We start from the raw sequence: 226,382 nt of genomic DNA, 5'->3' as shown, positions 1-226,382 counted from the left end.
CGATCCCCGCGATCTTCCCCCACGGCGTTCCCAGCGGTGTTACCCGCGGTGTTCCCGCGGTCTTCCCCACGGCCTTCTTCGCGGCTTCCTCCGTGGGGGCCGGGGACGGTGGTGGGCCGGGTGGCGAGGGGCCTCCCCGCGGAACGCGGCTGCACGGCGAGTGCGGCGCGGAGTCCGCGGTTCGGCGGGTGGCGAGGGGGTTTCCGTGCGGCGCGAGGTCCCTGGTCAGCGGGTGCCGAGGGCCTTCAGCAGCGCGTCGACGAGGGTCCGGTCACGGGGCTCGGTGATCCGGCGGCGGGCGGCGTCCGGGGGCAGCCAGGCGATGCGGTCCACCTCGCGTCCGGGGGTGAACCGCCCCGGCGCCGGGGCCTCGGCGGCCCAGTAGCTGACCTGCTTGGGGCGGCCGTCCACGAGGTAGCGGACCGTCGGCAGGACCGGGCCCGGAACCCCCTGGTGGCCGGTCTCCTCGCGGACCTCGCGCAGCGCTCCCTCCAGTGCCTGCTCGCCCTGCTTGAGCTTGCCCTTCGGGTGTGACCAGTCGTCGTAGCGGGGGCGGTGGACCAGGCAGATCTCGATGGTCCCGGGCGTCCGCGGGGAGCGGCGCCACAGGACGCAGCCGGCCGCGAGGACGGTGCCGTGCGGGGCGGTGCTCACGGCGCGGCCAGCGCGTGCTCGTCACGTGGCCCGTCGGGCCCGTGGGCTACTTCCTGCCAGGCCCGCTGGAAGGCGAAGCGGGCGGCTTCGACCTCGTGGCGCTGGTCGGCGTGGAGCACGCCGAGGGCGTACGCGGTGGCCGGCGCGATACGGGGCGTGCGCGCCGCGGTGGCGGCCGCTGCCGCGGCCTCGGCGGCGTCGCGGTGCCGGTCCAGGGCGCGGCCCGCGGTGACCAGCCGCCGGCCGGGGCCGGTGCCGCCGCGGGCGTGCAGCACCTCCTGGGCGTACGCGTGCAGCCGCAGCAGATGCCGCACCTGGTGCCAGGGCGCGTCCTGGGCCTCGCCGGCGGAGGCGGTGGCGAGGCCGTGGACCAGGGCTTCGGCGTTGTACGGGTGGGCCGCACGGGCCAGCGGCAGCGCGGTGACCGCGTCCAGCAGCCTGCGCTCGGCGATCTCCGCGTGCGCCGCGAGGGCGGCGCCGGGCGCACCGGCGGTCGCGGCCAGCGGCACCTCGGAGGCGAGCAGCGCGACGGCGTCCGCGACCGCGTGGAACCGCGAGGAGCCCAGCGCCTGGAGTGCGGCGGAGTGGGCCCGGGTGCGGCCGAGGGTCAGCTGCCGTTCCAGCAGCGCCCCGGCGCGGGCGCCGCCGACGGTGAGGGCGCCGCGCCGCCCGGCGGCCGGGGCTGCCCCCGATGCAGGTGCAGGTGCGGGGTCGGCCCCCGATGCAGGTGCAGGTGCCGGGTCGGCCCCGGTGTCCTCCGGCGTCGGACGGCCCTCCGCCCGCCCGGGCGTTGCGGGGCCGCCGGCCGAGGTCCGGGCCGCCGGCACCGGCTGGGTGCCGGAGAGCCGGGCCAGGGCGTCGAGCAGCCGGGTCAGCCGGGCCGTGCAGGCGTGCTCCTCGGCGAGTACTCCGGAGAGCCAGGCGAGTTCGGTGCGCAGCTGGTCCGCCCAGGCCGGATCGAGCAGGGCCCGGAAGGTGTGGAGTGTGCCGCGGATGCGGTGCGCGGCCCCCCGCAGGGTCCGGGCGGCGTCCGCCGCACCGTGGGTGTCCGCGCCGCACTCGCCGTGCAGCCGCAGACCGCGGAGGAAGTCGCCGGCCTGCTTCTGCAGGTATCCGGCCAGGACCTGGTCGGCGCCGGCCGCTCGAGGCGCCGGGGGGAGGTCATGGTTGTGCACGCCGGCGCCTCCGGGCGTCTATGAGCATCTCCTGGACGTGCCGCAGCGGCTGCCCGTCCCCGTCGGTCGAGTGGCGGGTCCACTCGCCGTCCGGGCCGAGGTGCCAGGACGAGGTGGAGTCGGACATACCGGACTCCATGAGCCGGGTCAGGGCCGCGCGGTGGGCCGGGTCGGTGACCCGGACGAGTGCCTCGATGCGGCGGTCGAGGTTGCGGTGCATCATGTCCGCGCTGCCGATCCACACCTCGGGTTCGCCGCCGTTGCCGAAGGCGAAGATCCGCGAGTGCTCCAGGAAGCGCCCGAGGACGGAGCGGACCCGTATGTTCTCGGACAGGCCCGGTACGTCGGGCCGGATCGCGCAGATCCCGCGGACCCAGACGTCGACCGGCACACCGGCCTGCGACGCGCGGTAGAGGGCGTCGATGATCGTCTCGTCGACCATCGAGTTGACCTTGATGCGGACGTACGCGGGGCGCCCGGCCCGGTGGTGGACGATCTCCTTGTTGATCCGGGCGACGAGCCCGTCGCGCAGCGACTTCGGGGCGACGAGCAGCCGGCGGTAGGTCTCGCGGCGCGAGTAGCCGGAGAGCCGGTTGAACAGGTCGGAGAGGTCGGCGCCGACCTGCGGGTCCGCGGTCAGCAGGCCGAGGTCCTCGTACAGCCGGGCGGTCTTGGGGTGGTAGTTGCCGGTCCCGACGTGCGAGTAGCGGCGGAGGGTGTCCCCTTCCTGCCGCACCACGAGCGACAGCTTGCAGTGGGTCTTCAGGCCGACGAGCCCGTAGACCACGTGGCAGCCGGCCTCCTCCAGCTTGCGGGCCCACTTGATGTTGGCCTGCTCGTCGAAGCGGGCCTTGATCTCGACGAGGACCAGGACCTGCTTGCCGGACTCGGCGGCGTCGATCAGCGCGTCCACGATCGGCGACTTGCCGGAGGTCCGGTACAGCGTCTGCTTGATCGCCAGGACGTCGGGGTCGGCCGCCGCCTGCTCCAGGAAGGCCTGGACCGACGTGGAGAAGGAGTCGTACGGGTGGTGCAGCAGCACGTCCCGCTCGCGCAGCGCCGCGAAGATGTCGGGCGCCGACGCCGACTCGACCTCGGCGAGGTCGCGGTGGGTGCCGGCGATGAACTTCGGGTACTTCAGCTCGGGACGGTCCAGCGAGACGATCCCGAACAGGCCGGTCAGGTCCAGCGGTCCGGGCAGCGGGTAGACCTCGGACTCGGAGATCTTCAGCTCCCGGACCAGCAGGTCCAGCACGTACGGGTCGATGGACTCCTCGACCTCCAGCCGGACCGGCGGGCCGAAGCGGCGGCGCAGCAGTTCCTTCTCCAGGGCCTGGAGCAGGTTCTCGGCGTCGTCCTCCTCGACCTCCAGGTCCTCGTTCCTGGTCACCCGGAACATGTGGTGCGCGAGCACCTCCATGCCGGGGAAGAGCTCCTCCAGGTGCGCCGCGATGACGTCCTCGAGCGGCACGTACCGCTGCGGCGAGGCCTCGAGGAAGCGGGACAGCAGCGGCGGCACCTTCACCCGGGCGAAGTGGCGGTGGCCGCTGACCGGGTTGCGGACGACCACGGCGAGGTTCAGCGACAGGCCCGAGATGTACGGGAAGGGGTGGGCGGGGTCCACGGCCAGCGGGGTGAGGACGGGGAAGATCTGCTGGCGGAACAGGGTGAACAGGCGGGCCTGCTCCTTCTCCGTCAGCTCCGGCCACCGGATGAGGTGGATGCCCTCGTCGGCGAGGGCCGGGGCGACGTCCTGCTGGAAGCAGGCGGCGTGCCGGGCCATGAGCTCGCGGGAGCGGTTCCAGATCAGCTCCAGCACCTCGCGGGGCTGGAGTCCGGAGGCGGAACGGGTCGCGACGCCGGTGGCGATGCGGCGCTTCAGTCCGGCCACCCGGACCATGAAGAACTCGTCCAGGTTCGAGGCGAAGATCGCGAGGAAGTTCGCCCGCTCGAGGAGCGGTGTGGTGGGGTCCTCGGCGAGCTCCAGGACCCTCTCGTTGAACGCGAGCCAGCTGCGCTCGCGGTCCAGGAAGCGGCCCTGGGGCAGCTCGGCGCCCTCCGCCTCGCCTTCGTAGGCGTCGAGGTCGGCGTCGATGTCGGGCTCCAGGTCGGAGACCGCGGCGGACACCGCGTGGGGGCGGTGCGCGGCGATGGAGCCGACGGACGGCTGGGCGTTCTGGACCGGTACCTCGGCGGGCTGCTGGCTCATGGACCCATTGTTCCGCGCAAAGGGGTGACCGGGCGCGCCGGAGCGGGTCCCGGAGGGGTGGGAACGCCCGTTCCGCGGGGCGGGGGGCACAGCGGGCTGCATTCCGTGAGGGTCGCAAGGGTCGCTGAATGGCCGGTAACGAGAACATGACGTCCGGGGTACCCCCGCGCGCCTCATCTGTCATGCCCACCGCCCGAGCGGATGCGGCGGCCCCACCGTCCGCCACGGCCGTGCGTGCGGGTCGCGGTCGGCCGCGGCGGCTCGGACCCGTTCGCCGCCTGCCACGCCCGCCCGGACGCGGAGCCGTCGGGCGGGTGTGGCGGCGCGGCAACCGCGAGCCCCGGCCTACTCGCCGGCGTTCGTCGGGACGCCGGTGCGCCGCGCGGCCCGGCGACGGCGCAGGCGGTCGCCGATCTCACCCAGAATGATCACGAGCAGCGCGAAGGCCGCGCAGCCCGGGAGATCCGCGGGTTGACCGGTTACCAGGCCGAGCAGCCACAGCGCGGCGGTGAGGAACGCCCACCACGCCGCCCAGGCGCCGAGAAGAGGCCACCGGACTCTCGTCAGCGCCGCACGGGCGGCGTGCGCCGCCCGCCGCCGGCCGGAAGACGCATGCCGTCCCGGCCCGTTCCACAGGCCCAGCCGCTTCAGTCTGCGCTGCCGGCCCCTCTCGGCCATCGCGGTGAGGGAGAAGAGCAGGCCCCCGACCGCCCCGCCGAGCAGCGCGATGAGCGCGTCCGTGAGCCCCTCGCCCGGGGATACGCCCAGGAGGAAGAGGGCGAAGGCCGCGGACGCGTACAGACCCAGAGCGATCGGGTGACGTGCCGCCCACCTCTGCGGCCGGGTCGGAGCGCGCTGACCCCCGAGAGCACGGTCCACCGACCAGAAGACGTCCGCCGCCGACCGCCCCCACTTCGCCATGGGGAGGAGGGTACGGCAGGAGCCGTCCGCCGAGGCGCCCGCCGCCGAGTCTGCCGTACGGCCGGTTCGTCCCCGCGCTGCGTCCGGTTCGTCCGGTGCCGAACGTCTGTCAGGTTCGTCCCTGCGGTCCGGCCGGCTCGTCCGAGCCGGCCGTCTGGCAGGTTCGTCCGAGCCTGCGGTCCGTTCGGTTCGCCGCTGCGGTCCCTGCGGTCCCTGCGGTCCGTTCGGTGCCGGACGGTGCCGGCGGTTCGGTTCGCGCGGAGCGGCCCCGCGACCCCGCGGCCCCGCGGCCCATCCCGCTCGTGCGGGCGGCTCAGGTCTCCGTGCGGTACATCAGGTCCACCTCGTGCGTGGTGAACCCGAGCCGCTCGTACACCCGCAGGGCCGCCGGGTTGTCCGCGTCGACGTACAGCATGGCCGTCGGCACTCCCTGCGCCGCGAGATGGCGCAGTCCGATCGCGGTCAGGGCCTTGCCGAGGCCCGTGCCCTGGGCGTCGGGGCGGATGCCGAGCACGTACACCTCGCCGAGCTGGTCCTCGGCGTGCAGCTTCGTCCAGTGGAAGCCCACGATCTCGCCCCCGCGCTCGGCGAGGAAGAAGCCCTTGGGGTCGAACCAGGCCTCCTCCTTGCGGTCGTCGAGGTCGCGCTGGGTGATCGAGCCCTGCTCGGGGTGGTGGGCGAAGGCGGCCGCGTTGACCGCGAGCCAGGCGGCGTCGTCCCGGCCGGGGACGAAGGTGCGGACCGTCACACCATCCGGAAGGACCGGTTCCGGAATGTCGAGCGGGCTCAACGGGCGCCGCAGCTGCCGCAGTTCACGGAACAGGGTCAGGCCCAGCACCTGGGCGAGATGGCGGGCGGCGGACTTGCCGCCGTGCGCCCACATCCGCAGCCGCTTGCCGGACGCCCCGAGCAGCGCGTTGCCCAGGGCCCGGCCGTGGCCGCGGCCGCGGTGCGCGGGGTGGACGACCAGCTCGGCGGCGGGGGCCTCCACCGGGTCGGTTCCTTCCAGTTGGGCGTACCCGCGGAGGTCCCCGGCGACGGTGAGCACGAAGTGCCGTACGCCCTCGCGCCGGCCGTGGCGCAGATACAGCCGGCCCTGTTCCGATACGGCCTGTACCCCGTCGGCGCGGGCGGCGACGGACAGCATGCCGAGCACGTCGTCGGCCAGCTCGGGGGTGAGCTCGTCGAGCGTCTTGATCTGCCGGCCGGGCTCGATGGCGGCGGGAGCTGCGTCAGTCATACGACGAGGGTACGGCGCCCGGCCGAACCCGATCGGATACCAGCTCGTAACCCGCTACCCCCTGTCGCGCTACGCGCGTTGACTCTAGGCTGCCCGGCTGAGGACAGTCGTTTCACGCTGAACTGACAAGGGGACAGATGTCAGCGACATCGCACCAGAGGCGCCGCCGCGTACTCGCGGCCGCCGCCGGACTGACCACCGTCGGCGCACTGGTCGCCGCGATGCCCGCGGGGGCTCACGACCGCGGCCAGGGGCACGGCCACGACCACGGATACGGTTACGGCCGCACCGTCGACGTCCAGCTGCTGTCCTTCAACGACCTGCACGGCAACCTTCAGCCGCCCGCCGGCTCGGCGGGCCGGGTCACCCACACCAACGAGGACGGCACCACCCGCACCATCGACGCGGGCGGCGCCGAGTACCTCGCCACGCATCTGCGCGAGGCCCGCAAGGGCAACCGGTACTCGATCACCGCCGCCGCCGGCGACATGGTCGGTGCCTCGCCGATGCTCTCCGGCCTCTTCCACGACGAGCCGACCATCGAGGCGCTGAACAAGCTGAAGCTCGATGTGACCTCGGTCGGCAACCACGAGTTCGACGAGGGGGCCCGGGAGCTCGCCCGGCTGCAGAACGGCGGCTGCCACCCGGTCGACGGGTGCTACGAGAAGAAGGCCAACGGCAAGCCGAAGACCTTCCGCGGCGCGGACTTCCCGTACCTCGCGGCCAACGTCACCGACGAGAAGTCCGGCCGTCCGCTCCTGGACCCGTACTTCGTCTGGGAGAAGAACGGGGTGCGGATCGGCTTCATCGGCGTCACCCTGGAGGGCACCCCGAACATCGTCAGCGCCGAGGGCATCAAGGGCCTGAAGTTCGGCGACGAGATCGAGACGATCAACAAGTACGCCAAGGTGCTGGAGCGCAAGGGTGTGAAGTCGATCGTCGCGCTGCTGCACGAGGGCGGTGCGCCGGCCTCCGGCTCGTACAACTACGACTGCGACAGCCCCGGTCCGGGCGACGGCATCTCCGGCCCGATCGTCGACATCGCCAAGAACGTCAGCCCGCAGGTCGACGCGCTGGTCACCGGCCACACCCACCAGGCGTACGCGTGCACCATCCCGGACCCGTCCGGCAAGCCGCGCACGGTCACCTCGGCCGCGTCGTTCGGCAAGCTCTACACCGACACGACGCTCACCTACGACCGCCGCACCCGCGACATCGTGCGCACGTCCGTCGCGTCCGCCAACCACGTCGTCACCCGTGACGTGCCCAAGGCCGCGGACATGACGCAGCTGATCGACCGCTGGAACGCGCTGGCCGCGCCGATCGCCAACAGGCCCGTCGGCTACATCTCGGCGGACATCGAGAACCCCGCCGACCTGCCCGAGCGCCCGGCCGGCAACCTGATCGCGGACGCGCAGCTGGAGGGCATGGCCCCGGCCGACAAGGGCGGCGCGCAGCTCGCGCTGATGAACCCGGGCGGCATCCGTGCGGGTCTGGTCCACAAGGCGTCCGGCAGCGAGGGCGACGGCGTCGTGACCTACGGCGAGGCGTTCACCGTGCAGCCGTTCACCAACATGATGACGGCGGTCGACCTCACCGGCGCCCAGCTGATCACCGCGCTGCAGCAGCAGGTCAGCGGCTCCAACCAGGCCGCGCCGAAGATCCTCCAGGTCTCGGAGGGCTTCACCTACACCCTGGACATGACGAAGACCGGTGCCGACCGGATCGTGACGGACTCCGTGCGGCTGAACGGTGAGCCGATCGACCCGGCGAAGACCTACCGCGTCGCGATGAACGAGTTCCTCGCGGGCGGCGGCGACGGCTTCGCGGTGCTGAAGGAGCACAAGAACAAGCTGGTGGGCGCGTCCGACCTGGACCTGCTCACCGCCTACTTCGCCGCGCACTCCAGCCCGGGCGCCCCGCTGGCGCCGCCGGCCACGGGCCGGATCACGGTCGTCAGGTGACCGGCTGAGCCAGGCGCACGCCGGGCGGGCGCCGGGCGAGCGCCGAGCCGAGCGCCGAGCGAGCGCCGGTCGAGTACAGAGGGGCGGCGGACCGCGGGTCCGCCGCCCCTCCGCGCTTCCCCCGGTTTCGTCCGGCTCATTTCCTGTCATGGGCATGTCTGCAATCATCCCGGTGCCGACCGCGACCCCCCACATCGCGGAGGCCGACCAAGGAGACGGCGAGCATGTCCCTCAGCACACGGTCCTTGACCAGACGTGGTTTCCTCACGGGCGCGGCGGTGGCCTCCGCGTCCGTCCTCATCGGCGCACCGGCCCCGGCCGCGGCCGCGCCGCGGAGGGCGCTCGGCCCGCGGGACTGGATGGCCGGTCTCGACGACGCCAGGGCGCTGCGGACGCTCACCATCCCCGGCACCCACGACTCCGGCGCCCGCTTCGGCGGCCCCTGGTCGGAGTGCCAGAACACGACCATCGCGCAGCAACTGGACTCGGGGATCCGGTTCCTGGACGTACGCTGCCGGGCCATCGACGGCTCGTTCGCCATCCACCACGGGCCGTCCTACCAGCACATGATGTTCGGCGACGTCCTCATCGCCTGCCGCGACTTCCTGCGCGCCCACCCCTCGGAGACCGTCCTGATGCGGGTGAAGCAGGAGTACTCGGGAGAGAGCGACGCCGCGTTCCGCGCCGTCTTCGACGACTACCTCGACGCACGCGGCTGGCGCGCGCTGTTCCACATCGGCGACTCCCTCCCCGCCCTCGGCCGGGCGCGCGGAAAGGTCGTCCTGATCGCGGACAACGGCGGGCTGCCCGGCCTGAAGTGGTGGGACGGCGCGGTCTTCGACACCCAGGACGACTGGAACGCCCCGCCGTGGGACAAGTACCCCAAGGTCGTGGCGCATCTGCGCAAGGCGGCGGAGCAGCCGGGCAGGGTGTTCGTCAACTTCGTCAGCACCTCGGCCTATCTGCCGCCGCGGTGGAACTCCGACGACCTCAACCCCCGCGTCCACCGCTTCCTGGACGGTACGGCGAGCGGCTGGAAGGGCCTCGGAATCGTCGTGCTCGACTTCCCGAACACCCGGTCAGGGCTGGTCGACTCGCTCATCCGGCACAACTGACGGCACCTCCGGCGGAGGGTCCGGCGCCCCCGGCAGGCGGATCACCGCCACGGTGCCGCCGCCCTCCGCCGGACGCAGCTCCACCTCCCCGCCCGCCTGCCGCACGGTCCTGGCCACGATGGACAGCCCCAGGCCGGAGCCGGGCAGCGCACGGGCGGACGGGGAGCGCCAGAACCGCTCGAAGACATGGGGGAGTTCCTCCGGCGGCACCCCGGGGCCGTGGTCGCGCACCGTCAGCACCCCGCGGTCCAGCTCCACCTCGACCGCCCCGCGCGGCGGCGAGAACTTCACCGCGTTGTCCAGGACATTGACGACGGCCCGCTCCAGCGCCGCGGGCTCGGCCCGTACGTACCAGGGCCGCAGCTCGGCCTCGATCCTCAGCTCCGGGCCGCGCAGCCGGGCCCGCCGCAGCGCGGTCCGGGTGATCTCGTGCAGCGCGACGACCTGGACCGGGCCGGGCGCCGCGCTGTCCGGCCGGGACAGCTCCTGCAGATCGCCGATCAGCGCGGCCAGCTCGGACATCTGCGCCCTGACGGAGGCCAGCAGCGCCGCCCGGTCGCCCGGCGGCAGGGCCCGGCCCGTCTGCTCGCTGCGGACCAGCAGGTCGATGTTCGTCCGCAGCGAGGTCAGCGGGGTGCGCAGCTCGTGGCCGGCGTCCGCGATGAGCTGGGCCTGCCGGTCGCGGGAGGACGCCAGCGCGGCGGTCATCTGGTTGAAGGAGCGCGAGAGCCGGGCGATCTCGTCCTCGCCCTCCACCGGGATCCGCACGGTCAGGTCCTCGGTGCGGGCCACGTGCTCGACGGCGTCGGTGAGCCGGTCGACGGGCTTGAGACCGGTGCGGGCGACCCACAGGCCGGCGGCTCCGGCGGCGACGACCCCGGCGCCGGCGAGGAAGGTGAGCAGGAGGGCGAGCCGGTTCAGGGCGGTGTCGATCTCGTGGAGCGGCCGGGCGACCATGACGGCGGCCTGCTGGCCCCGCACCGGCCTGGACACGGTGTGGACCCGCACGTCGTCGCCGTCGTCCGTGGTGCCGCCGTGCAGTGCGTCCTTCCGCAGCCCCTGCGCCACGGCGAGGTCGGCGGACTTCACCTTCACCGGCTCCGTGTAGGGGGTGACGCACCGGGTGCCGTCGGGGAAGAGGACCTGGACGTACGCGAAGGCCCGCGCGTCGTCGGGCGCCCTGGCGGGTGTCCGGCACGCCGCCAGCGCGGTCGCGACCGAATCGGGAGGCGCGCTGGTGTTCCGCAGCGAGGTGTCGAGCTCGTCGCGCAGCTGTGCCCGGGCCAGCAGCCAGCAGGCGACGGCGACCGCGGCGACGGCGGCCGCCACGGCCGTCGCCGTCAGCAGCGCGAGCCGTGACCGCAGCGGCAGGGCGCGGAATCTGCGGATCACTCCGGGGACCCCTCCCGCAGGGCGTAGCCCACTCCCCGGACGGTGTGGACCAGCCGCGGCTCACCGGCGGCCTCGGTCTTGCGGCGCAGATACATCACGTAGACGTCCAGCGAGTTGGAGCTCGGCTCGAAGTCGAAGCCCCAGACGGTCTTCAGGATCTGCTCACGGGTCAGCACCTGCCTGGGGTGCGCCAGGAACAGCTCCAGCAGGGTGAACTCGGTACGGGTCAGTTCGACCCGGCGCGGTCCGCGGGTGACCTCGCGGGTGACCAGGTCCATCCGGAGGTCCGCGAACGACAGCACCTCGCCGGACTCCCCGCCGCCGGACCCGGAGGCGGCGTACGAGCTGCGCCGCAGCAGTGCCCTGATCCGCGCCAGCAGCTCGTCCAGCTCGAACGGCTTCACCAGGTAGTCGTCGGCCCCGGCGTCGAGGCCGGTGACGCGGTCGCCGACGGTGTCGCGTGCGGTCAGCATCAGGATCGGCAGGGTGGAGCCGGCGGAGCGCAGCCGGCGTGCCGCGGTCAGTCCGTCCATGCGCGGCATCTGGACGTCCAGGACGACCAGGTCCGGCCGGTAGGACTCCACCTTGCCGAGCGCGTCGGCGCCGTCGACGGCGACTTCGGTGGAGTACCCCTCGAAGGCGAGGCTGCGCTGGAGCGCCTCGCGCACGGCGGGCTCGTCGTCGACGACGAGGATGCGCCCGCCGTCGTCCGGTGTGGAGGTCATGGCCCCAGCCTCGCACGCGCTCAGGCGCCGCCGCCCGAGCGCAGGGTGTCCAGGTCGGCCTTGACGGTGTCGATGGGGATGGCGAACCCGAGGCCGACGCTGCCCGCGGTCGAGCCGCTCGCGGAAGTCGGCGAGTACATGGCGGAGTTGATGCCGATGATCTCCCCGTTCATGTTGATCAGCGCACCGCCGGAGTTGCCGGGGTTGAGGGAGGCGTCGGTCTGGATGGCCTGGTAGGTGGTCTTGGAGTCGCCGGTGTCGCCGTTGAACTCCCGGCCGCCGAACTCGAAGGGCCAGTTCCCCCGCGGGTCCTGCCACCCCTGGCCCTGTCCCTGCCCCTGCCCTTGTTCCTGCCCCTGGCCCTGCCCCTGTCCGCCGTCCTTGGCGACGGTCACGTCCCGGTCGAGGGCCGAGACGATGCCGCTGGTCACGGTGCCGGTGAGGCCCTCGGGGGAGCCGATCGCGACGACCTCGTCGCCGACCTTCACCTTGCTCGAGTCGCCGAGGGCGGCCGCCTTCAGGCCTTCGGCGCCCCGCAGCCCGATCAGCGCCAGGTCCTTGTCGGGGTCGGTGCCGACGACGTCCGCGGTGTACGTCCGGCCGTCGCTGAGCCGGACGTTGACGGTGTCCGCGCCGGCGATCACATGGTTGTTGGTCACGATCTCGCCGTCCGAGGTGATGATCACGCCAGAGCCGGTGGACTGGCCGGAGCCGGACGAGGCGTTGATCTCCACGATGCTGGGCGAGACGGCCTCCGCGACACCCGCGACGGTGCCCTTGCCGCTCTGGGACACCGTGGTTCCGTTGACGGCCACGGAGGCGCCGGGCGCGCTCCCGGCGGTGAACCGCTCCACCAGCGTCGCCGCCCCGCCGCCGACGGCCGCTGCGACGATCGCCACGGCCGCGATCAGCGCGACGGGCCGCCTCGCACGGGCCCGGTGGCCGGGCGCGGACGCCGCGGGGGCGTGCGGGGGCGGCGGCGGGTACGCCCCGTCGCCGGGGCCCGGGTACGGGGACGGGCCCGTCTCCGGGCCCGAGGACGGGTACGGGGGCGGGTACGAGTACGGGTGGGCGTGGTCGGGTTGGGTGCCGTCGTCTCCGCCGCTGCGGTGGTGGTGGTCCGTCATGGTGAAGACTGTCGGGCCCGTACATGAGAGGGCGCTGAGGACGCCCTGAGAAGCCCGGCAGAAGCCTGTATGCCCCATATAAAGGCAGTCTCCAGGGAGGGGTGGGGCGCGATGCGCCCCGTCCGGGCGGGGGACGGTCCTCGCCGTGAGCTCGGCCTTTGCCACCCCTCGGACGGGAGACGGTCCTCGCCCTGAGGTCGGCCTTCGCCGTGCCCGGACGGGAGAGGGCGCCTGCCGTGAGGTCAGCCTTCGCAGCCGCAGGAGCGGCGCACGATCAGCGCCGAGGGGAACAGCTTGACCCGCTCCCGCCGCGATCCGACCACCCGCAGACCGTCGTCCAGCACCAGGTCCACCGCCGCGCGTGCCATCGCCGGACGGTCGGAGGCGACGGTCGTCAGCGGCGGATCGGTCAGCGCGGCCTCCTTGACGTCGTCGAAGCCCGCCACCGCGAGCTCACCGGGGACGTCGATCCGCAGCTCACGGGCCGCCCGCAGGACGCCGATCGCCTGGTCGTCCGTCGCGCAGAAGATCGCCGGAGGCCGCTCGGGGCCGGACAGCAGCTCCAGGGCCAGGCGGTAGGCGTCGTAGCGGTTGTACGGCGCCGAGAACAGGCGGCCCTCCGTGGACCGCCCGGACTCCAGCATCGCCCGCCGCCAGCCCTCGACGTGGTCGGCCACCGGGTCGCCCACCGCCGGGGTCTCCTCGACCCCGCCGAGGCACGCCACATACGGGTGACCGTGCTCCAGCAGGTGCCGTGTCGCGAGCTGCGCACCGCCGATGTCGTCCGTGACGACGGCGACGTCGTCGATCGCCTCGGGGCGCTCGTGGAGCAGCACCACCCGGGCGTCCCAGGCCTCGATCTCCGCCGCGGCCCGCTCGCTCGGGCCCTGGCTGACCAGGATCAGACCGGCGACCCGCATGCCGAGGAAGGCCCGCAGGTAGTGGACCTCGCGCTCGTCGCGGTAGTCCGAGTTGCCGACCAGGACCATCTTTCCGCGGTCGGCCGCGGCCCGCTCCACCGCGTGCGCCATCTCCGCGAAGAACGGCTGCCGGGCGTCCGGCACGATCATGCCTATGAGATCGGTGCGCCGCGAGGCCATCGCCTGCGCGACCCGGTCGGGCCGGTAGCCCAGCTCCTTGATCGCGGCGAGTACGCGCTCGCGCGTGGCCGGTGCGACCGGCCGGGGTCCGTTGTTGATGACATAGCTGACGACCGCGGTCGAAGTACCCGCCAGTCGCGCCACGTCGTCCCGCGTCACCTTGGCCACGCGCGCAGTCTACGCGTGGTGACCTACCTCTGGGCAGGGCGTACGGCCGCCTCGACGGCCTCGACCTCCTCGATCATGCCCGCGGCCGGGGCGGTGGCTGCGGCGGCGGCTGCGGCGGACGCCTTCTTCGCCTTCGCTGCGGCGGTCTCCTCCGCCGAGCGCTCGGCCTTCTCCGGTGTGACGAAGCGGTAGCCCACGTTGCGCACGGTCCCGATGAGGGACTCGTGCTCGGGGCCGAGTTTGGCGCGCAGCCGCCGTACGTGGACGTCGACCGTGCGCGTGCCGCCGAAGTAGTCGTAGCCCCAGACCTCCTGGAGGAGCTGGGCCCGGGTGAAGACCCGGCCGGGGTGCTGGGCCAGGTACTTCAGCAGTTCGAACTCCTTGAAGGTCAGGTCCAGGACCCTGCCCTTCAGCTTCGCGCTGTAGGTCGCCTCGTCGACGGACAGGTCACCGTTGCGGATCTCCATGGGGGAGTCGTCGGAGGTGAGCTGCTGGCGGCCCATCGCCAGCCGGAGCCGGGCCTCCACCTCGGCGGGGCCGGCGGTGTCCAGCAGCACGTCGTCGATGCCCCAGTCGGCGGTGACGGCCGCGAGACCGCCCTCCGTGACGACGAGGACCAGCGGGCAGCCGGGCCCGGTGGAGCGGAGCAGCTGGCAGAGGCTGCGCACCTGGGGAAGGTCGCGCCGCCCGTCGACCAGGATCACGTCGGCTCCCGGGGTGTCGACGAGGGCCGGGCCCTCCGCCGGGGCGACGCGTACGTTGTGGAGCAGCAGGCCGAGGGCGGGGAGCACCTCCGTGGACGGCTGGAGGGCGTTGGTGAGGAGCAGCAGAGAGCTCATCGCGTCCCACCTGCCCCGGTCGTCGCCCCTGTCCGGGCCGTTGCCCCTGTCCGGGTGGTCGTTTCTCGGTCGTGCACGGTTCGCTCGCCCATTACGTCGGTTCCTCCTCGTCCCTGCGAGAGGGGGTACCTCCCACGCCCGAAGACCGCGGGGGAGTGTGCGGCAACTGCTTCCTGCCCGGCCGCGGTCCCCCGCGCCCCGGGGTTCCGCGATCGTCTCGTTCACCTGTCTGTAACAACGGCCTGCAAACACAAAAGGACCCGGGGGCTACGTCGCCCGGATCCTCTGCCAAGCAGAATAGCCCACATGACTTCCGAGCCGGAGGCCCGATTTCACAGTGTGGATGTTTCCTCGATCACCCCGGGACTCCTGCGCGCAACGCTGAGGACCTCCGACGGGGTGCTCGTCGAGGCCCTCCACGAGCCCCGCGCGGGCCGGTCCGAGGGGGATCCGGGACACCGCTCGACGGCCCGGCCCGGTGGTGACGGCGGGGCTGACAGGGCCGGCGGGGTCGCCGGGGCTGACAGGGCCGGCGGTGTCAGCGGCGGCGGTAACGGCGGTGTCGGCGGCGGTAACGGCGGCGTCGGCCGTGATGGCCGGGCAGGCGGTGCCGAGGGGGACGGCGGGGATCCGGTGCGTCGTCCCGCGGCCCCGGAGAGCGCAACGGTGATCGTCGTGGCGCACGGCTTCACCGGCTCGGTGGACCGCCCGGCGGTGCGCCGGGCGGCTCGTGTGCTCGCCCGCAGCGCGGCGGTCGTCACCTTCTCCTTCCGGGGGCACGGCCGTTCCGGCGGGCTCTCGACCGTCGGCGACCGCGAGGTGCTGGATCTCGCGGCCGCGGTCGCCTGGGCGCGGTCCCTTGGGTACCGGCGCGTGGTCACGGTCGGCTTCTCGATGGGCGGCTCGGTGGCGCTGCGGCACGCGGCGCTGTACGGGGCGGCGTACGCGGCGCCGTCCGGGGGAGCGGCGCGGGAGCGCGCCGCGGCGGCCACGGACGCGGACGCGCGGGAGCCCTTGCCCGAGGCGGGCGCCCGGCGGGCCGGCGGGGAGCGGCGGTGGCCGTACGGGGACGCGCCGGAACCGTGGCTCGCGGCGGACGCGCGGGAGTGCCGGACCGACGCCGTCGCGGCGGTGAGCGCGCCGGCCCGCTGGTACTACCGGGGCACGGCGCCGATGCGCCGGCTCCACTGGGTGGTCACCCGCCCGGCGGGACGGCTCGTCGGGCGCTACGGACTGCGCACCCGGATCCACCCCCGGGACTGGAACCCGGTGCCGCTCTCCCCGGTGGCGGCCGTGCCGCTGATCGCCCCGACCCCGCTGCTGATCGTGCACGGCGACCGCGACCCGTACTTCCCGCTGGACCACCCCCGGATGCTGGCCGCCGCCGGACCGTCCGAACTGTGGCTGGAACCGGGCATGGGACACGCGGAGAACGCGGCCGGCGACGCGCTCCTGGGGCGCCTCGGGGACTGGCTCGTCCGCGCATAGCCCATGATGGACAGTCGACGAGCGGGAGAGTCGGGAGAGAGGAGTGCCGCGATGGCAGCGGGGACCATCCGCTACTGGGCCGCGGCCAAGGCCGCAGCCGGTGTGGCCGAGGAGCCGTACGCCGCGGAGAACCTGGCCGAGGCACTGGACGCCGTCCGCGAGAGGCACCCGGGCGAGCTCGAGCGCGTACTCCGGCGGTGCTCCTTCCTCGTCGACGGTGCGCCCGTCGGGACCCGCCGGCATGAGACCGTACGGCTGGCCGAGGGCGGCACGGTCGAGGTGCTCCCGCCGTTCGCAGGAGGGTGAACCGCACAGCATGAGCAGCGATCAGCAGAATCCGTACGGCGCCCACGACCCCTACGGGCAGAACCCGCCGGACCCCCAGGTCACCCAGGCGTGGCAGAACCCGCCGGACCCGCAGGCCGCCCAGGCGTGGCAGAACCCGCCGGACCCCCAGGCCGCCCGGACGTGGCAGAACCCGCCGGACCCCCAGGCCGCCCAGGCGTGGCAGAACCCGCGGGACGCCCACGTCGCCCAGACGTGGGAGGGGCAGACCTGGGACACCCAGTACCAGCCGGTGGTCGGCGATGCGCCGCACCCCCCGTACCCGCAGGGCGGCCGGTACACCGGGGCCGCCGACACCGCGTACCTGCCGCCGGTGGGCGCCCCCCACGTGACGGCGCACCCGCTGCCACCGGAGGCTCCGGACACGTCCGCGGCGTACGGGCCGCAGGGCGCCTCGTACGTCCCGCCGGTGGTGGAGCCGGACCCGGTCGGCTCACCCGCCGGCGGCGAGCTCGCGTACGGAGCACCCACCACCGGCGGCGAGCCCGCGTACGGTGCTCCCACCACCAGGGGAAACTCCCGCGTCACCGATGCCCAGCGGGCCCGCGCCGAGGGCCGTTCGCCGATCATCCCGCCCGGTGTGCAGCCCGCAGGCCTCACGGCCCTCCTCGGCCTGCTGCTCGCGGCGACCGCCGGCGTCTCGCCCTATCTGCTGCTGGTCCCGCTGATCGCGCTGCAGGGCCTCACCGCTGCCGGCTGGTTCCGGCTGAACGGCATGTGGCCCGCTCGCCAGGGCATCGCACTCGCCTTCGCGGGCGGTCTCGTCGCCGACGCCGTGCTGCTGGGCGCGGGCCGGGAGCACGCTGCGGCCGCGCTCGTCGGGACGCTCGGCGTATGGGTGCTCCTCACGCTGGTGCTGCAGTTGCGCAGCCGCGCGTCCGCGGACGAGCGGATGCACGGTCTCATGGCGACGATCGCCTCGGCGGCGCTGACGATCGTCGCGGCCGGGTTCCTCGCCGCCGCCCCGGAGGCGGTCGCGGCGGGCGGCGCGGCGGTCGCCGCCGCGGCCCTGGCCCGGGCGCTGCCGCTGCCCGGAGCCGCTTCCGCGCTGGTGGCCCTGCTGACAGCCGTGGGCGCCGGGATCGCGGCGGGCGCGGTGACCGGGGTGGGCGTGGAGGCCGTGCTGCCGGCCCTGGGGGCCGGGGTGTGCGCGCTCGTCGGCCTGCGGGTGGCGAGCTACGACTACCCGTCCCGCTTCGTGCACATGACGGCCGGTGTCGCGCTCCCGCTGACCGCCGCGGCGCCGATCGTGTACCTGCTCGGCCGGGTGGTCGGCTGACCCTGGCCCGGGCCGGGCGGGAACCACTAGCGTTCCGGGGACGTCGATCATTGAGTCCGCTTCCGTCCGGGGGCGGTTGCGACAGGGGTGGGAGAACCAGGCGTGCGCGCACTGCGAATACTGCTGATCACCGCGGCGGTCCTCGGCGGCCTCTTCGTCGCCGCCGACCGGCTGCTGCTCGACTACGCCGAGCAGGAGGCCGCCGAGAAGGTCAAGGCGCGCCAGGGCTATTCGGGGACGACGGAGGTGTCGATCGCGGGCTTCCCGTTCCTGACCCAGGTCGCCGGGAAGGAGCTGGAGCGTGTCGACGTCACCGTCCGGGGCGTCGAGGCCAGCGCCGGCGGGCGCCGGGTCGTCATCACCGAGATGTCGGCCGCCCTGCACCAGGTGCGCCTCGGCAGCGGCTTCTCCAGCGCCACGGCGACGACCGCGAGCGGCACCGCCCGCATCTCGTACGCCGACCTCGCCAAGGCGGCCGACGAGGACGTCACGCTGGCGTACGGCGGGAACGGCAAGGTGAAGGTCACCGGCTCGGTCGACGTCGCCGGCCGGACGCTCACCCGCGGCGTGGTCTCCACGGTCAGCCTGGTCGACGGCGACACGATCCGGGTGCGGGCCGACGAGGTGCCCGGGGAGGGCATACCGGTGCTGGAGAACCTCATCCGGCGGAAGACCGACTTCGACCGGGAGATCAGTGGTCTGCCGCAGGGGATGACGCTGGAGAAGGTCCAGGCGGAGGAGGACGGCCTCGTCGTCACCGTCTCCGGCAGGAACGTTTTGCTGGCCGGCTGAGCCGCCCGCCCGCCGCCCCACCCTGTCTGACGCGTTCGCCCCGCCCGGCGGCCCTCGTCATGCGCTGCGTCCGTCGTCCTCGTCCGGCGGTACGCCGATCGCCGCGCCCGTCGCCCCGCCCGGCGGTACGTCCGTCGCCCCGCTGCCCGTGCGCCCGCGTCCCGGCCCCGCGGGCGGCGGCCGTCGGTACCGGTCTCCCGACCCGATTCCCTGGCGCCATTCCCCGGCTCCCTGGCGCCATTCCCCGGCCCGATTTCCTGGCCCGATTCCCCTGATGGCCGGATGGTGAGACGCTGATGTCCGCTCCTCAGATGGCGCGGTCGGGGCGTGCCGCGGGGTGGCGCCGGGGAAGTGGGGAAGCGGTCAACCATCCCGCCCTTCGGACGATCGTGTCTCAGAATGCGACACGGCGGTGACACGGCCGCCGACTCGTCCCTACGATCGGACCCATGAAGCGACAGGCGGATCTCACGAAGCGGCGGGCAGTCGACCTGTGCCGTGTCGCCGCCATGCTCTGTCGCGGCATCTGAGCGGAAGCGTCGACTTCCGTATTCCCCGGGCCTTCTGACCTGCCATGGATCAGGGCCAACCCGCGTGCCCGACGCCCTTGCGGCGTACCCGCACATCCCGCGCGACACCCCAGCGCACCACTCGCCGCACACTGCCCCGGAGGAGAGACAGCATGAGCCGCAGCGACGTCCTGGTAGACGCCGACTGGGTCGAGGCCCGCCTCGACGACCCGAAGGTCGTCGTCGTCGAGGTCGACGAGGACACCTCGGCCTACGACAAGAACCACATCAAGAACGCCGTCCGGATCGACTGGCAGAAGGACCTCCAGGACCCGGTCCGCCGTGACTTCGTGGACCAGGCCGGCTTCGAGAAGCTGCTGTCGGAGAAGGGGATCGCCAACGACGACACCGTCGTCCTCTACGGCGGCAACAACAACTGGTTCGCCTCGTACGCGTACTGGTACTTCAAGCTCTACGGCCACCAGGACGTGAAGCTCCTCGACGGCGGGCGCAAGAAGTGGGAGCTCGACTCCCGCGACCTGGTCGACGGCTCCGAGGTCCCGCAGCGCCCGGCCACCCAGTACAAGGCCAAGGCCCAGGACGTGTCCATCCGCGCGTTCCGCGACGACGTGGTGGCCGCCATCGGCAGCCAGAACCTGGTCGACGTCCGTTCGCCCGACGAGTTCAGCGGCAAGCTGCTTGCTCCGGCCCACCTGCCGCAGGAGCAGTCGCAGCGCCCCGGCCACGTGCCGACCGCCCGCAACATCCCGTGGTCGAAGAACGCCAACGACGACGGCACCTTCAAGTCGGACGACGAGCTCAAGGCCCTCTACGCCGAGGAGCAGGTCGACCTGGCGACGGACACCATCGCCTACTGCCGCATCGGCGAGCGCTCCGCCCTGACCTGGTTCGTGCTGCACGAGCTGCTCGGTGTGGAGAACGTCAAGAACTACGACGGTTCCTGGACCGAGTACGGCTCGCTCGTCGGCGTGCCGATCGAGCTCGGCGCGAACAAGTAAGCCCCGGATCTCCCGGTCCTCCCGGATCCTCCGGATCTCTTGGACCTCCGGACCCCTCGACCGTAAGGACGGAAAAGCATGTGTGGAGCGAAGGCCGGCGGCCCCGACGCCTCGACGATCAAGCCCGGTGAGACCACCATCCAGGGTCAGGTGACCCGCGACGGCGAGCCGGTCACCGGCTATGTGCGTCTGCTGGACTCGACCGGCGAGTTCACCGCCGAGGTCCCGACCTCGGCGACCGGACAGTTCCGCTTCTACGCGGCCGAGGGGACGTGGACCGTGCGGGCCCTCGTCCCGGGTGCCACGGCGGACCGTACGGTCGTCGCGCAGACGGGTGGCCTCTCCGAGGTGGCCATCGCCGTCTGACGGCAGCGAACCGGACCGGCCGAAGGGCCGCACCCCAGGGGGTTGGACGCTTTCCTGGACATGGGTGCGGTCCTTCGTGCCGTCCCGGGCGCCGCGACCTACGCTGGAAGCATGTACGCGCGGCGCCGTCACGCCTACTTCCTGCTGATGGGCGGATGCCTCGTCCTCTTCGTCTCCGCCTGGGCCTTCGTGCGTCTGTGGTCGATGCCGGTCGCCGTCGGCATGTGCTTCGTCGCCATGGTGATCCCGCCGCTCGCGGCGGTGGTGGCGAACCGGCGGGGCCCGGAGGACCGCTGGTGGGACGATCCGTCGGGTGACCCGCAGTCCGACGAGTGGTGGGACGAGCTGGACGGCAAGCGGAAACCGGGCCAGGGCCCGCGTCCGTGACGCCGGGGGCATGCGACAGCCGGGCCATGCGCCGGCCGAACCCATGCTGCCGGGTGTGGTGCCGGGCCAGTGGTGCCGGGCCCGCAGCCTCGCTCGTGCGGGGGTACCGACCCGGACCCCCGCACGGACCCGCACGGACCCGCACGGACCCGCTCGAACCCGCACGGACCCGCTCGAACCCGCGCGGACCTGCTAGTAGACGAGCGCCTGGGTGCCGTCGGCCATGGCCTCGCTCACGAAGACCTGCGCGCCCGCGATCCGTACGCCCTCGATCACGTCCTTCTCCGTGATCTCGCGCCGTGCCGCGCACTGCGTGCAGAGGGTGATCCGCCCCGCCGCCAGCACCGACTCGAAGAGATCCGGCAGCGGTGCCGCGTGCGGGAGCTCGAACTCCGCGGCCCGGCCCGGCAGGGCGAACCACGACGACTCGCCCGTCAGCCAGAGCGAGACCTCCACCCCGCTCGCCACGGCGACTGCGGCGACCGTGAAGGCCTGCGAGCAGCGTTCGGGGGCGTCGGCCCCGGCGGTCACCTTGATCACGAGCTTCTTCGCCATAGGCCGCACTGTAATCGGACGGGCCGCGAGCCGGGTGGGGGCAGGTCGGGTGGCGGGCCGCGCCGGAGCCGGTGGGGCCGCCCTCGCGGAGAGTGCCGCGCCCCCGCCCACTAAGCTGGGGTGCGGCCCGATCTGCCTTCGCGCTCACCCGAGGAGCACCCGTGATTGTTTTCTTCGAACTGCTGCTGGTCCTGGTGTGTGTGGGCGTCCTCGCCTTCACCGGCCTGGCCGTGAAGAAGCTGTACCAGGGCCAGCGCTAGTCCCTATCCCACTGACCGACAGAGCCAGCCATGATCGAGATTCCGTCAGACCTCAACCCCGACCTCGTGCCGCTCGCGTTTCTCCTCGGCACCTGGGAGGGCGCGGGTGTGTCCGACTTCCCCGGCTCGGAGAAGTGCAACTTCGGCCAGTCCGTGACCTTCAGCCACGACGGCCGGGACTTCATCGAGTACGTCTCGCACAGCTGGGTGCTGGACTCCGAGGGCAGGAAGGTCCGCCCCCTGGAGAGCGAGTCCGGCTACTGGAGGATCGACAAGGACCGGAAGGTCGAGGTCGTGATGGTCCGCGACCAGGGCGTCGTGGAGGTCTGGTACGGCGATCTCGCGGACAAGAAGCCGCAGATCGACCTGGCCACGGACGCGGTCGCGCGCACCGTCTCCTCCCCGCCGTACGCCGGCGGCAAGCGGCTCTACGGCTATGTCAAGGGCGACCTGATGTGGGTCGGCGAGAAGTCCACCCCCGAGGTGCCGCTGCGGCCCTACATGTCGGCGCACCTGAAGAAGACCGTCACCCCCGAGCAGGTCGAGGCATGGGCGAAGGATCTCGGTGATCTGCCGGACGACGGCATCGCCTTCTTCAAGTGACCCCTCCGGCTCCTCCGGCCCCCTCCGACCCCCTCCGCTCCTCCCGCGTGACCGCCCGGCGCGGGCAGTCCGCGGCAAACCGGGCCGTGTGACCCGGGGCCCCGCGCGGTCCTTCTCGTACCGCCCGCGGCTCCTGCGGCACCCGGGGGTGCTGACGGACCGCCGTCCCTCCGCACCCCGGCTCCGCGCTGCCTACACTGGACGCGTGGTGAGCACCGACTGGAAGAGCGATCTGCGGCAGCGCGGTTACCGTCTGACCCCGCAGCGCCAGCTCGTCCTCGAAGCCGTCGACACTCTGGAGCACGCGACGCCCGACGACATCCTCGTCGAGGTGCGCAAGACCGCGTCCGGGGTGAACATCTCGACGGTCTACCGGACCCTGGAGCTGCTGGAGGAGCTGGGCCTGGTCTCGCACGCCCATCTCGGGCACGGCGCCCCCACCTACCACCTGGCGGACCGGCACCACCACCTCCATCTGGTGTGCCGCGACTGCGGGGACGTGATCGAGGCGGACGTCGACGTGGCCGCCGGGTTCACCGCGGAACTCCGCGAGAAGTTCGGCTTCGTCACCGACATGAAGCACTTCGCGATCTTCGGCCGCTGCCGGACGTGCGAGGGAAGGGCCGCCGACGGCCGGTCGTAGGCTTGGGTTCATGAAGAGCCCTCTGCTGTCGCTGCCCGGCGCCGTCCCCGCCGAGGGGCGCGACGAAGGTGTCGCCGCCCACTACGGCGATCTGTTCCGCGAGCAGCGTGCCCTCGCCGACGGCACCGGTCTCGTCGACCTCTCGCACCGGGGCGTGATCACCGTCTCCGGGAAGGACCGGCTGGGCTGGCTCCATCTGCTGCTGACCCAGCACGTCAGCGAGCTGCCCCCCGGGGAGGCCACCGAAGCCCTGATCCTCTCCGCCCACGGCCACATCGAGCACGCGCTGTACCTCGTGGACGACGGCGAGACGGTGTGGGCGCACGTCGAACCGGGCACCCGGGAGGCGCTCCTCGCGTACCTGGAGTCGATGAAGTTCTTCTACCAGGTGGACATCGCGGACCGTACGGACGAGTTCGCCGTGGTGTTCCTGCCCGCCGGTTCGATCGCGGAGGTCCCCGAGGGCGTGGTCGTACGGGAGACCCCGCAGGGCCGCGACCTGTTCCTGCCGCGGGCCGCACTGGAGTCCTACGCCGCGGCCAACGGCCCGGCGATCGGCGTCCTGGCGTACGAGGCCCTGCGCGTGGAGGCGCACCGCCCGCGGCTGGGCTTCGAGACCGACCACCGCACCATCCCGCACGAGCTCGGCCTGATCGGCGCCGCGGTCCACCTGCAGAAGGGCTGCTACCGGGGGCAGGAGACCGTGGCACGCGTCCACAACCTGGGGAAGCCGCCGCGTCGGCTGGTGTTCCTGCACCTCGACGGCAGCGAGGTGCATCTGCCGGGACACGGCACTCCGGTACGGCTGGCCGCGGACGGCGCGGACGGGCGGCAGCTCGGCTTCGTCACGACATCGGCCCGCCACCACGAGCTGGGGCCGATCGCCCTCGCCCTGGTGAAGCGGAACGTGCCGGTGGACGCGGAACTGATGGCCGGGAGCACGGCGGCGGCCCAGGAGGTCGTGGTCGAGCCATAGGGCCCGACGGGCCGGCAGGCCCCCTCGGGGCCCTCGGAGACCCGTCGGGGCGGTAGAACCCCTCGGGGTCTGGCGCGGGGCGCCGCGGGCGGCACGGCGGCGCCGCCGCGGTCTCCCCGGACGCCGGGCCCGCGGTCGTCCCGGGCCCGCGGTCGTCCCGGGCCACTGTCGCCCCGGGCCACTGTCGCCCCGGGGCGCGGTCATCCCGGGCGCGGTTCGGACCGCCCGCCCCCGGAGCGGGGCCGCCCCGGACCGTGGCGTCGGCGCCTACACCTCCAGCAGCACCGTGAACGGGCCGTTGTTGGTGAGCGACACCCTCATCTGCGCCCCGAACCGGCCCGTCTCCACATGCGCCCCCAGCTCCCGCAGCCGCGCCACCACCTCGTCGACGAGCGGCTCGGCGATCTCGCCGGGCGCCGCGGCGTTCCAGGTGGGCCGGCGGCCCTTGCGGGCGTCCCCGTAGAGAGTGAACTGCGAGATCACCAGCAACGGAGCGTTCACGTCCGAGCAGGACTTCTCACCTTCGAGGATCCGCACCGACCACAGCTTGCGGGCCAGCTGTGCCGCCTGCTCGGTCGTGTCCCCGTGGGTCACCCCCACCAGGACGCACAGCCCCTCGCCGACGATCTCTCCCACGGTCTCACCGGCCACCACGACGCTCGCGCCGTCGACCCTCTGCACCACTGCACGCATACAGACCAACCTATCGGGGGCTGAACGGGTGCAGACCGCCTGCATGGGCACCGTTCGTAATGGCACGATGCACGGAGTCGGTGCATCCCCTCGGCCCTCCGGGCCCGGGGAGACCTCAGGCACCGGTCGAGGGGACTGATTCACGCATGAGCACACCTGGCACCGGGCAGTCGCCCGGTCCCGTACAGACGACCCGCGGTGCCTGCTCGGGGGCCGGCACCGTCCGCCCGCCCGCGCAGCGCACCGGCGAAGGCCGTCCCGACCCCGGTGCGCGCGATCTCGCCGCGCTGCGGCTGCCGGAGCTGCGGGCCCTGCGCAAGGAGTCCCAGCGGGACGAGGCCGACCTGAGCTATGTGCGGCGGCTGCTGCAGGGCCGAATCGACATCCTGCGCGCGGAGCTGACCCGGCGCTCGGCACCGCCGTCGCCGCTGCCGCCCGGTCCGGCGTCCGCGCCGGAGCGGCCGGGACCGGACGCCGCCGTGGTCGACCGGCTCTCGCGGATCCTCGCCGACCCGCCGTCCCGGCGCGGCAGTTCGGCCCGGCACGTCACGCTGTCCGAGCCGCGCGGCGAGGAGTACCGGCTGCTGGCCGCGGAGATGCTCTCCGAGGTCGAGCTGTCCGACCTGGACGCGCGCACGGACGACGAACTGCGCGCGGCCATGGGGCGGCTCGCGGGCTACGAACAGGAAGTCTCGGGGCAGCGGCAGCAGTTGCAGCGCACCGCGGACGACTGCAGCGCGGAGATCGCCCGCAGGTACCGCGAGGGCGAAGCGCAGGTGGACGACCTGCTCACCTGAGAGCGGTCTCCGCCACGCTGCGCCGCCTCGGCTCCACCCCCGCGGACCTGCTCGCCGCACGTGCGGTGGGCGCCGGCTTCCTCGGCTACGCCCCCGACACCGGCCGCGCCGAGCGACTCGGCGAGGCCGGTGGTGCGGTGGTCGTGGAATCGCTGGAGCCGGTGCTCGCGATCGTTCGGCGGGGGCGGTGAACTGCCGGCGGCCCGCGGCACGCCGCCGGTCGTGCCCCGCCGGCTGGTCCGCCGCAGGTTCCGGCACACGAGCTCCTGATCTCGTCCACCGGGAGCAACTCAGCGCGCGGCAACGTCAGCGAGGACCGCCTGCCTGGAGGTGCACCCGGCATTCGGCGGCGAAGGCGGTGAAGTTGCGCCAGTAGAAGGAGATCCCGCTGACGCCTACCGCGATGGCCCGACCGCGGGCACGGGTCCAGGTCACATCGTCGAGGCTCAAGGCGTCCCGGTACGCCTGTCGTGCTGTGACGGCAGGTCCCAGAGCGTGGAGTGCTCGGCGTCGGGAAAGCCGAGGAGGGTGGGGCGTCCGAATGAAGGTATGCAGTCCGCCCGGGGCGAAGCCGCGACCTCGTCTGTCGGCGTTCAGCGAACCACGACAGGAGGCCTGGCGGCGGAACGCGCCGGTGACAGACGTGGACCTCGCGGATATATACTTGATATTACCTTTGAATAAAGGAGTCCAGTATGAGCGTGACGACGATCGACCTTGATGATGATGCGTTGGAGAAGGCCATGCGTGTCGCCGGTGGTGGCACCAAGAAGGACGTGGTCAATGCCGCCCTTCGCGAGTACGCCGAACGCCATGAGCGGGCCGCGCTCGTAGCCAAGCACTTCCACGCCGCCCAGCAGTGGGACTACGAGGGCTGGCAGCAGCGACGCGTCGAGGACAAGCAGGGCGGCGTGTGATCCACTACCTGCTCGACTCCTCGGGTCTGTGGCGCCTTCTGCGCGAGGAGCAACTGAAGGACGCGTGGCTGGAGACCACCACCCTCCGGGCCATCGGGTCGTGCGCTCCCCAGCGGGCCGAGTTCCGGCGCTCAGCGCGCAATGCCGTGGAGTACGAGGCCATGGGGGACATGTTCATGGACCTGTACCCCGACGTACCTCTCCCGAAGAGGTTGTGGGACTGGGTCGAAACGGCCCAGTATGCGCTCGCGGAGAAGGGGGCGCTCAGCGCGGCCGGGCCGCTCGACCTGATGATCTGCGCGACCGCAGTGCATCATGGATTGGTTGTACTGCACGACGACGCTGATTTCGTCACTGTGGCCCGCTTCCTGCCCGACGTCAGCGAGCGGAATGTGCGCAACGTTCCAGGCCTGTAGCGCCCTCGGCCGTCGTGGATAGGCGAGTACACCGGAGCCCCGCCTTCATCACGCACCCGGCCGAGCCGGCAGCGGCGTACGTCGTGGAAGACCTGGGCGACGCTCCTGACAGGCCGGGCACGGAGCTCGTCTTCGTCGCGCGGCGCCGGTAGGACAACCCGCGAGAAACCTCGTTGCGCAGGTCGACCGGGACCCGATCACATCACCGAGCAGATCCCGTGGGAGTCCGCACAAACACTGGGAAGCGTCATCAGCCATGCTCGCTGTCCCGTCTCAGTTGAGGTGAACCATGACGAGGTGTTGACCGGCAGTGGTTCATCTTGAGTGAGACGCTGCTCGGTGCGGCGTCTCACTCAACCTGAGGTCTGTGAGTCCTGCGCTGCTTCGCGCTCGGCAGCGAACTCGTCGAGGAGCTCGAACAGGACCTTGATCGCCTGCTGTTCGTCCTCAGGTGGAAGATTCCACAAGTCGTCCCAGCCGTTCGGGAGGGCGATGTGGAGGATTTGGCCGGGCCAGGCGTGATTGCAGTCGCGTCCGCGACGGGCGACGAGCCAGTCGTGCCAGCCGGTGAGCCCGGGCCCACCGTGCCGGAGAGCATGCTGGTCATAACCGGTCAGGAACGCGGTCAGCATGTGGAAGGAGGTCTTGCCGACGAACATGCCGGGACGTTGGCCGACGCTGACGAAGTACTCGCGTTCAGTCACCTCCGAGAGGGGCTTCATGTGTCCGTACCCTCCTCGTCAATGGCACTGTCGTCCAGGTCTGGACGAAGCCTGCTGCGGGCCGCCTCCAGACGTTCGGCGTAGTCCGCCGCAAAGACCCCCGACAGTGACTTGTCGAGCGTTCCGGCCAGCCTATGAATGGGCGCCCAGACCGCCTCGTCGTCGACGAGACGGCTGAGGTCCGTCATCTGCACTCGCTCCAGCCAGTCCGACAGGACCAGCGCTTCATCAGAGGTGAGCTTGATGATGATCTCCGTATTCTCCACTGCTCGAACATAGTTCGCCGACCCTGCGGTGTCAGAGGTGCCTGGCACAGTGCCGCCGTGGACATCGACTCCTTCTGGAAGCTCATCGAAGAGTGCCGACGGCAGACGCGGGGCCGGGACGAACGGCTGACGTGGTTGTGTGACGAGTTGTCGCGGAGGCCGCTGACAGAGATCGTGCAGTTCCAGGTTCGCCTGGACGAAGTGACGCACGAAGCCTTCACCTGGGATCTCTGGGCTGCTGCGGAGCGGATCTTCGGCGGCTGGTGTTCGGACGACGGATTCTGCTACTTCGGCCTGTGGATGGTGGGGATCGGTCGGGAAGCCTTCGTGCGGGCAGTGATCGATCCCGACTCTCTGGCAGACACCCCAGAGGTTCAGTGCCTGGTGGGTCGCCCTCGGGAGCTCTGGAACGACGACTGGCCGGAGTGGGAGTCTCTCGACTATGTCGCCATGGAGGCGTATGGACTACTCACCCGCGCGGACGACGACTGCGGCGACGCATTCTATGAAGCCGTCGAAGCCGAGGAGGGCGCTGTAGGCGGCAATCGAGGGCCGCGCGGCGAGCAGTGGGACGTGCGATGCGAAGACGAGGCGATGCGCAAACTGCCGAGACTGAGCGCGATGTTTCCCCTCCGGCCACTGGTCCGGTAGGCACGAAAGCGCGAGGGATCAGGCCGAGGCTTCGGGGGTGTCGACAGACAGGCGATGCCACGCGTGGCCGCAACCGTCGGAGCAGAAGCGTTCTCGTCGGCGACGGCCAGCACCGCGATCAGTAGCCGGAATGACTTGAGGCGCTCGTCGTGCGGGGTGAGACTGGCGATCTTTCCGAGTTGCTGGTCGATCCGCCCTCGTGCGATCAGAACTGCCGGTGTGTGCGTGGCGCGAAGTCCGGCGCGTCGGATACTTCCGGGCCGTCCTCGGCGGTGGCGCGGGCCTGAATGCAGAATGTGACAGGAGGCGCAGGGTGTTGGACTGCTCCTCAGTCGAGAGGCCCTCGAACCACTCGATGCCCTGTGACATCGACCGAAGCTCTCGGGCGAGCTCGTTCAGAATGATGTACGGATCAGCCATTCGCACGCCCCCGTTGCGCTCAGATCGCCGTTGTCCATGGTGCTGCGATGTGGAAAGCCCCGCACCCGCCCTCACAGCTTCGGATCTGCACGTGGTGATGTGCTGTGCGATGTGCACCTTTACCTGTACGCCATGCTGAGTTGCACTGTTGATGGGGAGTCGAACCCCGCGTTGCTCTTCACGCGCCAGGAGTGGGCTGGAAAACCGCCAGCCCTCGGTGTGTGCACGCCTCCGAAGCTGCTACCTGCTCCACATCGTCCCCGCCTGCTGGACTACTCAGTCCAGCAGATCCACCTCCCAGTTCGTACGCTGGATCCGCACATCGACCTCGCGGATCTCCCGCGCGAGAACATCCGCCTGACCGCGCAGTTCCGCCACCGGAAGCGCGGAAAGCATCATCAGCTCGGACCGAAGCTGTCGGCCGAATCCCCGCTCGCCGCTACCCGCCGCCGCGTCCGCCGCCGCGGTGACCACGGAGTGACGCAACCGCAGGACATCCCGGCGTGCGAGGGCATCGGTGAGCGTGCCGTCCGAACCCATCTCCACGGTGGCATTGGTCCGGTTGATCCGCCGGATCAACGTCTCCAGAGCGCTCAGCACCTCACCGGCCTCAGCCAACAACCGGGCGGCATCCTCGGCGGGCGTCTCCCCCTCCTGGTACCGCGCACTGCTGACGACGCGCGCTCGCAACTGTTCTACACGGCGCGTCGCTTCCGCACGTTCTGCCAGTGCCTCAGCAAGCTTCACTGTCTCCACCTCCCCCTCCATGAGCTCGCACGAGTATACGAGTGCGAACCAGCTCATACGCACTTGGATTTTGATCCACAGGGGCTCTGACCAGCCACTGGAAGGAGAGCGGACAGCCGCTCAGAGCTACGCAAAGAGAACCCGACAGTGCGAACGAGAATGACTGGGAATCCGCCGGTTTCAGCGAGGCGGGACAACAGGCTGGCCAGCTTCGCAAGGACTTCGCCAAGTCGTTCGCCAGAAGCGCTGGGACTCGCCACATCTACTGAGAACGGACATCAGTCATGCGCCCCGCTCGGCCGCCCGGGTGACGAAGCGCACTTTTGCAAGCAGGTGCTTGCAATTGTTAGCGGCGATGGCGCACCATCGAGACCATGGCATCCCTCAACGTCGGCAGTCTCGGTGACTACCTCCGCGAGCAGCGGCGCAGCGCGCAGCTGTCGCTGCGGCAGCTCGCCGACGCCGCCGGGGTGTCCAATCCGTACCTGAGCCAGATCGAGCGCGGGCTGCGCAAGCCGAGTGCCGAGGTGCTGCAGCAGGTCGCCAAGGCACTGCGGATCTCCGCCGAGACGCTGTACGTGCGGGCCGGGATCCTCGACGAGCGCGAGCGGGACGAACTGGAGACGCGGGCCGTCATCCTGGCGGACCCCTCGATCAACGAGAAGCAGAAGCAGGTGCTGCTGCAGATCTACGAATCGTTCCGCAAGGAGAACGGCTTCGACGCCGATACGGATAGGGACACCGCTGAGGACGGCCCCCGCACGGCCGCAGGAAGTGGTGCCGACCAACCCTCATCACCCGAAGTCTGAACCGACGAATCTGCGATCCGGGAGGACCACAGTCATGGCCATCACCGATGACCTGCGCAAGACCCTCACCGACCCCACCCCCCTCTACTTCGCGGCCGGCACGGCCGACCTCGCAGTGCAGCAGGCGAAGAAGGTGCCCACGCTGATCGAGCAGCTGCGTACCGAGGCCCCCGCCCGCATCGAGGCCGTGCGCGAGACCGACCCGAAGGCCGTGCAGGCCAAGGTGGTGGCTCAGGCCCGGGAGGCCCAGGCCACCGTGCAGGCCAAGGTGACCGAGGTGCTCGGGAGCCTGGACACCGACCTGAAGAAGCTCGGCGAGAACGCGCAGGACCTGGCGCTGCGCAGCGTGGGCGTGGCCGCGGAGTACGCGGTCCGGGCCCGGGAGACCTACGAGAAGGTCGCCGAGCACGGTGAGCAGGCCGTGAAGGCGTGGCGTGGCGAGGCCGCGGAGGAGATCGCCGAGATCGCCGTGGCCGTCGAGCCCAAGGCGGAGCCGAAGTCCGAGCCGAAGTCCGAGGCCAGGGCGGAGGCGCCGAAGGCCGCGAACGGCACGGCGAAGACCCAGGCCGCCCCGAAGGCGGCGGCCAGGGTCGAGGACAAGAAGCCGACGCCGCCGGCCGCCCGTAAGCCCGCGCCCCGCAAGCCCGTGGCGAAGAAGTCCACCAGCCCACAGACCGGCAAGTAGCGGTACCGCCCGGTGAGCGGCCTCGCCGCCGCGGCCGGGGCACATCCCACGGGCCGGGCACCTTTCGGGTTCCCGGCCCGTTGTGCGGGTACGTTGGCCTTGTCCCGGGCGTACCGTGGCCGGGACGCGTTTCAACCCACTAGGCGGTGCACAGCATGTTGCTCGAGGGATTCGGCACGATTCTCTGGCTGCTCAACCTGGCCATGCTCGTTCTCGCGGTGGTCGCGCTGGGTTTCGCCGCCTTCGCCCGTGAGGACGCGTACCGTGCGGCCGGCAAGCAGTCGAAGATGTTCTGGCTGATCCTGCTCGGTGTCACGGTCGCCGTGAACCTGATCATTCCGATGCTGTTCCTGCAGATCGCCGGGCTGATCGCGACGATCGTCTTCCTGGTCGACGTCCGCCCGGCCCTTCAGCAGGTGTCCGGCGGCGGCCGGCGCGGCGGCTCGAGCAGCGACGGGCCGTACGGGCCCTACAACGGCGGACGGTAGGGCGGTCCCGGGGCGTCCGGGGAGGGCGCCGCCGGACGCCCACCACGGGACGCCCACTGCCGAACGCCCACCGCGGGACACCCGCCGCCTGCAGTCCCCGGTGCGGACCCTTCGCGGCTGAGGCCCGGCTCCGGCCGGGCCTCAGCCGTGTGCCCGGTGGCGGTCCAGCAGCAGCACCGCCACGTCGTCGGTCAGATCGCCGCCGTTCATCTCGCGCACCTCCGCCACCGCGGCCTCCAGCAGCGCCTCGCCGCTGAGCCCGGCCGCCAGCTGGCGGTTGACCATGTCGACCATGCCGTCCTGGCCCAGCCGGTCGCCGCCCGGCGTGATCCGGCCTTCGATCAGGCCGTCCGTGTACATCATCAGGCTCCACGCGGCCCCCAGATCCACCTGCCGGCGCGGCCAGCGGGCGCGCGGCAGCAGGCCCAGGGCCGGGCCGCCGCTCTCGTACGGGAGCAGCTGCGCGGGCCGCCCCTTGCGGACGACCAGCGGGGACGGGTGGCCGGCCAGGCACAGGCCCGCGCGCCGGCCGTCCGGGGCGATGTCGACCGTGCAGAGGGTCGCGAAGATCTCGTCACTCTCGCGTTCGTGCTCCAGCACCTGCTGGAGCGTGGAGAGCAGCTCGTCCCCGCACATCCCGGCGAACGTCAGCGCACGCCAGGCGATGCGAAGCTCCACGCCGAGGGCGGCCTCGTCGGGGCCGTGCCCGCAGACGTCGCCGATCATCGCGTGGACCGTGCCGTCCGGGGTGCGGACCGTGTCGTAGAAGTCGCCGCCGAGCAGGGCGCGCGAGCGTCCCGGGCGGTAGCGGGCCGCGAACCGCAGGTCACTGCCCTGCAGCAGGGGTGTGGGCAGGAGCCCCCGCTCGAGCCGGGCGTTCTCCTGCGCCCGCAGCCGCGACTCGGCCAGCTTCACCTGCGCGCTGTCGGCGCGCTTGCGCTCCACGGCGTAGCGGATGGCCCGGCTGAGGACCCTGCCGTCCAGCTCGTCGCGGTGCAGGAAGTCCTGTGCCCCGACCCGTACGGCCTCGGCGGCGCGCTCGGAGTCGGCGTCCGCCGCGAGTGCCAGCACGGCGTGCTTCGGGGCGATGCGCAGAACGTGCCGCAGCACGGCCAGGTCGTCGCCCTCCGCGCGGTCGCGGGCGGAGCCGGGCAGCGCGAGATCCACGAGGATGCAGTGGATGTCGTCGGTGAGGAGCCGCTCGGCCTCGGTGAGGTTGCGGGCCGTGCGGATACGGACCCGCGTGCCGGCGGCGCCGAGCAGTTCGGGGACGGTGAAGGTGCCCGTAGGGTCGTCCTCGATGACCAGGAGCGTGAGGTCGCCTCCGCCGGCGGACTCCGAGACGGGGTCGACGGCGGACGCCGGCACGGGGCCGAGGGCGGACTCCGGCACGGGGTCGACGGCGACGGGACCCGCGGGGGCCGGCGCTGCGGCGACGGGGCCTGCGGTGACTGGTGAGCCGGTCCGCTGGCGCGGAACGGGTACGGGCATCGGTGTGCTTCCTTCCCTCCCCCCGAGGGCACGGCGGGTCGACGAACGACGTCCCACCCGACGGGGACCATAGCGGTAGCGGGGGGTGCGGGGGAATGGCGTTCCGGGGAGAGCGAATGGCATATGCCGCGCATCAGGGCGTAGTTGCTCCCCGAGTGATGACGAACGTCACCCGGTGCAGGTGAGCCGGGTCACGCAACTCCCGCGTGACCCGGCTCACTCCGTGGCTTTTGTTGTGGTTTCGCTCACTTGTCCGGACGGACGACCCCGAGGATCGCCATCGAGCCCGCACCCGCCAGCGTCACGTTCCGCCCGGGCCGGGGCGCGTGGACGATGGCGCCGTCGCCCACGTACATCCCCACATGGCTGGCGTCCGCGTGGTAGATGATCAAGTCGCCCGGCCGCATGTCCTTGATGTCGACGCGCGGCAGCAGCCGCCACTGCTCCTGCGAGGTGCGCGGAATGCCGCGCCCGGCGGCCGCCCAGGCCTGGGAGGTCAGTCCGGAGCAGTCGTAGGAGCCGGGCCCTTCGGCGCCCCACACGTAGGGCTTGCCGATCTGCTCGGTCGCGAAGGCGACCGCGGCCTTGCCCTGCTCGCTCGCCCGGCCGTTGATCTCCTCGAGGATGCCGGAGCCCAGCCAGGCCGTCTGGGCCCGGTCGGCGGCTTCCTGCTCCAGCTTCCGCAGTCGCGCCAGCTCCTCCTTCTGGAGCTGTGCCTCTATCCTCCTGGCCGCGGCGATCCGCTCGTCGATCTCCTTCTTGTGCTTCTCCTTCTTGACCCGGTTCGCCTCCAGCAGCGCCCACTGGACGCTTGCCTCCTTGTTGTAGGTCCGCAAGTCGGCCTGGGTCCGGTTCAGTTCGCCGAGGAGGTCCTTCGTCGCCTTGCCGCCCGCCTTGATGCGTCCGGCGGCGTCGAGGAAGAGCTGCGGGTCGTCGGTGAGGACCAACTGCGCCTCGGGCGGCAGGCCGCCGCCCCGGTACTGGGCGCGGGCCGTGGCACCGGCCCGGTCCTTGAGGTCGTCGATCCTGGCCCGCCCCTCGGCGATCTCCTTGGCCAGCGCCACGAGCTGCGCCGACTGCCGTTCGGCCTGCTCCTCGGCCAGGTTGTAGGCGTCCGTGGCCGAAGCGGCCTTCCGGTAGAGCTCGTCGAGCTCCTCGCGCACCTCTTCGAGGCTCTTTCGGGGCGATTCGGGCGGCTGGGGTACGGCGAAGGCATGTCCCGGCGCGGACAGCAGCGTCACGGCGCCCACCACCGTGACGGTGGCGGCCCAACGGCGTCGGTTCACAAGTCCCCCTCCGGACAACGCCAGACGACTCTCGGCTCTCTAAATATGATTAACCGTCAGTAACTTACGGCTTTCGACGCGATGGTGCCATGACGCGAGCCAAAGTGACAGAGGAAGTCCGCCCCGGTTCCGTCTCTCACCCGTCCGCGCTCCGGTCCGTCACCCTTCACACCCATCCGTTCCTGCGGATGGACCAGCCGGGACACCAGCCGGATGTCAGCCGGGACACCAGCCGGGACACCAGCAGGGATGTCAGCCGTGGATCACTGACACTCCGACGAACGAGCGCCGGACCGCGTTCCCGGAACCGGCTCCCGATCCGGGCACGGCGTTCCGGGCGTCCGCTCCCGCTCCCGTTTCCGCGCGCGGGGCGGGCGCCTCGCGCCCCGCACCGTCGCGGCGGCAGCCGCATACGCCGTACCTCTCACCCCGCATGCCGTCCGGCGGCCCGCCAGTCGCGGCCCGTCAGCCGGGGTCGGTACGGGACGAACCGGGGGCCAGCGCCGCCCACTCGACGGTCACTTCGCCCTGCCGCCACCGCCGCCGCCCGTCCGTGCCGGCGTCCGTCAGCGGCCAGTCCGCGGCCAGCAGGCGCACCGCCCTGATCCAGCGCTGCCGTGCGCCGAGCGAGGCATAGGGCGCCGCGGCCGCCCACGCCCGGTCGAAGTCCCGCAGGAACGCGTGGACGGGCTCGCCCGGCACATTGCGGTGGATGAGTGCCTTGGGCAGACGTTCGGCGAGGTCGGAGGGGCGGTCCAGGGAGCCGAGGCGTGTGGCGAAGGTCACCGTCCTCGGGCCCTCCGGGCCGAGCGCCACCCATACGTGCCGGCGGCCGATCTCGTCGCAGGTCCCCTCGACCAGCAGACCGCCGGGCGCGAGACGGGCGCACAGCCGCCGCCACACCTCGGCGACCTGCTCCTCGTCGTACTGGCGGAGTACGTTGGCCGCCCTGATGACCAGCGGGCGGACGGGGCCGGGCAGCGGGACCTCGAAGCCGCCGTGGACGAAGCTCAGCCCGTCCCGGGCGTACGGACGGGCGGCCGCCACCCGGGCCGGCTCGATCTCGACACCCACGACCCTGGTGCGCGGTTCGGCCGCGCGCAGCCTCGCCAGCAGTTCCACGGCGGTCCAGGGAGCGGCCCCGTAGCCGAGGTCGACCGCTACGGGCGCGGCCGCCGACCGGCGCAGCGCCGGGCCGTGCACGGCGGCGATCCAGCGGTCCATGCGGCGCAGCCGGTTCGGATTGGTGGTGCCGCGCGTCACCGTGCCCACGGGGCGGGGCGAGGGCGTGACGGGGCGCGGGGGCATGGACACGAGGGTAAACCGGAGGAAATCGGCGCCGGTACCGGACCGCAGGGTCCCACCTCCGGCACCCGCCGCGTCCCGCCGGCGCGTACTTGGCAACGATTGGGCAAAGGGGAGGGGGAGCGGAAATGAAAGAGGCGGTTCCGCTGTTGAGCGGCTTCGGAGGGTCGTGGTCGCCCCCTGTTCGCCATACCCGCGCTGTTCGCCATGCCCGCGCCCCAGAGCCGAGAGGACCGTCCCCGTGAGCCAGTACGTGTCCCGGCTCGCCGGCACCCTGGCGGCGCCGCCCCGGCTGCGGCTGCCCGGCCACCATCGCAGACCGCGCCGGGTGGCCATGCTCAGCGTGCACACCTCACCCCTGCACCAGCCGGGCACCGGCGACGCGGGCGGGATGAACGTCTACATCGTGGAGCTGGCCAGGCGGCTCGCGGCCATCGGCGTGGAGGTCGAGATCTTCACCCGCGCCACGGCGGGCGGACTGCCGACGGCGGTCGAGCTCGCGCCGGGCGTGCTGGTGCGGCACGTGGACGCCGGTCCGTACGAGGGGCTGGCCAAGGAGGACCTGCCGGCTCAGCTGTGCGCCTTCACCCACGGCGTGATGCGGGCGTGGGCGGGGCACCGGCCGGGCCACTACGACCTCGTCCACTCCCACTACTGGCTGTCCGGCCACGTCGGCTGGCTGGCGGCCGAGCGCTGGGGCGTACCCCTGGTCCACGCCATGCACACCATGGCCAAGGTCAAGAACGCCGCGCTCGCCGACGGGGACACCCCCGAGCCCGCGGCCCGGGTGATCGGCGAGACCCAGATCGTCGAGGCGGCCGACCGGCTGATCGCCAACACCGCCGAGGAGGCCGGCGAGCTGGTCCGCCACTACGGCGCCCACCCCGCGAAGGTCGCCGTCGTCCACCCCGGTGTGAACCTCGACCGCTTCCGGGTCGCCGACGGCCGTTCGGCCGCGCGCGCCCGGCTGGGCCTTCCCAGGGACGCCGTGATCCCGCTGTTCGCCGGTCGCATCCAGCCGCTGAAGGCTCCCGATGTGCTGCTGAGGGCCGTCGCGCTGTTGCTGGAGCAGGATCCTTCGCTGCGGTCCCGGATGGTGGTGCCGATAGTGGGCGGCCCGAGCGGCAGCGGACTGTCCAAGCCGGAGGGCCTGCAGAAACTGGCGGCAGGTCTGGGCATCGCCGATGTCGTGCGGTTCCAGCCGCCGGTCGCGCAGGGCCGGCTCGCGGACTGGTTCCGTGCGGCGTCGGTGCTGGTCATGCCGTCGCACAGCGAGTCGTTCGGGCTGGTCGCCATAGAGGCGCAGGCGGCCGGCACGCCCGTCGTCGCGGCCTCGGTCGGCGGGCTGCCGGTGGCCGTGCGGGACGGCCGGACGGGCTTCCTGGTGTCCGGCCACGACCCCGCGGACTACGCCCGCGTACTGCGCCGCTTCGTCGACGACCCGCGCCTGACGGGCCGGATGGGCGCGGCGGCGGCCGAGCACGCCCGCGGCTTCGGCTGGGACACGGCGGCTTCGGCCACCGCCGAGGTCTACACGGCCGCCATGCACGAGCACCGCCGTCGCGTACGCTCCCACCATGGCTGACCCGCGGCAGATCATCGAGGCGTATCTCAAGGACGCGGAGCTGGAGTGGGAGTGCCCGGAACCGGGCGCCTACGTCGTCACCCTCCCCGGTACGCGCAAGCTCGCCACGACCTGCTCCCTGCGTGTCGGCCGGCACACGCTGTCCGTCAACGCCTTCGTCATCCGCCACCCCGACGAGAACGAGGCCCGTGTCCACCGCTGGCTGCTGGAGCGCAATCTCAAGCTGTACGGGGTGAGCTACGCGGTCGACCGGCTCGGCGACGTCTACCTCGTGGGCAGGCTCCCGCTGTCGGCGGTCGGCCCCGAGGAACTCGACCGGCTGCTCGGGACGGTGCTGGAGGCCGCGGACGGCGCGTTCAACTCCCTGCTGGAGCTCGGGTTCGCCGCCGCCATTCGCAAGGAGTACGCGTGGCGGGTCGCGCGCGGCGAATCCACCCGCAATCTGGAGGCGTTCACGCATCTGACCCGGCAGGCCACGGACTGACCGCGCAGGCCCCGGACTGACCCAGCGGACCGTGGACCGGCCGATGCGGTCGTCAGACGCGGGTCTTCCCGACGGCGGTCCCGGCCTCGGCCCCAGTCCCGGTCGCGGCCTCGACCCTGGCCTCGGCCTCGGACCCCGTCACCACGGCGGTGCAGCTCCCCGCTCCCGTCTCGGTACCGGCCCCGGCCCCGGCCATGGCCTCCGCCCCGATTCCCCCGGAGGGCTCCCCCGCCGGGAAGGCCGCCGGTACAGGATCGGCCGGTGCCGGTGCCGGTGCCGGTGCCGGTGCCGGTGCCGGTGCGCGCTCGGCCCGCTGAACCGGCACCGCCGTCGCTCCGTCCCTTCGGGACTCCGCGGGGCCGGCCGGCAGGCCCCGCATGAGCAGCCAGTACCCGAGCGCCGCCACGGTCCCGATGACCGCGCACGACGCCCACAGCCAGGCGGCGCCGAAGCGGTCGATGACGTAACCGGCCATCAGCGGGGCGATCAGCGCGGCCGCCGACCAGGAGAGGGTGTGGACACCCTGGTAGCGGCCGCGGCCGTGCACCGGCGAGAGCCGGACCACCAGGCCCATCTGGGTGGGGGAGTTGACGATCTCGGCCAGCGTCCAGACGACGACCGTCAGAGCGTAGACCCCGAGCGAACCGGCGAACGCGGTGAGACCGAAGCCGTATCCGGCGAGCAGGGCGGAGACGACTAGCAGGCGCTGCGGGTCGCGGTGCTCGATCAGGCGGGTGACCGGGATCTGGAGGGCGATGATGAGCACGCCGTTCAGGGCGATGACGAGGCCGTAGTCCGAGGGCGACCAGCCGTCCATGCCCATGGCGACCGGCAGGGCGACCGAACTCTGCATGAAGATCAGGGCGAGCAGGAAGGACAGCCCGACCACGCCCATGTACCGCCCGTCGCGCAGTACGGTGCCGAGGCCGATCTCCGGCTCGGCGCTGCCGGCCGAGGTGTCGCGCTCCGGCCGGGACTCCGGCAACTTGACGAAGACGACCACCGCGCAGACGAGGGTGAGCGCGGCCTCGCCGAGGAAGCCGGCGAGGTAGCTGTACTCGGCGATGAGACCGGCGCACGCGGAGGAGATCGCGAACCCGAGGTTGACGGCCCAGTAGTTGAGCGCGAAGGCGCGCACCCGGTCCTCGGGCCGGACGATGTCGGCCATCATCGCCTGTACGGCCGGGCGTGAGGCGTTGCTCGTCATGCCGACGAGACCGGCGACGGCGGCGATCGCCACCGGGTGCTCCATGAAGCCGAGCAGGGCCACGGAGGCGGCGGTCGAGGTCTGGGAGATCAGCAGCGTGGGCCGCCGTCCCAATCGGTCGGCCATGACCCCGGCACCCAGTGACGACACGACACCGCCGAGCCCGTGCAGGGCTGCGACGAGTCCGGCGTACGAGGCGGAGTAGCCGCGCTCCAGCGTGAGGTACAGGGCCGTGAAGGTGGCGACGAAGGCGCCGAGCCGGTTGACCAGCGTGCTGGTCCACAGCCACCAGAACGCCCTGGGCAGACCCGAAACGCTCTCCTTCGCGGCCCGTTTGAGCGCGGCTACGGTCATACGGGCATCCCCCGGGATTTTGTAAGTGGCGCAATGACGGTCGGCAACTTACCGGCGGGCCTCTGTGGAAGGCCAGCGAATTGTCGGCGGACGTCCGTCGTCGGCCGTGCCGGGCGTCGATTAGGCTCGGCCACATGGCCGACGCGACGTACAAGCTGATCCTCCTCCGCCACGGCGAGAGCGAGTGGAACGCGAAGAACCTGTTCACCGGCTGGGTGGACGTCAACCTCACCGAGAAGGGCGAGAAGGAGGCCGTCCGCGGCGGCGAGCTGCTCGAGGACGCCGGTCTGCTGCCCGACGTGGTGCACACCTCCCTCCAGAAGCGAGCCATCCGCACCGCCCAGCTCGCGCTGGAGGCCGCGGACCGCCACTGGATCCCGGTGCACCGCTCCTGGCGGCTGAACGAGCGCCACTACGGCGCCCTTCAGGGCAAGGACAAGGCCCAGACGCTGGCGGAGTTCGGCGAGGAGCAGTTCATGCTGTGGCGGCGCTCCTACGACGTGCCGCCGCCGCCGCTCGACGACGACAACGAGTTCTCCCAGGCGCACGACGCCCGCTACGCGGCGATCCCGCCGGAGCTGCGCCCGCGCACCGAGTGCCTCAAGGACGTCGTCGTCCGGATGCTGCCGTACTGGTACGACGCCATCGTCCCCGACCTGCTGGCCGGTCGCACGGTCCTCGTCGCCGCCCACGGCAACAGCCTGCGCGCCCTGGTCAAGCACCTGGACGGCGTCTCCGACGCCGACATCGCGGCCCTGAACATCCCGACGGGCATCCCGCTCGCCTACGACCTGGACGCCGACTTCAAGCCGGTCAACCCGGGTGGCACCTACCTCGACCCGGAGGCCGCGGCGGCGGCTATCGAGGCGGTCAAGACTCAGGGCAAGAAGAAGTAGTCTTCACTTCCCCGGCCCCCTACCTGCGACTCTCGCCGGTAGGGGGCCTGCTGCTGTGCCCGGGCCGTCCCTGGGCCGTCAGACTTGGGTGATGTGGCGCGTCAGTCGGACACGCACCCGGAAGGCGACCGGGAAGCCCACGGCCCAGGCGGCGGTCTGCGGGACGGGCGACCAGAGGGGCGGCGCGGCCACGGAGCCACCGAGCGACGGCAGCGACGCCGGGTTCGGGGCGATGGTGATGCCACGCGGCCCGGTGAACACGAGCCGTTTGGTCACGGGAGGACCGTCGGCGACCTTCCACGGCAAGGTGATCCCGACGGCGGGAACCGCTGCATGTGGGCCCGGAGCGCACCGGCGACAGGGCCGGGGCCGCGGGGCGGCGACGTCACGGGCCGTCAGCCGCCCGCTGCCGCGCAGGTTCGCCGGGGCGGCGGGCGCTGCGCCGGGTGCGGGCGGGACGTTCTCTTTGACAGGTCCCGGTAGCGGGCGCACCCTGGAAATGCCCTGAAAGTCTGATTAATTCTCTTTGGTCGGAGGTGCATGGGAATGCGCCGTAGGATCGTAGCCGCTTTGTCGGCAGGGGTCGCGGGGCTCGCACTCGGTGTGATGCCGGCGACCGGGGCGTACGCCGCGAACCAGGTCACGGCTGATCGTGGTTGTTCCGACTGGAGGGGCGGGGGCTGCGGTCACTACAACGACTACCGCGACTACCGGCACCACGATCGGTACTACGACCACTACTACTACGACCGGTACTACTACGACGACTTCAACAGGAACTTCAACGACGTCGTGGTGATCCTCGTCGCCGCGAGGTGAGCGCGGCAGGCGGCGTGAGCGGCACCCGAACCGCCCCTCTTGCCGGGGCGGTTCGCTGCTAGCGTGCGCGGATGACCGTGCGCCTGGAGAAGATCACACCGGACAACGTGAAGGCCGCGCTGCGGATCCGGGTGCGCCCGGAGCAGGAGAGGAACGTCGCGCCGGTCGCGGTCTCGCTTGCCGAGGCATATGCCTGGGGCGACACGGCATGGCCGCGGCTGATTCTCGACGGGGACCGGCCGGTGGGCTTCCTCATGGCGTTCGTCGCCATACCGTGGAACCCGGCCGAGACCCCGAGGACCTGCGCAGCGGTCTGTGGCGGCTGAACATCGCCGCGGACGAGCAGAGTCGCGGCTACGGGCGCTTCGCCGTGCGCGCGGTCGGCGACGAGATCAGGCGGCGCGGCGGTGATCGCCTCTTCACGACCTGGGAGCCCGGGGAGGCCGGGCCCGGGGCGTTCTACTCGAAGCTCGGCTTCCGGACCACCGGCGAGACCAGCGGAGGCCAGACCGTCGGCGTACTGGATCCGGCTGACGCCCCCTGAGGGCGCGTGCCGCTCCCGGGGGTCCACGGCCCCGGCTGGTCCCAGGGTCCCAGGCGCCGGCTGGCGGTGCGGCCCGGCCGTCGGCCCGGCGGCGCGGTCGGCGGCGGCGCGGCCATGCGGCCCGACGCCCCGGCCCCGCGGGCCCGGTTGTCCCCTGGCCTCCAGAGCCGCCAGCACGTCGGCGGTCACCTGGAGCGCCTTGTCGGCCGGCATCGCGCCGAACTGGCGTATGTCCTCCTGGAGAACGGAGCCGAGCGGCCTACCCTCCACGTACTCCATGACGATGTACGGCATCAGGGTGCCGTCCTCCGCGGAGCCGCCGAACGTCACGGCGTCCTCACCCGTGTCGAAGACGGACACGATGTTCAAGTGGGACAGCTTGGCGACGGCCTGGGCCTCGCGGCGGAAACGCTCGCGGAAGGACTGCTCCCCGCTCCCGCCCCCGTGGCCGAGCCCCCCGGGGCCCGGGGCCGAACCTCACCCCCGGGGCCCCGGCCGCTCGCCGCCCGGCGCCGGCTCAGTCGACCTCGGCGACCGCCTGCGCGAACTGCGCCGCGTACAGCCGCGCGTACGCACCCCCCGCCGGCAGCAGTTCCTCGTGCGTGCCCTGCTCGACGATCGAGCCGTTCTCCATCACCAGGATCACGTCCGCGTCCCTGACGGTGGAGAGCCGGTGCGCGATCACGAACGACGTGCGGCCCTGCGCGAGCCGGGCCATCGCCTTCTGGATCAGCACCTCGGTGCGGGTGTCGACCGAGCTGGTGGCCTCGTCCAGCACCAGGATCGCCGGGTCGGACAGGAACGCCCGGGCAATGGTGACCAGCTGCTTCTCACCGGCGCTGACACCGGACCCCTCGTCGTCGACGACCGTGTCGTAGCCGTCGGGAAGGGTCCGCACGAAGCGGTCGGCGTGGGCCGCCCGCGCCGCCTCCTCGATCTCCTCCCGGGTGACCTCGCGGGAGGCGCCGTAGGCGATGTTCTCCGCTATCGTGCCGCCGAACAGCCAGGTGTCCTGCAGCACCATCCCGATCCCGGCGCGCAGGTCGTCCCGGGACATCGCGGCCGCGTCGACCCCGTCCAGGGTGATCCGGCCGCCGGTCACCTCGTAGAAGCGCATCAGCAGATTGACCAGTGTCGTCTTGCCCGCCCCGGTCGGGCCGACGATCGCGACCTTCTGGCCCGGCTCGACCGTCAGCGACAGATCCTCGATCAGCGGCTTCAGCGGGTCGTACCGGAAGGACACCTTCTCCAGCGCGACCGCGCCCCGCGGTTCCCCGGGGCGGGCCCCGCGGACCGGGTCGGCGGCCTGCTCCTCGGCGTCCAGCAGGTCGAAGATCCGCTCGGCGGACGCCACCCCGGACTGCACCAGGTTCGCCATCGACGCCACCTGCGTCAGCGGCATCGAGAACTGCCGTGAGTACTGGATGAACGCCTGCACGTCGCCGATCGACAGCGTGCCGGACGCGACCCGCAGTCCGCCGACGACGGCCACCAGCACATAGTTGAGGTTGGACACGAAGTACATCAGCGGCTGCATGACGCCGCTGCCGAACTGCGCCCGGAATCCCGCCTCGTACAGCGCCTCGTTCTGCTCGGCGAACTCCTGCGCCGACTGCCCCTGCCGCCCGAAGACCTTCACCAGCGTGTGGCCGGTGTACATCTCCTCGACATGCGCGTTGAGCCGGCCCGTGGACTGCCACTGCCGGACGAACTGCGGCTGGGAACGCTTGCCGACCCTCGCGGCCACCGCCACCGAGAGCGGCACGGTCACCAGCGCGACCAGGGCCAGCAGCGGCGAGATCCAGAACATCATCGCCAGCACACCGACGATCGTCAGCAGGGAGTTGATGAGCTGGCCCATCGACTGCTGCATGGTCTGCGAGATGTTGTCGATGTCGTTCGTCGCCCGGCTCAGCACCTCACCGCGCCTGGCCTTGTCGAAGTACGACAGCGGCAGCCGCGCCAGCTTCGCCTGCACGTCCTCGCGCATCCGGTACACGGTCCGGTTGATGACCCGGGTCGACGCCCGCGTCGACACCAGCATCAGCAGGCCCGCGGCCGCGAACACCGCGAGCGCCACGAGCAGCACCCCGCCGACGGCCGTGAAGTCGATGCCCCGGCCGGGGGTGAAGTCCACCGCGGACAGCATGTCCGCCAGGCCTCCGTCACCGCGCTCACGCAGCGCCTCGACGGCCTGGTCCCGGGACAGCCCGGCCGGCATCTCCCGCCCCACGACGCCCGCGAACACCAGATCGGTGGCCTTGCCCAGGATCCACGGGCCGGCCACCGACAGCCCCACGCCCAGCACCCCCGCCGTGACCATCAGCCACAGGGCCCCCTTCTCCGGCAGCAGCTGCCGCAGCAGCCGCCGCCCCGAGCCCCTGAAGTCCATGCTCCGCTCGCCGGACTGGCCCATCATCATGCGTCCACCAGGACCGGCCATCAGGCAGCCTCCGCCTCTGTCAGCTGGGAGAGGACGATCTCCCGGTACGTCTCGCTGCCGTCCATCAGCTCGTGATGGCGGCCCGTGGCGACGACCCGCCCCTCGTCGAGGACCACGATCCGGTCGGCGTCGCGGATGGTCGCCACCCGCTGCGCGACGATCACGACCGTCGACTCGGCCGTCTCCAGCGCCAGAGCGCCGCGCAGCGCCGCGTCGGTCGCGTAGTCCAGCGCGGAGAAGGAGTCGTCGAACAGATAGATCTCCGGCCGCTGCACCAGCGTGCGCGCGATCGCGAGCCGCTGCCGCTGGCCGCCCGACACGTTCGTGCCGCCCTGGGCGACGGGCGCGTCGAGCCCGCCGTCCAGCTCCCGCACGAAGTCCGCGGCCTGCGCGACCTCCAGCGCCCGCCACAGCTCCTCGTCGGTCGCCTCCGGATTCCCGTAGCGCAGGTTCGTCGCGACCGTTCCCGAGAAGAGGTACGGCTTCTGCGGCACCAGCCCCACGATCCGTGCCATCAGCGCCGGATCCAGCTCCCGTACGTCGACACCGCCCACGAGGACCTCGCCGCCGGTGACGTCGAACAGCCGCGGAACCAGCCCCAGCAGGGTCGACTTGCCGCTGCCCGTCGAGCCGATGATCGCGGTCGTCTCCCCGGGCCGGGCCACCAGATCCACCCCGTGCAGCACGGGCTGCTCCGCGCCCGGGTAGCGGAAGTCGGCGCCGCGGACCTCCAGACGGCCGTGCCGCGCCGTCTCGCGGACGGGGGCGAGCGGCGGCACCACACTCGACTCGGTCGCCAGGACCTCCGCGATGCGCTCGGCGCAGACCTCGGCGCGCGGCACCATCATGAACATGAAGGTGGCCATCATCACGGCCATCACGATCTGCATCAGATAGGCGAGGAAGGCGGTGAGGGCGCCGATCTGCATTCCGCCGCTGTCGATGCGATGGGCGCCGAACCAGACGACGGCGACGCTCGACACGTTCACGACGGTCATCACGATGGGGAACATCAGCGCCATCAGCCGGCCCGTCGCCATCGACACCTCCGTCAGTTCGGCGTTCGACCGGCGGAACCGCCCCGCCTCGTAGGCGTCCTTCACGAAGGCCCTGATCACGCGGTTGCCGGTGATCTGCTCCCGCAGGACCCGGTTGACCGTGTCGAGCCGCTCCTGCACGGTCCGGAACAGCGGCCGCATCCTCCTGACGATCAGCGACACCGAGACGCCCAGGACCGGCACGACCGCGAGCAGCACCGCCGACAGCGGAACGTCCAGGGACAGGGCCAGCACGATGCCGCCGACGCACATGATCGGCGCGGAGACCATCAGCGTGAACGCCATCAGCACCAGCATCTGCACCTGCTGGACGTCGTTGGTCGTCCGGGTGATCAGGGACGCTGCGCCGAAGTGCCCCACCTCGCGCGCCGAGAACGACTGGACCCGGTCGAACACCGCGGCCCGCACGTCCCGTCCGAGCGCGGCGGCGGTCCGCGCGCCGTAGTACACGGCCCCGATGCTGCACACGACCTGCACGAGGCTGATGCCGGTCATCAGCAGGCCGAACGTCAGGATGTAGCCGGTGTCCCCCCGTACGACACCGTTGTCGATGATGTCCGCGTTCAGCGTGGGCAGGTAGAGGGTGGCACTGGTCTGCAGCAGCTGCAGCGTCACCAGCAGGGTGATCGCTTGCCGGTGGGGACGCAGGAACGTCCGGAGGAGTCGTATGAGCACGGCTGTCTCTCGGTTCGGGGGCCTTCGCGGATTCGCCCCCATACTCCGGTACCGGGCCGCCGGGCGCCCAAGGGTTTTGGCCAAGCCCCGGTCAAGAACGCCCGCGTGGACGGCGTCCGGGCACCCGGCGTCCGCACCCCGCGTCCGGGCACCCGGACCGGGCGGGAGCGCAGGTCGCGCACGCCCCGGTCGGGGCGGACGGGCCGCTGGGAGCGGGTGGCGGTACGCGGAGGGGACCGGATCCCCCGGCGCGGACGCGAGGACCGGCCGCGGTCGGGCCGTCAACCGGCCGCAGCGGCAGCACCGGTCAGGGGTTGAACGCCCCCGGGTGGATCTGCTCGCGCGTCGCCGCGTACTGCTGGCGCACGGCCTGGCCGACGGCGAGCTCCTCACCCGCCTCGAAGACCTGCGCCGCCGCGCCCCGCCAGGACGGCGGGGCGTGCGGGGCCAGCGTCCCCTGCGCCGCGCCGAGCGCCCACGCCGCCTGCCGGGCCGCGCCCAGCGCCGCGTAGTCGGCCGGCTGCGGCACCACGACCTGCGCGGCGAAGATCGCGGGGGCGCCCGCCTGGACCGCCGGCAGCTCCGCGGCCTGCCCCAGCAGGAACACCCGGCGCACCGCCACACCCCGGCCGCGGAGGACGTCCAGCGCGTCCGCGAGCGAGCACAGCATGCCCTCGAACGCGGCACGCGCCAGATGCTCGGGCTTCATCGACTCGCGCCGCAGCCCGGTCAGGGTGCCCGCGGTGTGCGGCAGATGCGGGGTGCGCTCGCCCTCCAGATAGGGGAGCAGGACCAGGCCGGAGGCTCCCGGGGTGGACTTCATGGCCAGCGCGGACAGCTCGGAGAGATCCTCCACGCCGAGCATCTCGGCGGTGCCGCGCAGCGCCCGTACCGCATTCAGCGTGTGTACGACCGGCAGATGCATCCCGGTGGCGTCGGCGAACGACGTGATCATTCCGGAGGGGTCCGCGAGCGCCTCGTGGTGGATCGCCATGACGGAACCGGTGGCTCCGAGGGACACCACCGCGTCGCCCGTGCCGAGGCCCAGCCCGAACGCGGCCGCCATGGTCTCGCCGGTGCCGGCCGAGATCAGCAGGCCTTCCGGCGTCGTCCCGGCGGCGTCGGCCGGCCCCAGCACCTCGGGCAGCGCCGCCTGGTGGCCGAGCGCGAGCTCGACGAGATCGGGGCGGTACGAGCCGGTGCCCGCGGACCAGTACCCGGTCGCGGACGCGGCACCCCGGTCGGTCGTCCGCCGCGCCGGCCGGCCCAGGAGCTGCCACACCAGCCAGTCGTGCGGCTGGAGCACCAGCGAGGTGCGCCGGGCCGCCTCCGGTTCGGTCCGCGCCAGCCAGCGCAGCTTCGACACGGGCAGCCCGGCCTGGGGCACGGAGCCGACGGCCTCGGCCCACGCCTGCCGCCCGCCGAACGCCTCGACCAGATCGGCGGCCGCGGCCTGCGCCCGCTTGTCGTTGCCGACCATCGCGGGCCGCACCGGCGCGCCGGACGAGTCCAGCGGAACCAGTCCGTGCTGCTGCGCGGACACTCCGATGGCCTGCACACCTTCGAGCAGCCCCCCGGCGGCGGCCTCGCCCAGCGACAGCAGCCACGCCTGCGGATCGACGTCCGTGGCCTTGGCCTCGACGGGATGCGGCGCGTACCCCTGGCGCAGTACGGCGCCCGTGTCCGCGTCGCAGACGACGATGCGAGTGAATGCGGACGAACTGTCCAGCCCGGCAACTATCCCCATGCCCTGAGATTCTGCCGCACGCACGGCACTCCCACCGCCGAGGGCCGTCGAACGGAGCGGGGGCCGGACGGGCCGCGCCCGCGGGCGCCGCGCGCGGCCGGGGACCGGGGAGCCGGCGCGTCGTGCCCGGCGCCGTCCGGCCCGCCGGCACCGGCGGCCGGGTCAGCCGCCGGATCGGGAGACGGCCCGCGCGCAGGACCGGGGGAGCCTGGTACCTCCCGGTACGCCCGCCTCACGAGGTGAGCCCCGCGCCGGTGGGCGCGGGGCTCGGGCCTGCACGGAACCGGAGCTCGGCGCGGACGACTAGGTATTGCTCGTGCCCCAGTCGTCCTCGCCGCCCTGACGCCGTTCCCGGAGCGACCGCACCCGCTCGGCCACCGCGTCGGGCATCCGGTCGCCGACCTTGTCACTCACCACGTGCAGCGCCTTGCCCGCCATCTCGCGGCCGGACAGCGCGGCGGACTCCGCCGCGTTCCGCACGGCGGGGTTCTGCGCGAACTCCCGTGCCGCCTTCTTCATCTGCTCGTAGCGCTCATGCCCGGCCCGGGCGCCGAGCACGTATCCCACACCGAGTCCGGCCATGAACGTGAGCCGGTAGCGCATGGCTGCCACCCTTCGCAGGCGCCGACACCGACGCCGATTCGATACGGACCGTGAGGCTGTGGTGCTCGCCTACCCGCACGGCCCCGAGATCACCCTGCGATCACCCCGGGCGCCGCCCGGAGCTCACCGCGTGGTCACCGGGGGGAACCGATTGGCGGAGCACCCCCCTGCTTGCGCTAATGTATGTGTCGCAGCGAGCGAGCGCCGCCCGGGAACGCCCGGGGTGGGTACGTTCGGTGCACACGCGGCAATCCCCTGTAGCTCAATTGGCAGAGCAGCCGGCTGTTAACCGGCAGGTTACTGGTTCGAGTCCAGTCGGGGGAGCGCGATCCCCTGTAGCTCAATTGGCAGAGCATTCGGCTGTTAACCGGAGGGTTGCTGGTTCGAGTCCAGCCGGGGGAGCGGAAGCGGAAGAGGGACCCCTCGGGGGTCCTTTTTCATGTCGCCGCCCGGGGAACCGCGCGGGCAGGCATCACCGTCTCCATGATCGTGGCGTTGCCGACCATCCGAAGCAGGAGATCGTATGAGCGGCTATGCTGCGGCAGACGGCGCGCACATGTGTGCGCGACGCGCCGTTGGGGGCGGTAGCTCAGCCGGTTAGAGCAGCGGACTCATAATCCGTCGGCCGTGGGTTCGAGTCCCACCCGCCCCACCACAACAGTGGTGTGCAGGATCGTTTCTACCTGCGAAAACGCGAGAACGGGGGGCACCACTCGTGGGTGGCGACCCCCGTTCACTCCCTCAGGCCAAGATCCAGGGTCCCGTTCAAGGGACCCGCGCCGCATCCGAAATGCCGGTTTGGCTGGCCAAACTCTCAGGGGTCGCTGCCGGGCCGGCGCCACCGTGATGCGATCGTCGGGCGTGCAGCCGGCGGAGTCGGCCGGGGAGCGGCTTGCCGCCGGAGCGGACAGCTTCTCGCTCTCGTGGGCACTCGCCCGGGGTCGACGCGCACTTCGCCATCCATCTGCGGCCGACGCTCGGCCGGCGATCATGTCGGGCCGCCGCGGCGTCGCGTGGCCGTCGCCGGCACCCCGCTTGCGGACTGCGTAGCGCTTAACAGTCGTGCGAATATGACGCTGCCGGTGTATGCCGCTGATGTAATCATGGCTGCTGTCACTTCCGGCGCACCCCGGCGGCGAGCTGGTCGCGCCAGCCCTCCAGGCGGTGGAGTGGGTGCTGACCGAGGTTCTCGTCGATGCCGTAGATGGTCGACCGTTCGGCGGCGATCTCCCTCTCCACGGGGGCCAGGGCGCCCGTGAGGTCGCCGTTGCGCTCCAACTCTCTGGCCAGGGAGGTCCGCACGATCAGCAGGTCGCTCTGCCGCGTCGGACCCAGGGCCTCCACGTCAGCGAACAGGGCGGTCAGCCGCCGGACCGCCTCGGCCGTCTCGCCGTTCGCGCTCAGGAAGCAGGTGAGAAACCGCCGCTGCTCGTGGGTGTCGCGATGGTCGGGTCCGAGCGCCCGGGTCATGTCCTCGACGAGGACTTGCGCGTCGGCGATCGCCCCGGGCAGGTCCCCGGCGGCCCGGCGATGCCGGACCACAGAACCGCGTGCGGACAGGGTGTCGGGGTGGTCCGGCCCGAACTCCGTCGTACGGTCGGCCACTCCCACCTCGGTGAGCCGCAGCGCCGCCGGCCGGGTCGCCTTCCCTGGACAGCCAGAACGCCGGCTGCTCCCGAGCCCGCAAGGTGTCCGGGTGCCGGCACCCAGCGTTCGGACCAGGAAGTCGAGGTACTGCTCCGCCTTCGGCCCCGCCAGCGCCTTCGGCCGCTGCCAGTGCCGGAACCGCCGCTTTGCTCGGTGTTCCAGTACAACTGGTACAGGCCCACCGGAGACCCCTTGCGGCGCAAGCTGGTCAGCAGGTTGGCCGGGACCGGATGCTCCGGTGCCCTGGCAGGATCGGCACCCTCGTCGGTGACCGACAGGTGTCCCTCCTCGTCCACCTGTATCAGGCCCGCCAGCAGCAGCTCGGCCGCTGCGGCCCGGTCGGTGCGGCTCGGGGACCAGGCCGTGGCGAGCGCGTGGTACGGGTCGATCTCCATCGCGTCCAGATGCGCGGCGGCGGCCCGGTCCGCACGGGCACGGACCCGCCACCGTACGGCCAGGACGACGTACACTCCCGCCGCGACCGCCAACGCCAAGTCGAACAGGGTACGTTGGCTCATGGGCGGCGTTCGTCTCCCCGGGCGGCCGTCAACAGGACGGCAGATTGGTGTACTTGTCGGGGTTCCCCGCTCTGTGGCGTATTTGTGTCCGCCTCCCGCTTGTTCCGGGAGGGTTCACGCGAGCGGGGGCCCGCCGAAGCCGGCCCAAGGGCCGAGGCGCTCACGTACCGGTCTCCTTGGCCACGTCCCACACCCGCGCCCCGTCGTCGTACCCCACGGTGACGAGCAGCGGCGGGCCCTCGGGTGGCCGGACCTGGCACACGGCGCGCACCCAGCCGTGGCCGCTGATCAGGCCGGCGAGGTCCATGCCCAGGTCGCCGACGCGCTCGCCCGTGAAGGGGTCCCAGACCGCGGTGCCCGGGCCGTCCCCGCCGGCGACGAGGACCGTGCGGTCCCCGGCGTCCGCCTGGCACAGGGCGTACACGGGCCCGGCGCCGGCCGTGAGCGCCCGTGCCTCCTGGGGCGCCTCCAGATCCCACAGCCGCACCACCCCGTCCCGGCCGGCGGTGGCGAGCAGTGTGTGGTCGCTGTCGGAGACCTCGCACAGGGTCCACACGACCCCCTTGTGCGCGGTCAACTCCAGGTCCGCCTGCGTGGACTCGGGGTTCCACACGAGCACCGTGCCGTTGCCGTGTCCGGCCGCGATGAGCGTCCGGCCGCCCGTCCGTACCTGGCACAGGGCGAAGATCCACCCCCTGCCGCGACCGGTGTCGATCGCGCGCACCAGCCGGCCGTCACTCGGGTCCCACAGGCGTACGGTGTGGTCACGGCCTGCCGAGGCCAGCAGTTCACGTCCGGAGACCCGCACGGTGCACAGCGCGAACACCCAGCCGCGGTGACCGGTGAAGGAGGCCACCAGCTCGCCGCGGTCCTCCAGGTTCCAGAGTCGCACGACCCCGTCCCGGCCACCGGACGCCAGCAGGGGCGTACCGTCCACGCGGACCTCGCACAGGGCACGGACCCAGGTGCGCGAGTTCACAAGGACGGCCACGTCCTCGCGGGCGGCCGGATCGCCGAGCCGGATCTCCTTGCGGTGCCCGGAGTACGCCACGAGTCTCCGGCCGCCGACCGTGACCTCGCAGGCCGCCTCGAACATCGGCCGGTACCGGAACCTGCCCCCCGTCCGTCGCCGGACCACCCACACGACGATCGGCAGGACGATCCCCGCCATCACACCGACGATCAGCATCTGCCCTCCAATTGGAGTGCCCGGCGCCTTCCGGGCACCGCAACGGCCGTATTCGCCTGGGACTTGATCCTCTCGGGCGCAACGGACCATGAGGACCGTGGTGTTACGTAGATCGGCTACGTAATCTCCGCACTCGTCACTCCCGCCGGACGAGCGTTGTCCTGCCCGCGGCAACCGGGGCCATCCCCGCGGGTACGGCGGCTCGTCAGCGGCGGGGCGTGAGATCGTGGACCCGAACTTCGCAGGTTGTCGGTGGCGTACTACAGGATGTGCGGGGGCACCACCTGTTGCGGGGGGCATGAGGGCATGAAGACGGAACAGATACCGCTGATCGGCAGAGAGGCGGAACTCGGGCGGCTCGACCGGCTGTTGGCGGACCTGGTGGGGGACACGGGCGGCCGCACGGCGGTGCTGGACGTCAGCGGCGAGGCGGGCATCGGCAAGAGCCGGCTGGTCCACGAGCTGTGCCTGCGTGCGGCGCGGAGCGGGGCGGCGGTGCTGCGCGGCCGGGCGACGGAGTACGAACGCCACATCCCGTTCCAGCCGTTCACCGACGCCTTCGCCGACCTCGACCCCGAGGTGGTGGAGTCCTTTCCGGCCGCCGCCGAGGTCGCACCGGTGATCAGCGGCACCCCGCGCCGCGCGGACCGCTTCGGCCTGCACCGGGCCACCGCCGCCCTGCTGACCCACGCCGCCGCGTCCCCGCTGGTCGTGGTGGTTGACGACATGCACTGGGCGGACGCCGCGTCCCTGGAACTCCTCGACCATCTCGTACGGCATCCGGTGCGCGCCCGCGTCCTGCTGGTCGTCGCTCGCCGCGACCGGCAGAGCCCCGCCCCGCTCGCCGCGACCCTCACCCGCGGCGCCGGCACCGGTGCGGTACGGCGGATGGTCCTCGGGCCGCTCGGCGAGCGGGAGTGCGTCGAGTTGGTCACCCCCGGCCTGGCCCGCGACGCGGTCGTACGGCTCTTCGCGGCCAGCCAGGGCAACCCGCTGTATCTCCTGGCCCTGCTCCAGGCGCACCGCGAGGGTGCGTCGGTCAGCCGGCTGTCCACGACCGGGCTCGGCGCGGTGCTGCTCGACGAGCTGACGCCGCTGACGCCCGCGCAGCGTCGGCTCGTCGACGTGGCGGCCGTGCTGGGCGACCACGCCACGCCCGCCCTGCTCGGTCCGGTGACCGGCCGCGAGCAGGCCGACCTGGCCGCCGACCTGGCGGAGCTGACCCGCCGCGACCTGCTGCGCACCGGCCAGCACGGGCGGATCGCGCTGCGGCACCCCGTGCTGCGCAGCCTCGTCCACGACGGCACCGACCCCTGGCTGCGCACGGAGACCCACCGGCTTGCCGCCGCCGAACTCGCCCGGGTCGGCGCCCCGCTGGCCGAGCGGGCGCACCACGCCGAGCGGTCGCTGTCCGGCTGGGACCCGCAGACGGCGGCCGTGCTGACCGAGGCGGCCGAGCAGGCCGCCCACACGGCGCCCGCGAGCTGCGCGCACTGGCTGGAGGTAGTGCTCCGGCGTCTTCCGCACACACCGGAACACGCCGCCCGGCGCCGCAAGTTGATGTTGCGGCTAGCCCGGGCGCTGGGCGCCTGCGGGAAGCTCGATCGAAGTCGCGACCTGTTGCACCAGGTGATCGCCATGCCCGACCCGGGCGACGGGACGGGGTCGCGGGCGTCCGCCGTCGTGCTGTGCGCGGTCATGGAGCGTCACCTGGGGCGCTATTCGGAGGCGGTGGCCCTGCTCCGCCGCGAACTGCACAGCGATCCGCCCCCCTCGCCGGCCGACCATGTCGCCCTGGGCATCGAACTGGGGTCCTCCGCCCCGCACGACACGTCGTACTCGACCGTGCGCTCCGAGGTTGCGCGCACCCTGGAGGTGGCCCGCTCCCTCGGGGACGAGACGGGCGTGGCGGGCGCGCTGGCCGTCGCCGCGCTGGGGGAGGCGTACGAGGGGGAGACGGCCGCGGCCGACAGCCTCGCCCGGCAGGCGGCGGCATTGGTGGACTCGCTGCCGGACGGCGACCTCAACAGCCTGTGCGAACCGCTGGCCCGGCTTGGCTGGGCCGAGGCGTTCCTGGACCGCTTCGCCGACGCCGAGCGGCACGCCGACCGCGGTCTGGCCATCGCACGCCGTACCGGCCAGCTCTATCTCCTGCCCCACTTGCTGCTGTGCAAGGCGCACGTACGGATCCAGACCTGCCGGCTCGCCTCCGCGGTGGAACTGGCGGACGAGGCCGAGGACGTCGCCCGGGGCATAGGCAGCGACGAACTGCTCGCCTTCGTCCTCGCCACCAAGGCCAATGCCCTCATAGACGCTTGCCCGCCCGGTGATCCGCTGCCCCTCGCCACGGCCGAGGAAGCGGTGGCCGCGGCGGGCGTGGGCGTCAACTGGTGGGCCTCCATAGCCTGGTGCATGCTCGGCCATGCGGCGCTCATCGCCGGCGACCCGGCCCGGGCACGGGACGCGGTCCTGCGGGCCGGCGGTCCCGGCCTGCGGAGGCTGCAGCCCTCCATGCGCCCGCTGTTCCTGGAGATCCTGGTGACCGCTGCCGTCGCCGACGGCGACACGGAGGCGGTCGGGGAGTGGGCCCGGCGGGCCCGGGACGAGGCCGAGCGGCTCGACCTGCCCGTGCAACGCGCCTCCGCCATGCGCAGTATGGCGCACGTGCACCTCAGCCTCGGTGACAGCCGAGCGGCGGCGGACCTGTTCGCCCAGGCGGCCGAGGAGAGCGCCCGCTGCGGGGCCGCGTTCTGGGAGGCGTACTCCCTGCTCCTCGGCGCCCCCCTGCCGGCGGCGGACCCGGACGGTCCGCGGCGCGGGCAGGACGCCTGGCGCCGGGCCCAGCGGATCGCCGCAGCCGGGGACTGCCGGATGCTGACCGGCCTGGCCGAGCTGGTCCGCCCCGCGGTGGCCGAAGCCACCGACGCCCCCGAGCGGCGGCTCGCCGAACTCACCGCCCGCGAACGGGAGATCGCCGACCTCGTCGCCGAGGGCCTCACCAGCCCGGCGATAGCCGACCGGCTCTGCCTGAGCCGCCGCACGGTCGAGACCCACATCTCCCGGATCTACCGCAAGACGGGGGTCTCGTCGCGGGCCGCGCTGGTCGGTCTGATGGCGGGACGGGCGCCCGGGCGCCCGTTCAGCGGGTGAGCCGACCTTCACGACCCCGGTGCCGACCACCACGGGCTTGCCGCCGTTGACGGCGACGCTGTCGACCGTGAGGTCACCGGCGGTGGCCGCGGCGTGGGCGGGCGGAGCCGCGAACGTGGCTGCGGTCAGGGCGCAGGAAACGGAGACGGCGACTGTACGCGTGCGCATGTGAACCCCCGGCGGTGTGCGGCGGACGGGGCACGGACGTATCCGTGTCAGGGCGGAGTTGCGAGACTGCCGGGCGGTCAGTCTTCGAGGGGCAGGCCCTCCATCAGGGCTCGCGCACGCGCTCCGTTGCCGTGCAGCACGGTGCCGTCGCAGGCGGGCAGGTCGGCCGAGACCTTGGCCAGATCCTTCTCGGCGATGTAGCCGATGGGCTTGTCACCCTTGTCGGTGAAGTCACCGGCGAGGCCGGTGCCATGGCTCGTTCCCTCGGCCACCACCCTCTTGCTGTCGAGTAGCACGCCGTACCAGCGGATCGGATTTCCCGCCCTGTCCTTGCCGGAGCACACCACGGACACCTTGTCGCCGCGCAGCGGGTGGCAGTTCGGCTTGAGTGGCGTGCCTCCGCAGGTGTCGTTCGCGCCGACCTTGATCTCCTTGCAACTGGCGTCGTCATCGCCGTCGCAGACGACCGGCATGATGTTCATGATCGGGGTGGCCTCGGTCGGTCCTTCGTGGACGGGTGTCCAGTCGGCCTCCACAGCCGTCTTGTGGATCTCGGGAAGCGCACAGAGTTCGATCTCCGCCGTACCGCCGAACTCGGTGTCCTCGACCGTTGCCGAGTGCTTGTCGGGACAGTTCTCTGAGTCCTGTGACGCGGAGTCGCCCGTGGCTCCCGCCGCGGCCGACGAGCCCTTGGCGCTGTCCTCCGTGTCCGCCCCCGAACCGCATGCGCCGAGGGCCAGCGCGAGGGCGGCTGCCCCGAAACCAGCAAGAAGGCGATCGCGCGTTGACATGAAGTGATCCTCTTTCCAGACCGGTGGCCACGTCTGATACGTCCGAGGCCGCTGACGCCAACGCTGTCAGGAACCGGCTCGTGGGACATCCGTAAGATCACGTACCTTCGATACGCAAGATCCGCAGAGGGGACCGTCCCGGCTCCGTCACCGAGCCGGTAGCGGCGCAGGACATCCTGGGCGGCCTGATGGGCCGACCCCTGTCGCACCGCGGCCACCCGCCGGCATCCGCCACAGGCCCCCTCCCGCACACCGCACCCGTGTCCAGGAAGTCGCCGGGAGCGGCCAGTTGGACCTTGATGCGCCGAGCGACGTCGGGGTGGCGTACTAGGAGATCGTCCAGAGCGTCAGCTCGGCGACGTAGTCGGGCCTGACCTCGTGGGGCACCACATCGGTGATCTTCAGCATGGCCAGCTTGCCGTCCGAGGTGACGGTGCACAGGACGGTGCCCTTGGTGAGCTCCGTCGTGAGCGCCTCGCCCTGGATCTCGGTCGCAAGGGCGTTGGTCTCGGTCGCGGACTTGCAGTCCTCCGGGGTGGCGCCGGTGCTCTTGCCCGTCGTGGTCACGAACTTCAGCTCGGAGACGCCGCTCCAGTGCGAGTACTTCAGCTCGCTTCCCGGTGCGATCTCGGAGGAACCCTGCCAGTCGGTCTTCGGGTCGGCCTTCGGGGCGTCCAGGTCGACGTGGGTGTAGGCGAAGTCTTGCGGTGCCCGGAGCGTGAACGGCTTCTTCTCGAAGACCGCCGTGTACGTGGCCTTGCCGCCCGTTTTTCCGCCGGCGGACTTCGACGTGCCCGGTGCCGGGCTGCTCGCCGTGGCTCCTCCCTTGGCCCCGTCGGTGCCCTTCCCGTCGGGGCGGGTGAGTGACCAGGTGACCCCCGCCGTCACGGCCACGGCCATGAGGACGGCGACAGCGGTCAGTCCGGTCCGCCGCCGCACCGGGGCGGGAGCCGGGGCCGGGGGAGGGGCGGTCGTGTGTCGCGGTGGCCGGGTCGGTGGTGCCGTCGGGGCTCCGAGCCCCGTGGCCGTAGACGCGTATGCGGGTGCCGGTGGGTGCTCGGCGGCCTGCTCACGGCGGGCGATCTCGGCCGCGATCGGCTCCGGCAGCCAGCCGGTGAAGTCCTGCGACCTCCGGCCCCCGACCCGCTCGCACATCTCGGTCAGCTCGCCCGGGGTGGGACGGGCGGCGGGGTCGGCGGAGAGGCACTGCTCCAGAATGCCCTGCAGCGGTTCCGGGTAGCCGGACAGGCTCGGCGGGCGAAGCTCGGTGTTGGCGATCTTCGTTGCCAGTGTGATGGCCCCTCCGTCGCCGTACGGGTGGCGGCCGGTCGCCGCGACCGCCGCGACCAAGCCCAGCGAGAAGATGTCGGTGGACGGGCCGAGGGGCTGCCCGTTGGCGTGCTCGGGCGACATGAACTGCGGGGTTCCGATCAGCCCGCCACTGCGGGTGAGCTGAGTGGCGTCCGCCGCCCGCGCGATCCCGAAGTCGATCACCGACGGCCCCTGCGGCCCGAGCAGGATGTTGCTCGGCTTCAGGTCGCGATGGATCACTCCGGCCGCGTGCACCGCGCGCAGCGCCTCCGCGGCGCACCCCATGAGCTGAAGGGCCGTCGGCAACGGCAGTGGCCCGTACGTCGCGAGCGCGACATCGAGCGGTACGGCCGGCATGAAGGTGGTGGCGAGCCACGGCTCGACACCGGTCGTGTCGTGGTCCACCACCGGCACCAGGTGGTACCCCTGCACCTGCCGTGCGGCCCGGGCCTCCTGGGCGAAGCGGCGGCGGAACTCGTCGTCCTGTGCGTACTCCCGGCGGATCACCTTCAGGGCGACGGGCTGATTGCCCCGCGTGCGCGAGAGGTAGACCGTCCCCATGCCGCCCTCGCCGATCCTGGCGAGCAACCGGTATCCGGCGACCTCGCGCGGATCGTCGGAGCGCATCGGCTGCAAGTAGGCCATGTCGTCGGTGGTGTTGATGAGATCACTCTCCCCCAGTCGCGCCATCGGGTGAATGTTAGTAGTGATCACGTGAAGGTCGGATGGATTCCCTGGGAAACCGCTACAGGCGTATTGTCACGCTGACTTGACGGCGACTCAGTCACATGGGCACCCTGACTACGGAGGGTTAGTGGAGCGCAATCTGGCGGCTTCGGCGGACCGGGCCGATTACCTCGTCGACCTCTCCAACATCGCGCGCCAGACATCGATCGGCGGCCCCGGTGACCGCTCGCTGCACCGTCTCCGCCTGGTGCTCCAGGGCCTGGTCCGCCTCACCGGAGACCCCAGCGTCTCCGTCTACCTGATCGCCGACAGCAGCCTGCTGGGCGGGCAGAAGCACTTCACCGACCCGGCAGAGGCCCGCCTGCTGCGCCGCTGGGTCACGGCCGGGCTGGTCGAGGAGGTCGCCGACGCCGACGACCGGGTGCTCGAGATCGCCGGCATGACCGGCATCCAGGTCATCACCGGCGACTACTACGTCGACCATCGCCCCGATCACCCCTGGATCCAGGGCAACACCTGGCAGTTCCTCAAGCCTGAGCCCGGCCGCAAGGGGTCGGTCCGGCTGGTTCCGCTCGACATGGGAGTCCGTACCCAGGCGGAGATCTCCCGCAAGATGGAGCTCTCGGCCCTCAAGAAGCAGGGCCTGTTGACCTCTGCCCGGAAGCCGCTGACCGACGTGGTCACCCGGGCCTGGCGTTGCCCGGAAGCCCGCTGCTCGCTCTACAGCGTCCGCAGTGGCGGGCGGGTCCTCCTGCCCCGGATGCGACGTGGCGTGCCCACCTGCGAGCTGCACGGCACGCCCCTGCTGGACGACGGCCCGAGGCCCGGCGCGGCACAGCTGAAGGCCGTCATCGACGGTACCTGCGCGGCCCGTTACACACTGGACGAGGGTTCACAGACCGGCATCGGGCGCAATCCCGGCGAGGGCGGCATCGCGCTGCACGGCCTGCTGACCGCGGAGACCGCGGCGCGGGTCAGCCGTCGGCATGTGGTGGTCCAGGTCAAGGGTGGATCGGTTGTGGTCCGGGACACCAGCACCTACGGCACGCGGATGCGCAGCGCGGGCAAGCGGGGTGAGCTGGGGGCGTGGGAGCAGCTGCCCCCGGAGACCAACCGGCCCTTCCGTCCGGGCGACGAGCTCGAACTCGCCTCGGGCGTCGTGCTCACCCGCAGCGGCCGGCGCTTCCCCGCCGAACTCGCGGACGCATGGCGCGCGGAGGCCGTCCGGACGCCACTCCCGACGGCTGCCGTGGCGGTGACCCGGCTCCACTGATCCGGACCGACCGACTGATCAACCAACCGGCCGAGCCGTCAGAACGTGAAGCCCGAGTTCCTGGCCATGCCGGCGCTCATCTCGCACGCGTTGCCGTGAGTGGCCGACCAGCTGACCGGCTTGCCATCCCACACGCCGTCGCCGGTGACCGTGACCGGGCAGGAGATGGTTGGCCCGGGTCTACGCGTGGCCGTCGCCAAGCTCCAGGACCGGCAGGAGCGCGGCTGCCGCGTCGCACGTCGCAGGAGGGCAGCTGGAAGGCGGTGAGCCAGTCGGCGTTCGCGGCGATGAACTCCTTCAGTGGGGCCGTCAGGTGGATGCGTACGTCGTACCAGACGAGCACGATCGGTACGCCGAGCTGCTACGGGCCCGGATGAGCAGGTCGCGAGGTGGGGCCACAGAGGCCGGATCGCGGTGGTGCGGGTGCGGGGCCGGGGATCCGCCCTTACCCGGTGGTGCGCGTTGAGGCCGGCAGCCTCACCAATGCCATGCACCTCCACCCCGTGAGACAGAGGCCGGACCAGCGCTTCCCGTTGCTACCCTGAAGGCGAGGTGTGCGGCTCGCCCCGGGCGAGAAGGGTAGCGCTGTGTCCCGACCGACCACCGGCAGTGATCAGGTCAAGCCGCGGGATCCGCCTGCCGCGATCGAGCAGGCGAGAGACGCGGTGGCCCGTCGTGCCTGGGCCGATGCGTACGCCACTCTGGACGGACTCGACCGTCACCGGCTGACGCCCGACGACCTGGCCGCGCTCGCCGATGCCTCCTGGTGGACCAGCCGGATCCCGGAGTCGATCAAGGCGCGGACCGCGGCGTACTCGGGCTATGCCGCTCGGGGAGACGAACGACGGGCCGGGTACTGCGCCTGGATGCTCTTCTACGAGCATCAGCTCGCGGGACACGTCGCGGCGGGAGCGGGCTGGCTGCGCCGGGCACGTCGGCATCTGAGCGATGGGCCCGAGTGTGTTGAGCAGTGCTATCTGGTCTGGGTCGAGGCGGAGGAGGCACAGCGGCGCGGTGCGTTCGACGAGGCCATGTGGCATGCGGTTCGGATGGGCGAGATCGCGGAGCGCTGCGGCAGCAGTGATCTGGTGGCCATGAGCATCCAGGTCAGGGCGGGCGTGCTGCTGGCTCAGGGGCGGGTCGCCGACGGGCTGACCCTGCTAGACGACGCGATGTGCTCCGCCGCCGCGGGTGAGCTCGGCCCGTTCTTCACCGGATGGATCTACTGCCTGGGCCTTCAGCAGTGCATGAGCTGTGCCGATCTGCGGCGGGCCGGCGAGTGGACGGATGCCGCGATGGCCTGGTGCGCGTCCATGCCGAACGAGAACAACTTTCGCGGCCTGTGCCGCGTCCACCGCGTGCAGGTGCTGGAACTGCGCGGTGAATGGCCGACGGCGGTCGGCGAGGCGGCCGTCGCCTGCGAGGAGCTGCTGCCATGGGAGACGCGGGTGGCCGGCGAGGTGGTCTGCCTGGTGGGCGACATCCAGCGGCGGAGCGGCGATCTGGCCGCGGCTGAGGCGTCGTACGAGCACGCCCACGAGCTGGGCCACGATCCACAGCCCGGACTGGCCCTGCTACGGCTCGCCCAGGGCAGGGCGGCCTCCGCGGCAGCGGCCCTGCGGCCCGCACTCGCCGTGGAGGACACCAGCGGTCCCGGCCACCTCGGCCGCACCCGGCTGCTCGCGGCCCAGGTGGAGATCTCGCTCGCGACGGGGCGGCAGGCCGAGGCGCGAACGGCGGCGAGGACGTTGGAGTCGGCCGCCCGTGAGTGGGAGCGCCGGTGCGGGTCCGGGACGACCGTGCTGCACGCGACCGCCGCCCAGGCCGGCGGCGCGGTGGCCCTGGCCGAGCAGGACGCTGGTCGTGCGCGGCACCTGCTGCGGCGGGCGCTGTCGCTGTGGCAGGGTCTCGCCGTGCCGTACGAGGCAGCGCAGGTCCGGATGATCCTGGCCGCCGCCGACCGTGCGGCAGGCGACAGCGAGGGCGCGCGACTGGAGCTGCGGGCCGCGCACGCGGCCTTCGAGCGCCTGGGCGCCGAGCCTGACGCACGGCGGGGGGAGGCCCTGCTCAGCGCCGCGCGCGGCCGGCTCCCGGGACGGCTGACCGCGCGTGAGGCCGAGGTGCTGCGTCTCGTCGCCGCCGGCCGGACCAACCGTGCCGTGGCCGCCGAGTTGGTGATCAGCGAACACACCGTCGCCCGGCACCTGAACAACATCTACGCCAAGCTCGACGTCTCCTCCCGGGCCGCTGCCACGGCGTACGCGTACACCCACGGGCTCGCGTAGCTCCTCCGGGGCCGGTCCGCATGGGCCGTTCTTGCCATACCCGCTGCCGCGGGATGGGCGGTTCGCGCGATGACCGGGGGATCGGCCCGGGCGTACAACGGTGATGTAGCCATCCCCGACCGCTCGAGAGCAGGTGGCAGCCATGACCACCGACAGCACCGTCCTCGACGACCGGCTCACGCGACGGCTGCGCGATGCCGTCCGAGGCGAGATCGTCCAACCCGGGGACCGGGGGTATGACGAGGCGCGCAGGGTCTACAACGCGGTGCACGAGAAGCGGCCCGCGATCATCGTCCGGGCGGCTGACGCGGGCGACATCAAGGCCACCCTGCACTTCGCCCGGGACCTGGGGCTGGCACTCGCGGTCCGCGGCGGCAGCCACAGCGTCCCCGGGTACGGTACCTGTGACGACGGCGTCGTCCTCGACCTCGGCGTCATGCGGGGCGTCCGGGTCGATCCCGAGCGGCGTACCGCCCGGGCCGAGGGCGGCTGCACCTGGGCCGACGTCAACCACGCCACGCACCCGTTCGGCCTGGCCACCACCGGCGGCATCGTCTCCAGCACGGGCATCGGCGGGCTGACCACCGGAGGCGGCATGGGCCATCTGGCCCGGCGGTGCGGCCTGGCCTGCGACAACCTGGTCTCGGCCGATCTAGTCACAGCCGACGGCTCCCTGGTGATGTGCGGCGAGGATCACCACGCCGACCTGCTGTGGGCGCTGCGCGGCGGGGGCGGCAACTTCGGCGTCGTCTCTTCCTTCGAGTACCGGCTGCACCCGGTGGCCCACATCCTCGGCGGACCGACGTTCTATCCGCTCGACGGAGACGTGCTGCGCGCCTACCGCCAGCTGATCGCCGACACCCCGGAGGAGTTCAACGCCGTCCTGGTCATCGGCCTCGGCCCGCCGCTCCCCTTCCTGCCGGAACGCTGGCACGGCCGACCGCTGTGCGGGGTGCTCACGTGCTTCAGCGGCCCCGAGGACGAGGACGACCGGGTCGTGGCCAGGCTCGGCCGGCTGGGCCCGATTCTCGGACAGCACGTCGCGCGCATGCCGTACCCGGTGATCAACACGCTGTTCGACGACCTGCTGCCCGCAGGACTGTTCCACTACTGGAAGGGCTGCTTCAGTACCGGGCTGCCTGATGGGGCCATCGACGCCTACGTCGAGTACGGCGCCGACACGCCCAGTATCGAGAGCGCGACGGTCGTGTTTCCCATCGACGGGGCCTGCCACCGGGTGGGCCCCGAGGAAACCGCGTTCGCCTACCGCGACGCCGACTTCTCCACCGCCCTGAGCCCCACGCTGCCGACGCGCGCGAGGCTCGAGGAGCGGATCGGCTGGGTGCGCGCCTTCGCCGCGGCGCTCGAGCCCTACTCGGCGGGCGGCGGGTACGTGAACTTCATGGACGCCGACGACCAGCACCGGGTGCGGGCCAACTACCGGCAGAACTACGACCGTCTGGTAGCCCTCAAGCGCCACTACGATCCCGGCAACCTGTTCCGGCTGAACCACAACATCGCGCCCTGAGGTGCCGATCGGAGAGGACGGCCTCCGAAGCGGTGCCGAACGGATCCGCAGGGGGTCGACTACGCCCGCCGCGTCGACGGGTCCACCGCGCGGACCGCCGACGCGACGCTCAAAGCCCGGATGGAGAAGGTCAAGAGCTAACCCACCGCCGTGTGGCTGGACCGGATCGCGGCCATCCACGGCGGCGACCGCGACGCCGGCTCCCGTGTCCGCGGGGGCCGGCGCCGCCGGGCGTCCGGGCGTCCGGGCGTCCGGGCGTACGAGCATGGCGAAGATGCCCGGCGGCGAGCAGGCCGGCGGGGCCTGTGCCGTCGCCCGAGGTCCGGCGCCTGGCGGGGCGTCTCCTTTGGTGCGGTGAAAGACCGATCGGGTGGGTTTGGGAGGCATTTTCCCCCCTTACGTGCCGGGCGCGCTTGGCTCTAGTCTCGACCACCTGCTTGCGAGTTACCTGCCGGTTAACAAGACATTGAGCGTGCCCCCGGGCCCGGAGGTCGATGTGAGTTCCGTCCATTCCCTTCTCGAAAGCCGCCCGGTCTCCGTGGCGCACCTGTTCCTCTCCAGAGTCGAGGCGACACCCGGCCAGGAGGCCTACCGCTATCCCGCCCCGATCGACGACCGCGCAGGCGGCGGCGATTCCGGCGCCGAGCAATGGCGCTCGCTGACCTGGGCGCAGACCGGAGAGCGCGTCAGGGCGATCGCGGCCGGCCTGATCGCCCTCGGGCTGCAGCCCGAGGAGCGGGTGGCGATCTCCTCCTCGACCCGGGTGGAGTGGATCCTGGCCGACCTGGGCGTCATGTGCGCGGGCGCGGCGGCCACCGCCGTCTACCCGAGCACCAACGCGGACGAGACGGTGTACATCCTCTCCGACTCCGGCAGCCGGGCCGTCTTCGTGGAGAACGCCGCCCAGTTGGCCAAGGTGGCCGGGCACCTCGATCGACTCCCCGGGCTGGGCCACGCCGTCCTCTTCGACGCGGAGGAGGCCGTCCCCCAACTGGAGAAGATGGAGGGGCTGGAAGGTCTGGAGGTGCTGTCCCTCGCCGAGTTGGAGAAGCGGGGCACGGCGTACCTGGAGGAGCACCCGGACGCTGTCGAGAAGACCGTCCGGGCGATCGAGCCGGAGCAACTCGCCACCCTGATCTACACCTCCGGCACGACCGGCCGGCCGAAGGGCGTGCGCCTGGTGCACGACTGCTGGTCGTACCAGGCCGTGGCACAGGAGGCCCGCGGGCTGCTGCGCTCCGACGACGTGCAGTACCTGTGGCTGCCGCTGTCGCACGTCTTCGGCAAGGCTCTGATCTCCGGTCAGATACAGACCGGCCATGTGCTGGCGGTGGACGGCCGGATCGACCGCATCGTCACCAACCTGCCCGCCGTGCGACCGACCCTGATGGCGTCCGCCCCGCGGATCTTCGAGAAGGTCTACAACGGCATCGCGGGGAGGGCGAGAGCCGAGGGCGGCGCCAAGTACCGGATCTTCCTGTGGGCCGCGAAGGTCGCCCGCGATTACGCCAGGGCGGGGCAGGAGAGCATGGCGGCGACCGGAAGGCGCCGGGTGCCCGCGTCGCTCGCCGTGCGGCACGCCATCGCCGACCGGCTGGTGTACGGCAAGATCCGCGCGGCCTTCGGAGGCAATCTGCGCGCCTGTGTTTCGGGAAGTGCCGCACTCGCCCCAGACATCGGCTACTTCTTCGCCGGAGCCGGCGTGCGGATCCTCGAGGGCTACGGTCTCACCGAGACCAGCGCGGGCTGCGTCGTCAACCCCGCCGACGACAACCGGATCGGCACGGTCGGCACACCGCTGCCCGGTACCGAGGTCCGCGTCGCCCAGGACGGCGAGATCCTGCTGCGGGGCCCCGGCATCATGCGCGGCTACCACAACCTCCCCGAGAAGACCGCGGAGGTGCTGGAGAGCGACGGCTGGCTGCACACCGGCGACATCGGCGAGGTGGACGAGGCCGGCTTCGTCCGCATCACCGACCGCAAGAAGGACGTGTTCAAGACCTCGGGCGGCAAGTACGTGGCACCCACCGAGATCGAGGGCCGCTTCAAGGCGATCTGCCCGTTCGTCGGCAACATCCTGGTCATCGGCGACGGCCGCAACTTCTGCTCCGCCCTGATCACCCTGGACGAGACCCAGATCATGCCCTGGGCGGCGTCGCACGGTCTCGGCGGACTCGGCTACGCCGAGGTCGTCTCCTCGCCGCAGGTCCACGAGCTGATCGACGGCTTCGTCCAGCGGGTCAACGGCGACCTGCAGCGGTGGCAGACGATCAAGAAGTTCTCGGTGCTGCCGCGCGACCTCGACGTCGAACACGGCGAACTCACCCCGAGCCTCAAGGTCAAGCGGCCGGTAGTGGAGCGCGAGTACGCCGAGGTCATCGAGGCGATGTACGAGGGGTCCCGAGAAGCCTGACCCCCGTCTCCGCGGCGCCCCGTCTCCGCGGCGCCCCGTCTCCGCGGCGCCGCCCGGCCGCCTGGCACCCGGCAGCCGGGGCGCCCGGCGGGGCGGCGGAGCGGGCCGTCCGGCCGGGGTGCCGCGTCCCGGGTGCCGGGGTGCCGTGCTTCGTGTCCCGGTGATCGGGTGCCGGGTGCCGGGTGCCGGGTGCGGCTGCGGACGCGGCCGGTGGGTGGCCGGTGGCTGGCCGGTGGCTGTGAGGCGGTTCCGCCCGCTGCCCCGGCCCCCGGACACCGAACACCTCCACGTCCGGCGCCCGGCAGCATTGGCCGGAAGACCAAAGCGCGCCCCGCCGTCTTGGCCGCAGCGCACACCCCTCCCCGCACCTCCGTTCCGCATCATCAAGGGCCGGAACGGGAGCTGTGAGAGGAGTGGACGCGATGGACGCTGTGCGGACGAGCCCGCCGAGACCCACGGGTGAGGTCGGGACCGCGAACAGGCTGACGCGGCGGCGGGACGTCGCCGATCTGGTCGCCGAGGCCCGCGGTGGTGAGCTGCGCCGGACGATGGGGCTCACCCAGCTCACGCTGCTGAGCGTGGGCGCCACCCTCGGCACCGGGATCTTCGTGGTCCTCGGCCAGGCGGTACCCGAAGCGGGTCCCGCCGTCGTGGTCTCCTTCGTACTCGCCGGGATCACCGCCCTGTTCTCCGCGTTGTCCTACGCCGAGCTCGCGGGGATGATCCCGGGCGCCGGGTCCTCGTACAGCTACACCTACGCCACGCTCGGCGAGTTGGTCGCCTGGGTCTGCGGCTGGTGTCTGGTGCTGGAGTACGGCGTCTCGGTCGCCGCCGTCGCGGTCGGCTGGGGCCAGTACGTGAACGAGCTGCTGGAGCTCACCGTCGGCTGGACGCTGCCCGAGTCGCTGTCCGGCCCGCCCGGCGCGGGCGGTGTGCTCAACGTTCCCGCCGCCGCGATCGTCGTCCTCGCCATGGTGGTGCTGCTGCGCGGGGCCCGCGAGAGCGCCGTGGTGAACACGGTCATGGTGGCGGTGAAGGTGGCCGCCCTGGTGATGTTCTGCGCCGTCGCCTTCACCGCGTTCCGCGCCGGGAACTTCCGGCCGCTGTTCCCGCTCGGCATGGCGGGAGTGAGCGCGGGCGCCGCGACGTTGTTCTTCTCGTACATCGGCTTCGACGCCGCGTCGACGGCAGGTGAGGAGGCGAAGAACCCGCAGCGCGACCTGCCGCGCGCCATCCTCCTCTCCCTCGGGCTGATCACCGCGCTGTACTGCGCGGTGGCGGTCGCGGCGGTCGGCGCGATGCCGTGGCGGGAGTTCGCGGGAACCGAGGCGACGCTCAGCGAGGTGCTGGTGGGCTCGGTCGGCGGCGGCACCCTGTGGCCGATCCTGCTGTCCGTCGGCGCGGTCGTCGCCACCACGAGCGTCGTCCTCGCCGTGCAGTACGGGCAGACCCGCATCCTGTTCTCGATGGCCCGCGACGGGCTGGTGCCGTCGCTGTTCGCCAGGGTCCACCCGAGGACCGGGGTGCCCCGCGCCAACACCGTGATCGTGTCCGCGTTCGTCATGGTGCTCGCCGCGCTGGTACCGCTCGGCGCGCTCGCCGACGCCACCAGCATCGGCACCCTGTTCGCGTTCGCGCTGGTCAACTGTGCCGTACTGATCCTGCGCCGGCGCAGCCCGGAGGCACCGCGCGGATTCCGGGTGCCGCTCGCGCCGGTGACCTGCGTGCTGGGTGTGCTGTGCTGCGGCTATGTGATGTGGGGGCTGGGCTCCGACACCTGGATCGCCTTCGGTCTGTGGATGGCGGCCGGGTTCGCGATCTACGCCCTCTACGGCATCCGGCACTCCCGGCTGAACCGGCCCGTCCCGCAGGAGGAGACCGCCGAATGATCCCGCTGAATTTGTCCGGCGACCTGGTGGAACTCACCCGGGCCCTGGTGGACGTCCCGTCCGAGAGCGGCGACGAGGCCGCCCTCGCCGACGCCGTGGAGTCCGCCCTGCGCGCCTGCGCGCATCTGACGGTGGAACGCATCGGCAACTCCGTCGTGGCCCGCGCCGACTCGGCCCGCGCCGACTCGGCCCGCACCGACCCGGGCCGTTTCGGCTCGGACCGTACCGTCTCCGGCCGTGTCGGCTCGGGCCGTACGGAGCGGGTCGTCGTCGCCGGCCACCTGGACACCGTCCCGGCCGCCGGGAACCTGCCCTCCCGGCTGGACGGAGACCTGCTTCACGGGCTCGGGGCGTGCGACATGAAGGGCGGCGTCGCCGTCGCCCTGCGCCTCGCGGCCACCCTCACCGCCCCCGTACGCGACGTCACGTACGTCTTCTACGAGTGCGAGGAGCTCTCCGGCGACCGCAACGGCCTGAGCCGGATCGCCGCCGAGCGCCCCGATCTGCTCGAGGCGGACCTCGCGATCCTGATGGAGCCGTCCGACGCGGGCGTCGAGGCGGGCTGCCAGGGCGTCCTGAACGCGGACATCACGGTACGCGGGGAGCGCGCGCACACCGCCCGCTCCTGGCGGGGCGTCAATGCCGCGCATCGGGCGGCGGCCATGCTCCGGCGCCTCGACGAACACACCGCCGAGCGCATCGTCATCGACGGCCTGGAGTACCGCGAGGGGCTGAACGCGGTGGCCGTCCGCGCGGGCGTCGCCGAGAACGTCGTCCCCGACACCTGTGTGATCACGGTCAATCTGCGCTTCGCGCCCAGCCGTTCGGCCGGGCAGGCCGAGGCGTATCTGCGCGGGCTGTTCCCCGAGTACGAGGTCGAGGTCACCGAGGTCGTGCCGGGAGCCCTGCCCGGACTGCGGCAGGGCCCGGTCGCCGCGCTCGTGGAGGTCCTGGGCGCGACCCCCCGCCCCAAGCTGGGCTGGACCGACGTCGCCCGTTTCGCCGCGCTCGGCACGCCCGCGCTCAACTACGGTCCGGGCGACCCGGCCCTGGCGCACACCGCCGGGGAGTACGTGCCCGTGGGGCAGTTGCGGGAGTGCGAGGCACGGCTCGCGGCCTGGCTGACGGGCCGTGCGGCTGAACCGCCGACCGGCCGTGCCGCTGAGCCGCTGGACCGCTGACCGGCTGTGATGCCGATGTGGCCGAGCAGCCGAGCAGCCGAGCTGTCGGCCCGTCGAGCTGCCGAGCCGGCGAGTCGGCGAGCGGTGCCGGCGGCTGAACGACGGCTGAACGACGGCGACGCGGTGTGGGCGCGGCCGGTGGCTCGCAGGTGCCCCGGCTGCCCCCGGACCGGGACCGGCGTACCGCACTGCCCGGTCGCTTACCCAGGCCGCCCCCGACCGGGACCGGCGTACCGCCCCGCCCGTCATGGTCCGGCGTATCGCACTGCCCCGCCGCCTGCCCCCGCCACCCTGGTCCGGCGTACCGCCCCGGACCGGCCCGCCCGCCGGTGAACCCCGTCCGCGGCCTGCCACCGGCGGGGTTCACCCGCGGCCGGTGCCCCGCAGGCCCCCGAGCGTGCGCAGCTGCAGCCACAGCACCAGCCGCTCGTCCGGGTCGGCCAGATCGAGGCCGACGTGCTGCTGTGCCTGTCTGAGGCGGTACCGGCAGGTGTTGGGGTGCACATCGAGCAGCTTCGCCGCCCGCGCCGTGTCGCATCCGGCGTCCAGCCAGCACACCAGGGTCCTGGCGTAGTCGGTGCCGTGCGCGGTGTCGTACGCCAGGACCTCGCGCCAGGAGCCCGCCGTCAACTGCCGCTGTCCGACCATGAGTTCCCGCAGCCGCAGCAGGGTGACACGCGCGCGCACCTCGGCCACCGCCGCGACGTCCTCGTTCGGACCGAGCACCCGCAGCACGAGGTCGGCGTCGTCGCGTGAGCCGCGTACCGCGGCCGGATCCGCGACCACGTCGCCCAGCCCCGCCCGCACCGGCACCCGCAGTGCCCGGCCCGCGCGCCGCACGATGTCCTCGGCGAGCCGCCGGTGCCGCTGCGCGCCGCTCCCTCCGGCTCTCGGCTCCGCTCGGGCCGCGGGTGCCCCCGCACCGGCCACCGGCAGCAGCGCGTACACCGTCCCGTCCACCAGCACGCACGCGTGCCACCCGTACCGCGCCTCGCACTGGAGCCGTACGCTGTCCAGCAGCCGCAGCGCGGTCTGCTCCCCGTCGGGCGCGGACACCGCGCCGTCGAGGGCGAAGGCCGCGACGCGGACCGCGGCGTCGGCGGCGAGGCCGAGGCGGTGAGCGGCGCCCGCGGGGTCGGCGGTGCCGTCCAGGAGCCGGCGCAGCAGGTCGCTCGTCAGATGCCGGGACAGCTCCGCACTCGCCCGCGCCCGCAGCAGGAGCAGGGCGGCCGTGGACGCTCCCCGGGTCAGTGCCTCCTCCGCGCCGGGGCCGAGCTGCCCGTCGTCGACGACCCACAACGACCCCAGCGTCTCGCCGCCCGCGCGGATCGCCACGGCGAGCCGCGGCAGCTCGCCGTCCTCGAGCGCGGCGAGGCGCAGGGGTCCGGGGGCGGCGAACAGGGCGCGGTACTGCCCGGTGTTCTCGGGGCTGCTCGGCACCTGGCGGCCCAGGATGCCCTGCCGCCGGGCCTCGTCGACGGCCTGCCCGGGGACCGTGGAGTAGGCCAGGATCCGCTGGTGGGCGTCCTCGACGACGGTGGCGCCGCCCACGGCCACGGCCACCGCGTTGGCGAGCGCGAACAGGTCCCCGAAGGCCGCCCCGCCGCCCGCGGGGCCGGGCCGGGAACCGACCGCGGACGCCAGCAGCAGATGGACGTGGTGCCAGGCGGCGTCGTCGTCGACGGCCAGCAGCGCGAGGCCGTGGGCCTCCGCCTCCGCCACCGTGTCGGGGCGGCCGTCCCCGGCGCGCACCACGAGTCCGGCCATCCCGGCCGCCGCGGCATCCCGTGCCAGCGTTCCGACGTCACCCGCCCGCGCCCCGACCGCCAGCAGCAGGGCGCCGGGCGCGCTGCGCGGAAACGGCCCCCCGGCGTCGTGCAGCAGGACCTCCGAGACGGGGGCGGTGAGGTCGGCCGGGGCGGCGAGCACGCGGAACACGGGTTCGCCGAGGGTGCCGAGCAGGTCCTCGAGGGTGCAGGCGTCCATGGGCGGGGTCGGCTCTCCGGTGGAAGACGGTCACATGGGGACGATCGGCTCTTTCGGCCGTTCTACCGGCCCACGGCCGCCGAGGGCCTTGGCTGATCGCAACAGGGATTCAGGATTCATTGTGCCTTGCGACAACGGCCGGCGGGATACGGCCTTGGAGACTCGGGGGCATGACATCTGTGACGAGCTCCGCCGCCGGGTCCGGCGCGGCGGACGGTACACCGGACGCGACCGCCGCCGGGGACGTGGCCCGCGGCGCAGCGGGCGCGTCCCGCGCTGGCGGCGAAGCGGCCCGCGGCACCGCGGGAGGAACCCCCATGGGCGAGGCCGCCCGCCGGACCGGGGGAGGAGCGTCGATCGCGGGCGCAGCCGCCTGCGGGCCCGGGGAAGCATCCCTGATTTCGGGCGCGGCGGCCCGTGTCGCCCGGGAGGCCGGCGCCGCGGCCCGTACCGCCGGCGTCACGGTCCGTAGCGTGCACGACGTGTCCGGTATCCGTGCCGTGGCCGACTTCCTCGCCGATGTGTGGCAGATGCCGCACGCCACCCCGCCCTATCCCCCGGAGGTGCTGCACAGCCTGGTGCACGCCGGTGGCGTGGTGCACGCGGCGTACTCCGAGAAGCCGTCGGGCGTACGGCCGGCCGGGGCGGCGGTGGCGGTGTTCGGGCCGCCCGGCGAGCGGGACGTGTACTCGTTCGTGGCCGCCGCGAGCGCGTCCGGCCGCGGTGTCGGCTTCGCGATCAAGCAGGCCCAGCGGCAGTGGGCGCTGGAGCACGGCGCCACCACCATGCGCTGGACCTTCGACCCGCTGGTCGGCCGCAATGCCCGCTTCAACCTGGTCAGACTGGGCGCCGTCGGGGGCGAGTACCTGGTCGACTTCTACGGGCCGATGAGCGACGGCGTGAACAACGGCGACGAGAGCGACCGGCTGACCGTCGAATGGGACCTGGTGGCCGGCAGCCCGCGGCAGGACGGCCCCGACGACGGGCGCGCCGACGCCGACACCGTGCGCAGGGCACCGGACGGAGGCCCGCTCGCCCTGCGCGGCGCGGACCGGATGTGGTGCCGCGTACCCGAGGACATCGTCGCGCTGCGCGCCGCCGACCCGGCCCTCGCGCTCCGGTGGCGGCACGCCGTGCGCGAGGTCTTCGCCGAGGCGTACGCCGAGGGCCTGCGCCCGACGTCCATGTCCCGCGACGGCTGGTACCTGCTGACCCGCCGCCCGACCGCCGGGCTCACGGCGGGGGAGACCGGCGCCGGGGTCGCCGCGGGGAGCCCGTACGGGGGGACCTCGCACGCGACCGCCCCCGAGACCACTTCCGCCCCCTCGGCATCCTTCACTCCCTCGGCATCCTCCACCCCCTCCGTATCCTCCTCGCCCTCGGCATCCTCCGCCCCCTGCACATCCCCTGCCCCCTTCGCACCCCTCTCCGCAGGCACCCCCGCATCCCCCTCCCAGGAGCAGGAATGAAGCTCGAACGCGTCGAACTGCTCCATGTCGCCATCCCGCTCGTCACCCCGTTCCGTACCTCCTTCGGGACGATGACCAGCAAGGACACCTTCCTGCTGCATGTGGTGACCGACGAGGCGGAAGGCTGGTCCGAGTTCGCCGCCGACCCCCAGCCGCTGTACTGCGCGGAGTTCGTCGCCGGAGCCGAAATCGTCATCCGGGACTTCCTGCTGCCCCGCGTCGCCGCCCTGCCCGCACCGACGACCGCGGCCGTCGCCCCGGCCCTGGCCTCCGTCAAGGGCCACGAACTCGCCAAGGCGGCCCTGGAAACCGCCCTGCTGGACGCCGAGTTGCGCACGTACGGGATGTCGCTCGCGACGTTTCTCGGCTCGGTCCGCGAACGGGTGCCCGCCGGGGTGTCCGTCGGCATCAAGGACTCCGTGCCCGAACTGATCGACGACGTCGAGCGGTACCTCGCCGAGGGCTACCTCCGTATCAAGCTGAAGATCGAACCGGGCTGGGACGTCGAGCCGGTGCGCGCCGTACGCGACCGCTTCGGCGACGAACTCCCGCTCCAGGTGGACGCCAACACCGCCTACACCCTCGCCGACGCCGAACACCTGCGACGGCTCGACGAGTTCGGGCTGCTGCTGATCGAAGAGCCGCTGGAGGAGAACAACCTGTACGCCCACGCCCGGCTCCAGCAGCGCCTGGCCACCCCGGTCTGCCTCGACGAGTCGATCCACTCCGCACGCGACGCGGCGTCCGCGCTCGCGATGGACGCCTGCCGGGTCGTCAACGTCAAGCCGGCCCGCGTCGGCGGCTACCCGGAGGCCCGTCGCATCCACGACGTGGCCGCCGCCCACGGCGTGCCGGTGTGGTGCGGCGGAATGCTGGAGACGGGCATCGGCCGCGCTCCCAACCTGGCGCTCGCCGCCCTCCCGGGCTTCACCCTGCCCGGCGACACCTCCGCCTCCGGCCGGTACTTCGCCGAGGACATCACCGAGCCGTTCGTCCTCCAGGACGGCCATCTGCCCGTACCGACCGCCCCGGGTATCGGCGTCGCCCCGCTGCCGGACGCCCTCGCCCGGTTCACGACGGGGACCCGGGAGCTGTACGCGGTACGCACGTGACCGCCCCGGCCGCGGTGACGACCGGGGCGCCGACCGCCCCGCGACCCGACCGCCGGTGCGCCGCCGTCGCCTCCCGTGACCGGCCGCCCCCAGCCCGTCAGGCCGCCGAGCCCGCCGCGGTCCGGGGCACCGGCCTGACGTGGGCGAAGGCGCTGCGGGCGTTCCACGTCGGGAAGGCTCGTACGAGCCAGGAGGGGCCGTGCAGCTGGATGCGGCGGTCACGGACGGCTTCGGCCCAGGTCTGCCGGCCCGCGTGCCACCGGATGAAAGCCTCGGCTTCCGCCGTGATGTAGAGGTCTTCGTCGAGACCCGGGTACGTCTTGCAGATCTCCGTGTCGCCGCGTTCGATCAGCAGCCAGTACCGTTCGCGGCGTTCGCGGCCGGTGAAGTCGAAGCGGATGACGACGCGTCGGTCCGGAAGCCGGTCCCGGCGGAGCATGTTGCACATCGACCACAGCGCCACGAAGGGATCGAGGTGCTCGGGCGCGATCTCGAGCCAGGCCGCACCCCACTCGCCGAGCGACACGCAGACCTTGAAGAGGTCGTGACCCGCGGGCGTGAGTGCGTAGTGTCGTCCGCGTCCGCCGGGCTTGGGCCCGGAGCTGACGACGCCGAGCCGCTCGAGTTGCCTGAGCCGCTGGGAGAGCAGGGTCCGGGAGAGCCCGGGGGCGCCTTCCAGGATCTCGCTGAAGCTGCCGCAGCCCAGATGCAGATTGCGGATGATCAGCGGCGTCCACCGTTCGGCGAAGATCTCGGCGCCGCGGGCTATGGGGCAGTACTGGCCGTAGCTCCGCACGACACCAGTGTCCCACCCGTTCCGGCCCTGAAGTCCAGATTCCTGACTTCACGACCGCGACGCCCCGGTGGTGCGATGGATACCGGGACACCAGAAGGTGGCGGTACGACCGCCGGGCAGGTGGGCCGTACCGCGTGAGGAGGCGACCGTCATGGAGATCGACGGGTTCCGGGGGCGACTGATCACCGCCGGTCACGCCGACTACGACGCCGCCCGATCCGTGTGGAACGGGTCCGTCGACCGGCGCCCCCGGCTGATCGCCCGGTGCGCCGGGACCGCCGACGTGGCCGCGGCCGTGCGCTTCGCCCGCGACCACGACCTGGAGATCGCGGTGCGGGGCGGGGGACACAACGTGGCCGGTACCGCGGTGTGCGACGAGGGGATCGTCATCGACCTCTCGGCGATGCGGTCGGTGCGGGTCGACCCGGCCGGCCGCACGGTCCGGGTGCAGGGTGGGGCGCTGTGGGGCGACGTCGACGAAGCGTCGCAGGCCCACGGTCTCGCCACCACCGGCGGGATCGTCAGCCATACGGGCGTGGCCGGGCTGACCCTCGGCGGCGGAATCGGCTTCCTCATGCGCCGGTACGGGCTCACGGTCGACAGCCTGCTGGCCGCCGAGGTGGTCACCGCCGACGGCGGCGTCGTGCGGGCGTCCGCCGACGACCACCCCGATCTGCTCTGGGCGTTGCGAGGCGGCGGCGGCAACTTCGGTGTCGTCACCTCGTTCCGGTTCGCGCTGCACCCCGTCGGCCCGACCGTGCTGGCCGGTCCGGTCCTCTGGGCGGCCGACGACACCGCCGACGTGCTGCGCTTCTACCGGGACTTCGCCGCCGAAGCACCCGATGAACTCGGCACCGTCGTCAGGCTCGGCACCGTCCCCCCGCTGCCGGCCGTGCCCGAGGAGCTGCACTGGCGGCCGGCCGTCGCCGTCGTCTGCTGCCACGCCGGCGCGGTCCGGGACGGCGAGCGGGCGGTGCGGGCTCTTCGCCGGTTCGGGAGGCCGCTCGCGGACCTGGTCGCACCGAAGCCGTACGTGGCCCACCAGCGCAGCACCGACGACACCGTCCCGCACGGCTGGCACTACTACTGGAAGGCCACGGACCTCGCCGGCCTCTCCGACCACGCCATCGCGGTCATCGCCGACCACGCCTACGAGGCCGGCTCGCCCCGGTCGTACGCGGTGATGTTCCACATGGGCGGCGCCGTGGCCCGGCTCGCGGGCGACACCACCGCCTACGCCGCCCGAGACGTGGCGCACAACATCAACATCGACGCCGTATGGCTGCCCGAAGAGTCCGGTGAGCGGGCCGCGGCCGAGACCGCGTGGGCGCGGCGGTTCCTGCACGCCCTCCAGCCGCATCGCGTCGGCAGCGTCTATGTCAACTTCCTCGACGCCGACGACGGCACCAGCCGGGTGCGGGAGGCGTACGGCGAGCGCGTCTACCGTCGACTGGCCGACGTCAAGGTCGCGTACGACCCAGGCAACGTCTTCCACCTCAACAAGAACATCCGACCCGGCGCGACCTCGCCGGCGGTCGTGGGACCCTCCGCCGGATCACCCGGCCGGCACAGAGCCTGAGCGCGCCCGCGCCCGCGCCCGTGGTCGTGGCCGTGCCGCGCCCGTGGTCGTGCCGTGACCGTGCCCGCGGCCCGGTACGTGGTGGCCGCACTAGCTCCTCAGGAGCCGGGAGGCCTGGGCCCACAGCCCGTCGAGGACGGAGGGGTCGTTCGCCAGCTTCGCGAACATGACCATGCCCTCCAGCTGGGCGAGCACCGCGCGGGCGGTCTCGCGATCCGCGGCGGGGGCGGGGACGGCGCCCTGCTCCGCCGCCTCCGTGAGCGTGGCGTGCACCAGGTCGATCTGCTCGTCGAAGACCTCCGCCAGCCGGCCCTGGACGACCGCGTCCTGGGTGCTCATCTCCAGGGCCAGATTGCCGAACAGGCACCCGTTGACCGCGCCGTTCTGCGTCCTCGCCGTGTGCTGGGCCGCCGCCTGGTCGAGGAAGAACCGCTCCAGCCGGTCCTCCGCCGGCCCGTCGCCGCGCAGGGTGGCCACCCAGCCGGCCCGCTGGGAAGCCCAGTGCGCGTTGATCGCCTCGATCGTCAGGGCCTGTTTCGACTCGAAGAAGTGGTAGAAGCTGCCCTTCCTGACATCCGCGCGGGCACAGATCTCGGCGACGCCGATCGTGCCGTAACCGCGGCTCAGCATCAGGCCGCAGGCCGCGTCCAGCAGTCGTTCCCGTGCCGTGCTCGTCCGTCCCATGACGATGAGTATACGGCCGGTCAACTATCAGCGGGGTGGCGTTTAGTTGACCGGTCGTCTAGTGTCGAACCAGGCGCTGAGAAGTCAGCCCACCTCCCACCTGACCTGCGAGGACTTCACCATGCCCGAGAGCATCACCGTCGCGGTGGCCTTCCACAGCGGCTACGGCCACACCGCCCGCCAGGCCCGTGCCGTCGCCGCCGGAGCGGCGTCGCTGCCCGCAGTGCGGGCCGAACTGTGCGACGTGGCCGTCGTGGACGGCCGGCTCTGGCGGACACTGGCCGCCGCCCATGCGATCGTCTTCGGCACACCGACCTACATGGGCGGCCAGTCCGCCGTCTTCCAGGCCTTCGCCGAGGCCAGCGCCCCGGTCTGGGCGGAGCAGGGCTGGGCCGGGAAGCTAGCCGCCGGTTTCACCAACTCCGCGGGTGTCAACGGCGACAAGCTGAACGTCCTGATCTCCCTTTCGGTCTTCGCCGCCCAGCACGGCATGAACTGGGTCTCGCTGGGCCTGCCGCCCGGCGGCGACTACTCCACGACCGGAACCCCGGAGGACCTCAACCGCCTCGGCGGCTTCCTCGGCGCGATGGCCCAGTCGCCGTCCGACCTGGGCCCGGACGCGGCCCCCTCGGGGGCGGATCTGAGGACCGCCGAGCACCTCGGACGCCGGGTCGCCGAAACCGCCCTGGAGCAGGTGGCGGGGCGCACGGCCCTCGCCCTCGGACGGTGAACGCCCCCAGCGCCGGGAGTGGCCCAGCTCCCTCGGCTTCCGAGGGTCCCTCGGTGCTCTCGGCTCCCCGGGCTCACTCGGCTCCCCGGCGCCCTCGCCTCACGATTTCCCCGACTCTCACGACTCCCACGACTCCCGCGACTCCCGCGACTCCCGCGACTCCCGCGACTCTCACGACTCCCGCGACTCCCGCGACTCCCCCGACTCCCCCGACTCCCGCGACTCCTCGACTTGAAGGAGGACTGTCATGACCGACGGAAAGCGCTCCTGGGCCGGCGGCCGGCTCACCGGACTGCTGGACCTGGAAGTCCCCATCGTGCAGGGCCCGTTCGGCGGCGGACTGTCGTCCGTGGCGCTGGCCTCCGCCGTCTCCGAGGGCGGCGGGCTCGGCTCGTACGGAGCCCACCTCCTCACCCCGGACGGGATCGGCGGGCTCGTGGGCGAGCTGCGGAAGGCCACCGCCCGCCCCTTCGCGGTCAATCTCTGGGTCCCGCACCCCGACGAGGCCGCGGTACCGCCCGACCGTGACCGGATGGCCCGGTACACCGCGCTGCTGCGCCCGTGGTTCGAGGAACTCGGGTTGCCCATGGACCAGTTGGAGGAACCGCCTCCCGCCCCGCACTTCGCGGAGCAGATCGACGCGCTGCTCGCGGCGGGGCCGCCGGTGATCAGCTTTGTGATGGGCGTGCCCGAGGCCCGGGTGCTGGACGAGGCCCGCCGCCGGGGCATCCGGACCGTCGGCACCGCGACCACCGTCGATGAGGCTCTGGCGATCGAGGCGGCGGGCATGGATGCCGTCGTCGCCTCGGGCAGTGATGCGGGCGGCCACCGCGGCTCGTTCCTGCGCCCCGTGAACGAGTCCCTCGTCGGGACGTTCTCCCTCGTCCCGCAGGTCGCGCGGGCCGTGTCGATCCCCGTCATCGCCGCCGGCGGCATAGCCGACGGCCGGGGGGTCGCCGCCGCGCTGACGCTCGGGGCGGACGGAGTGCAGATCGGCACCGGATTCCTGGCGACCGACGAGTCCGGCGCGAGCGCCCTCCACCGGGCCGCACTGCACGGCCCCGACGCGCGTACGACCGTACTGACCCGGGCCTTCTCGGGACGGCTCGCGCGGGCCATCCCCAACCGCTTCACCCGCGAGGCGCTGGCGTACGAGGACCGACTGGCGCCCTATCCGCTCCAGTACGCACTCACCCGCCCGCTCCGCACAGCGGCCGCGGCACGCGGACTGGCCGACTACGTCAACCTCTGGTCCGGCCAGGCGGCGGCACTCACCCGGCCGCTCAGCGCCCGCGCCTACCTCGGCGAACTCATCGCCGACACCGGGTCGGCGCTGCGCCGTCCGGCGCCCGGAGACGTCTGAAGCGCGGTGCGAAGGCCACGGCGGGCGCACATGCGTCGCCGGTTCGGGGTCCGCGGGGCGGGCCGGTGCGGTCACCGGTGTCGAGGGGGCGGGGGACCGGGTGGCCGCTCCCGGGGGGCCTGGGCGTCGCCGTCCGCGAGAGGGCCCCGGCCGCTGCCCGCCGTCGGCTGTGCGGCGGAGGGAGCGAGAGTTGGAAACGGGATCCATTTCCATATACTCTGCGCCAGAGTTCGCACCGTCGTCCGGAGAGGGCCCGATCCCATGGCCGTTCCCAAGCGGAAGATGTCCCGCAGCAACACCCGTCACCGCCGCGCCCAGTGGAAGGCCACCACATCGCAGCTCGTGCCGGTCACGGTGGACGGAGTGACCTATCTGGTGCCGCAGCGGCTGGTCAAGGCCTACGAGCGCGGTCTGCTGCGCCCCAAGGGCTGACGGCACGGCCGAACGGCCACCCGCACGCGTACGGACCCGGACACGCGCCGATCGCCTGCCACGCGGGTGCATGCTCCGGGTCGGGCGGTGGTCGCAGCCACGGCACCGCCCGACCCGGCCGAGGTCCCCTGCCGGTTCGCCCGGCCGGCCCACTCCGGGCGGCGCCGGCCGATCTCGGGGAGGGCGCGTCCACCGCTATGGTGATGCCGCTCCGGGACGGGCCGGAGCCGGCGTGAACGAACCAGGGGGATCGGTGCAGGACCAGCCGAACACGTCGACGCGGCCGGGAACGCAGCCGGGTAGACCACCGGGAACGCGGCCGGGTGCCGGCCCGGGAACGCCGCCGAAGTCGGGTCCCGGGACGGCCGCGGAATCCGGCCGTCCCGCCCCGGCGCCCGTCCTCGCCGCCGGCGCCGCATCGGTACTGGCGGTGGTCGGGCTCGCCTGGGCGGCGGGGGCGGCTCAGTGGCTGACCCACCCCGGCTTCCGGGCCTGGCAGACGATCTGCGTGGCCGTCACGGTGCAGGCCCTGCCGTTCCTGATCCTGGGCACACTGGTCTCCGGTGCGGTCAACGCCTTCGTACCGGCGCGCGTGTTCAGCAGGGCGCTGCCGCGCAGACCCGCCCTGGCGGTGCCGGTGGCGAGCGCGGCCGGGGTGGTGCTGCCGGGCTGTGAGTGCGCCTCGGTGCCCGTGGCGGGGAGCCTGATCCGGCGGGGCGTGACACCGGCAGCCGCCTTCGCGTTCCTGCTGTCCGCGCCCGCCGTCAACCCGATCGTGCTGGCCTCGACCGCCGTCGCCTTCCCCGGCCGCCCGGAGATGGTGGCCGCCCGGCTCGTCGCCTCACTGGCCGTCTCGGCGGCGATGGGCTGGCTGTGGCTGAGGTTCGGCCGCGCGGAGTGGCTGCGCATGCCGTCCCGGCACACCGGCCACCGCCACGGCCACAGCCGGTGGGAGGAGTTCCGGCTCGGCTTCCAGCACGACTTCCTGCACGCCGGCGGGTTCCTCGTGCTCGGTGCCATGGCCGCCGCGACGTTCAACGTCGCCGTGCCGAGGTCCGTGCTGGACACCTTCGCCGGATCCCCCTGGCTGTCGGTGCTGTTCCTCGCCGGACTCGCGATCGTCCTCGCCGTCTGCTCGGAGGCCGACGCCTTCGTCGCCGCCTCGCTCACCGGCTTCTCGCCCACGGCACGGCTGGCCTTCATGGTGGTCGGCCCCATGGTCGACGTGAAACTGATCGCCCTGCAGGCGGGGACGTTCGGCCGGGCGTTCGCCCTGCGCTTCTCCGCGGCCACGGCGGTCGTCGCCGTCGCGGCCAGCGCCATCACCGGGTGGTGGCTGCTGTGAGACGCCCGCTCCAGGCCGTGCTGCTCGTCCTCCTCGGAGCCGGGGTCCTCCGGGTGTCCCTCTTCAGCGACATCGGCCTGCGCTATGTGAAGCAAGGACTGCAGCCCTACCTCGTCGCCTCCGGGATCGCGCTGTGCGCCCTGGGGGCGATCGGCGCCCTGCGCGACGGGCTGCCCTTCCCCGCACGCCGTCCGGGGCGGGACGCCGGTCACGAGGACCCGGAGCCGGTCCACGGGCACGACCACACCCGCGGACCGCGGGTCGCCTGGCTGCTCCTGCCACCCGCCCTCGCCCTGCTGCTGTACGCCCCTCCTGCGCTGGGCTCCTACACCGCCGCGCGGGACAGCCCGCAGCTCGTCGCGGAGTACGAGAGCTTCGACACGCTCCCGGCCCGCGGGCCCGTCCCGCTCTCCCTCACCGAGTTCATCGCCAGGGTGCAGCAGGAGGAGCAGCAGAGTCTCCTGGGCCGCACCGTCGTCCTGCAGGGGTTCGTCACACCGGGCGAGGACGGCACCTGGGACCTGACCCGCCTCCTGATCGCCTGCTGTGCGGCCGACGCGCAGTCGCTGGCCGTCACCGTGCACGGCGTGACGGCACCGCCCGCCGACACCTGGGTGAGGGTGACCGGCACCTGGCACCCGGGCGGCGCCCTGGGCAGCACGTCGGCGGCCCTCGCGCTCGACGCCATCGCGGTCGACAGGATCCCGGAGCCGCCCCTCCCCTACGTCGACCGACCTCCCGCCGCCGGCTGAGCGCCACCGTCCGCCGGCGGATCTCCGCGAGGCGGACAGCCGGGCGGCGGATCTCCGCGTGAGGTGGAGGCCGAGGCACGGCGGTGCGATGATTCAAGTGATAACCGTTTCGGTTTCGCCTTCGGCTCGGAGGACGCAGATGGGCGTCTCCTCAGGCCGTTTCCCGGCCCTGCTGACCGTCGCCGCGCTGGTGCTCGCGCCCGGATGCGGCAGCTCCTCGGGTGCCGGCCCGGGCGAGGCCGCACCGCACGGGGACGCGAACCCCGCCATCCCGGTCGTCGCCTCGACCAACGTCTACGGGGACATCGTCCGGCAGATCGGCGGGGACAGGGTCACCGTCGTCTCGATCATCAGCGACCCCGCGCAGGATCCGCATTCGTACGAGGCGAGCACCCGGAACCAGCTGGAACTGTCCCGGGCGAAGGTCGTCGTCGAGAACGGCGGCGGCTACGACGACTTCGTCGGAAAGATGCTGCGCGGCGCGCGGAACTCCGACGCGGAGGTCGTCAACGCCGTCGACGTCTCGGGCAAGGCCCCGGCACGGGGCGGGGAGTTCAACGAGCATGTCTGGTACGACCTCCCCGCCATGGGGAAGCTGGCGGACCGGATCGCGGACGCCCTGGCCGCGGCCGACCCCGCGGACGCCGACGTCTTCCGGAAGAACGCCGTGACGTTCAAGGAGCGGCTGACACCGCTGCTGGACGCCGAACGGCGCATCAGCACGGACCACGGCGGCACGGCGGTGGCGGTCACCGAACCCGTACCGCTCTACCTGGTCGAAGCGAGCGGGTTGCGGAACCTGACGCCCGCCGACTTCAGCGAGGCGATCGAGGAAGGCGACGACGTCTCCCCGAGGACCCTGCGGCAGACGCTCGACCTGTTCACGGACAAGCGGGTGCGGGCGCTCGTGCACAACGAGCAGACCTCCGGCCCCCAGACGGAGAAGACCGAGCAGGCCGCCCGGGCCCACGGCATCCCCGTGGTTCCCGTCACCGAGACCCTTCCCCCGGGGGAGGACTACATCAGCTGGATGACCGCCAACATCGACGCTCTCAGGAAAGCGCTGGACACATAGCTCTGGAGGAGAGACCGCTGGACCCGCAGCCCTGAGGAGAGCTCCGGAAAGGTCGGCTCTCAGGAGAGCACCGGACACGCGGTTCTCAGGGGACCACGTGCACGCAGCTCTCAGGAGAGCACCGGACACACAGGCAGACGAGCAGCCGGACACGTCATGGACCGTACCGAGGCCATCGCACCGCTTTCCCGGCCGGGCAGTGCCGCCGGCGGGGACGCCGAGCCGGGCAGGCCGGTGATCCGCCTGCGGGACGCCGCACTGGCGTACGGCGACCGCGTGCTCTGGCGCGGCCTGGATCTCGACGTGCGGCCCGGGGAGTTCCTCGCGGTGCTGGGCCCGAACGGATCGGGAAAGACCAGCCTGCTGCGGGTGATCCTCGGCCGGCAGCAGCTCACCGCGGGCTCACTCACGGTCCTCGGCCGGGCCCCCCGGCGAGGCGGCAGGCACATCGGCTACGTCCCCCAGCAGAATTCCCTGCCCGCGCAGGCCACGCTGCGCGCACGCGACCTGGTGCGGCTCGGTATGGACGGGCACCGCTGGGGGGTGCCGGCCTCTCCCCGGTCGATCCGCCACCGCGTCGACGAGGTGCTGGACTCGGTCGGCGCGACGCCCTTCGCGGACGTTCCCGTCGGCAGGCTGTCCGGCGGTGAGCAGCAGCGCGTCCGTATCGCGCAGGCGCTCGCCGCCGATCCGCGGATCATGCTCTGCGACGAGCCCCTGCTCTCCCTCGATCCGCAGTACCAGCGCACGGTCACCGACCTGGTGGACCGGCGGCGCCGATCCGCCGGCACCGCCGTCGTCTTCGTGACCCACGAGATCAATCCCGTCCTGGGACTGGTCGACCGGGTCCTGTACCTGGCCCGGGGCGGTTTCCGGGTCGGGACGGCGGACGAGGTGATGACCTCGTCCACCCTCTCCCGGCTGTACGGGACACGGATCGACGTCGTCCGCGCCCGTGACCGCATCGTCGTCGTCGGGGCGCCCGACGGGCCCTCCGAGCACGGTCACGCCGACGGGCCGAACGGGGGAGGCCGTCCGTGACGGGCGGCATGCTGCCCGCCGACGGAAACGGCCCCGGTGTCCGGCAGCGGATCTTCGACTTCGAGGACTACGGCGAGCTGCTCGGCCTGGCCCACAACTCGCTGCTGGCCGGGGTGCTGCTCGGCCTGGTCGGCGGCCTGGCCGGGGTCTTCGTGATCAGGCGGGACCTGCCGTTCGCGGTGCACGGCATCAGCGAGCTGTCGTTCGCCGGCGGCGCGGCGGCGCTGCTGCTGGGCCTGAACGTCGTGGCCGGGTCCATCGTGGGGTCCCTGCTGGCGGCGGCGGTCATCGGCGTACTGGGGGTCCGGGCACGGGACCGCAACTCCGTCATCGGCGTGGTCATGCCGTTCGGCCTCGGCCTCGGGGTGCTCTTCCTCTCGCTCTACCAGGGGCGGGCGGCGAACAAGTTCGGCCTGCTGACCGGCCAGATCATCGCCGTCGACACCCCCCGGATGTCCTGGCTCCTCACCACCTCGCTGGTGGTGCTGGTCGCTCTCGCGGTCGTCTGGAGACCACTGACCTTCGCCAGCGTCGACCCGGAGGTCGCCGCGGCACGCGGGGTGCCCGTGCGCGCCCTGTCCCTGGTGTTCATGCTGGTGCTCGGCCTGGCCGTCGCCCTGTGCGTGCAGATCGTCGGGGCGCTGCTGGTGCTGTCGCTCCTCGTCACGCCCGCGGCTGCCGCCGCGCGGGTCACGGCCTCGACCACCCTGCTCCCCGTTCTCAGCGTCGTCTTCGCGCTCGTCTCGATGGAGGGCGGGATTCTGCTCGCCCTCGGCAGCACGGTCCCCATCAGCCCCTACGTCACCACCATCTCCTTCACGATCTACCTGGTCTGCAGGCTGGCGACGGCGAGGCGGGACGCCCGGAGTCCCCGGGATATGCGCCCCTCCGCACCGCGACGGGCCGCGACACCGGTCTGAACGGCTCCTCCCCGGCACCTCCGGCCCTCGGCTCGCCCGGTCCGGCCGGGCGGGCGCAGACTTGAGGAGAGGTGTCGTTCGGTAGTTCGACAGTTCGGCAGTGCGGTAGTTCGGCAGTCTCGAAGGGACGGAATCGACTGAGTGCACTGAGTGGACTGAAGAAACGGCAGGGACGGCAAGGACGGAAGGAGCACCTCATGCACCCCCTCGCTCTCGCCGGCGCCGCGGCCGGCCGTCTGGCCCATTACGCGATCTCCGGAGTGGTGGGCGGCCTGATCATCCGCGGGGCCACGAAGCGTCTCCCCGACGGCACTTCAGCGGCCCGCAAGGCGCTCGTCGGAGGCATCGCGAGCGGCATCGTCGCGGGCCGGTGGCTGGCGTCGGCGACCGAGGAAGCCCGGCTCAAGGCCGGCGACATGGTCGCGGAGGCCCGGACCACGCTCGGCGAGGAGGCCCCGCCGCCGTCCGCCGTCAAGGTCGAGGCGGACGCTCACGGACACGAGCACTGACCATGCCCGCCGTGGTCGTCCGCTCCGTCGCCGCGGGCCGCGCCCGGCTGACCGTGCCCTGGGTACGGGACCGCCCGGGCAGCGCCGGAACGGTCGACGAGCGCCTCACCGGCATCGACGGGTTCCGTGCGCTGCGGATCTTCCCCCGCACCGGGAGCGTCGTCATCTGGATGGCGCCGGACCTCCTGGACGTCGACCGTCTGGTTGCCGCGCTGGACGACGCCCCGCCCTCCTCCGCGCCCGCCAGGCCCACCCGCTCCACGCCCGACTCCTCCACCGGCGAGGTCGCCAGGCTCGTCGTCGGGGGCGCGGTCCTCGCGCTCGTGGCACTGCGCCGCCTGCTGGGCCGGCCCCGCTTCGCCTTCGGCTCCCCGGGACTCCTCGGCGCGGTCACGGTCTTCACCGGCCTGCCCTTCTTCCGGGGGGCCCTGCGCTCCCTGCGCGGCCGCACCCATCCGGGAACGGACTCCCTGGTCACGGCGGCGACGGTGATCTCGCTGGTGCTGCGGGAGAACGTGGTCGCCCTCACCGTGCTGTGGCTGCTGAACATCGGCGAGTTCCTCCAGACCCTGACGCTCCGCCGCACCCGGCGGGCGATCGAGGAACTGCTCACCATCGGCGAGGAGCGCGTCTGGCTCGTCCGGGAGGGCGTCGAGGTCGAGGTGGCGCTCGACGACGTCGAGCCGGACGACGTCGTGGCCGTGTACGAACACCACCGGATCCCGGTCGACGGGCACGTCGTCTCCGGCGACGCACTCGTCGACCAGGCCGCGATCACCGGTGAGGCACTGCCCGTCTACGCCCGGGAAGGCACCCACGTCTACGCCGGCACGATCGTCACCTCCGGCTCGCTCACCGTCCGGGCGAGCCTGGTCGGGCGGGACACCACGGTCGGCCGGATCATCAGCCGGGTCGAGGAGGCCCAGTCCGACCGGGCACCCATCCAGACCGTGGCCGCCCGCTTCACCCGCCGATTCGTCCCCGTCTCGTTCGCTCTCGCGGCGCTGACCTACGCCGTCACCCGCGACGCCCGCCGCGCGATGACCATGCTCCTGATCGCCTGCCCCTGCGCCGCCGGCCTCGCCACCCCGACCGCGATCAGCGCCGCCATCGGCAACGGGGCACGCCGCGGCACCCTCATCAAGGGCGGCACCCACCTGGAGGGCGTCGGCCGGGTCACGGCGGTCGTCTTCGACAAGACGGGCACGCTGACCTTCGGGCGCCCCCTGGTCACCAGCGTGGTGACGCTCAGCGACAGGTTCACCGCCGACGAGGTGATGAGCCTGGCCGCCTCCGGTGAGCTGCACGCCCGTCACCCGCTCGCCCAGGCCATCGTCGCCCGTACCGAGGAGCAGCACCTCCACATCCCCATCCACCAGGCCTGCGAGGTCGTCCTCGGCATGGGTATGCGAGCCGAACTGGACGGCACCAGGCTGCTGGTCGGCAGCCCGGCCCTGCTCCGCCGGCACGGGGTCCGGCTGACCGACGAGGCCCAGGGATGGACGGAGCAGCTCCGGCGCGGCGGGGAGACGGTCATCTGCATCGCCCACGACGAGGACCTGATCGGCATGCTCGGTGTCTCCGACGCCGTACGCTCCGGTGCCGAGACGGTCATCCGGCAGCTGAGGGACCTCGGTGTCTCCCGTGTGGTGCTCCTCACCGGCGACGCACCGGAGACCGCACAGGTCGTCGCCGACGCCCTCGGCATCACGGAGGTCCACGCCCACGCGCTCCCCGAGGGCAAACTCCAGCTGATCCGCGACCTGCAGAGCGAAGGGCACACCGTCGCCATGGTCGGGGACGGCACCAACGACGCCCCCGCGCTCGCCCTGGCCGACGTCGGCATCAGCATGGGCGAGCACTCCTCCCATGTGGCCCTCGAGACCGCCGACATCGCCCTGGCCGGAAACGACCTGCGCCAGGTGGCCGCCGTCGTCGAACTCAGCCGCCACACCCTGCGCGTCGTACGGCAGAACTACGGCCTCGCCATCGGCGTCAACCTCGCCGGACTGCTGGCGAGCGCGGGAGGCTCCGTCAACCCGGTCCTCGCCGCGCTGCTCCACAACACCAGCAGCATCGCGGTCGTCGGCAACTCCGCCCGGCTGGTCAACCACACCCCTCATCTGCCGCGTATGGCCGACGACGAACTGAGGGCGGCGCCTCTGGAGGACCGTCGTGTGAGGTGATGCCTCGGCACGGGAGTACGGGAGTACGGGAGTACGCGGGCGGGCACGGGGGCACGCGGGCGCGGGAGTACGGGGGCAGGCGACGGCCGCCGGCACGCCACCGGTCCACGGGACGGCGCGTCTGCCGGGCGGTCATCTCCCGGTGAGCGCGGCACCGCCGAGGGAGTCCGGGGGCGCCGGGAACGGCAGCCGCGCCCCCAGCGCCTTGGTCACCGGCGGCTCCGTGGCGCTGGGCGTGGGACTGCCCGTGGGTGACGGGCTCGTACTGCCGCCGGGGCTCGGCGAAGCGGGCGCCGTCGGTGAGGGCGACGGAACCGGGCGGCCGCCCGTGGAGGGGCGGGCGCTCGGCGCGGCGGTCCCCGGCGGCGATCCGGTGTCGGGGCCGGGCTCCGAGGTCCGGGCTGCCGGGGGAGACGCCGGGGTCGCGGGAGCCGGGGCAGCGGGGGGAGCGGGGGGACGGGGCGTGGCACGAGGGCCCGTGGGAAGAGCTCCGTCGCGTTCGCGGGCGGCACCCCGTGCCGGATGCGTGGTCGCACGCTCCGGTGAGGGGGAGGCCCCCGGCGGCGTGGCGCCCTGCTCCGGAGGCTCGTCGGAGGACGCCGGCTCCGGGTCCGGTGCGGCCTGCTGGAGGCCGGCGGAGCCGTCGGCCAGCAGGGAGGACGTGCCCAGGCCGCCGAGTACGGCGATGGCGGCCGTGGCGACGGCCCGGACGCCATAGGTCTTCCACCGCCACGACCGGGGGCGTTGGGCCGGGGCCGCCGGAGCGGGCGCGGAGGACGCGGGGGCCGGGGCCGGGTCGACCGGGGTGGGGGCCGGCGCCCTGTCCCCGGGGGTGTGGGCCTGAGCGGGGGCGTCGCTCGTCCCGGTCGTCCCGGTCGACTCGGTGGTTCCGGCGGTCATCGTGATCCCGCTGATCCCGCTGATCCCGCTGATCCCGGTCGTTCCGGTCGTTCCGGTCGGCCGCTCCGGGTACGGGGCCGCCGGAGCGAGGATCTGGGGCACATGAGCCGTGGCCGGCGCGGCGGCCGGGAGGGAGTCCGGGGACCCGCCGGGTGCCGCCTTCCCGTCCGGGCCGGTCCCCGGCATGGCCGGGAAGGCCACCGGAAGTCCGGCCGTGGCCGCCATCGCCGAGTCGTACGCTCCGCATTCGGGGCAGGTCACCGCGCCGTTGAGGGGGCGGTGACAGGGTGCGCAGTAGTCCATGGGCGCGACCGCTCAGTAGGGGAGCCGCGGGCGGGCGGCCGGTTCCGCCGAGCACGCCGAGCTCGCTGAACCCGCCGAGCACGTCGAACGCGCTGAACCCGCCGAGCTCGCTGAACGCGCTGAAGGCTCCGGATGTGCCGAGCGCGCTGGACGCGCCGGGCGGCGTACCCCGGGTGCGGGGCGGAGCCGGGTGCGGTGCGGAAGGGACCTGGGCATGTGCGGACCTCGCTCACTCACCGGTCTGGACGGGGCACCGGTTACCGGGGTCAACGACGGCCCCGGAGCGGTCGTTCAAAAGGCCGCGGAAACGTGGCACAGCTAACGTGCCGCCCGATGTGGGCCGTTGACGGTCCCGTCCCGGCCGGGTGGCCTGTGCCGGTGCGGGGCCCGGACCGCGCGGACCCGCGCCCGGCGGGGCCGCGGGTCGCCCGTACGGCCCCAACCGCCCCACGGGTGGTTCACCCACCGAGCGCCGTGGCGCCGTCCGGGCGAGGCTGCACCGTGGAGGTGCGTCATGGAGCAGACGACGGCGGACGTGTGCGTGGTCGGTGCCGGATTCGCGGGTCTTGCGGCCGCGCGCAACCTGGCGCAGGCGGGCCGGGAGGTGATCGTGCTCGAGGCCCGGGACCGCGTGGGCGGGCGGGTGTGGAACCGGGAGCTGCCCGACGGCACCGTCGTCTCCGCGGGCGGCACCTGGCTCGGGGACGGCCAGGCGAGGATGTTCCGGCTCGCCCGGGAGTACGGGCTCCGGGCGTATCCGCAGTACGACGACGGCGACCACGTGCTGCGCCTCGACGGTGCCGACCGCCGCTACCGGGGGACCGTGCCCAAGCTCAACCCGGCGGCGCTCGCCTCGCTGGGGCTGGCCTTCACACGGCTGAACGCGATGGCCCGGCGGCTGCCCGCGGATGCCCCCTGGCTGGCCCGGAACGCGCGGGCGCTCGACACCCGCACGCTCGGGCAGTGGCTCGCCGATCCGCTCAACGTTCCCTCCGGTACGGCGTACACCGTGCTGAAGGCGACGATGAGCCTGCTGTTCTGCACCGATCCCGCCGAGGTCTCGCTGCTGGGCGCGCTCGTCCTGGCCCGGGGCGGCGGCGGGTTCGACTACTACACCGACAGCGGCAGGACCGAGACGCACCTCCTCGACGGCGGGACCCCGGAGCTCGCCCGGCGCATGGCCGAGGAACTGGGCGACGCCGTACGCCTGGCCAGTCCGGTCCGGCGGATCGTCCAGAACGGCAACGACGCCGAGGTGCGCACGGACGCGCTGAGGGTACGGGCGCGCCGGGTGATCGTGGCAGTGCCGCCGGTCCTGGCCGGGCGCATCCAGTTCGAACCGGCGCCGCCGCCCGCCGTCGTCCACCTGCGGCAGCGGATGACGCCCGGGCAGATCATCCGCGTCCACACCTCCTACCCCGAGCCGTTCTGGCGCGGCCTGCGGCTTTCCGGGCAGTCGCTCGCCCCCTGCTCGGCAGTCCCGGTCACCATCGACCAGACACCGCCCGGGGGCCGCCCGGGCGTGCTGAGCAGCTACGCCTTCGGGCCCGTGGCCGTGCGGCTCGGCCGGCTGGAGCCCAAGGAGCGCCGGGACGTGTGGCTGCGTGCGCTCGCGGAGCGGTTCGGCCCGGAGGCGCTGCACCCCCTCGGCTACCTGGAGACCGACTGGTCCGCGGAGACCTGGTCGGCGGGCGGGATGATCGGGCACTTCCCGCCCGGGGCCCTGACGAGCTACGGCAGCGCCCTGCGCGAGCCGGTCGGCCGGATCCACTGGGCCGGTTCGGAGACCGCGACACAGATGCACGGGCTGATGGAGGGCGCGGTGCGCTCGGGCGAGCGTGCGGCCCGGGAGGTCCTGGCCCTGAACTGACGTCACCGGTCTCGCACCCGGGAACGGGTCTCCTAGGACCTCCGACCCGGGAACGGATCTCCGACCCGGGAACGGATCCCGTGCCCGGGGAACCGAGGTCGTGCACGCGAACCGGCATCGGCGCAACACGGGCTCCGGTGCGCGCACCGCGGTGCGGCGGGCCCGCGCCGGTGCACGGCCCGCCTCCGCACCGGCGGCCGGACGCGTCAGTGGTGCCTGGTGTGCTTGCGTACCTGGTCGGCCGCCTTCTCCGCCATCTCCTGCGCCTTGCCGCGCAGCATGTCGTTCCGGCCCGAGCGCCGCATGGACTTGTCGCCCATGGTCTTGCCCAGGGTCTCCTTCAGCTTGCCCTTGATCTGCCGCGCCTTGGCGTTGTGCTTGCTCATCAGGATCGGTGTCCTCTCGGGTCCGTGGTGCGTACACACACCGGTTAACCCCGCGCCTGTTCACCCTGCGCCTACCCGGGTTGCCCCGCAACCTGCACGCCCGCACACCCGCAGTCCCGCACGTCTGCACGTCTGCACCTCCGCACGTCGCCCCCCGCGCACCGGGCGCACCCGCACACCGTCCCCGGCGCACGGGCCACCGCCGCGTACCCGCGTACCCGCACACCCGCGCCCCTGACCGGTCCCGCCTGTGATGAAGTGGCTCCCGAACACCCCGCGGATCGCGCGCGGGCAGGAGCGAGTACGGGAGGCGCCATGGCACGTCCGGTCACCGTCGTCACGGGCGGCAGTCGGGGCATCGGCGCGGCGACCTGCGTCCGGCTGGCCGCCGACGGGCACGACCTGGCCCTGGGGTACGTCAGCAACGCCGCGGCCGCCGAGGAGGTCGCGCGGGCCGTGCGCGCCGCCGGAGGACGCTGTGTCGCGGTGCGGGTGGACACCGCCGACGAGGCCGCGGTGGAGCGGCTGTTCGACATCGCGGCGGCGGAACTGGGCACCGTGACCGGCCTGGTCAACAACGCCGGCGTCACCGGCCCGCTCGGGCGGCTCGCCGACGCCCGCACCGAGGACCTGCGCCGGGTCGTCGACGTCAACCTGCTGGGCTGTCTGCTGTGCTGCAGGCGAGCCGCCCGCGACATGGCCGCCGGCGGTTCCGGCGCCATCGTCAACATCTCCTCGGCGGCCGCCACGCTCGGCGCCCCCGGGGAGTACGTCCACTACGCGGCGGCGAAGGCGGCGATCGACGCCCTGACCGTGGGGCTGGCCAAGGAACTCGGACCGCAGGGCGTCCGTGTGAACGCCGTCGCCCCCGGCACCGTGAACACCGACATACACGCCGCCATGGGAGATCCCGACCGGCCGGCCAAGGTGGCCGCGGTGACCCCGCTCGGCCGGCCCGGGGAACCGGCCGAGATCGCCGGTGCCGTCTCCTGGCTGCTCTCGGACGACGCCTCCTTCACGACGGGCACGGTCCTCAGGGTCTCCGGGGGGCGCTGAGTTCTCCCCGGGCGGAGCCGAGGGCCTTCGCACCCGCCCCCGGCGATCTCGACGGGCCCCCGCACGCGGCCCCCCCCGGCGATCCCGACGGGTCTCCGCACTCGTCCCGCCCGGGGACGGTAAGGGGCTCGCCGGGATGCGTCCATATACTTCCGCCATGCCGCCGATAGCCGCCCTCCGTACGACGCACCTCGTATGACCGCCACCGGCACTCCCGCCCGCGGACCCCGCGTCCTCGCCGACCTCACACCGCTGCGCGTCTCCGCCGACTACCGGCGGCTCTGGTTCGGCAACACGGTCTCCTGGATCGGCCAGGGCATGACCACCCTGGCGATCTCGCTCCAGGTGTACGACATCACGCACTCGACCTTCTCCGTCGGTCTCGTCGGCCTCTTCTCGCTCGTCCCGCTGATCGTCTTCGGCCTGTACGGAGGCGCCGTCGCCGACACCGTGGACCGGCGCGCGCTCGGGCTCTGGAGCGCGGCCGGTTCGGCCGGTCTCTCGGCCGTGCTCGCCGCCGCCGCGTTCGCGGGCCTCCACCACGTCTGGTTCCTGTACGGCGTGGTCGCCCTCCAGGCGGTGTGCGCCGCGCTCAACTCGCCCGCCCGCAGCGCGATGATCCCCAGGCTGCTGCCGCCCGAGCAGCTGCCCGCCGCCAACGCCCTCTCCTCCATGACGATGACGTCCGGCATGCTGCTCGGCCCGATGCTGGGCGGCCTGATCGTCGGCCAAGGCGGCTATCAGGCCGCGTACGTCGTCGACTGCGTCGCGTTCGGGGCCGCGCTGTACGCGATGTGGCGGCTGCCCTCGATGCTGCCCGACCGCGACGGGGCGAAGGGCGGGCGGGCGTCCGTGCTCGACGGGCTGCGCTTCCTCGCCACCCGGCCCAACATCCGCATGACCTTCTTCTCCGACTTCTGCGCGATGATCCTCGCCCATCCGCGGGCGCTGTTCCCCGCGGTGGCCGGGCTCTGGTACGGCGGGGACGCGCGGACGACGGGTCTGCTCGTGGCGGCGCCGGCCGTCGGCGCGCTGCTGGGCGGGGTGTTCTCCGGATGGCAGGGGCGCATACGGCGGCACGGGGTGGCGATCCTGCTGGCCGTCGCCGCGTGGGGCACCGCGATAGCCGTGTTCGGCCTGACCAGGAACCTCTGGCTCGGGTTGCTCTTCCTCGCGCTCGCCGGATGTGCCGACACGGTGTCCATGGTCTTCCGCAACACCATGCTGCAGACGGCCGCGCCGGACGAGATGCGCGGTCGCCTGCAGGGGGTGTTCATCGTCGTGGTGGCGGGAGGCCCCCGCCTCGGCGACTTCCTCGCCGGCTCGGTCGCGGATCTCACCTCGCCCACGGTCGCGGTCACCGGCGGCGGGATCGCCTGCGTCCTGGCGATCGGTCTGCTCGCCCTGGGCGGCCGCGGCTTCGTACGGTACGACGCCCGGCGGCCGGCGCCGTGAGTCCGCGTCAGTCCGGTGACCGTGACCGTGCCCGTGCCCGTGCCCGTGCCCTCGCGCCCCACCCCGCCCCGCCCCGCCGAGTCCGCCTCACCGCACGGCGATGACCCCGCACCGACGCACCGCGATGACCCCGCACCGCGATGACCCCGCACCGCGATGACGCCGCGGCGCCCGGGGGCCGTGCCGAGGCGGGCAACCTCGGCACGGCCCCCGGGCGCCGTACGACCTGTCCGCCAGGGCCTCCGGTCCGGGTACCGCCGGAGGCCGTACGCACCCCGCCCGGCGGGGTCAGAAGGAATCGAGCCGCAGCAACGGTTCCTTGATGCCGTCACCGTCCTCCGACGGCCACGTCCAGTCCATGCCGCCGGCCGCCACCAGCGCCTCCTTGACCTCGGCGGGGGAGGCGTCGGGGTGGGTGGCCCGGTACAGGGCCGCCCCGCCCGCCACGTGCGGCGCGGCCATGGAGGTGCCGGACAGGGTGGAGTAGCCGCCGTTCGCTGAGGTGGATCTGATGCACACGCCGGGGGCGATCAGGTCCACATCACGGCCGTAGTTGGAGAAGTCGGCGAAGGTGTCGTCCCGGTCCGCGCGGCACGTGGAGCCGCCGAGGCCGCCCGGTACGCCGTCGAAGTCGGCCAGTGCGCTGACCGTGATCACTTCGTCGTAGGCGGCCGGGACGAAACCGGCGGCGTCCGCGTGGTCGTTGCCCGCCGCGACCGCGTAGGTGACCCCCTTCGCCACCGAGTTGCAGATCGCCCGGTGCATGGCGTCGCTGCCGGTCCTGCCGCAGTCGCCGTCGTCCTTGCCCGCGCCGCCCAGGCTCATGTTGACGACGTCGATCTCGTCGGCGTGCTCGGTGACGTGGTCGATGCCGCAGATGACGTTCGAGGTGCTGCCGGAGCCGAACGGGCTGAGCACCTGTACCGGCCAGAGCCGTACTCCCGGGGCCACGCCGACCACTCCGGTGCCGTTGTCGAGGGCGCCGATCGTGCCGGCCACGTGCGTGCCGTGACCGTGCCGGTCCACGGGCGGCAGGATCGGGAGCCAGCAGTTCTTGCCCCCGGCCTCGTACACGTTCAGATCGGGGTGGCCCGCGTCGATACCGGTGTCGATCACCGCCACGTCGGCGTCCACCCGGGTGTCGTTCCCGTCGATCGCTGCGGTCGGGCTCAGGTCGGCCTCCGCCCGGTCCACCCCGGTCGGCACCGACTGGGCGGCGATCGCCACCGGACGGTCCGGCTCCACGGACCGGACTCCGGGCTCGTCCGCGAGGGTGGCCGCCGTGGACGCGGTCATCGAGGCCGCGTAGCCGTGCAGGGCGTGCCGGTAGACGTGCAGCACCGTGGCGCCCATGGACGCCGCCCGCACGACGGCCGAGTCCACGGCCGCCTCGGCGCTGCCGGCGGCGGGGGCGTCCTGGAGCGTCACGATGTACCGGCCGGTGGTCTCACCGGAGGCCTGGTCGAGGGTCTGGCCGGGAGTCTGACCGGGGGTCTGGCCGGGTCGGGCGGACGGGCCGGTGGCCGCGGCAGCCGCCGGAGCGGCCGCGAGTGCGAGGACGAGTAGCGCAGCGCCGAAGATCTTGGGCATCCCAGACCCTTCTTGAGGAACCGACGGAGGCCGACCGGACCTCGCCGGTCTTCTTCCGCAACGTCGATGTGTTCGGCGCCTACAGCTAGCAGTTCCGGGATGGCCGGGCGGTCCGACATCCGGGCGGTCACCGGATTGCTGACGATCCGTCATCCATATAGCTGCGTCATATGCCTGGGACGTTCGCGGACGAGGTCCGGGACGGCTGCGCTTTCAGCAGGACGGCGGGTCGCCCGCCGGGCGCGTCGCGCGGCGGCGGGTGTCGACCGACCACATATGGGTGCAGCCGGGGCACTGCAGATGGACCACCGCGCCCTGGTTGGAGATCAGATAGCGCCAGTGCTGCACGCAGTTGCGCCGGTCCGCGCAGGCGGCGCAGTCGCGCGCGTCGTCGCAGGCGGGGCAGGGCAGCCAGGCGCGGCGGGCGATGTCGGCCTGCGGGTCAATGGGAAGGCGCACGGCCCGGACCTCCCTCCGGAAGGACACCGGCGGCGACGAGCATGTCGTAGGTCCGCCGCTGCCCGGCGTCGAGGCCGGAGTAGAGGAGCGCGTACGCGGCCTGCTCGCCCTCCAGCGCGGCCACCGGGTCCCAGTCCGGTCCCAGGGCGGCCACCACCTCGGCCCGGCGCCGGGCCTCCTCGAAGGTCAGGTCGATCTCGAACGGCGTGAGGTCGGGCGAACGGTCCTGGTCCATGAGTGACACTTCCGGTGGTGCTGCGGTGCGGTTCCCGTACGGGCCGACTGCCACGTCTACCAGAGGGCCGCGCCGCGAGGGAAGGCTTGCCTAAGTTGCTGTGACGCACCTCATGGGCCCGGCCGGCCCCGCCCGCCCCACCTGCCAGGCGGACCACCCCACCTGCCGGGTGGACCACCCCACGTGCCGCGCGGACCATCCCATGTGCCGCGCGGACCGCCCCACCTGCCGGGCGGACCGTCCCGGCGTACGGAGCGCCGGGGCGGTACCCGCCGCGAGGATCACTCGGCCCGCGCCACGATCCCCCGTACCACCCCGAGCTCCACCAGGTCCCGCGGCCGCAGCCGGAGCTGGTCCGCCGTGGCCGGTGTCTCGGAGGGGTCGCGCTTGAGGATCGCCGCGGCGAGCTCGGGCGCGATGACCGAGAAGTAGCTGTCGGGGGTGACCCAGGTGTTGCCCGGGGCGGCCAGCGCCAGCGCCCCGCCGGAACCGCCCTCGCCGATCACCAGGGTCGTCACCGGGACGCGCACCGACGCCACCGCCGCGAAGACGTCGGCGATGGCCGCGCCAGCCCCGGCCCGTTCGGCCTCGGCGTCGTTCGCGGCACCGGGCGTGTCCACGAGGGTGAGCACCGGGATCCCCAGCCGGTCGGCGAGCCGGATGAGCCGGGCCGCTGTACGGTAGCCGGCGGGCCGGGTCGCGGTCCCGGCCTGCGCCGCGTACGCCACCACCCGCCCCTTCCGCAGCCCGAAACCGCAGATCATCCCCGGGTCCGAACCACCGCACCGGTCGCCGTGGAGATCCGCCCGCTCGTCGAACCAGGCGTCGAGATACGCACCCGCGCGGGGCCGGTGCGGCGCCCGCGCCCGGCGCACCGCCTCCCAGCCGGTGGCCGCCGTACCGTAGGCGCCGTCGAGAGCCGCCGGCGGCGGGACGGGCGCGCCGCCCGGCACCGGCTGCACGGTGCCGCCCGTCAGCAGCCGCAGCCACAGCGACAGCGCCGGGCGCAGCCGGTCCCGGGGAACGATCGCGTCGACGTGCCCCGCGGCCAGCTGGCCCTCGGCCGTGTACGCCGACGGGTCGGCGTCCGGCGGCCTGACCCGCGAACCGGCGAAGCCGACCTGCGCTCCCGGCAGCGCGAGCACCACGTCCGCGCCTGCCCCGAGGGTGGCCCAGCCGCCGCCGGTGGTGGGGTCGCGCAGCACCGCGAGCTGCGGCAGACCGGCCGCGCGGATCAGCGCCGAGGCCCGCGCCACCCGCTGGAGCTGGCCGAGGGCGACCATGCCCTCCTGCATCCGGCTGCCGCCCGTGGCGACCAGCGACACCAGGGGCAGCCGGGCGGCGCGGGCATGGGCGTACGCCTCCTCCAGCAGGTCCCCGGCCCGTTGCCCCAGCGATCCGCCGAGGAACCGGAACTCGAACGACACCAGCACCGCGCGCAGTCCGCCGATGTCCGCCGTCCCCCACACGACGGACTCCCTCTCGCCGGTCCGCGCCGCGGCCCGGGCCCGTGCCCGCGCGTACCCGGCCCACCGGAGCGGCCCGTCGCCGGAGGTGTCCTCGGCCGTCGCCGGCGGGCGCTCCTCGAAGACGTCCGCGACCAGGGCCACCGCCTCGCGTGCCGTCAGGGCGTCAGCCATGGGGGAGCGACCGCTTCATGATCTTGCCCATGTCGTTGCGGGGCAGCGCGTCCAGGAACCGGACCGTCCGCGGGCGCTTGTGCGGGGCGAGCTGGGACGCGACATGGCCGGCCAGTTCGTCCCCGGACGGCGGGCGGGCCGGGTCGGCGGGCACCACCCACGCCACCACCCGCTCGCCCAGGTCGTCGTCCGGTTCGCCGGTCACCGCGGCCTCCCGCACCTGCGGGTGCTCCAGCAGGGCGTTCTCGATCTCGCCCGCACCGATCTTGTAGCCGCCGCTCTTGATCAGGTCCGTGGCCTTGCGGCCCACGATCCGCACCTGCCCGTCCGGGGCCCGCACCGCCATGTCGCCGGTGCGGAACCAGTCGCCGTCGAACGCCGCCGCGGTCGCGTCCGGCCGGTTCAGATAGCCGGTGAACAGGTTCGGCCCCCGGACCTGGATCTCGCCGACCGTCTCCCCGTCCAGCGCCGTGATCTCCGTCCCGTCCTCCTCCACCAGCCGCAGCTCCACCCCCGGAAGCGGCAGGCCCACCGATCCGGGACACGGCTCGCCGTCCACCCGGACGCTCGTGTTCATCAGCGTCTCGGTCATCCCGTACCGCTCGACGACCCGCCGGCCCGTCGCGGCGAAGAGCCGTTCGTGGTCGTGCACGGGCAGCGCCGCCGAGCCGGACACCAGCAGCCGGGCGCCCGCGAGGGACTTCGCCAGCTCCGGGTCGCCGTCCACCGCCTCCGCCAGCCGGTGGTACATCGTCGGCACCCCGAACAGCATCGTCGCCCCGGTGCCGAGCTCCCGCCCCACGCCCTCGGCCGAGAACCGCCCGAGGTGCCGCACCGCGCCGCCCCGCCGCAGCGGGCCGAGAACGCCCAGGATCAGCCCGTGCACATGGAACAGCGGCAGCGCCTGGACGAGGACGTCGTCGCCGGTCCACTCCCACGCATCCGCCAGGGCGTCGAGAGTGGCCGCGATCGCCCGGCGCGGCAGCACCGCGCCCTTGGGCGGCCCGGTGGTCCCCGAGGTGTAGACGATCAACGCGGCGGTCTCCGGGCCCGGCTCGGCGGGCAGGGCCCGGACGCCGGGCCCCGGCGCTTCCCCGGGTCCCGACACGCCCCCGGGTCCCGCCGCCTCGATGTCGATCCGCTCCAGGGCGGCCAGTACGGGCGGCAGTTCGTCGTCCGGACCGGCCAGCACCAGGTGCGGGGCGCTGTCCCGGATGATGTGGGCCAGTTCCCGCTCTCCCGTGCGCGGGTTGAGCGGTACGGCGGGCACCCCCGCGAACAGCGCGGCCACCGCGCCGACGGCCGTCTCCAGCGTGGGTGTTGCCCACACCGCGACCCGGCCCGCCCCGGAGATCCGTTCCGCCACCGCCCCGGCGGCGCAGGCCAGCGCGCCGTACGTCAGCTCCCGGTCGCCGAAGCGCAGCGCGGGCCGGTGCCGTACGTCGCCGTCTGTGCCGTGCGGGTCGTGCGTGCCGTGGGCGGCCCGCGCGGCCGCCGCCAGGGCGGGGAAGAGAGCACTCACCGGTCGTCCTCCTCACATCGCTTCCGCACGCGCCGGTTCGCGGGCGCCCGCGGTCCCGCCATTCTCCCCACAGCGACCTACCCGTGCGTAACAAGGCCCGGGTCCCGGACCGCCGGGTGCGGGCCGGCAGGCCCGAGTCCTCCCGCACCACCCGAACGTGGTTCGTTGGCATATGGCGCGGCGGCACGTGGCTTTTGGGCACGGGGCCTGGCGGCACCACGCCTGCCGGTGGGGGCGAGCGGCAGGTGCCGTTCTGACACGTGTTGTTCCGGCATATGTCGATTCGACATGTGTTGTACCGGCGTGTGTTGTACCGGTTGTGCCGGCATGTGCTGTACCGGCACAACCACGTTCCGGAACGTGATCTTCCGGATCGGGTCGTCCGGCGTGGGGTGGTCCGGTTCCGGACGGGCCCGGGTCAGGCGGTGAGCGGGGAGAGGACCATCGAGGCGACGTTGCCCTCCATCATCTCCCCGAGTCCCTGCACCGCGCACACATCGGGCCGTTCGGCGATGTGCACCGGCATCCCGGTGGAGTCCCGCAGCATCTGGTCCAGGCCGGGGAGCAGCGCGCTGCCGCCGACCATCATGATCCCGCGGTCGGCGAGATCGGCGACGAGGTCGGGCGGGCAGTCGCGCAGGATCCTTCCGATGCCGTCCAGCACCGCGGTCAGCGGAGTGTGGATCGCGTCCCGCACCGCCGCGGTGTCGACCCGTACGGATCGCGCCAGCCCGGTCGCGACGTCCCGGCCGTGGATCTCGGTGGTGGACGGGCCCTGGAGGGTGAGCCCGTTCTCGCTGAGCGCGATTTGAAGGGGGCGTACGGACTGGCTGGGCAGCATCAGTTCGTGCTGGTGGCGCAGGTGCTGGATGACGGCGTGGTCCACGGCCTCCCCACCGACGGGGATGCGGGCCGCGGTGACGATGGAGCCGAGGGACAGGACGGCGACCTGCGTGGTGGCCGCACCGCACATCATGATCATCGTGGCGGTCGGCTGCTCCACCGGGAGTCCGCAGCCGACGGCCGCGGCGATCAGCGTGTCGACGAGTTCGACCCGCCGGGCACCGAGTCCCACCAGCGTCTCCACGGTGGCGCGCTGGGCGAGGGGATCGGCCTCGTGGGGAGTGCAGGCGGCGGCCCGCAGCCGCGGTTTGCGGCGCAGCTGGCGGCGGAGCTTCTCGCCGAGCAGATGGCGGAGCATGCGCTGGGCCATGTCGATGTCGACGACGGTGCCGCCGGAGACCGGGCGCATCACCCGGATGTAGTCGGGGGTACGGCCGGTCATCTGCTCGGCGAACTCGCCGACGGCGATGAGGGCGCCGTTGCGGGTGTTGACGGCGGCGACGCTGGGCTGGTCGACGACGAGCCCCATGCCCTTCACGTAGACCCGGGTCCGCGCCGCGCCCAGGTCGACGGCGACATGGCAGCGGCGCAACTGCTCAAGACTGACGGTCATGGCAGGTCCTCCCGAGACGGTTCCCTCCTCGCATCCTGCGATCGCCGGGCGCGTCACGCGCGCTGGGCTGAGCCGGTCGGGGGTGGATTCCGCGGGCGACGGCGCGGGGCCGGAGGCACGCCGGGCCGCGATCACCGGCCGCGACGCCGGGCCGCGATCACCGGCCGTGACAGCCCGGCCCCGATCACCGGGTCGCGGACGCCGCGTCAGGACCGGTACGCCACGCGTTGCAGCAGCCCCCAGGTGAACTCCGCCACGCACGACCGCCCGTCGGGCACGACGAACGCGAGCCGCCAGCGGGTGGGGGCGGTGCCCTCCATCGGCCGTACCGGGGCGAAGGCCGTGGCGACCTCGTCGACCGTGCAGCACCAGGGGCGCAGGTCGTCCGCCGTGCGCAGCAGGGGTCCGGCGGCCCCCGGCGCCCGTACCAGCCACTCGTTCCAGACCGCTCCGCCCGGCCCGGCCAGCACCTCGAACCGCAGGTCCGGCCACAGCGGCAGGCGCCACCGCAGCGCTTCGCACTCCAGGTCGCCGACCTTGCGGCGGGCGGTGCCCTCCGGCTCACCGAGCACGGAGCGGTACCGGGACAAGGCCCCACGGGCGCGCGGGGAGCGCACGGTCGCCTGCCAGCGGCGGTTGGCCTCGCGCATCTCGGCCGCCGACGCGCCCAGCTCCCGGCGTGCCTCCTCGACCAGCTCCGGCTGGTGGTCGGCCATCCGGCGGAGCAGGACGAGCTGGAACGCACGCGATCCGAAGGTGTCCATGCCCTCATCGTGCCCGTATGTGCCGGTCCGTGAGTACGTCCCGGCCAGCCGACGTGCCGAGGAAATGCTGACCCCACACAGGATCCTCACAGTCACGCCTACCTCAGGTGTCACATCGCTGCATACGCTCCGGGGGCCATGGATTACTGCGACCAGTGCCGCCGACACCTCAACGGGGCCTTGGCGTGCGCCGGGTGCGGTACTCCCGCCGAGGAACTGCGCCACTTCCGGCCCGCCTCCGCCGCGGCGGAGAGTGATGTCGTCGTCGAGCTGGGCGGCCCCTACACCGACGGGGGCGGGCCGCCGGCCGGACGCCGCCGCACCCGGAAGGCGGGCGGCGCCCGCAGGGCGCGGCGCAAGCGGGGGCGGAAGGTGCTTCTGGGGACGCTCGGGCTGGCCCTAGCCGCGGGCGCGCTGAGCCTGGCGGAACTGGCCAGGGAGTCCTCGGGCGTCGGTGACGACACCTCCGTCGAGGTGCGCGAGCAGGAGTCCCTGGAGGTCGACGACATACCCGAGCCGACCGGCAGCGCGGAGCCGCCGCCGCAGCCGAGTGAGGTGGGCGAGCCGCCCGCGACGTCCTCGGTGACGGCGCGGCCGAGCGGATCGGTCGGGCGCGGCAGCGTCAGACCGACGGTGGAGGCCACCGTGCCGGGGGAGGGCCCGGGGGACCCGGCTGAGTCGGCGCCGGTCGAGCCTGATCCGCGCGACGACGGCGCCCCGTCCCCGACGGGGGACCCGTCGCAGCAGCCCTCTCAGTCGCAGGAGCCCTCGCCGTCGTCCCCGCCTCCCCCGCCCGCCGCGGAGCCGACGCCCTCCCCGACGCCGACGAAGACCTGTTGGCTCATCTTCTGGTGCTCCTAGTCCCCTAGTCTCCTAGTGTCTTAGTTCCCTAGTCCCCTGGTTCCCACCGGCGCTGCCGGTCCCCCGCGCGCCCCGCCTCCCCCGACCCACCGCGCGCGCCCGCTGCCGCCGAGGGCGTAGACCACAAGGCCCACGGGCCGTCCCGCCGCCGTGTGCGCACGGGACGGGCCCAGGTCCCTTCCGCCCGCCGTGCCCATGAGCCCGGCCCACGGCCCCTTCCGCCGCGAGGCCGCGAAGGCCTTCAGCCGCCGGGCACGCATCCGCCGAGCGCGCAGCCGCCGGGCCCCGGCACCCTCCGCCGCGAGGCCGCGGCGGACCCTCCGTCGTCCGCCGGGTCTACGCGTCGGCCTGGACGTCCCCCGGCACCACCCGCACGTCCCCCAGCATCCGCCTCAGCAGGTCCCGGAGCGTCCTGCGCTCCTGAGGCGACAGCTCCGCGAGCGGCTCGCGCGCGAAGTGCAGGGCGTCCCGGAGGCCGCGGGCCGTCCGGTGGCCCTCCTCCGTGGCCGCCGCTATCTTCACCCGGCGGTCGGCCGGGTCCGGCCTGCGTTCCACCAGGCCGCGCGCCTCCAGCCGGTCGATGATCCCGGTGACGTTCGACGGCTCGCACTTCAGCTGCCGGGCGATCCGCCGCATGGCGGTGGGCTCCATGGCCAGCAGCCCGAGCACCCTGGCCTGGGCGCCGGTGAGGCGGTAGCGGGCCGCGGCCTCCTCGTACTCCTCGTGGTAGCGCGCCACGACGGTGCCGATGAGATCGACGACCTCCAGGGTCAGCGGGTCAGTGCGCGAGGTGGACATGCCGTCAGCATACCCAGTTGCTTGACAATATGAAATATTCAGTCGCATGGTTGTTTCATAACCTGAAGCATTTCTAGGAGGCCCGCACATGCCCGCACTGCCCGCGACCAGCCGCGAATGGCACCTCGTCTCCCGACCCCACGGCTGGCCGGAGTCCAAGGACTTCGCCCTGCGTGAGGCCCCGGTGGCCGAACCGGGCGAGGGGCGGATCCTCGTCCGCAACCTGCACTTCTCCGTCGACCCCTACATGCGCGGACGCATGAACGACGTGAAGTCGTACGTACCGCCGTTCCAGCTGGACCAGCCCATGGAGGGCGGCGCGGTCGGCGAGGTCGTCGCCTCCCGCGCGGAGGGCTTCGCCCCCGGCGACCACGTCCTGCACTTCCTCGGCTGGCGCGAGTACGCCGAGGTCGACGCCCGGCAGGCGACCAGGGTCGACGGCTCCGCCGCCCCCCTCTCGGCCTACCTGGGCGTGCTCGGCATGCCCGGCCTCACCGCCTACGCCGGTCTCTTCGACGTCGCCTCCTTCAAGGAGGGCGACGCGGTCTTCGTCTCGGGCGCGGCCGGTGCCGTCGGCAACCAGGTCGGCCAGATGGCGAAGCTGAGGGGCGCCTCCCGCGTCATCGGCTCGGCCGGGTCCGACGAGAAGGTCAGGCTCCTCGTGGAGGAGTACGGCTTCGACGCCGCCTTCAACTACAAGAACGGCCCGGTCGCCGAGCAGCTCCAGGCCGCCGCCCCCGACGGCATCGACGTGTACTTCGACAACGTCGGCGGCGAGCACCTGGAGGCCGCGATCTCCTCGCTCCACCCCCACGGCCGCGTCACCCTCTGCGGAATGATCGCGCAGTACAACGCGACCGAGCCCACCCCGGCCCCGCGCAACCTGGCCATGGTCATCGGCAAGCGGCTGCGCCTGCAGGGCATGCTCGTCCGCGACCACGAGGCGCTGCAGCCCGAGTTCGTGCGCGACGTCGGCGGCTGGCTGCGCTCCGGCGAGCTGAAGTACCAGGAGACCGTCGTGGAGGGCATCGAGAACGGCGCCGAGGCGTTCCTGGGCCTCATGCGCGGCGAGAACACCGGGAAGATGGTCGTCTCGCTCACCCGCTAGGCTCATCCCAGCCGTCGCGGTCGTGGGCGCGAGCCGCGGCGAACGACAGAAGGAACCCGTAACCCATGTCGATCCAGCAGTCCGACGTCCTGTACACCGCCGTCGCCACGGCGGAGAACGGCCGTGACGGCCGCGTCGCCACCGACGACGGCAAGCTCGACGTCGTCGTCAACCCGCCCAAGGAGATGGGTGGCTCCGGCGCCGGCACCAACCCGGAGCAGCTCTTCGCCGCCGCCTACAGCGCCTGCTTCCAGGGCGCGCTCGGCGTCGTCGCCCGTCAGGAGAACGCCGACGTCTCCGGCTCGACGGTCACCGCCGAGGTCGGTGTCGGCAAGAACGACGAGGGCTTCGGCATCATCGTGAAGATCTCCGCGACCATCCCGAACGTGGCCGCCGCCACCGCTCGTAAGCTGGTGGAGAAGGCCCACCAGGTGTGCCCGTACTCCAAGGCCACCCGCGGCAACATCACGGTCGAGCTCGCGGTCTGACCCACGCGCCGGTCCGTCCGGCGCCCGCGCCCACCGCATGGGACGGAGCTCGCGCCCCGCGCATGGAGCGAGCGCTCGCGCCCGGTGCATGGGACCGCTTCACGGGACGAGGGCGGCACCCCCAGGGGCGCCGCCCTCGTCGCATCGCCCTCGTCGCATCGCCACCCGGCGGAAGCGGACGGCCTCACCGGCCCGGACACGCCCATGACCGTGGTTCCGGCCCCGTATAGGGTGTGGCGCATGCGTGATCTGGGTGCGGGCTTCGGCTACTTGGTGAAGGGGCAGCAGTGGGTCGGCCGGCACGGCCGGTGGTTCGGCATCGGACTGCTGCCCGGGCTGATCACCCTCGTGCTGTACGCCGCGGCCCTCGTCGGGCTCGCCTACGGCGCCGACGACCTCGTGGGCTGGGCCACCCCGTTCGCGGACGACTGGTCGTCGCCATGGCAGGGAGGACTCCGCGGCTTCCTGACGGCACTGGTCTGGGTGTTCGGCCTCTTCCTCGCCGTGATCACGTTCACCGCCGTGACGCTGCTGGTGGGCCAGCCGTTCTACGAGTCGCTCTCCGAGGCCGTCGACCGCGCCGAGGGCGGCGAGGTCCCGGAGTCCGGGCTGCCGCTCTGGCGCGAACTGTGGATCTCCGCCCGGGACAGCCTGCGGATCGTGGTCCGTGTCGCGGTGTTCGGTGTGCTGCTCTTCGCGCTCGGGTTCGTCCCCGTCGTCGGCCAGACCGTCGTCCCCGTACTCGGGTTCTGCGTCACCGGCTTCTTCCTCGCGGAGGAGCTCACCGCCGTGGCCCTCCAGCGGCGACGGGTGGAACTCAGGGAGCGCCTCGACCTGCTGCGCGGGCGGCGCATGCTCACTCTCGGCTTCGGCGTTCCGCTGGCGCTGGCCTTCCTCGTCCCGTTCGTCGCGGTGCTGCTGATGCCGGGCGCCGTCGCGGGCGCCACGCTGCTGGTGCGCGACCTGACGGAGGACCGGGCCGGGGAGGACGCCGGTCACACGGCCCCCGAGCCCGACCCTCACGCGCCCCCGCGGCACGATCAGGACCCGTACGCGAGCCGCGACCAGGGCCGGCCCGCCGGGCCGTACGACCTCGGCAAGGACCAGGCCCGCTCCTGAGCGCGGGACGACGGCCGGCCGCGGCCTGCGCGTTCGCACCTGCGGCCCGGCGCGCGTTCGTACCTGCGGCCCGGCACGCGGGGTAGCCCGGCCGGCCCGGCGCGCGTTCGTGCCTCACGCCCGGAACGCGCCGTACCCGCGGCCCGGCACGCGGCGTACCCCTCTCTGCCCGGCGCGCGGCCGGCCGGCGTCGGCCGGGGGCCCACCGGTCCGGCCCGGCCGGGCCGCGGCCGGGGAGCCGCGCCGGTCGTACGTCCACCGTCGCCGGGGCGGATCAGCGGCGCGCCGCCGCCACCGCCACGATCGCCCGCACCTGGGCGATGATGTCCAGCCGGTTGCGTACGAACTCGGGATCGGTCACGGTGCCCGTCGCCGGATCCGCGTTGCCCGCGCCGAACGCGAGCACCGGCGTGTGCACATGGCCGCCGGGCAGGGTGCCGTGCAGGCCGAGACGGTCGCGCAGCAACGTGGCCCGGTAGGCGATCTCGTTGGACAGGTAGCTCCCGCCGCCTCCCGCACGGGCCGTCGAGCCGGGGGTGGGCCCGTCGGGGCGGACCACCGGTTCGGTGCCGCCCTCCGGTATCTCGGTGACGGAGGTGTTGTCGTACACCGGGAAGCGGCCGGTCTCCGCGGCCACGACGGCCTGGTACGGCAGGGTCGTCGACGTCCACTGCGGCTGTGCGGCGGGCCCGGCCACCGGCACGGTCTCCGTTCGCGAGACGTTCTCGTTGTCCGGGAAGCCCCCGCGCCAGGCCCCGTTGGTGCGCTCGATGTCGAAACGCCCCACCCGGCCCTGGCTCACGGTCGTGAACAGATCCGCCTCCGGCAGCCGGGGGCGCAGCGTCCGCTCGACCGTCCCGGCCGCGAAGTCCGCCCAGCGCACCGGGAAGACCGCGGTCTCTATTCGGGCCAGGCCGCCGTCCGCGGTCCGCAGCCAGGTGCCGTCGAGGGCGAGCGCCGTCGCCCCGCTCGGGTTGCTGATCCTGACGTCGCGGTCCAGCGTGAACGGGTCGAAGCCGGTCAGCACGACCCGCTTGAAGCCCCTGCCGCCTGCGGTCCTCCCCGCACCCGGGAAGTCCATGGTGTCCTGGCCGCGGGAGGTCCGCTCCAGCTCCCCGAGCAGCCGGCCGCGGGCCTCGGCGGACAGCGCGAACCGCGGCTCCCAGGAGCGCAGTTCACGGGTCATGCCGAGTCGTGCCCAGTACAGCGGGCGGTCGTCGTCGCGGCTGAGGTCGCCGCGTACCGGACCCCGGCCCTGCGCCCGGTCGACGGCCCGCCGCCACAGCGCCGAGCCCTGCCGGTCGACGACCCGGCGGGCCTCGGCGTACGAGTCCGCCGACCGCAGCGCCACGGCGAACCGGTCCGCCACGGAGTCGAATCCACTGCGCCGCAGGATCTCCCGCGGCGCGGGCCGGTCCAGCCGCCGCTCCTCCACGGTCGCCTCGGCCGCGGCGGCGGCGGACGACCCGCCCCGCGCGCCCTCCACCGCTCGCGTGGCCCGTTCGTCCGCGCTCACCGGCGCCGTGCCGGCCATCGTGCCCACCACCGCCGTCACGACCAGCAACCCGACAGTCCGCCGCACGCCGCATCCCTCCGCAGAAACCGTTCTGCCCGAAGTCGTCAGTATGGAAGCAGAGTTGGCGAAGTGACCAGAGGGGAAATTGAGACGATTCCGTGCAGCCGGGGTGGCGGCCCGGCGGGAGCCGGGGCGTGCGGCGACGGCGAACGGGGTACCCGCGACGTGGATCCGGACGGTCCGGCGCGCCTGCGGGAATCATGACGGGAAATCAGCATCCTGGAGTCCCCTCCCGGTTCCCCCACGTCGCTCCGCGCGGCCCGGCCGTCCGGGCCGGTCCCCGCCCCCGCGATCGCCGACGTCGGGGGCCTCCGTCACCCCGGGCGGGCCTCCATCACCCCGGGGCGGTCCCTGACAGCCGCCCCGGGGCCCGGGCTGCCGCGGGGGCCGCGGCGCGGAGCCGTAGCGGCGGCTGAGGGACCTGCCCGGCGGCGGCCGGCCCCCCGGTCGCGGGGCACGGTCCCGGACGTACGCCGGGAAGGGCCTCGGGCGCTTCCCGGGCTCGCCGCCTCCCGGGCCGGGGCCGCATCCCGCCGCCACTGCCACCGATCGCTGCCGCGGCACCGGTGACGGCGCGCCGCCGGATTTCACGCGTGTGCCTTCCCCCAAGGCGTCCTGGCGGGTGAATGCTTGGTGCGTACGGGCCCGGGAGGGGCGGTCCGACACACCTGGGCCCCCGGCGCACGGTAGCTTTGCCCACGTCGAACCAGAGGCACCCGGCTCACCGGCTCCAGTAAGTCACATCACGTCATATGGTGTCCGCCTTCTGCTCCTTGCAGGGCGTACGTACTTGATGTTGTTTACTGAGGCCGCTGGGAGGGTGATCCTCGTCCCACACTGGAGGTCCCGGTGACGACACGCGGCGTTCTCTACGTCCACTCCGCACCACGCGCGCTGTGCCCGCACGTCGAATGGGCGGTCGCGGGCGTGCTCGGCGTACGGGTCCAGCTCGACTGGATCCGCCAGCCCGCCTCCCCGGGCACCTGGAGAGCCGAGTTCTCCTGGCAGGGCGAGAGCGGCACGGCCTCCAAGCTGGCGTCCGCGCTGCGCGGCTGGCAGCTGCTCCGCTTCGAGGTCACCGCGGAACCCTGCGCCACCGCGGAGGGAGAGCGCTACAGCGCCACTCCCGACCTGGGCATCTTCCACGCCGTCACCGGCATCCACGGCGACATCCTCATCCCCGAGGACCGCCTCCGCGCGGCCCTCGCACGCTCCACCCAGGGCGAGACGGAGCTCGAGGCGGAGATCTCCAAGCTGCTCGGCAAGCCATGGGACGACGAGCTCGAGCCGTTCCGGTACGCGGGTGAGGGCGCCCCGGTCCGCTGGCTCCACCAGGTGGTCTGACCCGCCGTCTCCCCGGGCGGCGACCGCGCCGCCCGGTGCCCCGCTCCGCCGTCCGTTCAGCCGGGGGCGGTACCGGCCCGGTGCCCTCCCCACCGCACCCTCCCCGCCCCCACCGCACCCGCCCCGCCGCGGACCCCCGGCGCCGGCGAGACCGGGGCGCAGCGTAGCTCCGCCGGGCGGCCCTGGCGTTCCCGTACCGGAAGCCGCGCCCCCGCCGGCAGCCCCGTCCCCACCAGGTCCGGACACACGGGCGGGCCCCGCCTCCCACGAGGGGAGACGGGGCCCGCTGCCCGTCGTCGTGCGTCAGACGGTACGGAAGGCCAGCACCACGTTGTGGCCGCCGAAGCCGAACGAGTTGTTGATCGCGGCGATGGTGCCCTCCGGCAGCGCACGCGCCTCACCCCGGACGACGTCCGCCTCGATCTCGTCGTCCATGTCGTCGACGTTCACGGTCGGCGGGGCCAGGCGGTGGTGCAGTGCCAGGACCGTGGCGACGGTCTCGATACCCCCGGCGCCGCCCAGCAGATGGCCCGTCATCGACTTGGTCGCGGAGATCGCGACATGGTCGAGGTCGTCGCCCAGCACCTTGCGCAGCGCCTTGATCTCGGCGATGTCGCCCTGCGGGGTGGACGTGGCGTGGGCGTTGAGGTGGACCACCTCGGAGGGCTTCAGGCCGGTGTTGTCCAGCAGGTTCTGGACCGCCGCCGCGACACCGCGGCCGGTCGGCTCGGGCTGCGCGATGTGGTGGCTGTCCGCGGACAGGCCCTGGCCCAGCGCCTCGCAGTAGACGCGCGCGCCGCGCGCGGCCGCGTGCTCCGCGGACTCCAGGACGACGACACCCGCGCCCTCGCCCAGCACGAAACCGTCACGGGCCTTGTCGTACGGCCGCGACGCGCGCTCGGGCTCGTCGTTGTTCTTGGACATCGCCATCATGTTGGCGAACGCGGCGATCGGCAGCGGGTGGATCGCGGCCTCGGTGCCGCCCGCGACCACGACGTCGGCCCGGCCGTTGCGGATCATCTCGATGGCGTAGCCGATCGCCTCGGCGCCCGACGCGCAGGCGGAGACCGGGGTGTGCACGCCCGCCTGGGCGTTCACCTCCAGGCCGACGTTGGCGGAGGGGCCGTTGGGCATCAGCATCGGCACGGTGTGCGGGGAGACCCGGCGTACGCCCTTCTCCTTCAGCACGTCGTACTGGTCGAGCAGGGTGGTGACGCCGCCGATGCCGGAGGCGATGACCGCGCCGAGGCGGTCCGGCTGGATGTTCCCGTCCTCGCCGGCCGCGGCGGTGAAACCGGCGTCGGCCCACGCCTCACGGGCGGCGATCAGCGCGAACTGCGCCGAGCGGTCCAGCTTGCGCGCCTGCGGCCGGGGCAGGACCTCACCCGGGTCGACCGCCGCCGGGGCGGCGATGCGGACGGGCAGTTCCTCGAAGCGCTCGCCTTCGAGGGGCCTGACGCCGGAACGCCCGGCGATCAGACCTTCCCAGGTCGAAGCGGAGTCGCCACCCAGCGGTGTGGTTGCGCCGATACCGGTGACGACCACGGTGCGATTGGTCGAGCTCACAGGAATTCTTTCTCCACGGTCTATGAGGGTTCGTGAATCAGCGGCGCCACCGCTGGGTGGCGTACCTGATCGGCCTGGATCAGGCCTGGTGCTTCAGGATGTACTCGGCAGCGTCGCCGACGGTCTTGAGGTTCTTGACGTCCTCGTCCGGGATCTTGACGTCGAAGCGCTCCTCGGCGGCGACGACGACCTCGACCATGGACAGCGAGTCGACGTCCAGGTCGTCGGTGAAGGACTTGTCCAGCTGGACGTCCTCCGCCGGGATACCGGCGATCTCGTTGACGATCTCGGCGAGACCTTCGACGATCTCTTCCTGCGTGGCGGCCATGTGGCGCTCCTTCGGTGTGTAGCAGAGGGTTGGACGGGCTTGCCCGGAGGACCGGAAATCCGGAGGATCCGGATGCTTGCCTAGGGGAGGGTAACGACCGTCGCGGCGTAGACGAGACCCGCCCCGAAGCCGATGACGAGCGCGGTGTCGCCGCTCTTCGCCTGCCCGGTCGCCAGAAGCCGCTCCATCGCGAGCGGAATCGAGGCGGCCGAGGTGTTGCCGGTGGTCTCCACGTCACGGGCGACCGTGACGTGCTCCGGCAGTTTCAGAGTCTTCACCATCGAGTCGATGATCCGCATGTTCGCCTGGTGCGGGATGAAGACGTCCAGTTCGTCCGCGGTGATCCCGGCCGCGTCCAGCGCCTGCTGGGCGACCTTCGCCATCTCGAACACGGCCCAGCGGAAGACCGCCTGGCCCTCCTGGGTGATGGCGGGGAACCGCTCGACGGCGCCGTCGCGGTAGTCCGTCCACGGCACGGTCTGCTTGATGGTCTCCGACTTGTCGCCCTCGGAACCCCACACGGTGGGGCCGATCCGGGGCTCCTTCGCGGGACCGACGACGACGGCGCCCGCGCCGTCACCGAAGAGGAACGCCGTGGCGCGGTCCTCCAGATCGGTCAGGTCGCTGAGCCGCTCGACGCCGATGACCAGCACGTACTCCGCCGAGCCCTCGACGATCATGCCCTTGGCGAGGGTCAGGCCGTAGCCGAAGCCCGCACAGCCGGCGGAGATGTCGAACGCGGCGGGCCTGGTCGCGCCGATCTTGTCCGCGATCTCGGTGGCGACGGCCGGGGTCTGCTTGAAGTGCGACACGGTCGAGACGATCACACCGCCGATCTGCTCCGGGGTGAGCCCGGCGTCGGCGATGGCCTTGCCCGCCGCCTCGACCGACATCGCCGTCACGGTCTCCTCGTCGTTCGCCCAGTGACGGGTGGCGATGCCCGAGCGGGAGCGGATCCACTCGTCGGAGGAGTCGATCGTCTCGAGGATCACCTCGTTGGGCACGACCCGGGTCGGGCGGTAGCCGCCGACGCCCATGATGCGTGCGTACGGGGCGCCCTTGCTGGGCTTGATCTTCGACATGCTGTCTCGGCTCCTTGTCAGGCGCCCGCCGCGTCCGCGGCGGGTGAACCGGTCTCGGCGAGCAGCGTGCGGGCCGCGTCGAGGTCGTCGGGGGTCTTCAGCGCGAGTGTGGTGACGCCGGGCAGCGCGCGCTTGGCGAGTCCGGTGAGGGTGCCGCCCGGGCACACCTCGACCAGGGCGGTCACTCCGAGCTCCTTGAAGGTCTCCATGCACAGGTCCCACCGGACCGGGTTGGCGACCTGCCCGACCAGCCGGGACACGACCTCGTCACCGGTGGCGACGGTGCGGCCGTCCCTGTTGGAGACGTAACGCACCTTCGGGTCGGCCGGTGCCAGCGACGCCGCGGCCTCCTCCAGCCGTGCCACGGCGGGGGCCATGTGGTGCGTGTGGAACGCCCCGGCGACCTTGAGCGCGACGACCTTGCGCACTCCCTCGGGCTTGTCCGCCTCCAGCGCGGCGAGCTGCTCCCTGGTGCCGGCGGCGACGATCTGCCCGGCGCCGTTGACGTTCGCGGCGGTCAGGCCCAGCTTCTCCAGGTGCGCGACGCTCACCTCGGGGTCGCCCCCGAGCAGGGCCGACATGCCGGTCTCCGTGACGGCGGCGGCCTCGGCCATCGCCAGGCCGCGGGTGCGCACGAGACGCAGCGCGGCCGTCGGGTCGAGGACGCCCGCGAACACGGCGGCCGTGATCTCGCCGACGCTGTGACCGGCGACGGCGTCCGGGACGACGTCACCGAGCGCGGAGGCGGACAGCAGACCGGCCGCGACGAGCAGCGGCTGCGCCACGGCCGTGTCGCGGATCTCGTCCGCGTCGGCCTTCGTGCCGTAGTGGGCGAGGTCGAGCCCGATGGCGTCGGACCAGGCCGCGATGCGGTCGGAGGCGCCGGGGAGTTCGAGCCAGGGGGTCAGGAAGCCGGGCGCCTGAGCGCCTTGGCCGGGAGCGACGAGTACGAGCACCCTCACACTCTCTCTTGTCGATGGTCCCGCCCGCCCGTGGGGACAGGGACCAAGAACCGTCAGGGGAATTGTTGGTGTCCGACAAAATCCTAGAGTTGCTGATCGCCGTCTACCAGACGCCCGAGGATGAGCGCGATCCGCAGAGTGAATGCGGAACGGACATCGGAGGGTGACCAGCCGGTGACGTCAGTCACACGTCGAAGCCGGTAGCGGACGGTATTGGGGTGCACGAACAGCATCCGTGCCGCCCCCTCCAGACTGCTTGCCTGCTCCAGATACACACTCAGGGTCTCCAGAAGGGCCGAGCCCGCCTCCTCCAGCGGTCTGTAGATCTCCTCCACCAGTTGTTCCCGCGCGGACGGATCACCCGCGATCGCGCGCTCCGGAAGGAGATCATCCGCCAGTACCGGGCGGGGCGCGTCCTGCCACGCGGAGCAGGCCTTCAGTCCGGCCGCCGCGGCCTGCGCCGACCTCGTCGCCGCCAGCAGGTCCGGAACGACGGGGCCCGCGACCACCGGGCCGGCCGCGTACGGGCCGATCAGGGCCTTCGCCACCTGCAGCGGGTTGTCGCTGCCGCCCGCGATCACGACGAGCCGGTCGCCGAGCACGCCGGTCAGCACCTGGAGCTTGGCGTGCCGGGCGGCGCGCCGGATCGCGTCCACCGTCAGCTCGCTGTCGCCGTCGGGCGCGGTGCCGAGCACCACGCACACATGCTCCGGAGCGTTCCAGCCGAGCGCCGCCGCCCGGCTGACGGCCCCCTCGTCGGCCTCGCCCGACAGCACGGCGTTCACCACGAGCGACTCCAGCCGGGCGTCCCAGGCACCGCGGGCCTCGGCGGCCTGCGCGTACACCTGGGCGGTCGCGAAGGCGATCTCCCGCGCGTACACCAGCAGCGCCTCGCGCAGTACGGACTCGTCGCCCGGGGCGGCGACCTCCTCGATCGCGGACTCCATCACCTCGATGGTCGTCCGGACCATCTCCACGGTCTGGCGCAGGGTGATCGCCCGGGTCAGTTCGCGCGGGGCCGTGCCGAAGACGTCCGTCGAGATCGCCTGCGGGGTCTCGGGGTGCCGGAACCACTCGGTGAACGCGGCGATTCCGGCCTGGGCGACCAGGCCGATCCACGACCGGTTCTCCGGGGGCATCGCCCGGTACCACGGCAGCGTCTCGTCCATGCGCGCGATGGCGTTCGCGGCGAGGCGCCCGGACGACTGCTCCAGGCGCTTCAGGGTCGCGGAGTGCGGATGGGCGGCGTTCGGGGGCAGAGCCGGTTCGGGATGGGGCACGGGGACAAGACTGCCTTATCCGGGCGCCGCGGCGGAGACGCGGGTCCGGGACGGGGCCCCGGATCCGCCGGGAGGTCGGCGGGCGGAACCGGGCGGGCCGGCGGGCGGAACCGGTGGGACGGTGTGGCACGGGGCGGCCCGTGGCGGCACGGTGCGGGTCGGTGCGAAACGGGGAGGCATGGGCGCGACGGCCGCCGGGCGCCGGGCGCGGGGACGCGGACCGCCCGGTACGGCGTCTACGGTGGAGGCGTGATGTCCATACGGCGCGCCGGCGAGCGCTACCGCGGAGGGGACGCGTCCGCCGGTATCGAGTCCCTGCACGCCTTCTCGTTCGGGCGCTTCTACGACCCCGACAACCTGCGCTTCGGCGCGGTCATCGCCTGCAACGAGGAGCGCCTCGCCCCCGGCGCCGGGTTCGACGAGCACCCGCACAGCCACACCGAGATCGTGACGTGGGTGGTGGACGGCGAGCTGACCCACCGGGACTCCGCGGGCCATGCCACCGTCGTACGGCCCGGCGACGTCCAGCGGCTCGGCTCGGCGGGCGGGGTGCGGCACGTCGAGCGCAACGACGCCGACGTACCGCTCACGTTCGTGCAGATGTGGCTCGCACCGAAGGACCCGGGCGGCGAGCCGTCGTACGAGATCGTCCGCGGTATCGCCGACGCGACGCCCTACGCCCTCCCGGCGGCCGGGGCGATGCTGCACGTGCGCCGCCTCGCCGGTGACGAGCGGACCGCCGTGCCGGACGCCCCCTTCGTCTACGTCCATGTCGTCCGCGGCGTCGTCAGGATCGACGGCGAGGCCCTCGGCCCCGGGGACGCCGCCCGGATCACGGACGCCGACGGCCTCGAACTCGCCGCGGCAGCGCCCGCGGAGGTGCTGATGTGGGAGCTGTCCGGCTGACCGGGACGGCCGACGCCCGGCGCGCCACCGGACCGTGGGCCCGCCCTCACGGCCGCGGCGGTGGCCGCCGAGCAGCGGCGGGGCGCACCACGCTGGACTGCGAGCCGGTGGGCGGCTCGCCGGTTCGGATCCGTTGCGGCCTGGCGGCGAGGTCGTGGTGCCGGGCGGATGCCGGAGATCCGAGGCCGAGCCGGGTCGACATGCCGGCGGCTGGTGCCCGGGACGAGGGGCCGGTCCTCGGCTGGAGAGCGCCACGCTGCACGTTGAGGCCCGAGCGGACCCTGATGAGGCAGTGCTTCGAGCGATGGACGGCGTTTCCGTTTCAGGCGGCGCCGCCCGACCGCGACTCGTGGCCCCGGCCGCGCAGTTGCTCGTTGAGGCGCTGGGCTTCTTCGAGCTGGTCCTCGAGGATGACGATGCGGCAGGCGGCCTCGATGGGAGTGCCCTGGTCGACGAGTTCCCGGGCGCGGGCGGCGATGCGCAACTGGTAGCGCGAGTAACGCCGGTGGCCGCCCTCGGAGCGGAGCGGAGTGATCAGGCGATGCTCACCCAGGGCGCGGAGGAAGGCAGGGGTCGCGCCGAGCATCTCGGCCGCGCGGCCCATGGTGTAGGCGGGGTAGTCGTCATCGTCGAGATTGTCGGCGGGGCGGGGACTGCCAGGGGGCATAGACCTCTTCTTCCGGGACGCATCGGGGGGCCCGGGTGCCAATACGGCACCCGGGCCCCGAGCTTTCAGACCATCTGGAGCCGGCTGCGGCCGGCTCGGTGTGTCCGCAGGTCCTGCCCGGACGGGCGAGTCTGCGGGGATCGCGGATGCGTGACCGGGGACCACCTTCCAATCGGGGCCTGCGGTACCCGGGCGGGTTCCTTCCTCACCCGGGCGATCCTGATGGCGTTCGGCTCCTCACCTGAGTCGGTTGCTCGTACCGCCGGCGCGGGACGCTGCCCGCGCCGGCGGTACGAGCACGTCGTGCCTCTGCTGCTCGCACCGCGGCTCGATCTCCGCCGTGCCTACATCGACTTTCTGGGTACGCCCACAACAGTAGCGCCGCAACTGACGCATGTCTACCTTGGCCGTGACAGATTTTCTTCTGAGTCGAATGCCGTTTCCGGCGCGCGTCCATCCGTGCGTATCCGCTGGCGGCACTCCTGCCGACACCCCGCGATTGCCCTCTCCGTGCCGCCGACGTCCCGCCCCGGCGGCAGCCGTGACGCCCGCCCATGGCGGCGCCGCCCGGCGAGGTGAACCGTCGCCGTCGGCACCCCCGGTCCCTCCACCTCCTGCGAGCGTGCCCCGAGTGCCCGGTGCGCCTGGGCTCCGGGCCGGCCCGCGTCCGCCACTTCGCCGAAGGCCGACCTGCAGCCCGGCAGCCCGGCGCCGGGCAGGACCATCCATATCCGCCCTGAGCGGTGAATGTCCCGGGCGGCGGTCACGGCCGGTCCTTTTCTGTGCCGGCGGGATGAGAATTTGGGAGGCCGCGCAGTAAGGATTTCTACCGTTCAGTAAATGCGGCAGTATTTCGTCGGCGCCGGACGCTGCAGTGTGCTAGCCTCGCTTTCAGTTGCAGTCGTGGTTCCCGAAAGTTCAGGTTTCCAGTGGCCCCCGGGGCACTGAGAATGCTTTTTTATCTCCGGACTCTCCGGCGGGGTAATCATCGCGGCGACACAGAGCATCCGCGCTGCGCGGATGTCGATGACCCCCAAAGGAGATATGCCATGTCCACTGGCACCGTGAAGTGGTTCAATGCGGAAAAGGGTTTCGGCTTCATCGAGCAGGACGGTGGCGGCGCCGACGTGTTCGCCCACTACTCGAACATCGCCACCCAGGGCTTCCGTGAGCTGCAAGAGGGCCAGAAGGTGAGCTTCGACATCGCCCAGGGGCAGAAGGGCCCGACGGCCGAGAACATCGTTCCCGCCTGACACTGAGGCGCAAGACGTAGCTGGGGCCCGCATCCTTCGGGGTGCGGGCCCCAACTGCACGTGTTTCCCACGGCATCACCGCAGAACGGTATGCGCCGGATCCGCCGGATCCGTGTTACCACCCGCGCAGTGGGCGACCCGGATTTCATGCCCTTGCCTCAGCTCCGCCCTCATGCTTGCGATCGGCAGTCACATCGTCGGTCGGCTCGGCTTTCATGCCCCATTCGGCGCCGTATCGGAATTCCCCACACCGCTCGTTCGCGGCGGGGAATTCCGGGATCTGTGCCGTATCGAGGAAGGTTCCACATGAACAGCACGCACACGACCGAACATTCCCCGCCCACCCGCGACGGCGGTGACGCCTCGGTGCGAAGCGAGTTCGCGCTGCCCACGACGTCCACCGGGCTTCGCCTCCGCACCCGCACCCGCGCCGTCCGCTACGACCGGGCCGATCCGCCCTGGCCGGCGAGGGGCCCGGTGGCCCTCCTGCGCGGGGACGCACGCGAGGCCGTGCCGGATCGGGCAGGCCGACACGTACCGTGGCCGGTTCGCCGGTGCCGGCGTCTGCGGCCGCCGGCACCCCGACTCCGTGGCCGCTCGGGTCCGGCACCATCCGGGGAGCGCCACTCGCGGATGTCCGCCGTCCCCGTCATGCCGGCCCCTGCGGTTCGGTCATCGGTGACGGCAGCGCGGCGACGAGGATCTCGGCGGCCTGCGTGACGTTGTCTGCCTGGACCGCGCGGGCCATGGCCGCGCGGGCGGCATCGGGCTCGGTGTCCGGCGGCACCACCATCAGCGCGAAGTGGTCTCTGTCGCCGCGGGTGATCAGGACGGTGCCGTCGCCGACGGGAAACGAGTCGAGGTGCACGATCTGATCGTCGACGACCAGCCGGGTCGGGATGGCGTTCCACGCCCCGGCGTCCAGACCGACACGGCTGACGGGTCCGAGATGCTCGACCAGGGCGGACACGAGCGCGGGGACCTCCCTTGCCACGTCGCGGGTGCGCGGCCACCACGCCCCGTCGAGGACGCCCTGCCGGGAGCGTGTGGTCTCCAGCCTGAGCAGGGCCGTGCCGGGACGCACCGCCGCGTGGATCGCGTCCGGCAGGAGCCCGGGGGACGGGTGCGGGATGTCTGAGTCGGCCATGATGGATCCGCCCGTCTACGGGTGGGCTGCTCGCCCCCGCCCGCGCGGGTGACGGGCCGTGGACGGGACGGCTGCGCCGCGATGTCACGGTACCCCCGGCTGCCGTCCACCCGCCCGTCACCACACACGTGGACGTGGAACAGAACGCCGACTGCCGTATCGGGCTCCCCGGGGACCACTCGGACGTAGGCTGGGAGACCGGGAGTACGTTGATCACCAGCTCCCACGCAGGTGTCATTTCCGGCGAACGCGAGAATCCGGCCTGCCGATGGGCAGCCCGGGGACAGGTCCGCACCATGACCACCACTGCCGGCAGGGCGGCGGACCGCACCCCCGATCCACGATTTTCGGCGCGCCTGCCGCTCACCCCGAGGACCCCTGTTGCCGGCAGGCCGGCTGCTCGCAGGGGCCCGCTCACGAGACCCCGCGAGCGGCCTGCCGTCACCGGCCTCTCGCTTCGCCCCGAAGGGAACCCGCCGTCGTGCACCCCGTCGAGAACGAGCCCCTGCCGCAGGCAGGACACGCCGAAGTCCGTATCGTCGCCGCCACGCCCGAGGCCGCCCGCACGGTCGCCGAAGTGATCCGCCGCTGCTTCGCGGGAACGGAGCAGCGCAGCTACCCCACGCCGGGCGGCGGCACACGGCTCCACCTCACCGTCGACACCGAGACGGCTGCCGGACCCGCGCGCTCCTGGCTCGCCACCAGCAGACCGGCCACCGGCACCGGCCCGCACGCAGAGGAGCCCTGACCGACCACCGGCCGCACCGTACGGCGACGGGGCCGTGGCGGCCGCCAGCACGTGGTGCGTCGTCGACTGCGTCAAGCCGCCGACCAGCGGCGCAGTTCGGCGAGCACCGCGTCGGTGAACGGCGGCCAGGCCTCGACCGCCCAGGGCCCGAAGGCGCGGTCGGTCAGCGCCACGCACGCGGCGCCGGCGTCCGGGTCGATCCACAGGAAGGTGCCGGACTGGCCGAAGTGGCCGAAGGTGCGGGGCGAGGACGCGGCGCCGGTCCAGTGCGGGCGCTTGCCGTCGCGGATCTCGAAGCCGAGCCCCCAGTCGTTCGGCTTCTGGTGGCCGTAACCGGGCAGGACACCCGACAGGCCGGGATGCACGACCGACATCGCCTCCAGGACGGTCCTGGGGTCGAGCAGCCGCGGGGCCTGCACCTCGGCCGCGAAGCGCACGAGGTCGTCGACCGTCGAGACGCCGTCCTTCGCGGGCGAGCCGTCGAGCGACGTCGACGACATGCCCAGCGGCTCCAGCACGCCCTGGCGCAGATACTCCGCGAACGGGATGCCGGTGGCCTTCGCGATGTGGTCGCCGAGCACCTCGAAACCGGCGTTGGAGTACAGCCGGCGGGTTCCGGGAGGAGCGGTGACGCGGTGCTCGTCGAAAGCGAGCCCGCTGGTGTGCGCCAGCAGGTGCCGCACGGTGGAGCCGTCGGGCCCGGCGGGCTCGTCCAGCTCCACCGCGCCCTCCTCGTACGCGACGAGCGCGGCGTAGGCCGCGAGCGGCTTGGTGACGGAGGCCAGCGGGAAGCGGTGTCCCGTGGGGCCGTGGGCCCCGGCGACGGTGCCGTCCGCGCGCACGACGGCGGCGGCCGCGGTGGGGACGGGCCAGTTCTCGATCGACTCCAGGCTCTGCATGGGCACGAGCCTAGAGGGTGAGCCGCATCGCGGGATCGGGGGTCCGTACGAAGCCCGGGGAGGCGTACCGGGGCTCAACCTCGGGGCTCGCCCGCGGGTCGGTCCTGCGCACTCCGCACTCCGCACTCCGCACTCCGCACTCCGCGCTCCGCACTCCGCACTCCGCGCTCCCGGAACCGGCCGGGCGGTCCCGCCACCCGCGCGCGGGTGGGCCCGCCAGACCGGCGCGGGTGGATCTCTTCCCGGCGCCCGCCACGCAGGCGCGCGGGTAGCCCGCCTGGAGTCTTTGCCGTGCTGTCCCGTGCCGTCCCGTGCCGTCCCGTGCTGTGCCGTGCTGTGCCGTCCCGCGCTGTGCCGTGCCGTCGACCGGAGCATCGCGGAACGTGCGCGTACCGGCTCTGCGGCGTCGTCGGGGAGCGCGAGGCGTGCCGGGCCCATCCCGGGGAAGGGCAACGGCCCGCCCGGCGCGGGACCACCGGATTCTCCCTTGCCTCGAGTGCACTCGAACCTTCTAGCGTGGGGGCCATGACGGTGCTGGAGACCACATCCGCGACGGCCGACGGCTGCTCAGCGGCGCCACCCGCGCACACCCGACCCGACGGGCAGGACCACTACACCATCAGCGAGGTCGCCGCCCTGACCGGGCTGAGCGTGCACACCCTGCGCTGGTACGAGCGGATCGGCCTGATGCCGCGCGTCGACCGCTCGCACACCGGGCAGCGGCGCTTCGGCAACCGCGACCTGGACTGGCTGACCTTCGTCGGCAAGCTCCGGCGGACCGGGATGCCGGTGGCGGACATGGTGCGCTACGCCGAGCTGGCGCGGGAGGGCGACCACACCCACGAACAGCGGCGGGAGCTGCTGGAGTCGACGAGGCGCGACGTCCGCGCGCGGATCGCCGAACTCCAGGACACGCTCGCCGTGCTGGACTACAAGATCGACTTCTATGCGGGCGCCCGGCGGGCGCCGGAGAGGGCCTGAGTCCCGATGACGGAGCGCAGGATCGACAAGGTACGGCTCGGCACCGAAGGCCCCGAGGTCGGAGTGCAGGGGCTCGGCTGCATGGGCATGAGCGAGTTCTACGGTGACACCGACGAGGCGGCGGCACGCGACACACTGGAGGCGGCGCTGGAGGCCGGTGTCACCCTCCTCGACACGGCCGACATGTACGGGAACGGCGCCAACGAGGAGTTCCTCCGGCCCTTCCTGGCGGCGCACCGCGACGAGATCACCCTCGCCACGAAGTTCTCCGTCGTCCGGGACGCCGCCGACGCGTCCTTCCGCGGCATCAGCAACGACCCCGCGTACATCCGCGGGGCGGTGGACGCCAGCCTCCGCCGCCTGGGCGTGGACGTGATCGACCTCTACTACATGCACCGTCGCGACCCCGCGGTGCCGCTCGCCGAGTCCGTCGGCGCGATGGCGGAGCTGGTGCGGGCGGGCAAGGTCCGCCACCTCGGACTCAGCGAGGTCACCGGCGCGGAACTGCGCGAGGCGCACGCCGTCCACCCCATCGCCGCGCTGCAGTCGGAGTGGTCCCTGTTCAGCCGCTCCGTCGAGCGGAGCGCGGTGGGCGCGGCAGCCGGGCTGGGGGTGGCCCTGGTGCCGTACTCGCCGCTCGGCCGGGGCTTCCTCACCGGCGCGTTCGCGGACGCGGCGGAACTTCCCGAGAACGACTTCCGGCGCCACCAGGTGCGCTTCACCGGCGACGCCGCCGCGGCGAACGCGGCACTGCTGGAGCCCGTCCGCAAGATCGCCGCCGCCCACGGTGCGACACTGGCGCAGATCGCCCTCGCCTGGGTCCAGCAGCGGGCCGAGGTCCACGGTCTGCCGGTCGTCCCGATCCCGGGCACCCGCAGCCGCGGCCGCCTGGAGGAGAACGTCGCGGCCACCCGGATCACGCTCACGCAGGACGAACTGGCCCTGCTGGAGCCGATCGCGGGGCAGGTGGTGGGAGACAGGTACCCGGACATGTCCTCGACGTCGGACTCCCGCGAGTAGCGCCCGCACCGGAAGCCCGCACCAGGAGCCCTCGGGCGCGGTGTCCCCGGGGGCGCCCGTCCGTGCGGGACGCCCGTCCGTGCGGGGCGCTGCGCCCGGGTGTGGCGCCCCGCACGGTTCGCCCGGCCCCCGGGACGTCCACGACTGCGGGAACCTCTGCGACCGCGGCAACCCCTACAACTCCGCGAGGAGCTCGGCCTTCTTGTTGCGGAACTCCTCGTCCGTGACCAGCCCCGCGCTGTGCAGCTCGCCGAGGTGGCGTATCCGCTCCGCGACGCCTGCCGGGTCGCGCGGGGGCGCCGCCGCGGCCGGCAGCGCGGGCGCGGCCTCGCGGGCCGCCTCCAGGACCGCCGCCGCGAACGGCAGCGACTCGTGCACCGGTCCGTAGCCGAGGCCGAAGACGACCGCCGCCGGGTCCTGGTCGGCCTGCGCCGGCCGTTCCCCGGCCCCGCCCGGGGCGCCGCCGCGGAACAGCAGGCGCAGATGGCCGTCGAGGGCCTCGGGGGAGCGCCACTCGACCCCGGCCAGCTCGGAGACGGTGTAACTCTGGTCGCCGGCCTTCCACTTCGCGGACGAGGCACCGGTCCAGGACCAGCGGAAGGACACCTTCTCCCCGTCGAACACGGCCTTGCCGTCGTACGCCTTGAACCGCAGCGGCGCACCGACGGAGGGGACCAGGCAGCGGGCCGCGGGTCCGGTGGCCGGACCCGGCAGCACGGCGCGCAGTTCGTCGGCGTAGTACTCGGCGAGTGTCCCGCGCTCCGCGGGCAGCACCAGCCGGTACGGGTCCGCGGCTTCCTTCAGCTGTCCCGCCGCCGCGTCCATCAGCGGATCGGCGCCCGCTCTCGGCACCGCGTGGAGCACCACGGTGCCGCGTTTCCCCGGGCAGACGGTCACCGACTCGAGCGCTTCGAGGGGGATGCGCCGTTCGTCCAGCACCTGGAACAGCTTCGGCGTACCGCGGTTCCCCCGAGTGAAGCGGATGAGCACGGAGTCCGGTTCGAACTCCCAGGTGGCATGTATTCCGGCCAGCACATCACCCATGCGCCTCATCGTATGCGGCGTGCGCCCGCGCGTCGCCCCCGTGAACAGGACGGTCATATGCACCTCGCCACAGTGATCTACGCGCGTCAGGACACTTCCGCACCGTAAATTCCCCTGCGGCACCCGGAGTTGCCGTCCTCGCAGCTGACCGTCCGGTACGAACCGACCCCTATCTCGGCGAAGTTGCTGAGGCTCTCCGTACCCGGCTCGAAGTACCCGGTGTGGCCGAGGGCTCCCGCCGCCGACAGCACCCGCGCACCGAAGCCCGGGGCCACCGGGTCGGCGCCGTGGCCGAGCCCGCCGACCTTCAGGTACGGGACGTCCTTGATCCAGTCGCCGGCGTCCCGCATCGCCCACACGCGCGCGTCCGTGCCCAGCCCGGCGGCGTTCTCCGCGCGCATGCCCGGACTGCCGGCGACCGCCATGTCGCGGACCCGCCGGGGCAGTTCGCGCGCGGCGACGCCGCAGACCACCGAGCCGTAGCTGTGGCAGAAGAGCGACACCTCGGACCGGCCGGGCAGTGCCCCCGTCAGGGCGACCAGGCGGTCCGCGCCGCCGGCGGCGAGCCGTCCGGTGGAGGCGTCGAGCCCGACACCCGAGGGCGAGGTGTAGTCGGCCCAGGCGATCACGGCCGTACGCACGGCAGGGGCGGCGGCGCGCTCCGCCGTGTACAGCGACTGGGCCATGCCCACCGGGGCGGAGTACCTGCGCTTGCTCCGCTCGAAGGTCAGGACGTCGGTGTCGACGCCGGGGACGATCACGGACACGCGCCGGGCCCGGTCGAGGTCGCCGAACACCTCGGCGACCCGGCCCTTCCCGGTCGGGTCGAAGGCGAGGATCTGGCGCCCGGGCCGCAGCAGTGACTCGTACCGGTGCACGCGCCGGCTCGCCTCGCCGCGCCCGGCGGCGGAGAGCCTCCCGTCGCTCGCCCGCCACTGCTCCACCTGACGCTCCTGGGCGAGCGCGATCCGGTTGGCGCGGTAGCGCAGTGTCACCGGCGCGCCGTTGAGATTGCCCACGACGAGCGGATGCCGGTCCGCCAGGGAGGCCGCCTGCCCGGCTTCGAGGGAGGAGAAGAACCGGGCCAGCACACCGGGGGGCGACTCCGGGTCCGGCAGCGCGCGGTGCCCGATGACGGCCTGCTTCCACGCGGTCAGCGCTGCCGCCCGGGTTTCGACGGGGCCGTTCTGCTGCCGCACGGCGGTCCATCCGGTGGTCGCGAGCAGCACGAACACCACGGCGAGAGCGAGGAGGGTGCGCCGGACGTTCGGTGTGGGGGAGGGGTGCGAAGCAGTCACTGAGGGGACAGCCTAGGCGCAGCCCGGGGGCGCTCGGGGCGACCGTGAGAGAGGTCACGGCGACCGTGAGGGAGATCACGCGTCCGGAGGCACACGGACAGGCGTACGACTACTCCCCGTGTGCGCGGCGCTCACTGTCCGGTGGGTGACGGGGCCCACCCGTCCGGCCGCGCCCAGCAGGAAGAACGGCCCGGCTCCACGTTGGATCACTCACGGAACGTCCCCCTCCGGCAGAACGGACACCCTCATGAAGACCTCACTCGCGCTGCCGCTGTGCGCGCTGGCCCTCGTCCCCGCCGTGCTCACCGCGCCCCCGGTCCAGGCGGACACCGGTCACGACAAGGACCGGGTGAAGAAGTTCACCCTCACCACCACCGACTCCCAGGGAGATTTCCCCCACGTCACCGCCGACCTGCTGGACCGGAAAGGCGAGTACGTCGGCTTCGTCACGACCAACTGCGTCGAGGCCGACTCCACCCCCGCGACCGTCACCTGCTACGGGTCCTATGTCCTCGAGGACGGCGAGATCACCTGGCAGCACGCCACACGCGACCCGGAACCCCCCTACTTCATCGCCATCACCGGAGGAACCGGCAAGTACTGCGAGGCCCGAGGCCAGATCCGCGTGGTCAGGATCGAGTCGGACCCCGAAGGCGGCCGGTACGACCTGGAAGTGATCACCGGCCGCACGTGTGCCACCTCCTGAAACCGCCCGCCTTCCCCTCCGCCGGCCCCCGCAGCGGCCGTCCCCTATCAGGGTGAACCGGCCCGGCGGGTCTTCCGGCACGCCCGTGCCACCGGTCAGGGTGCGGACAGGTGATCCCTGACGGAGATCCCGGACACCGGCCGGCCCGACTCGCACGGACCGGTCCGGGAATCCGTACGGGCGCCTGCCGGCACACCGACACGGGGGTTGAATCTCATGCGTACGACCGTTCTCTGCACCTCGGCACTGGCTGCCCTGTGCCTGCTGGCACCGGCTTCCGCTGCTGCCCCGGCTGCCCCGGCTGCCCAGGCCACCGTGGCCTCTCCTGCCTCTCCTGCCTCTCCGGCCACCCCGGCTGCGGCGGCGCGGTCCGCGCCGCCGCAGCCGCGTCTCGGCCGCTGCGGCCCCGGCGAACTGTGCCTCTGGGCGAAGCCGGGCTTCACCGGGACACGCCACGTCCACGAGCTGTCCGGCATCGACATCGAGTCCTGCGTCCCGCTCCCGGCGGCCGCCGGCGCCCAGGCCCTCGCCAACCGCACCGGACGCCCGGTCACCGCCTACCAGTCTGCCGAGTGCGCGGAGACCGGTGAGTTCGAGACGTACCCGGGCGGCGGGACCTGGGTGCCCCAGACCCCCTATCGGGTACGGGCGTTCAAGGTGTGGGAGAACTAGTGGGGAGAACCAGTGGCGGAACCAGGGGGAGAACCAGGCGGTGGCACGGCGGTGCGTCCGGACGCGGCCGCCGGTGCCGCCGACAGCCGTGCGACCTCCGCCCGCAGTTCCCTGACCTCCTGGGTGAGGGCCTCCAGCAGGGCCGTCTGGCGGCGCTCCTCGGCGTCGTCGCGCTCGAAGCGGGAGATGAACCAGGCGGCGATGTTGGCGGTCACCACACCGAGCAGCGCGATTCCCGAGAGCATCAGACCGACCGCGAGCACCCGCCCCAGGCCGGTGGTCGGCGCATGGTCGCCGTAGCCGACGGTCGTCATCGTGGTGAACGACCACCACACGGCGTCACCCAGCGTCCGGATGTTCCCGTCGGGGGCGTCCCGCTCGACGGCCAGCACCGCGAGCGAGCCGAACATCATCAGCCCGGCCACCGCGCCGGCCACATAGGTGGTGAGCGTGATCTGCGGCGCCATCCGGGCCCGTCGTCCGACCAGGAGGAGCGTGGAGACCACCCGCAGCAGCCGCAGCGGCTGCACCAGCGGCAGGAGCACCGCGAGCAGGTCCAGCGGATGCCTCCGCACGAAGAGCCATTTGTGCGGGGCCAGCCGCAGCCGTACCAGGTAGTCGCCGGCGAAGGCGATCCACACGGTCCACTCCACGAGCTGGGAGCCCCGGTGCACCCACGCGGGGGCGGCCGGCAGCACGATCGGCACCGCGTACGCGAGCCCGAACACCACGGCGAGCACCAGCAGCGGACCCTGGGTGCGGGCCTCCCAGCGCATCTGCGCCGTTCGTTCTTTCATGTCCGGGATGGTAGGCGGGTGCGGAGCGAGCCCTCGCTCCGCACCCGCCCGGGACCTCTGACCTGGGACCGACGCCCGGGTGCGCGTACCCGGGGACGCTAGGCGTCGCCGCCCGCGGGGCCCGGGTCGGCCGCCGCCACGTCCAGCAGCTGGTAGCGGTCCACGGCCTGCTTCAGCACCGAGCGGTCGACCTTGCCCTCGTGGGCGAGCTCGGTGAGGACCGCCAGCACGATCGACTGCGCGTCGATGTGGAAGTACCGGCGGGCCGCGCCCCGGGTGTCCGCGAAGCCGAAGCCGTCGGCACCCAGCGAGGTGTAGCGGCCGGGCACCCAGCGGGCGATCTGGTCCGGGACGCTGCGCATCCAGTCGGACACGGCCACGAACGGTCCCTCGGCGCTGCCGAGCTTGCGCGTCACATACGGGACGCGCTGCTCCTCCTCGGGGTGGAGCAGGTTGTACTCCTCCGCCGCCACGGCCTCGCGCCGCAGCTCGTTCCAGGAGGTCGCCGACCAGACGCCGGCCTTGACGTCCCACTCCTCGGCGAGGATCCGCTGGGCCTCCAGAGCCCAGGGAACGGCGACGCCGGACGCCATGATCTGTGCCGGGATCCGGCCCGCCTCGCCTTCCCGGAAGCGGTGGATGCCCTTGAGGATGCCGTCCACGTCGACGTTCTCGGGCTCGGCCGGGTGCTGGATCGGCTCGTTGTAGACGGTCAGGTAGTAGAAGACGTCCTCGCCGTGCGGGTGCTCGGCGTCGCCCCCGTACATCCGACGCAGGCCGTCCTGGACGATGTGCGCGATCTCGAAGCCGAACGCCGGGTCGTAGGCGATGCAGGCCGGGTTGGTGGAGGCCAGCAGCTGGGAGTGGCCGTCCGCGTGCTGCAGACCCTCACCGGTCAGGGTCGTGCGCCCGGCGGTCGCACCGAGGACGAATCCGCGCGAGAGCTGGTCAGCCATCTGCCAGAACTGGTCACCGGTCCGCTGGAAACCGAACATCGAGTAGAAGACGTAGACCGGGATCAGCGGCTCGCCGTGGGTGGCGTAGGCCGAGCCGGCCGCGATCAGCGAGGCGGTGCAGCCCGCCTCCGAGATGCCGTCGTGCAGCATCTGCCCGGTCGGCGACTCCTTGTACGCGAGGAGCAGCTCGCGGTCCACGGCCTCGTACTGCTGGCCGAGCGGGTTGTAGATCTTCGCGCTCGGGAAGAACGAGTCCATGCCGAACGTGCGGTACTCGTCCGGTGCGATCAGCACGAACCGCTTGCCGATCTCCTTGTCCCGCATGAGGTCCTTCAGCAGCCGGACGAACGCCATGGTGGTGGCGATCGACTGCTGGCCGGAACCCTTCTTCACGGCCGCGTACGTCTTGTCGTCCGGCAGGGCCAGCGGCTTCGACCGCACCACGCGGGTCGGCACGTACCCGCCCAGGCCCTTGCGGCGGTCGTGCATGTACTGGATCTCCTCCGAGTCCCGGCCCGGGTGGTAGTACGGCGGCAGGCCGGACTCCAGCTCGCGGTCGCTGATCGGGAGGTGCAGCCGGTCCCGGAACCCCTTGAGGTCGTCGACCGTCAGCTTCTTCATCTGGTGGGTCGCGTTGCGGCCCTCGAAGTTCGGTCCCAGCGTCCAGCCCTTGACCGTCTGCGCGAGGATCACCGTCGGCTGGCCCTTGTGGGCGCGGGCCGCGGAGTACGCCGCGAAGATCTTCCGGTGGTCGTGGCCGCCGCGGCCCAGCATCAGGATCTGGTGGTCGGTCATGTTCTCGACCATGGCGCGCAGCCGCTGGTCGTCGCCGAAGAAGTGCCGGCGGATGTAGTCGCCGGTCTCCGTGGCGTACGTCTGGAACTGGCCGTCGGGCGTGGTGTTCAGCTTGTTGACCAGCACACCGTCGCGGTCCCGGGCGAGCAGCGGGTCCCAGGTGCGGTCCCAGATCAGCTTGATCACGTTCCAGCCGGCGCCGCGGAAGATCGACTCCAGCTCCTGGATGATCTTGCCGTTGCCGCGCACCGGGCCGTCGAGCCGCTGCAGGTTGCAGTTCACCACGAAGGTCAGGTTGTCCAGGCCCTCGCGGGCGGCGATCGAGAGCTGGCCGAGCGACTCCGGCTCGTCCATCTCGCCGTCGCCGAGGAAGGCCCACACGTGCGAGCGGGAGGTGTCGGCGATGCCGCGCGCCTCCATGTAGCGGTTCATCCGCGCCTGGTAGATCGCCCCGATCGGGCCGAGGCCCATCGAGACGGTCGGGAACTCCCAGAAGTCCGGCATCAGCCGCGGGTGCGGGTACGACGACAGGCCGTCGGGGAACTTCGACTTCTCCTGGCGGAAGGCGTCGAGCTGGGTCTCGTTCAGCCGGTCCAGCAGGAACGCGCGGGCGTAGACACCGGGCGAGGCGTGGCCCTGGAAGAAGATCTGGTCGCCGCCGTCGCCCTCGTCCTTGCCGCGGAAGAAGTGGTTGAAGCCCACGTCGTAGAGGGACGCGGAGGAGGCGAAGGTGGCGATGTGGCCGCCGACGCCGATCCCGGGGCGCTGGGCGCGGGACACCATCACCGCGGCGTTCCAGCGGGTGGCGTTCAGGACCTTCCGCTCGATCTCCTCGTTGCCCGGGAAGAAGGGCTCGTCCTTGGTCGCGATGGTGTTCACGTAGTCCGTGCTGCGCATCTCGGGCACGGCCACGCGCTTCTCGCGGGCCCGCTCGATCAGTCGCAGCATGAGGTAGCGGGCCCGCTCACGGCCGCGCTCGTCGACGGCGGCGTCGAGCGAGTCGAGCCACTCCCGGGTCTCCTCCGGATCGAAGTCCGGGACCTGGCTCGGAAGGCCGCCAATGATGATCGGGTTGCGATCTGATCCGGAAGCCACGCTGTTCCTTCGCTGGTCGGTTGGTATGTCGTTACGCGCTCCCCATCGTGTACCCCCGGGGAGCAAAACGTCATCTCTACCGAACGGTAACCAAGCGGTCCCGATTGGCGAACCGGCGGTACGGAAGCGTACAAAGGGTGCGAAGGGGTGAGTCCGACTCACCAGGGCGGACGGACGCCCGCCCCGGAGTTGGGGCGACACGGCCGCAAACGTCACCGTTTCGGCGGTCTCGGCGGCCGGGTACTTGCGCGATCCGCCCCGCCCGTGTGGACTACGGCCAATGCCTCGCGTACGCGCGCGGCTGAAGCACTTTCCGAAACAAGATCAGGAGGCAAGCCGTGAGCGCGACCGCGGACCACGCGGAGGAGCGGACCAACCCGGCGGCGAGGCTGGGGTTCGAGCCCGGACAGGTGGTCCAGGAGATCGGCTACGACGACGACGTCGAGCACGAGCTCCGTGAGGGCATCGAAGCCGCAATCGGCCAGGAAATCGTCGACGAGGACTACGACGACGTCGCGGACGTCGTCCTGCTGTGGTTCCGCGACGAGGACGGCGACCTCACGGACGCGCTCGTGGACGCCATCGGCCTCGTCGACGACGGCGGACTGGTCTGGCTCCTGACGCCGAAGACCGGCCGTGACGGCTACGTCGAGCCCAGTGACATCAACGAGGCCTCCCAGACGGCGGGGCTCTCGCAGACCAAGAGCATCAGCGCGGGCAAGGACTGGACCGGCAGCAGGCTGGCCACGCCCAAGGCCAAGCGCTGATCCGCAGCTGACCCGGGCCCCCGGCCGGCGGACCGCCGGCCGGGGGCCCGGTGCATGGGCGCCCGTGCGCGGGGCCCGGTGCGTAGGCTGGGCGGCGTCAGCGGCGCCGGAGCCGCGGCGGCCCCCCGCGCGAGGCGCCGCTCCGGCGCCGAAGCGGCCAACGAAGGGAAGCACCAGTCATGGCGATCGAGGTCGGCACCCAGGCCCCGGACTTCGAGCTGAGGGACAACCACGGACGGACCGTGACCCTCGCCGGGTTCCGCGGTGAGAAGAACGTGGTGCTGCTCTTCTACCCCTTCGCCTTCACCGGAGTGTGCACGGGCGAGCTCTGCGCGCTCCGCGACGAGCTCCCGAGGTTCGTCAACGACGACACCCAGCTGCTCGCCGTCTCCAACGACTCCGTCCCGACCCTGCGCGTCTTCGCCGAGCAGGAGCGCCTCGAGTACCCGCTGCTGTCGGACTTCTGGCCGCACGGCGAGACCTCGCGGGCGTACGGCGTGTTCGACGAGGACAAGGGCTGCGCGGTGCGCGGCACCTTCATCATCGACAAGGAGGGCGTGGTCCGCTGGACCGTCGTCAACGGCCTCCCCGACGCCCGTGACCTGAACGACTACGTCAAGGCACTGGACACGCTGTGACCGGGACCGACACCCTGTGACCCCTCGGCGCGACCGTCTGTCCCGCCCGGGAACCCGTCACTAGGATCCAGTCGTTGATCCGAATGCCAACGCACGACGGGGGCGCTGCCCCTGAAACCACATGGGAGGACTCGTGGGAGTCAGCCTCAGCAAGGGCGGCAACGTCTCGCTGACCAAGGCCGCCCCCAACCTGACCGCGGTCACCGTCGGTCTGGGCTGGGACGTCCGCACCACCACCGGCACCGACTTCGACCTCGACGCCAGCGCCCTGCTGACGAACGCCGAGGGCAGGGTTACGGCCGACGGCAATTTCGTGTTCTTCAACAACCTGAAGAGCCCCGACGGCTCGGTGGAGCACACCGGTGACAACCTCACCGGCGAGGGCGAGGGCGACGACGAGCAGATCAAGGTCAATCTGGCCGGGGTCCCCGCCGACGTCGAGAAGATCGTCTTCCCGGTGTCGATCTACGACGCCGAGACCCGCCAGCAGTCCTTCGGTCAGGTCCGCAACGCGTTCATCCGCGTCGTGAACCAGGCCAACGGCGAGGAGCTCGCCCGGTACGACCTGAGCGAGGACGCCTCCACCGAGACCGCCATGGTCTTCGGCGAGCTGTACCGCAACGGCGCGGAGTGGAAGTTCCGCGCCATCGGCCAGGGCTACGCCTCGGGCCTGCGCGGCATCGCGCAGGACTTCGGCGTCAACGTCTGAGCCGACAGCACCCGAAGCGTCCGGCGCCGCACACATCGTGCGGCGCCGGACGCGCCTGCAGTTCCGTACGTTCAGGGGAGGACACCGACATGGGCGTCACGCTCGCCAAGGGAGGCAATGTCTCCCTCTCCAAGGCCGCACCCAACCTCACCCAGGTCCTCGTCGGGCTCGGCTGGGACGCGCGCTCCACCACCGGAGCACCCTTCGACCTCGACGCCAGCGCCCTGCTCTGCCAGGCGGGGCGGGTGCTCGGGGACGAGTTCTTCGTCTTCTACAACAACCTGACGAGCCCGGAGGGCTCGGTCTCGCACACCGGGGACAACCTCACGGGTGAGGGTGACGGGGACGACGAGTCCCTGATCGTCGACCTCACCAAGGTGCCGGCGCACTGCGACAAGATCATCTTCCCGGTCTCGATCCATGAGGCGGACAACCGCGGCCAGACGTTCGGCCAGGTCAGCAACGCCTTCATCCGGGTCGTGAACCAGGCCGACGGACAGGAGCTCGCCCGGTACGACCTGAGCGAGGACGCCTCCACCGAGACGGCGATGATCTTCGGCGAGCTGTACCGGTACGGAGGCGAATGGAAGTTCCGGGCCGTGGGCCAGGGGTACGCGTCAGGGCTCCGCGGCATCGCTCTAGACTTCGGGGTCAACGTCTCCTGAAGCCCTGCTCACGCACTGTTCCGGCGTAGGCCCGGCCCAGGCCGGAGCCGCCGTCGGAGCCGAAAGCCGGAGTCGGCGCGGAAGCCGGAACCGGCGCGGAAGCCGGAACCGAGAGCCGGAGAGCGGAAGCTGGAGCCGAGAGCCGGAGAGCGGAAGCCGGAGCCGGAGTGAAAGCCGGAGCCGGAGCGGAAAGCCGGGGTCGGAGGTCCTGGGACCCCGCCGGGGTCCGGGACCGGCCCCCGGGGGACAATGCAGCGCGACGCCGCGTGCGGCGCGGGGGGAGTCCCGCTCTCTGCGGGGGAGCTCCGTACACAACGATTGGGTAGCCAGTGGTACTGAAAACCTTCGGCTGGTCGTTCGCAGTCACTGCGCTCGGCCTGGTCGCTGCGGTGTTCTACGGGGGATGGACGGCCTTCGGGCTCGTCGCGATCCTGACCATCCTGGAGGTCTCGCTCTCCTTCGACAACGCCGTGGTCAACGCCGGCGTACTGAAGAAGATGAGCGAGTTCTGGCAGAAGATCTTCCTCACCATCGGCATCCTGATCGCCGTCTTCGGCATGCGGCTGGTGTTCCCCGTCGTGATCGTCTCGATCACGGCGCAACTCGGCCCCATCGAGGCGATCGACCTCGCCCTGAACGACCACGCCCGCTACGAGGAACTGGTCACCGACGCCCACCCCGCCATCGCGGCGTTCGGCGGCATGTTCCTGCTCATGATCTTCCTCGACTTCATCTTCGAGGACCGGGACATCAAGTGGCTCGCCTGGCTGGAGCGGCCCCTGGCCAAGCTGGGCAAGATCGACATGCTGGCGGCCTGCGTCGCGCTGATCGTCCTGCTGATCACCGCGACCACCTTCGCCGTCAACGCCCACCAGTACGGCGGCGTGTACGTCGACAAGTCGTCCACGGTGCTGCTCGCCGGTGTCGCCGGTGTCGTCACGTACATGGTCGTGGGCGGTCTGTCCGGCTTCTTCGAGGAGAAGCTCGAAGAGGAGGAGGAGCGCGAGCACGAGGCCGAGGAGGAGGCCAGGAGGACCGGGAAGCCGGTCCCGGCCGTCAAGCTCGTCGGCAAGGCCGCGTTCTTCATGTTCATGTACCTCGAGGTGCTGGACGCGTCCTTCTCCTTCGACGGCGTCATCGGCGCCTTCGCGGTCAGCAACGACCCCGTGGTCATCGCGCTCGGCCTGGGCATCGGCGCCATGTACGTCCGGTCCCTCACGGTCTACCTGGTCCGCCAGGGCACCCTCGACGACTACGTCTACCTGGAGCACGGCGCCCACTACGCGATCGGCGCACTGGCCGCGATCCTGCTCGTCACCATTCAGTACGAGGTGCCCGAGGTCGTCACCGGCCTCATCGGCGTGGCCCTGATCGCCTGGTCCTTCTGGTCCTCCGTGCGGCGCAACCAGCGCCTGAGGGCGCACGAGGAGAAGGAAGTGGCACTCGCGGCAAACGAAGTGTGACACCGCGGGGTTCGAGGAACGCTCTCAGCGGGGCGGCCCGGAGGCACAGGGCCTCCGGGCCGCCCCGCGCGCTGCCGGGCACGGGGCCGCGCGGCGTATCCGGACCGGCTCCGGCAGGGAGCCGGCGGCAGTCAGGGGTGGGGCATGGCCTTCTGGGACGGTTTGTGGCGCGGCAGGGCAGCGCAGTTCGACTCGGGCAGCGCCTCGACCAACTCCATTGAGCTGACCAGGCGGCGCCCGCAGGTCTCCCTCTCCAAGCAGGGCGCCGCCACGGGCAACCTCCGGGTCAATCTCTCCTGGCGGATGCGGACCTCCGACATCGAGGGCCGGTCACGCCAGAGCGGGCGGCTGCTGCGCAATCCGTCGAAACTCTTCCGCCCCGAGGTGGTCCAGGCGCACACCCAGGGCGTCGTCAACGTGGACCTGGACCTCGGCTGCCTCTACGAGATGGCCGACGGCAGCAAGGGCGTGGTGCAGCCGCTGGGCGGCTTCCTCGGCAGCCTCAACGAGACGCCGTACGTCCGCCTCAGCGGGGACGACCGCTTCGGCGCACCGTCGGGCGAGACGCTGTTCGTCAACCTGGACCACCGGGACGCCATCAGGCGACTGCTGTTCTTCGTCTACATCTACGACCGGACGCCCGCGTTCGACCGCACGCACGCGAAGGTGACGCTGTACCCCAGCAACGGGCCGCGGGTGGAGATCGAACTGGACGAGCGCGCCCCGCAGGCCCGTTCCTGTGCCGTGTTCATGGTCGAGAACGTCAAGGGCGAGCTGATCGTGCGCCGCGAGGTGAAGTTCGTGTACGGCTTCCAGGCCGAGCTGGACCGGCTCTACGGCTGGGGTCTGCAGTGGGGCCGCGGCTACAAGACCAAGACCTGAGCCCCGGCCGGCCGGTCTCCCCGCCCTCCGCGGGGCGCCGGCCGCCTGCGCCCGGCGGCTACGAGAGGAACTGCGGTCCCATCGGCGGCAGCCGGAAGTCCGGGTCGGGCGCGGGACCGGCCGCGGCCGCGGGCTGCGGGTAGCCGTACGCGGGCTGTGCCGCCCCGGACGCCGGCTGGGGGTACCCGTACGACGGCTCGGCGTGCGGACCGGGCTGCGGAGGGGTCCGATCCGGCGACGGGGGCTCGGGCTGCGACGGCGCCTGTGCCTGCGTCTGTGCCTGCGTCTGAGCCTGCGCCTGGGCCTGCTGTGCCTGCGTGTGTGCCTGTGCCTGTGCCGGGGCCGGTGTCTGTGCCTGCGTCGCGGGATCGGGTGCGGACGCCGTGGCGGATGGCTCGCTGTCGTCCACCGAGATGCCGAAGGCCGTGGCCAGACCGATCAGCCCGGTGGGATAGCCCTGCCCCACCGCGCGGAACTTCCAGCCGTCGCCGCGCCGGTACAGCTCGCCGCAGATGACCGCGGTCTCCTCGCCCGTCTCCGCCCGCACGTCGAACACGGCCAGCGGCTCGCCGTCCGGCACTGCGGCGTCGTACAGCACGATCCGCAGGTCGGGGACCCCGGAGAAGGTGCCCCCGTCGGACGACGCCGCGAGCACCACCTGGTCCACGGAGGCGTCGAGGGAGCCGACGTCCGCCTGGACCGTGTCGGTGAGTCCCTCGGCGGTGCGCTTCTTGGGGAGCAGCCGCACGAACCCGGAGGGGTGCCGGGGCTGGTTGTAGAAGACGAAGTCCTCGTCCGCGCGCACACGGCCGTCGGAGCCCAGCAGGAGCGCCGAGGCGTCCACGTCCGGGACTCCGGCGCCGGGAGTCCAGCGCAGCACGGCCCGGATCGAGGTCGCTCCGAGCGGAACGTTGGAGCCCTTCGGCATCGCGTGCGTCATGCCCGTCATCCTGCCCTCCCGCGCCCCGTGCGGACAACGCGGGGGTGGACCGGTCGGGCATGTCATGCGGGGGCGGAGGGCAGGCTGAGTCGGGGACCGAAGCGCACGAGTTACCTGGAGTTCATATGGCCGGGGAACTCGCGACACCTGTCCCTACGTACTATTACCGGCCACCCACACCACAGTGCCGCCCAGGCAGTACGGGGGACTTATATGCGGCATTTCGGTCATATCCCGGCCATTGCCCGGAAGGAACTGTTCCATCAGGAGCCGGCCGAGTTCGACGCCGACTCTCCCGCGGACATGCTCTCCGTGGCGCTCGGCGCCACGCTCTACAGCCCCGCGACCCGGCGCCGCCTCGCGGACGACGTGCTCAAGCAGGCCGCGCGCGGAGTGGTCTCCATGGTGCTCTGCCTGGAGGATTCCATCGACGACGCCGAAGTCTGCGCCGCCGAGGAGAACCTCGTCCGCCAGTTCGCCGACCTCGACGCGCGCGGGGCCGAGATCCCGCTGCTGTTCGTCCGGGTGCGCGAACCCGGCCAGATCGAGGACCTCGTCCGGCGGCTCGGCCCGGCGAGCCGGCTGTTGTCCGGTTTCGTACTTCCCAAGTTCACCGAGGACCGGGGCGGACCCTTCATGGAGGCTGTCTCCGCCGCCGAATCCGTGACCGGCCGCATGCTCTACGTGATGCCGGTGCTCGAATCGCCCGAACTCCTCCACCTGGAGACCCGGTACGAGACCCTGACCGGCATCGCCCGCTCCGTCGGCCGCCACCGCGACCGGATCCTCGCCCTGCGCCTGGGTGTCACCGACTTCTGCTCCGCCTACGGGCTGCGCCGCTCGCCCGACATGACCGCCTACGACGTCCAGATCGTCGCCGGCGTCATCGCGGACGTCGTCAACGTCCTGGGGCGCGCCGACGGCACCGGTTTCACCATCACCGGCCCGGTCTGGGAGTACTTCCGCCTCCAGGAGCGCATCTTCAAGCCGCAGCTGCGCCGCAGCCCCTTCCTGGAGGTACGGGCCGAGAAGCTGCGCACGGCACTGATCGAGCACGACCTCGACGGGCTGCTCCGCGAGATCGAGCTGGACCGCGCCAACGGCCTCCTCGGCAAGACCTGCATCCACCCCTCGCACGTGCTGCCCGTCCACGCTCTGTCAGTGGTCAGTCACGAGGAGTTCAGTGACGCGCAGGACATCCTTCGCCCGGAGCGGGGAGGCGGCGGAGTGATGCGCTCGGCCTACACGAACAAGATGAACGAGGTGAAGCCGCACCGCGCCTGGGCGGAACGCACTCTCCGGCGCGCCGAGGCCTTCGGCGTCGCACGGGAGGACGTCGGCTTCGTGGAGCTGCTGACCGCGGGTCTGGCAGGCTGATGAGGGAGGAAGACGAAGAAGTGGTGTGGTCGGGCAGCTGGGTCTCCCAGCGACTGGGCGTGGAGCTCGTCGGCGACGACGGGCTGAAGGAGCTGCTCGGCCTGGCTCTGCGGCGCAACCCCAAGCGCGCGCACCTGCTGGTGTCGCACGTGCTCGGCAAGCACGTGCCGCAGAAGCCGTCCGTCGTGTACGGCCACGGGTACGAGCTCGGCCTGCGCGTCCGTGACCTCCTCGGCCGTGACGAGGCCGCGCGGGCCGTCGTACTGGGCTACGCGGAGACGGCGACCGGCCTCGGCCACGCGGTCGCCGACGGCCTGGCCCTCGCGCCGTACCTCCACTCCACCCGGCGCCCCGTCGACGGTGTCGGCCGGGCCGGCGGCTTCGAGGAGTCCCACTCCCACGCCACCTCGCACCTGCTGCTGCCCGAGGACCCGAAGCTGCTGGCCAATGGAGGGCCGCTGGTCCTCGTGGACGACGAGTTCTCCACCGGCAACACCGTCCTCAACACCATCGGCGACCTCCACGCCCGCCATCCGCGCGCCCGGTACGTCGTCGTCGCCCTCGTCGACATGCGCTCGGCCGAGGACCTGGGCCGGCTGGACGCCTTCGCACAGGAGATCGGCGCACGTATCGACCTGGTGGCGCACGCCGGCGGCACGATCAGCCTCCCGGAGGGCGTCCTGGAGAAGGGCCGGGCCCTGGTCGCGGCCCACGAGACCGGAGGCACGGCTCCCGTACCCGGCGGCGGCCCGGTGTCCGGAAGCGGCCCGGTGTCCGGGGGCGGCCCGGTGCCCGCCGGGTGGGACGCCGCATGCGCCGCCTCACTCGCCCCGCACACCTCACGGGCCCCGCGCATCGTGCGCCTGGACCTCGGCTGGCCCGCGGGCGTCCCCGACGGCGGCCGGCACGGCTTCACACCCGCGCACCGCGCCGAACTGGAGGCGGCCCTGCCCGCCATGGCGCACCGCGTCGCGGAAGCCCTGGCCGACGGCCACCCGGCGGTGGAGCCCGGCCGCGAAGGGAGGCGTACGGCCGCCGCCACGCCGCCGGAAACGGACAACCCCCCGCGGGTCCTCGTGCTCGGCTCCGAGGAGCTGATGTACGCGCCGCTGCGGCTGGCGCTCGAACTGGAGCGGTGCGGCGGCGCGCGCGAGGTGCGCTACTCCACGACCACGCGGTCCCCCGTACTCGCCGTCGACGACCCCGGCTACGCCATACGCACCCGGCTGGTCTTCCCCGCCCACGACGAACCGGCCGACGGACCGGGCGAACGGTACGCCTACAACGTCGCCGGCGCGGGCTTCGACGCCGTCGTCGCCGTCGTGGACTCGGCCGCCGACACGGCCGCCCTGCACGCCCCGGACGGACTGCTCGCACAGCTCGCCGCGCACATACCGCACGTCGTGCTCGCCGTCGTCCCCAGCTACGTACCCGACGGCCGCGTACCCGCTTCCGGAAAGGAACCCATGCTGCCCGAGCCGCTCCGCGGACCCGAGTTCTCCTCCTACCCGCCCGACGAGGTCGGCTGGCTGCTGCAGGACCTCTCGGACGCCGAACTCGAGGCGCCCACCGAGGAGCGCGAGGAGGCGATACAGAGCGGTGGCGCGCACTACGCCGAATCGCTGCCCGTCGAGTACCAGCCCAGCGACGCGTACCAGGCACTCTTCCACGCCGCCCTGGACACCTCCGCCGCCCGGATCGCCCGCGCCGTGGGAGCCGTCACCGACACCGTCCTCGCCGAGCACCCGCAGCGCCACCGTCCCGGCACCCCTCCCCACGAGCGCCGCCCCGTCCTGGTCTCACTGGCACGCGCCGGCACACCCGTCGGCGTGCTGATGCGCCGCTGGGCCCGTCACCGCCACGGCCTCGACCTGCCCCACTACGCCGTCTCCATCGTCCGCGGCCGCGGCATCGACGCCAACGCGCTGCGCTGGCTCGCCGCCCACCACGACCCGGCCGACGTGGTGTTCGTCGACGGCTGGACGGGCAAGGGCGCCATCACCCGCGAACTCACCGCCGCGCTCAGCGGGTTCGACGGCTTCGTCCCGGAGATCGCGGTGCTCGCCGACCCCGGCGGCTGCGTCCGGACGTACGGCACCCGCGAGGACTTCCTCATCCCCTCCGCCTGCCTCAACTCCACGGTGTCCGGGCTGGTCTCGCGCACCGTCCTGCGCGCCGACCTGGTCGGGCCGCACGACTTCCACGGCGCGAAGTACTACCGCGAACTCGCCGCCGCCGACGTGTCCGGACACTTCCTCGACACCGTCGAGGCGTGCTTCGACGAGGTGGCCGGAGCCGTCGACGCCGACGTGAAGGAACTGCTCGCCGCGGACCGCGCGCCCACCTGGGCCGGCTGGGCCGCGGTGGAGCGGATCAGCGAGGACTACGGCATCCACGACGTCAACCTCGTCAAGCCGGGCGTCGGCGAGACCACCCGGGTGCTGCTGCGCCGCGTCCCCTGGAGGATCCTCGCCAAGCGCGGCGCGGGCACCGACCTGGACCACGTACGCCTACTGGCCGAGCAGCGCGGCGTACCCGTCGAGGAGGTCGACGACCTGCCCTACAGCTGCGTCGGCCTGATCCACCCCCGTTTCACCCGCGGAGCGACCGGCGCGGACGGCAAGGCGGTGGCGGCGCCGTGACCTCCCTGATCACCAGCGACCTCGACCGGACGCTCATCTACTCCGCGGCCGCACTGCAACTCACCGTGCCCGACGCCCTGGCGCCACGGCTGCTGTGCGTCGAGGTGTACGAGAGCAAGCCGCTGTCGTACATGACGGAGGCCGCCGCCGCGCTGCTCGGCGAACTCGCCGCCGACGCCGTCTTCGTACCGACGACGACCCGCACCCGCGAGCAGTACGCCAGGATCCGGCTCCCCGGCCCCGTCTCCCGGTACGCGATCTGCGCCAACGGCGGCCATCTGCTGGTCGACGGCGAGTCCGACCGCGACTGGCGGCGCGCGGTGGCCGCCAGACTCGCGGACGAGTGCGCCTCCCTCGCCGAGGTCCGCACCCATCTGCTCGACGCCGCGGACCCGGCATGGCTGCTCAAGGAGCGGGTCGCCGAGGACCTCTTCGCCTATCTCGTCGTGGAGCGCTCGCTCCTCCCGGACGACTGGACCACGGAACTCTCCGCCTGGGCGGAGACGAAGGGCTGGACGGTCTCCCTGCAGGGGCGCAAGGTCTACGCCGTGCCGAAGCCACTCACCAAGAGCGCGGCCGTCCGTGAACTGGTGCGGCGCACGGGAGCCGAGCGCGTGCTCGCGGCGGGCGACTCCCTCCTTGACGCCGATCTGCTGCTGGCCGCCGACCACGCCTGGCGCCCCGGTCACGGTGAACTCGCCGACACTGACTGGGCGCCCCGGCATGTGACCGCCCTCGCGGAGAGGGGGGTCGAGGCGGGGGAGGAGATCCTGCGCCGGTTCAGGGCGACGGTCACGGAAGCGGCGCGCGGAGTGGAGGGGAGGACGGGAACGGATACCGGCGCGCACGCCGGTACCGGACCCGGGCCCGCCGAGCCCCCGACGGATGCGCCCGCGACGGATGCTCCCGCGACACTGCCGGCACCGGGCGGGGTGGGGGCGCCGGCCGCGCCGTAGGCGGGCGGGCCGGCTGGCAGGCGGGCCGGTCGGAAAACGGGCGAGCGGACGTGCAGGCGTCGAAGCGGGACGCTGTGCGGGCGGGTGGCGGGCGTACGGACGAATGCCGTGTCGGGGCCCGGCACTCTGCCCAGCAGATGCCCGCTGACACTTTCTGTCAGCTGTCAGCTGTCAGCCGTCAGATGTCAGTCGTCGACTGTCAGGCCGACAACCGACAGCCATCGGTCATCGGTCGTCGGCTGTCCGCCGTCAGTCGTTCAGCCGCAGCAGCCGCCCCCGCAGCAACCACCACCACCGCCACCCCCGGTCGGCGCAGGCGCCGGCCCCGTGCTCGTCCCGCCCACGGCGACCGCCGAGAGCAGCTTCACGGTGTCCTCGTGCCCTGCGGGGCAGGGTGCGGGAGCGGAGGACTCGGCCATGGGCCGGCTCAGCTCGAAGGTGTCGTCGCAGGTACGGCAGCGGTACTCGTAACGGGGCATGGGGACAGATTAGCCGGGCGGTCGTTCCTGGCGACCGGACTCCGAACCCTCGCGCGGCAGCATCCGCCCCGCCTGCATCCGACCCTTCTCCATCCGTTCCGCCCGTGCCTGCTCCTCCCTCGCCGCCTCCTCCGGGTGGCGGGCTTTCCAGTAGGGGTTGTCGTGGGGGAGCGTGCTGCTCACCCGTCCGTACATGCCGAACCACATCAGCATGATCCCCACGACGAAGCTGAAGAGCACGTTCTGGATGCGGAAGTTGAGGAAGTTGGCGTCGGTGTCCAGCAGCCCCAGGTTCACGAAGCCGCTGAAGATGAAGAGGATGCCGAGCACCATGTTCAGCGTGGAGGCGAAGTTCCCGCCGATGACCATGCCGACGAACAGCAGCAGCCCGACACAGATGGACAGCACGCTCAGCGCGCCGTTGGTGTTCAGACCCGCGACGGTGTCGTTGCCCGTGTCGAAGAAGCCCAGGTTGTGCGTCAGTCCGAGGATCCCGAAGGCCAGCAGGATCAGACCCATGAGCCCCGCGCCGTAGCGGTAGACCTGGTTGAGCTTGTGGTCCACGGGCAGATGCTCGTTCAGGGCGACGCGCCCGCCGCCGGGGTGCCGCGTGGCCTGCGACGTGTTGGTGGATGCCATTGCGGCCTCCTTTTGGCCGTGCGTACCTCCCTACAGGATCCGCCCGCCGCGGCACCCGGACAAACGGGATCCCGCACGAACGGGACACGGAACGGGTGAGGCGGCGTGGGCCGGGGCCCCGCGCCCCCGCGGAGGGATGGGTGGCGTGCCGGCGCAGGCGCAGACCGTCACCGATGGAGCCCGTGGCCCGAGTGCCCGCGTGCGGTGGGCGGTGGAGGACCGGAGACAGGCCAGGGGGCGGGCCGTGGAGGGGCCGGGGTCCGTGGGGGCGCGGGCGGTGCCGGACAGGGACAGACCGGTGCCAGACCGCGGGCGCGGTCGGTCGCGGTGTGGGCGGCTACCCGGCGGGTGGGCGTTTCGGCTGGTGGGCGCCCTGCGCCCGGTCGGGCGCAGGGCGAGGGAAGGGCTCGACGCCACGGTCCGTACGGCACGACCGCTGCGGGGCGGTCACGCCGCCGGGCCGCGCTCGCTGCGGATCAGGCCCACGACGCGGGCCACGGTCTGCCGGACCGCTTCCAACTCGGTCAGGAAGTGCCAGTAGTCGGGGTGGCGTCCCTCGAGACCGGCGACCGCGCGATCGAGCCGGGCGACGCAGTCGTCAAGGGGGCGGGCGTGGCGCGGATCGGGGGTGTTGCGGCCCGCCATGGCGAGGCGCTGGGCGTCGCGGATGGCGAACCGGGTGCGCTGGATCTCCTGCTCCGGGTCCTTGGCGACGGCGTCGAGCCGCCGCAGCCGGTCACCGGCGGCCGAGACGGCCTCGTCGACGCTGTTCAGCAGGGCCCGGACCGTGGTGAGCAGGGCCGTGGCATCGGGCCAGCGCTGTTCGTCGCGTGCCTTGGTGGCTTCCTTGAGCTTCTCCTCGGCGCGGCGTACGTCCTCACCGGCCTGGGCGGGAACGGGCTGCAGATCCTGCCAGCAGGCGACGGCGAACCGGCGGCGCAGCTCACTGAGGACGGGCTCGACCCCCTCCGTGCGTGTGGTGAGGGCCTGGGCTCGGGTACGCAGCGACACCAGGCGCTTGTCGATCTCTGCCGCGCGTTCCGGAAGGCGCCCGGCCTCGGCCCGGATCGCCTCGGCCTCCCGCACCACCCGGTCGGCGCGCTGCAGGGTCTCGGGCACTCCGTGCCGGCCGGCGCCCTCGTTGAGCCTGGTCAGCTCGGGGGCGAGGGCGGCGAGCCCGGCGGCCAGGTCGTCCGCGCGCATACCCGAGGCGCGCACGTCGTCGAGGGCGTTGCTCGCGGTGAGCAGCGCCTGCCGGGCCCGCTCGACCGAGGGGGCGAGCCGGGCCAGCTGGGTCTCCGCCTTCTCCAGCAGCGGCCCGAGACCCTGCGCGAACCGCTCCAGCTCGCCCCTGACCCGGACCAGCTCGTCCTTGGCCCCGGTCAGCTCCGTACGCGCACGCACCGCCACCGACGGGTCCAGGTCGTCCCGGTCGAGGTCGTGCGTGTCGACGGCGGTGATGTACGCGTGGCTGACCTCGTCGATCCGGTGTCCCAGCGCGGTGAACTCCTCGACCGCGCGCCGGGCACCCGGGGAGCCGTCCACGGCAGTGATCGTCTCGATGGAGATCCGCAGGTCGCGCTGGGCGGTGTCCAGTTCGTAGAACGCCGCTGCGGCGGCGTCCTTCGCGGCCTGGGCCTCGGCCCGCCGGCTGTCACCGCGGCCACCGAACCATCGCCGTGTCCCGCCTCCGGCGAACGCGGCCGGAAGTGCGGCGACCACCAACGGCAACGGCATCAGCACCAGTGCAACCACCCCACGCACGAAACCCGCTCTCGCGCTCGCCCCTGCGCGCGGCCGTGCGTGTGTCGCCGTCACATCCCTCTCCCGTGCCGTGTCCGCCCTGCCGGTTCATTCTCCCACTGGGTAAGGACGAACACACGAGCCTGTGAGTTCACACTTCGCGTGACAAGCCTGCGCCATGCCCCCTCGAACCGTGCGGCCCGCGGATCCGAGGGGCGGAGGCGGGCGCCGATGTCCGGCGTCTCGACCGCGCGACCGGCCCGGCGCCTCGGCCGGTTCGGCTCACGGGCCTCCGACGGTGCCGCGCCGCGCGACCTGCGCCTCGATCCCATGCGCACCGCGGCCCGGCCGTGCGGGGGCGCCTGCTCCCTCCCCACAACTCGCTCCCTCCGTACCGGGCGCCCGGTACCGCACCGGGCGCGGTCTCGCCGCACCGGCCTGGGTCGGCACCCGATCGTGCTCTCCGCCACCCCGTCGCACCGCTGCCCCGCCGCACCCCCAGCCGACGGCTTGCGCCGGACGCCCCCGGGGCCCCGCTGACCCCGGCTCACCCCTGTCACCATGGGAGTCCCATGTGATCTGGTTTGCGGCACCCACCCCGGGTCCATGTAGGCTGTTGCCTCATTCTCGGGTGCGTAGCTCAGGGGTAGAGCGCTGCTCTTACAAAGCAGATGTCGGCGGTTCGAAACCGTCCGCGCCCACCAGCCAGAACGCCCCCGCAGCGAGCCGCCGCGGGGGCGTTGACGGTAGGAATTGACGGCAGTCCCTCAGTCTGACCGGCGGCGACGTCGCAAGAGCCGGTCCATGTGTCCCATCGCCTCGCGCCGGTTGTCGTCCGACACATGGGTGTAGATGTTCATGGTGACGGCGATCTGCGAGTGCCCCAGGATCTCCATCACCACGCGCGCCGGCACCCCGGCGGCGAACAGCAGGGTGGCGCAGCCGTGCCGGGCGTCGTGCAGCCGGATGCGGGGGAGCCCCGCGTCGTCCGATACGCGCTCGAACGACCGGCTGAGGTTCCTCGGCTCCACCGGCCGTCCCGTGCGAGTCGTGAACACGTAGTCGCCACCGTGCCAGCTCTCACCGGCGGCGACTCGCTGTCCGGCCTGTCCCAGCCGCTGCCAGCGCAGAGGAGCCACGCACATCAGCGGGATGGGGATCGCCCGTGTCCTGCGGTTCTTAGTCGTGTCCTCGTACAGCTCCTTCTGCACGCGCTGGAGCTGGTTCCGCACCGTGAGTGTGCGGTGCTCCAGGTCGATGTCCGACCAGCGCAACCCCAGAATCTCGCCGCGGCGCAACCCGAGCGTCACGGCGAGAACGAAGGCTGTGTACAGCGGATCCTTCCTCGCGGCCTCCAGGAAGGTGGTCGTCTGCTCCAGGCTCCACGGTTTGAGTTCCCTCGGCTGCACTCGCGGCGCAGGGACGAGTTTGACCACGTTCCTGCTGATCAGTTCCTCTCGGCACGCGGCCGTCAGCGCGCTGCGGAGCACTCGGTGGGACTCCTTGGCCGTTGCCGCAGATGCCTGAACGGTGACGGCCGCGAGCATGCGGCGTACGTCGGCAGCTCCGAGGTTCTCCAGCCGCTTGGAGCCGATCTGGGGGATCAGGTAGCGCCGGACGTGTGTCTCGTACTTGGCGTACGTGGTCTTCTTGCGGTCGCCCCTGACGAACTCCTCCAGCCAGTAGGGCAACCACTCGGAAAGCTTGGCCGAGCGCGTCGGGGTGGGGACGCCCTGGCGGTCCCGCAGCACCAGCTCCTGGCGCTTGGCGTCGCACTCGTCCCAGGTCGCGCCGTAGACGGTCTTGGGCCTGCGGGTTCCGTCCGGCTGCGGGACGTACACCCGTCCTTCGTACCGCCCGTCCTTGCGCTGCCAGACACTGCCGGCGCCGTTCGGGTTTCGCTTGCGTGCCATCAGGCGGCCTCCTCAAGACGGTTCTTCATGTACGTGGCCACCGCGTCTGCGGGGACGCGGCGCAGTCGCCCTTCGGTGAAGCTGGGGAGCCGCTTGGACCGGATCAGGTCGTAGACCTTGAAACGGCTCATCCGAAGCGCGCTCATGACCTCGGGCACGGTCAGGGCCTGGTGACTTGTGGGCAGGGGGGAGTTCATGCGGTGACTCCTCAGGGGTGGCCTGCGAACGGAGTGGGGGACTGCTCGGGAGCCCGCGCCTGTCCGAGGTGCGGATTTCTGCGTCATCGCGTCATCCGCGTCACGCCACGCGTCTGGCCTGCGAACTCTCGTGACGCAGCGGGTCGTGACGTGCGTCATGGGTGACGCAGGGCTTGCGTCGCCCATGACGCAGGTGACGCAGGATGACGCAGCGGCTGCCGTCTGCGTCACTGCTGTTGTGGCTGGTCACGAGCCGTTTGCGGCTCACTGGTGACGCAGGTGACGCAGGGTCTCTCCTCCTAGGACAAGAGAGTGGGCTGTCTGTTGTTGTGCGTGTGCGGCTCAGGGCTGAAAGGCGGAGCCGCTGCGCGGCGCGACCTTCGGGCGGCGGCGAGCCGCCGAACTGCAAAAGGAGCACGTCTCCGCCGGCGCCCGGTGCTCTTCTTGCTTGTCCGCGCCGCGCACGGTGCGGCAGGTCAGTTCAGCGCGTCCTGCTGGTGTGCGGCCGGGCGGGTCATCTCGATGTAGCGGGCGGCACCGGTGCGGCCCCAGTCGACGACCACGCCCCGGGCGGCGAGGGTGGGCTGAAGGCGCTTGAGCCGGTCGGAGAGGACTTTGCCCGTGGTGGGCCAGCCTCTCGGCAGCGGGCGGCACTCCTCGCCGCTGTAGAGGCCGGTGAGCGCGTACAGCCACTCCGAGGACGTCATCCGCGTCTCCTCCCCTGGCGTCATGCTGGCCGCATGCTTGAGCACGGTCTGGGCGAGGAGGTCGCCCTCGATGACGTCGTCGTTGAGCTCGTCCAGGCTGGCCCGGTAGGCGGCCAGCGAGCCGAAGCCGGTCGCCGCGTCGAGCTGCGCGCACAGGTGCGCGAAGTCGGCCATCCGCAGGTCGGTCGGGATGTCTGCCTCGGCGGCCCGCACCTTCACCGCAAGGTCCAGCAGCGAGCCGAGGATGACGGGCAGAACCTGCTCGTACTCTGCCCATAGCTCGGCCTCGGTCCGCCGTACCCGCGGCCGCTCCAGCCGCAGGGGCAGCAGCCGTTCGGCGAGGTCGGGCCGGATCACGCCCACGTCGATGCCGGTCAGCAGCAGCGGGCGCCGGTAGCGGGCCCGGACGACGTCCCCATCGGTGAACAGGGCACGCTTGACGCTCTCGGCGCCGGTCACGATGCAGCACATCGCATCGGAGAGGTCCGGGGTCATGTGGGAGAGGTTGTCCAGGGCGGTGACCCACCCCGCCGCCACGGCCGCGATCAGGTTCTCCTCGTCCTTCGGCGCCCGCCGCAGGTCGCTGCTCATACCTTCGACGATCCGCATGAGCATCCGCCCGGCCGTCGACTTCCCAGCGCCTTGCGGGCCGGTGAGGAACGGGGCCGGGACGGGGACGGACGGTCCGAGACTGCCGATGAGCCAGGCGAGGGCCAGGCACTCGGTCTCCGCCGTGGCGAAGTTGGTCAACCGCAAAAGCAGGTCGATGCCCTTCCCGTCGGTGTCCTTCACCGGCAGCGGCAGTTCCCCGGTGAGCTGGGTTCGCCGCCAGCACACCTCACGCGGATCCGGGACAGCGATCGCCCACCCGGTGGGGTGGATGCGCACCGACTGGCCGTCTGCGCGGCCGAGGTCGAGCCACGTGGCGCCGTCGAAGCCGGGCGCGACCCGGATGTGCACGGGCTGGGTCTCCTCGGTCAGCGCCAACGCCTCAATGAGGTCCAGGGCTTCTTTGAGGGCGGTGCCGTTGAACACGCCGATGCCGTCGCGGAACAGGTCGACCATGAGTTCCTGGCGGTGGCTGCCCGTCGTGCCCTGGGACCGGATCGGCCGCGCGACGGGGTGGCCGTTCCGCTGCGCGTAGACGGTGCCGTCCGCGGTGCGGAAGTACCGGAAGTTGGCCTGCGCGTAGTCGGTGATGATCTCGCGCGCGGGGCTCTTGTCGTCGTCGGACATGGCTCACATCCCCAATGCGGAACGGGCGTTGGCCCACGCGTCGGTGCAGTGCCGCAAGCTCTCGCCCTTGGCCTGCGCGGCCGTGAACAGCCGCCCGACGTGGGATTCGGTCAGGCATCCGCACCGGCCGTGCACTGACAGCACGGCGAGGAACGTCCGGTACACGGTGGCGTGCACCTGGGTCCGGGCCTCCGTGATGCGCTGCTCCGCCATGGCGATACCGCGCTCAAGGAAGACGGGCGTGCGGTGCCGGCACTCCCCACCACCGACCGGCACGGGCACGGTGCCGATGTGCGTCGGCTGAACCGCGGGGGTACTCCGAGCGGCCAGCGCGCGCACGGCGTCCGGCAGATCGGCCGTCGCGCCCGTGCCGGGCCCCAGATAGCGGGCGTAGGACATGGACGACTTGATGTCGACCCCGGGCCGCACCGCGTTGCGTGACGCGATGGCGCCTCGGTAGATCCAGTGCTGACCGCGCGTCGTCGGCACGGTCCGCGTTGCGGGTAGAGCGGTGCGCGCCCATGCGATGGCGTCCGCGTCGTCCAGGTCGACCACGGTCAGCCCGGCGCCGCCGGGGTGGTAGCCGACGCACACCGCCCGCCGCCACGCAGCCACCCACAGGGGCGAGACGATGACGGCCGGGTCGGTGGTGCCGGCGGCCCAGGCGTGGCAGACGCCGGGACAGCGGCAGGGGCCCGGGGTTTTCATGCTCGGCCGGCCGCCGCACGCGTTGCCCGCGCAGGAGCTGCAGTTGGCGAACGGCACCTTCCCCCGGCGCAGAGGCAACACGGGCACGCCCGAGGCCGCGAGGCTCAGTGCGGTGTGGAGGGGGTACAGCGTCTCGCTCATGCCGCCACCCCCAGCGTGGCCGTGGCGAGCAACGCGGTGCCGCCGTGGTCGGTGTAGGCGGGCGGGATGGCGAGGGCGTAGCCCACGGCCGCACCGGCAGCACACGAGAACGGGTCCAGCATTCGGGGCCGTCGGCCACGTACTCGCCGGCTGATAGAGGGTTGCGTCATGCTGGGAGACCTCCACAGGTCTGTTGACGGACGGGTGGAACGAGGGCGGCCCCAGGCTTTGGCGAGACGGGGGCCGCCCTCGGTCGTGCGGGTTCTAGTGGTCCGGGGGCACGAGCCGCAGGACCGGCGCTGAGGCGCGCTCGGTTGCGGTGACGTAGAACCGGATTCGGCTGCGGTCGCGGGTCGGGTACTGCCGGATAGGACCGGTGGTGAAAGCACCGGCGAGCGCGGCGGTGATGCGGTCGGCGTCTGCCGGGTGGCAGATGATCCGGATCTCGAACCGGCCGGGCCCGGTCACAGGGCCGGGATGGCGCTGATGACGGCGGTGATCAGGTTGTTGATGGGCTCGGCGGCGCCGGTGGAGGCGAGGAAGAAGCCGAACCCGGCGGCGGTGAACGCGCTGCCTGCTCCGAGGCTGTGGGAGCGGAGCAGGAAGAACAGCACGAGCCCGAAGAGCAGGACGAGCGAGACGGTTACGGCCATGCCGTGAACCTCCGTTCCGTGGTGGCTGGTCGGGTGCCGGCGCGGTGGATGTGGCGTCCGGTGTTGAGCAGGCGGCGGCCGACGCGGAGTCGGTAGCGGGCGCCTCGGCAGCGGCGGCAGACCTTGACGGTCCGTCGGCGGACAGTGCGTATGCCGGTCCCACGGCATGTGCGGCAGGGCCCGAACGGGCTGAGCGCGCACAACGCTGCGTAACCAGCGAGCGTGAGCAGGATGGCGAGGCTAGCGAGGGCCATAGGGGTGTCACCTCCCCTCTCAGGGCGGGTTTCGGGGGTTTGCGCTGGTGGGCCGCTAGACGCTAGTTCGCTGATCAGCGGCGGTGTGGGTCGCTAGTGGGGCCGCTAGACCTAGCAGGCTGGGGTGCTAGGTCTAGCGGTGCTGCTCGGGTCAGGCGGCGGCCCGGTCGGCGTTACGGCGAGTGATGGCGGCGGTGACGTCGGCGCGCTTGATGCCGCGCCGGTTCGCCCCTTCGCCTTCGTCGGTCTGGCCCCACACCTGGCCCGGCTTGATGCCCCAGGGCTTGAGTGCGGCGGTGACGTTCTCGCCCTGCCAGCCGCCGTAGGTGTCGGGCTGCGCGGCGGCGAGCCGGGTGGCGATGCGCTCGCACCACACGGCCTTCTCGTCGGATGCGATGACGTTGAGGACGTCGGCGAGGATGTCCGAGCCGGTGCCGGTCTTCTCCGGGCCTTGGCCGATGGCGTGGCCGGTGACGTTCCCGTACGCCTCCCGCGCGACGCGGGCCCGGGCGACGATGCGTTCCGCGGCGACCGCGTCGACGAACGCGGACGCGACGATGCGCGGGTCGTCGCCCTCGCCGGCCATCCAGCAGATGCCCCGATCGGACCGGGAGAACATGGTGGCGCGGTAGCCGGACTTGTACATCGACGTGCCCAGCACCATGTCGTTGGCGGGCTGGCCCATGACCTTGAGGCAGAACCTGAGGACTGCGTTTGCGCTGATGCCGGTGGGCAGGGACTTCGCGTCGGGGCGCTGGGTGCCGAACATGGCCACGATCCCGAGCGCGGGGCCGCGCTTGACCAGGTCGGTGCAGATGGCCTCGATCTCCTTGCCGTGCTCCTCGTGCTCGAACGGCACCTGGCACTCGTCGAACCCGACCACGATCGGATGCAGCCCGAGGCTCTTATCACCGGCGAGTTCGGGGGTGACCTTCGACTCCGGGCACCGGGAGCGGGGCAGGGACTTGATGACCTTCGCCCGCCGGCGCAGTTCCTCCTTCAACTCCCGCAGCGCTTCGAGGACGTACTCGATGTCGTCGTCCTCCTCGCCGGCGCGGTAGCGGTGGCAGACGGGTTCGAGGGCGCCGAAGTCGCCGGTGCCCTTGAAGTCGAACGCGTGCACCTCGCAGCGCGGGTCGAGTGCGGCGATGAGCAGGAACAGCCGCATGAGGAACGTCTTGCCCATGCGGGGGATGGAGCCGACGACCACGGAGGCGAACATGAGCGTGACGGCGACGTCGCGCATGCGCTGGTCGTTGCCGAACACCACCGGCCGGAACAGGTCCACCGTCCCCGACTTCGCCAGCGGCCACGCGGGCTTGCTGGTCTCGTTCATGGGCTTGTCCCCAACCCACAGCACGAGCCGTCCCTCGTGCTGCTCCGGATCGGGCGAGGGCCACACGCAGCCGGTCTTGCGGCGGAGCCCGGAGGCGAGGGGCTTGCGGGCCTCCATGATGTCCTCGGGCGTGACGCCGTAGGGAAGGTCAAGGTCAGCGCGGTAGCCGGGCCCGTCCCGCACGATCTCGGAGACGAACCTGAGGCCGTTCATGTCACCGCCCTTCTTGATAGCGGCCGTGACCTTCGCGTTCCCGATCGAATCGAGTCCGCGGAGCACGATGGAGCCGGTGAGCTTCTGCACCTCCGTCTTCAGAACCGCCGGTCCGACCACTGGGGCGTCCGGCTGCTGTCCTCCGAGACCGAGGAGGAGGACGCCGCCAGCGGCGAACGCGTACAGGAACCCGGGGGCGAGGACGTAGAGGTAGAGGGCGAAGCCAACCCCGAACACGGCCGCCACGAGCGTGACCAGGCCCCGCAGGCGGACACGACCGGCGCGGAGCCGGGCGAGGCGCATGTACTCGTCGATGTCCTCCGTCTGGACCGCGTACGACCGCAGGGGTGCGGCCTCGCGGTCCCACACCCACCGGTTCGTGGTGGCGACGAAGCGGCAGGCTCCCCGCGGGGACATGAGGGCGAGGCGTCCGGCATACACCGGCAGCCGCACCCCGTGATACAGCGTCGCGTACCCGGCGTTCGCGAAGCTGTGGCGGGCGGTCGCGGCGAAGTCGCGCCGGTTTGTCAGCCAGGATGCGAGGACCGGCTTGCGCTTCTCGATCCGCACCTTTGGGTCCGGCAGCGCGGGGTTGTCGACCGGCGGCGCCACGGCCGGCGCATCGTCGTCTATCGGGGGTACGGGCTGCAGGTGCGGGCCCGCAGAGGTGTCGGTCATGCTGGGTGTCTCCTGCTGCTCGAAGGGTGGTCAGGGGCCCGGGGCGGACGGGATGCTTGCCGGCTTGACGGCCGCCCCGGGGCACAGCTACTTGCGGCCGTTCTTCTTCGCGTCGCGCTCTTCGCGCGCGCGGGCCTGCTCGATGACCCGCTCGACCTTGCGTTCCAGGTCGCGCTGGTGGACGCGGCCGCCGGTCAGGCGGTCGTCGGCGAGGCCGCGCTTGGCCATTCGGGCGACGTACCAGGCGACCTTCGCCTTCTCGCCGGTGGTGAGCTTGGGTTCACGCGCCACGGTCTGTCTCCTGTCCGGGGCCGGACTGTCCGGCTCCCCACGGCTCCCGCACCGGGCGGGAACCGCAGGCGGCCGTCAGCGCCGGTGGCGGACCCTGCGCATGCTCTTCGCGGCCGCCTTGCCCTCGGTGCCGGCGACCGACTTCACGACGGTGACGACACCCCACGCGCACACGGCCGCGAGCAGAGCGAGGAGGGCGAGGTTCGCGGCCAGGGCGGTCAGCACGCTGACCAGCAACGGGCCGAAGTAGACGCCCGCCGCGACCGCGCCGGCACCGACCCCGGAGCCGAGCGCGATGCGCTGCACCGTCCGGTCCGGCGGCGCCTGGTGCACATGCTGGTGAACCACCTGCGGACCCGAGTGGGCGGCGGGCAGCTGGGTGGGGTCGACGTAGACGTGGGTGCCGTCCGGGAGCTGCACCACACGGGCGAGTTCAGGCAGCGAGTCCATCGCTGGTCCCTTCGGGATAAGCGCAGGGCACACAGGTGCCCAGCGCGGCGGGGAGGACGTCTCCGGCGTCGCGCCCGCAGCCGGGACACAGACGCCGCGCGGCGTTGGCTTTGGCCAGAGCCGCCCGCCGGCCCGGGCTCATCGGGCGCACGGGCATCGCACGGTCGACGCGATACAGGTAGGCGACCAGCGGCCCACGCCGCCGGCGCGGCCGCAGACATTGCGCGGCGACGGGCTGTCCGCCTGGGCGGAGCCCGGCGGCCCGGAGCTGCCGGCGGGTGGCGTAGCCGTCCGGCGCGCACCGCCACGGGTAGGTGGGGATGCCGAACCGCTCGCCCATGGGGTCGAAGCAGTCGGCACGCGTCAGCCGCATCAGGCGCGCTCAGCCGCCGGCAGCGGCTCGGCGGGCGTGGTGCGCTCGGCGCGCAGCGTCTCGCGCAGCACCCGTGCCTTGGCTGGTGAGGTGCGTACGGCCTTGCGGATGCCCTCGGCCGTCAGCTTCTCGATCGCCCAACCGGCGGTCGCTTCGCGGGCCTCGATCAGCAGTTCCTCGGCCGTGCGGACCGGTCGACTCGACCGGGCGACCACCGGCACTCGACCGGTCGCCCGCCGTACCCGCGGCTGCTCGGCCGCGACCGCACCGACCGGCACCCGCTCGCTCTCCTCCCCCTCGACCGCCGCCGGAACCGGCTCGACCGGTCGGGCAGGCACCTCCTCAACCCGTGCGGCGGGCAGCTCAGCGTGTTCGCCCAGGTCAGCTGTCGACCGATTCACAGTGATTTCTAGTGTTTCGTCGGGTGGCGGGGTGGGGTCCGGTCGGTGGTGCAGGACCTTGGCGACCAGGTCGGAGCCGAAGTAGATCGAGCCGACCGGCAGCGATGTGGCGAGCAGGACCAGGGCCCAATTCGCCGGATCCCAGTCGGCCAGTCGACTCCAGTCGACCGATCGACCGTGCAACTCCGGCACCAGGCCGTGGACGTAGTTCAGGACCAGTGAGGCGAGCGTGTAGGTGGCCAGCACCCGCAGTGCGAACCGGCGCGCGTCGCCGGTCAGCACCAGGGTGGCGACCAGCGCGAGAGCCATGAGGCCATCGACGACGAACGGGTACAAGGTGGCCGCCGTACCGTCCGCGCCGGTCGCCTTCGCCACGTCCCGCAGCGCGTTCCACGACACCCGGAACGCCATCGCGACGACGGCGACCAGAGCGAGCACGAGCAGCCCCTTACCGAAGCGGTTCATGACGCACCGCCCGTCAACTCCCGCACGTCGACGGTAGCGATCAGCAGCACGGGCGAGGCGTCGTCACCATGGGTGACGGTGTCCTCGATCCAGGACCACTGGGAGCCGGGGACCTGCTCAAAGCCAAGCGTCGCGAGGGCGGCCCGGCGCTCGGTGATCGTGGGCACCGGGGTCGGCCGCTCCCAACGGAAGTCCGGCCACTCGGTAGCGCCCATCAGTGCGACGTACAGGCGCCACGGCCCGCCGCGACTGGACATCTGAGCGGTCGGCATCATGCCACCACCGGTCCGCCAGGCACGCCGGCAGTGCGGTTGGCCAGGTCTCGCCGCGCCGCCAGCACCCGGTTACGGGCCCGGCGGATACGCCGCTCGTCCAGCACCGTGGCCGCCCGCTCCAGCGTCACGATCAGCGCATCCAACAGCTCGACCTCCGCCGCGATCAACGGCATCTCCCGCTCGATCGCATCCAGCTCCGCGCCGGTCGGCTCACGGTCGTCAGCGATGGCGGTAACGGCCACCTGACGTGCTTCCATGTGCTTCATGGGTCGTGGTTCCTCTCCACGGGGTACGGCCCGAAGCGCCCCCGGAGTAGCCGCTCCGGGGGCGCACACCGTTGTCGGGAATCAGGGGGTACGGATCAGCTCAGTGGCCGCCGGCCGCTGCGTGCGGATGCGGGCGCGGGGGCCGCACCGGGAGCGGCGGCCGCTCGTCCCGCTGGTGCTCGCCGCTCACCGGCGCCCCTGCATCCGGGCGTTGTCCGCGCTGCGCTTGTTCGCCTCAGCGGCCCTGCGGGCCAGCTCGGCCCGCTCTGCCTCTGTCAGACTGGTGATCACAGGGACCTCCACATAGGTGCCTGTAGGCGCCGCTCGGAGTTGCAGCTCCGGGCGGCGCGGTTGGTAGAGCCAGCGGATTCCAGCTCCCCACGCCTCGCCCGTACGGCGGAAGCGCCGGACGGGCGAGGGAGGCAACCGGCCGCGGCATGCGCCGCGCAGGTGACCTGACTCCGAGAGTCACCGGCTATCCCGGTGCGCTTGCACGGCGGATCAGGGAGACACGAAGGGCATCACCACTTGTGCCGGTCCAGCACGAGTAGCGCCCAGGTACTTAACTGCCGCATCAGAACTCCTCTTCTCGCAGGTCATTCGGGTGGCGCACTGCAAGGGGGACTTCGTCCCCACTCTCCGGCCGTTGCTCGCGGTCGCCGGGCCACCTCGCCAGTCGGGCCGAAGCCCATTGCGTCCTACCTGGCCTTTAGCGGGATTGCAGCGTCCCCGCCCTCTGCTGATGAGCAGCCCAAAGAAGGCCCCTCAGGTGTGCTGGGAACCGCTGTCGAGCTCCAAGCTCAATGCAGTACCTCTATTACAGGTACTGCATTGAGTCTCGTCAAGCTTGACGGCGGACTCTCCGCTCCTCGCGCCGAAACTTCTTGGCGCACCATCAGAATCGGTGCAGGTGCGGGGCGTTGTTCACCCCGCGCATGGACACCTGGGGGTCATCTCGCTACCGTCAGGACGTCCCTAGATGTCCCACCGCCGGGGGTTGAGGTGTCCAACGAGCGCTTACGGTCCGCCCTCTTGGCCCAGGGCATGACCGTGCAGGATCTGGCCGAAGCGATCGAGGTCAACCCGAAGACGGTTGAGCGATGGATCACGCAGGGGAAAGTCCCGTACAGGAGACATCAGTACGCGACCGCATCAGTGCTCAAAGTCGAGGTGACGACCCTGTGGGAGGACTCCCGCATGGTGGATAGCGCGACCGACTTGAGCAAAGCGGAGATCGTGACGGTCTATCCGCATCGGCACATGGTGCCCACCGGCCTGTGGCGGGAGATCTACGGCCGGGCGACGTCGCATATCGACGTGCTCGTCTACTCCGGACTGTGGCTCTCGGAGGACCCGCTCTTTCACGACCTGCTTAAGACCAAGACGCAGGGGAACGCTCAGGTGCGCATCCTGCTCGGGGACCCCGACTGCGCGGCGGTGAAGCAGCGTGGCATAGACGAGGGCCACCAGATCATGGACGGCAAGATCCGCAACGCGCTGATGAACTACCGCCCGCTGTTCCAGAGCCACCCGGACATCGGCTTCCGTCTCCACGACGCGACGCTCTACAACTCGCTGTTCCGTGCCGATGACGAGATGCTCGTGAACACCCACGTCTACGGCATCGGCGCGTATATGGCGCCCGTCCTGCACCTACGGCGTCTACCAGGCGGCGGCCTCTTCGACACGTACGCGAATAGCATCGAGCAGACCTGGGGAGGCGCGCGCCAGGTGACGGAACACGACCTCACGGGAGCCTGAGCATGGGACGCATCGACTACCTTCACGACCCCGACGCCCCGCCGGCCAACTCGGTGGTTCCGTCCGTCGTGGCGTTCGTGCAGAACGACGCCGGCGAGGTGCTGGTTATCCAACGGTCAGACAACGGCCGCTGGGCACTCCCCGGCGGCGGCCACGACGTCGGAGAATCCATCAGCGACACGGTCGTGCGCGAGGTCTGGGAAGAGACCGGAATCAAGGCCGAAGTCGTCGACATGTCCGGGATCTACACCGACCCGGGTCACGTGATGCTGTACGACGACGGCGAGGCGCGCCAGCAGTTCAGCATCTGCTTCCGCGCCCGACCCATCGGCGGGGACGTGCGTACGAGCAACGAGACGACGCAGGTCCGCTGGGTGGCCCCGGCGGATCTGGCAGGACTCGACATCCACCCCACGATGCGGCTCCGTATCGAGCACGCCATGGACCGGACGCGTACGGCTCCCTACATCGGCTGACGCTTCACCGCGTCGACGCGTTCGAGCACACGGGCGTTGCAGGCCAGGATCTCCGGCTCAGCGCGCCGGATGAACCTGCCGATGAGGCTGTCAGGCCCGTAGCGCCCCGCGATCTCGTTCACGCGGTCGACGGGATTCGTCGGGGTTCCATCCGGCGTCGTGTTCATGTCGCAGAAGCAGAGTGCGTCGGAGAGTTCCGCACGCTCCCGCGGGAACTCGGATTCCAGCTCCTCGCGCAGGCCCCGGGCCTCAGCCTCCATCCAGGCACAGGAGTGGTGGGCCACGAGACGGGTCACGCGAATATCAGCGTTGGCGACGTCCCGCAGGTACCGGGCCCCGTCGAGCGGATGAAATCCGGTCTTGGCAAGGTCGGGGGAGTAGCCGATGTCATGGAGCACCGCCGCGGCCTCCAGCAGCTCGGCGTCGTCGCCCAGGATCGGCGCGATGATCCGAGCACGCTCGGCGACCCCGAGCGAGTGCGCCCACCGCCGCGGCAGCGGCTCGGCGAGCAACGACTCCGCGAGCGGATAGGCCGAGTCGGTCAGTCCCGCGCTGCTCACGCTACGAACGCTCCTCTCGGCCCGGCAGGGCCAGTACGGTTCGCTGCTTTCCTTGCTGGCTCGCCGACAGCAGGCCAGCGGCTTCGAGCTTGTCGAGCGCCTTGGCCACCGTCGGCCGTGAGGTCCCAAAGCGTTTGGCCAGAGCACCCGTGCTGGGGAATTTTGCCCCCACCTGCAGCTCATCGGTTCGGATCACTTCGGCGATCTGCTCCGTCAGAGGCCGACGATCGCGTTCCTGCCCGTGCCGAACGACGCGCCACCGGCCACCGGGTACCGGCTCGGCCCGGCCTTCCTTCTCCAGGACTCCAAAGACTCGCAGCGCGACACCGCGAGAGACGCCGTAGTCGCGCATGATCTCTGCGGCAGACGGTAGCTCTGTCATTTCAGGGTCGGCGTCGATCGATGTCTTCACCGCATTAGCGATCTTAAGAAACGTCCCCCGAGGGCTGGCTTCCTGCGACACCCGTTATCCCACCTCCCTGCGCTCGTCGTCACGCCCAAGCCTCCCACGCCGTTTTCATCGGTGGCCGACTGGATTCGTTTCTGGTGCGAGGAGGCGGGCGTGAGGTTCCGTGTCGGTGTGGGGGAGGACTTAGGCCGCTGGCGTGTCCGGGTCTATCGGGGCCCGCGCTTGCGAGGAGGACGCTGTGCTGGCCGTGCCGCGTGGACTATGGCCGGAACACCCCCGCGTCGGCGGGGAGGACACCCGCCCGGCCGGGACGCCCTGGACCGGATGCGGAACACCCCCGCGTCGGTGGGGAGGACACCTGGGCGACCGGCTCGGGCAGGCTATCGACCGGAACACCCCCGCGTCGGCGGGGAGGACGGCGACTCCGCGACCCAGCGCTACGTCGACACCGGAACACCCCCGCGTCGGCGGGGAGGACGGGAACAGGCTCAGCATCGGGTCGATGACGTGCGGAACACCCCCGCGTCGGCGGGGAGGACGCCCGGGACACCATGCCCGTCGCGACCAAGAGCGGAACACCCCCGCGTCGGCGGGGAGGACCCACTGGTCGGCATCCTGTGCGGTGTGGCCGGCGGAACACCCCCGCGTCGGCGGGGAGGACCAAAGGGGCCACACCTCGATTCCTCAGGGATTCGGAACACCCCCGCGTCGGCGGGGAGGACTCTTGGTCGCGGTCATGGCGCGGGCCTCCTTGCGGAACACCCCCGCGTCGGCGGGGAGGACGGCTACATCCAGCTCGGCCGCGGCATCTCCGGCGGAACACCCCCGCGTCGGCGGGGAGGACCAGCTCGCGGGCAATGAGAAGGAGGTGGCTGACGGAACACCCCCGCGTCGGCGGGGAGGACCGGCAGTTGGTCACCGGGTCCACCCACGCGTTCGGAACACCCCCGCGTCGGCGGGGAGGACAATACCCGGCCGCCGATGTGGAGGGGCCGCGGCGGAACACCCCCGCGTCGGCGGGGAGGACGCCAGGGCCCGCAGGTGGTACTCCGCCTGCTGCGGAACACCCCCGCGTCGGCGGGGAGGACGATCCTGGGGAGGTCGGTGCGGAGCCGGTCGGCGGAACACCCCCGCGTCGGCGGGGAGGACCCAGGATGGGCTCCTGTGCCAGCCCATGCGCACGGAACACCCCCGCGTCGGCGGGGAGGACGACGGCGCGCCGTTCTCCGTGTCCCTCCTCGGCGGAACACCCCCGCGTCGGCGGGGAGGACTGCGGCCATGCGGTCGAGGGTCCAGCCCTGCTCGGAACACCCCCGCGTCGGCGGGGAGGACGCGCCGTCGGCGAAACTGGCGGTGCCCTCTGTCGGAACACCCCCGCGTCGGCGGGGAGGACACCGCGGCGACGGTCATCCTCTCCCCGCCCGCCGGAACACCCCCGCGTCGGCGGGGAGGACAGCCCCAGCACCGCCGGGATCAACTGCGGGTGCGGAACACCCCCGCGTCGGCGGGGAGGACTCCCAGCCGAATGGGCGACGTCCACCGAAGTGCGGAACACCCCCGCGTCGGCGGGGAGGACACTTCCTGACCTGCAGCTTAGGTTGGGCTTTGCCATTGCTTTGCTGTGGGGGCTGTCATGCGGACGAGGGTGAGGCCGTCGAAGTCGATGGGGACGCGGCGCCGGGTGCCGGCTGTGTGGATGGTGTAGCCCTGTTCTGTGGCAGCGGGGTGGACGAGGATGGCGGCGCCGTCGCCGACGGTTTCGGTCACAGTGGTCCAGAGTTCGTCGCGTACGCGGGCGGAGACGGTGCCGACAAATATTCCGGGGACGACTTCGCTGGCCCAGCGGGAGAGGGCGCCGCGGAGGTGGTCGGGGACAGCGGTGGTGGCGATGACGAACATGGACGGCATCAGTTGGTGCCTGTCGCGTAGTTGACCCCAGCCGGTAGGGAACCGGTTTTGGGATCCCAAAGGTGGACCATGTCGATGTCGCGCCGCTCGGAGCGGTCCTCGGTGCCGGAGGCGTGGCTCGGGGTGAGGAGGGCCTGGACGTCGCGGACGATGCGGGGCAGGAGGCGCAGGAGTCGGAGTTCCTCGCGGAAGCGTCGGCGGGCTTCCTTTTCGGGGTTGGTGGATTGGTGGAGGGCGAAGGCGACGGGCAGGGTGGTTTCGGCTTTGTAGAGGTCGGCGACGTCGTAGACGAGGGCGTGCTGGGTGCCGGCGTGGACGAAGCCGAGGGCGGGGGAGAGGCCGAGGGCGAGCAGGGCGGCGTGGACTATGCCGTACAGGCAGGTGTTCGCGGAGGAGAGAGCGAGGTTGACGGGATCCTGGTCCTGCCACTGGTCGGGGTGGTAGTTGCGGCGGAACCGTCCGATGCCGTGCTGCTGGGCGAGGATCTTGTAGAGGGCCTTCATACGCTGGCCTTCCATGCCGCGCAGTTGGTCGAGGGTGACACCGTCAGGGATCTCAGCGTTGCCGAAGCGCATGGCGTACATGCGGGTTGCGACATCGAGGCGGCGGACGGGATCGCTCCAGGTGCTGACCTGTTGTTCGAGCCAGTGTGTGGTGAGGGAGTCGGGGAGGATTCCGGCATACGCGCGCACGCCGCCCGAGCCGGTGGAGACGACGGTGGTGCCGTGGCGGGCGAGGGTGTTGAGGACGGGTGTGGTGATGGAGACTCCGGGGCCCAGGAGCAGGCAGGACAGCGCGGCGGTAGGGAGGTAGACGAGGTCGGTTCGGCCATTGCCGACATGGATTTGGGCGCAGACGCCCGTGTCGTCCTGGATGACGCGGACCATGTCCAAGTACAGGAAGGACAGGGAATCCGCGACGCGGGGGAGCATGGCGAGGGTGGGGGCGGCGAGTCGCTTGCGTGCATCGCCGCCCCGTTTGGGTGCGCTCATGCGGTGGTCGCCGGGGCGAGGCTGAGCAAGCCGGCTCCGTACGGCTTGCCGCGGCCGATGCCTGTCAGGACTGCGTCGGTGAGCGCCGCCGGATCGGTGACGGTCGCGGTTCCGTCGTAGCGCAGCAGGCTGTGTCGCATGGGTGGGGCGTCCTTGCCACGGGGGCGGACGGCGTCCAGGTTGGTCGGAGTGAGGACGTGGAGTTGCAGGCCGGCCTCAGCAGCGCGGCGCAGCCACCATGCGTCGGCGTCCGGCCCCGAGAGAGGCACTACGCGGCCGCGCTTGCCCTTCTCCGCCAGTGACAGGCGTTCGCGCTTGGAGGGGTTGAGGACGATGCGGTAGCGGACGGCGAGCCCCTCGCGGAGCGCGTTGAACATCGGAGCCAGGCTCTTGACGTCGGCGAGGCCGTATCCGCTCGGCAGCAGGGTGGGGTCGAGTTGTGAGGCCTGGACGAGCAGAGTGCTGGAGTCGGTGGTCTCGTCCAGCCGGTAGAGAAGCCCGGCCTTGTGACGGGGCGAGTCGCCGAGGGAGTCGGGGACCATACGCATCACGGTGCGGTGCATCTGAGTCGCGTCTCGCAAGTCACGTTGGACAGGCCTGCTGTGCGGGTTGAGTCGGATGCGGGCGATCACCGCGTCGTCGGTCATGCGCCTTCCTCGGTGTTCTCGTCGTGTGCGTACTCGATCAGTTGCTGCATCAAGGTGTGGTGTGGCGTGGCCAGCCTGTTTGGGACAACCCTCGCTGTCCGGTACAGCCGGCGGGTGGTGTGGCTGCGCGAGTGCTGGGCGAAGCTGACCGGGGCGTCGTTGGCGGTGAGAACGTCGACGGCCGCCGCGGCCACGTCGGTCGGCATCCGCTCGTAAAGGAAGTCGACTACGAGATCGCTGCCGTCGTGCGGAGGCGTCTGGCTCACGGGCACGTGGGCGCGCAGTTCCTCGTCCGGGTCCTGGACATGGTCGCGTAGCAGGAACGGCTCGTCCGGGACGCAGGAGCGGCGGCCAAGGTAGGGCGCCCAGTGCGGATGGCGCAGGGCGCCGGCGAGGCGGGTGAGGTCCTTGTCGGGTCCGGCGACGGCGACGGCGAATACTGCGTCGGCCAGGTAGTGACGGCGGGTGATCACGGCTGCGCCCTTGTTGCTGCCGCCGCTGGTGGCAGCGGTGCGTGCCTTGGGCAGGCCGCCTCCGACGGTGTGGTAGTCGATCAACCGAATACCTGGCCGGTCGACGCGGACAATGAATTCGAGGCTTTCGTACCGGGCGAGCCCGCCGCCACGGCCGATGCCCTCGGCCGCGGCGAACAGCCCAATCAGGGCCGAGCGGGTGGGGAACGGCGCCGTGTCCCGCACGGCGGTGAACGCCGAGCGTTCGCCCCATGACTGCAGCGGGCCGGCCAAGCGCAGCAACAGTCCGCTCACCGCTGTTCACCGGACTCGGGGAGCGCGGCCTCCAAGGCGGCTTCGATCAGGTCGCCGTACGAGTCGTGGGCACCGCCGAGCCCGGCGAGTTGTTCTTCCGGGGCGATGGTGGCGTGGCCGTGGAAGGGCCGATGGCGGTCGTCGCCGGTCAGCCGGTTGATGTTGTGCGCGTACGAGGCGAGCGTGGACCGAGACGGCTTGGCGAAGCCGCCGAGCCCGTCCGCGGTCACCGGAGCTTCGAACGCGGCGGCCAATGAGAGCGGGCGGTGCTGTCGGACGGCGAGGTAGGCGAGGTCGGGCAGGGTGTGCGGGGCGGTGCTTGTGCGCTTGGCCTGCGGTAGCGAGAGCAGGAAGTGCTCGGCAAACGAACCCAGCACCGTGCGGGCTGCCTTGGTGTCTCCCTCCAGGTTCTTCATCAGGTCGGTGATGTTGACCGTGGCGAAGCGGTAGAAGACGCCGGCGCTGAACTCGGCAGTGTCTAGGTGCCCGCTGCCGGTCTCGGCCTGTCCGAGCCAGTCGTCGACGGCGGTGAAGTAGTCACGCTGCGGCTCGGCGGCATGCGTGGTGAAGGCGTGCGCAACCTGCGCGGCACCGTCCACGTTGGCGTCCGGGAGCTCGGCCAGCATCCGTCCGAGCAGGCTGATGGATGCGGTGCGCCGCTTGAGGATCTCCTCGATCCTGTCGGGGGACAGCAGTTGCCCGGCGTTCCTCTTGCCCTGGGCCTTCTCCAGCGCCTCGCGGTGCTCGGCGCAGATGGCGACCAGTTCGGCGATGGCGGCTTCGGGCAGGAAGAGCAGCACTGAGGTGTGCCCCTGCTTTTCGGTGCCGATGCCCTTCTTGCCGGCGCTGGCGGCGACCTGCGCTCCTGCGAACGCGGCAAGCTCCTCGGGCCAACCGGCCTGCATCAGAGCCTGCTTTACCTTCACCGGCACCATGCGAGTGCGAGCGGCCTTCTCGCCGAGGTCCTGCTCGACACCGTGCCGGATGACTCGCTTCCAGGACTGGCTGGAGACACGGATCCTCGGTGCGTTGCCGTACCGCACCTGCTTGGGCGAGCCCAGGTCGTCTCGGTTCAGGTTTGCGGCGGGTACCGACTGCAGGGCGCTCAGGTCCAGGTAGAGGGACATTTTAGTTGTTCTCCTCGCTGCTCTTCGGAGTCTGGTCTTCGATGCCGGAGTCGCCGTGTGCGTCGCTGACGCGGAAGTAGCTCTCCAGCCAGCGGGTGGCGATGATGTCGCGCTTGCGGTTCCACCAGGACAGGTCCTCCAACATGACCGCCCAGTCGATGGCGACGCCGCCAGTCAGCAGATGCCGGGTTAGCGCCGGCAGCCTCGGGTGGATCGCCTCACTGCTCTGTCGGGCCATGAGATGCAGGTCGCCCTCGGCGGAGTCGGGCTTGAGCACGCCCTTCCGCGCGCCCTCGGCCAGCGCAGCGCCCAGGTTCGGACGCAGGTGCCAGTCGGCGAGCGCCCGGGCTCCCTTGGCCTCATGCGCCGTGGCCTCGCGGGCGGAGCGCGGCCGGGCGGCGATCAGAGCAGCGACCGCGTAGTGGGCCCGCTTGGCGTCGGGATGGAGGCGCTCGGACAAACGCGGGACGAGGTAGCGGTGCAGGTAGTTGCAGCGCTCGACCGGTAGAGCGAGGCCTGTCCGCAGGTCGGCCTGGGCCTTCTTGCTCTCGCACAGAGAGAGGACGTGGGCGACGAATGTGTCGGACGGACGTAGGGGTTTGGTCGGTGGCTGCGCAGCCACCGACGCGAAAATGGTCATGAAGCATCCCCCAGGGGGAGTCGAAGGGATGGGGAAGGACATTGCCGAACGGCGGACCGGTGATGTGCCGAGCCCTACGACGAGGAGTCAGTGGCGCAGAGAACTCAGCGGGGCGGAAGGAGCAGACCGCGGATGATCGCCCGGGCTCGGCTGCTGGCGCGTGCCACGCGGATATCGGCGCGGTTCGCCTGCCCGATCGCCTCGTCGAGCGCGGCCAGCGCCGCATCGACGAATGGCTGTTCGATCGGGGAGTTGAGGCGGTCAGTCGCAGCCAGCCGCCAGAACTGCTTCTCGGCGGCGGGCCAGTAGCGGGTTAGCGCAGCGCTGGCCCACGGGCCCGGCTTGCGGTGATCGATCTTCACCTTCGCCCTGGGGGAGACATCCGTGTTCACGTCGGTGGCGATCTTCCACGCGACCTTGGCAGCAAACTCGAGTCGGCGGCCGGCATCCTCACCGACCCGGTGACAGCGGGCTAGGTGGTGGGCCATCGCCGGCTCCGCCTCCTCCTGCCAGCGCAGCACGGGTGGTGTTGTGGCTTGGAACCAGACGCTGTCCTTCTGCTGGCCGTCCTGCTCGAAGCCGTACGCCCGCACTCGCAGGGTCGCCAGCAGCCGCTTCGGCAGCCCCTCCAGGGCGGGCGGCCTGAGCGCGTCCTGCAGGCTGTCGGCCAGCAGCAGGGCGTCGACATCCCGCCACAGGGCCCGTGCACCGTCCGCCTCCCGGGCGTGGAATCCCCCGTCCTTGCGCCGGTCGAGGATCAGGAACGGGTCGCGTACCTCCCGCGGCGGCTCGTGCGTGGACCAGGTGATGTAAGCGTCGACCACCGAGCGGCGATCCGCGGAAGGCACCAGCAGAACCGCGTGCCGGAACCGCCCGGTCAGCATGCGTCCCGGCCAAGTCATGGAGGCAAGCGGCTGCAGTGGATCCGGCAGTTCCCCCTCCCACGGGCAGGCGTCCCTCCCCTCCGTCTCGACAGCGATCCGCGGGCTGGGCACGGCCAGAACCAGGCTGGCGAACAGAGTCGGCGCCCACGGGAAGTACGAGACCGACTTGCGCAGCGGAGCCGCGTCGCCGCTCCCTGCCCGGTGTTCGGTGATCCTGCGAGGCGTGCACTGCCCGGACGGCCCGTAGTACAACTGGGCGATCAGGTGCCAGACCGCCTCGGCGGCCGGAACCGGCACCGGATTCGTGTCCGTGAAGTGCCCGAACAGCACGGCACCGTTGACGCCCGTAGGACGCCCGAGGACCAGCTTGTTAACCCCCGACGGATTCGGCGCACCCTTCGTGTCGATGCACTCCCGGACCAGCCGCGGGTCCTGCAGGAACGGTCGGCTGTCGTCGAACAGATCGAAGCGTCCCTCCGGTATCTCCTTGTCGAAGTACGCGTTCACGGCAACCGAGTCGAACCGCCCCCGCGCCAGCACCCGGTCGCGCAGCGCGTCCCACTCTTCGATTTCCTCTGCCGTGTCTGCGTCGTCGAGCCGGATACCCGCGTTCTGCGCGATCCGGGCTGTCATCGCTGCCAGGATCCGCAGTAGACCCGACGCTGCCGGCGGTACCGGCAGCTCCAGATCCTCGATCTCGTGCGCCCGCGCAAACAGCCGACGGAACCCGAAGCGAGCCGATTCACCCGTCAGCAAGCGCACCGGGATCCACGGCTCGTCCCGCAGATCGAACCCCCCACTCACGTGAAAACCCCTTCGTTCACACGTTCATCGACATGACGCCCAGGAATGGCGCGTACTGCCTGCCGGGGCCCTTGGGCGTCGTTGCGTCATCTAAGCACCAGCCACTGACAACTGGGCCCGAACTCCGGATGTCCGGCATCTCCACACACCGGCCTGGCGGCTCACCTTCGTACCAGTCCCAAGTCGCCGTCCAGAATCACTGACTTGCCGCCGACAGGGACGGCCTGCGGGTTCCCGTCGCGTACTCGCTGGTGCAGAACAAGGAGGTCGCTCAGCATTGGGTGGTCTGTCCAGGAGAGCGGCGGGCTGAGGGCCTCCACGTCCTCGGCGCCGAACCAGTCCGCGCGCACCGGAATGGTGCGTCGCATCACGGCCCGCACCGCGGCCGGAGGCACTCTCTCGCCCCGGCCGGGGTCGGGCAGCAGTTCCTCGCCCGCGATGTCAAGGGTGAGCCGGCCGTTCTCCTGCTCGTACGCGCACAGCAGCCGCACGGAGTCCGCACCCAACCGAGTGGAGAGCTCCCACTCGTCCTCGCTGCCGGGCAGATGGTGCAGGTCGTGTAGATTGCGCACGCTCCGAGCCGCCGGGATGGCGACCACGCTTGCCACGCCTTGCTCCGCCAGTTCCTTGCCTCGATAGGCATTCCAGGCAGCCGACCGTCGAGGGTCGGGGTTCTCCCAGTCGAACAGGCCCGACCGGTCCCCATGCACGGCCTCCACCAGGTCCTGTACATCGCCGGGAATCGAGATCGTTGCCGCGGAAATCGCGCCCAGCCTTTTCGACGTCTCGGTGAGCAGGAACTTGGGGTACACCTCGCCCCACTGACGGGGAACGCCGCCCCCGTACGTCAGCGGATCGAGGACGACCAACTGCGGCTCTCTCGCCCAACCGGGGCGCCCGCGCCCACAAGGACGACCATGCTGAACCCACCAGTTCTCGTGCCGCCAGCACCGGCCGGCCCGCTGCAGCAGCAACGCCAGCGGGGCCAAGTCGCTTATGACGATGTCGGCATCCAGATCGAGCGACTGCTCGACGACCTGCGTCGCCACCACGATTCGCCGCTCGGGACGCGGCCCGCGGCGCCCCATCCCGTCCGTCACGCCCGCCGTCCGCGATTCCCGGATGTCGCCCGGGAATCGCGCGTGTAGCAACTGCACACAGCCGCCCTCGGCGTGAGACCGGTGGTCGAACCGCTCTCGCAGCCGCATATACGTCTCCTGCGCGTCGCCCACGGTGTTGCAGACCACCAGCGCGCAGCCGCCCCTCTCCCGCACTACCGGCTCCAGCAAGCGCTCGATGACGGTCAGCCGATCCCTTGAACCCGGGCGTTCGCCGTGGACTACCGGCTCCACACGCACGCGCAGCTCCATGCTCCGCGCGGCAGCCTGTTCCAGTTGCCGAGGCTCTGAGATTTCCGTAGCGCGTGCCGAGGCGCCGTCAACGTACAGCCAGCCCGGATAGGGCGCCGGGAACGTCCTCCCGCGCAACGACCTTCGCCCATGTCCTACACCCTGCAGATATTCCTTGATGAGTCGGTCGCTGATTGACCTGGGCAGAGTCGCTGACAGCAGGACCACCGGTACCCCATACCAGCCGAGCCAGTTCAGCAACCTGCCGAGCAGCACCTGCATGTAAGGGTCGTACGCGTGCGCCTCGTCGATGATGAACGTCTTGCCCGACAGAGCCAGCATTCGCAGCGCGTTGTGCCGCACCGGCAGTACCGACATCAGCGCCTGATCGACCGTGCCAACCGTGAACTGTGCCAGCAAGGGACGCTTCGCTCCGCGGAGCCACTGCCGGGGGCGCATGTCCGCTTCACACCGCCCGCCGGTCTCGCCCTCCTCCTCGTCGCCGTCACCAGCCGAAATGCGCTGCCCGGAGACCAGGTCGTGGTCGGCGTATGCGCTGCTCAGCCATGCCATGCTGTGGGTGAGCGTGAGTCCCGCATCCTGGCCCGCCTGCCGCTGAAGCGTTGAGGCGATCCGGCTGTACATCTGATCACTCGTCGCCATCGTCGGCAGCAGGAACGCGAACCCCCGCGTCCCGAATGCCCCGGACAGGACCCGCTCGGCCTCCAGGGCTGTCTCGCTCTTGCCGTCTCCAGGCGCAGCCGTGACGAGCAAAATGCCGCCGCGGGTGGCGTCGCGTACCACGCTCGGCAATTCGTCCATCACGGACCGCTGCAAGGGATTGGGCTGCCCATTGATGCCGTACGTCTCTGAGAATCCCCTGCGTTCCAGATCCACCGGGGTCAACCCGGCTTCTGCCAGCAGCGTCGCGGCGTCCGCCTTCGACTGGGTGAAGTGAGCTTGCAAGGAGGGCTCCAGGACCTGCTGGCGGCGGCACAGGTACTCCTCCTGACTCATCAACCAGTCCGCCAGGATCACCACCCCCGTCACAAGCGCTGCGGCCGGCGCCTTGAACTCCCCTGGCGCTTGTGGTGAGCCCAGCAGTTCATGCACGGCGACGGCATGAGCCTCGCGCTGCCGCGCCCAGGCCGGGCCGCCGAGGAAGGGCGGGTCGCCGTGGAATTCGTTGCGGTGGAATCGTCCGTGGTGGCCGCCGACGATTTCTGCAATCCGCTCCGCCGCCTTCGCCATCTCGTCGGCGTCGCCCTCGAAACCCAGAGCCCCCAGGACGGCCGACACCGCTCGCATCCCGGCCACGTCGTGGGCGATCCGTTCGTTGCCGAGGGCTCCCTGTTCGGACAGGAAGGTGGCACTCAGATGTGCGCGAGCCCTATGGGAGCAGAACTGAAAGCCTGAGACCTTCCCAATGTCATGCAGCCCAGCACACAGCGCGACCACGGCCCTCGCCCGCTCTGGTTCCTCCTCGAAACCCATCCCCTGACTGATGCTTCGCCGCTGATTGCCTGACAGATACACATCCCAGATGTGCAGAGCCATCGCTGCTGTATCGATCAAATGCCGCACCAGCGGATATGGAGGCAGCTCAGGATCCAACCCTCTCGACTTGCCCCACAGCGACTGGTCGGGGAATCCCCAGGAGACACTAGACATGAACCATCCCCCCCCAACGCACCGCGCCCTCCGCAGTAGCCATGCGCCGGATCGAAGCACATGCTGCTGACAACGCCGTGCCGACCTCGGCTACGGTTGTCGCGTGCTGAGTGACGCATCTCCAATCTACGGCTGTCGCCGCTTTGGTAAAGGGATGGCAAAGCCGTAGTTAAGCTGCAGCTCACGAAGTGTCCTCCCCGCCGACGCGGGGGTGTTCCGCCCGTCGACACGATCGACTTGTTCGACGCGGCGTCCTCCCCGCCGACGCGGGGGTGTTCCGACACGGTGCAGTTCGAGCAGCACCTGGGACGGGTCCTCCCCGCCGACGCGGGGGTGTTCCGCCGACCGCGCCCACGCCGACCTTCACGGCCCGGTCCTCCCCGCCGACGCGGGGGTGTTCCGTCGAGGAGGTCGCCCTGCTCCCGCATGGCGGCGTCCTCCCCGCCGACGCGGGGGTGTTCCGTCACGGTCCGACTGGACCGAGGACGAGGCATAGTCCTCCCCGCCGACGCGGGGGTGTTCCGCACATCGCCAGGAAGGGCTGGGCCCTTGTCGAGTCCTCCCCGCCGACGCGGGGGTGTTCCGGCCGCGAACGCGACGTACATCGCTGAGGCCACGTCCTCCCCGCCGACGCGGGGGTGTTCCGGCACAGAGTCCCAGAGTTCCGAACTCCCGGACGTCCTCCCCGCCGACGCGGGGGTGTTCCGGTTCATGGGAGGACTCCCGGAAGAGAGGGGCCGTCCTCCCCGCCGACGCGGGGGTGTTCCGCAGTTGCGGACGGTCCACACGAAGGGCCGGTCGTCCTCCCCGCCGACGCGGGGGTGTTCCGCACGTCTACAAGGCGTGCAAGCCGAACACCGCGTCCTCCCCGCCGACGCGGGGGTATTCCGTCCTCCGCGCGCGCCACGATCGGCACGGCCATGTCCTCCCCGCCGACGCGGGGGTGTTCCGACGAACCCGTTGTCCTCACCACAGACCGGGCGGTCCTCCCCGCCGACGCGGGGGTGTTCCGCCGCCGCATGCACGGCCTGCAGACGTGGAACGGTCCTCCCCGCCGACGCGGGGGTGTTCCGGTCATGCCCTGCGAGGTCGGGAACGGCGTCGGGTCCTCCCCGCCGACGCGGGGGTGTTCCGACGATCGCGGAGAAGGCGCGATATAGCCTCGGGTTCTCCCCGCCGACGCGGGGGTGTTCCGGTCCGCCGCGAGCTTCACGGCGTGCTCCCAGAGTCCTCCACGCCGAGGTGGGGGTGTTCCGCGCTCGAGGATGGCGAGGTCGACGGTGACCCCGTCCTCCCCGTCGACGCGGCGGTGTGCCGACCGGCTCAGCGGCTCGTGACGGCAGTGTCTGACGGCAACGTCACCGCACGACGGCGGACTCCGACTGGCCGTTGCGACAGTCTCGCTCCAGTGCTGTAGTCACAAGCCCACGGCCGCATGGGTGGGCGGGCGAACTTACAAAGCAGATGTCGGCGGTTCGAAACCGTCCGCGCCCACCGCGCTGACCAGCTAGCTGGTTGGTAAAGGCCCAGGCCAGAGCGTGTGCTCCGCCTGGGCTTACGGGTTGCGTCCTGAGAAGTGGTGTACCGGTTCCCACCTGATCCGGGCGTTTGTCCCGGCGTCGGAGTGAGGGGCCGGATAGAAGAACGGCCACCGGCTGATCTTCGAGTTGTCGAGAGCTCGAAGGAGATCAGCACGATGACCGCACCAGACAGTGTGCCCCTGCACGTCCTCGCCGAGGACAACCTCGCCGCGGCGAGTCCCGATCTGCTGCGCGCGATGGTCAAGACGTTCGCCGACGCGCTCATGTCCGCAGAGGCCGACGCCCTCTGCAATGCCGAATACGGGCAGGTCAGCGACGAGAGAGTCAACCAACGCAATGGCTATCGCCCGCGCGAGTGGGACACCCGCGCCGGGACCGTCGAGCTCGCCGTTCCCAAGCTGAGGCAGGGCAGTTACTTCCCACACTGGCTTCTCGAGCATCGACGCCGGGCCGAGCAGGCCCTGATCTCGGTGGTCGCCACCGCCCACCTGCTCGGTGTCTCCACCCGCCGGGTCGAGAAGCTCGCCGAGTCCCTCGGGGTGACGCAGCTGTCGAAGTCCCAGGTCAGTGCGATGGCCAAGCACCTGGACGAGCAGGTCACCGCCTTCCGTAACCGGCCCCTGGACGCCGGCCCGTACTCGTTCGTCCGGGTCGACGCGCTCACGCAGAAGGTCCGCGAGGGCGGCCGCATCATCAACGTCCACGCCCTGATCGCGGTCGGCGTCAACGCCGACGGCCACCGCGAGATCCTCGGCCTGGACGTCGCCACTGCCGAGGACGGCGCGGGCTGGCTCGCCTTCCTGCGTTTTCTTGATCGCCCGGGGCCTGTCCGGCGTCCAGCTCGTCATCTCCGACGCGCACGCCGGCCTCGTCGACGCGATCGGCGTGGTGCTGCCCGGCGCCTCGTGGCAGCGCTGCCGCACCCACTACGCGAGGAACTTGCTGAGCCAGGTCCCGAAGTCGGCCCAGCCCTGGGTCGCCACGCTGCTGCGGACGGTCTTCGAACAGCCCGACACCGACGCGGTGACCGCCCAGATGACCCACGTTCTGGACGCGCTGGAAGCCAAGTTCCCCAAGGCCGCAGCCCACTTGGACGCTGCATCGATCACCTCGGGCCGATGAGCGTGTCGTCTGAACACCCGCTCCGGCTTCCGCTCGTGACGTCGATCTTTCCTGCACAATGAGGCCAGAGGGGTATCGATGACTTGGGTACGAGTGGCGTGGGACCTGGTGTTTGCAGCCGTAGGCGTGATCGTCGCGTGCAACCTTCGCGACTCCGCGTGGCGCATCCATGGCTACGCAGCGAATCGCATCGGGGTGAGCCGCATATTCACCCCCACGACCATAAGGATCACGGCGGGCGTTCTCGGTGCAATCGTGATCACAGAAACAGCAGTCCGCCTGTGGTGAGTACCTGCCCCGTCAAGAGGGCCTGAGCTCCTGACATCAGCGGCTGACACCAACGACCGCGAATCTCGCCGATCGATGCCGCACGTCAGCGGCAGGCCAGGCGGCGCGCGAGGCGTGTCGCGCGAGGTCCCGGAGTCCCCAAGATCGACCTGATAAGGATGAGGCCGCGGGCGCAAGTCCCGCGGCTCGCCATGGGGCCCTCAGCCCGACGGACGAGGGCCCCGGGTGAGGCGCTCGACTGGTCCATTGGGGCAGCAGCGACCTGAAGATGCCCCGGGCACGTGTGACCTTTCAGGCTGGGGCAACTTGCACTTACGACCTGATATTACGCAACGGTCCGGCAGGCTCTCGTCGAAGCACTGCGCGAGGAAGATGCCCAAGGCGTTCCGCCGCAAGCCATAGACGAGTTCGCCCGTCGGATCTCTGAGGATCCGGACATGCTCCCGTTCTGACATCCACACCTGGCATCAACGGCGGTGGACAGCGGCGGCCCCGAGCGAACCAACCCGACTTCGCCGGGCCCCAATCCGAGTGCCGCAGCACGTCGCCGATCGAACTTTCAAGACGGTTGTCAGTATCCTTTACGGCAACGAAGTACAGCAACCTCGTGACCGCAGCCGATCCCCAACACACCCGTGAGGCCGACCGTCCAGCCCAGCAGACCCCGGCGACCGCCCCGCCCGTAGTTCGCATCGAGGCAGTCAGTGGCGACGCCTCATCGATGGCGATCTCTACGAGTAGAAGCCGACCCCGTACTCGTCACGACTGCACACGAAGTCGTCAGGACGCTCGACGCGCAGGACCTCATAGCGCGCGGCGAAGACCTCCAGGGCCTCATGGAGCGAACAGCCGAGGTGTTCTCGGATCACCATGAGCCCGCGGATGATCTGTTTGGCGAGAATCCGGTCGTCGGCAACGTCGATTGCGGCACCATCGGTCATGGCCTTGATCGAAACCGACTCGCGCACCTCGGCGCAACGCAGTTTGCCGCCGTGCCATTGCGTGCCACTACCGTGCCAAGACGACCGCGCAGCAGCGGTCAGCCAAGGGTACCGGCGGGGCCAGTACGAGTCGCCCGACCATGGGACCGCGCAGGCTTCCCACCAGCCGAGCCCCCCAGCCGATCTCGGCTGGGGGGCTCCGGCATCAGGATCCGCCGTGGAATCGACGGTGGATGAGCCGCGGCCACCGCGCTGACGTTTCGTACGTCCGTAGCCGTCCCGGCACCGAGCGCCACGGGCACGTCGGACTGTTCCCCGGCTGCGTGATGGACGAGGTGCATCGCGTGAGGGAGGGAACCACGGTCGGGGAGTGGCCGGGGAGTGGGAGAGGACCGCTCTCGCCGGTGCTCCACTGGTGCCTCGACCCGGCCGTAAGCGACGCCATCGGGCAAGGCTTCGGTCACCTTCCCCCCGCGAACCGGTGTGAAGGCGTGGGGCGTGACGTGGAGGAACGGAGGCGATGGCGGAACGCTGGAGGGGGCCTGAGAGACTCCCCGACATGGACATCGCCCGCAGGAACAACGTGAGCATCATCGGCAACCCGGATGGGCGGACGGTGGTGCTGGCCCATGGGTTCGGCTGCGATCAGAACATGTGGCGGCTGACGGTTCCCGCCCTGGTCGAGAAGTACCGGGTGGTGCTGTTCGACTACGTCGGTTCGGGCCGCTCGGACGCCGCCGCGTTCTCGGAGCGCCGCTACGCCTCTCTGGACGGTTACGCCCTGGACGTGGTGGAGGTCTGCGAGGCACTCGATGTGCGGGACGCGGTGTTCGTCGGCCACTCCGTGAGCGCGATGGTCGGCGTGCTGGCCGCCGACCGGGCTCCGGAACGCCTCGGGGCGCTGGTCATGGTCGCTCCCTCCCCGCGGTACATCGACGACGACGGCTACCGCGGCGGGTTCAGCGCCGACGACATCGACGAGCTCCTGGCGTCGCTGGAGTCGAACTATCTGGGCTGGTCGGCGGCGATGGCGCCGGTGATCATGGGGAACGAGGACCGGCCGGAACTCGGTGAGGAGCTGAGGAACAGCTTCTGCGCCACGGATCCGGACATGGCGCGGGTGTTCGCCCGGACCACGTTCCTGTCGGATTCCAGGGACGACCTGAAGAACGTGCGGGTGCCGACCCTGGTGCTGGAGTGCACCCAGGACGCCGTCGCCCCCCGGGAGGTGGGCGCCTTCGTCCACCAGGCGATCCCCTCGTCGACACTGCTCACGCTCGACGCGACCGGGCACTGCCCGCACCTGTCCGCGCCCGATGCCACCAACGACGCGATCCTGAGCTTCCTGGCCGGATTGCGGTGATGTGCCGCACGGAGCGGCATCCCGATCCGGCGGCCGGCGACCGGGGAGCGTCCGGCGCGGCGTTCGCCGCGCTGCTGGAGGACAGTGCCGAGGAGCTCTACGAGAGCGCCCCGTGCGGGTATCTGTCGACGCTGATGGACGGCACCATCGCGAAGATCAACGCCACGCTGCTCGGCTGGCTCGGCCTGGAACGCGAGGCGGTGGTGGGCCGGATGCGGTTCACCGACCTGCTGACCGTCGGCGGAAAGCTGTACCACGAGACCCACTTCGCGCCGCTGCTGCGCATGCAGGGCGAGATCAGCGGCATAGCCCTGGAGATCAAGCAGACCGGCGGCGCCCGGATGCCGGTGCTGGTGTCCTCCGCGGTGAAGCACGCCGACACGGGCGAGCCCCTGCTGATCCGTACCACGGTCTTCGACGCCCGGGACCGCCGCGCGTACGAGGAGGAACTCCTGCGCGGCCGGAAAGCGGCCGAAGAGGCACGCAAGCAGGCCGAGGCGGACCGGGCCCGGCTTCAGCACGCCCTCGCCGTACTCCAGCAGTCGCTGCTGCCCGACCAACTGCCCCCGGTTCCCGGCATGGAGGTGGCCGCCCACTACCACACCGCCCATCCCGACCGGCTCGGCGGCGACTTCTACGACGTCTTCTCCCTCGACGGCAAGCGCTTCGGCTTCTTCCTCGGCGACGTGTGCGGAAAGGGCCCCCAGGCCGCCGCGATCACCTCGCTGACCCGCTACACCCTGCGCGCCGCCGCGCTGCACGATCCCGACCCCGTCTCCGCGCTGACCACCCTCAACAAGGTCCTCCACGAGCGCTACTCCGCAGGCGGGGATCCGCGCTACTGCACCGCCGTCTTCGGCACCCTCGAACCCGACGCCGCCACCGGCCGCGTCGCCGTCCACCTCGCCTCAGGAGGCCACCCTCCGGCCGTCGTCGTACGGGCCGACGGCACCGCCGAGTTCCTGCCCACCCCCGGCGGCCTGCTCGTCGGCATCCTGCCCTCCGCCCGCTTCGGCACCGCCACGGCCGTCCTCACCCCCGGCGACACCCTCCTGCTGTACACCGACGGCCTCACCGAAGCCCGCACCGGTGAGGACCGCGCTGGCCGGTACGGTGACGAAGCCCTGCTCGCGTTCGCCGCCGCCCACGCCGGAAGGACACCGCCCGCCCTGATGGAGGCCCTGGCCGGCCTGCTGAACAGCTTCGGCGACGGCCTCGACGACGACACCGCCCTGCTCGCCCTCGGCGTCCCAGCCCTCGACCCCCGGACGGGAAGCAGCCCATGAGCCCACTGAAGATCACCGCCCGAGACGCTGCCATCGGTCCCGTCGTGGAGGTCTTCGGCGAGCTCGACCACAGCAGTGCCATCCGGCTGCGTGAACTGATCCCCACGATCGAACTCCGGCCGGGCCAGCGCCTCGTGATGGATCTGAGCGGTATGGAGTTCTGCGACTCCAGCGGTATCACCGCCCTGATCGCGGCCCACCACCACGCCCAGGCCGCCCGGGCGGACCTCGCACTCGCCGCCGTACCCGCCCACACCCTGCGCATTCTCCGTGTCGTCGGCCTCGACCAGATCCTCCCCATCCTCCCCGCAGCCGCCTCGGACGACGGGGGGAGCGAGACCGGACCGGTCGCGTGAGCAGCGGTGTGGGCTTTCCAGGGCCCCGGCGGACGAGGGCCGAGCGGCCCGGCCGAACTCAGGCCGCCGCAGTGCTCCGGGCACCGGCGGCCCCGGCACCGCGGGCGTCACGGCCGGTCCCGGGCGCCGCGGGCGAGGCGCCCGCGGCGTCGCCGGGGTTCATTACTCCGGGGAATCGATATGCAATCGCAGGTTTGGAAGAGGTTTCGCGTATTCGCGCGAGGCAAGCAAGCAGGGCATGAGCAATCCCCATGAACCCATGCCGGTAAATGAGCCCTACAACAACCCCTATCCGCCACAGCGGGAGGGTTACCGCCCCAACCGGGACGGCGCCGGAGCAAACCGGGCGGCCCTGGTCATCCACACGATCGCGGACATAGCCGCAGGATTTCTGATCCTCTGGATCCTGCTCTATCTGCTCGGTGCCAACGAGGGAAACGTATTCGTCGGCTTCGTGCACGATGTGTCCGACTGGCTGGCGGGCTGGTCGCAGGACATCTTCACCATGGACAGCGAAGGTCTCCGGGTCATCCTCAATTACGGTCTCCCGGCCGTGATCTACCTGCTGCTCGGCCATGGAATCGCCGCACGGGTGCGTCGGCTCTGACGCAATCCACCAGGACTGGGCCGCGTAAGCCGGTGAGGTCCGCGATCCGACCCGTGATATCCCGTGATATGTCGCCGGAATCACGGGGAAAGTCGCGGGCCTCACGACGCGGCGCCCAAGTCGTCCGATTCATGGCAACCGGAGTGGGAATACCCGGGGCGGCCGTCGGAAAATCTTCGCAGGAGCATCACAAGGGCTGCGCGTTCCGTTCGGATCGGACCGTTAGCGTTACTGGCCGCTCGATCCCGCGTGCGTGAACAGTTCATCCCGCGTGCGTGAACAGTTCGCCGGCGCCCCTTGTGGCGCAGTCAGCACAGAAAGATCGCAGATGGACTACTGCTCCTCGTGCCGCAGAGACCTCAATGGCGCACTCGTGTGCCCGGGTTGCGGTGCCTACGCCCCGGACATCGCCCCGCCTGCCCGTCGCCACGACGCGGGAGTCCCCGCAACGACCGTGCGACCGTCGCCGATGGCCGGGCGTGACGTCCGCGATCGGGCTGCCCACCCCGGCAGCGCGCCGTACCTCCACGCAGGCCGCGATGGCGCCGGATCGCCCGACGGCTTTGCCGCGTACGGGACGGACACGTTCGACGCGTTCGCGACCTCCACGGCGGACGGCACGGCGGGCACCGGTTCTCCCGACGGCCCCGGCGCCGACGGGTCCGAGGTGGACGCCGCCGTCTCCGGCGCCGCCACCGGTCAGGGCCGGGCCGCCCGGCGCCGGCAGCTCGCGCGCTGGAAGAAGCACCGGCGCCGGGCCGCGGCCGCGACGGCCGTCGCCCTGGTCGGCGGCGGTCTGACGATCGCCGCGCTGCCCACCGGAAAGCCCTCCACCGGTCCCGCGCTCGCTTCCGCACCTCCGGAGCCGGGGACCGGGGCCACGCCGTCCGGATCCGTGCCGCCGGGCGCCGTCCCCATCGGGACACCGGACAGCGCGGCTGCACCCCGGCCCGGCGCCGACCGCCCCGCCGGCACCGGCGCACACCGGCGCGGCGCCGAGGCCGCGCAGCCCCGTGCGGAGGCGCCGGCGGAGACGGCGGTGACGGGGGCGGCAGGGAGCACCAGGATGGCGGGCCGGTCGGCGACAGCCGTCCCGGACCAGCAGACGGCGCCCCTGCCCCGCGACGACCAGCGCACCGCACCGTCCTCCGCACCCCGGGCACCCGAGCAGTCGGCCGGTGGGCAGGCCCCCGCCGCGCCCGCGCCCGGGACCACCTCGCCGCCCCCCGCCGCCGAGCCCCCCGGCCCGGCCACACCGCCCGCGGGGCTGCTGCCGGTGCCGCCCGGCGGGGCGCCGGCCCAGGTGTGCGTGGTCGGGCTCTGCATCGGCTGACATCCGTCGCGGCACACCGTACGCGGGCGGGAGTCGGCGCCGGCCTCACCGGTGCCGGAGTCACCGGCGCCGACACCCGCCCGTGCCGCCCATGCCGCCCGTTCCGTTTGATGCCGCCCGTCCTGTTCGATGCCGTCCGTGCCGTCCGTGCCGTCCGTGCCGTCCGTGCCCGCGCGGCCGTAAGGGGCCGTGCACCGCTCGCCGCGGGTCAGCTGCCCGGCCTCTGGAGCACCGGTGGAGGGCGGGAGACCGCCGCCAGGTGGGGCGGCCGGAGACCGCAGCCGAGAACCGAAGGAGGCCGAGTCCTCATGACCACTGGCTACCAGGCCCGGCTGCGCAGGATCGGCCGGTGGTGGGCCGTCGACGTTCCGGAACTCGCGATCCACACGCAGTGCCGCACCCTCGACGAGGCCGAGGACATGGCCCGCGAGGCCATCGCCGAGGCGCTCGGGACGGTTCCGGACACGGTCGGCGTGGAGCTGGTGGTTCCGGAGTTCGCTCCCCTGCTGCACAGCGTGACGGAGGCCCGGCGACGGCGTGCGGCGGCCGACTCGGCCGAGCGGCAGGCGCTGTCCGACGCCGTACGCACCCTCGTGGAGGACCTGTGTGTGAGCCAGGGTGACGCGTGCCGGCTGCTGGGCATGTCCCACCAGACGGTGGCCCGGCTGTCTCCGGCCCGCGGTTCCGCCGACGCCCGCCCGTGGCGTCTCGACGGGCGGGCCGCCGCGCAGAGGTCGCTGGCGCCCGGCAGCGGAACTCGCGCCGGAGACGGGGTCGACATCGGCGGCAGTGGTCCTGGCGATACTGGCGATGGCGGTACTGGGGGTACGGGCGGTCCCGGTGCTGCCGGAGGACGTGGTGGCGGTCGGCACGCGGGCGCTGCCGACCGTGTCGCCGGTGGCGGTGACGAGGCGGACGACGCGCACCGGACGCAGCGTGCTCCCGAGCGCCGCCCGGGCGGTTCGTCCCACCCGGGCGACGCGGCGCGCGCGAACGGTCAGCGGCCGGCCGCGTCGGCGGTCCGGCCACGCTGGGCGATCGCGGAGGACGAGCCCTGAGCCCCACGAGTACCGCGGAGTGCATGGCGGAGCGCATGTACGGCGGCACGCGCGTACGGCGGGAGCCGCCCGGCCTGCGCCCGTTCGGCCCGGATCGGCCTGTGCCAGTTCGGCCCCGGCCCGGCCCGGGGCGCTGCGGGCCGGGCCGGGCTCGCCGCCGGACCTGAGCGGCCTCGTGCGGCCGCGCGGGGCGCGGGGTGTCCCGCGACACTGAATGCATGACAGCCCAGAGCCCTGCCGAGCGTCCCCGGGCGGCCCCGGCGGCCGCCGCCGGCCGTGGCGACTACACCGGTGCCGTGTACGGTTCGCTGCTCGCGGCTTCCGTGGTGGTCGGCGCGGGAGCGCTCGGTTCGTTCCCGCGGCTGGAACTCATCCTGCTTCTGCTCGGCACCGGAGTGGTCTTCTGGGCCGCGCACGTCTTCGCCCGGTTCTTCGGGCAGCGCATCGCCTATGTGTCACCGGGCGGGCCCGAGATCCGGCGCATCTGCGTGTCCGAGCGGCCGATCCTCGAGGCGGCCGTCCCACCGGCCCTCGCGGTCGCCGCCAGCCCGCTGCTGGGGCTGGACCTGGAGGGGACGGTGTGGCTGGCCCTCGGTGTCGCGGTGGCGGGGCAGGTCGGCTGGGCGGTCGTGGCGGCGTTCCGGGCCGGGGCGTCGGGGCGCATCATGCTCGCGGCCGGAGCGGTCAACCTGGTCCTCGGCCTGCTGATCGTGGCGTTCAAGGTCGCCCTGAAGCAGTGAGTCCGTGCGCCGGGCTCGGCTTATCGGCCTCGGCTCATCGGCCTCGGCCTATCGGGTCCGGCTCATCGGCCTCGGCCTGTGCGGGTGCGGCTCAGCGGGTTGGGCGGCGAGCCCTGGGGCGGTGGCCGGCCGACGAGCGGTCATCGCGGGGGGCGTTGCGGTACCCGTGGGAAGACCGTGAACCTGAGCCGGTGCTCCGGTGTGGGGGCCCAGCGCCGCGTGCAGTACGTGCAGTACCAGCGCCACCGGTCCTCGGAGCCGGGGGCGGTGCGGGTGGTGTCCTTCCACAGCGGGGGACGTGAGGGGCACTGCGGGCACGACGGGGGCTTCGGCACCATGCGGACTCTCCTTCAGTCCGCTCCAGCGTGGTGCTCCGGGGGCCGGCCGGTGGCGCGGATCCGTCGCCGCCACCCGGACGGGGGACCGGTCCGGGCGATCCGGCCGGCGCGCCGGGCACCCGGCGGGCTCCTCCGGCCTCACCGTGCCGAGGTCGGTCTCCGTCCGGGCGGAGCACCCGCTCACGGAAGCGGGAAGCGGCGTACGTACCGGCGCTGCCAGGGAGTCTCGACGGCATGGCGGTCGTAGTGGCGCCGAACGAAGGCCACCGCCGCGGCGGCCGGTACGCCGTCGATGACGGCGAGGCACGCCAGCGCCGTGCCGGTACGGCCGCGTCCGCCGCCGCAGGCGACTTCGACCCGCTCCGTGGCCGCCCGCGCCCAGACCTCGCCCAGTGCGGTCTGTGCGCGGTCCCGGTCGCGGGGCAGGCGGAAGTCCGGCCAGCGCAGCCACTCGGCATCCCAGGGGACGTCGGGAGGCCGCTTGTCCAGCAGATACAGCGCGTACGTGGGCGTGGGGCCGTCCGGCAGTGGATGCCGCAGGCCGCGTCCCCGCATCAGCCGCCCGGAGGGCAGGCGGAGGACGCCGGTCGCGGTCTGCGTCCAGGGCTCGGTCATCGGAACCTCCGGCCTCCGAGGCGTTCCCCTTCCGCCGGGAGCGGACGAGCAGTCAACGGTCCTGGTGAACGCGGGATCAATGTTTTCGTAAAGTCCGCGTGAGGACGCGGGTGTTGGGAGGGTGTGAGGGAAGACACGTCGAGCGGGGACGCCGGGCGCCCCCACCAGCCACGATCGCGGTGCGCGGGCCGGTGGTGCGCGTCACCGCGGCGGTTCGGCGGGTCACGGTTGTCGGTCCCGCCGCGTAACCTTGTGCCCATGTCCCCAACCCTTCGCGAGCTTGGTTCCGTGCGGTCCGCAGCCGTGGTGAATGCGGAGATTCGTGCGTTGTGGGAGAAGTCCGGGAGCCGGCTGTCCACCGCGGACGAGGCGAGGTACCAGCAGCTGCTCGTGGAGTGGGCCGCGGCCGTCGCCGCAGAGCGCGCCGAGGCCGGTGAGGCGGACGAGGAGCCCGGGGCGGCCGGCACCCCTGCCGGGGCCCCGCTCGCGGGCGGAGTCCTTCGCCTGACCCGCGCCGCCTGACCCGCCCTGCCTGACCCGCGCCGCCTGACCTTCATCGCCTGACCTGCGCCGTCTGACCAGCACCGGCCTGCCTGGCCCGGCCTGCCCGGCGCCCTCCGAGGAGCCCGTCTGTCAGTGCCGTGGCCCACACTGGATTCATGTGCCGCAGCATCAAGACCCTTCGACCGCCCGTCCTCCCCGAAGAAGCCACCGAGGAGGACATCAGGGCCGCCGCCCTGCAGTTCATACGGAAGGTGTCCGGGTTCCGGGCGCCCGCCGCGCACAACCGGGAGGTGTTCGACCGCGCAGTCGACGAGGTGGCGGCGGCGACGCGAAAGCTTCTCGACGGGCTGGAGGTGCGCGGCGGCGCAGGCGCGACGCGGAAGGCTACGCAGGATCCGGCGCCGGACGCCGCATGACATAGGCCGCGACGAAGCCCGCGCCGAAGAGGGCGGCGACGGACACCGCCACGCCCACCCAGGTCGCGCCCAGCCACTGCCCGCCGAACCAGCCGAGGCCGACGCTGTAGCCCGCCCAGGCCACGGCGGCCAGGGCCGACCAGGGCAGGAACTCCCGCACCTTGCGGTGCGCCGCGCCCGCGCCGAGGGAGACGACGGACCGGCCCGCCGGTGCGAACCGGGCGATGACGACGAGCAGTCCACCGCCCCGGCTCAGTGCCGCGCCGAGGCGTTCCCGTGCCGCCACCAGACGCCGGGAGCGGGCGATGGCGCGGTCCAGCCGCTCCCCGCCGCGCCGGGCGAGCCGATAGGCGACCAGGTCACCGAGCACGGACGCGGTCGCCGCGCACAGCAGCAGCGCCGGCACCGAGGGCGCGTCACCGGACGCTTGGATGGCGGCCGACGCGAACGCGGTCGTTCCGGTCACCGCGCCCTGTCCCGCCGCGGCCGTCGTCCCCGCCGCCGCCGTCGCGGCAGTGATCACCAGCACGCCGCTCGGCAGCACGGGCAGGAACACGTCGAGGAGCACGGACAGCGCCACCACCGCATAGATCCATGGGCTGCCGAGCAGCAGCCCCACGGCCTCGAACACCACGACTCCCCACTGGATGACAACGCCGCGACGTCGCAGGGGAGCGGCAGGGGCGGCATGACAGCCATAGAGCGTACGCCTGCGCGGACCGGGGAGATCGTCAGGGTCGGGGTGACGCCGGACACGGCCGTACGAGTGCAGTCCGTCCGGTCGCGGCCCCGCTCCGGGCGCGGCTCGGGACACCGCCGGTCCGCTCGCGGTACGAGGGCCCCGTGCGTACGCCGGCTGGGCGCGTACGCGGACCGTGGGCACCCGGAGACGAGGAGTGGCAATGGCGGCTGCAGGCGCACGGGCGGGGGTGGCGGCCCTGGTGACGCTGGCGGTAGGCGTCTTGGGCGCGGCCTATGGAGTGGGCCACGGGCTCCGAGACGGCGATCGGTTCGGCCCGGTCGCCGGAGCCGCAGGAGCGGCACCGTCCCATGGAGCGGCACTGTCCCATGGAGCGGCACCGTCCGAAGGAGCGGCGACGGCCCCGTCCGCAGGAGCGGGGACGGCCCCGTCCGGCGGCGTCTCACACGGGGACCTCCCACACGGGGACGCACAGGGGGACGCACACGGTGGCGTCCCACATGGCGGTGCCCCACACGGGGACCGCTCACACGGTGGCGTCTCACCCGATGGGGCTCTCCCCGGCCGCGCCCGGCCCGACGGCGTCCAGGTGCCGTCGTCGGACGAAACCCGTCGTGCCGACGGGACCCGACTCTCCGGTTCCGTCGGCGCGCCCGCCGCTGGCGAAGGGGTGGCGCTGCGGGCGTACGGCCGGTTCACTCCGCCCGGTTCGTTCGTCCCGTCGACGGCGCTCACCTACGACCGGACGCTTGTGCCGGCGGGGGCGTGGATCGTGGTGGAGCAGACGACCGAGAGGTCGGGGACCGTGGTACGGGCCCGCGTGGGCGGGGTGAAGCCGGGGCACGCTTTCGGCGCCCATGTGCACACCGCGCCGTGCGACGCGGACCCCGCCGGAGCGGGGCCGCACTACCAGCACCTGGCCGCGCCGGGCGCCGATCCCGCGAACGAACTGTGGCTGGACTTCACCGCCGACGCCGCCGGGGAGGGCAACGCCGAGACCCGGCACCGGTGGGGGCTGCGGCGCGGTGGGGCGCAGTCGGTCGTCCTGCACGCCGAGCAGGGCGGCGCGGGCACCCGAGTGGCCTGCTTCACGGTCCCGTTCGGCGGCTACGGGACACCGTGACCCCGGACCCCGGACCCCGGTGCCGGGGCGGCCCGTTGGGCGCCGGTCGGCGACCGCCCCCCGGCGAGGCCGGCAGCCGCCGGCGCGGGCCGCGGGCGCCGAGTCGCACACGCCCGGGTGGGATGCGCCCGGGTGGGATGCGCCCGGGTGGGATGTGTTCGGGTGGGATGTGCCGGCTCGCATCGGGTGGGCCGGTGTGTGAGGACACACCTGGAGGCCCTTCCGGCGGCACCGCACGTACGCACGGAGGACCGTGTGGCGCCTGGCCGCCGGATCGGGCGCCCGGCGACGACCTGACCTGACGGGCCATGGACACCCGCGTCCGCATGCTGCCGGGTTCCGGCAGTCATCCCCGCGAGGAGCATGCCGTGGCCCCGCCTGCCCGCCGGGGGACGCCCTGTGGCTCAATACGCCCCACAGCGAGCATGCGGGAAAGCGGAAAGAGGTCAGGTGACCAGGACCAGGAGCAGGAGAGCGGAGGCACGGCGGCGCGGCCGCACGTGGTGGACGCGGGCCTGGGGGCTGTCCGTCGCGCTCCTGGGCGCAGTGGCAGCCTTGGCGGGCGTCGCCGCCTTGTCCACCGTGCCGGACAGCGTGGACGAGGTACGGGTCTTTCGGTCCGCCCGGCCGTGCGCCGTCCCGGTGTCTCCCTCGGCCGACTGCCTGCGCACGTACCCCGCGACGGTCCGGGGGACGGTCGTCGAGCACACGGCCCGGAGCGGGCTGTACCTCCTCAAGCTCGACGGCCCGCGCCCGATTCCCGCGGAACTCGACATGGGCGACGAGGAACCGCTGCTGAGGCATCTGCGCAAGGGCGACCACATCACCGTGACCGTCTGGCGCGACTACGCCACCGCCGTCACCAAGGACGGGGTCACCCAGGAGTCCGGCGACACGCCGGACGGCCTGCCCGAGTTCCAGACCGCTCTCGGGCTCGGTCTGCTGGCGGTGGGAGGCTACGGCGGCTATGCGGGAGCCACGGCGGTACGGCACGCGCGGCAGCGATCACATCCCGGCCCGGTGGCCCTGTGGGGCCGTTGGACCGTGGGGACCGTGCTGGCCTCCATGCCGGCGGGCATCGTCGGCTACGAGACGGAAACCGGCCCGGTGGCCGTCGTCCTGCTGTGGCTGACGCTGCTTCCTGTGATCTGGCTCATCGCCGGACGCCGGGAAGGGCGGAGCCGTGGACGCCACGGCCGCGCGCCCGCCCCCGACCGGACCGCCGACAGCACGACCTGGCTGCGGTACCTCCAGGGTCGCTCCTGACCGCGGGGCACCCCACCGCGGCCCGGCGCCGGGCCGCGGTGGCACAGGGCCCGGTGGGCGCCCCTCACCAGGGCCGCGACCGGCTCACACACCGGACTTGCGGCGGCCGGGCACGGAGCGCGGCGGCCGGGCACGGAGCGCCGCCCACGTACCACCGACGCGCCGCCGGAGCGCCGCCTGCACGCCCCCGCGTATCACCGCCGCCCCGCCCACGTACCACCGACGCGCCGCCGGAGCGCCGCCGGTGTACCGCTCAGGCCGCGACCTGCGCCGGCTCCTCGGGGTCGGCCGCCCCCTTGGCGTCCCGCCGCGAGAACAGGTTGTCCAGTGCGGGCGCCCCGGGACCGGTGAAGACCAGCAGCAGGAACACCCAGCTGTAGATCGCGGCGCCCTCGCCGCTGTTCTGTATGGGGAACAGGCCCTGGGGCTGATGCACCGTGAAGTAGGCGTACGCCATCGCGCCGGACGCGATGAACGCGGCGGCGCGGGTGCCCAGTCCGACCAGCACCAGGATGCCGGCGACGAGTTCGATCACCGCCGCGTACCAGGTCGGCCAGGTGCCCGCCGCCACCGTGTCCTCCGCGCCCGGCACGCCGAAGAGCGCGCGCGTCCCGTGGCAGGTGAACAGCAGACCGACGACGATGCGGAACGCGCCGAGCGCGTACGGCCGGGCCCGGTCCAGTCGTGCGGTGATCGGTCGAGCAGCCACGTGGGTCTCCTCCGGTCTGGGGGACATGAACCCGGTCTGGGCACATGAACCGATGAGACGTAAGTAAGGCAGACCTAATCGATACTTGCAAGTTCAATATTCGGGTGGCGGGCGTCGTTCACGAGGAGTTCACGCCGCGCGCTCACGCGGAGTACGGCGCGGGCCACCGCGTCGGCGTCCGAGAGCGTCACGGAGTCCACCCCGGGTCGCGCACCCGCGGCCGTCACCCAGTGCACACCCTCGGTGGGCACCCCGACGGCGAACCTCGCCGGATGTGAACGTCCCTGACGGTCGATCAGGTGGTAGGGGCGGCCGGTCACGTCGAGGCCGCCCGTCTCGTAACCGTCGATCGTATGCGGCCTGCACTGGCCGGTCCGCAGCATCCGGCCCAGCAACTCGTCCCGGCTGCGGCGCAGATCGGGCTCGGGCAGCCGGGCCTCGATCAGGGTCGTCGCCGTCACCGCGGAACCGGGCACCTCGGGCGACTCGGCGACGAAGGCCCCGCCCTCCGCCCGGACGGCCGTCCTCGGGCCGACCACCTCCAGCACCCCGGCCTCGATCAGTGCCGCCATCTCCTCGATCCGGCGGCGCGGCGGCCCGATGGAGAGGAAGGCGTTCAGCGGCGTGTACCAGCGGTCCAGATGGTCCCGCCGCGACCTCCCGGACAGCCCGCGGTGGTCCACGATCTGCCGCACCTCGTTGCGGACGTCCCGCAGCACGTCGAGGGCCGCTTTGACGGGCCCGTCCACATTGCCGAGCGCGGCGTGCCCCGCGTCCCGCCGGAGATGGCCGAGCAGCCAGCCGCGGAAGGCGTCCGGACCGTCGAACGTCTCCGCCGCGTACGGCCGGCAGATCCGCTCCCAGGACCAGCGCGCGGACTCCGGGCAGCCGTGCGCCTCCAGGACCGCGGCCTCCTCGGCGCTGCCGTGCGTGGTGGCGAGGAACGCGGCCCGGAAGCCGGGGTCCGCCGCGCCGGAGGGGCGGAGCAGCGTCTCGTAGTAGACCGTCTCCACCTCCTTGGCGATCATCGGCCATATCTCACCGAGGAAGTCCGGCGGTTCGCCCGCGTCCGCGCGCCGGCGGAAGCGGGTGATCACATCGGGGGTGAGGACCAGCGGGTGGTGCCGGCCGGAGGCGCCCTTCGCGTTGTCCCCGCGCGCCTCGTACGGGATGCCGCGCCGCGAGCCCGCGTGGAGTCTCGGCTCGCGGCCGGACGGCCGGTACACGAGCCGCTCCCCGCCGTCCGGGGTGCCCTGCCGTACGTAGGAGCCGCCGCGGCCCGTCGTCAGCAGCGCCATGTGGTCGAAGAAGTTGAGGCCGAGTCCGCGCAGCAGCACCGGCTCGCCCGGGGCGATCCCGGAGAGGTCCAGGTCGGCGGGGTTGGCGGGGGCGAAGTGGCGCAGGCCGTGGCGTCGTGCGTAGGCGCCGAGTCCGGCCGGGGTCGCTCCGGGGGCTACCGGCAGATGGCCCTGCGCCAGCACCACGGCGCTCAGTCCGGACAGCACCGTCCCGTCGTCCAGTACGAGTCTCTGCGAGCCGTCCGCGGCGTCGTCGAGGCGTACCGCACGCGCGCGGTGCGTCTCCACCCGGACCGTGTCGGGGGCGTTCGCGGTGACGGTGCGGAACGCCCAGGCCAGATAGCGCCCGTAGCAGGCCCGGGTCGGGTAGTCGTCGGGGCCGAGCGCCGGGTCGCCGCCGGCCGCCGCCCAGGCGTACAGGCTGGGGCCCGTCCGTACCGGCCCCTCACAGGCCACGCTCTCGTCGGTGAACAGCGTCACCTGCGAGGCGACCGTGTTCATCAGCAGTTCGCCGGGCTGGTCCGTGCGCCACACCTGTCCCGGCCCGGCCGGGGCGGGGTCGATCACATGCACGGTCAGCGGCGTTTCCGGGGCCAGTTCGGGAACGGAGGCGCAGAGCCTTTCGAGGACCGAGGTGCCGCGGGGACCCGCGCCGACGAGTGCTATGGCCGGGGGACCCGGGGGACCCGGGGGACGCGAGGGAGCCGGGGGAGCCGGGGGACCCGGGGGACCCGGGGGACGCGAGGGAGCCGGGGGAGCCGGGGGCAACGCGGGTGGCGCGGACAAAACACTGACTCCCGGGTCGAGATGGGGCGGGTGGCGGCGCGGGAAGAGGACCGTCCGCCTCATCATGCCCCCTGCCGTGTGAGGAGTCCGGGGGGTGGCGGTGAGGATCGCCTTCCGCCGTGTGAAGTGTCACGGACCATCCGTGAGGATTCGCTCGTCCACGGTCAGAAGCCGTGCACCCGTACGATCCGTGGCGGTCTGGTCCAGCCGGAGCTCGGCCGAACGCCCGTTCAGGGTCAGCGTCATCAGCTGGTTCCCGAACCAGGGACCGCCGCTCTTGTCCCACCGGACGACCGGCCGTCCGGCCCTGCCGTGCCGGGCCATGGCCCGCCCGAGCCGCCGCCCCGCGCGGCTCCACCCGAAGCGGAAACCGACCCGCATCGAGGCGTGGATGGCGTTGTGCACGGGTGAGCATGTCAGCTGGAGCACCCGGGCGGTGGGCGCCGGGTCCGGCCAACTGGGCTCCGCCACATAGGCGTGGTGCACGTCCCCGGACAGCACGCAGACCGTGGAGGGCGCCAGCGGCCCGCTGCCCACCTCCCTGATCAGGGCGGTCAGCTCCTCGAACGAGGACGGGAAGGCCGCCCAGTGCTCGAGGTCCGCCCGTCTTCGCAGGCTCTCCCCGACGCGTGCCCAGCGCGCGCCCCGCTCCCCCCGGCACAGCGCCGCGTTCCAGCCCTCCACGTCGTGGATGGCCGGGGGCAGCAGCCAGGGCAGCGAGGTCCCGATGAGCAGATGGTCGTACGAGCCCGGCGCCTGGAGGGCCTGGTCGCGCAGCCAGCTCGTCTCCTCGTCGTCGAGCATCGCACGGTGCCGCTCGTCGAGGACGCGGGCGCCACGGGTGTCGATCATCAGCAGCCGGGTCCTGCCGAAGTCGCGCCGGTAGCTCCAGCGGACGGAGGCGGGGTCGGCGTCCGCCCGGGCCGCGAAGGCGCGGAGGGCCTCCGTGCCGTCCGGGGCGTCCCGCACCGCCGCGTAGACCGGGTCGTCGGCCAGTTCGGCCGGGGAGAGGTTGCCCAGGTGCTGGTGGACCCAGTACGACATCAGGCCGCTGAGGATGCGCTCCCGCCACCAGGGTGTCGCCCGCATCTCCGCGACCCAGGAGGCGCTGGTGTTCCAGTCGTCGATGACGTCGTGGTCGTCGAAGATCATGCAGCTGGGGACGGTGGAGAGCAGCCACCGTACCTCCGGGTCCAGCCAGGATTCCTCGTACAGCCGGGTGTACTCCTCGTAGTCCGCCACCTGCGTCCAGGGCGGCTCGCTCAGATCGCGCCGGGTCGCGAGCCAGCGCTGGGTCTCCTGCGAGGTGGCGTCCGCGTACACCTGGTCGCCCAGCAGGACCAGGAGGTCGGGGCGCTCGCTCTCCGGCTCGGCCGCCATCCGCTCGGCCAGGGTGTCCAGCGCGTCCGGTCCGATCGGATCCTGCTTGCGGGCCGGTGGCGCGGACCACCGGCAGGAGCCGAAGGAGACCCGTACCGACTGGGCGGGGATGGCCGGCGTGCGGATCACGCTCGGCGGGTACGGCGAGTCGGCCGGCGGCCAGACCCGGCGCCCGTCGAGCAGCACCTCGTACTCCGTCGACGCGGCGGGGGCGAGGCCGGAGACGGGGATCAGGGCGTAGTGGTGGCCCTCGATCTGGAAGGTGCGGGCGGAGCCGCCCGCTCCCTTCGACGAGACGCCCGCTCCCTTTGACGAGCCGCCCGCTCCCTTCGACGAGACGCCCGCTCCCTTCGGCGAGACGGCCGACGGGCCGCCCGGGGCCTCGGCGTCCCCGGCGGCCGGTCCGGGGGCCTCGCCGGGGCCCTGCCCGGAACCTTTCCCGGAACCCTCGCCGGGGGGTGCGCCGAGGCAGCGCACCTCGGCCGTGCACGGCCGGTCCGCCTCGACCCAGACGGTCGCGTGCTCACCGGTCTCCCAGTCCACGTACCGCAGTAGTGGTCCCAGGCGCAGCCCCGCTGCCATGTGCCCTCCTCCGTCGCCCCACCCGTACGGTACGGAACGACGGGGGAGGGTGGCGCGGTTCCATGCCGGGGGGACCGGTTCGGCCGGTGCCCGGGTGGGCCGGTCGCGTGTCCGGGGGCGGCTGGTCACCCCCGGTCGCCCCCCTGGTCGCCCCTGGTCACCCCCTGGTCGGCCTGGTCGCCTCCGGCCGGCCGGCGGTCGTGGGTCAGCAGCCGTTGAGAACCGACTGCAGGGCGGACTTCTCGGCGGAGTCGACGGACAGGTTCCAGTAGTGCTTGGTGTGCACCCACATCCGGGCGTACATGCAGTGGTAGGAGCTGCTCGGCGGCATCCACTCGGCGGGGTCCTGGTCGCCCTTGGACTGGTTCACGTTGTCGGTGACGGCTATCAACTGCGGCCGGGTCAGGTCGTTGGCGAACGCCTGGCGCGAGGAGGTGGACCACGAGCTGGCGCCGGAGCGCCAGGCCTCCGCGAGCGGCACGATGTGGTCGATGTCGACGTCCGAGGCGGCGTACCAGGTGGCGCCGTCGTACGGGGAGTACCAGCTTCCGCTGACGGCGGCGCAGCTGGAGTCCTGGACGACGCCGGAGCCGTCGCGCTTGAGGACCACCTCGCGCGTGTTGCAGGCACCCGACTGGGTGATCCAGTGGGGGAACTTGTCGCGGCTGTAGCCGGAGGAGGAACCTTCCGTCTTGACCGTGAGCTGGCCCAGGTAGGTACGGGCGGTGGCCGCGCTGACCGGCGTGGGCGGGGCGGCCTGGGCCTCGGGCGCGGTGAGCAGCGCGGTGGCCGACGCGAGGGCGACGGACGCGGCGAACACGGCGGTCCGGGTGGCTCGACGCGCGTAGAGACCTGACATGCGAACTCCTGGGAGAGTGGGGGGCGTTGACCGGATCGGACCCTGAAGGGCCGGGCCCGCGCCATGGTTGCGGCGCCGGATTGCCTGGGGATGGGCGCCAGGTAACAGAGTGGCGACATGAGCACGTCACTTCAAGAGGTCGGCAGCACCGGCAATTCACCTCGGCACGCTTAGGGTTGGCGTGTGCTGCTGCCGGTCAATGTGACGTTCGGGATCGTCCTCGCCGTGCTCCTGGCCGCCGCGGCCTGTGTCGCGGCCGTCGCCCACCTCGGGCCGGGCCGCGCCCGCGAGATGGTGGTGGCGGGCCTGCGTGCCGCGGTCCAACTGGGTGCGGTCTCGCTCGTCATCGGCTGGGCGGTCCGCTCCGTCCCGCTGCTGTTCGCCTTCCTGCTGGTGATGTACGCCGTGGCCGTACGCACCGCGGGCCGGCGCGTCACCCCGAACGGCACCTGGTGGCTCACGGCCCTGCCGATCGGCGCGGGAGTCGTTCCGGTCGTCGCCGCCCTGCTGCTCACCGGCCTCGTCCCGGTGAAGGGCATCGCGCTCATCCCGGTGACCGGCATCCTCATCGGCGGCGGACTGACCGCGACGGTGCTCGCCGGGCGGCGCGCACTCGACGAGCTCACCACCCGGCACGGTGAGGTCGAGGCCGGCATGGCGATCGGGCTGTCCGACCGCGACGCCCGGCTGGAGGTGGTCAGGGACGCGGCCGCCGACGCGCTGCTGCCGGGACTCGACCAGACCAGGACGGTGGGGCTGGTCACACTCCCGGGCGCGTTCGTCGGGATGCTGCTGGGCGGGGCGTCACCGCTCCAGGCGGGTGCGGTGCAGTTGTTCGTCCTCGTCGCGCTGATGGCGGTGCAGGCCGTCGCGGTCGCGGTGGTGCTGGAGCTGGTGTCCCGCGGCCGGCTGCACCGGGACCCCCCGGCCGTCGCGGCGGGAGGTGCGGACCCGGGTCCGTGACGGGCGGATCGGGGCGGGACGCCGCAGCCGGCGGTGGCCGGGGCCGTACCGCCGGGCCGGGCCCGTGGCGCCTGCCGGGCGGGGGCCGGGGCCGCACTGCCGGGCCGGGCTGTCGGGACGGGCGGGGGCCGGGGCGGGTTTGCACTGCCGGGTCGGGGCCGTACTGCCGGGCCGGGACCGGCTCTGCGACGGTCGCCCCGGGCGTCCCGTACCCTGTGGGCAGGAGAAGGGGAGTAGCTCTTCGCCGGAACGTCGACATACTGCCGGGCTCGCCCGGCCGGCGCCCGGAGGCGGCCGCGCAGGCGTGGTCCGCCAGCGAGACCTTCGGCCAGCAGTGACCATGACCATCCATGGCCGCTGCCGCGCCGAAGCGACCCCTGGAACGCTCTTGCTCAGGTCTCTCGGCGCGGCGGGGCCCGACCGATCGAGGAACCTCTTCCCGTGCTCAGTATCACGATCATGGCGATCACCTTCGGTGTCGTCTTCCTCGCCGAACTCCCCGACAAGACGGCGATGGCCGGACTGGTGCTCGGCACCCGCTACCGCGCCTCGTACGTCTTCGCCGGAGTCGCCGCCGCCTTCGCCGTGCACGTCGCACTGGCGATCGCGGCGGGCAGTGTGCTGACCCTGCTGCCGCAGCGGCTGGTGCAGGCCGTCGTCGGCGTGCTCTTCCTCGCGGGCGCGGCGATGCTGCTGCTGAAGAAGTCCGATGACGGCGACGAGGGCATCAAGGCCCCGTCCGACCAGTCCTTCTGGAAGGTCTCGGGCGCGGGCTTCATGCTGATCCTGGTCGCCGAGTTCGGCGATCTGACCCAGATCATGACCGCCAACCTCGCGGCGCGGTACGACAGTCCGCTCTCCGTCGGCCTGGGCGCGGTACTGGCGCTGTGGGCGGTGGCCGGACTGGGCATCGTGGGCGGCCGGACACTCCTCAGGTACGTACCGCTGAAGCTGATCACGAAGATCGCGGCCGGGCTGATGCTGGTGCTCGCCGGCCTCAGCCTGTACGAGGCGGTCGCGGGCTGAGCCGCACCGGACGGTACGGCGGGTAGCCGTGCCCGGCGGGTGGCGGTAGCCGTGCCCGGTGGGTGGCTGCCGCCCGCCTCCGCGTCGCACGTCGCGCCGCCCCGCCTGCGCGTCGCATGTCGGCCCCCGCCCCAAGTCCGCTCCCCGCCCCCGCATCCGTCTCCGTCTCCGCCTCCCACCTGCGGCTTCGCCCGGCTGCCCGGCGTCGTCGGCGGTTCCGGCGGTCGGGTTCCCGGACCCGGATTGGCGCTAAGGCGATTCGGTTTGTATCGTGAAGGAACAAAGTGGCCTCCGCCCGCACCCCCTGACCGGCGGGTGGAGGCCGCTCTGCGCCCAGGGCCCCGGTCTGCCGCCGACGGCCCGACATCCGCACCGGATTCCCAGGACGGCCCCGATGCCCAGCCCAGAGACGCCCGCAGCGACCGCCGCCCCGGGACCGCACCCCGAGACCATCGGCCCGTTCAGGGCGCTGCTGCTCGACATGGACGGCACGCTGGTCAACTCGGACGCCGCCGTGGAGCGCGTCTGGCGCTCCTGGGCGGTCGGCCACGGCCTCGACCCGGACGAGGCGCTCAAGGTCGTCCACGGACGCCAGGGATACGCGACCATGGCCGCTCTGCTCCCGGACCGGCCCATGGAGGAGAACCTCGCCGAGAACCGGCAGTTGCTCGCGCAGGAGACGGCCGACCTGGACGGCGTCGTGCCGATCGCCGGGGCGCCCGCCTTCATGGACTCCGTCGCCGCCCTGCCGCACGCCCTGGTCACCTCGGCGGACGCGGCGCTCGCCACGGCCCGGATGAACGCGGCGGGGCTGCGCATGCCGGACACCCGGGTCACCGCCGAGTGCGTCGGCGCCAGCAAGCCGGATCCGGAGGGCTTCCTCAAGGGCGCGGCGGAACTCGGCTTCGCACCGGAGGACTGCGTGGTACTCGAGGACTCCGAGGCCGGCGTCACGGCCGCGCGGGCCGCGGGAATGCGGGTTCTCGGCATCGGCCCCCGTGCCGCGGCCTTCGCTCCGGACGCCCACGCGCCCGACCTCACCGATGTGCACGTCCGGGCCGACGCCTCGGGTGTGCTGACGTTCGCGCCCGCGCGCCGGGACTGAGCCTGCGGCGGGCGCTCGGCGTCGCGTGTCGCGGGTGCCGGGAGCGGCTGTCGTGCCGAGCCGCACGCCCGCGCGGAGCGCCTGCCGGGCCGCACACGCCGACCGCGTCATGTGGCGGGCGCGGCGTTCGGCCGTGGCGGTCGCCGCAGACCGGCTCTCGTCCCGGTCGCCGCAGACCGGCTCTCGTCCCGGTCGCTGCCGTACGCGCCCGGCGCGTAGGCCTGGTGCTCAGCGGCGGCCGTCGCCGTCCCAGTCGCCTCCGCCGTCGCCCTGGCCGTGGTCGTCGCCGGGGTAGCGGGTCTCGGCCTCCAGCGCACTGCGGGTCGCCGGTCCGTAGACGCCCTCGGGGTCGCCCTGGATGCCGCTGTAGTACTGGTAGGCCGCCACCGCGTCCTCGACGCGCCGGTCGTAGCGGCCGTGGTGGCGTCCGCCGTAGAAGCCGGCCTGCTCCAGCCGTTCCTGCAGTTCGGCAACCTCGGGGCCGCTGTCTCCGCGCCGCAGGGTGACCCCCGGGTCGGCGGAGGTGGAGCCGGGCGAGGCCACGCCCGTCGGGGTGGGCGCCTCCGGTGGGGACGTCGGGCCCGCGGCGAGCGGAACCGGGGACGACGAGCCCGTGGCCGCCGGTGCCGAGGCCGAGGCCGGTTCCGGCGGTGAAGTCGATGCGGAGGGCGACGCGCTCCGGGTCCGGGACGGGGAGGCGGACAGCGGTGCTTCGGGCGCCTCGGGCGCGGCCGACACGAACGGGGCCGTGGTCTCGCTGTCGGGCAGCGCCCGGTCGTCCCCGCCGCCGTCCTTCGTCAGCAGCCCGGTCGCGTAGGCCGCGGCCAGGAGCACCGCCACCACGGCGGCGGCGGCCACCGCCATGTGCCGCCCGCTCCGGCCGCGTCCCCGCCGGAGCCCGGCGGGCGCGGGATCCGGCCCCGCGCCGGTCATGTCGTACGCGGTGTCGTGGCCGTGCAGGTGGCCGTACGCGTACGTACCCGCGTGCCCGGCCCCGCCCGGCGGTCGCCCGGACCCTCCCGGCGGCTGCCCGGACCCTCCCGGCGGCTGCCCGGGGACGCCGTCCCGCGAGGCGGCACCCTCCTGCCCCGCTGCGGCGTCCCGCCCGGCGGCGCCGTCGGCCGTGGGCGGAAGCACCTGCGTCAGCTCCTGCGGCAACTCCTGCGTCAGCTCGGGCGGCGGCCCGGCCGCGGTCGCGTCCGGGGCGCCCGCCGCATCCGGGAGCGCCACATACGGCCGCACTCTCAGCGGGTCGAATCCCTCCGCCGTCGCGCCCTGTCCGCAGCGGCAGTTCCCGACCCCGCCGGATCCGCCGCCGGTGCCGTCCTGCCTGCCGCATACAGGGCAGACGTGTCCCGTCATCGTGGGTTCCCTCCCCTCGCGCTGCCAGCGATTATGCAGCCCCTGTCCAGTACCCGGACGGCGAGCCTCCGCTCGGCGGGCCATAACCGTACGGAACGCCCAGGATGGGAGGAGCAGACGCGTGTGCTGCGGACCGGAGGGCTACTCCATGGCGCGGGAAGCGAGCACGCCGGCCTCCGACCCCGGACCGATACCCCGGCCCGGCGAGAGCTCGAACCGCCGGAACGTTCTCGTCGCGATCGGCGCCCTGCTGCTGGGCCTGCTGCTCGCCGCGCTCGACCAGACCATCGTGGCCACCGCGCTGCCGACGATCGTCAGCGAGTTCGGCGGCCTGGAGCACCTGTCCTGGGTCGTCACCGCGTACATCCTCGCCTCCACCGCGGCGACCCCGCTCTGGGGCAAACTCGGTGACCAGTACGGCCGCAAGAAGCTCTTCCAGACGGCGATCGTCATCTTCCTGATCGGCTCCGCGCTCTGCGGCATCGCGCAGAACATGCCGCAGCTCATCGCCTTCCGCGCCGTCCAGGGCCTCGGCGGCGGCGGCCTCATCGTGCTGTCCATGGCGATCGTCGGCGACATCGTCTCCCCGCGCGAACGAGGCCGCTACCAGGGGCTGTTCGGCGCCGTCTTCGGGGCGACCAGTGTGCTCGGGCCGCTGCTCGGCGGCCTGTTCACCCAGCACCTCAGCTGGCGCTGGGTGTTCTACGTGAATCTGCCCATCGGCGTGGTCGCGCTCTTCGTGATCGCCGCCGTTCTCCACATCCCGGTCCGGCGGAGCCGGCACACCATCGACTACCTGGGCACGGTCCTGATCGCGGCCGTCGCCACCTGCCTGGTCCTCGCCGCCTCGCTCGGCGGCACCACCTGGGCCTGGGGCTCGCCGCAGATCATCGCCCTGCTCGTGCTCGGGGCCCTGCTCCTCGCCGCCTTCGTCCGGGCCGAACGCCGCGCGGCCGAGCCCGTACTGCCGCTGAAGCTCTTCCGGAACCGGACCTTCGCGCTCGTCTCCGCCATCAGCTTCATCGTCGGGTTCGCGATGTTCGGAGCGCTGACGTACCTGCCGATGTTCCTGCAGGTCGTCCAGGGCGTCACCCCCACCATCTCCGGCGTCCACATGCTCCCGATGGTGATCGGACTGCTGATCACCTCCACCGTGTCCGGTCAGATCGCCAGCCGGACGGGCCGCTGGAAGGTCTTCCCCGTGGCCGGCACCGCCGTCACCGCCGTCGGCCTCCTGCTGCTCCACCAGCTGGATCCGGCCACCCCGACCTGGGAGGTGGGCGCCTACTTCTTCGTCTTCGGCTCCGGACTCGGCCTGGTCATGCAGGTGCTGGTGCTGGCGGTGCAGAACGCGGTCGGCTACGAGGACCTCGGCGTCGCCACGTCCGGCGCCACCTTCTTCCGCTCCATCGGCGCCTCGTTCGGCGTCGCGCTCTTCGGCACGCTCTTCACCGGCCGGCTGCGTGAACTCCTCACCGAAGCGCTCGCCGGCCGCACGCTGCCGCCCGGGGCCAGCCCGGAACGGATCGCCGACGACTCACGCGCGATCACCCTGCTGCCCCCCGGACTGCGCCCGGCGGTCGTCCAGGCGTTCTCGACCTCCATCACCGACGTCTTCCTGTACGCGGCCCCGGTCGTCGTCGTCGGATTCGTCCTCGCCTTCTTCCTGCGGGAGGACCCGTTGCGCGGGTCCGTCACCGCGCCCGAGGCCAGCCAGACCATCGCCCCCAACCCCGCCCAGCGCTCCTCGTACGACGAGTGCGCCCGGGCGCTGTCCGTCCTCGGCTCGCGCGAGGGCCGCAAGGCGGTCTACGTCAAGATCACCGCCAGGGCCGGGCTCGACCTCAGCCCGGCGGCGAGCTGGCTGCTGCTGCGCATCAAGCGCCACGGGCTGGTGGAACCGGCCCGGCTCGCCGAGGCGACCCATGTACCGGTGAAGGCCGTCACCGACGCGTCACGGGAGGTGGAGGAGCGCGGGCTGGCCCGGCGGGAGGGCCTGTCGCTGATGCTCACCGACGCGGGTGTGGACGCGACGGCGAAACTGTCCGAGGCACGGGAGGAGTCGCTGGCGGAGCTGCTGGGCGACTGGTGGGGACCGGACCGGCCCACCGACCTGGTCCAGCTGGTGAAGGAGCTGACCGCCGAGCTGTCCGGCTCCGACGAGGAGCGCCCCGACGGCGGTGAACCGCACCGGGACAACCAGGCCTGGCGCTTCCCCGCGCACTGAGGGAACCGGAACCCGGCCGGCCGCGCGGAGCGGACCCCGGGCCGGGCGGAGACCCCGGGACCGGGACCGGGAGCGGGACTGGGACCGGGGCCGGGAGCGGGACCGCGACCGCTGGGTGCGGGAGCGGCTCAGGCCGCCGCGCCATCCGCCCCGTGCACCAGCTCCCTCCCGTACCAGACGTCCATGTACGGTCCCTCGCAGTACGCGGGGATCTCCCGGTAGCCGTGCCGTGTGTAGAGGGTGCGTGCCCCGACCAGGTCGAGCCGGGTGTTGAGCACCATCCGCCGCGCCCCGAGCCGCCGGGCTGCGTCCTCCAGCGCCGTGAGCAGGGCCGACCCGCCGCCCGTACCGCGGAACGCGGGGCGCACGAACACCCGGGTCAGCTCGGCCCGTTCGGCGTCCAGCAGCAGCACCCCGCCGCAGGCCGCCGCCTCCCCGTCATGCCGTCCGACGGCGAACTCGCCGGTGGGGGCGGTGAGCAGCGCCGCATCGTCGTCCGCGAGACCCTCGTCGATCTCCGCGTCGGTGATGTGCCGCCGCCAGTAGCTCCCGGCCACATCGGCGTAGTAGTCGCGCCGAAGGGCGATGGCGTCAGGGCTGTCGAGGCGCTCGGGGAGCACGGTCCATCGCGTCATGCCGACAGCTGTACCCGACCGGCCCGGCGCACCGCGAACGGTTTACCGGCCCGCGGGCGGGTGGAGCGGTCCACCCCGTACGACCGGGCAAACGCCGCGTGCGGCAGACCGCGCTGCCAGCGCCGCCAGCGCTGCCAGCGCCGCCCTTCCCGCGCCACGGGTCGGCCGCGATCACCGCGGCTCGCGGCTCTCCAGGCCCCCTATGGTCGCGTCGGCCAGACCAGCGCCTGGGCGACGATGACGCTCTCCCCGTTGAACGTGACCGCGGGGCCTTCGTGCAGCTCGTAGCCGAGACCCATCAACTCGCTCACACGGCGGCAGAACGCGGCATCGTCCGGCCCGGTCAGAACCCGGTAGACGGGCAATCCGTCAGGCGGTGTGCTCATGGGCGAAGAATCTCATGCAGGCACCGGGTGTCCATGAGCGCCCCCGGCTCCATTCCCCCACGGCCGCCGGGCGGTGCAGGTCCGGGCCGCGAACGGGAGCCGGTGCCGGTGCGCGAACGGGCGGCGGTGCCGGTGCGCGGACGGGCGGCGGTGCACGCCCGTTCACAGACCGGCACCGGGGAAGCCCGCCCGGCGCGGGCCGCGAGACCCGGCGCGCACCATGATCGACGATATTGGGCCCCGCGTCCGTATGTGTACCCGTGCACCACGGACCCCCACCGACCGCCGCAGGACACCCCGAATCCCGACCGGGACCGGCGGGTACGTGTCCCAGGTCGCCTCCGCGCCGTTGACCGTCTGCGCCGCTCGGCCCGCGGGCGCCCCACACGGGCGCCCCCGCCGACGGCACACCGGCACGGCACCCCACAGCACCAGTCCCGCCGACGAGAAGGAACCCGATCGATGCCCTCCATCTCCTCCAGCGCCTCCGCGACCCTCGACGACCTCGAAGCGGACATCCGCCGCCGCAACCCCGGTGAACCCGAGTTCCACCAGGCAGTCCACGAGGTGCTGGAGACACTGGGACCCGTGCTGGACAGGCGGCCCGAACTCCGCGAGGCCAAGCTGGTCGAGCGCCTCGCGGAACCGGAGCGGCAGCTCATCTTCCGGGTGCCGTGGCAGGACGACCGCGGCGAGATCCACGTCAACCGAGGCTTCCGGGTGGAGTTCAGCAGCGCCCTCGGCCCCTACAAGGGCGGTCTGCGCTTCCACCCGTCCGTCAACCTGGGGATCGTGAAGTTCCTCGCCTTCGAGCAGATCTTCAAGAACGCCCTGACCGGCCTGGGGATCGGGGCCGGCAAGGGCGGCAGCGACTTCGACCCGCGCGGCCGCTCCGACGCCGAGGTGATGCGCTTCTGCCAGTCGTTCATGACGGAGTTGCACCGGCATCTCGGTGAGCACACCGACGTGCCCGCCGGCGACATCGGCGTCGGCGGCCGGGAGATCGGCTTCCTCTTCGGCCAGTACCGGCGCATCACCAACCGTTGGGAGGCGGGCGTGCTGACCGGCAAGGGCACCTCCTGGGGCGGCTCGCACATGCGCCCCGAAGCGACCGGCTACGGAAACGTGCTCTTCACCGCCGAGATGCTGAAGGTACGCGGCGAGCAGCTCGCCGGCCAGCAGGTCAGCGTCTCCGGGTCGGGCAACGTGGCCCTCTACACCGTGGAGAAGGCACAGGCGCTGGGGGCGCATGTGCGCACCGTCTCCGACTCGGCCGGGTACGTCGTCGACGACAAGGGCATCGACCTGCCCCTGCTCAAGCAGATCAAGGAGGAGGAGCGCGGCCGGGTGAGCGACTACGCGATCCGCCGCGGCGCGTCCGCGCGGTACGTGCCCGGCGGCAGCGTCTGGGAGGTGCCCACCGATGTGGCCCTCCCGTCGGCGACCCAGAACGAACTGACCGCCGACGACGCGGCGGCCCTGGTGCGCAACGGCGTCAAGGCCGTCTCCGAGGGCGCGAACATGCCCACCACCCCCGCGGCGGTGCGCATCCTCCGCGACGCGGGTGTCGCCTTCGGCCCGGGGAAGGCCGCGAACGCGGGCGGCGTGGCCACCAGCGCGCTGGAGATGCGGCAGAACGCGGCCCGCGACCTCTGGCCCGCGGCCCGCGTCGAGGAGGAACTGGCCCAGGTCATGCGGAGCATCCACGAGACGGCGTACGAGACCGCCGCCCGCCACGACAGGCCCGGCGACTATGTGGCGGGCGCGAACATCGCAGGCTTCGAACGGGTGGCGGACGCCATGCTCGCCCAGGGCCTGATCTGAGGCACACCGCTCCTCCTCGGTGAGCCGCACCTCGGTGCGACCCCGGCCGCCCCCTGGCACACTGCACCCGGAAGCGGAAAGACGCGGCAAGACGCGAAATGACGCGGAAGACGCGGGTGACGGGGGGCGGTTGCGGTGGACGGCACGGCGGGGACGGAACGAGTGGACGCGACACCCGGGACGACGCCCCGGCCGGGCCCGTACCCCGGACACAAGGAAGCCGTCCAGGCCGTCCGGGCCGTCCGGGCCGTCGGGGAGCGGTGGCTGCGGGAGTTCGCCGGGGAGGGCGACTTCGTCTGCTCGCCCGCCGGGCTGTGGCTCGCGCTCGGTGCCGTGGCGGCGGGCGCACGCGGCGGTACCGCCGAGGAACTCCGGGCGCTGCTCGGCGCGGCCGGGGACGACGCGGCCCGGGCCGTCACCTCCATGGCCCGGGAACTCGACGGAACGGACGCGCTGGCCGTCGCGACCCGCGTGTGGAGCAAGGTCCCGGTCCACCGCACCTACCGTGAGGCACTGCCCGGCGTCGGGTTCGGCCGTCTCGGCGACGGGCAGGACGACATCGACGCCTGGGTGAGGGAGGCGACCGGCGGGCTGATCGGAGGGCTACCGGTCCCCGTCCCCCCGGACACGCTGCTCGCCCTGGTCAACGTCCTCGCGCTGAAAGCTCGTTGGGAGACGCCCTTCCCGGGCCACCTGACCGTGCCCGCGCCGTTCACGGACGCCTCGGGGACCGTGCACCGGGTGCCGACCATGCACCGGCGGCTGGCCCCCGGCGACGCGTGGACCGCGGGCCGGGCGCAGGTCGCCCAGCTGCGCTGCGAAGGTGGTTCGGGCGCGGTGGTCCGCCTCGTCCTCGGTGCGCCGGGCGCCGGCCCCGCGGAGGTGCTGCCCGCGGCCTGGGCGCCCCATGAGACGTGTACGCCCGTCGGAGCGGAGGCCGTCGACCTCGCCGTGCCCCGCCTCGCCCTGCGGACGACGACGGACGTGACGCCCCAACTGCCCGCTCTGGGCGTACGGCAGGCCACCACCGCGCTCGCCGACTTCTCCGGACTGTCACCCGAGCCGCTGGCGATCTCGATGGTCGTCCAGGAGGCCGTACTCAAGGTCGCGGAACTCGGCGTGGAGGCGGCGGCCGCGACGGCGGTCCTCACCCGCGCGGGCGGCGCCCCCCGCCCGGTCCGGGCCCTCCGCCTCGCCTACGACCGCCCCTTCGGTATCGTCGTACTCGACGCCTCCGGGCGGCTCCCGCTCTTCGCCGCCTGGCAGTCGACCGCCCCGGCGGGCGGCCCGGCGCCGGGGGAGTGACGACCGCACCGGCCGACCCTCCCTGCCGCCGTGGAGGCCGGAGGTGCCGGTGCGGTCGGCTGCCCGCCGGTCAGCCCTGCTTCGGCGATGCCTGCTGGACCACCTCGAAGGACCACAGGGTCGAACCCGTCGCCGCGGGCTTCGGGCGTTCACCTTCGCCGCTCCCGCCGCTCCCGCCGCCCTCGCCCCGGTGGGCGGCCTGCATCGGGCCGGACATCCAGTTCTGGAAGTCCTCCTCGCTGCGCCAGCGGGTGTAGACGAGGTAGTCGTCGGTGCCCTCCAGCGGGCGGAGCAGCTCGAACCACTCGAAGCCGTCCGAGGACTCCACGGCCCCCGCACGCGCGGCGAACCGCTGCTCCAGGGACTCCCGCTGCGCGGCGGGGACGGTCAGCACATTGATCTTCACGACGCTCATGAGGTGCAGGATAGGCGCGGCGCGAGTCGCCCGCGGCCCCGACCCGGCGGGGCGGCGGGCGCGCGTCCTGCCGGCACCCGCCCGGGAGGCACGTACGGGTCGTGCCCCCACCCGTGGCGACGCCGGGCCGTTCAGCCCGTGACGCGGGCCAGCAGAAGACCGTCGTACCCCCGCGCGCCCACCGTCTGGAAGGCGGTCGCGGTGAGCCGCGGGTGGGTCGAGATCACCTCGAACATCCGGCGGGTGCCCACGACGGCGGGGTCCTCGCTGGTCGCGTCGAGGACCGAGCCGCCGCGTACGACGTTGTCGACGACGATGACGCTCCCCGGCCGGGACAGCTTCAGCGCCCACTCCACGTAGTGGGGGTTGTTGGCCTTGTCGGCGTCGATGAAGAAGAAGTCGAACGGGGCCGTGCCCTCGGACTCCAGCGCGGCCAGGCTGTCGAGGGCGGGACCGACCCGTACCTCCGCGTTCTTGTCGAGCCCCGCGCGGGCGAGGTTGGCGCGGGCCACGTCCGCGTGCTCGGCGCTGTACTCGAGGGAGACCAGCCGTCCGTCGGCGGGCAGGGCCCGGCCGAGCCAGATGGTGCTGTAGCCGCCGAGCGTGCCGATCTCGAGGATCCTCGTCGCGCCCTGGGTGAGGGCCAGCAGGTGCAGCAGCTTCCCCTGGTTGGGCGCGACGGCGATCTGCGGCAACCCGGCCGCGTCGCTCGCGGCGACCGCGGCCTTCAGCGCGTCGTCCTCGGGCACCAGCAGGTCGGTGAAGTAGGCGTCGACGGCGTTCCATTGCTGTTCAGACATACGGGCAACGTATCCCACGCCCGAACTCCCGGCCGGACGGCGGAATGCCTTTCGGCCTGCGGCTCCCCACCGCCCCGTGCCGTACGGTCCCCTGCCGTACGGTCCCGGGCCGCACGGTCAGGCGTCTCGGTCCGGGGCCTCGGTCGGGCCCGGGAAGACGCCGATAGGGCGCCTTCCCGGGTGGATCGCCGCGTCCAGCCAGCATCCCCCGCCCGGGGCCGCCGCGCCATTCGGCCGCGGCCATCAGTGCGCGGCTGCCTGTCCGCGGGTGCCTGTCCCCGGGTGCCTGTCCGCGGACGCGGTACGGGCCCCTCCCCGGAACCCCTCAGCGGGCCTGCCCGGGTGCCGGCCGTCCAAGGGGCGCCGGCGGCGCGACGCCGGGCCCGGCGTCCGGGGCGCGGCACTCGAACCAGACGGTCTTGCCGGTTCCGCCCGTACGCGACACGCCCCACTTGTGCACCACCGCGTCCAGTAGCGCCAGTCCCCGTCCCGACTCCTCGCCGGGCGCGGCCCGGCGCAGCACGGGCAGCGCGGGGCACTCGTCCCTGACCTCCACCCGGAGACCGGACGGGCCGCGCTCGACGAGCAGCCCGCAGCGGCGGCCGGGGACGTGGTCGTGGACGTTGCCGAGCAGTTCGGTCAGGGCGAGTGAGGCGTCGTCGGCCAGTTCCGGCAGGCCCCACAGGGCGAGGTAGTGGCGGAGGATGCGGCGCACATGGCGGGCCGAGTGGTCCCCGACGGTGAAGCGCATGCCGTACTGGGAGGCGGGCCCCGGGGCGGGGGCGATGTCGTCGATCACGCTACGAGGGTGGGACCGGACGGCTACGCTCTGCCATGGCCTGAATACAACCCGTCCGGCAGTGGGCGGAGTTGAGTACGAGGGAGCACGCCGTGACGCATGTCAACGTCCTCGACCCGGGCGCCTCGCCGCTCGACTACTACGGCTACGAACTCCGCCGCTACCGCGAGGCGGCGGGGCTCACCCAGAAGCAACTGGGCGCCGTCATCAACTACACCGGCTCGCTGGTGGGGCAGATCGAGACGGCGCGGAAGCTGCCGACGCAGGAGTTCAGCGAGCGCACGGACGCGGCGCTGGGGACGGACGGGCTGCTGACCCGGCTGCTGGGGCTGGTGCTGCGCAGCCAGTTGCCCGCGTGGTTCCAACAGGTGGCGGAGTTGGAGGCGCGGGCGACGGAGATCTGCACCTTCCAGACCCATATGGTGCACGGGCTGCTCCAGTCGCCGTCGTACGCGCGGGCGGTGCTCGGGGCCGTGGACCGGGGGAATCTGGACGACCGTACGGCCGTCCGGCTGGCGCGGCAGCGCATCCTCGGCAAGGAGGAGCCGCCGGTGCTCTGGGCGATCCTCGGGGAGGCGGCCCTGCGCCAGTCGATCGGCGGGCCCGCGGTGATGCGCGAGCAACTGGCGCGGTTGCTGTCCTTCGCCGACGACCTCCGGGTGAACGTCCAGATCCTGCCGTTCCGGGCCGGGGCCCACGCGGGACTGACAGGCTCGTTCAACCTCTACCGCTTCGGGAGCGACCCGGCCATCGTCTACACCGAGGGATATGGGAAGGGCCATCCGACGGCCAACCCGGCCACGGTCAGGGACTGTTCACTCCGTTACGATCACCTCCAGGCCGCCGCGCTGTCCCTCACGGACTCGACGGACCTCATCCGGCGCACGATGGAGGAACGCTATGGGGAGCAGCAGCTCTGATCCGACCGGTGCCCGCTGGCGTACGTCCAGCTACAGCAGCGACCAGGGCGGCGATTGCGTCGAGTGCTTGCCGCTCGGCGGCGCCGTGTGGCGTACGTCCAGCTACAGCGGTGACCAGGGCGGCGATTGCGTCGCGTGCGCCCCGCTCGCCGGTGCCGTATGGCGCACGTCCCGTCACAGCGGCGACCATGGAGGCGACTGCGTCGAGATCGCCGAGACCCCGCAACTCGTCGCCGTGCGCGACTCCAAGGTCCCGGCGGGGGACGTGCTGCACTTCCCTGCCGGCGCGTTCTCCGCCTTCGTGCGGACGCTCTGAGGGCATAGCCCCCGGCACCCGCCAGGCCGGGGTCGGCATCGCGCCCGGAACCGGTGCGGTCGGTGCCGCCCCGGGGCCGCCGCGCGCCCCGTGCCGGCGGTGCCGCGGGGCCGCCCGCGCCTTCCCGGACGCTAGGGCGTCGGTGACGCCGTCGGGGACGGCGGCGGGCTGGTCTTCTCGGACTGCGGCGCGGTCGGCAGGTCGAACACGTTGCGCGGGGTCACGACCTCGGTGACGGCGCGCCCCAGCAGCGTGCTCAGTGACTGGCCGCGGAAGTCGGTGTCGGAGTTGACCAGGATCACCAGCGTGGCGCGCTGGGAGGGCAGTTGCACGGCGAGCGTCTCATAGCCCGGCAGCTCCCCGTTGTGGCCGATCCAGTTGCCCACCCGCATGATGCCGAGGCCGTACTGGACCTCGGGAATGCCCGTCGGGCCGAACTTCAGGCGCTCCTTCTGGGTGGCGGGGTCGAGGAGCCGGCCGTCGGCCAGGGCGGGTACCCAGGTGTTCAGGTCGCCGAGGTCGGAGATCATGGCGCCGGCCGCCCAGGCCCAGGACGGGTTCCAGTTGGTGGCGTCGACCGTGCCGCCGGACGGAGTGGCCGTGGCGGCGCCGGACTTGGTGTAAGGGGTGTAGCCGTGGGCGTACGGCTCGGGCATCGCGTCGTCCGTCGGGAACGAGGTCTGGCCGAGCCGCAGCGGGGCGTAGACGCGCTGCCGGAGGTAGTCCTCGAGCCGCTGCCCGGTGACCTTCTCGATCACCAGCCCCAGCAGGATGGTGTTGGTGTTGCTGTACTCCCACTTGCTGCCGGGCGGGAAGTTCAGCGGGTGCGCGAACGCGTAGTCGAGGAGCTGCCGAGGGGCGAACGTCTGCTGGGGATCGGCCAGGAGGGACTTCTCCCACTTCTCGTCCTCGGAGTAGTTGAACAGACCACTGCGCATCTCGGCGAGCTGGCGCAGGGTGATGCGGTTACCCGCCGGTACGCCCTCGACGTACTTCCCGACCGGGTCGTCGAGCCCGACCCGGCCCTGGTCGACCAGTTGCAGCAGGCCGGTGATGGTGAAGGTCTTGGTGACGCTGCCGATCCGCATGTGCAGATCGGTCTTCATGGGCGTGCCGGTCGACTTGTCGGCGACGCCGAAGGCCTTCTCGTACGTACCGCGGCCGGGAATCCGGATGCCGACGATCGCGCCGGGGATCCCGGCCTCCTCCATGGTGTCCTCGACGGCCTTGTCGAGGGCCTCCACCAGGGCGGGATCGAATTCCTGGCGCTCGGTGTGCGCCTGTGCGCCGGTCAGGCCGGTGGCGACCAGCAGCAGGGCGGCGAGGATCGCCGGCACGACTCTGAGACGGATCATCCGCGGCCACCTCTGGTTTCCGGTCGTGTGGTTTCCGGTCGAACGAGGTGAAACGGCTCTTCGGGATGAAGGCCGTTACAGGGATCATCCATCATAAGATCGCCGCAATCGGACGGCGACTCGGGTGGGCTTACCGGCGCCCCGGGCGCATGGCCCTCACGAGAACGAAGCCCGCGGGAATGCGCTCCGGGGACCGGCGCCCGGGCGCACGAACCCCGGCGCATGGGCCCCGGCGCACAAATCCGGGCGCATGGGCCCCGGCGCACGAATCGGCGCAGGAACCCCGGGCGCGGGTCCCTGTCCGTCATGTGACCGCTCCGGGGCGCGTGTCTCCGGGCTATCCGCCGGTGCTGACCCGGAGCTCCTTGATCCCGTTCAGCCAGGACCCGCGCAGCCTGCGCGGGTCGCCGGCCAGGCGCAGGTCCGGCAAGGTGTCGGCGATGGCGCCGAAGATGAGGTCGATCTCCCTGAGGGCCAGCGACTTGCCGAGGCAGAAGTGCGGGCCCCCGCCGCCGAAGCCGAGGTGCGGGTTGGGGTCGCGGGTGATGTCGAAGACCTCGGGGTTCTCGAAGACCTCGGGGTCGCGGTTGGCGGAGGAGTAGAAGAGCCCCACCCTGTCGCCCTTCCTGATCTTCCGGCCGCCGAGTTCGGTGTCCCGGGTCGCGGTCCGCTGGAAGGAGACCACGGGCGAGGTCCAGCGGACGATCTCGTCGGCGGCGGTCGCCGGGCGCTCCCGCTTGTAGAGCTCCCACTGGTCGGGGTGGGTGAGGAGGGCGTGCATGCCGTGGCTGATCGCGTTGCGGGTCGTCTCGTTGCCCGCCACCGCCAGCAGCAGTACGAAGAGGCCGAACTCGTCGGAGGAGAGGTTGCCTTCGTCCTCGGCCGCGACGAGCCGGGTGACGATGTCCCCGGCCGGGCACTCCTTGCGTGCGGCGGCCAGGTTCATGGAGTAGCCGATGAGCTCCATGGCGGCCTCGGCGCCGATCTCCTCCGTGATCGCGTACTCCGGGTCGTCGTACGCCACCATCTTGTTCGACCAGTCGAAGATCCGGGCCCGGTCCTCCTGCGGTACGCCGATGAGTTCGGCGATGGCCTGGAGCGGGAGTTCCACGGCGATCCGGGTGACGAAGTCGAAGCCGCCGTCCGCGTCGCCGCTCGCGTCCTCGACGATGCGCCGGGCGCGGTCGCGCAGTGCCGACTCCAGGCTGCGTATGGCGCGCGGGGTGAAGCCGCGCTGCACTATCTGCCGGACCCGGGTGTGCTCGGGCGGGTCCATGTTGAGCATGATCAGTCGCTGGGCCTCGATCTGGTCGCGGCTGATGTGCCCGTTGAAGCGGATGATCGCGGTGTTCTCGCGGGAGGAGTACAGCTCGGGGTGGGTGGAGACGTACTTGACGTCCGCGTGGCGGGTGACCGCCCAGTAGCCCCCGTCGTCGAAGCCGGTGGCGCCGCGTGGCTGCGGGCACCACGAGACGGGGGCCGTCTGCCGCAGCCGGGCGAACTCGGGGTGGGGGACGCGGCTCTCCAGCAGGTCGGGGTCGGTGGCGTCGAACCCTTCGGGAAGACGGGGGCAGGGCATCGGCAACTCCAGGTCTCGCGGCTGGACGGCTGTGCGGCGGCTGCGCGATTCGGGCGATCCGTGCGACGGTCCGTCCGGCGATCCGTTCGACGGCGTTGTCTGACGGTTCGTCAGAACCTCTCGCAAGGTAGTAACGGGTTCCATAACTGGCAAGACGCATGGCGGGAACTGTTGCCTGCAGGAGCCTTGCATACCTGGGGTAACCCTCATAAGACTGCTAGAGAACTAGAACGCGTACTAGTTCTTCTTGCGGTTCTCGGGTGCGGGGTGCCGGGACACCCCGCACCAGTGCTGAGGAGAGGACGAGCTCATGGCCGCGGAACCCGTCATCGTCGAAGCCGTACGCACACCCATAGGCAAGCGCGGTGGCGCGCTCGCCAATCTGCACCCCGCCTATCTGCTGGGCGAGACCTACCGTGAACTGCTGGGCCGCACCGGCATCCACGCCGACTGCGTCGAGCAGATCGTCGGCGGGACCGTCACCCACGCCGGCGAGCAGTCGATGAATCCGGCGCGCAACGCCTGGCTCGCCATGGGGCTGCCCTGCGAGACCGCCGCGACGACCGTCGACTGCCAGTGCGGCTCCTCGCAGCAGGCCGCGCACATGACCGCCAACATGATCGCCGCCGGTGTCATCGACGTCGGCATCAGCTGCGGTGTCGAGGCCATGTCGCGGGTGCCGCTGGGCAGCGGCTCCAAGCACGGCCCGGGCAAGCCGTGGCCGGACGAGTGGAACGTCGACCTGCCCAACCAGTTCGAGGCCGCCGAGCGCATCGCGCGCCACCGCGGACTCAGCCGGGAGAACGTCGACGCACTCGGCCTGATCTCCCAGGAGCGGGCGGCGGTCGCCTGGGCCGAGGAGCGCTTCAAGCGCGAGACCTTCGCCGTCCAGGTGCCCACGACCGAGGAGGAGCAGTACGCGGGCCAGGGCATGTGGCGGCTCGTCGACCGCGACGAGGGCCTGCGGGACACCTCGATGGAGGCGCTGGGCGGGCTGAAGCCGGTCATGCCGACCGCGGTCCACACCGCCGGGAACTCCTCGCAGATCTCCGACGGCGCGGCGGCGATCATGTGGGCGTCCAAGCGCATGGCGCGGGCGCTCAAGCTGAAGCCGCGCGCCCGGATCGTCGCCCAGGCTCTCGTCGGGGCGGACCCGCACTTCCACCTCGACGGGCCGATCGACGCGACACGGGCGGTGCTGGGGAAGGCCGGGATGTCGCTCAAGGACATCGACCTCGTGGAGATCAACGAGGCGTTCGCCTCCGTCGTGCTGAGCTGGGCGCAGGTCTTCGACCAGGACCTCGCGAAAGTCAATGTCAACGGCGGGGCGATCGCCCTGGGGCACCCCGTGGGCGCGACGGGCGCGCGGCTGATCACGACCGCGCTGCACGAACTGGAGCGTACGGAAGGGGAGTTCGCGCTGGTGACGATGTGTGCGGGCGGGGCGCTGGCGACGGGCACCATCCTGCAGCGGCTCTGAGCGGCTCTGAGCGGCTCTGAGCGGCTTCGGTGCGTGGACGGGGCCGCCCGGGCGGGTACGGGTGCGGGTCCTTCGGCGGCTCGGCACGGTCCCGGGCGGCTCCGGGAGGCCGGTTCGTCCCGTGCCTGGAGGGTGAGGGATTCCGTACTCGGAGGGTGAGAGCTTCCGTGCCCGGCGGCGAGGTCTTCCGGGTACGGCGAAGGCCCCGGTCCCACGCGTGGTGCGTCGGTTCGGGGCCCGGGGCCGCTCTGCGCGGCAGTCCGTCGTCCGCCGTCAGGCCGGCTCAGTACCAGTGGTTGGCCTGCCAGAAGCTCCAGGCGCCGCACGGGCTGCCGTAGCGCTCCTTCATGTAGTCCAGGCCCCACTTGATCTGGGTCTTGGGGTTGGTCTTCCAGTCGGCGCCGGCCGAGGCCATCTTGCCGCCCGGCAGGGCCTGGACCAGGCCGTAGGCGCCGGAGGAGGCGTTGGTGGCCGTGTGGTTCCAGTTCGACTCCTTCGAGACGATCTTGTCGAAGCACTGGAACTGGGCGGCGGGCATCATCTGCTTCGCGACCTCCTTCGGCGTCGCGGCCGAGGCCGTCGACGTCGTCCCCATGACCGCGGCGGCCGCACCCAGAAGCACGGCGGTACCGGCGGCGAGGGACTTGCTGCGGGTGGAGGCGCGGGTGATCAGCGAGCGGGACAAGGGCTTACCTAACGTTCGGGGACTACGGGTCGCGCGGGGCGGGCCGAGCCGGGCTCGTGTGCCGGGCTCCAGGCCCTGCTGCGCCGTGCGACGGGAACAGTTGTAGCCGGGGCCGCGGACCCCGTGCCGTGACCGGGCTCACGCCGTAGATACGACATAGAGGGAGCATTAAGGGTCTTAAGTCCCAAACTGGACATATGTGGTCTATGTGCAGGTGGGGAAGGGTGACCCGGGAGACGGGGTCCTCGGACGACGGCTACGAGGGCCGATAGTTCCGGGACCAAGGTCCTGTGGGACGCCTCACCTCTCGGCGGGGGTCCCGGCCGCCTCGAATGTGACCCGCGCCTCGAACGCGGCCCGTCGCGTCGCCCTCCGGAGCGCCCTCAGCAGCGTCGGACCGGCCGCCAGGGTCAGCACGACGGTGAGGACCGCCCGGCCCAGATCCCAGCCCAGGGAAGTGGCGAGCACATACGCGCCGAAGCGGACCAGGTTCTCCGCCACCGGGGCGCCCGCCTGGAAGGAGACGCCCGAGGCGAGGCCCGGCACGATGGTCCAGCCGTAGAGGTTCATGACCGTGCCGTACGCGAACGCCGCGGCGCAACCGTACCCGGCGAGCATCAGCAGCTCCGCGCGGCCCCTGAGGCGGTCGGCGCCCGGCAGCAGACCCGCGCCCATCGTGAACCAGCCCATGGCGAGCATCTGGAACGGCATCCACGGCCCGACCCCGCCCGTGAGCAGCGCGGACGCGAACATCGTCACCGAGCCGAGGACGAAGCCGAAGCCGGGCCCGAGCACCCGGCCGCTCAGCACCATCAGGAAGAACATCGGCTCCAGACCCGCCGTGCCCGCGCCGAGCGGCCGCAGCGCGGCACCGGCCGCGGCGAGCACACCGAGCATGGCGACGGCCTTCGCGTCCATGCCCCCGTCGGCGATGGTGGCGACCACCACACCGACGAGCAGCGGCAGCAGGGCGGCGAACAGCCAGGGAGCGTCCTGGGCGTGGCCGGTGACGGCGGCGTCCGCGTCGGCGAGCAGCGGCCAGCAGAAGGCGACGACGCCGATCGCGCTGACGAGGGCGAGGGCGGCGACGGCCCGGGGGCCGAGCCGGACGGGACGGGCCGCGGCCGCGGGGCGGTCGGCACGGGCCGTGGGGCGGTCGTGACGGTTGTGCAGGTCGTGCCCGATGTGTTGGTCGTGCCGGTCGTGCCGCTCACGGCGGCCGGGCAGGCCGATCGTGCCGCCGGTGTCGCCGGTGCTCACAGGGCGGCCTCCACCTGGGCGACGGTGAGCCACGGCTCCGGGGCGAGGATCTTGGCGATCTGCGGTGCGAAGGCGGGGGACGAGACGACCACGTCGGTCGTCGGGCCGTCCGCCACGACCTCCCCGCCCGCGAGGATCACCACCCGGTCCGCGATCTCGGCGGCAAGCTCCACGTCATGGGTGGCCAGCACGATGCCGTGGCCCTCCGCCGCCAGTCCGCGCAGCACGGAGACCAGCCGCGACTTCGCCGCGTAGTCGAGTCCGCGGGTCGGCTCGTCGAGCAGGAGCAGCGGCGGGCGGGCGGTCAGCACGATCGCCAGGGCGAGCGCCAGCCGCTGCCCCTCGGACAGGTCCCGCGGGTGGGTGGCGTCCGCCACCCCGGGGAGCAGCTCCGAGACCAGCTCCCGGCAGGTCCCGGGAGCGGCCCCGGCGTCCGCGTCCGCGGTGGCGCACTCGGCCCCTACCGTGTCCGCGTACAGCAGGTCCCGCGGCTCCTGCGGAACCAGCGCGACCCGTCGCACCAGCTCGGCGGGCGGGGTGCGGTGGGGCGTGCGCCCGCCGACCCGGACCGACCCCGACGCCGGTTCGACCAGTCCGACGAGGCTGCCCAGCAGCGTCGACTTCCCGGCACCGTTGCGGCCCATCAGCGCGACGGTCTCCCCGGGCCCGACCACCAGGTCGACCCGCCGCAGCGCCTCGACCCGTCCGTGCCGCACCCCGAGCCGCGCCGCCTCCGCGAGCACGGCCGGGTCGTGCGGCTTCTCGTCGGGCGCTCCGCCCGGCGCCGACCGGCCCCGCCCGGCCCACGGGAACAGGGCGCCCAGCCCTCGTCTCCCGGCCTTCCCGGCCCTCCCGGCCTTCCCGGCCCTCCCGGCCTTCCCGGTCTTCCCTGCCTTCCCGGCAGCCCCTGGACTCCCTGGTTCTCCTGCCGTCCCTGGACTCCCTGCCGTCCGTGGTTCTCCCGCCGTCCCTGGGCTCCCTGGGCTCCCTGGGCTCCCTGGACTTCCCGGAGCGCCCGGTGCCCCCGGTCCTTCCGCGGCCCGCCGCCCACGGGTGGCCGGGCCGGGAGCAGCAGTGCCCGACGTGCCCCGCGCGGCCGCCGGGGCCGTGCCCGCCAGCCGGGTACGCAGGTCCTCCGCGCGGCGGCGGGCGTCGCGGACGGAGAGCGGGAGGGGCGACCATCCGGCGAGGCGCCCGAGGGCGACGACCGGGGGGCGGACCGGGGAGAAGGCCATGATCTCGGCCGGGGCGCCCGCCACCGGGGGCTCACCGGGCCCGGGGAGCAGCACGACCCGGTCCGCGTACTGCACCACCCGCTCCAGCCGGTGCTCGGCCATCAGCACCGTCGTCCCGAGGTCGTGGACGAGCCGCTGGAGCACCGCCAGCACCTCCTCCGCCGCAGCCGGGTCGAGCGCCGACGTCGGTTCGTCGAGGACCAGCACCTTCGGATGGGGGGTGAGGACGGACCCGATCGCGACCCGCTGCCGCTGGCCGCCCGAGAGCGTCGTGAGGGGGCGGTCGCGCAGCTCCGCGAGCCCCAGCAGGTCCAGCGTCTCCTCGACCCGCCGCCGCATCACCGCCGGCGCCAGCCCCAGCGACTCCATGCCGTACGCCAGTTCGTCCTCGACCGTGTCGGTGACGAAGTGCGCGAGCGGGTCCTGGCCCACCGTGCCGACGAGGTCGGCGAGTTCGCGCGGCCGGTGCGTGCGGGTGTCGCGCCCGTCGACCGTCACCCGGCCCCGCAGGGTGCCGCCCGTGAAGTGCGGCACCAGCCCGGAGACCGCCCCCAGCAGGGTCGACTTGCCGGCTCCCGAGGGCCCGACCAGCAGGACGAGCTCGCCCTCGGGGACGGTGAGGTCCACCCCGGCGACCGCGGGCGCCGCCCCGGTACCGCCGTACGTCACCGAGACGTCGTCGAAGCGGATCATGACGGGGACTCCTTTGGCGGCACGGGCGCCACGAACGCGGGCAGCAGGCCCAGCAGCACCGCCGCGGCGGGCCACAGCGGCAGGGCGGGCACGGTCAGCGGCACGACACCGGGATGCAGCGCGCCGGGCGCGTACGTTTCGGCGCGGATCATCAGCGCCGCCACGACGGCACCGGACCCCGCCACCAGCCAGGCCCGCGGTCCCCACCGGTCGGGGCGGTACCGGGTGCGGACCTGGCGCCGGCCGCCGAGCCACAGCCCGCCGAGCGCCGCCGCGAAGCCGCCCAGGAGCACGGGCAGTCCGTACCCCGCGCCCTCCGCGGCGAGCAGCCCGTACGAACCGGCGCACACCCCGAGCAGCCCGCCGAGCACCAGGGCGGTGGTGGTGTGCCGGACGGCGGGCGGCACCTGCGCGGTACGGCCGTACCCGCGCGCGTCCATGGACGCGGCGAGCGCCACCGAACGCTCCAGCGCCCCCTCCAGTACCGGCATCCCGATCTGCAGGACGGCCTTCACCCCGCCGGCCGGACGGCCCCGCAGCCTCCGCGCGGTGCGGAGCCGGAGCACGTCGGCGACCATGTTCGGGGCGAACGTCATGGCGACGACGACCGCGACCCCCGCCTCGTACAGCGCGCCGGGAAGGGACTTCAGCAGCCGGGCCGGGTTGGCGAGCGCGTTCGCCGCGCCGAGGCAGATCAGCAGCGTCGCCAGCTTCGCCCCGTCGTACAGCGCGAACACCGTCTGCTCCAGCGTGACGCGGCCACCGATCCTGACGCCCTGCGCCCAGTCGGGCAGCGGCGCCTCGGGCAGCGTGACCAGGACGTGGGTTCCGGGGATGGGCGAACCGAGGACGACGGAGAACGCCAGCCGGAGGGCGACCACGGCGAGGCCGAGCTTGACGAAGGCGCCGTACGAGCGCGCCCAGGGGGAGTCGGTGCGCCGGGCGGCCACGACGTACCCGGCGACGCCCACCAGCAGCCCCAGCAGGAGCGGATTGGTCGTCCGCGACGCGGCGGTGGCCAGGCCCAGGGCCCAGACCCACCAGGCTCCGGCGTGCAGGGCGTTGCTCCGGCCGGCGCCGGGCGCACGCAGTGCTCCGACCAGCGGCCGGCGCTCCGCCGGCGGCCTGCCGTACCCCCGGCGTCCGCCCGCGAGGTTCCCGCCGCTCCCGGGGTCCGCCTCCGCGGCCGAAGGCGTTGTTGGCCATCTGGAGCTGCGGCAGGGTGACGGGAATCTCCGCGGCCACGGTCGGGATGACCACGGCGACGAGCCCGACCGCGGGAGTGCCTGCCCCACCGGAGGGTGCCGACCGGACCGGAGACATACCGGCCCGGCCAGGGGGAATGCCGGCCCGACCGGAGAAGTACCGGCCCCACCGAAGGAGTTGCGGGCACATGCTCGTCCCTCCTCCCACATGACCGAGGCCCCCGACGTGTGGGCCGGGCCCATGGTCGGGGAGTGTCGGCCACAGCACGCTGGGGCGGCGCACCCACCCGTTCGCCGTTCACTCGGAGGCCGCCGCCATGCGTCTGTCCCGTACGCCCCGGGGCACACCGGCCGCGCCGGGCGGCCCGGGCGGCGCCCCCGGGGCACCGGGTGTGCGCTCCCTCCCCACCATGGCCGGCCCCCCGCCCCCTCCCCCGGGCCAGGGACTTCACCCGGGCCACGCGCCTCTTCCGGGCCAGGCGCCTCCCACGGGCCAGGCGCCTCCCACGGGCCGGACACCGACCCCGGTCCCGTTCCCGCCCCCCGGGTGGGCGGCGCACCACCCCGCGCCCGCGTCGCACACCCCGCATTCCGCAGGGACCCGGTACGGCGGCTACCCGGCGTACGGCCCGCCGTCCCTCCCCGGGGCGCAGCGCCGCGACAGACGGGGCACGGTCGCCCTCGTCGCCGTCGCGGTGGTGGTCGCGGTCGCGGCCGGCAGCTCGGTCTACACGCTCATGAACGGCGAGCACACGGACGCCCCGACGGCGCCCGGACCGTCGGCGTCCGCGGCCCGCTCGCCCGGTGCCCCCGGAGGGCAGCGCGTGCCGACGGCCGACGGCACGCCCACGACGACGGAGTCCTCCCCCGCCGCCCGTACCGGTACCGTGCCGGAGGAGTACCTGGGCACCTGGCAGGCCGAGTTCACGACCGCCGACGGCAACGCGCACACGCGTGTCATGACCATCACCGGCGGCTCGGCGGGCGAGACCGTCATGACCCTGACCGGGCGGAGCGCCGGCTACGACTGCCGCTGGGCCGCCACGCTGCGCGCCTCCGGTCCGCCGCTCGAACTCGGCCCCACACGGGTCACCTTCGGCGATCGGAGCAGTTGCTCACCGGGCCAGTGGAGCCGTCTCGACATGCCCGACGACCGCACCATCGTCCGCGAGCTGGTCGGTTCGGGCGGAGCGCCGCTGACGTACACGAAGAGGGGCTGAGCTCTCAGCGGCGGTTCCAGCGGAGGGCGAGCGTCCCGTCCCCGCCGAGTTCGGGTTCCACCTGGGTGCCGAACGCCCGCCCGGCCCGGCTCAGCACCTCGCACAGCCACCCGGTGTCCTTCGCCGAGGCGTGGTGGAGGGTCATCCGCCGCGCCTGCATCGGCACGATCCGGAGCGCGGCCAACTCGCCGGTGCCCGCGTCCAGGGTGGGGAAGTACAGCAGCCGCAGGTCGTCGCGGTAGCGCTCGTAGCCCGTGATCCCCTCGTAGTCGTCGATGAGGTCGCCGCAGCCGTACAGGACGAGCTTGCCGTGGTGGACCTGGATCGGCCGGGGGTGGTGGGAGGAGTGCCCGTGGACGAGGTCCACACCTCCCTCGACGAGCCGGTGGGCGAAGGCACTCTGGCTCTGCGACACCCCGTATCCCCAGTTCGAGCCCCAGTGGATCGACACGACCGCGAGATCGCCGGGCCGGCGCACCTCGCGCAGCCGCCGGACGAGCGCGTCGGCGCTGCGGACCGACAGGTCCGGTACGTAGTCGACGCCCGGTCTGCCCTCAGCCGCCGCCCAGCGCGAGGGGACCCCGGCGGACGCCATCCCGCAGGACAGGACCAGCACCCGGCCCCCGCTCCGGGTGGGGACGGCGACCGGCCGCTGGGCCTCGGCCCGGTTCCGCCCGGCCCCGGCGGGCCCGAGACCGGCACGGCCGAGCACGTCCAGGGTCTCCTCCAGGCCGCGCCGCCCGAAGTCCAGCACATGGTTGTTGGCGAGCGCGCAGACGTCGGGCCGTGCCGCGGCCAGGCACGGCACGTTGTCCGGATGCATCCGGTACGTCACGGCCTTGCCCGAGGCGAAGTCGTCGCTCGTCGTGACGCTGCTCTCCAGGTCGATCACCCGGACGTCGGGGTCGAAGCGGTCCAGGACGCCCAGCGCCGCGCCCCAGGGCCAGGTGTAGTCGACGGGACGCGGGATCGCGCCGTTCACCGCCTCCGCGAGCGCCACATAGTCCCGGGCGTCCCGGATGTAGCTCTCCCGCAGCGCGGGGTCGCCGGGGTGCGGAAGGATCTGGTCGACGCCCCGGCCCGGCATGACGTCGCCGCAGAGGAACAGCGTCACGAGACCCCGGCCGTTCATGCACCGATTTTCCCACCGATGGCCCGGCTCGCAGGGGCGTGCGGGCGCTCCGCCCGGGAGCGTGCCGACACCCCGCCCGGGTCCGTGCAAGCCCTCTGCTCCGGTCCGTGCGGGCCCCCGCCCGGGTGCGTGAGGTGCCGGACGGCGATCGGGTCACCACCGCGACCGGCCACGTCGCCCCGTCGCCCCGTCGCCCCGTCGCCGCGACCGGCCACGGTTTCCGGTCGCTGTCCCAAGGCGCCGTCTCAAAGCGCTGCCCCAAAGCGCTGTCTCACGGCTCTGTCCATGGACACGCTTCCAGACGCGGTCTCCAGACGCGGTCTCCAGCCACGCCTGCAGACGCGGTCTCCAGGCGCGGTACGCCCGGGGGCCAGCCGCGCGTCACCCCGGGTTCACGTACTGAGCCTAGGAAGTGGAACATGTCGTTCCTCAACAGGCGCCGCTTCCTGGCCGCCGCCGGCACCGCCACCGCCGCCGCCGGTGTCCTGGCCACCCGTACCGCCGTCGGGGCCCCCGCCCCCGGCGGCCCCTTCCGGCACGGCGTCGCCTCCGGCGATCCGCTGCCCGACGCCGTCGTCCTGTGGACCCGGCTGACCCCCACCGCCGACGCGCTGCCCGGATCCGGTACCGGGCCGACCGTCCGGCTGGAGTGGGAGATCGCCTCCGACCCGGCGTTCCGGCACATCGCCCGCAGCGGAAAGGCCACGGCCACCCCCGACGCCGACCACACCGTCAAGGTGGACGCGACGGGGCTGGCCGCCGGGACGACGTACTGGTACCGGTTCCGCTACCAGGGCACGGTCTCCCCGGTCGGGCGGACCCGTACCGCACCCGCCGCCGGTGAGGCGGTCGGGGTGCTCCGCTTCGGCGTGGTCTCCTGCGCCAACTACATGGCGGGGCACTTCTCGGCGTACCGCCATCTCGCCGCCCGCAGCGACCTCGACGCCGTCATCCACCTCGGCGACTACCTCTACGAGTACGGAAACGGCGAGTACGGCCCCGGTCCCGCGATCGGGCGCGGCCACGAGCCCGCGCACGAGATGGTGTCGCTCGCCGACTACCGGCGCCGGCACGCGCAGTACAAGACCGACCCGGACCTGCGGACGCTGCACGCCGCCGCCCCCTTCATCGTCACGTGGGACGACCACGAGTCCGCCAACGACGCCTACGACCAGGGCGCCGAGAACCACACCGAGGGTGCGGAGGGCTCGTGGACGACCCGGTACGCCCACGCACGCCGCGCCTGGGGCGAGTGGATGCCGGTACGCGAACCCGACCCGCGGCGCGTCCACCGGCGGCTCGTCTTCGGCGGCCTCGCCGATCTGTCGATGCTCGACCTGCGCTCCTACCGCAGCAGGCAGGTGGAGCAGGACCGGCTCGGGGACGTAGGCGACCCGGACCGCACCATCACCGGCGACGCCCAGATGGAGTGGCTCAAGGATGGGCTTGCCACGTCCCGCGCCCGCTGGAAGCTGATCGGCAACCCTGTGATGATCTCGCCCGTGCTCTTCCCCCCGCTGCCGGAGGACATCGCCCGGCCGCTGGCGGACACCACGGGGCTGCTGCCGCCCGAGGGAGTCCCCTACAACGTCGACCAGTGGGACGGCTACACCGCCGACCGGCGCGAACTCCTCGGCCATCTGCGCGACCGGGGCATCGACGACACCGTGTTCCTCACCGGCGACATCCACTCCTCATGGGCGTGCGACCTGCCGCTGGATCCCGGGACCTATCCCGCCGGTTCGCCCTCCGTCGCCACCGAACTCGTCGGCACCTCCGTCACCTCGGACAACCTGGACGACATCACGCGATCGCAGCCCCGCACCAGCTCGCTCGCCGTGGAGACGGCCATCAAGGGAGCCAACCGGCATGTGAAGTACCTGGAGTTCGACTCCCACGGGTACTCGCTGCTCGAAGTCACCCCGCAGCGGGTGCAGATGGACTGGGTGTACATCAGCGACCGCACCGACCCACGCGCCACCGCCCGCCGCGCCGCCGGCTACCAGGTCCTCGCGGGCAGCAACCGCGTCTCCCCCGCTGCCGCGCCCCTCGCGGACTGACCTCCGGGACCGCCCCTCACTCCCCACTCCCCACTCCCGACACCCGACACCCGACACCCGACACCCGACACCCGACTCCCCACTCCCGACTGGAGACCTCACGTGTCCCGCCACGCCCAACCCCGTATGACCCGCCGCAGGCTCCTCGCCACCATCGCCGGCGGCGCGGGTGGCGCCATCGTCGCGGCCGCCGGGACCGGGGTCCTGAGCGCCGGCGCCGCCGAACCCCGCCTGCGCACCTATGTGCTCGTCGTCGACGGCTGCCGGCCGGACGAGATCCGGCCGCTGCTCATGCCGCGCCTGTCGGCGCTGCGCGACGCCGGGACGACCTACCCCGCCGCCCAGTCGCTGCCGGTGATGGAGACCATCCCGAACCACGTGATGATGATGACCGGGGTCCGGCCGGACCGCTCGGGCGTACCGGCCAACTCGGTCTACGACCGGGCGGAGCGGGTCGTGCGCGACCTGGACCGGCCATCGGACCTGAGGGCGGCCACCCTGTTCGAGCTGCTGCGCGACAAGGGCGTCAGCAGCGGCACCGTGCTGTCCAAGCGCTATCTGCACGGGATCTTCGGGACCAGGGCCGACTACCGGTGGAATCCGGAGCCGCTGATCCCGGTCAGCGGCCACGCACCGGACCGGTACACCGCCGACGCGGCGATCAGGATGATCGACTCCGCCGACCCGGACGTGATGTTCGTGAACTTCGGCGATGTGGACCGGATGGGACACAGCGACCTCACCGGCACCACCGTCGAACTGGCCCGCACCTCCGCGCTCGCCGCCACGGACACCCAGGTCGGCAGGGTGCTGGACCACCTCAAGGGCACCGGCCGCTGGGACAGCAGCGTCGTCGTCGTGCTGGCCGACCACTCCATGGACTGGTCCGTACCCACCGCGGTGGTCAGCCTCCAGCCGGAGTTGGACAAGGACCCGATGCTCAAGGGGCAGGTCGTCATCGCGCAGAACGGCGGTGCGGACCTGCTGTACTGGACCGGAGCGTCCGGCAGCCGCGCGGCGGCGGTCGAGAGGATGCGCAAGGCCGTCCTCGCGCGGGAGGGCGTACTGTCCGCGCACACCCCGCGAGAGCTGCGCCTCGGCCCGGAAGCGGGTGACCTGGTGGCGTACGTACGGCCCGGCTACCGCTTCTCCGACCCGCACACGGCCTCGAACCCGATTCCGGGCAACCACGGACACCCCGCCACTCTGCCCATCCCGTTCTTCGTCGGCGGCGGCGCGAGCGTCGTCCGGACGCGGACGGTCAGCGACGCACCGGCCCGTACGGTGGACGTGGCCCCGACGCTCGCCGCGCTCTACGGGCTGCGCGGGCCCAAGGGCGGTTGGGACGGTGTGGCCCGGACCGACGCGTTCACCAGCGTCCCGGCCCGCTGACGAGGGCGGACACGCGGGCGGCGCGGAGGCACGGCCCCCACTGACACGATCCGGATCCCTGTTCCCGGGCAGGTGGATTGACGCTGGTTCATGCAGGTTCGATGGGGTTGTCGTCAGCTTCGCGGTAGCTGAGGAGGTCTCCCGGCTGGCAGTCCAGTGCGCGGCAGATGCCGGTGAGGGTGGTGAAGCGGATCGCTTTTGCGCGGCCGTTCTTGAGGATCGACAGGTTGACGTTGGTGACCCCGACGGCGGTCGCGAGTTCTGTGAGCGTCATGCCTCGTTCTGCGAGGAGACGGTCGAGATGCACGCGGATGGCGCGGTTCTCGTTCGCCTCTGCCGGCATCAGACAGTCCCTTCAAGATCCTCACGCATGGCTGCGCCGACGTTCATGATGCGCGCGAAGGTCAGCAGCCCGAGGCCGGTCAGCATTACCAGGTAGGGGGCCGTCATGGTGCTCACCACGGTGTCGGGGGAGAACGCGACGTCCTTGGTGAGTGTCGCCAGCAGGGCTGCCCGGCCGATCGCCTGGGCGATCTCGGCGACCAGACTGCCGATCAGCAGCAGCCACCCCAGCAGCCGCAGCCTGGCGGCGACCTGCTCGGTGTAGACGCCGTCTCGCGCGGCCGATCGCAGGAGCCGGTTGAGTACGAGGAGCCCGCAGATCAGGAGAATCAGCGATGGGACGTCTGTGAGGAGTCCGAGGAGCCGCTGGTAGGCGCTGGGATCCTCGGTGCAGTACTCCGGCATCACGGAGACACGGGCTCCCGGGCGGGTGCCGAAGATGGCGTCGACGGCGCTCGAACTGCCCCCGATCCAGTCGGCGGTGACGCAGTTCTCCGCCGCGGTCCAGAACGGGACACCCTGGTTGACCAGACTGAAGGCGACGGCGATCAGAAGCAGGCCGACAAGCAGCAGCACAAAGCCCGAGACCGTCTTGTGGAAGGGTTCAAGGAGCTTGCGGTCCTCAGCCATCACCACCCCCGACGCATTGGTTGATGTATCGCTTTTCGATGTTATCGATAAACGATACACGACCGTCGGGGGCGATGGTAGCGGCCGCCGAAGTGCGCACCGGCGTGTGCGAGCACCGGCTCGGCCCGTGGGTGAGCGGGGCCAAGGGACGGCAGGGGGGCTGCCGCGGGGACTCTGTCAGCCCAGCAGTTCGACGGCCGCCGTGCGCAGCAGCAGCGGGTGCACGAAGCGGTCGTCCGCGACGGGCGGCACGCGCCAGGCGAGAGGCCAGGTGGGCCCGTCGAGCGCCGGGACGGGTACGTAACCGGCACTCCCGACGGAGGAGTTGTAGCGGATCACCCCGCGTGGCCAGGAACGGTGTGCCGTAGTGCCGACCGGGAGCAGGAAGTAGACACCGCGGCAGCCGTTCGCCTCGGTGACGATGGGGCCGGGGTCGCCGCCCGTCATCCGGTCCAGGAGATCGGCCAGCCGGCGGCCGTCGTCGCCGTCGACGCGTACGGCGTCGAAACGCACGCCCGCCTTGCGGAGCCGGAATCCGGAGACCGGGATCCAGTCCAGGTCCAGGTCCGGTTCCATTCGTCGATTATCCGTATTCACGGGGCCAGTGTGATGCCGTCCGGATAGCGTTCTCCATAGCCTTGCGAGGCCGGTCGGACACCCTTTGACCTGCGCCAACCTGCCTTGATCGAGGTCGAATTCGGCGGGGACCGATGGTGACCGGTTGAGTCCGGTCGAGTCGAATGGTGATCGCAATGGCGCGAGCGGAGAACAAGCAACTGGCGGGTCCGACCGCACGGCTCGTGGCGGACGTCGCCCGCAAGTTGCGGGTGCGGAAAGGCTGGACGCAGGAACAGCTCGGGAAGGAGATCGGCTTCACGGGTTCGGCGGTGAGCGCGATGGAGACGGGCGCGCAGCCGGCGAGCGACGCGATGCTGGTGCAACTGGAGCGGGTACTCGGGGACGGGATGGACATCTTCGAGCAGGCGAGGACGTACGTACGGCTGGAGAAGTACCCGGCGCAGTTCAAGGACTACGCGCTGCTGGAGCAGAAGGCGGTCGGGCTCCATCTGTATGCGACGCTCGTGGTGCACGGGCTGTTCCAGACGGAGGAGTACGCGCGGGCCCTGATCGGCGGCGGGTATCCGCCGCTGCCGGAGCAGCGGGTGGAGGAGCTGGTCGAGGCGAGGCTGGCGCGGCGGGCACTCTTCGAGCGGGAGCCGGTGGCGCTGATCGAGGTGGTGCTGGAGGAGTCGGTGTTGCGGCGGACGATCGGCGGCCACGAGGTCATGCGTGGCCAGATGCGGCACCTTGCGGAGTGCGCGCGGCGGCGTAACGTGACGTTGCAGGTGCTGCCGCTGGAGGCGGGGCTGGGCGGTGAGCACGCGGGTGACAACGGCGGGATGACCCTGGTGGAGACCTCGGAGCACGACCACCTGGTCTATCTGGAGATCCAGTTCGAGAGTCTGCTGATCAAGGACCCCGCAAAGGTGAGTACATACGCCCAGCGGTATGCGAAGATCCGGGCACAGGCCCTGGGCCCTCGTGAATCACTGGGCCTTATCGAGCAGTTGGCAGGGGAGCAGAGATGACCGACAGCCTGCGCTGGTTCAAGTCGAGCTACAGCGACAGCAGCGGCGGCGAGTGCATCGAAGTGGCCTTCGACTGGCGCAAGTCCTCCTACAGCAGCTCCAGCGGCGGAGAGTGCGTCGAGGTCGCCGCCTGCCCCCACGCCGTCCACGTCCGCGACTCCAAGAACCCCGAGGGCCCGGTCTTCACCGTGGGCCCCGGGGCCTGGGCGGCGTTCGTCGGCCAGGCCGCCGGGGCGTAGCCGCAAGAGCCGGACCGATCAGTCCTCGGCCGGCTCCACCCTTGTGACCTTGCCCTTCAGGTCGGCTTCCAGAAAGCCGACGACGTGGTCGTCCACGCGGTAGACGGCCAGCCCCAGCGGTGTGCCGAAGGTGTCGTCCGGAGGGCGGACCAGGACGTAACGCATCGTCGGCTGCTTCACGTTGAGGTCCTTCTCCGCCCGCTTCAGCAGAGCGGGGAGGACGTCCCAGTCGAAGTCGTCCAGGCTGAACGGGCGGTCGCCGCTGAACAGCGAGCCGCTGATGATGCCCTTCCGCACGCCCTGACCCGGGCGGTAGGTGTAGCTGTCGTACCTGGTCTCGCTGCCCTTGAGCATGATCTCCGCGGACACGTAGTCCGGGTAGACGCTGAAGTCGGCCGCGCGGTCCGTCCCGGTCGCGGCCTTGATCTCCTTCACCGCCGTCCGAATGCCGTCCGGGGTCAGCAGATCGGTCTTCGCGTCGGCCTGGGACGCCGGTGCCGACGCCGAGGGGGCCGCCTCGGGCGGTGCGGGTGTCGCGCCCTTCGTCGCGGTCGAGGACGATCCTGGCGAGGACGACCCTGGTGGGTTCGCCGCCGTCCCGCCGCCCTTGCCCCCGCCGTCCGGGAACATGGTCCACACCAGGACGCCTGCCAGCACGGTCGCGACGGCGGACGCGGCGATCGCGATCCGGGCCTTCCGTCGGCCGCCGGGTCCCGGCGGCGTCTGCCGTGTGGGGCCCGCCGGGTAGGGGGTCGGCGGCCCGACCGGACCCGGTACGGCGTCGCGCGGAGCCGAAGGCCCGAAGCCCATGGGTGGCCCGAACCCTGCCGACCCCCCGGCCGGTGCGGCCGTCTGCCCCGCCGGAGGTGACAGCCGGTACGACGTGGTTCCGCCCGCCCCGCCCGGAGCAGTGGGAACACTCGGCGGACTCACAGGACTCGAAAGACTCGCAGAACTCGAAGGACTCGGCGGACTCGAAGGACTCCCAGTCGGCGGAGTCGGCGGGGTCGGCGAGGTCTGCGCACTCGGCGCGCCGGGGGCCGAGTCCCGGCCCTCGGCGGCCTCCGCGAGCATCCGGTCGGCGGTGTCCGCGTCCGCCCGGACAGCCGGGTCCTTGACGAGCGTGGCGTTCAGGAAGCCGGTCAGCGGTCCGGCCTGGAAGGGCGGCGGAAGCTCCTCGCTGAGGAGGGCCGCCAGCGTCGCGAGGGTGCTGCCCCTGCGGAGCGGGTGACGCCCCTCGACGGCGACGTACAGCATCATCGCCAGCGACCACAGATCGGAGCCCGGGCCGCCCTCGTCACCGGAGATGCGCTCGGGCGCCATGTAGTCGGGCGTGCCGATGATGGACCCGGTCGCGGTCAGCGCCGTCGACTCCCTGATGGCCGCGATACCGAAGTCGGTGAGCACGGGGCGTCCGTCGGGTCGCATCAGGACGTTGGCGGGCTTCACGTCCCGGTGCTGGATGCCGGCGGCGTGCGCGGCGCGCAGCGCGGCGAGCACCTCGCGGCCGATCCGGGCGGCCTCGGTGGGCGCCAGCGGGCCCTTCTCCAGCCGGTCATGGAGTGATCCGCCGGTCACCAGCTCCATGACGAGCCACGGGTAGGTGTGCTCCCCGCCGTCCACCACATGGTGGATGGTCACCACATTGGGGTGGTCGACGCGGGCGAGCGCCCGTGCCTCGCGCAGCACCCGGGCCCGGAGCATCGCCGCGCCCTCGGGGTCGTACTCGGCGAGACCGGGATCGGGCGGCCGTACCTCCTTGAGCGCCACGGCCCGGTGCAGGACCAGATCGCGCGCCCGCCACACCATGCCCATGCCCCCGCCACCGAGCCGCGCCTCCAGCTCGAAGCGCCCGTCGATGACCCGTCTGCCGGGTTCCCCGTCGCTCATGGCCGCCGAGCCTACGAGATGCGGACGACACCGCCCCGGGCAGGTGGGGTGCACCGCTCCAGCGCCTCCGGCCCGGAGCGTCCTGCGCCGGCGTGCGGGGATCCCGCCCGGGAGTGCGCCGAGCGGGCGGCGTGGGCCGCCCGCTCCCGCCGATCCGCCGGACGCGTCAGCAGTACAGGTTGCCTCCCGTGGGCACGCCCAGGATCTGGGTGAAGCGCTGGTAGTTGTTCACCCGGCTCTGGACCTGCGCCGGGTTCTTGCCGTCGCACTCCAGGGAGCCGTTGATCGAGCGGATCGTGTGTCCGAAGCCGGCCTGGTTGACCATGGCGTTGTGGCCGGTCATCGTGCCGGGCCCGCTCTGGGTGTTCCAGTACCAGAGGCCGGTCTTCCAGGCGACGGCCGACTCCCGCTCGACGCGCCAGGGGTTGCCCAGCAGGTCGATGCCGAGGGCGTCACCGGCGGCCTTGTAGTTGAAGTTCCAGCTGAGCTGGATCGGGCCGCGGCCGTAGTACGCGGCCTGGCCCGCCGGGCAGCCGTAGGGCTGGCTGCGGTCGCAGTAGTGCGGGTAGTTGGCGGTGTTCTGCTCGACGATGTGCACCAGGCCGCCGGTCTCGTGCGCGACGTTCGCGAGGAAGGCCGCGGCCTCCTGCTTCCTGACGGTGTCGCTGCCGGTCTTGGCGAAGGCCGGGTACGCGCTCATGGCGCTGGTCAGTCCGCTGTACGTGTAGAAGGCGTTCCGGTTCGGGAACATCTGGTTGAACTGGGCCTCGCTGACGACGAATCCCGAAGGGTCCGGGTTCGGGTTGCCGCCACCGCCGCCGCAGGCACCCTGGTCGGCCCAGACCTCGGCGGAGCCGGGGGTCTCGTTCTGGGTCCACCACTTGGCCTGCCAGTTGCGGCCGTTGTGGGAGGCGGTCATGCCGCCCGTGTAGACGGACGAGGAGTTCCAGGCCGCGGCGCACGCGGCGGCGGACGCGGTCGAGGGGACGAGGACGGTGAGTCCGAGCACCGCCGCGAAGGCGGCGAGCAGGATGATGATCCGACGCGACAACGTTATCGACCTTTCCCTGTGGGGGTGTGGGGGTGTGGGGGTGTGGGCGATACGGGGCTGAAGGCACGCGGGAGGGTTCCCGAGTCGTGTCGCCGTGGGGCGTGTTGAGCACTGAACAAGCAATGGTCTGAACCTGTCAAGGTCTAGACCAAGATGTGGCCTGAATCCCCGCCTGCCCGCCCGGCAGGTGGAACGCGGGGAGCGGCGGCCGGAACGGAGGCGATCTGCCGGGCCGGGAAATGCCACGCCGGTCCCGCCGCTTCTCTGCAAGACTCGGGCATATGAGCCGACGACATTGACCCCTGGCAGCAGGTCCTGGAACGGGCTGTCGCGGACCGCCGCGGCGGGTGAGCACCCGGCGTCCCCGTCCGTTCCGCAGAAGGACCACCCTCCATGCTCGTCACTCCGCCCTGCCCGCCCCCGTCCCCGGAGCCGTCCCCGGACCCGAACTCGTCCCTGGCCCCGAACTCGTCCCTGGCCCCGGCCTCGTCCCCGGCCCCGTTCGATCCCGGCGTACGCCGACTGGAGCGCACGCTCTACCTGTACGCGGGACTCGAGGACTTCGTCCTGCTCTACCCCCTCTACGCACTGCTGTTCGCCGAACACGGCCTGGACACCGCGGAGATCTCGTCCCTGTTCGCCCTGTGGTCACTGACCGCTCTGCTGGTCGAGGTCCCGTCGGGCGTCTGGGCCGACATCGTGTCCCGCCGGCTGATGACCGCCGTCGGGCCGCTGCTCACAGCGGCCGGGTTCGCCCTGTGGGTGCTGTTCCCCTCCTATGGCGCGTACGCCGCCGGTTTCGCGCTGTGGGGTGTCGGCGGCGGGCTGCGCTCCGGAGCCATGGAGGCCCTGGTGCACGACGAGCTCGAACGGCTCGGCGCCGCTTCCCGTTACGCCCGGGTCATGGGCCGCGCCGCCGCGGTGAGCATGGCCTCGACCGCCGCGGCCACCGCCGTGGCGGCGCCCGCCTTCGCCCGGGGCGGCGAACTGCTGGTCGGGGCCGCCAGCGTCACCGCCTGTCTGCTGTGCGCCGCCGTCGGCGCGGCCCTGCCCGAACACCGCGCCCCCGCCGCCCCCCGTGCGAAGTCGGCGAAGTCGGTGAAGACGGTGAAGACGGTGAAGTCAGCGGAGTCCTTGAAGTCAGCTGATTCCGCGCAGTCGGCGAAGTCCGCGCAGTCGGCGAAGTCTGCGCAGTCGGCGAACTCCGCGAAGCCAGCGGAGTCGGCGAAGTCGGTGAAGTCGGTGAAGCGCCGGGCCGTCCGCGGCACCTATGCGGCGACCCTGCGGGCGGGGCTCGCCGAGGTGCGCGGAAGCAGTCGCGTGCGGCACGCCCTGCTGCTGTCCGTCGTCGCCGGCTCGGTCTGGGGCGCGCTCGACGAGTACGTCCCGCTGCTGGCCGCCGCCACCGGTGCCGCGACGGCGACGGTCCCGCTGCTGGTGCTCGTGGTCTGGGTCGGGGTGACGCTCGGGTCGCTGCTGGCGGGTCCGGGCGAGCGGCTCTCCGGACGGGCCCTCGGGGCCGCCGTCGCGTCGGGCGCGGCGGCTCTCGCGGTGGGTGCGCTGAGCGGCGGCCCCGGCGGGTTCGTGCTGGTGGGGGCCGGGTTCCTGGTGTTCCAGCTGACCGATGTGCTGGCCGACGCCCGTTTGCAGGGCGCGATCACGGGCCCGAGCCGGGCCACCGTGACCTCCCTCGCGGGGCTCGGCACCGGACTCACCACCCTGCTGGTGTACGGAGCGTACGCGGGACTGTCCGCGCACGCGTCGCACGGCACCGTGTTCGCCCTGCTGGGCCTCCCGTACCTGGCCGTCGCCGTCGCGCTCGGCAGGGCGCGGACGTGAGCCGCAGGAGGTGGGCGGGGGCCTGCGGGCCGTGGTGGCGCCGGGGGCGGAACTCCGGTCACCGCGGCGGGTGCGGGGCCACGGGACGGCAACGGCCCGTGGCCGGCGAGCGCTCGGCTCACCGGCCACGGGCCGTTGCGACGGCGGGTTCCGCCGCGCGGTCCCGCCGGCCTACAGGAACGAGTTGATCTCGATCGTCTCGTCACGGCCCGGGCCGACACCGATCGCGGAGATCGGCGCCCCGGACATCTCCTCCAGCGCCCGCACATAGCCCTGCGCGTTCTTCGGCAGGTCGGCGAAGGTCTTGGCCTTGGTGATGTCCTCGGACCAGCCCGGCAGGAACTCGTAGACGGGCTTCGCGTGGTGGAAGTCGGTCTGCGAGTACGGCAGCTCCTCGACGCGCTCCCCGTCGATCTCGTACGCGACGCAGACGGGGATCTGCTCCCAGCCGGTCAGCACGTCGAGCTTGGTGAGGAAGAAGTCGGTCAGGCCGTTGACGCGGGTCGCGTAGCGGGCGATGACCGCGTCGAACCAGCCGCAGCGGCGGTCGCGGCCGGTGGTGACACCGCGCTCGCCGCCGATGCGGCGCAGCGCCTCGCCGTCCTCGTCGAACAGCTCCGTGGGGAACGGGCCCGCGCCGACACGGGTCGTGTAGGCCTTGAGGATGCCGATGACCCGGCTGATCTTCGTCGGGCCGACGCCCGCGCCGGTGCAGGCGCCACCGGCGGTCGGGTTCGAGGAGGTGACGAAGGGGTACGTGCCGTGGTCCACGTCCAGGAGGGTGCCCTGGCCGCCCTCGAAGAGGACGACCTTGCCCTCGTCCAGGGCGTCGTTCAGGATCAGCGTGGTGTCCGCGACGTACGGCCGGATCTGGTCGCCGTAGCCCAGCAGCTCCTCGACGACACGGCCGGCCTCGATGGCCCGGCGGTTGAAGACCTTGGCCAGGAGCTGGTTCTTCTGCTCCAGCGCCGCCTCGACCTTCTGCGTCAGGATCGACTCGTCGTAGAGGTCCTGGACCCGGATGCCGACGCGGTTGATCTTGTCGGCGTAGGTCGGGCCGATGCCGCGGCCGGTGGTGCCGATCTTGCGCTTGCCGAGGAAGCGCTCCGTCACCTTGTCGAGCGTGACGTTGTACGAGGTGATCAGATGGGCGTTTCCGCTGATCAGAAGCTTGGACGTGTCGACGCCGCGATCGTTCAGCCCGCTCAGCTCGGAGAGCAGGACCGCCGGGTCGACGACGACTCCGTTGCCGATGACCGGGGTGCATCCCGGCGAGAGGATTCCGGAAGGGAGGAGGTGGAGCGCATACTTCTGGTCACCGACCACCACGGTGTGGCCGGCGTTGTTGCCACCCTGGTAACGCACCACGTAGTCCACGGATCCACCGAGGAGGTCGGTGGCCTTTCCCTTGCCTTCGTCACCCCACTGAGCACCGAGCAGCACAAGTGCGGGCACAGGCGTACACCCCTTCCGGGCGGGGCATGTCCATGGTCGGGGGCCTGAGCCGCCAACCGGTGTGCCCCGGAATAGACGAAGCCCCTGGCGCAATCGCGCAAGGGGCTCTTGCACAAAGATGCTACCCGAGGAAGGACCGAGGTGTCGGCTCCCGACCAGCTCCTGGTGGTCATCGACCCGGTCGCCCGCCGTTTCGACGGTGAGTCCGTGCGTATCGCGAAAGATGTGCTGTGTGCCGGGTCGGCGGCGAAGATCTGCCTGCCGGACGGACCTGGGGAGTTTTCCCGCGCCCTGGCCCGAAGGGGTTCCCGGCGGCCCGTGGTGATCGGTGACGACCGTACGCTGCTGCGCGCCGTGGGCCTGCTGCACCGGGCACGGGAGCTCGCCGACGAGGCCCTGTCGCTGGTTCCGGTCGGGGCCCGGGGCTCGGTCGAGACGGCCCGCTCGCTGGGCGTGCCGACCGGTGCCGTGGCGGCCGCCCGGGCGGTCCTCGACGGTGCCGCGCACCGGCTGGACCTGCTGGCCGACGACAGCGACGGGGTGGTGCTGGCGGATCTGCGCATCCCGGCCGGTCCGGCCGCCGACGGGGCGGCGGGGCAGGCCGGCTCGGTGTGGCACACCTGCCGCTCCCTGGTCCGCACCCTGGTCCGTCCCGTTCCGCAGGCACCGCCCGGCGTACGGCACCGGCTGCGGGTGGAGGCGGACGGGGTACTGCTGAGCGATCTGGACGAGCCGGTCGAGGACGTCCGCGTGCGCGCGGCCGACGGCGCCGCGGAGGTGACCGTGAGCCGCGGATCCGGCGCGGGCCCGGTACGGACCCTGGCCAAGGTCGTCACCGTCTCCGGCACCGACTTCCGCTACCGCGCCGACGCACTCGTCGCCGGACCGGTCCGGTACCGCACCTGGACCCTGCGCCCCAGGGCGTGGTCGCTGACACTGCCGGGGCCGCGGGCCGCCGCGGACTGAGAGGTCCGGCTCGCGGCTGCGGTCGGGTGCGGGCGGGCACCCGGGCTCGCGGGTGCGGGTGCGGGTGGGTGTGGGTGCAAGTCCCCGGCTCGCGGGTGCGGGCGGGTGCAGGTGCCCGGCTCCCGGGTGCCGGGAGCACCCCGTGTCAGGACGGGCCGAAGATCCGCTCGCGGTGCTCCCGCCAGCGCTCCATGATCGCGCCGAGTTCCCCTTGGAGGAAGTCGAAGAACGCGGCGTTC

Annotated in this window: 204 protein-coding genes, 4 tRNA genes, 7 pseudogenes and 2 CRISPR repeat arrays (1 of these 217 only partly in view); of the genes and pseudogenes, 104 read left to right on the top strand and 111 right to left on the bottom strand. The window is 72.4% G+C overall.

Translation table 11 applies throughout. The annotated features are described in order from the left end of the window. Positions 1 to 225: 225 nt before the first annotated feature. The 5 genes from DDW44_RS06605 to mshD all read right to left on the bottom strand — a co-directional run bounded on the left by DDW44_RS06605 (position 226) and on the right by mshD (position 6,199). On the bottom strand, positions 226 to 654 hold the full coding sequence (locus tag DDW44_RS06605) for an NUDIX hydrolase (protein WP_108905840.1): 429 nt from the start codon (positions 652 to 654) through the stop codon (positions 226 to 228). Next, positions 651 to 1,829, bottom strand: coding sequence for a CHAD domain-containing protein (locus tag DDW44_RS06600; protein ID WP_108905839.1), 1,179 nt, complete (start codon positions 1,827 to 1,829; stop codon positions 651 to 653). The genes DDW44_RS06605 and DDW44_RS06600 overlap by 4 nt, the downstream gene beginning before the upstream one ends. Continuing rightward, complete coding sequence (locus tag DDW44_RS06595) at positions 1,816 to 4,038, bottom strand: RNA degradosome polyphosphate kinase (protein ID WP_018889463.1); 2,223 nt, start codon at positions 4,036 to 4,038, stop codon at positions 1,816 to 1,818. Before DDW44_RS06595 ends, DDW44_RS06600 begins: the two co-directional genes overlap by 14 nt. 345 nt (positions 4,039 to 4,383) lie before the next feature. Continuing rightward, the gene (locus tag DDW44_RS06590) at positions 4,384 to 4,959 is read right to left on the bottom strand and encodes a hypothetical protein (RefSeq protein WP_108905838.1); all 576 of its coding nucleotides are present in this window, start codon (positions 4,957 to 4,959) and stop codon (positions 4,384 to 4,386) included. 313 nt (positions 4,960 to 5,272) lie between these two features. Then, positions 5,273 to 6,199: a mycothiol synthase gene (gene mshD / locus DDW44_RS06585; protein WP_018889465.1), complete on the bottom strand. Its 927-nt coding sequence runs from the start codon at positions 6,197 to 6,199 to the stop codon at positions 5,273 to 5,275. 137 nt (positions 6,200 to 6,336) lie between these two features. On the opposite strand from mshD, the gene DDW44_RS06580 reads away from it, so the two are divergent. Continuing rightward, positions 6,337 to 8,163 (top strand): bifunctional metallophosphatase/5'-nucleotidase, encoded by a 1,827-nt coding sequence (locus DDW44_RS06580; protein ID WP_108905837.1) that lies wholly within the window; start codon positions 6,337 to 6,339, stop codon positions 8,161 to 8,163. A gap of 224 nt (positions 8,164 to 8,387) precedes the next feature. Beyond that, entirely contained in the window at positions 8,388 to 9,278 is an 891-nt protein-coding gene (locus DDW44_RS06575) for a phosphatidylinositol-specific phospholipase C (RefSeq protein WP_108905836.1), read from the top strand. On the opposite strand, the gene DDW44_RS06570 is transcribed toward DDW44_RS06575, so the two are convergent. The 5 genes from DDW44_RS06570 to DDW44_RS06550 all read right to left on the bottom strand — a co-directional run bounded on the left by DDW44_RS06570 (position 9,243) and on the right by DDW44_RS06550 (position 14,629). Next, complete coding sequence (locus tag DDW44_RS06570; protein WP_108905835.1) at positions 9,243 to 10,670, bottom strand: sensor histidine kinase; 1,428 nt, start codon at positions 10,668 to 10,670, stop codon at positions 9,243 to 9,245. The two genes, DDW44_RS06575 and DDW44_RS06570, sit on opposite strands and share 36 nt — an antisense overlap. Next, positions 10,667 to 11,395 (bottom strand): response regulator transcription factor, encoded by a 729-nt coding sequence (locus DDW44_RS06565; RefSeq protein ID WP_017945914.1) that lies wholly within the window; start codon positions 11,393 to 11,395, stop codon positions 10,667 to 10,669. The genes DDW44_RS06570 and DDW44_RS06565 overlap by 4 nt, the downstream gene beginning before the upstream one ends. A gap of 20 nt (positions 11,396 to 11,415) precedes the next feature. Then, positions 11,416 to 12,522 (bottom strand): S1C family serine protease, encoded by a 1,107-nt coding sequence (locus DDW44_RS06560; RefSeq protein ID WP_108905834.1) that lies wholly within the window; start codon positions 12,520 to 12,522, stop codon positions 11,416 to 11,418. 242 nt (positions 12,523 to 12,764) lie between these two features. After that, positions 12,765 to 13,790, bottom strand: a complete 1,026-nt coding sequence (locus tag DDW44_RS06555) for a LacI family DNA-binding transcriptional regulator (RefSeq protein ID WP_017945916.1) — start codon at positions 13,788 to 13,790, stop codon at positions 12,765 to 12,767. A gap of 23 nt (positions 13,791 to 13,813) precedes the next feature. Further along, entirely contained in the window at positions 13,814 to 14,629 is an 816-nt protein-coding gene (locus DDW44_RS06550) for a response regulator transcription factor (protein WP_018889471.1), read from the bottom strand. Between the two features lie 633 nt (positions 14,630 to 15,262). On the opposite strand from DDW44_RS06550, the gene DDW44_RS06545 reads away from it, so the two are divergent. From DDW44_RS06545 to DDW44_RS06510, 8 genes are all read left to right on the top strand, one after another. Beyond that, positions 15,263 to 16,117 carry an alpha/beta hydrolase family protein gene (locus tag DDW44_RS06545; RefSeq protein ID WP_244223974.1) on the top strand — a complete coding sequence of 285 codons (855 nt, stop codon included), beginning with the start codon at positions 15,263 to 15,265 and terminating at the stop codon, positions 16,115 to 16,117. Between the two features lie 51 nt (positions 16,118 to 16,168). Further along, a complete protein-coding gene (locus tag DDW44_RS06540; protein WP_108905832.1) occupies positions 16,169 to 16,423 on the top strand; it encodes a MoaD/ThiS family protein in 255 nt (84 codons plus the stop codon). Between the two features lie 10 nt (positions 16,424 to 16,433). Then, positions 16,434 to 17,741, top strand: a complete 1,308-nt coding sequence (locus tag DDW44_RS06535) for a hypothetical protein (protein WP_108905831.1) — start codon at positions 16,434 to 16,436, stop codon at positions 17,739 to 17,741. 102 nt (positions 17,742 to 17,843) lie between these two features. Beyond that, positions 17,844 to 18,533, top strand: a complete 690-nt coding sequence (locus tag DDW44_RS06530; protein ID WP_108905830.1) for an LmeA family phospholipid-binding protein — start codon at positions 17,844 to 17,846, stop codon at positions 18,531 to 18,533. A gap of 449 nt (positions 18,534 to 18,982) precedes the next feature. Next, positions 18,983 to 19,063 (top strand): putative leader peptide, encoded by an 81-nt coding sequence (locus DDW44_RS33490; protein ID WP_361688077.1) that lies wholly within the window; start codon positions 18,983 to 18,985, stop codon positions 19,061 to 19,063. A gap of 152 nt (positions 19,064 to 19,215) precedes the next feature. Further along, a complete protein-coding gene (locus DDW44_RS06520; RefSeq protein WP_017945922.1) occupies positions 19,216 to 20,061 on the top strand; it encodes a sulfurtransferase in 846 nt (281 codons plus the stop codon). A 78-nt stretch (positions 20,062 to 20,139) separates the two neighbouring features. Further along, positions 20,140 to 20,427 carry a DUF1416 domain-containing protein gene (locus tag DDW44_RS06515; RefSeq protein WP_017945923.1) on the top strand — a complete coding sequence of 96 codons (288 nt, stop codon included), beginning with the start codon at positions 20,140 to 20,142 and terminating at the stop codon, positions 20,425 to 20,427. Between the two features lie 111 nt (positions 20,428 to 20,538). Further along, positions 20,539 to 20,814 (top strand): DUF3099 domain-containing protein, encoded by a 276-nt coding sequence (locus DDW44_RS06510; RefSeq protein WP_108905828.1) that lies wholly within the window; start codon positions 20,539 to 20,541, stop codon positions 20,812 to 20,814. A gap of 192 nt (positions 20,815 to 21,006) precedes the next feature. Here DDW44_RS06510 and DDW44_RS06505 read toward each other — a convergent pair whose 3' ends face one another. Continuing rightward, on the bottom strand, positions 21,007 to 21,369 hold the full coding sequence (locus tag DDW44_RS06505; protein ID WP_108905827.1) for a DsrE family protein: 363 nt from the start codon (positions 21,367 to 21,369) through the stop codon (positions 21,007 to 21,009). A gap of 290 nt (positions 21,370 to 21,659) precedes the next feature. Here DDW44_RS06505 and DDW44_RS06495 point away from each other — a divergent pair, with 290 nt between their 5' ends. From DDW44_RS06495 to ygfZ, 3 genes are all read left to right on the top strand, one after another. Next, positions 21,660 to 22,232, top strand: a complete 573-nt coding sequence (locus DDW44_RS06495) for a heme-binding beta-barrel domain-containing protein (protein WP_017945927.1) — start codon at positions 21,660 to 21,662, stop codon at positions 22,230 to 22,232. 205 nt (positions 22,233 to 22,437) lie between these two features. Next, positions 22,438 to 22,875 carry a Fur family transcriptional regulator gene (locus tag DDW44_RS06490; RefSeq protein ID WP_026164971.1) on the top strand — a complete coding sequence of 146 codons (438 nt, stop codon included), beginning with the start codon at positions 22,438 to 22,440 and terminating at the stop codon, positions 22,873 to 22,875. A 10-nt stretch (positions 22,876 to 22,885) separates the two neighbouring features. Beyond that, positions 22,886 to 23,851 (top strand): CAF17-like 4Fe-4S cluster assembly/insertion protein YgfZ, encoded by a 966-nt coding sequence (ygfZ, locus tag DDW44_RS06485; protein WP_108905826.1) that lies wholly within the window; start codon positions 22,886 to 22,888, stop codon positions 23,849 to 23,851. Between the two features lie 267 nt (positions 23,852 to 24,118). On the opposite strand, the gene dtd is transcribed toward ygfZ, so the two are convergent. Continuing rightward, positions 24,119 to 24,544 carry a D-aminoacyl-tRNA deacylase gene (gene dtd, locus DDW44_RS06480; protein WP_018889477.1) on the bottom strand — a complete coding sequence of 142 codons (426 nt, stop codon included), beginning with the start codon at positions 24,542 to 24,544 and terminating at the stop codon, positions 24,119 to 24,121. Between the two features lie 146 nt (positions 24,545 to 24,690). Between dtd and DDW44_RS06475 the strand changes: the two genes are divergently transcribed. Both DDW44_RS06475 and DDW44_RS33150 read left to right on the top strand, forming a co-directional pair. Beyond that, positions 24,691 to 25,341 carry an RsiG family protein gene (locus tag DDW44_RS06475; protein WP_108905825.1) on the top strand — a complete coding sequence of 217 codons (651 nt, stop codon included), beginning with the start codon at positions 24,691 to 24,693 and terminating at the stop codon, positions 25,339 to 25,341. A 65-nt stretch (positions 25,342 to 25,406) separates the two neighbouring features. Continuing rightward, positions 25,407 to 25,532 carry a hypothetical protein gene (locus DDW44_RS33150; RefSeq protein ID WP_267808061.1) on the top strand — a complete coding sequence of 42 codons (126 nt, stop codon included), beginning with the start codon at positions 25,407 to 25,409 and terminating at the stop codon, positions 25,530 to 25,532. 115 nt (positions 25,533 to 25,647) lie between these two features. Here DDW44_RS33150 and DDW44_RS33320 read toward each other — a convergent pair whose 3' ends face one another. Beyond that, positions 25,648 to 25,791, bottom strand: a complete 144-nt coding sequence (locus DDW44_RS33320) for a hypothetical protein (RefSeq protein WP_206307235.1) — start codon at positions 25,789 to 25,791, stop codon at positions 25,648 to 25,650. Between the two features lie 245 nt (positions 25,792 to 26,036). On the opposite strand from DDW44_RS33320, the gene DDW44_RS06465 reads away from it, so the two are divergent. Beyond that, positions 26,037 to 26,258, top strand: a complete 222-nt coding sequence (locus DDW44_RS06465; protein ID WP_017945933.1) for a type II toxin-antitoxin system VapB family antitoxin — start codon at positions 26,037 to 26,039, stop codon at positions 26,256 to 26,258. Then, positions 26,255 to 26,674: a PIN domain-containing protein gene (locus DDW44_RS06460; RefSeq protein ID WP_017945934.1), complete on the top strand. Its 420-nt coding sequence runs from the start codon at positions 26,255 to 26,257 to the stop codon at positions 26,672 to 26,674. The genes DDW44_RS06465 and DDW44_RS06460 overlap by 4 nt, the downstream gene beginning before the upstream one ends. A gap of 353 nt (positions 26,675 to 27,027) precedes the next feature. Here the strand turns inward: DDW44_RS06460 and DDW44_RS06455 are convergent, their stop codons facing one another. Together DDW44_RS06455 and DDW44_RS06450 are read right to left on the bottom strand one after the other, a co-directional pair. After that, a complete protein-coding gene (locus DDW44_RS06455; protein WP_108905824.1) occupies positions 27,028 to 27,396 on the bottom strand; it encodes a hypothetical protein in 369 nt (122 codons plus the stop codon). Next, positions 27,393 to 27,662: a hypothetical protein gene (locus tag DDW44_RS06450; RefSeq protein ID WP_017945936.1), complete on the bottom strand. Its 270-nt coding sequence runs from the start codon at positions 27,660 to 27,662 to the stop codon at positions 27,393 to 27,395. Before DDW44_RS06450 ends, DDW44_RS06455 begins: the two co-directional genes overlap by 4 nt. Before the next feature lie 57 nt (positions 27,663 to 27,719). On the opposite strand from DDW44_RS06450, the gene DDW44_RS06445 reads away from it, so the two are divergent. Further along, the gene (locus tag DDW44_RS06445; RefSeq protein ID WP_017945937.1) at positions 27,720 to 28,313 is read left to right on the top strand and encodes a DUF4240 domain-containing protein; all 594 of its coding nucleotides are present in this window, start codon (positions 27,720 to 27,722) and stop codon (positions 28,311 to 28,313) included. A 152-nt stretch (positions 28,314 to 28,465) separates the two neighbouring features. On the opposite strand, the pseudogene DDW44_RS33485 reads toward DDW44_RS06445, so the two are convergent. Both DDW44_RS33485 and DDW44_RS06435 read right to left on the bottom strand, forming a co-directional pair. Continuing rightward, a pseudogene (locus DDW44_RS33485) lies at positions 28,466 to 28,682 on the bottom strand (DUF5958 family protein); the annotation flags it as partial. 327 nt (positions 28,683 to 29,009) lie between these two features. After that, on the bottom strand, positions 29,010 to 29,480 hold the full coding sequence (locus tag DDW44_RS06435; RefSeq protein ID WP_166802738.1) for a DIP1984 family protein: 471 nt from the start codon (positions 29,478 to 29,480) through the stop codon (positions 29,010 to 29,012). Positions 29,481 to 29,854: 374 nt separating this feature from the next. Between DDW44_RS06435 and DDW44_RS06430 the strand changes: the two genes are divergently transcribed. The 3 genes from DDW44_RS06430 to DDW44_RS06420 all read left to right on the top strand — a co-directional run bounded on the left by DDW44_RS06430 (position 29,855) and on the right by DDW44_RS06420 (position 31,462). Continuing rightward, positions 29,855 to 30,289, top strand: a complete 435-nt coding sequence (locus DDW44_RS06430; protein WP_017945939.1) for a helix-turn-helix domain-containing protein — start codon at positions 29,855 to 29,857, stop codon at positions 30,287 to 30,289. 34 nt (positions 30,290 to 30,323) lie between these two features. Further along, the gene (locus DDW44_RS06425) at positions 30,324 to 30,974 is read left to right on the top strand and encodes a hypothetical protein (protein ID WP_108905822.1); all 651 of its coding nucleotides are present in this window, start codon (positions 30,324 to 30,326) and stop codon (positions 30,972 to 30,974) included. A 155-nt stretch (positions 30,975 to 31,129) separates the two neighbouring features. Then, positions 31,130 to 31,462: a DUF2516 family protein gene (locus tag DDW44_RS06420; protein WP_017945941.1), complete on the top strand. Its 333-nt coding sequence runs from the start codon at positions 31,130 to 31,132 to the stop codon at positions 31,460 to 31,462. Between the two features lie 141 nt (positions 31,463 to 31,603). Here the strand turns inward: DDW44_RS06420 and DDW44_RS06415 are convergent, their stop codons facing one another. From DDW44_RS06415 to DDW44_RS06405, 3 genes are all read right to left on the bottom strand, one after another. Further along, the gene (locus DDW44_RS06415) at positions 31,604 to 32,953 is read right to left on the bottom strand and encodes a PP2C family protein-serine/threonine phosphatase (protein ID WP_017945942.1); all 1,350 of its coding nucleotides are present in this window, start codon (positions 32,951 to 32,953) and stop codon (positions 31,604 to 31,606) included. Positions 32,954 to 33,198: 245 nt separating this feature from the next. Then, a complete protein-coding gene (locus tag DDW44_RS06410; RefSeq protein WP_108905821.1) occupies positions 33,199 to 34,239 on the bottom strand; it encodes a C40 family peptidase in 1,041 nt (346 codons plus the stop codon). A 465-nt stretch (positions 34,240 to 34,704) separates the two neighbouring features. Beyond that, positions 34,705 to 35,547: a class I SAM-dependent methyltransferase gene (locus DDW44_RS06405; RefSeq protein WP_108908750.1), complete on the bottom strand. Its 843-nt coding sequence runs from the start codon at positions 35,545 to 35,547 to the stop codon at positions 34,705 to 34,707. A gap of 238 nt (positions 35,548 to 35,785) precedes the next feature. On the opposite strand from DDW44_RS06405, the gene mshA reads away from it, so the two are divergent. Continuing rightward, a complete protein-coding gene (gene mshA / locus DDW44_RS06400; protein WP_108905820.1) occupies positions 35,786 to 37,129 on the top strand; it encodes a D-inositol-3-phosphate glycosyltransferase in 1,344 nt (447 codons plus the stop codon). Continuing rightward, the gene (locus tag DDW44_RS06395; RefSeq protein WP_018889487.1) at positions 37,122 to 37,613 is read left to right on the top strand and encodes a type III secretion system chaperone family protein; all 492 of its coding nucleotides are present in this window, start codon (positions 37,122 to 37,124) and stop codon (positions 37,611 to 37,613) included. The genes mshA and DDW44_RS06395 overlap by 8 nt, the downstream gene beginning before the upstream one ends. A gap of 52 nt (positions 37,614 to 37,665) precedes the next feature. Here the strand turns inward: DDW44_RS06395 and DDW44_RS06390 are convergent, their stop codons facing one another. Next, positions 37,666 to 39,174, bottom strand: coding sequence for an MDR family MFS transporter (locus DDW44_RS06390; RefSeq protein ID WP_108905819.1), 1,509 nt, complete (start codon positions 39,172 to 39,174; stop codon positions 37,666 to 37,668). Positions 39,175 to 39,308: 134 nt separating this feature from the next. Between DDW44_RS06390 and DDW44_RS06385 the strand changes: the two genes are divergently transcribed. Further along, positions 39,309 to 40,070, top strand: a complete 762-nt coding sequence (locus tag DDW44_RS06385) for a phosphoglyceromutase (protein WP_108905818.1) — start codon at positions 39,309 to 39,311, stop codon at positions 40,068 to 40,070. Between the two features lie 240 nt (positions 40,071 to 40,310). Here DDW44_RS06385 and DDW44_RS06380 read toward each other — a convergent pair. Continuing rightward, positions 40,311 to 40,465: pseudogene (locus DDW44_RS06380) on the bottom strand (site-specific integrase); the annotation flags it as partial. A 175-nt stretch (positions 40,466 to 40,640) separates the two neighbouring features. Here DDW44_RS06380 and DDW44_RS06375 point away from each other — a divergent pair. Beyond that, complete coding sequence (locus DDW44_RS06375; protein ID WP_017945950.1) at positions 40,641 to 40,889, top strand: hypothetical protein; 249 nt, start codon at positions 40,641 to 40,643, stop codon at positions 40,887 to 40,889. 71 nt (positions 40,890 to 40,960) lie between these two features. After that, positions 40,961 to 41,433, top strand: a pseudogene (locus tag DDW44_RS06370) (GNAT family N-acetyltransferase). 117 nt (positions 41,434 to 41,550) lie between these two features. On the opposite strand, the pseudogene DDW44_RS33145 reads toward DDW44_RS06370, so the two are convergent. From DDW44_RS33145 to DDW44_RS06345, 5 genes and pseudogenes are all read right to left on the bottom strand, one after another. Further along, positions 41,551 to 41,862, bottom strand: a pseudogene (locus DDW44_RS33145) (serine/threonine protein kinase); the annotation flags it as partial. 88 nt (positions 41,863 to 41,950) lie between these two features. Then, a complete protein-coding gene (locus DDW44_RS06360; protein ID WP_108905817.1) occupies positions 41,951 to 43,876 on the bottom strand; it encodes an ABC transporter ATP-binding protein in 1,926 nt (641 codons plus the stop codon). Next, positions 43,876 to 45,609: an ABC transporter ATP-binding protein gene (locus DDW44_RS06355; RefSeq protein ID WP_108905816.1), complete on the bottom strand. Its 1,734-nt coding sequence runs from the start codon at positions 45,607 to 45,609 to the stop codon at positions 43,876 to 43,878. The genes DDW44_RS06360 and DDW44_RS06355 overlap by 1 nt, the downstream gene beginning before the upstream one ends. Positions 45,610 to 45,916: 307 nt before the next feature. Next, entirely contained in the window at positions 45,917 to 47,356 is a 1,440-nt protein-coding gene (locus tag DDW44_RS06350; RefSeq protein ID WP_108905815.1) for an FGGY family carbohydrate kinase, read from the bottom strand. A 303-nt stretch (positions 47,357 to 47,659) separates the two neighbouring features. Then, a complete protein-coding gene (locus DDW44_RS06345) occupies positions 47,660 to 47,959 on the bottom strand; it encodes a hypothetical protein (protein ID WP_017945027.1) in 300 nt (99 codons plus the stop codon). A gap of 251 nt (positions 47,960 to 48,210) precedes the next feature. On the opposite strand from DDW44_RS06345, the gene DDW44_RS06340 reads away from it, so the two are divergent. The 3 genes from DDW44_RS06340 (at position 48,211) to DDW44_RS06330 (ending at position 48,614) form a co-directional block, all read left to right on the top strand. Continuing rightward, a tRNA-Asn gene (locus DDW44_RS06340) sits at positions 48,211 to 48,283 on the top strand. Between the two features lie 5 nt (positions 48,284 to 48,288). Then, a tRNA-Asn gene (locus DDW44_RS06335) sits at positions 48,289 to 48,361 on the top strand. A gap of 176 nt (positions 48,362 to 48,537) precedes the next feature. Continuing rightward, positions 48,538 to 48,614 (top strand) — tRNA-Ile (locus DDW44_RS06330). A gap of 458 nt (positions 48,615 to 49,072) precedes the next feature. On the opposite strand, the gene DDW44_RS06325 is transcribed toward DDW44_RS06330, so the two are convergent. Both DDW44_RS06325 and DDW44_RS06320 read right to left on the bottom strand, forming a co-directional pair. Further along, entirely contained in the window at positions 49,073 to 49,564 is a 492-nt protein-coding gene (locus tag DDW44_RS06325; protein WP_108905814.1) for a hypothetical protein, read from the bottom strand. 720 nt (positions 49,565 to 50,284) lie between these two features. Then, positions 50,285 to 51,313, bottom strand: coding sequence for a WD40 repeat domain-containing protein (locus DDW44_RS06320; RefSeq protein WP_167455475.1), 1,029 nt, complete (start codon positions 51,311 to 51,313; stop codon positions 50,285 to 50,287). A gap of 306 nt (positions 51,314 to 51,619) precedes the next feature. On the opposite strand from DDW44_RS06320, the gene DDW44_RS06315 reads away from it, so the two are divergent. Further along, positions 51,620 to 54,463 carry a helix-turn-helix transcriptional regulator gene (locus DDW44_RS06315; RefSeq protein ID WP_208647941.1) on the top strand — a complete coding sequence of 948 codons (2,844 nt, stop codon included), beginning with the start codon at positions 51,620 to 51,622 and terminating at the stop codon, positions 54,461 to 54,463. A 245-nt stretch (positions 54,464 to 54,708) separates the two neighbouring features. Here DDW44_RS06315 and DDW44_RS06310 read toward each other — a convergent pair whose 3' ends face one another. Both DDW44_RS06310 and DDW44_RS06305 read right to left on the bottom strand, forming a co-directional pair. After that, positions 54,709 to 55,422, bottom strand: coding sequence for a hypothetical protein (locus tag DDW44_RS06310; RefSeq protein ID WP_108905812.1), 714 nt, complete (start codon positions 55,420 to 55,422; stop codon positions 54,709 to 54,711). Positions 55,423 to 55,749: 327 nt separating this feature from the next. Next, the gene (locus DDW44_RS06305; RefSeq protein WP_279634799.1) at positions 55,750 to 57,423 is read right to left on the bottom strand and encodes a serine/threonine-protein kinase; all 1,674 of its coding nucleotides are present in this window, start codon (positions 57,421 to 57,423) and stop codon (positions 55,750 to 55,752) included. A gap of 124 nt (positions 57,424 to 57,547) precedes the next feature. Between DDW44_RS06305 and DDW44_RS06300 the strand changes: the two genes are divergently transcribed. Continuing rightward, entirely contained in the window at positions 57,548 to 58,693 is a 1,146-nt protein-coding gene (locus DDW44_RS06300; RefSeq protein ID WP_108905811.1) for an FHA domain-containing protein, read from the top strand. 244 nt (positions 58,694 to 58,937) lie between these two features. On the opposite strand, the pseudogene DDW44_RS33480 reads toward DDW44_RS06300, so the two are convergent. Beyond that, positions 58,938 to 59,080, bottom strand: a pseudogene (locus DDW44_RS33480) (IS630 family transposase); the annotation flags it as partial. Between the two features lie 200 nt (positions 59,081 to 59,280). Here DDW44_RS33480 and DDW44_RS06290 point away from each other — a divergent pair. From DDW44_RS06290 to dapE, 5 genes are all read left to right on the top strand, one after another. After that, positions 59,281 to 60,978 carry a LuxR family transcriptional regulator gene (locus DDW44_RS06290; protein ID WP_108905810.1) on the top strand — a complete coding sequence of 566 codons (1,698 nt, stop codon included), beginning with the start codon at positions 59,281 to 59,283 and terminating at the stop codon, positions 60,976 to 60,978. A 142-nt stretch (positions 60,979 to 61,120) separates the two neighbouring features. Further along, positions 61,121 to 62,506 carry an FAD-binding oxidoreductase gene (locus tag DDW44_RS06285; protein ID WP_108905809.1) on the top strand — a complete coding sequence of 462 codons (1,386 nt, stop codon included), beginning with the start codon at positions 61,121 to 61,123 and terminating at the stop codon, positions 62,504 to 62,506. 496 nt (positions 62,507 to 63,002) lie between these two features. Further along, positions 63,003 to 64,919 carry an AMP-dependent synthetase/ligase gene (locus tag DDW44_RS06280; protein ID WP_108905808.1) on the top strand — a complete coding sequence of 639 codons (1,917 nt, stop codon included), beginning with the start codon at positions 63,003 to 63,005 and terminating at the stop codon, positions 64,917 to 64,919. Positions 64,920 to 65,341: 422 nt separating this feature from the next. Continuing rightward, positions 65,342 to 66,808, top strand: coding sequence for an amino acid permease (locus DDW44_RS06275; protein WP_108905807.1), 1,467 nt, complete (start codon positions 65,342 to 65,344; stop codon positions 66,806 to 66,808). Further along, positions 66,805 to 67,989 (top strand): succinyl-diaminopimelate desuccinylase, encoded by a 1,185-nt coding sequence (gene dapE / locus DDW44_RS06270; RefSeq protein ID WP_108905806.1) that lies wholly within the window; start codon positions 66,805 to 66,807, stop codon positions 67,987 to 67,989. The genes DDW44_RS06275 and dapE overlap by 4 nt, the downstream gene beginning before the upstream one ends. A 363-nt stretch (positions 67,990 to 68,352) precedes the next feature. On the opposite strand, the gene DDW44_RS06265 is transcribed toward dapE, so the two are convergent. Then, entirely contained in the window at positions 68,353 to 69,975 is a 1,623-nt protein-coding gene (locus tag DDW44_RS06265; protein WP_108905805.1) for a PucR family transcriptional regulator, read from the bottom strand. Positions 69,976 to 70,457: 482 nt separating this feature from the next. Here DDW44_RS06265 and DDW44_RS06260 point away from each other — a divergent pair, with 482 nt between their 5' ends. Together DDW44_RS06260 and menC are read left to right on the top strand one after the other, a co-directional pair. Beyond that, a complete protein-coding gene (locus tag DDW44_RS06260) occupies positions 70,458 to 71,444 on the top strand; it encodes a hypothetical protein (RefSeq protein WP_244223973.1) in 987 nt (328 codons plus the stop codon). After that, positions 71,441 to 72,556, top strand: coding sequence for an o-succinylbenzoate synthase (gene menC, locus DDW44_RS06255; protein WP_108905803.1), 1,116 nt, complete (start codon positions 71,441 to 71,443; stop codon positions 72,554 to 72,556). Before DDW44_RS06260 ends, menC begins: the two co-directional genes overlap by 4 nt. 97 nt (positions 72,557 to 72,653) lie before the next feature. Here the strand turns inward: menC and DDW44_RS06250 are convergent, their stop codons facing one another. Further along, a complete protein-coding gene (locus DDW44_RS06250; RefSeq protein WP_108905802.1) occupies positions 72,654 to 73,352 on the bottom strand; it encodes a winged helix-turn-helix transcriptional regulator in 699 nt (232 codons plus the stop codon). Between the two features lie 151 nt (positions 73,353 to 73,503). Here DDW44_RS06250 and DDW44_RS06245 point away from each other — a divergent pair, with 151 nt between their 5' ends. Next, the gene (locus tag DDW44_RS06245; protein WP_108905801.1) at positions 73,504 to 74,931 is read left to right on the top strand and encodes an FAD-binding oxidoreductase; all 1,428 of its coding nucleotides are present in this window, start codon (positions 73,504 to 73,506) and stop codon (positions 74,929 to 74,931) included. 90 nt (positions 74,932 to 75,021) lie between these two features. Here DDW44_RS06245 and DDW44_RS06240 read toward each other — a convergent pair whose 3' ends face one another. Next, on the bottom strand, positions 75,022 to 75,615 hold the full coding sequence (locus DDW44_RS06240) for a TetR/AcrR family transcriptional regulator (protein ID WP_108905800.1): 594 nt from the start codon (positions 75,613 to 75,615) through the stop codon (positions 75,022 to 75,024). A gap of 121 nt (positions 75,616 to 75,736) precedes the next feature. Between DDW44_RS06240 and DDW44_RS06235 the strand changes: the two genes are divergently transcribed. The 11 genes from DDW44_RS06235 (at position 75,737) to DDW44_RS06185 (ending at position 89,041) form a co-directional block, all read left to right on the top strand. Beyond that, complete coding sequence (locus DDW44_RS06235; RefSeq protein ID WP_108908746.1) at positions 75,737 to 76,345, top strand: flavodoxin family protein; 609 nt, start codon at positions 75,737 to 75,739, stop codon at positions 76,343 to 76,345. A gap of 247 nt (positions 76,346 to 76,592) precedes the next feature. Further along, complete coding sequence (locus tag DDW44_RS06230; protein ID WP_108905799.1) at positions 76,593 to 77,708, top strand: NAD(P)H-dependent flavin oxidoreductase; 1,116 nt, start codon at positions 76,593 to 76,595, stop codon at positions 77,706 to 77,708. 261 nt (positions 77,709 to 77,969) lie between these two features. Beyond that, positions 77,970 to 78,140 carry a 50S ribosomal protein L32 gene (gene rpmF / locus DDW44_RS06225; protein WP_017945049.1) on the top strand — a complete coding sequence of 57 codons (171 nt, stop codon included), beginning with the start codon at positions 77,970 to 77,972 and terminating at the stop codon, positions 78,138 to 78,140. A 430-nt stretch (positions 78,141 to 78,570) separates the two neighbouring features. Beyond that, entirely contained in the window at positions 78,571 to 79,485 is a 915-nt protein-coding gene (locus tag DDW44_RS06220) for a permease (RefSeq protein WP_108905798.1), read from the top strand. Next, positions 79,482 to 80,237 (top strand): TIGR03943 family putative permease subunit, encoded by a 756-nt coding sequence (locus DDW44_RS06215; protein WP_108905797.1) that lies wholly within the window; start codon positions 79,482 to 79,484, stop codon positions 80,235 to 80,237. The genes DDW44_RS06220 and DDW44_RS06215 overlap by 4 nt, the downstream gene beginning before the upstream one ends. Before the next feature lie 139 nt (positions 80,238 to 80,376). Beyond that, entirely contained in the window at positions 80,377 to 81,312 is a 936-nt protein-coding gene (locus DDW44_RS06210; RefSeq protein WP_108905796.1) for a metal ABC transporter solute-binding protein, Zn/Mn family, read from the top strand. Between the two features lie 156 nt (positions 81,313 to 81,468). Then, entirely contained in the window at positions 81,469 to 82,353 is an 885-nt protein-coding gene (locus DDW44_RS06205) for a metal ABC transporter ATP-binding protein (RefSeq protein WP_108905795.1), read from the top strand. Positions 82,354 to 82,361: 8 nt separating this feature from the next. Next, positions 82,362 to 83,273, top strand: a complete 912-nt coding sequence (locus DDW44_RS06200) for a metal ABC transporter permease (RefSeq protein ID WP_208648036.1) — start codon at positions 82,362 to 82,364, stop codon at positions 83,271 to 83,273. A gap of 197 nt (positions 83,274 to 83,470) precedes the next feature. After that, a complete protein-coding gene (locus DDW44_RS06195; RefSeq protein ID WP_017945055.1) occupies positions 83,471 to 83,782 on the top strand; it encodes a DUF1490 family protein in 312 nt (103 codons plus the stop codon). A 2-nt stretch (positions 83,783 to 83,784) separates the two neighbouring features. Further along, entirely contained in the window at positions 83,785 to 85,968 is a 2,184-nt protein-coding gene (locus DDW44_RS06190; protein ID WP_017945056.1) for a heavy metal translocating P-type ATPase, read from the top strand. A gap of 1,717 nt (positions 85,969 to 87,685) precedes the next feature. Continuing rightward, the gene (locus DDW44_RS06185; protein WP_108905793.1) at positions 87,686 to 89,041 is read left to right on the top strand and encodes a flavin monoamine oxidase family protein; all 1,356 of its coding nucleotides are present in this window, start codon (positions 87,686 to 87,688) and stop codon (positions 89,039 to 89,041) included. Positions 89,042 to 89,247: 206 nt separating this feature from the next. Here DDW44_RS06185 and DDW44_RS06180 read toward each other — a convergent pair whose 3' ends face one another. Further along, positions 89,248 to 89,427, bottom strand: coding sequence for a CsbD family protein (locus DDW44_RS06180; protein WP_017945058.1), 180 nt, complete (start codon positions 89,425 to 89,427; stop codon positions 89,248 to 89,250). A gap of 315 nt (positions 89,428 to 89,742) precedes the next feature. On the opposite strand from DDW44_RS06180, the gene DDW44_RS06175 reads away from it, so the two are divergent. Continuing rightward, a complete protein-coding gene (locus tag DDW44_RS06175; RefSeq protein WP_108905792.1) occupies positions 89,743 to 90,483 on the top strand; it encodes an SDR family oxidoreductase in 741 nt (246 codons plus the stop codon). A 195-nt stretch (positions 90,484 to 90,678) separates the two neighbouring features. Further along, positions 90,679 to 91,938: an MFS transporter gene (locus tag DDW44_RS06170; RefSeq protein WP_108905791.1), complete on the top strand. Its 1,260-nt coding sequence runs from the start codon at positions 90,679 to 90,681 to the stop codon at positions 91,936 to 91,938. A 288-nt stretch (positions 91,939 to 92,226) separates the two neighbouring features. Here DDW44_RS06170 and DDW44_RS06165 read toward each other — a convergent pair whose 3' ends face one another. From DDW44_RS06165 to DDW44_RS06135, 7 genes are all read right to left on the bottom strand, one after another. Next, positions 92,227 to 93,528, bottom strand: coding sequence for a S8 family peptidase (locus DDW44_RS06165; RefSeq protein WP_108905790.1), 1,302 nt, complete (start codon positions 93,526 to 93,528; stop codon positions 92,227 to 92,229). A gap of 213 nt (positions 93,529 to 93,741) precedes the next feature. Beyond that, positions 93,742 to 93,987: a hypothetical protein gene (locus tag DDW44_RS06160; protein ID WP_018889910.1), complete on the bottom strand. Its 246-nt coding sequence runs from the start codon at positions 93,985 to 93,987 to the stop codon at positions 93,742 to 93,744. Next, positions 93,971 to 94,222 (bottom strand): DUF6400 family protein, encoded by a 252-nt coding sequence (locus tag DDW44_RS06155; RefSeq protein ID WP_018889909.1) that lies wholly within the window; start codon positions 94,220 to 94,222, stop codon positions 93,971 to 93,973. The genes DDW44_RS06160 and DDW44_RS06155 overlap by 17 nt, the downstream gene beginning before the upstream one ends. Before the next feature lie 281 nt (positions 94,223 to 94,503). Next, positions 94,504 to 95,862, bottom strand: a complete 1,359-nt coding sequence (locus tag DDW44_RS06150) for a carboxyl transferase domain-containing protein (RefSeq protein WP_108905789.1) — start codon at positions 95,860 to 95,862, stop codon at positions 94,504 to 94,506. Then, positions 95,855 to 97,384 carry an acyl-CoA synthetase gene (locus tag DDW44_RS06145; RefSeq protein ID WP_279634798.1) on the bottom strand — a complete coding sequence of 510 codons (1,530 nt, stop codon included), beginning with the start codon at positions 97,382 to 97,384 and terminating at the stop codon, positions 95,855 to 95,857. The genes DDW44_RS06150 and DDW44_RS06145 overlap by 8 nt, the downstream gene beginning before the upstream one ends. Before the next feature lie 418 nt (positions 97,385 to 97,802). Further along, positions 97,803 to 98,840 carry a rod shape-determining protein gene (mreB, locus tag DDW44_RS06140; protein WP_018889906.1) on the bottom strand — a complete coding sequence of 346 codons (1,038 nt, stop codon included), beginning with the start codon at positions 98,838 to 98,840 and terminating at the stop codon, positions 97,803 to 97,805. A 206-nt stretch (positions 98,841 to 99,046) separates the two neighbouring features. Then, complete coding sequence (locus DDW44_RS06135) at positions 99,047 to 99,604, bottom strand: hypothetical protein (protein ID WP_108905788.1); 558 nt, start codon at positions 99,602 to 99,604, stop codon at positions 99,047 to 99,049. A 138-nt stretch (positions 99,605 to 99,742) separates the two neighbouring features. On the opposite strand from DDW44_RS06135, the gene DDW44_RS06130 reads away from it, so the two are divergent. Beyond that, on the top strand, positions 99,743 to 100,465 hold the full coding sequence (locus DDW44_RS06130) for an SCO2400 family protein (protein ID WP_244223972.1): 723 nt from the start codon (positions 99,743 to 99,745) through the stop codon (positions 100,463 to 100,465). Between the two features lie 336 nt (positions 100,466 to 100,801). Here the strand turns inward: DDW44_RS06130 and DDW44_RS06125 are convergent, their stop codons facing one another. Next, entirely contained in the window at positions 100,802 to 101,263 is a 462-nt protein-coding gene (locus DDW44_RS06125) for a MarR family winged helix-turn-helix transcriptional regulator (protein ID WP_108905787.1), read from the bottom strand. A gap of 88 nt (positions 101,264 to 101,351) precedes the next feature. Here DDW44_RS06125 and DDW44_RS06120 point away from each other — a divergent pair, with 88 nt between their 5' ends. The 3 genes from DDW44_RS06120 to DDW44_RS06110 all read left to right on the top strand — a co-directional run bounded on the left by DDW44_RS06120 (position 101,352) and on the right by DDW44_RS06110 (position 103,978). Continuing rightward, positions 101,352 to 102,371, top strand: coding sequence for an NADP-dependent oxidoreductase (locus DDW44_RS06120; RefSeq protein ID WP_108905786.1), 1,020 nt, complete (start codon positions 101,352 to 101,354; stop codon positions 102,369 to 102,371). Positions 102,372 to 102,436: 65 nt separating this feature from the next. Next, positions 102,437 to 102,859 carry an organic hydroperoxide resistance protein gene (locus tag DDW44_RS06115; RefSeq protein ID WP_108905785.1) on the top strand — a complete coding sequence of 141 codons (423 nt, stop codon included), beginning with the start codon at positions 102,437 to 102,439 and terminating at the stop codon, positions 102,857 to 102,859. A 240-nt stretch (positions 102,860 to 103,099) separates the two neighbouring features. Further along, positions 103,100 to 103,978, top strand: coding sequence for an EI24 domain-containing protein (locus DDW44_RS06110; protein ID WP_108905784.1), 879 nt, complete (start codon positions 103,100 to 103,102; stop codon positions 103,976 to 103,978). 274 nt (positions 103,979 to 104,252) lie between these two features. Here the strand turns inward: DDW44_RS06110 and DDW44_RS06105 are convergent, their stop codons facing one another. Then, positions 104,253 to 105,512, bottom strand: a complete 1,260-nt coding sequence (locus tag DDW44_RS06105; protein ID WP_425275690.1) for a pyroglutamyl-peptidase I — start codon at positions 105,510 to 105,512, stop codon at positions 104,253 to 104,255. 891 nt (positions 105,513 to 106,403) lie between these two features. Here DDW44_RS06105 and DDW44_RS06100 point away from each other — a divergent pair. Then, complete coding sequence (locus DDW44_RS06100; protein WP_017945075.1) at positions 106,404 to 106,898, top strand: DUF3145 domain-containing protein; 495 nt, start codon at positions 106,404 to 106,406, stop codon at positions 106,896 to 106,898. Positions 106,899 to 107,201: 303 nt separating this feature from the next. Here the strand turns inward: DDW44_RS06100 and fabF are convergent, their stop codons facing one another. The 5 genes from fabF to DDW44_RS06075 all read right to left on the bottom strand — a co-directional run bounded on the left by fabF (position 107,202) and on the right by DDW44_RS06075 (position 112,116). After that, complete coding sequence (fabF, locus tag DDW44_RS06095) at positions 107,202 to 108,464, bottom strand: beta-ketoacyl-ACP synthase II (protein WP_027731156.1); 1,263 nt, start codon at positions 108,462 to 108,464, stop codon at positions 107,202 to 107,204. Between the two features lie 79 nt (positions 108,465 to 108,543). Next, a complete protein-coding gene (locus DDW44_RS06090; protein ID WP_017945077.1) occupies positions 108,544 to 108,792 on the bottom strand; it encodes an acyl carrier protein in 249 nt (82 codons plus the stop codon). A gap of 80 nt (positions 108,793 to 108,872) precedes the next feature. Then, complete coding sequence (locus DDW44_RS06085; RefSeq protein WP_017945078.1) at positions 108,873 to 109,874, bottom strand: ketoacyl-ACP synthase III; 1,002 nt, start codon at positions 109,872 to 109,874, stop codon at positions 108,873 to 108,875. A gap of 17 nt (positions 109,875 to 109,891) precedes the next feature. Then, positions 109,892 to 110,830 (bottom strand): ACP S-malonyltransferase, encoded by a 939-nt coding sequence (locus tag DDW44_RS06080; protein ID WP_017945079.1) that lies wholly within the window; start codon positions 110,828 to 110,830, stop codon positions 109,892 to 109,894. Between the two features lie 89 nt (positions 110,831 to 110,919). After that, complete coding sequence (locus DDW44_RS06075; RefSeq protein ID WP_017945080.1) at positions 110,920 to 112,116, bottom strand: PucR family transcriptional regulator; 1,197 nt, start codon at positions 112,114 to 112,116, stop codon at positions 110,920 to 110,922. A 252-nt stretch (positions 112,117 to 112,368) separates the two neighbouring features. On the opposite strand from DDW44_RS06075, the gene DDW44_RS06070 reads away from it, so the two are divergent. Beyond that, positions 112,369 to 113,022: a pirin family protein gene (locus DDW44_RS06070; protein ID WP_017945081.1), complete on the top strand. Its 654-nt coding sequence runs from the start codon at positions 112,369 to 112,371 to the stop codon at positions 113,020 to 113,022. Positions 113,023 to 113,344: 322 nt separating this feature from the next. Here DDW44_RS06070 and DDW44_RS06065 read toward each other — a convergent pair whose 3' ends face one another. After that, the gene (locus DDW44_RS06065) at positions 113,345 to 113,689 is read right to left on the bottom strand and encodes a MerR family transcriptional regulator (RefSeq protein ID WP_108905782.1); all 345 of its coding nucleotides are present in this window, start codon (positions 113,687 to 113,689) and stop codon (positions 113,345 to 113,347) included. A 1,049-nt stretch (positions 113,690 to 114,738) separates the two neighbouring features. Between DDW44_RS06065 and DDW44_RS06060 the strand changes: the two genes are divergently transcribed. After that, a complete protein-coding gene (locus tag DDW44_RS06060; RefSeq protein ID WP_017945083.1) occupies positions 114,739 to 114,942 on the top strand; it encodes a cold-shock protein in 204 nt (67 codons plus the stop codon). 649 nt (positions 114,943 to 115,591) lie between these two features. On the opposite strand, the gene DDW44_RS06050 is transcribed toward DDW44_RS06060, so the two are convergent. Further along, complete coding sequence (locus DDW44_RS06050; RefSeq protein WP_108905781.1) at positions 115,592 to 116,089, bottom strand: DUF5994 family protein; 498 nt, start codon at positions 116,087 to 116,089, stop codon at positions 115,592 to 115,594. Positions 116,090 to 116,570: 481 nt separating this feature from the next. Between DDW44_RS06050 and DDW44_RS06045 the strand changes: the two genes are divergently transcribed. Next, the gene (locus DDW44_RS06045; RefSeq protein ID WP_108905780.1) at positions 116,571 to 116,837 is read left to right on the top strand and encodes a hypothetical protein; all 267 of its coding nucleotides are present in this window, start codon (positions 116,571 to 116,573) and stop codon (positions 116,835 to 116,837) included. A 71-nt stretch (positions 116,838 to 116,908) separates the two neighbouring features. Here DDW44_RS06045 and DDW44_RS06040 read toward each other — a convergent pair whose 3' ends face one another. Continuing rightward, entirely contained in the window at positions 116,909 to 117,736 is an 828-nt protein-coding gene (locus tag DDW44_RS06040; protein WP_108905779.1) for a serine hydrolase domain-containing protein, read from the bottom strand. 525 nt (positions 117,737 to 118,261) lie between these two features. On the opposite strand from DDW44_RS06040, the gene DDW44_RS06035 reads away from it, so the two are divergent. Together DDW44_RS06035 and DDW44_RS06030 are read left to right on the top strand one after the other, a co-directional pair. Then, positions 118,262 to 118,717 carry a MerR family transcriptional regulator gene (locus DDW44_RS06035; RefSeq protein WP_018892218.1) on the top strand — a complete coding sequence of 152 codons (456 nt, stop codon included), beginning with the start codon at positions 118,262 to 118,264 and terminating at the stop codon, positions 118,715 to 118,717. Between the two features lie 6 nt (positions 118,718 to 118,723). Beyond that, on the top strand, positions 118,724 to 119,737 hold the full coding sequence (locus tag DDW44_RS06030) for an aldo/keto reductase (RefSeq protein ID WP_108905778.1): 1,014 nt from the start codon (positions 118,724 to 118,726) through the stop codon (positions 119,735 to 119,737). 174 nt (positions 119,738 to 119,911) lie between these two features. Here DDW44_RS06030 and DDW44_RS06025 read toward each other — a convergent pair whose 3' ends face one another. Both DDW44_RS06025 and DDW44_RS06020 read right to left on the bottom strand, forming a co-directional pair. Then, positions 119,912 to 120,781, bottom strand: a complete 870-nt coding sequence (locus DDW44_RS06025) for a DUF4429 domain-containing protein (RefSeq protein ID WP_108905777.1) — start codon at positions 120,779 to 120,781, stop codon at positions 119,912 to 119,914. Positions 120,782 to 120,867: 86 nt separating this feature from the next. After that, a complete protein-coding gene (locus DDW44_RS06020; RefSeq protein ID WP_206307347.1) occupies positions 120,868 to 122,079 on the bottom strand; it encodes an alpha/beta hydrolase in 1,212 nt (403 codons plus the stop codon). 247 nt (positions 122,080 to 122,326) lie between these two features. Between DDW44_RS06020 and DDW44_RS06015 the strand changes: the two genes are divergently transcribed. Together DDW44_RS06015 and DDW44_RS06010 are read left to right on the top strand one after the other, a co-directional pair. Next, on the top strand, positions 122,327 to 122,785 hold the full coding sequence (locus DDW44_RS06015) for a hypothetical protein (protein ID WP_018892226.1): 459 nt from the start codon (positions 122,327 to 122,329) through the stop codon (positions 122,783 to 122,785). Between the two features lie 216 nt (positions 122,786 to 123,001). Continuing rightward, complete coding sequence (locus DDW44_RS06010; RefSeq protein WP_108905775.1) at positions 123,002 to 123,457, top strand: peptidase inhibitor family I36 protein; 456 nt, start codon at positions 123,002 to 123,004, stop codon at positions 123,455 to 123,457. On the opposite strand, the gene DDW44_RS06005 is transcribed toward DDW44_RS06010, so the two are convergent. Together DDW44_RS06005 and aceE are read right to left on the bottom strand one after the other, a co-directional pair. Continuing rightward, a complete protein-coding gene (locus DDW44_RS06005; RefSeq protein ID WP_244223971.1) occupies positions 123,454 to 124,254 on the bottom strand; it encodes a potassium channel family protein in 801 nt (266 codons plus the stop codon). The two genes, DDW44_RS06010 and DDW44_RS06005, sit on opposite strands and share 4 nt — an antisense overlap. 98 nt (positions 124,255 to 124,352) lie before the next feature. After that, positions 124,353 to 127,100, bottom strand: a complete 2,748-nt coding sequence (gene aceE, locus DDW44_RS06000) for a pyruvate dehydrogenase (acetyl-transferring), homodimeric type (protein ID WP_108905773.1) — start codon at positions 127,098 to 127,100, stop codon at positions 124,353 to 124,355. Between the two features lie 338 nt (positions 127,101 to 127,438). Here aceE and DDW44_RS05995 point away from each other — a divergent pair, with 338 nt between their 5' ends. The 6 genes from DDW44_RS05995 (at position 127,439) to DDW44_RS05970 (ending at position 132,224) form a co-directional block, all read left to right on the top strand. Continuing rightward, positions 127,439 to 127,867: a DUF3052 domain-containing protein gene (locus DDW44_RS05995; protein ID WP_017945098.1), complete on the top strand. Its 429-nt coding sequence runs from the start codon at positions 127,439 to 127,441 to the stop codon at positions 127,865 to 127,867. Positions 127,868 to 128,046: 179 nt separating this feature from the next. Further along, positions 128,047 to 128,505 carry a peroxiredoxin gene (locus DDW44_RS05990; protein ID WP_017945099.1) on the top strand — a complete coding sequence of 153 codons (459 nt, stop codon included), beginning with the start codon at positions 128,047 to 128,049 and terminating at the stop codon, positions 128,503 to 128,505. A 133-nt stretch (positions 128,506 to 128,638) separates the two neighbouring features. Then, positions 128,639 to 129,214 carry a TerD family protein gene (locus tag DDW44_RS05985; protein WP_026164847.1) on the top strand — a complete coding sequence of 192 codons (576 nt, stop codon included), beginning with the start codon at positions 128,639 to 128,641 and terminating at the stop codon, positions 129,212 to 129,214. Positions 129,215 to 129,303: 89 nt separating this feature from the next. Beyond that, the gene (locus DDW44_RS05980; protein WP_108905772.1) at positions 129,304 to 129,879 is read left to right on the top strand and encodes a TerD family protein; all 576 of its coding nucleotides are present in this window, start codon (positions 129,304 to 129,306) and stop codon (positions 129,877 to 129,879) included. A 329-nt stretch (positions 129,880 to 130,208) separates the two neighbouring features. After that, positions 130,209 to 131,342, top strand: a complete 1,134-nt coding sequence (locus tag DDW44_RS05975; protein ID WP_108905771.1) for a DUF475 domain-containing protein — start codon at positions 130,209 to 130,211, stop codon at positions 131,340 to 131,342. Between the two features lie 144 nt (positions 131,343 to 131,486). Further along, positions 131,487 to 132,224: a TerD family protein gene (locus tag DDW44_RS05970; RefSeq protein ID WP_017945103.1), complete on the top strand. Its 738-nt coding sequence runs from the start codon at positions 131,487 to 131,489 to the stop codon at positions 132,222 to 132,224. Between the two features lie 58 nt (positions 132,225 to 132,282). Here DDW44_RS05970 and DDW44_RS05965 read toward each other — a convergent pair whose 3' ends face one another. Beyond that, entirely contained in the window at positions 132,283 to 133,164 is an 882-nt protein-coding gene (locus DDW44_RS05965) for a TerD family protein (protein ID WP_108905770.1), read from the bottom strand. Between the two features lie 213 nt (positions 133,165 to 133,377). Here DDW44_RS05965 and DDW44_RS05960 point away from each other — a divergent pair, with 213 nt between their 5' ends. From DDW44_RS05960 to DDW44_RS05950, 3 genes and pseudogenes are all read left to right on the top strand, one after another. After that, positions 133,378 to 134,541, top strand: a complete 1,164-nt coding sequence (locus DDW44_RS05960) for an HpcH/HpaI aldolase/citrate lyase family protein (protein WP_108905769.1) — start codon at positions 133,378 to 133,380, stop codon at positions 134,539 to 134,541. Further along, positions 134,541 to 137,183, top strand: a complete 2,643-nt coding sequence (locus DDW44_RS05955; protein WP_108905768.1) for a phosphoribosyltransferase — start codon at positions 134,541 to 134,543, stop codon at positions 137,181 to 137,183. The genes DDW44_RS05960 and DDW44_RS05955 overlap by 1 nt, the downstream gene beginning before the upstream one ends. Beyond that, a pseudogene (locus DDW44_RS05950) lies at positions 137,180 to 137,971 on the top strand (HAD family hydrolase); the annotation flags it as partial. The gene DDW44_RS05955 and the pseudogene DDW44_RS05950, both read left to right, overlap by 4 nt. 425 nt (positions 137,972 to 138,396) lie before the next feature. On the opposite strand, the gene DDW44_RS05945 reads toward DDW44_RS05950, so the two are convergent. From DDW44_RS05945 to DDW44_RS05935, 3 genes are all read right to left on the bottom strand, one after another. Beyond that, complete coding sequence (locus DDW44_RS05945) at positions 138,397 to 138,618, bottom strand: FmdB family zinc ribbon protein (protein WP_108905766.1); 222 nt, start codon at positions 138,616 to 138,618, stop codon at positions 138,397 to 138,399. A gap of 9 nt (positions 138,619 to 138,627) precedes the next feature. Beyond that, complete coding sequence (locus tag DDW44_RS05940) at positions 138,628 to 139,257, bottom strand: DUF4383 domain-containing protein (RefSeq protein ID WP_108905765.1); 630 nt, start codon at positions 139,255 to 139,257, stop codon at positions 138,628 to 138,630. Positions 139,258 to 139,704: 447 nt separating this feature from the next. Next, complete coding sequence (locus DDW44_RS05935) at positions 139,705 to 141,075, bottom strand: hypothetical protein (protein ID WP_108905764.1); 1,371 nt, start codon at positions 141,073 to 141,075, stop codon at positions 139,705 to 139,707. A 554-nt stretch (positions 141,076 to 141,629) separates the two neighbouring features. Between DDW44_RS05935 and DDW44_RS05930 the strand changes: the two genes are divergently transcribed. Next, positions 141,630 to 141,704 (top strand) — tRNA-Val (locus DDW44_RS05930). A gap of 63 nt (positions 141,705 to 141,767) precedes the next feature. On the opposite strand, the gene DDW44_RS05925 is transcribed toward DDW44_RS05930, so the two are convergent. From DDW44_RS05925 to DDW44_RS05855, 13 genes are all read right to left on the bottom strand, one after another. After that, entirely contained in the window at positions 141,768 to 142,913 is a 1,146-nt protein-coding gene (locus DDW44_RS05925) for a tyrosine-type recombinase/integrase (RefSeq protein ID WP_108905763.1), read from the bottom strand. Then, positions 142,913 to 143,110, bottom strand: coding sequence for a helix-turn-helix domain-containing protein (locus DDW44_RS05920; protein WP_033271141.1), 198 nt, complete (start codon positions 143,108 to 143,110; stop codon positions 142,913 to 142,915). The genes DDW44_RS05925 and DDW44_RS05920 overlap by 1 nt, the downstream gene beginning before the upstream one ends. 476 nt (positions 143,111 to 143,586) lie before the next feature. Then, positions 143,587 to 145,053, bottom strand: a complete 1,467-nt coding sequence (locus DDW44_RS05915; RefSeq protein ID WP_108905762.1) for an ATP-binding protein — start codon at positions 145,051 to 145,053, stop codon at positions 143,587 to 143,589. 3 nt (positions 145,054 to 145,056) lie between these two features. Continuing rightward, complete coding sequence (locus DDW44_RS05910) at positions 145,057 to 145,902, bottom strand: bifunctional DNA primase/polymerase (protein ID WP_108905761.1); 846 nt, start codon at positions 145,900 to 145,902, stop codon at positions 145,057 to 145,059. Continuing rightward, positions 145,899 to 146,072, bottom strand: a complete 174-nt coding sequence (locus DDW44_RS32360) for a hypothetical protein (RefSeq protein WP_208647940.1) — start codon at positions 146,070 to 146,072, stop codon at positions 145,899 to 145,901. Before DDW44_RS32360 ends, DDW44_RS05910 begins: the two co-directional genes overlap by 4 nt. Before the next feature lie 294 nt (positions 146,073 to 146,366). Continuing rightward, positions 146,367 to 146,555, bottom strand: a complete 189-nt coding sequence (locus DDW44_RS05895) for a hypothetical protein (RefSeq protein WP_017945971.1) — start codon at positions 146,553 to 146,555, stop codon at positions 146,367 to 146,369. 405 nt (positions 146,556 to 146,960) lie between these two features. Beyond that, entirely contained in the window at positions 146,961 to 149,036 is a 2,076-nt protein-coding gene (locus DDW44_RS05885) for a cell division protein FtsK (RefSeq protein ID WP_108905758.1), read from the bottom strand. An 87-nt stretch (positions 149,037 to 149,123) separates the two neighbouring features. Beyond that, positions 149,124 to 149,327, bottom strand: coding sequence for a DUF6257 family protein (locus tag DDW44_RS05880; RefSeq protein ID WP_108905757.1), 204 nt, complete (start codon positions 149,325 to 149,327; stop codon positions 149,124 to 149,126). 75 nt (positions 149,328 to 149,402) lie between these two features. Then, positions 149,403 to 149,777 carry a DUF6251 family protein gene (locus DDW44_RS05875; protein WP_108905756.1) on the bottom strand — a complete coding sequence of 125 codons (375 nt, stop codon included), beginning with the start codon at positions 149,775 to 149,777 and terminating at the stop codon, positions 149,403 to 149,405. Continuing rightward, entirely contained in the window at positions 149,761 to 150,117 is a 357-nt protein-coding gene (locus DDW44_RS32605; RefSeq protein WP_244224185.1) for an RRQRL motif-containing zinc-binding protein, read from the bottom strand. The genes DDW44_RS05875 and DDW44_RS32605 overlap by 17 nt, the downstream gene beginning before the upstream one ends. A 32-nt stretch (positions 150,118 to 150,149) precedes the next feature. After that, complete coding sequence (locus DDW44_RS05865) at positions 150,150 to 151,016, bottom strand: DUF2637 domain-containing protein (protein WP_108905754.1); 867 nt, start codon at positions 151,014 to 151,016, stop codon at positions 150,150 to 150,152. Continuing rightward, a complete protein-coding gene (locus tag DDW44_RS05860) occupies positions 151,013 to 151,288 on the bottom strand; it encodes a DUF6303 family protein (RefSeq protein WP_341867086.1) in 276 nt (91 codons plus the stop codon). The genes DDW44_RS05865 and DDW44_RS05860 overlap by 4 nt, the downstream gene beginning before the upstream one ends. Then, on the bottom strand, positions 151,288 to 151,557 hold the full coding sequence (locus DDW44_RS05855) for a DUF6284 family protein (RefSeq protein WP_108905752.1): 270 nt from the start codon (positions 151,555 to 151,557) through the stop codon (positions 151,288 to 151,290). The genes DDW44_RS05860 and DDW44_RS05855 overlap by 1 nt, the downstream gene beginning before the upstream one ends. A gap of 1,044 nt (positions 151,558 to 152,601) precedes the next feature. Here DDW44_RS05855 and DDW44_RS05850 point away from each other — a divergent pair. Continuing rightward, positions 152,602 to 153,318, top strand: a complete 717-nt coding sequence (locus tag DDW44_RS05850; RefSeq protein WP_108908743.1) for a MerR family transcriptional regulator — start codon at positions 152,602 to 152,604, stop codon at positions 153,316 to 153,318. A 2-nt stretch (positions 153,319 to 153,320) separates the two neighbouring features. Continuing rightward, positions 153,321 to 153,794 carry an NUDIX domain-containing protein gene (locus tag DDW44_RS05845; RefSeq protein WP_093655991.1) on the top strand — a complete coding sequence of 158 codons (474 nt, stop codon included), beginning with the start codon at positions 153,321 to 153,323 and terminating at the stop codon, positions 153,792 to 153,794. Here DDW44_RS05845 and DDW44_RS05840 read toward each other — a convergent pair. From DDW44_RS05840 to cas3, 10 genes are all read right to left on the bottom strand, one after another. Then, positions 153,782 to 154,354, bottom strand: a complete 573-nt coding sequence (locus tag DDW44_RS05840; protein WP_108905751.1) for an HD domain-containing protein — start codon at positions 154,352 to 154,354, stop codon at positions 153,782 to 153,784. The two genes, DDW44_RS05845 and DDW44_RS05840, sit on opposite strands and share 13 nt — an antisense overlap. Before the next feature lies 1 nt (position 154,355). Beyond that, positions 154,356 to 154,817, bottom strand: a complete 462-nt coding sequence (locus DDW44_RS05835) for a GntR family transcriptional regulator (protein ID WP_108905750.1) — start codon at positions 154,815 to 154,817, stop codon at positions 154,356 to 154,358. Between the two features lie 212 nt (positions 154,818 to 155,029). After that, positions 155,030 to 156,339: a CRISPR direct-repeat array (repeat unit 29 nt; unit sequence CGGAACACCCCCGCGTCGGCGGGGAGGAC). Positions 156,340 to 156,356: 17 nt separating this feature from the next. Beyond that, positions 156,357 to 156,671 carry a type I-E CRISPR-associated endoribonuclease Cas2e gene (cas2e, locus tag DDW44_RS05830; RefSeq protein ID WP_108905749.1) on the bottom strand — a complete coding sequence of 105 codons (315 nt, stop codon included), beginning with the start codon at positions 156,669 to 156,671 and terminating at the stop codon, positions 156,357 to 156,359. Continuing rightward, positions 156,671 to 157,603, bottom strand: a complete 933-nt coding sequence (gene cas1e / locus DDW44_RS05825; RefSeq protein ID WP_108908742.1) for a type I-E CRISPR-associated endonuclease Cas1e — start codon at positions 157,601 to 157,603, stop codon at positions 156,671 to 156,673. Before cas1e ends, cas2e begins: the two co-directional genes overlap by 1 nt. Before the next feature lie 56 nt (positions 157,604 to 157,659). Beyond that, a complete protein-coding gene (gene cas6e, locus DDW44_RS05820) occupies positions 157,660 to 158,310 on the bottom strand; it encodes a type I-E CRISPR-associated protein Cas6/Cse3/CasE (RefSeq protein ID WP_108905748.1) in 651 nt (216 codons plus the stop codon). Next, positions 158,307 to 159,077, bottom strand: a complete 771-nt coding sequence (cas5e, locus tag DDW44_RS05815) for a type I-E CRISPR-associated protein Cas5/CasD (protein WP_108905747.1) — start codon at positions 159,075 to 159,077, stop codon at positions 158,307 to 158,309. Before cas5e ends, cas6e begins: the two co-directional genes overlap by 4 nt. Further along, positions 159,074 to 160,204: a type I-E CRISPR-associated protein Cas7/Cse4/CasC gene (cas7e, locus tag DDW44_RS05810; protein ID WP_108905746.1), complete on the bottom strand. Its 1,131-nt coding sequence runs from the start codon at positions 160,202 to 160,204 to the stop codon at positions 159,074 to 159,076. Before cas7e ends, cas5e begins: the two co-directional genes overlap by 4 nt. Position 160,205: 1 nt before the next feature. Beyond that, the gene (casB, locus tag DDW44_RS05805; RefSeq protein ID WP_244223968.1) at positions 160,206 to 160,844 is read right to left on the bottom strand and encodes a type I-E CRISPR-associated protein Cse2/CasB; all 639 of its coding nucleotides are present in this window, start codon (positions 160,842 to 160,844) and stop codon (positions 160,206 to 160,208) included. Positions 160,845 to 160,948: 104 nt separating this feature from the next. Then, positions 160,949 to 162,532, bottom strand: coding sequence for a type I-E CRISPR-associated protein Cse1/CasA (gene casA / locus DDW44_RS05800; RefSeq protein WP_108905745.1), 1,584 nt, complete (start codon positions 162,530 to 162,532; stop codon positions 160,949 to 160,951). Positions 162,533 to 162,693: 161 nt separating this feature from the next. Next, positions 162,694 to 165,552 carry a CRISPR-associated helicase Cas3' gene (gene cas3 / locus DDW44_RS05795; RefSeq protein WP_108905744.1) on the bottom strand — a complete coding sequence of 953 codons (2,859 nt, stop codon included), beginning with the start codon at positions 165,550 to 165,552 and terminating at the stop codon, positions 162,694 to 162,696. 190 nt (positions 165,553 to 165,742) lie between these two features. After that, positions 165,743 to 166,869: direct repeats of the CRISPR family, unit length 29 nt; unit sequence GTCCTCCCCGCCGACGCGGGGGTGTTCCG. A 379-nt stretch (positions 166,870 to 167,248) separates the two neighbouring features. On the opposite strand from cas3, the pseudogene DDW44_RS05790 reads away from it, so the two are divergent. After that, a pseudogene (locus DDW44_RS05790) lies at positions 167,249 to 168,194 on the top strand (IS256 family transposase); the annotation flags it as partial. Between the two features lie 1,040 nt (positions 168,195 to 169,234). On the opposite strand, the gene DDW44_RS05785 reads toward DDW44_RS05790, so the two are convergent. Further along, a complete protein-coding gene (locus DDW44_RS05785; protein WP_108908740.1) occupies positions 169,235 to 169,444 on the bottom strand; it encodes a hypothetical protein in 210 nt (69 codons plus the stop codon). Between the two features lie 559 nt (positions 169,445 to 170,003). Between DDW44_RS05785 and DDW44_RS05780 the strand changes: the two genes are divergently transcribed. The 7 genes from DDW44_RS05780 (at position 170,004) to DDW44_RS05750 (ending at position 176,187) form a co-directional block, all read left to right on the top strand. Next, positions 170,004 to 170,807, top strand: a complete 804-nt coding sequence (locus DDW44_RS05780) for an alpha/beta fold hydrolase (protein ID WP_108905743.1) — start codon at positions 170,004 to 170,006, stop codon at positions 170,805 to 170,807. Further along, on the top strand, positions 170,807 to 172,093 hold the full coding sequence (locus tag DDW44_RS05775; RefSeq protein ID WP_108905742.1) for a PP2C family protein-serine/threonine phosphatase: 1,287 nt from the start codon (positions 170,807 to 170,809) through the stop codon (positions 172,091 to 172,093). Before DDW44_RS05780 ends, DDW44_RS05775 begins: the two co-directional genes overlap by 1 nt. After that, positions 172,090 to 172,449, top strand: coding sequence for an STAS domain-containing protein (locus tag DDW44_RS05770; protein ID WP_108905741.1), 360 nt, complete (start codon positions 172,090 to 172,092; stop codon positions 172,447 to 172,449). Before DDW44_RS05775 ends, DDW44_RS05770 begins: the two co-directional genes overlap by 4 nt. Before the next feature lie 259 nt (positions 172,450 to 172,708). Further along, complete coding sequence (locus DDW44_RS05765) at positions 172,709 to 173,056, top strand: hypothetical protein (protein WP_017945115.1); 348 nt, start codon at positions 172,709 to 172,711, stop codon at positions 173,054 to 173,056. A 328-nt stretch (positions 173,057 to 173,384) separates the two neighbouring features. Next, positions 173,385 to 174,389, top strand: a complete 1,005-nt coding sequence (locus DDW44_RS05760; protein WP_425275622.1) for an SCO2400 family protein — start codon at positions 173,385 to 173,387, stop codon at positions 174,387 to 174,389. A gap of 308 nt (positions 174,390 to 174,697) precedes the next feature. After that, on the top strand, positions 174,698 to 175,447 hold the full coding sequence (locus DDW44_RS05755) for a type II toxin-antitoxin system HicB family antitoxin (protein ID WP_108905739.1): 750 nt from the start codon (positions 174,698 to 174,700) through the stop codon (positions 175,445 to 175,447). A gap of 218 nt (positions 175,448 to 175,665) precedes the next feature. Continuing rightward, on the top strand, positions 175,666 to 176,187 hold the full coding sequence (locus DDW44_RS05750) for a hypothetical protein (protein WP_108905738.1): 522 nt from the start codon (positions 175,666 to 175,668) through the stop codon (positions 176,185 to 176,187). 518 nt (positions 176,188 to 176,705) lie between these two features. Here the strand turns inward: DDW44_RS05750 and DDW44_RS05740 are convergent. Then, positions 176,706 to 177,140 (bottom strand): phosphatase domain-containing protein, encoded by a 435-nt coding sequence (locus DDW44_RS05740; RefSeq protein ID WP_108905737.1) that lies wholly within the window; start codon positions 177,138 to 177,140, stop codon positions 176,706 to 176,708. A gap of 258 nt (positions 177,141 to 177,398) precedes the next feature. On the opposite strand from DDW44_RS05740, the gene DDW44_RS05735 reads away from it, so the two are divergent. Both DDW44_RS05735 and DDW44_RS05730 read left to right on the top strand, forming a co-directional pair. Then, the gene (locus tag DDW44_RS05735) at positions 177,399 to 177,662 is read left to right on the top strand and encodes a hypothetical protein (RefSeq protein ID WP_240800727.1); all 264 of its coding nucleotides are present in this window, start codon (positions 177,399 to 177,401) and stop codon (positions 177,660 to 177,662) included. A gap of 137 nt (positions 177,663 to 177,799) precedes the next feature. Further along, positions 177,800 to 178,060 (top strand): DUF2277 domain-containing protein, encoded by a 261-nt coding sequence (locus DDW44_RS05730; RefSeq protein WP_017945119.1) that lies wholly within the window; start codon positions 177,800 to 177,802, stop codon positions 178,058 to 178,060. Here the strand turns inward: DDW44_RS05730 and DDW44_RS05725 are convergent. Further along, a complete protein-coding gene (locus DDW44_RS05725) occupies positions 178,029 to 178,691 on the bottom strand; it encodes a DedA family protein (protein ID WP_018892261.1) in 663 nt (220 codons plus the stop codon). The genes DDW44_RS05730 and DDW44_RS05725 overlap by 32 nt on opposite strands. Before the next feature lie 739 nt (positions 178,692 to 179,430). Between DDW44_RS05725 and DDW44_RS05720 the strand changes: the two genes are divergently transcribed. Next, entirely contained in the window at positions 179,431 to 179,883 is a 453-nt protein-coding gene (locus DDW44_RS05720; RefSeq protein WP_341867060.1) for a superoxide dismutase family protein, read from the top strand. 450 nt (positions 179,884 to 180,333) lie between these two features. After that, positions 180,334 to 181,149, top strand: coding sequence for a hypothetical protein (locus DDW44_RS05715; RefSeq protein WP_108905735.1), 816 nt, complete (start codon positions 180,334 to 180,336; stop codon positions 181,147 to 181,149). A gap of 253 nt (positions 181,150 to 181,402) precedes the next feature. Here the strand turns inward: DDW44_RS05715 and DDW44_RS05710 are convergent, their stop codons facing one another. The 4 genes from DDW44_RS05710 to DDW44_RS05695 all read right to left on the bottom strand — a co-directional run bounded on the left by DDW44_RS05710 (position 181,403) and on the right by DDW44_RS05695 (position 186,763). After that, complete coding sequence (locus DDW44_RS05710; protein WP_167455568.1) at positions 181,403 to 181,843, bottom strand: DoxX family protein; 441 nt, start codon at positions 181,841 to 181,843, stop codon at positions 181,403 to 181,405. Positions 181,844 to 181,932: 89 nt separating this feature from the next. Next, on the bottom strand, positions 181,933 to 183,822 hold the full coding sequence (locus tag DDW44_RS05705) for an FAD/NAD(P)-binding protein (protein WP_108908739.1): 1,890 nt from the start codon (positions 183,820 to 183,822) through the stop codon (positions 181,933 to 181,935). 249 nt (positions 183,823 to 184,071) lie between these two features. Then, a complete protein-coding gene (locus DDW44_RS05700) occupies positions 184,072 to 185,904 on the bottom strand; it encodes an alkaline phosphatase D family protein (RefSeq protein ID WP_108905733.1) in 1,833 nt (610 codons plus the stop codon). A gap of 205 nt (positions 185,905 to 186,109) precedes the next feature. Beyond that, positions 186,110 to 186,763, bottom strand: coding sequence for an HNH endonuclease family protein (locus tag DDW44_RS05695; protein ID WP_018892267.1), 654 nt, complete (start codon positions 186,761 to 186,763; stop codon positions 186,110 to 186,112). A gap of 183 nt (positions 186,764 to 186,946) precedes the next feature. Between DDW44_RS05695 and DDW44_RS05690 the strand changes: the two genes are divergently transcribed. The 3 genes from DDW44_RS05690 (at position 186,947) to DDW44_RS05680 (ending at position 189,857) form a co-directional block, all read left to right on the top strand. Continuing rightward, positions 186,947 to 187,726 carry an ABC transporter permease gene (locus tag DDW44_RS05690; RefSeq protein WP_108905732.1) on the top strand — a complete coding sequence of 260 codons (780 nt, stop codon included), beginning with the start codon at positions 186,947 to 186,949 and terminating at the stop codon, positions 187,724 to 187,726. A gap of 441 nt (positions 187,727 to 188,167) precedes the next feature. Next, on the top strand, positions 188,168 to 188,752 hold the full coding sequence (locus tag DDW44_RS05685) for a TMEM165/GDT1 family protein (RefSeq protein WP_017945128.1): 585 nt from the start codon (positions 188,168 to 188,170) through the stop codon (positions 188,750 to 188,752). Between the two features lie 394 nt (positions 188,753 to 189,146). Beyond that, positions 189,147 to 189,857 (top strand): HAD-IA family hydrolase, encoded by a 711-nt coding sequence (locus DDW44_RS05680; protein WP_108905731.1) that lies wholly within the window; start codon positions 189,147 to 189,149, stop codon positions 189,855 to 189,857. Positions 189,858 to 190,085: 228 nt separating this feature from the next. Here DDW44_RS05680 and DDW44_RS05675 read toward each other — a convergent pair whose 3' ends face one another. Beyond that, positions 190,086 to 191,219 (bottom strand): peptidoglycan-binding domain-containing protein, encoded by a 1,134-nt coding sequence (locus DDW44_RS05675; protein WP_244223967.1) that lies wholly within the window; start codon positions 191,217 to 191,219, stop codon positions 190,086 to 190,088. A gap of 148 nt (positions 191,220 to 191,367) precedes the next feature. Between DDW44_RS05675 and DDW44_RS05670 the strand changes: the two genes are divergently transcribed. Next, positions 191,368 to 193,446 carry an MDR family MFS transporter gene (locus DDW44_RS05670; protein WP_208648035.1) on the top strand — a complete coding sequence of 693 codons (2,079 nt, stop codon included), beginning with the start codon at positions 191,368 to 191,370 and terminating at the stop codon, positions 193,444 to 193,446. A 128-nt stretch (positions 193,447 to 193,574) separates the two neighbouring features. Here the strand turns inward: DDW44_RS05670 and DDW44_RS05665 are convergent, their stop codons facing one another. Both DDW44_RS05665 and DDW44_RS05660 read right to left on the bottom strand, forming a co-directional pair. After that, on the bottom strand, positions 193,575 to 194,081 hold the full coding sequence (locus DDW44_RS05665; protein WP_208647939.1) for a GNAT family N-acetyltransferase: 507 nt from the start codon (positions 194,079 to 194,081) through the stop codon (positions 193,575 to 193,577). Between the two features lie 200 nt (positions 194,082 to 194,281). After that, complete coding sequence (locus DDW44_RS05660; protein WP_026282018.1) at positions 194,282 to 194,467, bottom strand: DUF1737 domain-containing protein; 186 nt, start codon at positions 194,465 to 194,467, stop codon at positions 194,282 to 194,284. Positions 194,468 to 194,929: 462 nt separating this feature from the next. Here DDW44_RS05660 and gdhA point away from each other — a divergent pair, with 462 nt between their 5' ends. Together gdhA and DDW44_RS05650 are read left to right on the top strand one after the other, a co-directional pair. After that, positions 194,930 to 196,291 (top strand): NADP-specific glutamate dehydrogenase, encoded by a 1,362-nt coding sequence (gdhA, locus tag DDW44_RS05655; protein ID WP_018892274.1) that lies wholly within the window; start codon positions 194,930 to 194,932, stop codon positions 196,289 to 196,291. A gap of 162 nt (positions 196,292 to 196,453) precedes the next feature. Next, positions 196,454 to 197,596: a serpin family protein gene (locus DDW44_RS05650; protein ID WP_425275621.1), complete on the top strand. Its 1,143-nt coding sequence runs from the start codon at positions 196,454 to 196,456 to the stop codon at positions 197,594 to 197,596. 70 nt (positions 197,597 to 197,666) lie between these two features. Here DDW44_RS05650 and DDW44_RS05645 read toward each other — a convergent pair whose 3' ends face one another. The 3 genes from DDW44_RS05645 to DDW44_RS05635 all read right to left on the bottom strand — a co-directional run bounded on the left by DDW44_RS05645 (position 197,667) and on the right by DDW44_RS05635 (position 199,610). Then, complete coding sequence (locus tag DDW44_RS05645) at positions 197,667 to 198,011, bottom strand: antibiotic biosynthesis monooxygenase family protein (RefSeq protein ID WP_026164853.1); 345 nt, start codon at positions 198,009 to 198,011, stop codon at positions 197,667 to 197,669. Positions 198,012 to 198,142: 131 nt separating this feature from the next. Further along, positions 198,143 to 198,811 carry an O-methyltransferase gene (locus tag DDW44_RS05640; protein WP_018892276.1) on the bottom strand — a complete coding sequence of 223 codons (669 nt, stop codon included), beginning with the start codon at positions 198,809 to 198,811 and terminating at the stop codon, positions 198,143 to 198,145. 325 nt (positions 198,812 to 199,136) lie between these two features. Continuing rightward, positions 199,137 to 199,610 carry an ATP-binding protein gene (locus tag DDW44_RS05635; RefSeq protein WP_108905728.1) on the bottom strand — a complete coding sequence of 158 codons (474 nt, stop codon included), beginning with the start codon at positions 199,608 to 199,610 and terminating at the stop codon, positions 199,137 to 199,139. Positions 199,611 to 199,702: 92 nt separating this feature from the next. Here DDW44_RS05635 and DDW44_RS05630 point away from each other — a divergent pair, with 92 nt between their 5' ends. Together DDW44_RS05630 and DDW44_RS05625 are read left to right on the top strand one after the other, a co-directional pair. Further along, positions 199,703 to 200,530 carry a helix-turn-helix domain-containing protein gene (locus DDW44_RS05630; RefSeq protein ID WP_108905727.1) on the top strand — a complete coding sequence of 276 codons (828 nt, stop codon included), beginning with the start codon at positions 199,703 to 199,705 and terminating at the stop codon, positions 200,528 to 200,530. Then, positions 200,511 to 200,846, top strand: a complete 336-nt coding sequence (locus DDW44_RS05625; protein ID WP_108905726.1) for a DUF397 domain-containing protein — start codon at positions 200,511 to 200,513, stop codon at positions 200,844 to 200,846. The genes DDW44_RS05630 and DDW44_RS05625 overlap by 20 nt, the downstream gene beginning before the upstream one ends. A 131-nt stretch (positions 200,847 to 200,977) precedes the next feature. On the opposite strand, the gene DDW44_RS05620 is transcribed toward DDW44_RS05625, so the two are convergent. Both DDW44_RS05620 and DDW44_RS05615 read right to left on the bottom strand, forming a co-directional pair. Beyond that, positions 200,978 to 202,201: a serine hydrolase domain-containing protein gene (locus tag DDW44_RS05620; protein WP_108905725.1), complete on the bottom strand. Its 1,224-nt coding sequence runs from the start codon at positions 202,199 to 202,201 to the stop codon at positions 200,978 to 200,980. Positions 202,202 to 202,538: 337 nt separating this feature from the next. Then, on the bottom strand, positions 202,539 to 203,780 hold the full coding sequence (locus DDW44_RS05615; protein ID WP_108905724.1) for a cytochrome P450: 1,242 nt from the start codon (positions 203,778 to 203,780) through the stop codon (positions 202,539 to 202,541). Positions 203,781 to 204,090: 310 nt separating this feature from the next. Between DDW44_RS05615 and DDW44_RS05610 the strand changes: the two genes are divergently transcribed. After that, positions 204,091 to 205,260, top strand: a complete 1,170-nt coding sequence (locus tag DDW44_RS05610) for a steroid 3-ketoacyl-CoA thiolase (protein WP_108905723.1) — start codon at positions 204,091 to 204,093, stop codon at positions 205,258 to 205,260. Between the two features lie 283 nt (positions 205,261 to 205,543). On the opposite strand, the gene DDW44_RS05605 is transcribed toward DDW44_RS05610, so the two are convergent. The 4 genes from DDW44_RS05605 to DDW44_RS05590 form a co-directional block, all read right to left on the bottom strand. Continuing rightward, complete coding sequence (locus tag DDW44_RS05605) at positions 205,544 to 205,945, bottom strand: aggregation-promoting factor C-terminal-like domain-containing protein (protein ID WP_017945143.1); 402 nt, start codon at positions 205,943 to 205,945, stop codon at positions 205,544 to 205,546. 300 nt (positions 205,946 to 206,245) lie between these two features. Beyond that, positions 206,246 to 207,118 carry an ECF transporter S component gene (locus DDW44_RS05600; RefSeq protein ID WP_108908736.1) on the bottom strand — a complete coding sequence of 291 codons (873 nt, stop codon included), beginning with the start codon at positions 207,116 to 207,118 and terminating at the stop codon, positions 206,246 to 206,248. Positions 207,119 to 207,201: 83 nt separating this feature from the next. Next, complete coding sequence (locus DDW44_RS05595; protein ID WP_108905722.1) at positions 207,202 to 209,133, bottom strand: ABC transporter ATP-binding protein; 1,932 nt, start codon at positions 209,131 to 209,133, stop codon at positions 207,202 to 207,204. Beyond that, complete coding sequence (locus DDW44_RS05590; RefSeq protein WP_108908735.1) at positions 209,130 to 210,236, bottom strand: cobalt ABC transporter permease; 1,107 nt, start codon at positions 210,234 to 210,236, stop codon at positions 209,130 to 209,132. The genes DDW44_RS05595 and DDW44_RS05590 overlap by 4 nt, the downstream gene beginning before the upstream one ends. Positions 210,237 to 211,036: 800 nt before the next feature. Between DDW44_RS05590 and DDW44_RS32595 the strand changes: the two genes are divergently transcribed. Next, the gene (locus DDW44_RS32595) at positions 211,037 to 211,558 is read left to right on the top strand and encodes a hypothetical protein (protein WP_244223966.1); all 522 of its coding nucleotides are present in this window, start codon (positions 211,037 to 211,039) and stop codon (positions 211,556 to 211,558) included. A 4-nt stretch (positions 211,559 to 211,562) separates the two neighbouring features. Here the strand turns inward: DDW44_RS32595 and DDW44_RS05580 are convergent, their stop codons facing one another. Beyond that, positions 211,563 to 212,690, bottom strand: a complete 1,128-nt coding sequence (locus tag DDW44_RS05580; RefSeq protein WP_108905721.1) for a CapA family protein — start codon at positions 212,688 to 212,690, stop codon at positions 211,563 to 211,565. Between the two features lie 419 nt (positions 212,691 to 213,109). On the opposite strand from DDW44_RS05580, the gene DDW44_RS05575 reads away from it, so the two are divergent. Further along, positions 213,110 to 214,750: an alkaline phosphatase D family protein gene (locus DDW44_RS05575; RefSeq protein WP_108905720.1), complete on the top strand. Its 1,641-nt coding sequence runs from the start codon at positions 213,110 to 213,112 to the stop codon at positions 214,748 to 214,750. 102 nt (positions 214,751 to 214,852) lie between these two features. Beyond that, complete coding sequence (locus DDW44_RS05570; RefSeq protein WP_244223965.1) at positions 214,853 to 216,142, top strand: alkaline phosphatase family protein; 1,290 nt, start codon at positions 214,853 to 214,855, stop codon at positions 216,140 to 216,142. Between the two features lie 88 nt (positions 216,143 to 216,230). Here DDW44_RS05570 and DDW44_RS05565 read toward each other — a convergent pair whose 3' ends face one another. From DDW44_RS05565 to DDW44_RS05555, 3 genes are all read right to left on the bottom strand, one after another. Beyond that, the gene (locus DDW44_RS05565) at positions 216,231 to 216,485 is read right to left on the bottom strand and encodes a helix-turn-helix domain-containing protein (protein ID WP_108905718.1); all 255 of its coding nucleotides are present in this window, start codon (positions 216,483 to 216,485) and stop codon (positions 216,231 to 216,233) included. Then, positions 216,485 to 217,114, bottom strand: coding sequence for a DUF2975 domain-containing protein (locus tag DDW44_RS05560; protein ID WP_146206993.1), 630 nt, complete (start codon positions 217,112 to 217,114; stop codon positions 216,485 to 216,487). The genes DDW44_RS05565 and DDW44_RS05560 overlap by 1 nt, the downstream gene beginning before the upstream one ends. 177 nt (positions 217,115 to 217,291) lie before the next feature. Further along, positions 217,292 to 217,690, bottom strand: coding sequence for a hypothetical protein (locus tag DDW44_RS05555; protein ID WP_108905716.1), 399 nt, complete (start codon positions 217,688 to 217,690; stop codon positions 217,292 to 217,294). A 176-nt stretch (positions 217,691 to 217,866) separates the two neighbouring features. Between DDW44_RS05555 and DDW44_RS05550 the strand changes: the two genes are divergently transcribed. After that, positions 217,867 to 218,703 (top strand): helix-turn-helix domain-containing protein, encoded by an 837-nt coding sequence (locus tag DDW44_RS05550; protein ID WP_108908734.1) that lies wholly within the window; start codon positions 217,867 to 217,869, stop codon positions 218,701 to 218,703. Then, positions 218,700 to 218,942, top strand: a complete 243-nt coding sequence (locus DDW44_RS05545) for a DUF397 domain-containing protein (RefSeq protein WP_108905715.1) — start codon at positions 218,700 to 218,702, stop codon at positions 218,940 to 218,942. The genes DDW44_RS05550 and DDW44_RS05545 overlap by 4 nt, the downstream gene beginning before the upstream one ends. A gap of 18 nt (positions 218,943 to 218,960) precedes the next feature. On the opposite strand, the gene DDW44_RS05540 is transcribed toward DDW44_RS05545, so the two are convergent. Both DDW44_RS05540 and DDW44_RS05535 read right to left on the bottom strand, forming a co-directional pair. Then, positions 218,961 to 220,832, bottom strand: coding sequence for a serine/threonine-protein kinase (locus tag DDW44_RS05540; RefSeq protein WP_108905714.1), 1,872 nt, complete (start codon positions 220,830 to 220,832; stop codon positions 218,961 to 218,963). A gap of 166 nt (positions 220,833 to 220,998) precedes the next feature. After that, positions 220,999 to 221,883, bottom strand: coding sequence for a glycoside hydrolase family 19 protein (locus tag DDW44_RS05535; protein ID WP_108905713.1), 885 nt, complete (start codon positions 221,881 to 221,883; stop codon positions 220,999 to 221,001). A gap of 393 nt (positions 221,884 to 222,276) precedes the next feature. Here DDW44_RS05535 and DDW44_RS05530 point away from each other — a divergent pair, with 393 nt between their 5' ends. Next, positions 222,277 to 223,722 carry an MFS transporter gene (locus DDW44_RS05530; RefSeq protein ID WP_108905712.1) on the top strand — a complete coding sequence of 482 codons (1,446 nt, stop codon included), beginning with the start codon at positions 222,277 to 222,279 and terminating at the stop codon, positions 223,720 to 223,722. Positions 223,723 to 223,893: 171 nt separating this feature from the next. On the opposite strand, the gene DDW44_RS05525 is transcribed toward DDW44_RS05530, so the two are convergent. Next, positions 223,894 to 225,177 carry an adenylosuccinate synthase gene (locus tag DDW44_RS05525; protein ID WP_026165285.1) on the bottom strand — a complete coding sequence of 428 codons (1,284 nt, stop codon included), beginning with the start codon at positions 225,175 to 225,177 and terminating at the stop codon, positions 223,894 to 223,896. A gap of 141 nt (positions 225,178 to 225,318) precedes the next feature. Between DDW44_RS05525 and DDW44_RS05520 the strand changes: the two genes are divergently transcribed. Continuing rightward, a complete protein-coding gene (locus DDW44_RS05520) occupies positions 225,319 to 226,143 on the top strand; it encodes a diacylglycerol kinase family protein (protein WP_108905711.1) in 825 nt (274 codons plus the stop codon). Between the two features lie 145 nt (positions 226,144 to 226,288). Here DDW44_RS05520 and DDW44_RS05515 read toward each other — a convergent pair whose 3' ends face one another. After that, positions 226,289 to 226,382: the 3' portion of a GbsR/MarR family transcriptional regulator gene (locus DDW44_RS05515; protein WP_108905710.1), read on the bottom strand. The gene runs 413 nt beyond the window's last position; the window shows 94 of its 507 coding nt (coding positions 414–507); its start codon lies off the right edge, out of view — the gene reads right to left on this strand; the stop codon is at positions 226,289 to 226,291.

The sequence above is a fragment of the Streptomyces tirandamycinicus genome, assembly GCF_003097515.1.
GTDB classification, from domain to species: domain Bacteria; phylum Actinomycetota; class Actinomycetes; order Streptomycetales; family Streptomycetaceae; genus Streptomyces; species Streptomyces tirandamycinicus.
This window is presented reverse-complemented; position numbering and strand designations above follow the sequence as displayed.

Coding starts and splice junctions, on each gene's coding strand:
- DDW44_RS06595 (WP_018889463.1), bottom strand. CDS start 4,038: ATGAGCCAGCAGCCCGCCGAGGTACCGGTCCAGAACGCCCAGCCGTCC.
- DDW44_RS06590 (WP_108905838.1), bottom strand. CDS start 4,959: ATGGCGAAGTGGGGGCGGTCGGCGGCGGACGTCTTCTGGTCGGTGGAC.
- mshD (WP_018889465.1), bottom strand. CDS start 6,199: ATGACTGACGCAGCTCCCGCCGCCATCGAGCCCGGCCGGCAGATCAAG.
- DDW44_RS06580 (WP_108905837.1), top strand. CDS start 6,337: ATGTCAGCGACATCGCACCAGAGGCGCCGCCGCGTACTCGCGGCCGCC.
- DDW44_RS06575 (WP_108905836.1), top strand. CDS start 8,388: ATGTCCCTCAGCACACGGTCCTTGACCAGACGTGGTTTCCTCACGGGC.
- DDW44_RS06565 (WP_017945914.1), bottom strand. CDS start 11,395: ATGACCTCCACACCGGACGACGGCGGGCGCATCCTCGTCGTCGACGAC.
- DDW44_RS06560 (WP_108905834.1), bottom strand. CDS start 12,522: ATGACGGACCACCACCACCGCAGCGGCGGAGACGACGGCACCCAACCC.
- DDW44_RS06550 (WP_018889471.1), bottom strand. CDS start 14,629: ATGAGCTCTCTGCTGCTCCTCACCAACGCCCTCCAGCCGTCCACGGAG.
- DDW44_RS06540 (WP_108905832.1), top strand. CDS start 16,169: ATGGCAGCGGGGACCATCCGCTACTGGGCCGCGGCCAAGGCCGCAGCC.
- DDW44_RS06535 (WP_108905831.1), top strand. CDS start 16,434: ATGAGCAGCGATCAGCAGAATCCGTACGGCGCCCACGACCCCTACGGG.
- DDW44_RS33490 (WP_361688077.1), top strand. CDS start 18,983: ATGAAGCGACAGGCGGATCTCACGAAGCGGCGGGCAGTCGACCTGTGC.
- DDW44_RS06520 (WP_017945922.1), top strand. CDS start 19,216: ATGAGCCGCAGCGACGTCCTGGTAGACGCCGACTGGGTCGAGGCCCGC.
- DDW44_RS06515 (WP_017945923.1), top strand. CDS start 20,140: ATGTGTGGAGCGAAGGCCGGCGGCCCCGACGCCTCGACGATCAAGCCC.
- DDW44_RS06510 (WP_108905828.1), top strand. CDS start 20,539: ATGTACGCGCGGCGCCGTCACGCCTACTTCCTGCTGATGGGCGGATGC.
- DDW44_RS06505 (WP_108905827.1), bottom strand. CDS start 21,369: ATGGCGAAGAAGCTCGTGATCAAGGTGACCGCCGGGGCCGACGCCCCC.
- DDW44_RS06495 (WP_017945927.1), top strand. CDS start 21,660: ATGATCGAGATTCCGTCAGACCTCAACCCCGACCTCGTGCCGCTCGCG.
- ygfZ (WP_108905826.1), top strand. CDS start 22,886: ATGAAGAGCCCTCTGCTGTCGCTGCCCGGCGCCGTCCCCGCCGAGGGG.
- dtd (WP_018889477.1), bottom strand. CDS start 24,544: ATGCGTGCAGTGGTGCAGAGGGTCGACGGCGCGAGCGTCGTGGTGGCC.
- DDW44_RS06475 (WP_108905825.1), top strand. CDS start 24,691: ATGAGCACACCTGGCACCGGGCAGTCGCCCGGTCCCGTACAGACGACC.
- DDW44_RS06465 (WP_017945933.1), top strand. CDS start 26,037: ATGAGCGTGACGACGATCGACCTTGATGATGATGCGTTGGAGAAGGCC.
- DDW44_RS06455 (WP_108905824.1), bottom strand. CDS start 27,396: ATGAAGCCCCTCTCGGAGGTGACTGAACGCGAGTACTTCGTCAGCGTC.
- DDW44_RS06430 (WP_017945939.1), top strand. CDS start 29,855: ATGGCATCCCTCAACGTCGGCAGTCTCGGTGACTACCTCCGCGAGCAG.
- DDW44_RS06425 (WP_108905822.1), top strand. CDS start 30,324: ATGGCCATCACCGATGACCTGCGCAAGACCCTCACCGACCCCACCCCC.
- DDW44_RS06420 (WP_017945941.1), top strand. CDS start 31,130: ATGTTGCTCGAGGGATTCGGCACGATTCTCTGGCTGCTCAACCTGGCC.
- DDW44_RS06415 (WP_017945942.1), bottom strand. CDS start 32,953: ATGCCCGTACCCGTTCCGCGCCAGCGGACCGGCTCACCAGTCACCGCA.
- DDW44_RS06405 (WP_108908750.1), bottom strand. CDS start 35,547: ATGCCCCCGCGCCCCGTCACGCCCTCGCCCCGCCCCGTGGGCACGGTG.
- DDW44_RS06395 (WP_018889487.1), top strand. CDS start 37,122: ATGGCTGACCCGCGGCAGATCATCGAGGCGTATCTCAAGGACGCGGAG.
- DDW44_RS06390 (WP_108905819.1), bottom strand. CDS start 39,174: ATGACCGTAGCCGCGCTCAAACGGGCCGCGAAGGAGAGCGTTTCGGGT.
- DDW44_RS06385 (WP_108905818.1), top strand. CDS start 39,309: ATGGCCGACGCGACGTACAAGCTGATCCTCCTCCGCCACGGCGAGAGC.
- DDW44_RS06360 (WP_108905817.1), bottom strand. CDS start 43,876: ATGGCCGGTCCTGGTGGACGCATGATGATGGGCCAGTCCGGCGAGCGG.
- DDW44_RS06350 (WP_108905815.1), bottom strand. CDS start 47,356: ATGGGGATAGTTGCCGGGCTGGACAGTTCGTCCGCATTCACTCGCATC.
- DDW44_RS06345 (WP_017945027.1), bottom strand. CDS start 47,959: ATGCGCTACCGGCTCACGTTCATGGCCGGACTCGGTGTGGGATACGTG.
- DDW44_RS06320 (WP_167455475.1), bottom strand. CDS start 51,313: ATGCTGATCGTCGGTGTGATGGCGGGGATCGTCCTGCCGATCGTCGTG.
- DDW44_RS06315 (WP_208647941.1), top strand. CDS start 51,620: ATGAAGACGGAACAGATACCGCTGATCGGCAGAGAGGCGGAACTCGGG.
- DDW44_RS06310 (WP_108905812.1), bottom strand. CDS start 55,422: ATGTCAACGCGCGATCGCCTTCTTGCTGGTTTCGGGGCAGCCGCCCTC.
- DDW44_RS06305 (WP_279634799.1), bottom strand. CDS start 57,423: ATGGCGCGACTGGGGGAGAGTGATCTCATCAACACCACCGACGACATG.
- DDW44_RS06285 (WP_108905809.1), top strand. CDS start 61,121: ATGACCACCGACAGCACCGTCCTCGACGACCGGCTCACGCGACGGCTG.
- DDW44_RS06275 (WP_108905807.1), top strand. CDS start 65,342: ATGGACGCTGTGCGGACGAGCCCGCCGAGACCCACGGGTGAGGTCGGG.
- dapE (WP_108905806.1), top strand. CDS start 66,805: ATGATCCCGCTGAATTTGTCCGGCGACCTGGTGGAACTCACCCGGGCC.
- DDW44_RS06265 (WP_108905805.1), bottom strand. CDS start 69,975: ATGGACGCCTGCACCCTCGAGGACCTGCTCGGCACCCTCGGCGAACCC.
- menC (WP_108905803.1), top strand. CDS start 71,441: ATGAAGCTCGAACGCGTCGAACTGCTCCATGTCGCCATCCCGCTCGTC.
- DDW44_RS06245 (WP_108905801.1), top strand. CDS start 73,504: ATGGAGATCGACGGGTTCCGGGGGCGACTGATCACCGCCGGTCACGCC.
- DDW44_RS06240 (WP_108905800.1), bottom strand. CDS start 75,615: ATGGGACGGACGAGCACGGCACGGGAACGACTGCTGGACGCGGCCTGC.
- DDW44_RS06235 (WP_108908746.1), top strand. CDS start 75,737: ATGCCCGAGAGCATCACCGTCGCGGTGGCCTTCCACAGCGGCTACGGC.
- DDW44_RS06230 (WP_108905799.1), top strand. CDS start 76,593: ATGACCGACGGAAAGCGCTCCTGGGCCGGCGGCCGGCTCACCGGACTG.
- rpmF (WP_017945049.1), top strand. CDS start 77,970: ATGGCCGTTCCCAAGCGGAAGATGTCCCGCAGCAACACCCGTCACCGC.
- DDW44_RS06210 (WP_108905796.1), top strand. CDS start 80,377: ATGGGCGTCTCCTCAGGCCGTTTCCCGGCCCTGCTGACCGTCGCCGCG.
- DDW44_RS06205 (WP_108905795.1), top strand. CDS start 81,469: ATGGACCGTACCGAGGCCATCGCACCGCTTTCCCGGCCGGGCAGTGCC.
- DDW44_RS06200 (WP_208648036.1), top strand. CDS start 82,362: ATGCTGCCCGCCGACGGAAACGGCCCCGGTGTCCGGCAGCGGATCTTC.
- DDW44_RS06195 (WP_017945055.1), top strand. CDS start 83,471: ATGCACCCCCTCGCTCTCGCCGGCGCCGCGGCCGGCCGTCTGGCCCAT.
- DDW44_RS06190 (WP_017945056.1), top strand. CDS start 83,785: ATGCCCGCCGTGGTCGTCCGCTCCGTCGCCGCGGGCCGCGCCCGGCTG.
- DDW44_RS06185 (WP_108905793.1), top strand. CDS start 87,686: ATGGAGCAGACGACGGCGGACGTGTGCGTGGTCGGTGCCGGATTCGCG.
- DDW44_RS06180 (WP_017945058.1), bottom strand. CDS start 89,427: ATGAGCAAGCACAACGCCAAGGCGCGGCAGATCAAGGGCAAGCTGAAG.
- DDW44_RS06175 (WP_108905792.1), top strand. CDS start 89,743: ATGGCACGTCCGGTCACCGTCGTCACGGGCGGCAGTCGGGGCATCGGC.
- DDW44_RS06170 (WP_108905791.1), top strand. CDS start 90,679: ATGACCGCCACCGGCACTCCCGCCCGCGGACCCCGCGTCCTCGCCGAC.
- DDW44_RS06165 (WP_108905790.1), bottom strand. CDS start 93,528: ATGCCCAAGATCTTCGGCGCTGCGCTACTCGTCCTCGCACTCGCGGCC.
- DDW44_RS06155 (WP_018889909.1), bottom strand. CDS start 94,222: ATGGACCAGGACCGTTCGCCCGACCTCACGCCGTTCGAGATCGACCTG.
- DDW44_RS06150 (WP_108905789.1), bottom strand. CDS start 95,862: ATGGCTGACGCCCTGACGGCACGCGAGGCGGTGGCCCTGGTCGCGGAC.
- mreB (WP_018889906.1), bottom strand. CDS start 98,840: ATGACCGTCAGTCTTGAGCAGTTGCGCCGCTGCCATGTCGCCGTCGAC.
- DDW44_RS06135 (WP_108905788.1), bottom strand. CDS start 99,604: ATGGACACCTTCGGATCGCGTGCGTTCCAGCTCGTCCTGCTCCGCCGG.
- DDW44_RS06130 (WP_244223972.1), top strand. CDS start 99,743: ATGGATTACTGCGACCAGTGCCGCCGACACCTCAACGGGGCCTTGGCG.
- DDW44_RS06125 (WP_108905787.1), bottom strand. CDS start 101,263: ATGTCCACCTCGCGCACTGACCCGCTGACCCTGGAGGTCGTCGATCTC.
- DDW44_RS06120 (WP_108905786.1), top strand. CDS start 101,352: ATGCCCGCACTGCCCGCGACCAGCCGCGAATGGCACCTCGTCTCCCGA.
- DDW44_RS06115 (WP_108905785.1), top strand. CDS start 102,437: ATGTCGATCCAGCAGTCCGACGTCCTGTACACCGCCGTCGCCACGGCG.
- DDW44_RS06110 (WP_108905784.1), top strand. CDS start 103,100: ATGCGTGATCTGGGTGCGGGCTTCGGCTACTTGGTGAAGGGGCAGCAG.
- DDW44_RS06105 (WP_425275690.1), bottom strand. CDS start 105,512: ATGGCCGGCACGGCGCCGGTGAGCGCGGACGAACGGGCCACGCGAGCG.
- DDW44_RS06090 (WP_017945077.1), bottom strand. CDS start 108,792: ATGGCCGCCACGCAGGAAGAGATCGTCGAAGGTCTCGCCGAGATCGTC.
- DDW44_RS06085 (WP_017945078.1), bottom strand. CDS start 109,874: ATGTCGAAGATCAAGCCCAGCAAGGGCGCCCCGTACGCACGCATCATG.
- DDW44_RS06070 (WP_017945081.1), top strand. CDS start 112,369: ATGTCCATACGGCGCGCCGGCGAGCGCTACCGCGGAGGGGACGCGTCC.
- DDW44_RS06065 (WP_108905782.1), bottom strand. CDS start 113,689: ATGCCCCCTGGCAGTCCCCGCCCCGCCGACAATCTCGACGATGACGAC.
- DDW44_RS06060 (WP_017945083.1), top strand. CDS start 114,739: ATGTCCACTGGCACCGTGAAGTGGTTCAATGCGGAAAAGGGTTTCGGC.
- DDW44_RS06050 (WP_108905781.1), bottom strand. CDS start 116,089: ATGGCCGACTCAGACATCCCGCACCCGTCCCCCGGGCTCCTGCCGGAC.
- DDW44_RS06040 (WP_108905779.1), bottom strand. CDS start 117,736: ATGCAGAGCCTGGAGTCGATCGAGAACTGGCCCGTCCCCACCGCGGCC.
- DDW44_RS06035 (WP_018892218.1), top strand. CDS start 118,262: ATGACGGTGCTGGAGACCACATCCGCGACGGCCGACGGCTGCTCAGCG.
- DDW44_RS06030 (WP_108905778.1), top strand. CDS start 118,724: ATGACGGAGCGCAGGATCGACAAGGTACGGCTCGGCACCGAAGGCCCC.
- DDW44_RS06025 (WP_108905777.1), bottom strand. CDS start 120,781: ATGGGTGATGTGCTGGCCGGAATACATGCCACCTGGGAGTTCGAACCG.
- DDW44_RS06015 (WP_018892226.1), top strand. CDS start 122,327: ATGAAGACCTCACTCGCGCTGCCGCTGTGCGCGCTGGCCCTCGTCCCC.
- DDW44_RS06010 (WP_108905775.1), top strand. CDS start 123,002: ATGCGTACGACCGTTCTCTGCACCTCGGCACTGGCTGCCCTGTGCCTG.
- DDW44_RS06005 (WP_244223971.1), bottom strand. CDS start 124,254: ATGAAAGAACGAACGGCGCAGATGCGCTGGGAGGCCCGCACCCAGGGT.
- DDW44_RS05990 (WP_017945099.1), top strand. CDS start 128,047: ATGGCGATCGAGGTCGGCACCCAGGCCCCGGACTTCGAGCTGAGGGAC.
- DDW44_RS05980 (WP_108905772.1), top strand. CDS start 129,304: ATGGGCGTCACGCTCGCCAAGGGAGGCAATGTCTCCCTCTCCAAGGCC.
- DDW44_RS05970 (WP_017945103.1), top strand. CDS start 131,487: ATGGCCTTCTGGGACGGTTTGTGGCGCGGCAGGGCAGCGCAGTTCGAC.
- DDW44_RS05965 (WP_108905770.1), bottom strand. CDS start 133,164: ATGACGCACGCGATGCCGAAGGGCTCCAACGTTCCGCTCGGAGCGACC.
- DDW44_RS05960 (WP_108905769.1), top strand. CDS start 133,378: ATGCGGCATTTCGGTCATATCCCGGCCATTGCCCGGAAGGAACTGTTC.
- DDW44_RS05955 (WP_108905768.1), top strand. CDS start 134,541: ATGAGGGAGGAAGACGAAGAAGTGGTGTGGTCGGGCAGCTGGGTCTCC.
- DDW44_RS05945 (WP_108905766.1), bottom strand. CDS start 138,618: ATGCCCCGTTACGAGTACCGCTGCCGTACCTGCGACGACACCTTCGAG.
- DDW44_RS05940 (WP_108905765.1), bottom strand. CDS start 139,257: ATGGCATCCACCAACACGTCGCAGGCCACGCGGCACCCCGGCGGCGGG.
- DDW44_RS05925 (WP_108905763.1), bottom strand. CDS start 142,913: ATGGCACGCAAGCGAAACCCGAACGGCGCCGGCAGTGTCTGGCAGCGC.
- DDW44_RS05920 (WP_033271141.1), bottom strand. CDS start 143,110: ATGAACTCCCCCCTGCCCACAAGTCACCAGGCCCTGACCGTGCCCGAG.
- DDW44_RS05915 (WP_108905762.1), bottom strand. CDS start 145,053: ATGTCCGACGACGACAAGAGCCCCGCGCGCGAGATCATCACCGACTAC.
- DDW44_RS05910 (WP_108905761.1), bottom strand. CDS start 145,902: ATGAGCGAGACGCTGTACCCCCTCCACACCGCACTGAGCCTCGCGGCC.
- DDW44_RS32360 (WP_208647940.1), bottom strand. CDS start 146,072: ATGACGCAACCCTCTATCAGCCGGCGAGTACGTGGCCGACGGCCCCGA.
- DDW44_RS05895 (WP_017945971.1), bottom strand. CDS start 146,555: ATGGCCGTAACCGTCTCGCTCGTCCTGCTCTTCGGGCTCGTGCTGTTC.
- DDW44_RS05885 (WP_108905758.1), bottom strand. CDS start 149,036: ATGACCGACACCTCTGCGGGCCCGCACCTGCAGCCCGTACCCCCGATA.
- DDW44_RS05875 (WP_108905756.1), bottom strand. CDS start 149,777: ATGGACTCGCTGCCTGAACTCGCCCGTGTGGTGCAGCTCCCGGACGGC.
- DDW44_RS32605 (WP_244224185.1), bottom strand. CDS start 150,117: ATGGGCGAGCGGTTCGGCATCCCCACCTACCCGTGGCGGTGCGCGCCG.
- DDW44_RS05865 (WP_108905754.1), bottom strand. CDS start 151,016: ATGAACCGCTTCGGTAAGGGGCTGCTCGTGCTCGCTCTGGTCGCCGTC.
- DDW44_RS05860 (WP_341867086.1), bottom strand. CDS start 151,288: ATGCCGACCGCTCAGATGTCCAGTCGCGGCGGGCCGTGGCGCCTGTAC.
- DDW44_RS05855 (WP_108905752.1), bottom strand. CDS start 151,557: ATGAAGCACATGGAAGCACGTCAGGTGGCCGTTACCGCCATCGCTGAC.
- DDW44_RS05850 (WP_108908743.1), top strand. CDS start 152,602: ATGACCGTGCAGGATCTGGCCGAAGCGATCGAGGTCAACCCGAAGACG.
- DDW44_RS05845 (WP_093655991.1), top strand. CDS start 153,321: ATGGGACGCATCGACTACCTTCACGACCCCGACGCCCCGCCGGCCAAC.
- cas2e (WP_108905749.1), bottom strand. CDS start 156,671: ATGCCGTCCATGTTCGTCATCGCCACCACCGCTGTCCCCGACCACCTC.
- cas1e (WP_108908742.1), bottom strand. CDS start 157,603: ATGCTCCCCCGCGTCGCGGATTCCCTGTCCTTCCTGTACTTGGACATG.
- cas6e (WP_108905748.1), bottom strand. CDS start 158,310: ATGACCGACGACGCGGTGATCGCCCGCATCCGACTCAACCCGCACAGC.
- cas7e (WP_108905746.1), bottom strand. CDS start 160,204: ATGTCCCTCTACCTGGACCTGAGCGCCCTGCAGTCGGTACCCGCCGCA.
- casB (WP_244223968.1), bottom strand. CDS start 160,844: ATGACCATTTTCGCGTCGGTGGCTGCGCAGCCACCGACCAAACCCCTA.
- cas3 (WP_108905744.1), bottom strand. CDS start 165,552: ATGTCTAGTGTCTCCTGGGGATTCCCCGACCAGTCGCTGTGGGGCAAG.
- DDW44_RS05785 (WP_108908740.1), bottom strand. CDS start 169,444: ATGACCGATGGTGCCGCAATCGACGTTGCCGACGACCGGATTCTCGCC.
- DDW44_RS05780 (WP_108905743.1), top strand. CDS start 170,004: ATGGACATCGCCCGCAGGAACAACGTGAGCATCATCGGCAACCCGGAT.
- DDW44_RS05775 (WP_108905742.1), top strand. CDS start 170,807: ATGTGCCGCACGGAGCGGCATCCCGATCCGGCGGCCGGCGACCGGGGA.
- DDW44_RS05770 (WP_108905741.1), top strand. CDS start 172,090: ATGAGCCCACTGAAGATCACCGCCCGAGACGCTGCCATCGGTCCCGTC.
- DDW44_RS05765 (WP_017945115.1), top strand. CDS start 172,709: ATGCCGGTAAATGAGCCCTACAACAACCCCTATCCGCCACAGCGGGAG.
- DDW44_RS05760 (WP_425275622.1), top strand. CDS start 173,385: ATGGACTACTGCTCCTCGTGCCGCAGAGACCTCAATGGCGCACTCGTG.
- DDW44_RS05755 (WP_108905739.1), top strand. CDS start 174,698: ATGACCACTGGCTACCAGGCCCGGCTGCGCAGGATCGGCCGGTGGTGG.
- DDW44_RS05750 (WP_108905738.1), top strand. CDS start 175,666: ATGACAGCCCAGAGCCCTGCCGAGCGTCCCCGGGCGGCCCCGGCGGCC.
- DDW44_RS05740 (WP_108905737.1), bottom strand. CDS start 177,140: ATGACCGAGCCCTGGACGCAGACCGCGACCGGCGTCCTCCGCCTGCCC.
- DDW44_RS05735 (WP_240800727.1), top strand. CDS start 177,399: ATGTCCCCAACCCTTCGCGAGCTTGGTTCCGTGCGGTCCGCAGCCGTG.
- DDW44_RS05730 (WP_017945119.1), top strand. CDS start 177,800: ATGTGCCGCAGCATCAAGACCCTTCGACCGCCCGTCCTCCCCGAAGAA.
- DDW44_RS05700 (WP_108905733.1), bottom strand. CDS start 185,904: ATGGCAGCGGGGCTGCGCCTGGGACCACTACTGCGGTACGTGGACTGG.
- DDW44_RS05695 (WP_018892267.1), bottom strand. CDS start 186,763: ATGTCAGGTCTCTACGCGCGTCGAGCCACCCGGACCGCCGTGTTCGCC.
- DDW44_RS05680 (WP_108905731.1), top strand. CDS start 189,147: ATGCCCAGCCCAGAGACGCCCGCAGCGACCGCCGCCCCGGGACCGCAC.
- DDW44_RS05675 (WP_244223967.1), bottom strand. CDS start 191,219: ATGACGGGACACGTCTGCCCTGTATGCGGCAGGCAGGACGGCACCGGC.
- DDW44_RS05670 (WP_208648035.1), top strand. CDS start 191,368: ATGGCGCGGGAAGCGAGCACGCCGGCCTCCGACCCCGGACCGATACCC.
- DDW44_RS05665 (WP_208647939.1), bottom strand. CDS start 194,081: ATGACGCGATGGACCGTGCTCCCCGAGCGCCTCGACAGCCCTGACGCC.
- DDW44_RS05660 (WP_026282018.1), bottom strand. CDS start 194,467: ATGAGCACACCGCCTGACGGATTGCCCGTCTACCGGGTTCTGACCGGG.
- gdhA (WP_018892274.1), top strand. CDS start 194,930: ATGCCCTCCATCTCCTCCAGCGCCTCCGCGACCCTCGACGACCTCGAA.
- DDW44_RS05645 (WP_026164853.1), bottom strand. CDS start 198,011: ATGAGCGTCGTGAAGATCAATGTGCTGACCGTCCCCGCCGCGCAGCGG.
- DDW44_RS05640 (WP_018892276.1), bottom strand. CDS start 198,811: ATGTCTGAACAGCAATGGAACGCCGTCGACGCCTACTTCACCGACCTG.
- DDW44_RS05625 (WP_108905726.1), top strand. CDS start 200,511: ATGGGGAGCAGCAGCTCTGATCCGACCGGTGCCCGCTGGCGTACGTCC.
- DDW44_RS05620 (WP_108905725.1), bottom strand. CDS start 202,201: ATGATCCGTCTCAGAGTCGTGCCGGCGATCCTCGCCGCCCTGCTGCTG.
- DDW44_RS05615 (WP_108905724.1), bottom strand. CDS start 203,780: ATGCCCTGCCCCCGTCTTCCCGAAGGGTTCGACGCCACCGACCCCGAC.
- DDW44_RS05610 (WP_108905723.1), top strand. CDS start 204,091: ATGGCCGCGGAACCCGTCATCGTCGAAGCCGTACGCACACCCATAGGC.
- DDW44_RS05595 (WP_108905722.1), bottom strand. CDS start 209,133: ATGATCCGCTTCGACGACGTCTCGGTGACGTACGGCGGTACCGGGGCG.
- DDW44_RS05580 (WP_108905721.1), bottom strand. CDS start 212,690: ATGAACGGCCGGGGTCTCGTGACGCTGTTCCTCTGCGGCGACGTCATG.
- DDW44_RS05575 (WP_108905720.1), top strand. CDS start 213,110: ATGTCGTTCCTCAACAGGCGCCGCTTCCTGGCCGCCGCCGGCACCGCC.
- DDW44_RS05565 (WP_108905718.1), bottom strand. CDS start 216,485: ATGCCGGCAGAGGCGAACGAGAACCGCGCCATCCGCGTGCATCTCGAC.
- DDW44_RS05560 (WP_146206993.1), bottom strand. CDS start 217,114: ATGGCTGAGGACCGCAAGCTCCTTGAACCCTTCCACAAGACGGTCTCG.
- DDW44_RS05555 (WP_108905716.1), bottom strand. CDS start 217,690: ATGGAACCGGACCTGGACCTGGACTGGATCCCGGTCTCCGGATTCCGG.
- DDW44_RS05550 (WP_108908734.1), top strand. CDS start 217,867: ATGGCGCGAGCGGAGAACAAGCAACTGGCGGGTCCGACCGCACGGCTC.
- DDW44_RS05545 (WP_108905715.1), top strand. CDS start 218,700: ATGACCGACAGCCTGCGCTGGTTCAAGTCGAGCTACAGCGACAGCAGC.
- DDW44_RS05540 (WP_108905714.1), bottom strand. CDS start 220,832: ATGAGCGACGGGGAACCCGGCAGACGGGTCATCGACGGGCGCTTCGAG.
- DDW44_RS05530 (WP_108905712.1), top strand. CDS start 222,277: ATGCTCGTCACTCCGCCCTGCCCGCCCCCGTCCCCGGAGCCGTCCCCG.